200 protein-coding genes, 3 tRNA genes and 2 other annotated features (2 of these 205 running past the window's edge) are annotated in these 230,686 nt (G+C 43.6%); of the genes, 158 read left to right on the forward strand and 45 right to left on the reverse strand.

Features of this window, described 5'->3' with window-relative positions:
- The 21 genes from IGI89_RS09405 to IGI89_RS09505 form a co-directional block, all read left to right on the forward strand.
- Positions 1-271 carry the 3' end of a branched-chain amino acid ABC transporter permease gene (locus IGI89_RS09405; RefSeq protein ID WP_008380893.1) on the forward strand. Its footprint begins 608 nt before the window's first position, so only the last 271 of its 879 coding nucleotides appear in the window; its start codon lies off the left edge, out of view; its stop codon occupies positions 269-271.
- Positions 272-280: 9 nt separating this feature from the next.
- Entirely contained in the window at positions 281-1,258 is a 978-nt protein-coding gene (locus IGI89_RS09410) for a branched-chain amino acid ABC transporter permease (RefSeq protein WP_005228744.1), read from the forward strand.
- Complete coding sequence (locus IGI89_RS09415) at positions 1,239-2,015, forward strand: ABC transporter ATP-binding protein (RefSeq protein WP_008380898.1); 777 nt, start codon at positions 1,239-1,241, stop codon at positions 2,013-2,015. Before IGI89_RS09410 ends, IGI89_RS09415 begins: the two co-directional genes overlap by 20 nt.
- Positions 2,015-2,716, forward strand: coding sequence for an ABC transporter ATP-binding protein (locus IGI89_RS09420; protein ID WP_005234392.1), 702 nt, complete (start codon positions 2,015-2,017; stop codon positions 2,714-2,716). The genes IGI89_RS09415 and IGI89_RS09420 overlap by 1 nt, the downstream gene beginning before the upstream one ends.
- Positions 2,717-2,719: 3 nt before the next feature.
- Complete coding sequence (locus IGI89_RS09425; RefSeq protein WP_142437615.1) at positions 2,720-3,367, forward strand: CBS and ACT domain-containing protein; 648 nt, start codon at positions 2,720-2,722, stop codon at positions 3,365-3,367.
- A 122-nt stretch (positions 3,368-3,489) separates the two neighbouring features.
- Positions 3,490-3,723: a DUF2969 domain-containing protein gene (locus IGI89_RS09430; protein WP_005228752.1), complete on the forward strand. Its 234-nt coding sequence runs from the start codon at positions 3,490-3,492 to the stop codon at positions 3,721-3,723.
- 85 nt (positions 3,724-3,808) lie between these two features.
- Positions 3,809-3,892: transfer RNA gene (locus IGI89_RS09435), tRNA-Tyr, on the forward strand.
- Between the two features lie 4 nt (positions 3,893-3,896).
- Positions 3,897-3,968 (forward strand) — tRNA-Gln (locus IGI89_RS09440).
- A 103-nt stretch (positions 3,969-4,071) separates the two neighbouring features.
- On the forward strand, positions 4,072-4,254 hold the full coding sequence (locus IGI89_RS09445; RefSeq protein ID WP_086297747.1) for a hypothetical protein: 183 nt from the start codon (positions 4,072-4,074) through the stop codon (positions 4,252-4,254).
- Between the two features lie 110 nt (positions 4,255-4,364).
- Positions 4,365-5,072, forward strand: coding sequence for an EAL domain-containing protein (locus IGI89_RS09450; RefSeq protein WP_005234399.1), 708 nt, complete (start codon positions 4,365-4,367; stop codon positions 5,070-5,072).
- 4 nt (positions 5,073-5,076) lie between these two features.
- Positions 5,077-6,186, forward strand: a complete 1,110-nt coding sequence (locus IGI89_RS09455) for a GGDEF domain-containing protein (protein WP_313151540.1) — start codon at positions 5,077-5,079, stop codon at positions 6,184-6,186.
- A gap of 332 nt (positions 6,187-6,518) precedes the next feature.
- A complete protein-coding gene (locus tag IGI89_RS09460) occupies positions 6,519-7,571 on the forward strand; it encodes a GGDEF domain-containing protein (protein ID WP_005234402.1) in 1,053 nt (350 codons plus the stop codon).
- Between the two features lie 60 nt (positions 7,572-7,631).
- Positions 7,632-8,672, forward strand: a complete 1,041-nt coding sequence (locus IGI89_RS09465) for a bifunctional glycosyltransferase family 2/GtrA family protein (RefSeq protein WP_005225347.1) — start codon at positions 7,632-7,634, stop codon at positions 8,670-8,672.
- The gene (locus tag IGI89_RS09470) at positions 8,669-10,933 is read left to right on the forward strand and encodes a glycosyltransferase family 2 protein (RefSeq protein ID WP_144330405.1); all 2,265 of its coding nucleotides are present in this window, start codon (positions 8,669-8,671) and stop codon (positions 10,931-10,933) included. The genes IGI89_RS09465 and IGI89_RS09470 overlap by 4 nt, the downstream gene beginning before the upstream one ends.
- Positions 10,908-12,737, forward strand: a complete 1,830-nt coding sequence (locus IGI89_RS09475) for a lantibiotic ABC transporter permease (RefSeq protein WP_144330406.1) — start codon at positions 10,908-10,910, stop codon at positions 12,735-12,737. The genes IGI89_RS09470 and IGI89_RS09475 overlap by 26 nt, the downstream gene beginning before the upstream one ends.
- A 303-nt stretch (positions 12,738-13,040) precedes the next feature.
- Entirely contained in the window at positions 13,041-14,945 is a 1,905-nt protein-coding gene (locus tag IGI89_RS09480) for a BglG family transcription antiterminator (RefSeq protein WP_144330407.1), read from the forward strand.
- Between the two features lies 1 nt (position 14,946).
- On the forward strand, positions 14,947-15,396 hold the full coding sequence (locus tag IGI89_RS09485; protein WP_016619740.1) for a PTS sugar transporter subunit IIA: 450 nt from the start codon (positions 14,947-14,949) through the stop codon (positions 15,394-15,396).
- Between the two features lie 23 nt (positions 15,397-15,419).
- Positions 15,420-15,737, forward strand: a complete 318-nt coding sequence (locus tag IGI89_RS09490) for a PTS fructose transporter subunit IIB (protein ID WP_005234408.1) — start codon at positions 15,420-15,422, stop codon at positions 15,735-15,737.
- Entirely contained in the window at positions 15,727-16,863 is a 1,137-nt protein-coding gene (locus IGI89_RS09495) for a PTS fructose transporter subunit IIC (protein ID WP_438735570.1), read from the forward strand. The genes IGI89_RS09490 and IGI89_RS09495 overlap by 11 nt, the downstream gene beginning before the upstream one ends.
- A 2-nt stretch (positions 16,864-16,865) precedes the next feature.
- Entirely contained in the window at positions 16,866-19,451 is a 2,586-nt protein-coding gene (locus IGI89_RS09500; protein ID WP_438735571.1) for an alpha-mannosidase, read from the forward strand.
- Positions 19,452-19,554: 103 nt separating this feature from the next.
- The gene (locus IGI89_RS09505; protein WP_005234411.1) at positions 19,555-20,409 is read left to right on the forward strand and encodes a GRP family sugar transporter; all 855 of its coding nucleotides are present in this window, start codon (positions 19,555-19,557) and stop codon (positions 20,407-20,409) included.
- Positions 20,410-20,581: 172 nt separating this feature from the next.
- Here the strand turns inward: IGI89_RS09505 and IGI89_RS09510 are convergent, their stop codons facing one another.
- Positions 20,582-21,550 (reverse strand): AraC family transcriptional regulator, encoded by a 969-nt coding sequence (locus IGI89_RS09510; RefSeq protein WP_008380931.1) that lies wholly within the window; start codon positions 21,548-21,550, stop codon positions 20,582-20,584.
- Between the two features lie 152 nt (positions 21,551-21,702).
- On the opposite strand from IGI89_RS09510, the gene IGI89_RS09515 reads away from it, so the two are divergent.
- The gene (locus tag IGI89_RS09515) at positions 21,703-24,360 is read left to right on the forward strand and encodes a glycosyl hydrolase (protein WP_438735572.1); all 2,658 of its coding nucleotides are present in this window, start codon (positions 21,703-21,705) and stop codon (positions 24,358-24,360) included.
- The gene (locus IGI89_RS09520; protein ID WP_438735573.1) at positions 24,357-26,171 is read left to right on the forward strand and encodes a beta-glucoside-specific PTS transporter subunit IIABC; all 1,815 of its coding nucleotides are present in this window, start codon (positions 24,357-24,359) and stop codon (positions 26,169-26,171) included. Before IGI89_RS09515 ends, IGI89_RS09520 begins: the two co-directional genes overlap by 4 nt.
- Positions 26,172-26,227: 56 nt before the next feature.
- Here the strand turns inward: IGI89_RS09520 and IGI89_RS09525 are convergent, their stop codons facing one another.
- The gene (locus tag IGI89_RS09525) at positions 26,228-27,109 is read right to left on the reverse strand and encodes an AraC family transcriptional regulator (RefSeq protein ID WP_034872044.1); all 882 of its coding nucleotides are present in this window, start codon (positions 27,107-27,109) and stop codon (positions 26,228-26,230) included.
- Between the two features lie 151 nt (positions 27,110-27,260).
- On the opposite strand from IGI89_RS09525, the gene rhaB reads away from it, so the two are divergent.
- The 11 genes from rhaB to tkt all read left to right on the forward strand — a co-directional run bounded on the left by rhaB (position 27,261) and on the right by tkt (position 39,210).
- Positions 27,261-28,745 carry a rhamnulokinase gene (gene rhaB, locus IGI89_RS09530; protein ID WP_438735574.1) on the forward strand — a complete coding sequence of 495 codons (1,485 nt, stop codon included), beginning with the start codon at positions 27,261-27,263 and terminating at the stop codon, positions 28,743-28,745.
- Complete coding sequence (gene rhaA / locus IGI89_RS09535) at positions 28,720-29,973, forward strand: L-rhamnose isomerase (protein ID WP_016612607.1); 1,254 nt, start codon at positions 28,720-28,722, stop codon at positions 29,971-29,973. Before rhaB ends, rhaA begins: the two co-directional genes overlap by 26 nt.
- Before the next feature lie 7 nt (positions 29,974-29,980).
- On the forward strand, positions 29,981-30,805 hold the full coding sequence (rhaD, locus tag IGI89_RS09540) for a rhamnulose-1-phosphate aldolase (RefSeq protein WP_005234418.1): 825 nt from the start codon (positions 29,981-29,983) through the stop codon (positions 30,803-30,805).
- An 84-nt stretch (positions 30,806-30,889) separates the two neighbouring features.
- Positions 30,890-32,041, forward strand: a complete 1,152-nt coding sequence (gene fucO, locus IGI89_RS09545; protein WP_194188777.1) for a lactaldehyde reductase — start codon at positions 30,890-30,892, stop codon at positions 32,039-32,041.
- A gap of 345 nt (positions 32,042-32,386) precedes the next feature.
- Entirely contained in the window at positions 32,387-33,865 is a 1,479-nt protein-coding gene (locus tag IGI89_RS09550; protein WP_438735575.1) for a BglG family transcription antiterminator, read from the forward strand.
- On the forward strand, positions 33,858-34,295 hold the full coding sequence (locus IGI89_RS09555) for a PTS sugar transporter subunit IIA (RefSeq protein ID WP_275626554.1): 438 nt from the start codon (positions 33,858-33,860) through the stop codon (positions 34,293-34,295). The genes IGI89_RS09550 and IGI89_RS09555 overlap by 8 nt, the downstream gene beginning before the upstream one ends.
- A gap of 58 nt (positions 34,296-34,353) precedes the next feature.
- Entirely contained in the window at positions 34,354-34,806 is a 453-nt protein-coding gene (locus tag IGI89_RS09560; protein WP_074536500.1) for a PTS sugar transporter subunit IIA, read from the forward strand.
- 24 nt (positions 34,807-34,830) lie between these two features.
- Positions 34,831-35,151, forward strand: a complete 321-nt coding sequence (locus IGI89_RS09565) for a PTS fructose transporter subunit IIB (protein ID WP_008380953.1) — start codon at positions 34,831-34,833, stop codon at positions 35,149-35,151.
- A gap of 24 nt (positions 35,152-35,175) precedes the next feature.
- A complete protein-coding gene (locus IGI89_RS09570) occupies positions 35,176-36,276 on the forward strand; it encodes a PTS fructose transporter subunit IIC (RefSeq protein WP_194193172.1) in 1,101 nt (366 codons plus the stop codon).
- Between the two features lie 71 nt (positions 36,277-36,347).
- A complete protein-coding gene (gene alsE, locus IGI89_RS09575; protein WP_008380955.1) occupies positions 36,348-37,040 on the forward strand; it encodes a D-allulose 6-phosphate 3-epimerase in 693 nt (230 codons plus the stop codon).
- 166 nt (positions 37,041-37,206) lie between these two features.
- Complete coding sequence (gene tkt / locus IGI89_RS09580) at positions 37,207-39,210, forward strand: transketolase (RefSeq protein ID WP_438735576.1); 2,004 nt, start codon at positions 37,207-37,209, stop codon at positions 39,208-39,210.
- Between the two features lie 85 nt (positions 39,211-39,295).
- Here the strand turns inward: tkt and IGI89_RS09585 are convergent, their stop codons facing one another.
- Entirely contained in the window at positions 39,296-40,168 is an 873-nt protein-coding gene (locus IGI89_RS09585) for an alpha/beta hydrolase (RefSeq protein ID WP_086297695.1), read from the reverse strand.
- Positions 40,169-40,337: 169 nt separating this feature from the next.
- Between IGI89_RS09585 and allC the strand changes: the two genes are divergently transcribed.
- From allC to arcC (IGI89_RS09620), 7 genes are read left to right on the forward strand one after another with little or no spacing between them, the layout of a single operon-like run.
- On the forward strand, positions 40,338-41,567 hold the full coding sequence (allC, locus tag IGI89_RS09590) for an allantoate deiminase (protein ID WP_061053111.1): 1,230 nt from the start codon (positions 40,338-40,340) through the stop codon (positions 41,565-41,567).
- 15 nt (positions 41,568-41,582) lie between these two features.
- On the forward strand, positions 41,583-42,368 hold the full coding sequence (gene allE, locus IGI89_RS09595; RefSeq protein ID WP_438735578.1) for a (S)-ureidoglycine aminohydrolase: 786 nt from the start codon (positions 41,583-41,585) through the stop codon (positions 42,366-42,368).
- Positions 42,369-42,381: 13 nt separating this feature from the next.
- Positions 42,382-43,458 (forward strand): ureidoglycolate dehydrogenase, encoded by a 1,077-nt coding sequence (gene allD, locus IGI89_RS09600; protein WP_101699239.1) that lies wholly within the window; start codon positions 42,382-42,384, stop codon positions 43,456-43,458.
- An 8-nt stretch (positions 43,459-43,466) separates the two neighbouring features.
- Positions 43,467-45,221, forward strand: coding sequence for an acyl-CoA synthetase FdrA (gene fdrA / locus IGI89_RS09605; protein WP_008379230.1), 1,755 nt, complete (start codon positions 43,467-43,469; stop codon positions 45,219-45,221).
- A gap of 12 nt (positions 45,222-45,233) precedes the next feature.
- A complete protein-coding gene (locus IGI89_RS09610; RefSeq protein ID WP_005234461.1) occupies positions 45,234-46,496 on the forward strand; it encodes a DUF1116 domain-containing protein in 1,263 nt (420 codons plus the stop codon).
- A gap of 37 nt (positions 46,497-46,533) precedes the next feature.
- Complete coding sequence (locus IGI89_RS09615) at positions 46,534-47,397, forward strand: DUF2877 domain-containing protein (RefSeq protein ID WP_034872369.1); 864 nt, start codon at positions 46,534-46,536, stop codon at positions 47,395-47,397.
- Positions 47,370-48,305: a carbamate kinase gene (gene arcC, locus IGI89_RS09620; RefSeq protein WP_008379225.1), complete on the forward strand. Its 936-nt coding sequence runs from the start codon at positions 47,370-47,372 to the stop codon at positions 48,303-48,305. Before IGI89_RS09615 ends, arcC (IGI89_RS09620) begins: the two co-directional genes overlap by 28 nt.
- A gap of 30 nt (positions 48,306-48,335) precedes the next feature.
- Here arcC (IGI89_RS09620) and IGI89_RS09625 read toward each other — a convergent pair whose 3' ends face one another.
- The gene (locus IGI89_RS09625) at positions 48,336-49,967 is read right to left on the reverse strand and encodes a PucR family transcriptional regulator (protein WP_438735579.1); all 1,632 of its coding nucleotides are present in this window, start codon (positions 49,965-49,967) and stop codon (positions 48,336-48,338) included.
- Positions 49,968-50,097: 130 nt separating this feature from the next.
- Here IGI89_RS09625 and IGI89_RS09630 point away from each other — a divergent pair, with 130 nt between their 5' ends.
- The 4 genes from IGI89_RS09630 to abc-f all read left to right on the forward strand — a co-directional run bounded on the left by IGI89_RS09630 (position 50,098) and on the right by abc-f (position 55,830).
- The gene (locus tag IGI89_RS09630) at positions 50,098-51,312 is read left to right on the forward strand and encodes a pyridoxal-phosphate-dependent aminotransferase family protein (protein ID WP_429967316.1); all 1,215 of its coding nucleotides are present in this window, start codon (positions 50,098-50,100) and stop codon (positions 51,310-51,312) included.
- 151 nt (positions 51,313-51,463) lie between these two features.
- A complete protein-coding gene (locus IGI89_RS09635) occupies positions 51,464-52,714 on the forward strand; it encodes an MFS transporter (protein WP_438735580.1) in 1,251 nt (416 codons plus the stop codon).
- Positions 52,715-52,732: 18 nt separating this feature from the next.
- Positions 52,733-54,001 carry a dicarboxylate/amino acid:cation symporter gene (locus tag IGI89_RS09640; RefSeq protein ID WP_008379218.1) on the forward strand — a complete coding sequence of 423 codons (1,269 nt, stop codon included), beginning with the start codon at positions 52,733-52,735 and terminating at the stop codon, positions 53,999-54,001.
- 359 nt (positions 54,002-54,360) lie between these two features.
- Positions 54,361-55,830, forward strand: a complete 1,470-nt coding sequence (gene abc-f, locus IGI89_RS09645; RefSeq protein WP_438735582.1) for a ribosomal protection-like ABC-F family protein — start codon at positions 54,361-54,363, stop codon at positions 55,828-55,830.
- 156 nt (positions 55,831-55,986) lie between these two features.
- On the opposite strand, the gene IGI89_RS09650 is transcribed toward abc-f, so the two are convergent.
- The 3 genes from IGI89_RS09650 to IGI89_RS09660 form a co-directional block, all read right to left on the reverse strand.
- Positions 55,987-57,132 (reverse strand): cation:proton antiporter, encoded by a 1,146-nt coding sequence (locus tag IGI89_RS09650; protein WP_438735583.1) that lies wholly within the window; start codon positions 57,130-57,132, stop codon positions 55,987-55,989.
- Positions 57,133-57,336: 204 nt separating this feature from the next.
- Positions 57,337-58,134 carry an alpha/beta hydrolase gene (locus IGI89_RS09655; RefSeq protein WP_438735584.1) on the reverse strand — a complete coding sequence of 266 codons (798 nt, stop codon included), beginning with the start codon at positions 58,132-58,134 and terminating at the stop codon, positions 57,337-57,339.
- Positions 58,131-59,708, reverse strand: a complete 1,578-nt coding sequence (locus IGI89_RS09660; protein ID WP_008379210.1) for a PucR family transcriptional regulator — start codon at positions 59,706-59,708, stop codon at positions 58,131-58,133. The genes IGI89_RS09655 and IGI89_RS09660 overlap by 4 nt, the downstream gene beginning before the upstream one ends.
- 116 nt (positions 59,709-59,824) lie before the next feature.
- On the opposite strand from IGI89_RS09660, the gene fdrA (IGI89_RS09665) reads away from it, so the two are divergent.
- From fdrA (IGI89_RS09665) to IGI89_RS09715, 11 genes are all read left to right on the forward strand, one after another.
- A complete protein-coding gene (gene fdrA, locus IGI89_RS09665; RefSeq protein ID WP_438735585.1) occupies positions 59,825-62,833 on the forward strand; it encodes an acyl-CoA synthetase FdrA in 3,009 nt (1,002 codons plus the stop codon).
- Positions 62,823-63,644 carry a DUF2877 domain-containing protein gene (locus tag IGI89_RS09670; RefSeq protein ID WP_061054456.1) on the forward strand — a complete coding sequence of 274 codons (822 nt, stop codon included), beginning with the start codon at positions 62,823-62,825 and terminating at the stop codon, positions 63,642-63,644. Before fdrA (IGI89_RS09665) ends, IGI89_RS09670 begins: the two co-directional genes overlap by 11 nt.
- 15 nt (positions 63,645-63,659) lie before the next feature.
- Positions 63,660-64,910 carry an MFS transporter gene (locus IGI89_RS09675; protein ID WP_008379204.1) on the forward strand — a complete coding sequence of 417 codons (1,251 nt, stop codon included), beginning with the start codon at positions 63,660-63,662 and terminating at the stop codon, positions 64,908-64,910.
- Complete coding sequence (gene arcC / locus IGI89_RS09680) at positions 64,907-65,839, forward strand: carbamate kinase (protein WP_008379201.1); 933 nt, start codon at positions 64,907-64,909, stop codon at positions 65,837-65,839. The genes IGI89_RS09675 and arcC (IGI89_RS09680) overlap by 4 nt, the downstream gene beginning before the upstream one ends.
- Positions 65,840-65,852: 13 nt before the next feature.
- Entirely contained in the window at positions 65,853-67,070 is a 1,218-nt protein-coding gene (locus IGI89_RS09685) for a dicarboxylate/amino acid:cation symporter (protein ID WP_438735586.1), read from the forward strand.
- Positions 67,071-67,118: 48 nt separating this feature from the next.
- A complete protein-coding gene (allD, locus tag IGI89_RS09690; RefSeq protein WP_438735587.1) occupies positions 67,119-68,180 on the forward strand; it encodes an ureidoglycolate dehydrogenase in 1,062 nt (353 codons plus the stop codon).
- 228 nt (positions 68,181-68,408) lie between these two features.
- Entirely contained in the window at positions 68,409-68,891 is a 483-nt protein-coding gene (gene ssb, locus IGI89_RS09695) for a single-stranded DNA-binding protein (RefSeq protein ID WP_016621453.1), read from the forward strand.
- Between the two features lie 293 nt (positions 68,892-69,184).
- The gene (locus IGI89_RS09700; protein WP_016621451.1) at positions 69,185-69,895 is read left to right on the forward strand and encodes a gamma-glutamyl-gamma-aminobutyrate hydrolase family protein; all 711 of its coding nucleotides are present in this window, start codon (positions 69,185-69,187) and stop codon (positions 69,893-69,895) included.
- Positions 69,896-69,923: 28 nt separating this feature from the next.
- The gene (locus tag IGI89_RS09705) at positions 69,924-71,567 is read left to right on the forward strand and encodes a peptide ABC transporter substrate-binding protein (RefSeq protein WP_008379190.1); all 1,644 of its coding nucleotides are present in this window, start codon (positions 69,924-69,926) and stop codon (positions 71,565-71,567) included.
- Positions 71,568-72,030: 463 nt separating this feature from the next.
- Positions 72,031-73,785 (forward strand): ABC transporter ATP-binding protein, encoded by a 1,755-nt coding sequence (locus IGI89_RS09710; RefSeq protein ID WP_005234510.1) that lies wholly within the window; start codon positions 72,031-72,033, stop codon positions 73,783-73,785.
- Positions 73,769-75,517, forward strand: a complete 1,749-nt coding sequence (locus IGI89_RS09715) for an ABC transporter ATP-binding protein (RefSeq protein WP_008379188.1) — start codon at positions 73,769-73,771, stop codon at positions 75,515-75,517. The genes IGI89_RS09710 and IGI89_RS09715 overlap by 17 nt, the downstream gene beginning before the upstream one ends.
- A 137-nt stretch (positions 75,518-75,654) precedes the next feature.
- Here IGI89_RS09715 and IGI89_RS09720 read toward each other — a convergent pair whose 3' ends face one another.
- Positions 75,655-76,566, reverse strand: a complete 912-nt coding sequence (locus IGI89_RS09720; RefSeq protein WP_438735588.1) for a LysR family transcriptional regulator — start codon at positions 76,564-76,566, stop codon at positions 75,655-75,657.
- A 138-nt stretch (positions 76,567-76,704) separates the two neighbouring features.
- Positions 76,705-77,544, reverse strand: a complete 840-nt coding sequence (locus IGI89_RS09725) for a MetQ/NlpA family ABC transporter substrate-binding protein (protein WP_438735589.1) — start codon at positions 77,542-77,544, stop codon at positions 76,705-76,707.
- A 50-nt stretch (positions 77,545-77,594) separates the two neighbouring features.
- Positions 77,595-77,826: a binding site (T-box leader), on the reverse strand.
- A 201-nt stretch (positions 77,827-78,027) separates the two neighbouring features.
- Here IGI89_RS09725 and IGI89_RS09730 point away from each other — a divergent pair.
- A complete protein-coding gene (locus IGI89_RS09730; RefSeq protein WP_016613677.1) occupies positions 78,028-78,633 on the forward strand; it encodes a short chain dehydrogenase in 606 nt (201 codons plus the stop codon).
- A gap of 82 nt (positions 78,634-78,715) precedes the next feature.
- Here IGI89_RS09730 and IGI89_RS09735 read toward each other — a convergent pair whose 3' ends face one another.
- On the reverse strand, positions 78,716-79,300 hold the full coding sequence (locus IGI89_RS09735) for an SOS response-associated peptidase (protein ID WP_005234526.1): 585 nt from the start codon (positions 79,298-79,300) through the stop codon (positions 78,716-78,718).
- 219 nt (positions 79,301-79,519) lie between these two features.
- Entirely contained in the window at positions 79,520-79,666 is a 147-nt protein-coding gene (locus IGI89_RS09740) for a hypothetical protein (protein ID WP_005234527.1), read from the reverse strand.
- Between the two features lie 717 nt (positions 79,667-80,383).
- On the opposite strand from IGI89_RS09740, the gene IGI89_RS09745 reads away from it, so the two are divergent.
- From IGI89_RS09745 to IGI89_RS09755, 3 genes are read left to right on the forward strand one after another with little or no spacing between them, the layout of a single operon-like run.
- The gene (locus tag IGI89_RS09745) at positions 80,384-81,241 is read left to right on the forward strand and encodes a PRD domain-containing protein (RefSeq protein ID WP_438735590.1); all 858 of its coding nucleotides are present in this window, start codon (positions 80,384-80,386) and stop codon (positions 81,239-81,241) included.
- Entirely contained in the window at positions 81,231-83,102 is a 1,872-nt protein-coding gene (locus tag IGI89_RS09750) for a beta-glucoside-specific PTS transporter subunit IIABC (RefSeq protein WP_086332605.1), read from the forward strand. The genes IGI89_RS09745 and IGI89_RS09750 overlap by 11 nt, the downstream gene beginning before the upstream one ends.
- 28 nt (positions 83,103-83,130) lie before the next feature.
- On the forward strand, positions 83,131-84,561 hold the full coding sequence (locus IGI89_RS09755; RefSeq protein WP_438735591.1) for a glycoside hydrolase family 1 protein: 1,431 nt from the start codon (positions 83,131-83,133) through the stop codon (positions 84,559-84,561).
- Between the two features lie 117 nt (positions 84,562-84,678).
- Here IGI89_RS09755 and IGI89_RS09760 read toward each other — a convergent pair whose 3' ends face one another.
- Both IGI89_RS09760 and IGI89_RS09765 read right to left on the reverse strand, forming a co-directional pair.
- The gene (locus IGI89_RS09760) at positions 84,679-86,283 is read right to left on the reverse strand and encodes an amidohydrolase (RefSeq protein ID WP_086297649.1); all 1,605 of its coding nucleotides are present in this window, start codon (positions 86,281-86,283) and stop codon (positions 84,679-84,681) included.
- Entirely contained in the window at positions 86,284-87,363 is a 1,080-nt protein-coding gene (locus IGI89_RS09765; protein WP_438735592.1) for an ABC transporter substrate-binding protein, read from the reverse strand. It abuts the gene before it with no gap.
- Positions 87,364-87,630: 267 nt separating this feature from the next.
- Between IGI89_RS09765 and IGI89_RS09770 the strand changes: the two genes are divergently transcribed.
- From IGI89_RS09770 to IGI89_RS09785, 4 genes are all read left to right on the forward strand, one after another.
- The gene (locus IGI89_RS09770) at positions 87,631-88,599 is read left to right on the forward strand and encodes an NADP-dependent oxidoreductase (protein ID WP_438735593.1); all 969 of its coding nucleotides are present in this window, start codon (positions 87,631-87,633) and stop codon (positions 88,597-88,599) included.
- A 14-nt stretch (positions 88,600-88,613) separates the two neighbouring features.
- On the forward strand, positions 88,614-88,976 hold the full coding sequence (locus IGI89_RS09775; RefSeq protein ID WP_218193358.1) for a TIGR02328 family protein: 363 nt from the start codon (positions 88,614-88,616) through the stop codon (positions 88,974-88,976).
- A 153-nt stretch (positions 88,977-89,129) separates the two neighbouring features.
- A complete protein-coding gene (locus IGI89_RS09780) occupies positions 89,130-90,191 on the forward strand; it encodes an LLM class flavin-dependent oxidoreductase (protein WP_087627089.1) in 1,062 nt (353 codons plus the stop codon).
- Positions 90,184-90,900, forward strand: a complete 717-nt coding sequence (locus tag IGI89_RS09785; RefSeq protein WP_438735594.1) for an NADPH-dependent F420 reductase — start codon at positions 90,184-90,186, stop codon at positions 90,898-90,900. The genes IGI89_RS09780 and IGI89_RS09785 overlap by 8 nt, the downstream gene beginning before the upstream one ends.
- Positions 90,901-91,135: 235 nt before the next feature.
- Here the strand turns inward: IGI89_RS09785 and IGI89_RS09790 are convergent, their stop codons facing one another.
- Positions 91,136-91,588, reverse strand: coding sequence for a DIP1984 family protein (locus IGI89_RS09790; protein WP_005234539.1), 453 nt, complete (start codon positions 91,586-91,588; stop codon positions 91,136-91,138).
- 562 nt (positions 91,589-92,150) lie between these two features.
- Between IGI89_RS09790 and IGI89_RS09795 the strand changes: the two genes are divergently transcribed.
- Positions 92,151-93,803 carry a peptide ABC transporter substrate-binding protein gene (locus IGI89_RS09795; RefSeq protein WP_086373195.1) on the forward strand — a complete coding sequence of 551 codons (1,653 nt, stop codon included), beginning with the start codon at positions 92,151-92,153 and terminating at the stop codon, positions 93,801-93,803.
- A gap of 93 nt (positions 93,804-93,896) precedes the next feature.
- Here IGI89_RS09795 and IGI89_RS09800 read toward each other — a convergent pair.
- A tRNA-Leu gene (locus IGI89_RS09800) sits at positions 93,897-93,978 on the reverse strand.
- 630 nt (positions 93,979-94,608) lie between these two features.
- Positions 94,609-94,848 (forward strand) — a binding site (T-box leader).
- Between the two features lie 92 nt (positions 94,849-94,940).
- Here IGI89_RS09800 and IGI89_RS09805 point away from each other — a divergent pair.
- From IGI89_RS09805 to IGI89_RS09830, 6 genes are all read left to right on the forward strand, one after another.
- Positions 94,941-95,789 (forward strand): SAM hydrolase/SAM-dependent halogenase family protein, encoded by an 849-nt coding sequence (locus tag IGI89_RS09805; protein ID WP_008379156.1) that lies wholly within the window; start codon positions 94,941-94,943, stop codon positions 95,787-95,789.
- Positions 95,786-96,340: an ECF-type riboflavin transporter substrate-binding protein gene (locus IGI89_RS09810; protein ID WP_005234545.1), complete on the forward strand. Its 555-nt coding sequence runs from the start codon at positions 95,786-95,788 to the stop codon at positions 96,338-96,340. The genes IGI89_RS09805 and IGI89_RS09810 overlap by 4 nt, the downstream gene beginning before the upstream one ends.
- A 26-nt stretch (positions 96,341-96,366) precedes the next feature.
- Entirely contained in the window at positions 96,367-98,076 is a 1,710-nt protein-coding gene (locus IGI89_RS09815; RefSeq protein WP_431410218.1) for an ABC transporter ATP-binding protein, read from the forward strand.
- Positions 98,066-98,896, forward strand: coding sequence for an energy-coupling factor transporter transmembrane component T family protein (locus tag IGI89_RS09820; RefSeq protein WP_005234547.1), 831 nt, complete (start codon positions 98,066-98,068; stop codon positions 98,894-98,896). Before IGI89_RS09815 ends, IGI89_RS09820 begins: the two co-directional genes overlap by 11 nt.
- Before the next feature lie 445 nt (positions 98,897-99,341).
- On the forward strand, positions 99,342-100,226 hold the full coding sequence (locus tag IGI89_RS09825) for an ABC transporter ATP-binding protein (RefSeq protein ID WP_438735595.1): 885 nt from the start codon (positions 99,342-99,344) through the stop codon (positions 100,224-100,226).
- Entirely contained in the window at positions 100,223-101,038 is an 816-nt protein-coding gene (locus tag IGI89_RS09830) for an ABC transporter permease subunit (protein ID WP_438735596.1), read from the forward strand. The genes IGI89_RS09825 and IGI89_RS09830 overlap by 4 nt, the downstream gene beginning before the upstream one ends.
- A gap of 284 nt (positions 101,039-101,322) precedes the next feature.
- On the opposite strand, the gene ypfJ is transcribed toward IGI89_RS09830, so the two are convergent.
- Positions 101,323-102,213 (reverse strand): KPN_02809 family neutral zinc metallopeptidase, encoded by an 891-nt coding sequence (ypfJ, locus tag IGI89_RS09835; protein WP_008379150.1) that lies wholly within the window; start codon positions 102,211-102,213, stop codon positions 101,323-101,325.
- 201 nt (positions 102,214-102,414) lie between these two features.
- Here ypfJ and IGI89_RS09840 point away from each other — a divergent pair, with 201 nt between their 5' ends.
- Genes IGI89_RS09840 through IGI89_RS09860 form a run of 5 tightly spaced genes read left to right on the forward strand, consistent with a single transcriptional unit; the run spans position 102,415 to position 106,765 of the window.
- The gene (locus IGI89_RS09840) at positions 102,415-104,055 is read left to right on the forward strand and encodes a BglG family transcription antiterminator (protein ID WP_008379149.1); all 1,641 of its coding nucleotides are present in this window, start codon (positions 102,415-102,417) and stop codon (positions 104,053-104,055) included.
- The gene (locus tag IGI89_RS09845) at positions 104,052-104,480 is read left to right on the forward strand and encodes a PTS sugar transporter subunit IIA (RefSeq protein WP_270276159.1); all 429 of its coding nucleotides are present in this window, start codon (positions 104,052-104,054) and stop codon (positions 104,478-104,480) included. Before IGI89_RS09840 ends, IGI89_RS09845 begins: the two co-directional genes overlap by 4 nt.
- Positions 104,481-104,492: 12 nt before the next feature.
- Positions 104,493-104,774, forward strand: coding sequence for a PTS sugar transporter subunit IIB (locus IGI89_RS09850; protein WP_005225413.1), 282 nt, complete (start codon positions 104,493-104,495; stop codon positions 104,772-104,774).
- A 2-nt stretch (positions 104,775-104,776) separates the two neighbouring features.
- On the forward strand, positions 104,777-106,027 hold the full coding sequence (locus IGI89_RS09855; RefSeq protein ID WP_005234555.1) for a PTS ascorbate transporter subunit IIC: 1,251 nt from the start codon (positions 104,777-104,779) through the stop codon (positions 106,025-106,027).
- On the forward strand, positions 106,028-106,765 hold the full coding sequence (locus tag IGI89_RS09860) for an SIS domain-containing protein (protein WP_438735597.1): 738 nt from the start codon (positions 106,028-106,030) through the stop codon (positions 106,763-106,765).
- A 149-nt stretch (positions 106,766-106,914) separates the two neighbouring features.
- On the opposite strand, the gene IGI89_RS09865 is transcribed toward IGI89_RS09860, so the two are convergent.
- Positions 106,915-109,056, reverse strand: coding sequence for a helix-turn-helix transcriptional regulator (locus IGI89_RS09865; RefSeq protein WP_301388620.1), 2,142 nt, complete (start codon positions 109,054-109,056; stop codon positions 106,915-106,917).
- Positions 109,057-109,276: 220 nt separating this feature from the next.
- Here IGI89_RS09865 and IGI89_RS09870 point away from each other — a divergent pair, with 220 nt between their 5' ends.
- From IGI89_RS09870 to IGI89_RS09885, 4 genes are all read left to right on the forward strand, one after another.
- The gene (locus IGI89_RS09870; protein WP_086332595.1) at positions 109,277-110,647 is read left to right on the forward strand and encodes an extracellular solute-binding protein; all 1,371 of its coding nucleotides are present in this window, start codon (positions 109,277-109,279) and stop codon (positions 110,645-110,647) included.
- Positions 110,648-110,732: 85 nt separating this feature from the next.
- Positions 110,733-111,626, forward strand: coding sequence for a carbohydrate ABC transporter permease (locus tag IGI89_RS09875; RefSeq protein WP_008379138.1), 894 nt, complete (start codon positions 110,733-110,735; stop codon positions 111,624-111,626).
- Between the two features lie 9 nt (positions 111,627-111,635).
- The gene (locus IGI89_RS09880) at positions 111,636-112,466 is read left to right on the forward strand and encodes a carbohydrate ABC transporter permease (protein ID WP_008379135.1); all 831 of its coding nucleotides are present in this window, start codon (positions 111,636-111,638) and stop codon (positions 112,464-112,466) included.
- Entirely contained in the window at positions 112,463-115,552 is a 3,090-nt protein-coding gene (locus IGI89_RS09885; RefSeq protein WP_438735598.1) for an alpha-mannosidase, read from the forward strand. Before IGI89_RS09880 ends, IGI89_RS09885 begins: the two co-directional genes overlap by 4 nt.
- Before the next feature lie 50 nt (positions 115,553-115,602).
- Here the strand turns inward: IGI89_RS09885 and IGI89_RS09890 are convergent, their stop codons facing one another.
- On the reverse strand, positions 115,603-116,442 hold the full coding sequence (locus tag IGI89_RS09890) for an aldo/keto reductase (protein WP_016621425.1): 840 nt from the start codon (positions 116,440-116,442) through the stop codon (positions 115,603-115,605).
- A gap of 128 nt (positions 116,443-116,570) precedes the next feature.
- Positions 116,571-117,398, reverse strand: coding sequence for a manganese catalase family protein (locus IGI89_RS09895; RefSeq protein WP_034872349.1), 828 nt, complete (start codon positions 117,396-117,398; stop codon positions 116,571-116,573).
- A gap of 186 nt (positions 117,399-117,584) precedes the next feature.
- On the opposite strand from IGI89_RS09895, the gene IGI89_RS09900 reads away from it, so the two are divergent.
- Entirely contained in the window at positions 117,585-118,526 is a 942-nt protein-coding gene (locus IGI89_RS09900; RefSeq protein ID WP_005234580.1) for a magnesium transporter CorA family protein, read from the forward strand.
- A 71-nt stretch (positions 118,527-118,597) separates the two neighbouring features.
- Here the strand turns inward: IGI89_RS09900 and IGI89_RS09905 are convergent, their stop codons facing one another.
- Complete coding sequence (locus IGI89_RS09905; RefSeq protein ID WP_034872345.1) at positions 118,598-118,786, reverse strand: hypothetical protein; 189 nt, start codon at positions 118,784-118,786, stop codon at positions 118,598-118,600.
- Positions 118,787-118,799: 13 nt separating this feature from the next.
- Positions 118,800-119,021 carry a hypothetical protein gene (locus IGI89_RS09910; protein ID WP_237714956.1) on the reverse strand — a complete coding sequence of 74 codons (222 nt, stop codon included), beginning with the start codon at positions 119,019-119,021 and terminating at the stop codon, positions 118,800-118,802.
- A 425-nt stretch (positions 119,022-119,446) separates the two neighbouring features.
- Here IGI89_RS09910 and IGI89_RS09915 point away from each other — a divergent pair, with 425 nt between their 5' ends.
- The 3 genes from IGI89_RS09915 to IGI89_RS09925 all read left to right on the forward strand — a co-directional run bounded on the left by IGI89_RS09915 (position 119,447) and on the right by IGI89_RS09925 (position 121,390).
- A complete protein-coding gene (locus tag IGI89_RS09915; protein WP_005225422.1) occupies positions 119,447-119,695 on the forward strand; it encodes a GlsB/YeaQ/YmgE family stress response membrane protein in 249 nt (82 codons plus the stop codon).
- A 181-nt stretch (positions 119,696-119,876) separates the two neighbouring features.
- Entirely contained in the window at positions 119,877-120,278 is a 402-nt protein-coding gene (locus IGI89_RS09920; protein WP_005225423.1) for an Ohr family peroxiredoxin, read from the forward strand.
- A 77-nt stretch (positions 120,279-120,355) separates the two neighbouring features.
- On the forward strand, positions 120,356-121,390 hold the full coding sequence (locus tag IGI89_RS09925; protein ID WP_086316422.1) for a hypothetical protein: 1,035 nt from the start codon (positions 120,356-120,358) through the stop codon (positions 121,388-121,390).
- A 60-nt stretch (positions 121,391-121,450) separates the two neighbouring features.
- Here the strand turns inward: IGI89_RS09925 and IGI89_RS09930 are convergent, their stop codons facing one another.
- Positions 121,451-121,795 (reverse strand): peptidase, encoded by a 345-nt coding sequence (locus IGI89_RS09930; protein ID WP_005234590.1) that lies wholly within the window; start codon positions 121,793-121,795, stop codon positions 121,451-121,453.
- A gap of 292 nt (positions 121,796-122,087) precedes the next feature.
- Here IGI89_RS09930 and pepA point away from each other — a divergent pair, with 292 nt between their 5' ends.
- The 4 genes from pepA to ytpR all read left to right on the forward strand — a co-directional run bounded on the left by pepA (position 122,088) and on the right by ytpR (position 124,978).
- Entirely contained in the window at positions 122,088-123,164 is a 1,077-nt protein-coding gene (gene pepA / locus IGI89_RS09935) for a glutamyl aminopeptidase (protein WP_034872382.1), read from the forward strand.
- 132 nt (positions 123,165-123,296) lie between these two features.
- Complete coding sequence (locus IGI89_RS09940) at positions 123,297-123,617, forward strand: thioredoxin family protein (protein ID WP_008379116.1); 321 nt, start codon at positions 123,297-123,299, stop codon at positions 123,615-123,617.
- 12 nt (positions 123,618-123,629) lie between these two features.
- Entirely contained in the window at positions 123,630-124,091 is a 462-nt protein-coding gene (locus IGI89_RS09945) for a universal stress protein (protein WP_005225429.1), read from the forward strand.
- Between the two features lie 272 nt (positions 124,092-124,363).
- Positions 124,364-124,978, forward strand: a complete 615-nt coding sequence (gene ytpR / locus IGI89_RS09950; RefSeq protein ID WP_301388631.1) for a YtpR family tRNA-binding protein — start codon at positions 124,364-124,366, stop codon at positions 124,976-124,978.
- Between the two features lie 67 nt (positions 124,979-125,045).
- On the opposite strand, the gene IGI89_RS09955 is transcribed toward ytpR, so the two are convergent.
- Positions 125,046-126,350, reverse strand: a complete 1,305-nt coding sequence (locus tag IGI89_RS09955; protein ID WP_008379110.1) for a S1C family serine protease — start codon at positions 126,348-126,350, stop codon at positions 125,046-125,048.
- Positions 126,351-126,723: 373 nt separating this feature from the next.
- Here IGI89_RS09955 and rlmH point away from each other — a divergent pair, with 373 nt between their 5' ends.
- The 3 genes from rlmH to map all read left to right on the forward strand — a co-directional run bounded on the left by rlmH (position 126,724) and on the right by map (position 128,834).
- Positions 126,724-127,203 carry a 23S rRNA (pseudouridine(1915)-N(3))-methyltransferase RlmH gene (rlmH, locus tag IGI89_RS09960; protein WP_005234604.1) on the forward strand — a complete coding sequence of 160 codons (480 nt, stop codon included), beginning with the start codon at positions 126,724-126,726 and terminating at the stop codon, positions 127,201-127,203.
- A 65-nt stretch (positions 127,204-127,268) separates the two neighbouring features.
- Positions 127,269-128,006 (forward strand): tRNA pseudouridine(38-40) synthase TruA, encoded by a 738-nt coding sequence (gene truA / locus IGI89_RS09965; protein WP_438735599.1) that lies wholly within the window; start codon positions 127,269-127,271, stop codon positions 128,004-128,006.
- Positions 128,007-128,048: 42 nt separating this feature from the next.
- Positions 128,049-128,834 (forward strand): type I methionyl aminopeptidase, encoded by a 786-nt coding sequence (gene map / locus IGI89_RS09970; protein ID WP_438735600.1) that lies wholly within the window; start codon positions 128,049-128,051, stop codon positions 128,832-128,834.
- Positions 128,835-129,325: 491 nt separating this feature from the next.
- Here map and IGI89_RS09975 read toward each other — a convergent pair whose 3' ends face one another.
- Entirely contained in the window at positions 129,326-131,158 is a 1,833-nt protein-coding gene (locus IGI89_RS09975; RefSeq protein ID WP_438735601.1) for a hypothetical protein, read from the reverse strand.
- Positions 131,159-131,823: 665 nt separating this feature from the next.
- Between IGI89_RS09975 and IGI89_RS09980 the strand changes: the two genes are divergently transcribed.
- Positions 131,824-132,168, forward strand: a complete 345-nt coding sequence (locus IGI89_RS09980) for a DUF7006 family protein (RefSeq protein ID WP_005234616.1) — start codon at positions 131,824-131,826, stop codon at positions 132,166-132,168.
- A gap of 259 nt (positions 132,169-132,427) precedes the next feature.
- Here the strand turns inward: IGI89_RS09980 and IGI89_RS09985 are convergent, their stop codons facing one another.
- Positions 132,428-133,009, reverse strand: a complete 582-nt coding sequence (locus IGI89_RS09985; RefSeq protein ID WP_005234617.1) for a hypothetical protein — start codon at positions 133,007-133,009, stop codon at positions 132,428-132,430.
- Between the two features lie 387 nt (positions 133,010-133,396).
- Between IGI89_RS09985 and IGI89_RS09990 the strand changes: the two genes are divergently transcribed.
- The 30 genes from IGI89_RS09990 (at position 133,397) to IGI89_RS10135 (ending at position 167,909) form a co-directional block, all read left to right on the forward strand.
- On the forward strand, positions 133,397-134,014 hold the full coding sequence (locus IGI89_RS09990) for a CPBP family intramembrane glutamic endopeptidase (RefSeq protein ID WP_430607113.1): 618 nt from the start codon (positions 133,397-133,399) through the stop codon (positions 134,012-134,014).
- Positions 134,015-134,263: 249 nt separating this feature from the next.
- Positions 134,264-135,115 carry a helix-turn-helix domain-containing protein gene (locus IGI89_RS09995; protein WP_438735602.1) on the forward strand — a complete coding sequence of 284 codons (852 nt, stop codon included), beginning with the start codon at positions 134,264-134,266 and terminating at the stop codon, positions 135,113-135,115.
- Positions 135,116-135,202: 87 nt separating this feature from the next.
- Positions 135,203-135,409, forward strand: a complete 207-nt coding sequence (locus IGI89_RS10000; RefSeq protein ID WP_194188424.1) for a DUF3955 domain-containing protein — start codon at positions 135,203-135,205, stop codon at positions 135,407-135,409.
- A gap of 259 nt (positions 135,410-135,668) precedes the next feature.
- Positions 135,669-136,520 (forward strand): helix-turn-helix domain-containing protein, encoded by an 852-nt coding sequence (locus IGI89_RS10005; protein WP_438735603.1) that lies wholly within the window; start codon positions 135,669-135,671, stop codon positions 136,518-136,520.
- 364 nt (positions 136,521-136,884) lie between these two features.
- Positions 136,885-137,049, forward strand: a complete 165-nt coding sequence (locus tag IGI89_RS10010) for a hypothetical protein (protein WP_194188423.1) — start codon at positions 136,885-136,887, stop codon at positions 137,047-137,049.
- 189 nt (positions 137,050-137,238) lie between these two features.
- Positions 137,239-137,439 (forward strand): hypothetical protein, encoded by a 201-nt coding sequence (locus IGI89_RS10015; protein ID WP_438735604.1) that lies wholly within the window; start codon positions 137,239-137,241, stop codon positions 137,437-137,439.
- Between the two features lie 457 nt (positions 137,440-137,896).
- Positions 137,897-138,160, forward strand: a complete 264-nt coding sequence (locus tag IGI89_RS10020; protein WP_087664981.1) for an AbrB/MazE/SpoVT family DNA-binding domain-containing protein — start codon at positions 137,897-137,899, stop codon at positions 138,158-138,160.
- Positions 138,147-138,503 carry a type II toxin-antitoxin system PemK/MazF family toxin gene (locus IGI89_RS10025; RefSeq protein WP_438735605.1) on the forward strand — a complete coding sequence of 119 codons (357 nt, stop codon included), beginning with the start codon at positions 138,147-138,149 and terminating at the stop codon, positions 138,501-138,503. The genes IGI89_RS10020 and IGI89_RS10025 overlap by 14 nt, the downstream gene beginning before the upstream one ends.
- 275 nt (positions 138,504-138,778) lie before the next feature.
- Positions 138,779-139,702 carry a peptide-methionine (S)-S-oxide reductase MsrA gene (gene msrA, locus IGI89_RS10030; RefSeq protein ID WP_438735607.1) on the forward strand — a complete coding sequence of 308 codons (924 nt, stop codon included), beginning with the start codon at positions 138,779-138,781 and terminating at the stop codon, positions 139,700-139,702.
- 348 nt (positions 139,703-140,050) lie between these two features.
- Entirely contained in the window at positions 140,051-141,412 is a 1,362-nt protein-coding gene (locus IGI89_RS10035; protein WP_005225442.1) for a hypothetical protein, read from the forward strand.
- A 16-nt stretch (positions 141,413-141,428) separates the two neighbouring features.
- Entirely contained in the window at positions 141,429-142,652 is a 1,224-nt protein-coding gene (locus IGI89_RS10040; RefSeq protein WP_431410246.1) for an amidohydrolase family protein, read from the forward strand.
- 246 nt (positions 142,653-142,898) lie between these two features.
- Entirely contained in the window at positions 142,899-143,306 is a 408-nt protein-coding gene (locus tag IGI89_RS10045; RefSeq protein ID WP_086316416.1) for a helix-turn-helix domain-containing protein, read from the forward strand.
- Between the two features lie 322 nt (positions 143,307-143,628).
- Positions 143,629-144,207, forward strand: a complete 579-nt coding sequence (locus IGI89_RS10050) for an LOG family protein (protein WP_008379089.1) — start codon at positions 143,629-143,631, stop codon at positions 144,205-144,207.
- Positions 144,204-144,644 (forward strand): nucleoside 2-deoxyribosyltransferase, encoded by a 441-nt coding sequence (locus IGI89_RS10055; RefSeq protein WP_438735608.1) that lies wholly within the window; start codon positions 144,204-144,206, stop codon positions 144,642-144,644. Before IGI89_RS10050 ends, IGI89_RS10055 begins: the two co-directional genes overlap by 4 nt.
- Before the next feature lie 16 nt (positions 144,645-144,660).
- Positions 144,661-145,365, forward strand: a complete 705-nt coding sequence (locus IGI89_RS10060; RefSeq protein ID WP_082741596.1) for a deoxynucleoside kinase — start codon at positions 144,661-144,663, stop codon at positions 145,363-145,365.
- Positions 145,366-146,012: 647 nt separating this feature from the next.
- Complete coding sequence (locus IGI89_RS10065; RefSeq protein ID WP_438735609.1) at positions 146,013-147,062, forward strand: FUSC family protein; 1,050 nt, start codon at positions 146,013-146,015, stop codon at positions 147,060-147,062.
- Between the two features lie 235 nt (positions 147,063-147,297).
- A complete protein-coding gene (locus IGI89_RS10070; RefSeq protein ID WP_139960051.1) occupies positions 147,298-149,367 on the forward strand; it encodes a BglG family transcription antiterminator in 2,070 nt (689 codons plus the stop codon).
- A 24-nt stretch (positions 149,368-149,391) separates the two neighbouring features.
- Positions 149,392-149,694 (forward strand): PTS sugar transporter subunit IIB, encoded by a 303-nt coding sequence (locus IGI89_RS10075; protein ID WP_015509266.1) that lies wholly within the window; start codon positions 149,392-149,394, stop codon positions 149,692-149,694.
- A gap of 31 nt (positions 149,695-149,725) precedes the next feature.
- Positions 149,726-151,015: a PTS sugar transporter subunit IIC gene (locus IGI89_RS10080; protein ID WP_008379073.1), complete on the forward strand. Its 1,290-nt coding sequence runs from the start codon at positions 149,726-149,728 to the stop codon at positions 151,013-151,015.
- A gap of 18 nt (positions 151,016-151,033) precedes the next feature.
- On the forward strand, positions 151,034-151,426 hold the full coding sequence (locus IGI89_RS10085; RefSeq protein ID WP_438735610.1) for a tetratricopeptide repeat protein: 393 nt from the start codon (positions 151,034-151,036) through the stop codon (positions 151,424-151,426).
- A gap of 22 nt (positions 151,427-151,448) precedes the next feature.
- Positions 151,449-152,315, forward strand: coding sequence for a class II fructose-bisphosphate aldolase (locus tag IGI89_RS10090; RefSeq protein WP_005234664.1), 867 nt, complete (start codon positions 151,449-151,451; stop codon positions 152,313-152,315).
- Positions 152,316-152,936: a kinase gene (locus IGI89_RS10095; protein WP_438735611.1), complete on the forward strand. Its 621-nt coding sequence runs from the start codon at positions 152,316-152,318 to the stop codon at positions 152,934-152,936.
- 206 nt (positions 152,937-153,142) lie between these two features.
- Positions 153,143-153,742, forward strand: coding sequence for an NUDIX hydrolase N-terminal domain-containing protein (locus IGI89_RS10100; RefSeq protein ID WP_086316410.1), 600 nt, complete (start codon positions 153,143-153,145; stop codon positions 153,740-153,742).
- 161 nt (positions 153,743-153,903) lie between these two features.
- Complete coding sequence (locus tag IGI89_RS10105) at positions 153,904-155,214, forward strand: NCS2 family permease (RefSeq protein ID WP_016621395.1); 1,311 nt, start codon at positions 153,904-153,906, stop codon at positions 155,212-155,214.
- Between the two features lie 568 nt (positions 155,215-155,782).
- Positions 155,783-157,261, forward strand: a complete 1,479-nt coding sequence (locus tag IGI89_RS10110) for a helix-turn-helix domain-containing protein (RefSeq protein WP_139960053.1) — start codon at positions 155,783-155,785, stop codon at positions 157,259-157,261.
- A gap of 241 nt (positions 157,262-157,502) precedes the next feature.
- Positions 157,503-163,187, forward strand: a complete 5,685-nt coding sequence (locus tag IGI89_RS10115) for a MucBP domain-containing protein (protein WP_438735612.1) — start codon at positions 157,503-157,505, stop codon at positions 163,185-163,187.
- Between the two features lie 169 nt (positions 163,188-163,356).
- Positions 163,357-163,701 carry a DUF7006 family protein gene (locus IGI89_RS10120; protein WP_061054418.1) on the forward strand — a complete coding sequence of 115 codons (345 nt, stop codon included), beginning with the start codon at positions 163,357-163,359 and terminating at the stop codon, positions 163,699-163,701.
- A 203-nt stretch (positions 163,702-163,904) separates the two neighbouring features.
- Positions 163,905-164,900 (forward strand): LacI family DNA-binding transcriptional regulator, encoded by a 996-nt coding sequence (locus IGI89_RS10125; protein ID WP_252708481.1) that lies wholly within the window; start codon positions 163,905-163,907, stop codon positions 164,898-164,900.
- A gap of 146 nt (positions 164,901-165,046) precedes the next feature.
- Positions 165,047-166,423, forward strand: coding sequence for a PTS transporter subunit EIIC (locus tag IGI89_RS10130; protein ID WP_086297404.1), 1,377 nt, complete (start codon positions 165,047-165,049; stop codon positions 166,421-166,423).
- 43 nt (positions 166,424-166,466) lie between these two features.
- Positions 166,467-167,909: a glycoside hydrolase family 32 protein gene (locus IGI89_RS10135; RefSeq protein WP_252708479.1), complete on the forward strand. Its 1,443-nt coding sequence runs from the start codon at positions 166,467-166,469 to the stop codon at positions 167,907-167,909.
- 122 nt (positions 167,910-168,031) lie between these two features.
- Here the strand turns inward: IGI89_RS10135 and IGI89_RS10140 are convergent, their stop codons facing one another.
- Entirely contained in the window at positions 168,032-168,703 is a 672-nt protein-coding gene (locus tag IGI89_RS10140) for a cyclic nucleotide-binding domain-containing protein (protein ID WP_194188413.1), read from the reverse strand.
- Positions 168,704-168,795: 92 nt separating this feature from the next.
- Between IGI89_RS10140 and IGI89_RS10145 the strand changes: the two genes are divergently transcribed.
- Positions 168,796-169,455 carry a YczE/YyaS/YitT family protein gene (locus tag IGI89_RS10145; protein ID WP_194188412.1) on the forward strand — a complete coding sequence of 220 codons (660 nt, stop codon included), beginning with the start codon at positions 168,796-168,798 and terminating at the stop codon, positions 169,453-169,455.
- 21 nt (positions 169,456-169,476) lie between these two features.
- Here IGI89_RS10145 and IGI89_RS10150 read toward each other — a convergent pair whose 3' ends face one another.
- The 3 genes from IGI89_RS10150 to IGI89_RS10160 are packed head-to-tail and all read right to left on the reverse strand — an operon-like array spanning position 169,477 to position 171,658.
- The gene (locus IGI89_RS10150) at positions 169,477-169,881 is read right to left on the reverse strand and encodes an arsenic metallochaperone ArsD family protein (RefSeq protein WP_194188430.1); all 405 of its coding nucleotides are present in this window, start codon (positions 169,879-169,881) and stop codon (positions 169,477-169,479) included.
- A 50-nt stretch (positions 169,882-169,931) separates the two neighbouring features.
- On the reverse strand, positions 169,932-170,909 hold the full coding sequence (locus tag IGI89_RS10155; protein ID WP_438735613.1) for an ABC transporter substrate-binding protein: 978 nt from the start codon (positions 170,907-170,909) through the stop codon (positions 169,932-169,934).
- Positions 170,906-171,658 carry a polysaccharide deacetylase family protein gene (locus tag IGI89_RS10160; RefSeq protein ID WP_176257005.1) on the reverse strand — a complete coding sequence of 251 codons (753 nt, stop codon included), beginning with the start codon at positions 171,656-171,658 and terminating at the stop codon, positions 170,906-170,908. The genes IGI89_RS10155 and IGI89_RS10160 overlap by 4 nt, the downstream gene beginning before the upstream one ends.
- A gap of 96 nt (positions 171,659-171,754) precedes the next feature.
- Between IGI89_RS10160 and IGI89_RS10165 the strand changes: the two genes are divergently transcribed.
- The 10 genes from IGI89_RS10165 (at position 171,755) to IGI89_RS10210 (ending at position 182,236) form a co-directional block, all read left to right on the forward strand.
- The gene (locus tag IGI89_RS10165; RefSeq protein ID WP_252708477.1) at positions 171,755-172,474 is read left to right on the forward strand and encodes an ABC transporter ATP-binding protein; all 720 of its coding nucleotides are present in this window, start codon (positions 171,755-171,757) and stop codon (positions 172,472-172,474) included.
- On the forward strand, positions 172,471-173,205 hold the full coding sequence (locus tag IGI89_RS10170; RefSeq protein WP_429961421.1) for an ABC transporter permease: 735 nt from the start codon (positions 172,471-172,473) through the stop codon (positions 173,203-173,205). Before IGI89_RS10165 ends, IGI89_RS10170 begins: the two co-directional genes overlap by 4 nt.
- A gap of 113 nt (positions 173,206-173,318) precedes the next feature.
- On the forward strand, positions 173,319-173,552 hold the full coding sequence (locus IGI89_RS10175) for a DUF1858 domain-containing protein (protein WP_005234687.1): 234 nt from the start codon (positions 173,319-173,321) through the stop codon (positions 173,550-173,552).
- Complete coding sequence (locus tag IGI89_RS10180; protein ID WP_087627134.1) at positions 173,549-174,862, forward strand: DUF438 domain-containing protein; 1,314 nt, start codon at positions 173,549-173,551, stop codon at positions 174,860-174,862. Before IGI89_RS10175 ends, IGI89_RS10180 begins: the two co-directional genes overlap by 4 nt.
- 214 nt (positions 174,863-175,076) lie before the next feature.
- Complete coding sequence (locus tag IGI89_RS10185; RefSeq protein ID WP_205820711.1) at positions 175,077-175,901, forward strand: PRD domain-containing protein; 825 nt, start codon at positions 175,077-175,079, stop codon at positions 175,899-175,901.
- A gap of 97 nt (positions 175,902-175,998) precedes the next feature.
- Complete coding sequence (locus IGI89_RS10190) at positions 175,999-177,900, forward strand: beta-glucoside-specific PTS transporter subunit IIABC (RefSeq protein WP_015509281.1); 1,902 nt, start codon at positions 175,999-176,001, stop codon at positions 177,898-177,900.
- A 47-nt stretch (positions 177,901-177,947) separates the two neighbouring features.
- Positions 177,948-179,453, forward strand: a complete 1,506-nt coding sequence (locus IGI89_RS10195; protein WP_438735615.1) for a sulfatase-like hydrolase/transferase — start codon at positions 177,948-177,950, stop codon at positions 179,451-179,453.
- Between the two features lie 18 nt (positions 179,454-179,471).
- A complete protein-coding gene (locus tag IGI89_RS10200) occupies positions 179,472-180,584 on the forward strand; it encodes a radical SAM/SPASM domain-containing protein (RefSeq protein WP_034872326.1) in 1,113 nt (370 codons plus the stop codon).
- Positions 180,581-181,357 carry a sulfite exporter TauE/SafE family protein gene (locus IGI89_RS10205; protein ID WP_016613609.1) on the forward strand — a complete coding sequence of 259 codons (777 nt, stop codon included), beginning with the start codon at positions 180,581-180,583 and terminating at the stop codon, positions 181,355-181,357. Before IGI89_RS10200 ends, IGI89_RS10205 begins: the two co-directional genes overlap by 4 nt.
- A 15-nt stretch (positions 181,358-181,372) precedes the next feature.
- The gene (locus IGI89_RS10210) at positions 181,373-182,236 is read left to right on the forward strand and encodes a formylglycine-generating enzyme family protein (protein ID WP_016613608.1); all 864 of its coding nucleotides are present in this window, start codon (positions 181,373-181,375) and stop codon (positions 182,234-182,236) included.
- A gap of 51 nt (positions 182,237-182,287) precedes the next feature.
- Here the strand turns inward: IGI89_RS10210 and IGI89_RS10215 are convergent, their stop codons facing one another.
- The 4 genes from IGI89_RS10215 to IGI89_RS10230 form a co-directional block, all read right to left on the reverse strand.
- On the reverse strand, positions 182,288-183,130 hold the full coding sequence (locus IGI89_RS10215) for a hypothetical protein (RefSeq protein WP_438735616.1): 843 nt from the start codon (positions 183,128-183,130) through the stop codon (positions 182,288-182,290).
- Between the two features lie 181 nt (positions 183,131-183,311).
- The gene (locus IGI89_RS10220; RefSeq protein WP_008379021.1) at positions 183,312-183,527 is read right to left on the reverse strand and encodes a DUF378 domain-containing protein; all 216 of its coding nucleotides are present in this window, start codon (positions 183,525-183,527) and stop codon (positions 183,312-183,314) included.
- A 28-nt stretch (positions 183,528-183,555) separates the two neighbouring features.
- On the reverse strand, positions 183,556-183,900 hold the full coding sequence (locus IGI89_RS10225; RefSeq protein WP_005234707.1) for a YrhK family protein: 345 nt from the start codon (positions 183,898-183,900) through the stop codon (positions 183,556-183,558).
- Between the two features lie 19 nt (positions 183,901-183,919).
- Entirely contained in the window at positions 183,920-185,053 is a 1,134-nt protein-coding gene (locus tag IGI89_RS10230; protein ID WP_034872378.1) for an alcohol dehydrogenase catalytic domain-containing protein, read from the reverse strand.
- Positions 185,054-185,341: 288 nt separating this feature from the next.
- On the opposite strand from IGI89_RS10230, the gene IGI89_RS10235 reads away from it, so the two are divergent.
- Positions 185,342-185,626, forward strand: coding sequence for a hypothetical protein (locus tag IGI89_RS10235; protein WP_005234711.1), 285 nt, complete (start codon positions 185,342-185,344; stop codon positions 185,624-185,626).
- Positions 185,627-185,696: 70 nt separating this feature from the next.
- On the opposite strand, the gene IGI89_RS10240 is transcribed toward IGI89_RS10235, so the two are convergent.
- Positions 185,697-186,200 carry an isochorismatase family cysteine hydrolase gene (locus tag IGI89_RS10240; protein WP_016613606.1) on the reverse strand — a complete coding sequence of 168 codons (504 nt, stop codon included), beginning with the start codon at positions 186,198-186,200 and terminating at the stop codon, positions 185,697-185,699.
- A 242-nt stretch (positions 186,201-186,442) separates the two neighbouring features.
- Between IGI89_RS10240 and IGI89_RS10245 the strand changes: the two genes are divergently transcribed.
- From IGI89_RS10245 to IGI89_RS10285, 9 genes are all read left to right on the forward strand, one after another.
- A complete protein-coding gene (locus tag IGI89_RS10245; protein ID WP_008379010.1) occupies positions 186,443-187,759 on the forward strand; it encodes an ABC transporter substrate-binding protein in 1,317 nt (438 codons plus the stop codon).
- A 132-nt stretch (positions 187,760-187,891) separates the two neighbouring features.
- Complete coding sequence (locus IGI89_RS10250; protein ID WP_005234717.1) at positions 187,892-188,803, forward strand: carbohydrate ABC transporter permease; 912 nt, start codon at positions 187,892-187,894, stop codon at positions 188,801-188,803.
- Positions 188,803-189,663, forward strand: coding sequence for a carbohydrate ABC transporter permease (locus tag IGI89_RS10255; RefSeq protein ID WP_086373181.1), 861 nt, complete (start codon positions 188,803-188,805; stop codon positions 189,661-189,663). The genes IGI89_RS10250 and IGI89_RS10255 overlap by 1 nt, the downstream gene beginning before the upstream one ends.
- Positions 189,660-190,262: a hypothetical protein gene (locus IGI89_RS10260; protein WP_016613603.1), complete on the forward strand. Its 603-nt coding sequence runs from the start codon at positions 189,660-189,662 to the stop codon at positions 190,260-190,262. Before IGI89_RS10255 ends, IGI89_RS10260 begins: the two co-directional genes overlap by 4 nt.
- 141 nt (positions 190,263-190,403) lie before the next feature.
- Positions 190,404-191,438 (forward strand): LacI family DNA-binding transcriptional regulator, encoded by a 1,035-nt coding sequence (locus IGI89_RS10265; protein ID WP_016613602.1) that lies wholly within the window; start codon positions 190,404-190,406, stop codon positions 191,436-191,438.
- 99 nt (positions 191,439-191,537) lie between these two features.
- Positions 191,538-192,872 (forward strand): PTS sugar transporter subunit IIC, encoded by a 1,335-nt coding sequence (locus IGI89_RS10270; protein ID WP_008379001.1) that lies wholly within the window; start codon positions 191,538-191,540, stop codon positions 192,870-192,872.
- A 53-nt stretch (positions 192,873-192,925) separates the two neighbouring features.
- Positions 192,926-193,393, forward strand: coding sequence for a hypothetical protein (locus tag IGI89_RS10275; RefSeq protein ID WP_034872321.1), 468 nt, complete (start codon positions 192,926-192,928; stop codon positions 193,391-193,393).
- An 8-nt stretch (positions 193,394-193,401) separates the two neighbouring features.
- Entirely contained in the window at positions 193,402-195,639 is a 2,238-nt protein-coding gene (locus IGI89_RS10280; RefSeq protein WP_016613599.1) for an alpha-galactosidase, read from the forward strand.
- The gene (locus IGI89_RS10285) at positions 195,636-197,690 is read left to right on the forward strand and encodes a beta-galactosidase (RefSeq protein WP_438735617.1); all 2,055 of its coding nucleotides are present in this window, start codon (positions 195,636-195,638) and stop codon (positions 197,688-197,690) included. The genes IGI89_RS10280 and IGI89_RS10285 overlap by 4 nt, the downstream gene beginning before the upstream one ends.
- A 74-nt stretch (positions 197,691-197,764) precedes the next feature.
- Here the strand turns inward: IGI89_RS10285 and IGI89_RS10290 are convergent, their stop codons facing one another.
- Positions 197,765-198,601 carry an NAD(P)H-hydrate dehydratase gene (locus tag IGI89_RS10290; RefSeq protein WP_008378992.1) on the reverse strand — a complete coding sequence of 279 codons (837 nt, stop codon included), beginning with the start codon at positions 198,599-198,601 and terminating at the stop codon, positions 197,765-197,767.
- Positions 198,602-198,760: 159 nt separating this feature from the next.
- Here IGI89_RS10290 and pepV point away from each other — a divergent pair, with 159 nt between their 5' ends.
- Both pepV and IGI89_RS10300 read left to right on the forward strand, forming a co-directional pair.
- Entirely contained in the window at positions 198,761-200,185 is a 1,425-nt protein-coding gene (gene pepV / locus IGI89_RS10295) for a dipeptidase PepV (RefSeq protein WP_008378990.1), read from the forward strand.
- A gap of 221 nt (positions 200,186-200,406) precedes the next feature.
- Positions 200,407-200,700, forward strand: a complete 294-nt coding sequence (locus tag IGI89_RS10300; RefSeq protein WP_008378988.1) for a hypothetical protein — start codon at positions 200,407-200,409, stop codon at positions 200,698-200,700.
- 143 nt (positions 200,701-200,843) lie between these two features.
- Here IGI89_RS10300 and IGI89_RS10305 read toward each other — a convergent pair whose 3' ends face one another.
- Positions 200,844-201,050, reverse strand: coding sequence for a hypothetical protein (locus IGI89_RS10305; RefSeq protein ID WP_008378986.1), 207 nt, complete (start codon positions 201,048-201,050; stop codon positions 200,844-200,846).
- Positions 201,051-201,177: 127 nt separating this feature from the next.
- The gene (locus IGI89_RS10310; protein WP_008378984.1) at positions 201,178-201,486 is read right to left on the reverse strand and encodes a DUF5960 family protein; all 309 of its coding nucleotides are present in this window, start codon (positions 201,484-201,486) and stop codon (positions 201,178-201,180) included.
- 162 nt (positions 201,487-201,648) lie between these two features.
- Between IGI89_RS10310 and IGI89_RS10315 the strand changes: the two genes are divergently transcribed.
- On the forward strand, positions 201,649-201,999 hold the full coding sequence (locus tag IGI89_RS10315) for a hypothetical protein (protein WP_008378982.1): 351 nt from the start codon (positions 201,649-201,651) through the stop codon (positions 201,997-201,999).
- Between the two features lie 120 nt (positions 202,000-202,119).
- Here the strand turns inward: IGI89_RS10315 and IGI89_RS10320 are convergent, their stop codons facing one another.
- Positions 202,120-202,863, reverse strand: a complete 744-nt coding sequence (locus tag IGI89_RS10320; RefSeq protein ID WP_008378980.1) for an NADPH-dependent oxidoreductase — start codon at positions 202,861-202,863, stop codon at positions 202,120-202,122.
- Positions 202,864-203,212: 349 nt separating this feature from the next.
- Here IGI89_RS10320 and IGI89_RS10325 point away from each other — a divergent pair, with 349 nt between their 5' ends.
- Positions 203,213-205,864: a cation-translocating P-type ATPase gene (locus tag IGI89_RS10325; RefSeq protein WP_438735851.1), complete on the forward strand. Its 2,652-nt coding sequence runs from the start codon at positions 203,213-203,215 to the stop codon at positions 205,862-205,864.
- A 58-nt stretch (positions 205,865-205,922) separates the two neighbouring features.
- On the opposite strand, the gene IGI89_RS10330 is transcribed toward IGI89_RS10325, so the two are convergent.
- From IGI89_RS10330 to IGI89_RS10350, 5 genes are all read right to left on the reverse strand, one after another.
- On the reverse strand, positions 205,923-208,061 hold the full coding sequence (locus tag IGI89_RS10330; protein ID WP_438735618.1) for a transglutaminase-like domain-containing protein: 2,139 nt from the start codon (positions 208,059-208,061) through the stop codon (positions 205,923-205,925).
- Positions 208,058-209,101 (reverse strand): DUF58 domain-containing protein, encoded by a 1,044-nt coding sequence (locus IGI89_RS10335; RefSeq protein WP_005234735.1) that lies wholly within the window; start codon positions 209,099-209,101, stop codon positions 208,058-208,060. The genes IGI89_RS10330 and IGI89_RS10335 overlap by 4 nt, the downstream gene beginning before the upstream one ends.
- A 2-nt stretch (positions 209,102-209,103) precedes the next feature.
- Positions 209,104-210,042, reverse strand: coding sequence for an AAA family ATPase (locus IGI89_RS10340; protein ID WP_005234736.1), 939 nt, complete (start codon positions 210,040-210,042; stop codon positions 209,104-209,106).
- A gap of 192 nt (positions 210,043-210,234) precedes the next feature.
- Positions 210,235-212,076: an FAD/NAD(P)-binding protein gene (locus tag IGI89_RS10345; protein ID WP_016613588.1), complete on the reverse strand. Its 1,842-nt coding sequence runs from the start codon at positions 212,074-212,076 to the stop codon at positions 210,235-210,237.
- 37 nt (positions 212,077-212,113) lie between these two features.
- Positions 212,114-213,109, reverse strand: a complete 996-nt coding sequence (locus tag IGI89_RS10350) for an ROK family protein (protein WP_016613587.1) — start codon at positions 213,107-213,109, stop codon at positions 212,114-212,116.
- A gap of 172 nt (positions 213,110-213,281) precedes the next feature.
- Here IGI89_RS10350 and IGI89_RS10355 point away from each other — a divergent pair, with 172 nt between their 5' ends.
- Positions 213,282-214,088 (forward strand): Cof-type HAD-IIB family hydrolase, encoded by an 807-nt coding sequence (locus IGI89_RS10355; protein WP_438735619.1) that lies wholly within the window; start codon positions 213,282-213,284, stop codon positions 214,086-214,088.
- 85 nt (positions 214,089-214,173) lie between these two features.
- Here the strand turns inward: IGI89_RS10355 and IGI89_RS10360 are convergent, their stop codons facing one another.
- Complete coding sequence (locus IGI89_RS10360) at positions 214,174-216,324, reverse strand: GH92 family glycosyl hydrolase (RefSeq protein ID WP_438735620.1); 2,151 nt, start codon at positions 216,322-216,324, stop codon at positions 214,174-214,176.
- A 5-nt stretch (positions 216,325-216,329) separates the two neighbouring features.
- Positions 216,330-217,382 (reverse strand): GntR family transcriptional regulator, encoded by a 1,053-nt coding sequence (locus tag IGI89_RS10365; RefSeq protein WP_400449669.1) that lies wholly within the window; start codon positions 217,380-217,382, stop codon positions 216,330-216,332.
- Between the two features lie 155 nt (positions 217,383-217,537).
- On the opposite strand from IGI89_RS10365, the gene IGI89_RS10370 reads away from it, so the two are divergent.
- The 10 genes from IGI89_RS10370 to IGI89_RS10415 all read left to right on the forward strand — a co-directional run.
- The gene (locus IGI89_RS10370) at positions 217,538-218,827 is read left to right on the forward strand and encodes a glycoside hydrolase family 125 protein (protein WP_438735621.1); all 1,290 of its coding nucleotides are present in this window, start codon (positions 217,538-217,540) and stop codon (positions 218,825-218,827) included.
- 73 nt (positions 218,828-218,900) lie between these two features.
- The gene (locus tag IGI89_RS10375; protein WP_438735622.1) at positions 218,901-221,579 is read left to right on the forward strand and encodes an alpha-mannosidase; all 2,679 of its coding nucleotides are present in this window, start codon (positions 218,901-218,903) and stop codon (positions 221,577-221,579) included.
- Between the two features lie 3 nt (positions 221,580-221,582).
- On the forward strand, positions 221,583-222,458 hold the full coding sequence (locus tag IGI89_RS10380) for an ROK family protein (protein WP_005234751.1): 876 nt from the start codon (positions 221,583-221,585) through the stop codon (positions 222,456-222,458).
- On the forward strand, positions 222,451-223,842 hold the full coding sequence (locus IGI89_RS10385; protein WP_438735623.1) for a glycoside hydrolase family 1 protein: 1,392 nt from the start codon (positions 222,451-222,453) through the stop codon (positions 223,840-223,842). The genes IGI89_RS10380 and IGI89_RS10385 overlap by 8 nt, the downstream gene beginning before the upstream one ends.
- A gap of 240 nt (positions 223,843-224,082) precedes the next feature.
- Positions 224,083-224,964: an ABC transporter permease gene (locus IGI89_RS10390; protein WP_086294872.1), complete on the forward strand. Its 882-nt coding sequence runs from the start codon at positions 224,083-224,085 to the stop codon at positions 224,962-224,964.
- A 13-nt stretch (positions 224,965-224,977) separates the two neighbouring features.
- On the forward strand, positions 224,978-225,898 hold the full coding sequence (locus IGI89_RS10395; protein WP_005225516.1) for a carbohydrate ABC transporter permease: 921 nt from the start codon (positions 224,978-224,980) through the stop codon (positions 225,896-225,898).
- A gap of 27 nt (positions 225,899-225,925) precedes the next feature.
- Positions 225,926-227,395: an ABC transporter substrate-binding protein gene (locus tag IGI89_RS10400; protein WP_438735625.1), complete on the forward strand. Its 1,470-nt coding sequence runs from the start codon at positions 225,926-225,928 to the stop codon at positions 227,393-227,395.
- A gap of 273 nt (positions 227,396-227,668) precedes the next feature.
- Positions 227,669-228,289 carry a DUF624 domain-containing protein gene (locus IGI89_RS10405; protein WP_008378954.1) on the forward strand — a complete coding sequence of 207 codons (621 nt, stop codon included), beginning with the start codon at positions 227,669-227,671 and terminating at the stop codon, positions 228,287-228,289.
- Positions 228,282-230,030, forward strand: a complete 1,749-nt coding sequence (locus tag IGI89_RS10410; RefSeq protein WP_438735626.1) for a sensor histidine kinase — start codon at positions 228,282-228,284, stop codon at positions 230,028-230,030. Before IGI89_RS10405 ends, IGI89_RS10410 begins: the two co-directional genes overlap by 8 nt.
- Positions 230,023-230,686 carry the beginning of a response regulator transcription factor gene (locus IGI89_RS10415; RefSeq protein ID WP_086373171.1) on the forward strand. The gene runs 821 nt beyond the window's last position, so only the first 664 of its 1,485 coding nucleotides appear in the window; it begins with the start codon at positions 230,023-230,025; the stop codon falls past the right edge of the window. The genes IGI89_RS10410 and IGI89_RS10415 overlap by 8 nt, the downstream gene beginning before the upstream one ends.

Consider the following 230,686-nt stretch of genomic DNA (forward strand, 5'->3'; position numbering starts at 1 on the left):
CGGGATGCTGATCGGTTTGTATTATAATTCCATTGATCCATCAATGGGGGTCGTTCCTGGTCTGAAGTCTTTTGTTGCGGCGGTTCTCGGCGGGATCGGGATCATTCCTGGTGCAGCTTTAGGCGGCTTTGTGATCGGTTTAGTGGAGACAGCAGCGACAGCGCTTGGTTTTTCTGATTACAAGGATGCTTTAGTGTATGTCATTTTAATAATTATATTGTTGGTTCGTCCAGCTGGGATCCTCGGCAAAAATATCAAAGAGAAAGTGTAGGTGGCAGAAATGAAAAAGAATTTACGTTACAACTTAATCTGGCTCGCTCTGGCAGCTATTCTTTATTTTGGATTATTTGCAGCCTACAATGGCGGAATGATTAATTTGTTCTCTGATGCGATCATCGTCAATATCGGAATCAATATCATCTTGGCAGTCAGTTTGAATCTAATCATCGGCTTTTCAGGGCAATTCTCCTTAGGACATGCTGGGTTTATGGCAATCGGTGCTTATGCTGGCGCGATCCTGTCGGCAAGCAATCCAACCTTTGGCGGCTTTTTAACTGGTTTACTAGTGGGGATGCTGGTTTCAGGTGCAGTCGCATTAGTGGTTGGGATTCCGACCCTCCGTTTAAAAGGCGACTATCTAGCGATCGCTACCCTAGGTGTGGCAGAGATCATTCGGATCTTGTTGGTGAACCTACGAGGCTTGACCAATGGTCCTGCTGGAATTTTCGGATTGCCCCAATTCAGTAATTGGCAGATCGTCTTTCTCTTTGCCGTTCTATCGATTCTTGTCGTTTCAAACTTTATCCATAGCGGACCAGGCAGAGCGACTTTAGCGATTCGGGAAGATGAGATCGCTGCAGAATCGATGGGGGTCAACACAACGAAATACAAGGTAATTGCGTTTGTGATGGGGGCAGTGATGGCAAGCATTGCTGGTACCCTTTATGCCAGCTATCAGCAGTCGGTTTTTCCACGAGATTACGGTTTTATGAAATCGATCGATGTGTTGATCATCGTCGTTTTTGGAGGGCTTGGGAGTACCACAGGAGCGGTTGTTTCGGCAGTAGTGCTAGGAATCTTAAACATGTACTTGCAAGGCTTCTCTGATTTGCGCATGATCATTTATGCATTGGCTTTGATCATCATCATGATCTTTAAACCAAGCGGACTTTTAGGGACCTGGGAATTCTCCGTAAAAGGACTGTTGGACAAATTTAGAAAAAAGGGGGATGACAACGATGCCTCTATTAGAAGTTAAAAGCTTAACGAAAAACTTCGGTGGTTTAGCTGCTGTTTCTCATGTAGACCTCCATCTAGATACCAATGAGCTGGTCGGGTTGATTGGACCAAACGGTGCCGGCAAGACAACGCTCTTTAACCTCCTGACAGGTGTTTATGAGCCTAGTGAAGGCGAAGTGCTTTTTGAGACCCAAGGTAAGCCAAAACGTTTAAATGGCGTGAAGCCTTATAAAATCGCGGATTTAGGCCTTTCAAGAACCTTCCAAAATATTCGCTTGTTTAAAAACTTGACCGTAATGGATAACGTCTTGATCGCTATGAACAGTAAGCATAAAGAAGGACTACTGACGAGCATCTTGCGTTTGCCAAAGTATTACAAAAACGAAGAATCCATGAAGAAAAAAGCCTTAGAGCTGTTACGGATCTTTGATATGGATGGCAAAAGCCAAACGTTAGCGAAAAATTTGCCTTATGGCGAGCAACGCCGTTTAGAGATCGTACGCGCATTGGCTACAGAGCCAAAAATTTTGTTTCTTGACGAGCCGGCAGCGGGGATGAATCCTCAGGAAACAACAGAACTGACAAAGCTGATCTATAAGATCCAAAAAGATTTTCAATTGACGATCCTCTTGATCGAGCATGATATGAGTTTGGTCATGGAAGTGTGCGAACGGATCTATGTACTGGAATACGGGCAAGTCATCGCCCACGGTGAACCAGAAGAGATCAAAAACAATCCACGGGTAATCGAAGCCTATCTAGGAGGGGAAATCTGATGCTGGAAATTCAAAATTTAAGTGTTCACTACGGCATGATCCAAGCAGTTCATGATGTTTCCTTCCACGTCAATCAAGGAGAGATCGTTTCGCTGATTGGTGCCAATGGTGCCGGAAAAACCACGATTTTACGGACGATTTCTGGATTGATCCGTCCTTCAAAAGGCTCCGTCACTTTTGAAGGAAAGCAAATTGAGAAAGAAGCACCGCAAAAAATCGTCGCAAACGGCTTGTCGCAGGTGCCAGAAGGGCGGCACGTCTTTTCCGGTTTGACGGTTCAAGAAAACTTAGAGATGGGCGCCTTCTTGCGTAAAGACAGTGGTGTCAAAGAAGACTATGAACAAGTTTACCGCAAGTTTCCTGTATTGAAAGAACGCCTCTCGCAAGATGCGTCGACATTATCTGGCGGTGAGCAGCAGATGTTGGCAATGGGGCGGGCATTGATGTCAAAACCGCGCTTGCTTTTGCTGGATGAGCCATCGATGGGCTTGGCGCCAATTTTTATCAAAGAAATTTTTTCCATCATTCAAGAAATCAAGCAGCAAGGAACGACTGTGCTGCTGATCGAACAAAATGCGAAAATGGCTTTATCGATTGCTGATCGCGGCTATGTATTAGAAACCGGGAAAATCGTTTTAGAAGGTACCGGAGAAGAATTACTAGCAAGCGATGAAGTAAGAAAAGCGTATCTAGGAGGTTAAATAATGAGCGTAAGTGATTTTATGACGAAGACGGTCATCACCGTCGATTCACAAACACCGATCTTTGATGCAATAGATGTGATGAAGCAGCACGATATCCATCGTCTACCTGTCGTTGATGATGGCAAATTAGTAGGGTTGATCACGGAAGGAACGATCGCTGAAGCAACCCCCTCAAAAGCGACAAGTTTAAGTGTTTATGAAATGAACTATCTCTTAAATAAAACGACAGTCGCTGATATCATGTTGAAAAAAGTGACTACGATTGAACCAGATGCACTATTAGAGGACGCCATTTCCGTCATGCGTAGTGAGAACGTGGGGGTTTTACCAGTCATGGATGATGATGACCTAGTGGGAATCATTACCAACAATGATATTTTCGATGCCTTTTTGAAAATCACTGGCTACCACGATGGCGGAACCCGAGTATCGATCGAGATCACGGATGATCATGTGGGGGTTTTAGCAGACGTGACGAAACTCCTTGCCGATCATCAAATGAGTATTTTGACGATTGTGGTAAATCGGATGGCACTAAAAACAGTTGTTGAGATCCAAGTAGAATCACGGCAAGTCGCAGCAATCGAGAAAATTTTAAGTGATGCAGGCTATACCGTGACGAGTGCTGTCTTGACGAACCAGAAGTGATCTAAGGAAAAGTAGCTGATCGTAAAGATTGGCTACTTTTTTTACTTCTAGAAGAGATTTTCTTTTTCTTTTGCTGCTTTTCTGTTAAAATAGGAAGGTGCTGTAAAGAAAGAGGTGCAACCATGTCTAAGAAAAATAAAGATATCGAAGTACGTATTGAAGAAACAACAAAAGCCATTCATGGCAAAGACTATACCGTCAATGAATTATTCATCGGAAAAAAACGCATTGGTGAGATTTTAACAACTGGACCAAAAGAATTTCAAAGCTTTTTAGGGGATGAAGATCTAGGTTCGAGCAGAAGCTTAGAAGCTGCCATCGAGATGATTATTCGTCAATGGAATTTACATGAATAATTTCTAGAAAAATTTACTTTTTGCTCTTGCAATTTGTTATCTTTTTCGGTATTATAACTATTGTCAGGTTTGAGAAAAACCTTTTGGAGGAGTAGCGAAGTGGCTAAACGCGACGGACTGTAAATCCGTTCCTTAGGGTTCAGTGGTTCGAATCCACTCTCCTCCACCATTATTGGGGTATAGCCAAGCGGTAAGGCAACGGACTTTGACTCCGTCATGCGTTGGTTCGAATCCAGCTACCCCAGTCAAAGAGATACGTAGAAAAAAACAGCAAGCACTCTTGCTGTTTTTTTGTTATTTAAAAAGAATCGTGTTTTTTATAAGTACTTAAAGAAACAGGAGACTGATATGGAAGAAGCCACTTTCAACAAGCTAGTTTCTACGAAATTGAAAAAAGCAATGGTTGCTTTGGGGCATTTCTATGAAACAGGCATGGAGTGGAACGGAAAATCACAGTCGATTCTTTCACAGAAATTTCTTTCAGAGAATTTAAAATATTTGGGCATTTTTGGTTCTGTTTGGTATACTTAGGCAAATCAGCTCCTTTGAGAGAACCATTTTATAGCATGAGAAACGAGCGATGACAGGAATATTGCTGATTTTCGGAAGTGATAACTTTACTAGATGGGGGCTTAACGAAGATGGGAAATGAAACGACTTGGGAGAACACAGACCGCCTTTATCTGTTGTGTCAACCAATCATGCAGGTAAAATCGCTAAGTCAGCAAGAGGTGAATGGCTATGAAGTCTTGCTACGTAGCGAGAAGAACAACCGATTTCCACAGCAAGAATTCAGCACAATGATTCAAACTGAAAGTGGCAATCAGCAATTGATGAGATGGTATGCCAAGGAATTGCGGCGTTTATGCAAAAAAAAGCCGGAAACCCGCTTTAGTGTCAATATACATCCACAACAGCTGCTGTGGCAGTCTACGTGGTCCTTTTTTGAAACGATGGCTGTTTATAAGGCGCAGTTGCAGATTGAATTGACGGAACACCCCGTACGCATACAGCAAGAGTCATTTGATTTGTCTGTAGCCATTGCAAAAATTAAAGCTTATGGTTATGTGATTGCGGTCGATGATATCGGTTGCGGACAAAATACCCTCTCGTTGGTCTTTGCCAATCTTGCCAGCGTTGATTGTTTGAAATTTTCGTTGTTACCGTTTATTCAGCTTGATGAGGAGATTGGCTTCAGCTTTTTGGCTTGTTGGTTGAAGGTTGCCCAAAAATATCAGCTTGAGCTGATCGTTGAAGGGATCGAGAACCGCGAAAAAATGGTCCAGTTGCTTGAGATGGGGGTGCATTTGCAACAAGGATATTTATGGTCTAAAGGAGAGCGATTGTGATGGAATGTTAGAACGAGGCGTGCTTTTGGCGTTTGGTTTGCCGCTGATGATTGCCAGTTTACTGGTGACCGCAGATGTTTTTGTACGAAGTGTGCAAAAAATATCGGTTTCTCGTCCATTTAAGTATTTTATTATTGGTATTCTGACGTTTACGCATTTGTATTTTATTCTTTCTTTTTCAATGAATTCAGTTGGGTTTATCTGTTATCAATACACAACTGCTTTTATTGCGAGTCATTTTTTCTATGGTGATCGTGGCAAGATCTTGATTTTGATAACGCCGTGTATGGTCGTTTTCTATTTACTGTTTGTCGGTTTTTCTGACATTGGCAAAGCCTTTTATTTACCGCTATTAGGTGTCGGTGTCTTTGTCCTTGATTTTCTCTTATCAAAAATCAAGTCGCTGCGTCCGCAACAGCAATTTTATATGATGTATTTTTTGACCTGCCTGCTCTCACCGCGTTTTTCGATGCTAGTCCATCATACGACGACCTATGACTGGGAAGCGATGCTGGCAGTATTTGTTGGTTCTTTCGTGCTGCTAGGAAGTTTCATGTGGTTGCATCGATTGATTGAGGGGCAAGAATACCAAGTACTGGCAGAGTTGGCGAATAGTAAGATCGATGCGTTGACCGGCTGCTTCAACTATGGGACCTATAACCACGATCTGCTTCAAGCCGTTTCACAGAAAAAGACTGTGACGATCGCCATGATCGATCTCGATCATTTCAAAAAGGTCAACGACCGTTATGGTCATATCGCTGGAAATGAGCTGTTGAGAACCTTTGCCACACGGACGACTACTTTTTTAGAGGCGCATTTTGCCGAGACCTATTCCTTTTATCGTTATGGCGGCGAAGAGTTCTGTGTCGTGATCGAAGGGGATGTCAAAGAACAGACCGTAGCTGCGATGACGACGCTGTGTCAAACCATTTCCAGCAGTATGTTTCCTGTCGCCAATTTTGAAAAAGGGACGATGTCTTTGTCTTGCGGCGTTGAAGCGAGCACCGTTTGTCATGGGGATATCTTGGCAGCCGTTGAAAGAGCCGATCAAGCACTCTATCTCGCAAAACAAAGTGGTCGAAACCGGGTGTGCACCTTGCCTGAGACGTAAAAAAATAATGGAAAAATAATTTACACAAATTCACAAAGAATTAAATGTTTATGCACAAAAAGTTAGTAATAATAAAGAAATAATGTTATTTATTTACAAAATATACATTTTGATTATTTTATTTATCTTGAGAATCTTCGCATATCAACAAAAAGATTGAAACTATGTATAATTTCTGGTAAATTATTCTAAATCAAGAGTGATAAAAACTGTCAATAATAAATAGTGATCCTTACTTGATGCTTTGTCCGCTTTTCCAATGAAATGTCTCTGGAATTGTCCCGTCGAATCAGCAAGTAAGGGTTCTTTTTTTTAGAAAGGAAGCACAGGAAATGGCAAATACGCTGGTTGTCAATACACTCGCAAATTTAGGCGCAATTATCATCAATATTTATTTGTTATTCAAAATCAGTGATGGCTTCGTAGGTCAAGGGACATTCAAAGCGAAACAGATCGCAGCGGCGATTGCTTGTGAAACCGTGGTGGGGATGCTGATGATGAATTTCTCTTACGTCGTATACGAAACGCGATTTGACCTGCGCTTTTTACTTTACGCTTTTTCCATGAAATATCTGGGGTGGAAGGTGACCGTACCGACGATGGTCAATCTAGCGTTAGGGCGTTTCTTGTTTGAAGTATCAAAATCTTCTTGGCTGAACTTATATCTTACGTTTTTTTTGATGGTGACACTGACATTTCTGCATGCCTGGGCCAAACGGCGATTTACTGACAAACAAGAGTTGTTCCTATCAATAACCTACTTGATCGCTATCTCCTTTCTTTTTGGTTTTTATTTGACGGGTGATATTCAAAAAACGACCCTAATTTATATAGTTTATGGCATTCTCGCCTATACGTTGGCGTTTTTCCTTTACTCGATAGTAAATGATATGCAGCGCATTTTGGCATTGGTCAAAATCGATGATCTTACGCAGTTGAATAACTTCCGTAAGTTTCAAGATGACCGCCAACGCCTAGATACGACCGAGGTGGACTTATCGATCGCTTTGATCGATATCGATCATTTCAAAAATTACAATGACCGTTACGGACACCGTGCCGGGGATGTGATTTTGCAAGAAATCGCTCGTATTTTTTCGACCTACTGTACGGCGAGCAATCCGGTCTATCGCATCGGTGGGGAAGAGTTTGCGATCTTGATCCAAGGAGACGCACAGGCTGCTGCTTATCTCCTTGAAAAAATTCAAAAGCGCATCCGTTACCAAGAAATCATCTTGGATGCCGGTGATTCGGTCAGCATCACGTTGTCGATTGGGATCGCACAACGGCAAAGGGGTGAGTTGCTACAGCAAACGCAAGAACGTGCCGATCAAGCATTGTATCGAGCCAAGCGCAGCGGTCGCGACCAACTCTGTCTTTACTGATGGGGTTGGCTTCTTTTCTTTTTTTATTTTCAAAAATACTACCTTAAATGAGGGGCGCATATGGAAAATAGTTTAATCATGATTCCTTCGCTAGAACCGGACCACAAACTGCTGGCTCTGGTGGAGAAAATTCGTTTGCATAACCAGCACTTGCCGATTTTGGTCGTGGATGATGGTAGTGGGGCAGCTTATCAGCCTGTCTTTTCAGCATTGGCACAGCAGTTTGGCTGTCAGGTTTTGACCCATCCAAAGAATCTTGGAAAAGGCGCAGCCATCAAAACCGCCCTCACCGAAGTGCTGACAAACCAGCCAGCTGTTGAATTTATGGTGACCATTGATTCGGATGGGCAGCATGAGTATACCGATATGATGGCTTGCTTAGCAAAGGCCCAAGCCCATCCCGACAGTATTATTTTAGGGACCCGATCCTTTGGCAAAGAAGTGCCTTTGCGGAGTAAGTTCGGCAACATTTTGACCCGAAATATCCTACGTTTAGCGACTGGTCTTGCCATCGAGGATTCGCAGACGGGCTTAAGGGTTTTCCCTCGGAAATTCATGACAGATTTGTTGGCGATCTCAGGTGAGCGCTTTGAATATGAAACGCGGATGCTGATCGAAGCCCAGAAACGGGGGTGGCCGATTCTCTCGCAACCGATCGCCACCATCTATATTGAAGAAAATGCCTCTTCCCATTTTCGGGTCTTGGCAGATTCCGTCGCTATCTATAGCGTCTTTTTGAAGTATTTGTTTTCATCTGTGGTCTCCTTTTTTGTCGATGTGATCGCCTATGCGTTATTGATCCATTTCTTGTCTGTCATCGATCTGTCCTCCATCGTGATCGCTTCGTTGGGTGCCCGCTTGATTTCGGCGATCGTCAATTACTACATCAATCGCGAGCTTGTTTTTGGTCAACGGACAAAGAACAGTATGCTGCAGTATTTTTTATTGGTGATCGTACAGATTTTGCTGTCCTCTTTCCTCGTCTACCTGATCTATTTGATCCTGCCGATCGGGGATTCTGTGTTGTTAAAAATAGGCGTCGATTGCCTGCTCTTTTTCTTTAGTTACCATGTGCAAAAAAATGTCATCTTTAAGGAGTGATTGAGGTGGAACAAAAACGTTTGCCTTGGGCGAAAAAAGTCGTTTACTTTCTAGCGTTTGTCTTTTCGCTGATCTATTTATCATGGCGGGGGCTGTATACATTGCCATGGCACGAGTCTTGGTTTGCCTTGCTGTTTGGTTTGCTGCTTTGGGGCAGTGAGATCGTATCGAACTTTACGGGCTTGCTGTTGATTTGGAACAAAAACAAAGCAAAGCCCTTTGAAAAACCGGTCGTGCCAGAAGCCGACTATCCGGCGATCGATGTGTTGATTGCTACTCATAATGAAGAAGTGCCGCTTTTATTAAAAACGGTCAATGCAGCAGTTCATATGAAATACCCCGATCCAAAAAAAGTTCACATCTATTTGTCAGATGACACCAACCGTCCAGAGGTCAAAGCACTGGCAGATAAATTTGGCATCGGCTATATCGGATTGATCGGCAATCAGCATGCCAAGTCAGGCAATCTCAATCATGCATTATCAAAAACCAATTCGCCGCTAGTGGCGACCTTTGATGCAGATATGATTCCTTACTCAGATTTTTTACTGGAAACAGTGCCATATTTTGTGGCAAATCAGCAGGAACGCCGCAATGACCAGACCATCAAACCGTTGGGCTTTGTTCAAACACCGCAAAGTTTTTACAATGCGGATCTTTTTCAGTACAATCTTTTTTCAGAAGCGGCGATCCCTAACGAGCAGGACTTCTTTTCCAGAGAAGTCAATGTTTTGAACAACGCCCATGATACCGCTATTTATACAGGTTCCAATACGGTGATTGCACGAGAAGCGATCGAAGCCGCTGGCGGATTTCCGACGGACACGATCACGGAAGATTTTGAATTAGGCGCCTTGATCAATTGCCAAGGTTATCGCAGTTTATCAACACTGCAGCCAATGGCCAGCGGTCTGTCTCCAATTGATATCCCAAGTGCCTTAAAGCAGCGGATTCGCTGGGGAAGAGGAGTGGTCCAAAGTGTCCACAATCTCCATCTTTTTAAGAATAAGACGTTGTCTTTGGCGCAAAAAATGGTTTTCTTAAACAGCTATTTGTATTGGTGGTCGTTTCTACGACGGCTACTATTTATTTTCGCGCCGATTTTGTACACCGTCTTTAATGTAAGGGTCGTAGAGACAAACTTTTGGGTCTTGCTGCTGTTTTGGCTGCCAAGCTATACGTTCTTGCATTTGGCGATGCAGGATTTGAGCAGTGATATTCGAACGCAGCGTTGGGGTGAGATCCAGGAAACGATTTTTGCACCTTACCTAGTGATTCCTGTCTTTTTGCAAGCCATTGGCATCAAAGAGACCCGCTTCAAGGTGACTAATAAAGCAGCAACTCAGTCTAAAAAAGACTTGTTGTTTGTGGTGCCGCATTTGTTGCTGTTGATTTTGACGATTATCGGCTTAGTGAAGTTTAATTACGGCAAATTCGGCTCAGAGATTTTCTACGGCAGTGTGTTGACCTTTTGGCTGCTGACCCATTTCTTTAACTTAACCTTTGCGGTCTTATTTTATCTCGGTCGCCCGATTTATCGAACGACGGAACGGTTCAGAGCCCATTATCCTGTTGAAGTTTCCGACCAAGACGCCAGCTATTCTTTGATGACAGAAAATATCTCAGAAAATGGCTTGTCCTTCGTTTCTGACGTTCCTCTTTATTTTCCGCCAGATGCGCCGCTGACTTTTAAAATCACCCGTAATGGCTACCAAGCAGAGATGACTGGAAATATTGTCCGCGTCTTTTCTGGAAAAGATCGCTGGGTCTATGGCGTTGCTTTAAACCAGTTGACAGAAAAAGATTACTTAGCCTATCTGCAGATCATTTATGATGGCTTCAATCAAAGCCTGCCGGTTCTGCGGGATCCGTGGATGACCTTCTTTGACAGTCTTTTTGAAAATCTCGGTAAGCATCTGCTGCAAGCCAAACAAAAGCCATTGCCGCCTCAACGAGTGCCCATACTGACCATTGATCAAAAATGGCACTTTGATGAAGGAACCTATGCGGTCACAACATTTGGTTTTGATCAGTTCACGTTGGCAAAAGCAGAAGAGGTCGAGATGCCGGTCCATCTAAACTTACCGATCAGTAATCTTGTGCTTCACGCTGAAAAAGCGACGCTTCAGCCAAAAGAAAATCAAGTGATATATCAAGTAAGCAATCTTTCAGAGCTGCGTTCCACAGTAGCCCTCCAAGAATGGGTAGACAGCTTGCTGAGAAAGGAGGCAGACGATGATCGAGATCCTGCTGCGATTTAGTCTATTTGGTTTATCATTAGCTGGCTATGCCTATCTTTTTGTACGAGTTTGTCATTTTACCAAATACATTAGCTGGATCGCTGCCTGCTGTTTGCCGATCCTCGTTCTTTCCTTTGTCGCATATGGTCCCAAAGGATGGTTGATCTGGGGGGCCTGGTTTTTATTTGGTCTTGGCTTACTATTATGCGTTTGGCGTTTTTGGCAGGAGTGCCATCAGGTGCGGTGGGGTTTACAAGAGCCCATCATGCTGTGGTTTTATGGCTATTTTGCTTTGTTCGTTTTAACATTGCTTCACAGTCATTTGACCCACTATGACAACTTCTCTCATTGGGCGACGATCGTTAAATTCCTTTATACGCAGGGACAATTGCCAACGGCAACCGATGCCATCATCAGTTTTACTTCCTATCCTTTAGGTAGCTCATTGTTTGTTACTTATACAGCAATCATCGTTGGCTATCATGAGAATATCTTGCTGATTGGTCAATTGATTTTGATTTTCTGTAGTCTGTATAGTTTTTTTGCGATTATTCGTGATCCGAAAAGAAAGCTGGCTTTTGTCTTGGTCTTCACCAGCATGGCCGTATTCAATTATTTTAATATTGCGATTCGAATGAATAATTTGCTGGTAGACTTCATTCTTCCCGTTTTAACTTTGGCAGGCATCTCCGGGTTATTTTCTTTAAAAGGCAAAGTGCTGCCTTCAATCAGCTACTTTCTTTTGATTGGCGCCTCTCTTGATTTGGTCAAAAATAGTGCTGTCTTTTTTCTGCTGATTTTAGGCGGCTATTTACTAGTCTGCTTATGGCAAGCTTCGATTCGTTGGCGACAACGACTAGGATTGATGATTGTAGGGTTAGCTACCATTGGGCTATCTGTCCTGCCGGCGATTCTTTGGAACTTGCATGTCAAAGCGAATTTTCCAAAATCGAAGCATGAAGTCAGCGTGACCGCTTATAAACAGATTTTTGGTGAAAAGGATTCGCAGATACTGCAGCAGATTACGGATGTTTTTGTCAAAACCATCACGGATATTGCGACGATCTCCACGCAAGGGATTCTCTTGATCCAGGTCATCCTGTTGGGCAGTTGGCTATTTGTCCGATTTATCATGAAAAAACGCAATCCATTTTTAAAAGAACTGCTGTTGATCGATGGTATCATTGTGGGATATTATTTAGGAATCTATGCCATGTTCTTGTTCTCGATGCCCACTGATGAAGCACTGTCTTTGGCAGGGTTCGATCGCTATGCCTCAAGCATCGTGATTTTAGCACTTGGCTTAATGACCTTTTTCATGGTCCGAGGCATTGATCATTTGTATCATGAACAAGCGATCGATCGGCGAAACTACCGTAGCTTTGCCAGTTTGACCACAAAAAAAATCTATCAATACAGCACCTTGATTCTGCTATTTTTTGCGACATTGCTGATCCTTTCAGAAAATAATGGCATGCGTTATACCAACCGTGAATATGCTGATTCGATTCCAGCACAGGTTTCAGCCGTTACTGGCGATCACTTTGACCTGAACCAGAAAAAATATTTGGTGGTCAGTACCAACAAAGAAGCAGTAGACAGCTACTTAGTTGGCTATGTCGGCAAATATTACTTGTTTTCACCCAATGTCGATGGCCGAGAGAATTTCCTCTTACCAGATGCAGATTTTCGCACGCTATTAAAGCAATACGATGAAGTCGTCATCTTAGAAGAACACTACACCTTTAATGCCATGACGAAGAAGCTAACAGGCAAGACCTTTGCCCCTGGTGTTTATTCGGTGGCGGAGGTGTTGGGGCAATAAATGAAGGAATTTCTCAAGCGCGTCTCCTTATTAGAGAATCAATAGTAAAAATACCAATGAAACAGACGTATCGTTTGTTCATTGGTATTTTTTTTCTGTTCCCACTGAGTAATATCCTCTATACTATGAAAATACCAAAGGATATGTAAATAATCTGGATTAAACGAAAGGGTACACATGAATAAAAAAACGGCGCAATATTTTCAGTGCCTATGATTTACTGTAATCAATGCAGTAAAAGTAAGTGTTTTCATTTTTTTGAGAAACAGCTACCATTAGAAATGTAGACGAGGTGAAAGTTTCATGATCAGTGAACGGGAAAAAGCAATTATTCGATATCTCTTAGAGAATGGACCAACAACGGTTGCTAAAATTGGGTTGCATATGTCGCTTTCGCAAAAGACAGTTTCGCAATCGCTAAAGAGAATTGATGAATTTTTGCAGGAAACAGCAATAAGGCTTGTTCGCAAACCTAGAGTAGGTGTATTTCTTGATGGCGATTCAGCTGAAATTCTAAAGTATCTTGATGGGAACGAGGAATCAAACTTACCGACGAGCAAAAAAGATCGTATTCAGTTTCTTTGCTTTGAAATACTGAAACAAAAAACGTATTTTACGCGTCAACAACTGCAAGATGCACTCTACATCAGTAAATCAACTTTAGAAAATGACATGGGGCAGGTAAGCGAGATCTTTCGTCATTTTAACGTTACGATTGAAGTTTTACCGGGGAAGGGTTCCTTTTTGAATTTATCAGAACAAGAAAAACGTCGTTTAGCATTTGATTTGATCTACTATTTCTGGGGTGGAAATTGGAAAATAACACAAGAGCAGCAACGCTATTTGCATTCGATTCAAGGAATTCCTCAGTTTGTTAATGATTTTATTGACCTGACAAAAATTTCTTTAGTTGATACGCTCTTACAAGAGTATTTGAAAAAAGAACAAATTACGCTTAATGATGCTGCCTATCACTCACTATTGCTTCATCTAATCATCATGATTGATCGGGTCAAAGAGAAGAATTATCTGACTTTCGAAGAAAGAAGCCATCCTTTGATGGAGAATAGAGCTTTTTATCGATTTATCGCATCAATAGAAGAAACGTTTTCTCTGTCGTTGCCAGTTTCGGAAGTTCATTATATTTCGCTTCATATCTATGGGGATTCGTTGATGAAGAAGAATGACTCCGATGATTTGCTTGATGAAACGATACGAAAATTGATTCATGAGACGATCTCCCTACGCAATGAAAGTCTTTTGTTAGGATTGGTATCACATATCAAAGAAGCTATTTATCGCATTCAAAAAGGATTAGTCATTCATAACCCGTTTCTAAATGATGTGAAGAAGAATTTCCCTTTGTCTTTTGAGGAAGCGCTTCGATTAGCTCATGCCTTAAATTGGCAGTTTTCGATTTCGATCCCCGAAGATGAGGTTGCTTTTCTGGCCGTACACATCCAAGTGATGAAAGAACAGCGAGAAGAAAAACAACCGCAGAAAGTGAGTGTCTTATTAGTTTGTAGCAGTGGGAAAGGCACTTCACAGCTATTAGCTGCTCGCATTCGGAGAAATTATGAGCAAATCGATATTTCCAGAATTCTTTCTATTCAAGAGTTGATTCAGACCAATATTTATGAGGACTTGATTTTATCGACAGTGGATTTAAAAATCGATTCGATTCCAACAATCCATGTTTCTCCTGTACTGAATAAAGATGAGCAGCGAAAAATAGAAACCTTTTTAAAAAATGTCGAAGAAAAGCAAAATGGTTCTTTCAGTCAGTTTGCGAAACTGATTCACGAGGACTTGATTTTTTTAGATCATCATTTTGAAAATTATCAAGAGGTGATTACATTTATTGGAGAGCAGTTGGTTACTCGTGGGTATGTGATCGAGGAAATGATTGATTCTTCCCTAAAAAGGGAACAGCTTTCCTTTACTTCTTTTGGACGATTCGCAACGCCTCATGGGACGCCAGAATACGTGAAAAAATCAGCGATTGTATTTTTACGTCTTAATAATGAGATCCACTGGGGAGAAACAAAGGTGAAATATGTCTTTTTCATCTGTATCAAGGATGAAACTGTACAAGACCTTGAGGAAATCTATGACACGATGCTTAATGTGATGGAATCAGATGAACGAACCTTCCTCCTTAAAGGGACGAAAGATGAATTAAAAAAGTATTTACAAGGGGGAACATAAAATGAATATAGAAACACTACTACCTTTTGAACATATTGTTCTTGGTCTAGAGGCAACCACTAAAGAAGAAGTGGTCCGTCAATTAGCAAAAATATTAGTAATTGAAGGAATCGTTCAATCCGAAAATGAGTATGTTCAATCAGTCATGGAAAGAGAAGATCACTCGACCACAGGAATAGGCAATAATATAGCTATCCCTCATGGAAAAAGTCGTGCAGTTTCTGAACCCGCAATCGTTTTTGCTCGGTTAAAGGCACCATTAGAATGGCAATCTTTAGATGATGAACCGGTATCGGTTGTGATTATGCTTGCTATTCCTGAAGAACATCAAGGAGACACCCATTTACGGATTTTATCAGAAATTGCCATGAAATTGATGGATGAAGACATCACAGAAGCGCTGAAAAGCGAAACAGATAAAGAGATTATCGCGAAATTATTAAGCGAATAAAATGGAGAAAAGGGGAAAGACGAATGAAGAGAAAAATTATTGCAGTAACGGCGTGTGCCACAGGAGTTGCTCATACCTTTATGGCGGCACAGGCGCTAAAAAAAGCAGCAGCGAAACGTGGCGATTTAATCAAGGTTGAGACACAAGGAGCAACAGGTATCGAAAATGAATTGAACGAGCGGGATTGTCAAATTGGGGAAGTCGTGATTTTTGCCGTTGATACGAAAGTGAGAAATGAGGAGCGTTTCAATGGCAAAATGATTCTCAAAGTCCCGGTAGCAGCCCCTATAAAAAACGCAGAAAAAGTAATTGAAGATGCATTAAAGCTGATTGATCAATAAAGAGGAGGAAAATCAGATGAAAAAGTTGGCAAGTGAAATGAAAAATCATGTTTTAACAGGAATATCTTATATGATTCCTCTAGTGATTGCCGGAGCAGTTATCATGGCGATTTCTCGAGTAGGTGGATCAATATTTGGGATTGTTGATATTTGGGACGCCTCTCATGGAGAAAGTGCGAATACGATTATCCGATTACTCCATAGTTTAGATGGATTCGGTGGCATTGCGTTAGGACTGATGTTTCCCGTAATATCGGCATTTATTGCTTATTCGATTTCCGATAAGCTAGGGATTGCCCCTGGTCTTGTTGGAGGTATGTTAGTAAAAGACATTAACGCAGGCTTCTTAGGCGCAATTGTTTCAGGGTTGATCGCTGGGTACATCTGCTTGTGGATCAAAAACCATATCAAACTGCCAAAATCGATGGCATCGGTAGTTCCAGTGTTCTTAGTTCCTGTTTTAGGTACTTTAGTCACTGTCCTACTTGTGAACTATGTGATCGGTACACCATTTGCAGCTATCAATGTGGGCTTAGAGTCATGGTTGAACGGATTGAGTGGCGGAAATGCGGTCGTGATGGCGGCAGTTGTAGGGGCAATGGTTGGATTTGATCTTGGAGGGCCAGTAAATAAGGCAGCTGTGACAACCGCGATGGCTTTATTGACAAGTAACGTTTATGCACCAAACACTGCAGCACAAGTGGCGATTATCATTCCGCCAATTGGTTTAGGATTAGCGACTGTTTTTGCAAAGAATAAATACAATAACGAACTAAAAGAAGCAGGAAAATCGTCGATCATTATGGGACTAGTAGGTATTTCAGAAGGAGCGATCCCATTTGCGGTGGAAAATCCACTAAAAGTGATCCCAGTGAATATGATTGGTTCAGCGGTTGGTTCTGCAATGGCTGTAGGTCTAGGAGCTGTCAATACAGTGCCAATCTCTGGTTTTTATGGTTGGTTCACCGTAGAAAAATGGCCACTGTATGTTTTATCGATTGCTACTGGCTCATTATTCATTGCGATTTGTACAAGCTTGCTACGTTCAAAAGATGCGGGGAAAGAAACAGATGCCACGATGGAAGAGTTTGACGAAGCGGCTTGGGAAGAGCAGTGGGAAGCATAGCTATGACAAATGTACACATAGTAAACCACACCCATTGGGATCGTGAATGGTATTTTACTTCGATGGACTGTGTCGTTTTGAGTGACCAATTATTTAGTGATGTACTAAAAGAACTAAAGAGGCAACCGACTGCATCTTTCGTGCTAGATGGACAACTGTCTATTCTGGACGATTATTTAGAACTCTATCCTGAGCGCTTGACTGAGGTCAAAGAGTTGATCGCCAATGGTCAATTGTTCATCGGGCCTTGGTACACCCAAACAGATGCCTTTTTCGCTTCTGGTGAGTCCATCATTCGAAATGCCATGATTGGTATATTTGATAGCAAAAAATATGGCAGCTATATGCCGATCGGTTATTTGCCAGATACATTTGGTTTTAATGCTCAAATGCCAACCATATTGAACGAAGTTGGACTTGATAACATTATCTTTTGGCGAGGCATCGATTTAGGGGAACAGGTCAAATCCCCTTACTTTAAATGGACGAGTTTAAGTGGGCGAGGTTCACTGTATGCGGTGAATTTTCCTCAAGGATATGGTGCACAGCAGCAATTGGAGCCAACGAGCAGTTATGTAGATGGCAGACTCGATAGAGGTGTTGATTTTATTAAGAGCTACGCGAATGAACCTGAAATTTTGATTCCAACTGGAAATGATCAGTTAGGCATTGTTTCTGCCATAGAAGAAAAACTAACGAAAATCAATCAGCTTGGAAAATACAAGTATCAATTGAGCACCTATCCAGCATTTATGGAGATCGTCCGTCAAAAAGAACTGGAAGTTTATCAAGGAGAGTTTCGTGCACCGGTTTTTGCACGGGTTCACAAAACGATTGGTTCTGTACGAATGGATCTGAAACGTGAGATTTTTCGATTAGAAAACAAATTAGTTTTAGAAATTGAACCAATGTTAGTTATTGCGAAAGATTTAGGGATCGAATTAAGCAATCGCTTGCTAATGAAAGCTTGGAAAAAGTTATTTGAATGTCAAGCCCATGATAGTTTGGCAGGCTGTGTATCAGATAGTGTTGCACAAGATATCAGTCATCGGGTAAAAGAAATCAGTGAGATTTGTGAGAGCATTGAAAATTTGATTTTAAAAAGAATCAGTGAAGGACTCGCTTTACAAGCCAACCAATTTCTGATTCTTCATCCAACACCAGTGCCATTTCAAGGAGAGAAATTCGTTAAGATCGTATCCAGAACCAACAATATCAAGGTTATTGGAGCTGATTCATCTGTACTTGAAGCAGTGTATATCCCAAGCAGGAAAAATATTATGGAAGAAACTCCGGCTGGCAACCGTTTTATTGAAGAAGAGGGGTATTATCTGTTAACCGTTCAAGTGACCTGTGCCTTTTCAGGCCTTGGTTATCAAGTCCTTACATTTGAAGAGCAAGAGACAACTCCCGAATCGTCTTTAGATCAAAACACATGGATTAGAAATGGAAAATACATGCTTTCCTTTGAAGACGGCCACCTGATTTATTCAGATGGAAAACAACAGATCGTGGATTTCTTGTCGATCATCGATGATAGTAATGCCGGTGATACGTATGACTATTCGCCTATTTTGAATGATCAACCGATCACGCTTCGTTTTGCCAGCTGCAATGGGAAGCAAGAAACATTGGCTTTGGAAGGAAGTTTACAGCTACCGTATACGATCGAAGAACGGATGAAAGGAATCGCCACCAAAACATTCGATTATACATTGACCCTCCAACTGACAAAAAATGGTGAGGTAAACGCAAAGCTACGTTTTAAAAATACGCTTTTAAATCATCGGATTCGAGTGAAAGCTCGATTAAACAAGCCGATAGAAAGAGCGGTTGCGGCCATTCAATTTGGCTATCTTGAAAAAAGAAATCAAACACTGGAAAATTGGCAAGAAAAATATGCAGAAAAACCTGTCAATATTGAACCATTTGAAAAACAAGTGGTTGTTTATGATCAAGAGAACGCCCTCGTTTTCTATAGCGAGCAGAGCAAAGAGTATGAATATATCGATGACTCCTTATATGTAACGGTAGTAGCTACAACCGACTCTCTAGGAAAACCAGATTTGTTGTATCGACCAGGTCGTGCTTCTGGCGATACAACCAAAAAGGGACATATTATGATGGAAACACCTCTTGCTCAAATGGAAAACTATGAGATGGTCTTCGATTTTTCCCTAAGGGTCGCATCAACAGCTATTTCTGAAGAGTTGTTGGCTACTTGGAAAACTGTTAAAGAACAGCCATCGATTTCTTATCAATTGCAAGATTTGAATTACTTTATTTATCGTATAGACAATAAAATTCAAAAGCGCATTGATCCATTATCTCTGACCGACATGTCTCTTTCTTTGTTGTCTTGCAGCTTAGAACCAGGTGTGGGAGTCAGTGCGCTCCATAATGCGTATTACTCTGAGGGAATCGTTGTCCGTTTCGTCAATCCAACGAACAAAGAACGTCCTCTTGAGCCCAAAAAATTATTTAATGGGTACGAATATCAGCGAATCAATGCCTTAGAAGAACCGCTTGAAGCGGATCATATCATCCACGCTTATGGAGTAGCAACCTATTTATTAACTAAAAACTAGGAATAAAGAACACAAAATTTGTCGAGAAGGAATTGCTTCTGTAACGTTTTCCTCTACAAGATTTTGTGTTCTCGCTTTTTTACAATACTTAGAAGGAGTTTTTATGTCCGTACAACTTTTATTGCTTGCCTCACTGCCTGCACTAGGATGGGGCTTAATGCCAATCGTCGCTAAATTGATGGGAGGAAAATCAGAGGAACAACTGCTAGGAACAACAATCGCAGCCTTGATTTTCGGTAGTGTATTTGGTTTCTTGAATCAAGTGAGTTATGCCATGGTGCCATTTTTCATCAGTTTATTATCTGGGGTTTTTTGGGCTTGCGGACAATACTTCCAATTTCTCGCTTTGGAGAAAGCGGAGGTTTCTAAAGTAATGCCCGTCTCCGTCGGGACCCAATTATTATTTGTTACATTAGCATCTGGCTTCTTTCTCAAAGAATGGACAGATTTAACGACTGTAATTTTCTCAATCATGGCATTAGGAGTCATTCTAACAGGTGTTTTCCTTGTAACTAAGACAACTCATCAGCAAACAGGCTTAACACAGCAAGTACTTCTTTATCTATGTTGTTCTTCAGCTTTTTTGATGCTATATGTGACAGTCACTGGTCTGTTTCAGATAAGTGGCGCACAGATTTTCTTGCCTCAGGCAGTAGGGATGTTTCTCGGGGGAAGCGTAATTTCCTTGAAAAGTAAGCAACAGTTGCGTTTCCGCAAAATAATCCACAATTTAGGTACTGGTAGCACATGGGTTATCGCGAATACTTCGTTATTCGCTGTATCGTCTTCTTTAGGTGTAGGCGTAACCTATTCATTTTCTCAAATGAGCTTACTTGTTGCTACTTATGGAAGTATTGTCCTCTTAAAGGAACAAAAAGTTGGCAGAGAAAAGCAATTTGTAGCTCTTGGTAGCTTGCTCTATATTGTTGGTGTATTAGGGATGAGTTGGTTGAAATAACTTTGCACCTGAGCAATTTTAGTTAGTGATCAATAAAGTAGCAGATAACAGTTTAACCAATAAAGAACTTATCTTAAAAATCAAAGAGTGGGTAACCACTCTTTTTTTTGTTTAGAACATGAATATTTAACTTATGCCACATTTTTTTATTTAAGCAAGTAGCGACATAGAATCATTTTTTCTTTTTTGGCGTATGCCCATAATACAGTTTGTATTTTTTATAGAAAAAAGTGATATTGGTGAAACCTGCTTCAGCCGCACATTGGGTGATTGGTTTGGTGGAGGAAGCAATTAAGTTGTGGGCGAGATTCAATTTCTTTTCGATAATCAATTCGGTCAAATTTTTACTAGTTTCTCGTTTGATCAATGCACTTAAATAGGAAGGAGAATAGTTAAAAAGGGTGGCGAGTTTTGGCAAAGTAACCGTTTGGAAGTTCTCTTCGATATAGGTCAAGATCGCTAGAATGTGCTGTTTTTTTGCCGCTTCTTGCTTGTTGGTCTGATAGTCGAACTCACGTACGAGAAAAGTGAAAAGAATGGCTATTAGATTGCTGATGATTCGTTTACTACCAATGGCTTTTTCATAAGTTTCTTTCAGCATTTCTTGAATCACAGCATGGATCCGATCATCTTTATTGTTCTTAAAGACAATATATTGGTCATGCGCGTGCTTGTCTGACAATGCAGTCAGAACAAAATCAAGCACGACCCCTTCATTAAACTGTTCTCGACTAATCAATTGAGCGAAATAATCCCGCTTGATCAAAAGATTGATCAAAACATCGTCTTCACCAGTCATTTCAATCGAATGGGGAATTCCGGTATCAATCAGACAAATTTGTCCTTTTGTCAGCGTAACTTTCTGATCATCGATCAATTGGGTGCATGTTCCTGAGTAGATATAATTTAATTCGATAAAACTGTGGTTATGATAAGGAACTGGACTGAAGCGGCTTTGCTTTAACAGAGTAAAGTTTTCTTGTTCTTCCATCAGATTATCGAATAAGTAAACTTGTCGGCCATTGATCATCACTTTTTCCAGCTGTTGATAATAGTCAGAAAGGTGGTTTGGATGGTCTCTGTGATAGCATTCCCGCTCAGATAACTGAAAAAGCTTTTTTTCCATTTCTTCGGTTGTCATTACAATCCCCTCCTTTCGTAAATCTAAAAATATGATAATTATCTGCAAAGAAGATGACATTGTTTCAATCTGCAGAATTGCTTATGATACATTTGAAAGCGTATTTATTATGATTTTAAATGAAGTTGAATGAGAAAGAAAGAGGAATTTGTATGAAAAAGATAACGAATTTATTGAACGAAAAATATGATAATCATATTTTTCCGTTTTTATGGATGCATGGAGAAGAGAAGGAGACGATTCAAACTTACATCAATAAAATTTACGAAGCCGGCATCCGATCTGTCTGCATCGAATCACGCCCTCATGAAGAATTTTTGAAAGCGCAATGGTGGGACGAGTTGGCGATCATCATTGAAGAGTGTGAAAAAAGACAAATGACACTTTGGATTTTGGATGACAAGCACTTTCCAACAGGCTACGCCGCAGGAGAAATTGAGAAGAATCATCGACATTTGCAGAAAGAATTTTTGAATTTTCGACAATTTGATTTTGTAGGCCCAAAAAAGAATGCTGGAATTATGTTGGATTGGTGTTCCAATGCAGAGCGACCGAATATTTTGAATTCCGAAGGGGAAACGGTTAACGAGAGTGGCAAATCATTTTTTTCTGCTAAAATCATCAGCGCCGTTGCGGTCCAAAAAACTGGATTTAAGCAGATCAGCGAGGAGAAGTGGATCGACCTTACAGACTCAATGATTGATGAGACATTGTATTGGTCTATTCCTGAAGGTGAGTGGAGTATCTTTATCTTTTACACGACACAAGAAGGCGGGGAAGCTTCGACACAAGGGTACTTGAATCCTTTGGTACCAGAAGCAACGGATGTTTTGCTGGAAACGGTTTATCAAAGTCATTATCAACACTTTGGAGAGAAATTTGGCACAACGATCCAAGGATTTTTCTCAGATGAACCGCGGTTTGGGAATATCAAGGGTCCTGATGCAGTCCTTGGAAAAGTAGATATGCCATTGCCGTGGCGGTATGATTTGTTGACTTTGTTAGCAAACCAGCTAGCCATATCTGAAACTGAGCTGCGAGGGCTGTTGCCGGCTCTCTATCGTGGTGAATCAAAACAGACGGCTAAGATTCGTTACAATTATATGTCGTTGGTTTCTGAGCTATATAGTCAACACTTTTCTCAGCGGATCGGACGCTGGTGTCGGGAACATAAGGTCGACTATATCGGACATGTAATTGAGGATAACAATGCCCATGCACGTTTAGGCTATGGGGCAGGTCACTTCTTTCAATCGATGAAAGGACAATCGATGGCAGGGATCGATGTCGTTTTGCATCAATTGATGCCGAAACAAAATGACGGATACTTTGAAGCCATGACATCTACTGGCTGGGATGGCGAATTTTTCCATTACGCATTAGGGAAAATGGGGGCATCTTTAGGAAACTTAGACCCTGTGAAACAAGGTCGAACGATGTGCGAAGTTTTCGGTGCATATGGTTGGTCAGAAGGAACCAAACTGATGAAATGGCTAACCGATCACATGCTGGTGCGAGGGGTCAATCATTTTGTCCCTCATGCTTTTTCAATGAATGACTTTCCTGATGCCGATTGCCCGCCACACTTTTATGCGCAAGGCCATAATCCACAATTTGAGGGCTTCAAACAGCTGATGACGTATATGAATCGTTTGAGTTATCTATTTAGCGACGGGAAACATCAAGCGGATATTGCTGTGCTTTACCATGCTGAAGCGGAGTGGGCAGGCGCTTATATGCCGATTCAAAAAGTTGTTCGTGAACTGATGGAACATCAATACGAATTTGAAATCGTTTCGGTTGAGATGATGCTTGATGCGCAATTTACGGATCAAACGTTTGTCATCAATGAGTATGCCTTTCAAACACTAGTCATTCCATATACTGAGCGAATGTCTGGTCCATTGATCAAAAAGCTGACAGCTCTCGCAGAATCTGGAATTCAAATTATTTTTGTTGAGGAAATGGTGAAAGAAGCCCTTGAACAAACTCTGCTTACTCATGAACTGCGGCTTCTCGCTCGCCTTACGGAAGTAACACCGCTCACAGCACTTACTGATAACGTTGGCTTGAAGGTACGGGATCGTTTAGAAACATCAAAAGCTCTGCCGTATTTGCGCTACTATCATTATCAGCAGCAGACAGATGAAATATTCATGCTTTTCAATGAAAATGACAGTGAATCGCTGCAGTTTCAGGCTGTTTTTCCTGCTAAGAAGCCTTTAGTTCAATATGATCCAGTAGAAAATAAACTGAAACCTGTGTCATATAAAAATGGCAGCTATGAGATTCGTTTAGCACCAGCAGAGAGTATGATTCTTTTTGAAGCTACCTCGGAACAACCATTGCGTATTGATAGAAGCAAACCAGTGAAAGAAGTTCATCTAAACGATCAGCCATGGCAAGTCACTTTCGAAGGAATCGGGAAAGAGCAAGCGGTAGTTGCCTGTCAAAAACAATATTCGTCATTGCCTTTACTGGGAGTCGGTGATGACTTCAGTCGGTTTAGCGGGAAAATCACTTATACCGTGGACTTCCCTAAAGCAGCAGGAGAGGTTTTATTAAGTATTGAAGATGCTTCAGAAGTTGTGACTGTTTCAGTGAACGGTCATTGTGTAGGCACAAGAATCAGTACACCGTATACATTTGAGTTGACGGACCTGCTTCAAGAAACGAATAATTCCATCCAGATTGAAGTGATCAATAATTTAGGTCGCAGTATGCGGGATTATCTTTCACAGTTTGTCCTGTTCGAGCCTTTGGGGATCACTGGCGAAATCAAACTTTTTATTGAGGAGGAGCAAAAATGAACAACCAGCAGTTGGCAACAGAGGTTTTAAAGGAGATTGGTGGAAAAGCCAATATCGAATCGGTGACCCATTGCGTCACACGTCTGCGTTTTGTATTGCATGATACAGATACCCCAAGTAAGGAGACCATTGCTAGTCTTGACGGAGTGATTTCAGTCGTTGAACAGGGCGGACAGTACCAGATCGTTTTAGGAAATCGTGTAAACGATGTCTATGAAGCGGTCCTGCAACAAGTCGGCGAATTAATAGAAGACAATACCCATGAAAAAACAAAAAAATCTCTTTTTGATCAGTTTACCTCCACGATTTCAGGGATTTTCACGCCAGCTTTAGGCGCTATGGCTGCGTCAGGAACGATCAAAGGGATCTTGACGATTTTATCAGTAGCAGGTATTTTGTCAGAAACTTCGGGAACCTATATCGTTTTGTATGCATTGTCTAATGCTTTCTTTTACTTCATGCCAATCTTATTAGGTGCTTCGGCGGCAAATTATTTTAAATTAAACAGCTATGTCGGAATGTTGATTGGGGCATCATTGATCTATCCTACTTTGCTGCCGTATGCGACAGAAGGTAGTTTGACCTTTTTGTCGATTCCCGTGAATATGATGGACTATACTTCTTCCGTTTTTCCGGCAATCATTGCTGTCTGGGTGGCAGCCAAAATCAATGGCTTCGTTCAGAATTGGCCGTTGAAAGATTTGCGATTCATGGTACAGCCTCTTATCGTGTTACTAGTTTCTGTCCCTCTTGCCTTGCTGGTCGTTGGTCCAATTATATCCAACTTATCAAGTCTACTGGCAACGCTTGTTAATAATGTTTATCACTTCAGTCCGGTTTTGGGCGGGCTGGTGATTGGGGGACCATGGATCTTGATGCTCATGTTCGGATTGCATTGGGCATTCATTCCAATTTTTCTTAACAACATGGCGATGCAAGGATTCGATCCTGTGATGGGTCTGCTCTTAGCGAACCAAATGGCAATGGCTGGAGCTGTCGTGGCGGTTGGTCTACGAACGAAAAACGATAAAACGAAAGCACTCGCATACTCAACAGGTCTGACAACCCTGATTGGTGTCAGTGAACCAGCATTGTACGGAGTATTACTTCCTTATAAACGTCCGTTGATCGCTGCTGTCATCAGTGGAAGTTTAGGTGGTGTTATTGCAGGATTTATGCAGACAGTGCAGTATTCTTTTGGTGGTTCAGGATTGTTGGGTATTCCTTTGATTATCAATCCAGCAGGAATCGATGGTGGATTTTATGGTGGGATTGCTTCGCAGGTAGTAGGGCTTGTTGCGGCATTTCTAATCACCTATTTTTGGGGAATTGTAGAACCTGAAAAAAGGAAAGCAGTCAATTCAAAAGAGCCAGTGAATACAAAAATCAATTTTCAAGAAGTCGTTCAAGGAGAAGTCGTTCCCTTAACAGAGGTTCCTGACAAAGTTTTTTCAGAAGGCTTGATGGGGCAAGGGAAAGCAATCAAACCACAATCAAACACCTTTTATGCCCCTTTTGATGGCGTGGTCACTGCTTTATTTCCAACAAAGCATGCGATCGGCTTGACCAGTGATCAAGGCGTTGAACTTTTGATCCATATCGGTGTTGACACAGTAGAGCTAGAGGGAAGGCACTTTACGACCCTTATTGAAGCAAATCAAGCAATCAAAAAGGGCCAGCCGCTGATAAAAGCCGATCTCGCAGCTATCCAAGCAGAGGGATATGCGACCATTACGCCAGTTGTGGTAACGAATGCGTCAGCATTTGAGAAGATCATGAATGAAAAAGAGTCACTTATTGTTGCCAACTAAAACCTTAGATTCAATGAAAAGAAACATGAAATCAGTGAATGATTTCATGTTTCTTTTTACCGTCCATTCTCCGTTTGTCGATAATCACTAGGTGAAATGCCGACTTTTTTCTTGAATAAACGGCTGAAATAGGCGGTGTTTTCGATGCCGATCGCCAATGAGATCTCTTTGATGGAAAGACGAGAATAGCGCAAAAGGTCTTTCGAGTAAGAGATGCGTTTGCTGATCTGGTACTCGATGGGGGGCAAGCCCATGTATTTGGAAAACTCCTTGACGATTTGATACTTATTGATATGGTACCTTTCCTCCAAAGATTCCAAGGTGATCCCTTGACGGAAATCCTCTTCTAGCTGGTCACGAATCTGCAAAATATAAGGCGGGATCTCACTATCCGAAAAATCGAGATGATATTTTTGCAGGAGCAGTTCATTGAGTAGCTGATGGATCAAAACAGAGCTTTGGAAGGCAGTTTTCGCATTTGGTTCTGGCTGTAACATCAATAAATCTTGTAAGACCAAATGGATCGGATTTTGGCGGCTGCTGGCAGGATTTGTGTGAAAAACTGGACTGCCATTTTTGAGAAATTCATCATAAAACGCTGCGACGTTGGCGCCATATAGATGGATCCAGTCCATTTCCCAGGGCTCTTGACTAACGGTGCGGTAGTACTGATAGTCTAGGCAGTCGATAAAAAACACATCACCTGCTTTTAATTGATAGCTTTTTCCTTTGTAGCGCAATTCACCGCAACCGGACAATGTATATTTGATCAAATAAGAAGGCAAGTTCTCTCGTTCTGTAAAGTAAGGTTTGCTGGCTTTGAAATAGCCGATTTCTTGAATGTAATAGAAAAGTTCACGCTGCTTTTGGGTTGAAGTGTTGATGTAACGCAGTGAATCGGTTGACCACGAGTGGTTGGCTTTTTCCCAGTAATCCATCGGATCCTCCTTTTTACCAAGATTGTGCAAGTCTTTATCAAAATTGTGTGATGAAACTCGTTGATTGTCAAGCTAAAATTGAGGCAACAAGAATGAATCAGTAAATTGTAATCGATTTATTTTTAACCAAGATAATGAAAGGTGGAGACCAGTGAACACATTTATCGCAATCGATATCGGCGCATCAAGCGGTCGTCTGATGTTGAGCCGTTGGGAAAATGAGCAGATCACTTTAGAAGAGATCCATCGCTTTAAAAACGGCTTTCGTCCCCTTGAAGGCTTTGACCGCTGGGCGATCGATTATTTGATCCAAGAGATTTTAGTAGGACTGCAAAAAGTGAAACAAGCCGGTATCAATGACTGCTTCGTCGGAATCGACACCTGGGCAGTGGACTACTGTTTGATCGATCAAGCAGGCGAACGTTTAGGCGACCCAGTCGCTTATCGAGATAGTCGCACCAATGATGCGATCGCGGCTTTTGGCCAGCGCTATTCTTTGCAAAAACTGTATGAGAAAACAGGCATTCAGCTGCAGCCCTTCAACACGATTTTTCAATTAGCTACAGAAGAAGCGCAACTGTTGCAAAAAGCCGACAAACTGCTGTTGATTCCAGATTATTTGGGCTACGTTTTTACCGGCAAGATGGTCACGGAAAAAACCAATGCCTCGACGATGCAGCTTCTAAATGCCAATACCCAAACATGGGATGCAGAATTATTAGCTGAGATTGGCGTAACAGAAGGACTGTTCCCACCATTGGTTGATGCTGGGACGGTTTTAGGCACACTGCAAACTCAGAAGTTTCCAGCCTATGATTTGCCACAAGCGACCTTTGTCACTGTCGCTAGTCATGATACGGCGTCGGCGATCATCGGTACACCCGGAGAAGGGTCAGAGTGGGGCTACATCAGCAGCGGGACATGGTCATTGCTGGGGATCGAAACCAAAGTACCCAACGTTTCCCTTGCCGCCTTCGATGAAAATTATACGAACGAATGGGGTGCCCACAACACGATTCGCTTTTTAAAAAATATCATGGGCATGTGGCTGATCCAAGAAGTGGCTCGGCAGCAAGATTATCAATATTCCTATGCAGAATTGGCGGAATTGGCGCAAGCAACGCCTGCTTTTCAACAGTTTGTCGATGTCAATGATCCTCGTTTTTTGAATCCAGAAAATATGATTACTGAACTGCAAGCGTATTGTCGAGAAACCCAGCAGAAAGTTCCAGAAACCGCAGGGGAACTGGCTCGCTGTGTTTATGATAACTTAGCGCTTTGTTATGCCAGCGAATTGCAAAAGCTGGAACAGCTGACAGGTACGACGAACAAGCTGCAAAAACTGCATATCGTGGGGGGCGGTTCCAACAATCGCTTTTTAAATCAACTGACGGCTGATGCTGCGCAGCTGACGATCGAAGCTGGCCCAAGTGAAGCAACGGCGATCGGCAATCTTTTAATGCAGATGATGAGTGCTGGCATCTTCACGTCGCTGGTTGAAGCACGCCGCGCGGTCAAACACTCATTTCCTTGCAGTGTTCATGAACCACAGCCTTTTGATCACAAGATTTTAAGCAACTATAAACGTTTTATAGAAGGAGAAGGAAAAAATGACAACGATTCAACAGCGTTATGAAGAAGCTAAGACAGCATATGCCAAATTAGGCGTCGACACGGATGCGGTTTTGAAAAAATTAGCCGATGTGAAAATCTCGATGCATGTTTGGCAAGGGGACGATGTCCAAGGATTTTTGAGTGATGAAGCATTATCTGGTGGGATCTCTGTAACGGGGAATTATCCTGGTGCTGCCCATACCCCAGAGGAGTTGCGCCAAGATTTAGAAAAAGCCTACTCTTTGATTCCTGGAAAACACAAATTGAACCTTCACGCCATCTATTTAGACACCGAGGAAGCAGTGGATCTAAATGAATTGGAGCCGAAGCATTTTGAAAAATGGGTCGCTTGGGCGAAAGAACAAGGCTTAGGTTTAGACTTCAATCCAACCTTTTTCTCACATCCCATGTTCAAAGATGGCTTTACCCTTGCTTCACCAGATGAAGAAGTTCGTCAGTTCTGGATCGAACACGGCAAACGTTCTCGTCAAATCGCTGCCTATATGGGGAAAGAAACTGGGCAAGTCTGTGTCAATAATTTCTGGGTGCCAGATGGCTACAAAGACAACCCGATCGATCGTTTTACACCACGGGAACGCTTGATGACAGCGTTAGATGAGATTTTTGCTGAAGAATTGCCAGCGGAATACACGGTAGATGCCGTGGAAAGCAAGTTGTTTGGTCTTGGTGCCGAAGCCTACACCGTCGGCTCTCATGAATTTTATATGGGCTATGGCTTGACGCGCGATAAATTGATTTGTTTGGATGCTGGACATTTCCATCCAACCGAGGTGATCTCCAATAAATTGTCTTCATTGGCACTATTTAGCAAAGGCATTTTGCTGCATGTCAGCCGTCCTGTACGCTGGGATAGTGATCATGTCGTGATCATGGATGATGAACTGCAAGAGATTGGCCGCGAATTGGTTCGCAATGACTTATTGCCAAAAACCAACATTGGGTTAGATTTCTTTGATGCGACGATCAATCGGGTCGCTGCGTGGGTGATCGGGACGCGCAATACTCAAAAAGCGTTGCTAAAAGCGATGCTAGAACCGATCGAAGAACTAAAAGCAATCGAATTGTCAGGTGATTTCACCACTCGTTTAGCCATGACGGAAGAATTAAAAGACTATCCGTATGCAGATGTTTGGAATTACTTCTGTGAAAGCCAAGGGGTACCAGCAGGTCTGGATTGGCTATCAGAAGTGAAAGCCTATGAAGAAACCGTCTTAAAAGCCAGAAAGTAGGAGAACGATGAAAAAGATTGATATTTTACAAGCGAATTTTGTACAAGAAATGATGGAAACAACAGCAAATCTTTACCGTTTAGGGTGGGATGAGCGCAACGGTGGCAATATTTCTTACTTATTAACAGAAGAAGAGATCTTGCCTTTCATCGATCCGCAAAGCGTCTTGCGGGAAATTCCCATGATTTTTGATGCTACGGCACTAGCCGGCAAGTACTTTATTGTGACAGGTTCAGGAAAATACTTTAAAAATGTAGCCGCACATCCAGCGGAAAACCTTGGTGTGATTCGGGTCAAAGAAGATGGGCAAACATTGGAATTGCTTTGGGGCTTGGAAAATGGTGCGGTGCCAACGAGTGAATTGCCAAGTCATTTCATGAGTCATATCGCTCGCTTGTCGGTCGATCCAGAAAACCGAATCATCATGCATAACCACGCATCGCATCTTTTGGCCATGAGTTTTACCCATGAGTTGGATGAACGCAGTTTCACGCGGACCTTGTGGCAAATGTGTACGGAGTGTTTGGTTGTCTTCCCAGAAGGCGTTTCCATCATTCCTTGGATGGTCCCAGGAACGAATGAAATCGGCGAAGCAACGGCTGCTAAAATGAAAGAAACCCGTTTGGTTCTTTGGCCACAACATGGGATCTATGGCGCTGGCAAAGATATGGACGAAGTCTTTGGCTTGATTGAAACGGCAGAGAAAGCTGCGGAAGTGTACACCTATGTCAAAGCGCAAGGCCCAATTTTACAAACCATTACAGATGAAAATCTGAAAAAATTGGCTGACGCTTTCAAAGTCACTCCCCGAGCAGGCTATCTTGAGGTATAATCAATGGTAGAAGAATAGAAAAGGCTTTCAGTTTTTTCTATTTAAACTATATTGTGAATAAACAAACAAATGGAGGTAGGAAGAATGGCGAATAGAATGATTTTGAATGAAACATCGTATTTTGGAAAAGGAGCGATCGAGAACGTACCGACAGAATTCAAGGCACGAGGGTTCAAAAAAGCGGCAGTGATCACCGACAAAGATTTGGTGAAATTTGAAGTAGCAACCAAAGTGACGAAATTATTGGATGAAGCAGGTGTCGACTATGCGTTATATGATGGGATCGTGCCCAACCCAACGATTCAAAATGTCAAAGACGGCTTAGCGTTTGTCAAAGAAGCCCAAGCTGATTGTATCATTGCGATTGGCGGTGGTTCACCGATCGATACGGCAAAAGCGATTGCGATTATTGCTACGAATCCTGAATTTTCCGATGTGATTAGTTTGGAAGGCGTGGCAGACACGAAACATCCATGCTTGCCGATTTTAGCGGTACCGACAACTTCTGGGACTGCAGCCGAGGTAACGATCAACTATGTGATTACAGATGAAGAAAATCATCGGAAATTCGTTTGTGTAGATCCTCACGATATTCCTCTAGTAGCCTTTGTGGACAGCGATATGATGATGGGGATGCCGAAGAGCTTGGCAGCCGCAACGGGAATGGATGCCATGACCCACGCCATCGAAGGCTTCATCACCAAAGGCGCTTGGGAAATGACTGACATGCTGCACATCAAAGCAATCGAGATCATCGGGCGATCATTGAGAGATTCCGTGAATGGCGATCAAGCAGGACGAGAAGCGATGGCACTAGGGCAATACATTGCCGGTATGGGCTTTTCAAATGTCGGCTTGGGCTTAGTCCACGGCATGGCACATCCATTGTCCGCTTGGTACAACATTCCTCACGGAGTAGCGTGCGCGTCTTTGTTGCCAACCATCATGAAATACAACAAAGACTTTACGGGTGAAAAATACCGTGAGATCGCGATCGTTTTAGGCATTGAAGGGGCAGAAACGATGTCACTTGAAGACGTCCGAGATGCTGCTTGCCAAGCAATCGATCAGTTAAGCAAAGATGTGGGCATTCCAGCGACCATTTCTGAATTAGGCGTCAAAGAAGAAGATATCCCAGCCATCGCCAAAGATGCCTTGAACGATGTCTGCACACCAGGCAACCCGCGGGAAACGACTTTAGAAGAGATTATTGAGCTTTATCGTTCGTTGATGTAAAAGCTCAAATCGTTCCTTTCAATGAGCGTGCTTATTTCGCTTGCTGTATAGGCGCTCAAACCTGGATTGCTCCTTAACGACGGTTGAAGGGTTTCGATAAACGGCGTTTTCCTTCTCGTTTCATGGGAACTAGCAGCTTTTCTTATTCCAACAGTTGAATAATGAACATTGATGATAACACTGACTTTGTTACAGCCATTTTGAAAAATGGCTGTTTTTTTTGTCCTTAACGTTGTATTGTAATTCTTATTATTGATCATCTTTGTCCCATGAAGGGGACAAAGAATGATAGAACGCTTACATTTCCTAGTGCTATGATAAGTGTGTAGAAAGGAGAACGGTTACATGACTGTTATGGAACAACGAAAGAGAAAAATCATCCATATTCTTTCCAATACGAGAGAATTTGTCACGGCCGATGAACTATCCGCAGCGCTTCGACTTTCTACAAAGTCGATTTATCGCATCGTAAAAGCGATCAATGAGGATGCCGCGATTGACTATGTGATTCTCTCAGAAAAAGGGAAAGGCTACCGCTTAAGTTTCCATCATCAAGAAAAGCCCCAGAGTCAGAAAGCGGAAATGCCAAATGCGCTGACACCAGTGGAACGCCGGAACAAAGTGATGGAGGAGCTATTGCTTATTTCTCCAAAAAGAAAGAATATTTTTTCCCTGTATCAGCCTTTTTATGTGAGTGAAACGGTTATCAACAGTGATGAGAAATTAATTTCTGAAGCTTTGCAGCGTTTTGAGCTGACGGTTTCCCGCAAAAATAAAATGATCGGGGTGAACGGTGCAGAAAAAAATATCCGTCGTGCATTGCAGGAGTATATCCAGCAAACCCGCAATATCCGCTTGGATGATCTGCATGTGACGAATGAGGCGTTCAACCGTTATGATGCGGAGTTTGTTTTGCGACAGCTGAATTTGATTGAAAATCACCTAGGCTTAGTAATTCCTCACCCATACAACATCAATATTTTTTCTCACCTGTATATCTTATTGCGGCGGTTTCGCAAAGTAGGGAATTCGTTTAACGAGGATATTTTAGATGAGAAAGAGAAACAGCAAATGCAAGAAAACCCAGAGTTAGCCACCATCGCCAAAGAGATCATTGGCAATAGCGAACAGTACTTGCATACGAAATTACCAGAAAACGAAAGCTATTATATGTATCAGTACCTCGTCTCCTCACGGATGCAAAAGGCCACGGATGAACTAGAGGATCTGTCAGAACAAGTAAAACTGATTTCCAATGCATTTATAGAAAAAATGAGCACTCAGCTGCAGCGCTCATTTGAAGACGAGGAGTTATTCGGTAAATTGGCTCGCCATATCAAACCAATGATCAATCGATTGCGACATGGGATCGAAGTCAAAAACAATCTTTTGGAGCAAATCAAATTAGAATACACAGATTTGTTTTTTGCTACCGAAGAGACTGCAAGAGAAATCTGTCAAGTGTATGATTTGCCAGTGCTCACAGAAGATGAAATCGGCTTTGTCACCCTTTACTTTGCTCAAGCGATCGAAGAACATCCCCAACAACTCAAGGTCATGATCGTCTGTACTACGGGAATCGGGACCTCCGAATTATTAAAAGTAAAAGTGCATAAGAAGTTTCGTGAGTTGGCAATCACGGCTGTCCTACCTTCTCGTGATGTGGAAGCGGCTTTAAAGCAGCACCCGGATACGGAGATGATCATCTCAACCGTTCAATTAACGATCGATAGTCCGATTCCGGTCGTGATCGTGAGTGCCATGCTGACGATGGAAGACCAAAAACGCCTTGAAGCGATGATTGGGAGGGTGAGAAATGACTAAATTCCCTTTGTCCCTTACTTTAGTTTCAACAGAAGCTGGAGAGACGAAAGTCGATGTTTTAAGGAAGATTGCAGCAGTTAGCCAAACAATCGGGCTGACGGAGAGCAAAACCTTGCTATTTGAAGCTCTGCAAGCCCGAGAAGCGAGCGGCAATACGATGATTGCTGAAGATTTTGCGCTACCGCACATTGAAAGTGCTGTGGTGAAAAAAAGCGGAATCGTCCTCGTCAGAGGTGAAGAAGTCCTTTGGCAGGGAACGCTGCAAGCAAAAACGATTTTTGCGATCCTGATGAAGACTAACGAAACAACCGCGGTGAAACAAGCAGTCATCCGTTTAATGAAATGTTTCGCCTATGAAGAAAATCTGCACTTCATTGCAGAAAAATCAAAAGAAGAAATCGAAGCCTTCCTTCTCAACCAACGTGGCTGATAGGAATGAATGGTCAATTCAGTAAGGTAAAAGGTAATCAACTAGAGGAGGAAAACGAATGGATATTTCAACAGTGATTGATCCAAAAATAATCAAAACCAACATGGAGGCAGCTTCTAAAGAAGAAGCCCTGCAGCAATTGAGTCAGCTTTTATATACCAATGAGTACTTGACGGATCAGGCAGCATTTTTAAAAGATGTCTATGAGCGGGAAGCAGTCGGTCAAACAGGGATTGGCAATTACATTGCCATTCCCCATGGAAAAAGTGCTCATGTGAAGGAGATCGGCGTAGCAATCGGGGTTTTAAAAGAAGAGATCCCTTGGGAAACGTTGGATGGCAAGGGAGTGAAAGGAATTATCTTATTTGCCGTCGGTGATGACACGGAAGGGGCGCAAAAGCATTTGAAACTACTCTCTTTGTTCGCTCGGAAATTAGGAAATGACGAGGTGACGGCTGCCTTGTTGAAAGCAAAAGAGCCGCAGCAAGTGATTGAAGCATTTCAAGGATAACAGAAAATTTAAGGAGGAATTATTATGAAAATTGTCGGAGTATGTGCATGTACAGTAGGGATCGCTCACACTTATATTGCGCAAGAAAAGTTAGAAAATGCGGCTAAAAAGGCAGGTTACGAGATCCATGTGGAAACACAAGGAACGATCGGCCGTGAAAATGAATTGTCACCTGAAGCGATTGCGGCTGCAGATGTCGTGATTTTAGCAGTTGACGTCAAAGTAGCAGGACGTGAACGATTTGAAGGGAAACGGATCATTCAAGTGCCGACCGAAGTTGCCATCAAGTCCCCAAGCAAATTGTTGGAAAAAGCCAAAGAGGTCGTCCAACAGCAGGCGGTCTAAGCAAACCGAAGGAGGAAGGAAACTATGGAAAAAATCAAAGCATTGAATTTAAAAGGACATTTATTGACAGCCATCTCCTATTTGATTCCGATCGTCTGCGGTGCCGGATTCTTGATTGCCATTGGCATGGCTTTCGGCGGCACCAGTCAGGGACAACTGGTGCCAGGTGAATTTACGATTTGGGATGCTTTAGCTACGATGGGAGGTGCAGGACTCGGGTTGCTTCCGGTGGTCATTGCGACAGGAATTTCTTATGCGATTGCCGAAAAACCGGGGATCGCGCCAGGGTTTATTATTGGTTTGACAGCCAATGCCATTGGTGCAGGTTTTATTGGGGGAATCTTGGGCGGCTACTTAGCTGGATATCTAGTAATTGCTATTTTACGATATATTAAAGTACCAAATTGGGCGAAAGGCTTGATGCCGACATTGATCATTCCCTTTTTGACCTCTTTGATCGGTGGTCTGATCATGGTCTATATTATCGGTACACCGATCACTGCCTTTACGAACTTACTAACGAACGCATTAAATAGCTTAGGCTCCTCTTCATTATTGGTTTTTGGTGCGGTCATCGGCTTGTTGAGTGGCGTTGATTATGGCGGACCAATCAATAAAACGGTCTTTGCTTTTGTTCTGACGATGCAAGCAGAAGGGATCAATGGACCGATCACTGCGTTGCAATTAGTCAATACTGCAACACCAATCGGTTTTGGTTTAGCATTCTTTATTGCAAAATTGTTCGGCAAAAACATCTATACGCCTGTAGAAGTGGAAACGTTAAAATCTGCCGTACCAATGGGTGTGATCAATATCGTTGAAGGGGTGATCCCAATCGTTATGAACGATATCGTCCGAGGGCTGATCGCAACAGCTATCGGTGGCGCTGCTGGAGGTGCTGTTTCAATGGTCTTAGGGGCAGATGCAACGGTACCGTTTGGTGGTGTGCTGATGCTGCCGACTATGACTCGTCCATGGGCTGGGGCAGTAGCTTTGTTGGTAAATATAGTAGTGACTGGGATCACCTTGGCTTTGATCAAGAAAAATGTCACTGAAGAACAAGTAGCCGCGCAAGCAGAAGTGGAAGAAGAAGAAATCGATTTAGATGATATTCAAATTTTCTAAGAAAAGCGATTCAATTGAAAGAAGAATCGTTCCTCTCAGTACAAGACTGATCGAGGAGAAAGGATAAGTCTATGAACAAAGTTGAATTTTCACCGTCACTGATGACGATGGATCTAGATAAATTTAAAGAGCAAATCACTTTTTTGAATGACCAAGTGGACTCCTATCATATTGATATTATGGATGGTCATTACGTACCCAATATTTCCCTATCCCCATGGTTTATTCAAGAGGTCCGCAAAATCAGTACTTTGCCTTTGTCCGCTCATTTGATGGTCACTGAACCTGCCTTTTGGGTGCAGCAGCTGATCGATATCAACTGTGAATGGATTTGCATGCACGCTGAAGTTTTGGATGGGTTAGCATTTCGTCTGATCGATCAAATCCATGATGCCGGATTAAAAGCCGGGATCGTCTTAAATCCTGAAACGCCAGTATCGGTCATTTTGCCTTATATCGATCGTTTGGATAAAGTCACGATCATGACGGTTGATCCAGGGTTTGCTGGCCAACGCTTTATTGAAGGGGCGTTAGATAAAATTGTTGAACTGCGGGAATTACGGGAAGAATACGACTATCACTATGTCATTGAAATGGATGGTTCCTCCAATCGGAAATCCTTCAAACGGATCGATGAAGCCAATCCAGACATCTATATTGTCGGACGCAGTGGATTGTTTGGTTTAGATGATGACATTGCCAAAGCATGGTCGATCATGGTCGCAGATTATCAAGAAATGACTGGAAAAGTTTTGAGTAGCTAAGCAAAGCCGAAAGCAAAATAACCGGACGACTCAAGTTGCGGACTGTTAAAAAGAGGAGCATTAGATGCCTCCTAGCCTGTAAACTTTGGGTGTCTGGTTCTTTTCTATTGTGAAAAGGCAGTGAATAGAAACATGCTGGCTGAAGAAAGTGAAGGAGGCAATTTAATTGAAAAAATTATTTGATAAAATCGATCAATTAGGAGTGAACACCCTTCGTACATTAAGTATCGAAGCCGTACAAAAAGCCAATTCAGGACATCCAGGATTACCGATGGGGGCAGCACCCATGGCCTATGCCTTGTGGACCAAACACTTGAAAGTCAATCCAACGACTTCTCGCAACTGGGTGGATCGTGACCGCTTTGTTTTGTCTGCTGGACACGGTTCGGCGCTATTGTACAGCTTGTTGCATGTGTCTAGTTACGATGTGACCATTGAGGATCTAAAAAACTTCCGTCAATGGGATAGCCGCACGCCAGGACATCCAGAAGTCGATCACACAGACGGCGTGGAAGCAACCACTGGACCTTTAGGACAAGGGATCGCTATGGCAGTCGGTATGGCAATGGCCGAAGCCCACTTGGCTGCAACCTACAATCGCGACAAGTATCAAGTCATCGATCACTATACCTACGCTTTATGTGGCGATGGGGACTTGATGGAAGGTGTTTCGCAAGAAGCTGCATCCATGGCGGGTCACATGAAATTAGACAAACTGATCGTCTTGTACGATTCAAATGACATCTCCCTAGATGGTCCGACCTCAAAAGCTTTTACAGAAAATGTCGGTGCGCGTTTTGAGGCGTATGGCTGGCAACACATTCTCGTTGAAGACGGCAATGATTTAGAAGCAATCTCAAAAGCGATCGACGAAGCAAAAGCTGAAAGCGACAAACCAACCTTGATCGAAATCAAGACTGTGATCGGATACGGTGCGCCAAATCAAGGCACCTCTGCCGTTCATGGTGCGCCGATCGGTGCCGAAGGCATTTCTGCAGCTAAAGCGATTTATGGTTGGGAATACCCAGAATTTACCGTACCTGAAGAAGTTGCCGCGCGCTTCAAAGAAACCATGATCGATGAAGGGCAAAAAGCTGAAGTCGCTTGGAACGAAACCTTCCGTGCCTATGAAGCAGCCTACCCAGAACTTGCGGCGCAATTCAAACAAGCCTTTGCGGGTGAATTGCCAGCAGATTGGGATGCAACATTACCAAGCTACGAAGTTGGCAGCTCACAAGCTAGTCGGGTTTCCAGCAAAGAGATGATCCAAGCCTTATCCCAAGCCGTCCCTAGTCTCTGGGGTGGATCGGCTGACCTTTCTGGCTCCAACAACACGATGGTGGCAGCAGAAAAAGACTTTGAACCTGGTCAATACGAAGGCCGCAACATTTGGTTTGGTGTGCGAGAATTTGCGATGGCGGCAGCGATGAACGGAATCCAATTGCATGGCGGTACACGAATCTATGGCGGGACATTCTTCGTCTTCGTTGATTACTTGCGTCCAGCGGTGCGCTTGTCTGCGATCCAGCATGCACCTGTGATCTATGTCTTGACGCATGACTCCGTGGCGGTGGGAGAAGATGGACCGACGCATGAGCCAATCGAGCAATTAGCCAGCGTCCGTTGCATGCCAAATGTCCAAGTGATTCGTCCAGCAGACGGCAATGAAACCCGTGCTGCCTGGAAATTGGCCATGACAACAACGGATAAACCAACGGTCTTAGTCTTAAGCCGACAAAACCTACCAGTGATCGAAGGCACGCAAACTGGTGCGGATGAAAATGTCGCAAAAGGTGGCTATGTGATTTCAAAACAATCCGGTGAAACACCAGCGGGGATTTTGATCGCCACAGGTTCTGAAGTGAATCTTGCGGTTCAAGCACAAGCTAAATTGGCAGAAGAAGGCATCGATGTATCGGTGGTCTCCTTACCAAGCTGTGATCTGTTTGAATCACAAAGCTCAGAATACAAAGAAAGCGTCTTGCCAAAAGCAGTGAAGAAACGCGTAGCGATCGAAGCGGCTTCCCCATTTGGTTGGGAACGTTACACTGGCTGTCATGGAAAAGTGATCGCGATCGATCACTTCGGTGCATCAGCACCTGGCGACAAAGTCTTAGCGGAATTCGGCTTCAGTGTTGAGAATGTCGTGAATAACTTCAACTCACTATAATCAAAAAACAGGCGATCTTTAGAGGGAACATTCCTTTGAAGATCGCCTGTTTTTATTTATTAAGGAAACGCGGATAAGTTTACGCTCATTGTTTCTCTATTATTAAAAGGAGCCATGAAATCATCTGTCGATAGCAGTCATCAGCGACAGTGTTTGGTGTCCGATCAAAGTCATGCTGATCTAAATCGAGCCAAAGTGTTTTGGCACGGGGGACTTGTGCTGCGAAAGCTTCGGAGGCGCTGAAGGGAACGTCTGGATCTTTTTTGCAATGAACGACAAAGCAAGGAGGAAAGTCTTTGTAAGCGGCAGCAGGAATCGCCAAGGCTGCCAGCTGTTCCCGATTGCCTAAATAACGCTGCCAGTTGCCATATTGACGGGCGGAAAGGTACAAAGGGAATCGTTTTTCTAACGTGCCGTGGGTGATTGGTTGGCTTTCGATCATAGCTTCGGCGTCGAGTGGCGGGACTTTCGGAAATTGCGTGTAAAAGCGTGCCGGCTGCAAAAATTCTTTATAAAACAACTCTTGGTATCCGTAAAATCGGATCAAGCCTTTTTGCTCCGGATGCTTTGTGCGTGCGGTCAGTAAGGTCGCTAAAAAACCGCCGGCGGAGCGACCGAATAGAATGTACTCATTTGCACCAACGCCGCTGAAGTGCCAGCCCTCTGTCAAAAACCATTCCACTGCCTTTTTTGTATGAAGGTAAATGTCGTTCAGCGCTACTTCGGGAGCCAGTGGATAATCAAAGAGATAAAGGCTAACACCGGCAGCCAGCAATTGGTGGACATAATCCTGCGGAAGGTCTTCTCGCTGACCATAGAGGAAGCCACCACCATGAAAATACAAAAGGCTGATCCGAGGCTGCGCTGCTTTTAGGATCGTCACTTCTAACGGCAAAGTGCCGTAGGTGTCAAATTGGATTTTTTCTGTTTGCGCAAAGGCATTTTTAGGATAAACCATTGTTTTCTTCCTTTCTCTTCTTCGATAGTATAAGGAAGAGTATAGGAGAAGGAAGCGGTTTAGAAAACAGCGTTATGACTAAAAATAGAAACGGTTTTGTCGAAAGTGAACAATGATGTCCTTCAGTAACACGCTTACAATAACCGTATAAATCAAAGGAGGCAGAACAATGGAGTTGAAAAAAGAAGTAGCGGCAATGATCGATGCATTATCTCAGATTGGGAGTGATCCAACTGGAGGAATGACTAGACTGCTTTATACCGATTCATGGAAAGAAGCGCAATCATTTGTAGAAAAACAATTAAAAGAAACTGGCTTAACGACGTCCTATGATGCAGTCGGCAATCTCTTCGGCAGAATGGAAGGCAGCCAGTATCCAGAAGAAACGATTCTTTCAGGGTCACATATCGATACCGTCGTCAACGGTGGCACATTAGACGGTCAATACGGGGTCGTTGCTGCTGCTTTAGCGATCAAGTATTTAAAAGAGACCTATGGGCAACCTTTACGCTCCTTGGAAGTCATCTCAATGGCAGAAGAAGAAGGCAGTCGTTTTCCAACCGTTTTTTGGGGAAGTAAAAACTTTGTCGGAGAGGCCAAAAAAGCCGATGTTGAAGCGATCGCAGATTTTGAAGGCAATAGCTTCGTGGCAGAGATGCAACGCCAAGGCTTTGATTTTCGCGACCCACAAGAACCGGTTCGATCAGACATCAAAGCCTTCGTGGAAATCCATATCGAACAAGGCAGTGTTTTAGAAAAAGAAAACTTGCAGATCGGAGTCGTCAATAGTATCGCTGGTCAAAAGCGCTACACCTTTGTCTTAAAAGGACAAGCCAATCATGCAGGCACCACACCGATGGGCTATCGTCAAGATGCTGTGTATGGTTTTGCCAAAATGTGTGCCGCAGTGATCGACCGTGGCTTAGATCTTGGGGATCCATTAGTTGTGACATTCGGTAAAGTTGAGCCAAAGCCGAATACGGTTAACGTGGTTCCTGGTGAAGTGTTGTTTACGATGGATTGTCGCCATACTGATGGGCAGCTATTGGATGCCTTTACTGCTGAAGCAGAACAGATCATTCAAGCGATCGCCAAAGAGCACGACCTGACAGTGGAGATGGACCTATGGATGGATGAACGCCCAGTGCCGATGGACGATACGATCGTTGCCACGGTGGAACAAGCGGTGAAGCAAACCGGCAAACGCTACAAAGTGATGCATAGTGGGGCGGGTCATGATTCCCAAATCATTGCACCACATTTTCCAACGGCGATGCTGTTTGTACCAAGTATTGATGGGATTAGCCACAACCCAGCCGAAGCAACAACTATCGAAGATTTAACAGCTGGGGTAGAAGTTTTAGCAGCTTCCCTTTACGAGCTAGCATACAAAGAATAGAAAGCAGGGACACACATGGGATACAAAAATAATAATACGGGCTATTTAGATGGATTGCTGCAATCACGTGCAGTCATTAGAAAAAATAATTTTGCGATCTTGCCGCATGACGGGTTAGTGAATAATGTCATTCCAGGATTCGAAAACTGTGAATGTTCGATACTCGGCACACCAAAATTAGGGGCGTCTTTTGTCGATTACATCATTTCATTCAAAAAAGAGGGCGCCAACCAATTGGGCTTCGGCGGTCCAGAGATCGAGAGTTTCTTGTATGTCATCTCGGGCAAACTGGAAGTAAGTGATGGCAAAGAAACCCATACATTGACGGACGGAGGCTATATCTATCTGCCTGCTGGAGAAAAACTGTATATGAAAAATCTCCAAGAAGAAGCGACAGAAGTGTTCTTGTATAAGAAGCGTTACCAACAGTTAGAAAATCACCAATCCTACAAAGTAGTGGGGAATCTTTCAGAGTTGACACCGATCCAATACGAAGGGATGGCAGACGTCTTGCTTTGGGATTTCTTACCGAAAGAGTTGGGCTTTGACATGAATATTCATATCCTTTCCTTTGAACCAGGGGCAAGTCATGGCTACATTGAGACCCACTATCAAGAACACGGGGCGTACTTACTGTCAGGTAAAGGGATGTATAACTTAGACAATGAGTGGTTCCCGGTGGAAAAAGGCGACTACATTTTCATGAGTGCCTATGTACAGCAAGCGGCCTATGGTGTTGGTCGTGACGAACCATTGACCTATATTTATTCCAAAGATTGCAACCGCGATCCGGAAATTTAAAGGAGTTTAGAAAATGGAAGAGACGGTTATTGTACAGTCACAAGAGTTACAGCAATTGATCCAAAAAAAATTAGCGGCTGCTGGTTTGTCTGAAGCGCACGCAGCAATCGTTGCAGAGCATTTGGTCTTTGCCGATGCCAGCGGGATCCACTCTCATGGGGCTGTACGGGTAGACTATTACGCAGAGCGGATCGCTAAAGGTGGAATGAATCGCACTCCACAGATCACGTTTGAAGAGACTGGGCCGAGCTGCGGGATCGTTCACGGTCAAAATGGCGCAGGGCAGGTCGTTGTATTAGAAGCGACAAAGCATGCCATTGAGATGGCTAAACGTTCTGGGATCGCGGCAGTTGGTGTACGGAAAACGAGTCATAGTGGGGCGCTATCCTATTATGTCAAAAAAGCTGCAGAAGCTGACTTGATTGCATTATCTATGTGCCAATCAGATTCAATGGTGGTTCCTTTTGGCGGCAAAGAAAATTATTTTGGTACCAATCCAATCGCATTTGCCGCACCACGAAAACAGGGGGCACCGGTGGTCTTTGATATGGCAACGACGGTCCAAGCGTGGGGCAAAATATTAGACGCTCGCTCCAAAAATAAAGAGATTCCTGCAACATGGGCCGTTGATGCCCATGGCAAGCCAACAACGAATCCGCATCATGTTCATGGGTTATTGCCAATCTCAGGACCAAAAGGCTTTGGGTTGATGATGATGGTGGATATCTTGTCTGGAATGCTCCTAGGGCTGCCTTTTGGCAAGCATGTTTCCTCTATGTACAACGATCTGACGAAAGGTCGCGACTTAGGGCAGTTTATTTTGCTGATCGATCCGCAACGCTTCACAGATTTAGACACATTTAAAGAGTCGGTGGAAACGATGATCGAAGAGCTGCACGCCATACCGGCTGCTGAACAGTTCCAGCAAGTCTATTATCCAGGCGAGATCAATCAACTAACCTATGAAAAATATATGGCAGAAGGCATTCCCATCGAGAAGAACATTTATCGCTATCTCATTAGCGACACGGTTCATTTTGACCAGTATTCTGGGTCAGATGCCTTTGCACAGACAGGAACAGGAGAGTGAGGAGACCCATGTTACACACTATTATTCAAAAAAACAATTACCAAGATTCCATTGTTTTAATGCTTTTGACCAATCGTCTACTGACGATCGAAGGGATCAACAACGCTTCGGTCATGATGGGCACACCTGCCAATAAGGACATTTTCAAGACGGGTGGTCTTTATACCGAGGAGATGAGCAATGCGACATCCAACGATATGGTGCTCGTTTTAGACATCGAAGAGGAAGAAATCATCGAAACAGTCCTGTCAGAAATCGATGCCTTCTTATCGGACCAAAGCAATAGCGCAGGAGAGGAAACCCAAAGCGTCAAAACTTGGGAAAAAGCCTTAGATCTTGGAAAAGATGCGAAGGTCGCTGTCTTATCGATTCCCGGTACTATGGCAGCACCAGAAATTGAAACCGCATTAGCAGCGGGCAAACATGTATTTTGTTTCAGTGATAACGTTTCATTGGAAGAGGAAGTTCGGCTAAAGAAACTGGCGCATGAAAAAGGACTTCTTTTAATGGGACCAGATTGTGGCACAGGGATTCTCAATGGGATACCAGTAGCCTTCACCAATGCCGTCCGTAAAGGGAAAATCGGTGTTGTCGGCGCTTCGGGTACTGGTATCCAAGAAGTCACCACTATTATTCATAAATTGGGTGCCGGTGTGACACAAGCCATCGGAACCGGTGGACGAGATCTCAAAGAAGCCGTCGGTGGGATAACCATGAAAGATAGCATTCTTGCCTTGGAACACGATCCTGATACGGAGGTGATCGTGGTGATCTCCAAACCACCTGCACCACGTGTCCGAGATGAAGTGTTGGCACTTTTAAGAAGAGGAACAAAACCTGCAGTCACGATTTTTCTTGGGGAAGAGCCAACGGACCACGAAGAAAATCTTTACCGAGCCTACACGCTGGAAGAAGCGGCTCAATTAGCCGTGCAGCTGCTACGTCAAGAACAGATTGGACTAGAGCCAGTGAAAGAGGAAACAGCAGCTGCCACTTTTGGACCTGAACAACAAAAAATCAAAGCTTACTATTCTGGCGGAACATTGGCGTACGAAGCAGCGATGCTTGTTAAAGCAGGATTAAATCTGGAACAAGAAGATACCCATCAGGAAGGGTACATCTTAAAAGCAGCTGGCCATGAGATCATCGATTTAGGTGATGACATTTATACTCAAGGCAAGCCCCATCCGATGATCGACCCAACAAAGCGGATCGAACTGTTGAAACAAGCGGGGGAAGATCCTGAAACGGCAGTGATTTTGTTAGATATCGTTTTAGGGTACGGCTCTCATCAAGATATGGCGAGTGAATTGGCACCGACCATCAAATCATTGAAGGAAGAAGCACAAGCAGCTGGTCGGGAGTTAGCGGTGATCGCTACGATCGTTGGAACTGATTTAGACCCCCAAGATAGCAACGAGCAAGCAGAGATTTTAACCGCAGCTGGCGTGATTTTGTGTCAAAGCAATGCCCAAGCAGTCAAAAAAGCTTTAGCAATGCTCGGCCATCCCTTTTCCCCAATTAGTCGTAAGCTGTTGCCAAAAGCAGTGACAACTGCCGATGGGTTGCCAGAGCCATCTGAAAAGAGCCGCGAATTGTTGTCGAATGACGCGTTCATCAATGTAGGGTTGCGTAGCTTTGCAGAAGCGATCCAGACACATCACGGTCAAGTCGTTCAATACGACTGGCAGCCAATTGCTGGTGGGAACGTAACGTTACAAAAAGCCTTACGTTTCTTAGCACAAGTGTCACTATCAGAGTAGGAGGAAGTTATCGTGTACGAAACTATTGAAGAAGCAAACCAAGCCGTTATTGCCAAGATCGTTGCCGGTTCGCCTTTTTTGTTGGATGTCGTTCCAGCAGTCAGTGTCATTCCAGAATTAGGTGAAGGAAAAGTCCTATTGCACGCAGGACCACCGATCCGCTACGACCAGATGATCGATCCGATTCAAGGCGCTTGTGTTGGAGCGGGACTTTTTGAAGGCTGGGGCGAAACGGAAGAAGAGGTACGTCATTTATTAGCATCTGGGGAAGTTCAACTGATTCCTTGTCACCACGTGCAAGCGGTTGGCCCAATGGGGGGCATCACCTCTGCCAATATGCCGGTTCTCGTGGTGGAAAACAAAACAGACGGCAACCGAGCGTACTGTACGATGAACGAAGGGATTGGGGCAGTTTTACGTTTTGGCGCCTATTCTCAAGAAGTCATTGATCGCTTGCATTGGATGAAAAATACGTTAGCACCAGTTTTAAGTGCTGCACTACAAACAAAACCCGATGGCTTGAACATCAATGTCTTAGTCGCAAAAGCAATCGCCATGGGGGATGAGTTCCATCAACGGAATATCGCTGCTTCGTTGGCGTTCTTAAAAGAAGTAGCACCAGCGATCGTTACCCTTGAAGGATTTGAAAAAGAAAAACCAGAAGTCATTCAGTTTCTAGCAGACACGGATCAGTTTTTCTTGAATATCATGATGGCTTCTTCAAAAGCGGTGCTTGATGGCGCCCGGACGATTGAAGAAGGAACGGTTGTGACAGCAATGTGTCGCAACGGGCATGAATTCGGTATCCGTATTTCTGGTATGGGGGACGAGTGGTTTACCGGTCCTGTCAATACACCAAAAGGGTTGTATTTCTCAGGATTCAGTGAAGAAGATGCCTCTCCAGATATGGGCGACAGTGCCATTACGGAAACCTTTGGTGTTGGGGGAATGGCGATGATTGCTGCCCCAGCTGTGACACGCTTCGTTGGTTCCGGCGGATTTCACGATGCGTTGAAAACCAGCAATGAGATGTTAGAGATCTCCATTGATACCAATCCGAATTTTCCCGTTCCTACATGGGACTTCAAAGGGATCTGTTTAGGGATCGATGCTCGGAAAGTCGTGGAAACAGGGATCTTACCGGTGATCAATACAGGGATCGCCAACAAACAAGCTGGACGGGGACAAATTGGGGCCGGGACAGTGACACCACCAATGGATTGCTTTGAAAAAGCTGTCTTGGCTTATGCAAAAAAATTAGGATTTGAAGAATAACTCAGGGTCTGAAAACGTGAAAAGGAGCAACCTAGCGATGATACAGGCAAAATGGATCGACCAAGCTTTATTTGAACCCGCATTTATCAATGGCACCTGGCTCGTTCACAGTGTGTTTCAGCATAGTTTCAATCTGCAAGATCCTCGTCAGGATCAGCTGATCTGTGTCTCTAAACAAGCGGCTCGCGTGCCCAAAGGGATGATTTTAGCTGCCGACGATTATGCAGCGTTGGCGACCGACTTGCTTGCTGGTACCACTCTTTTGGTTCAGCAACGAGTGATCCATTTTCCGCATCATCGTCTGTCTTTTCAAAAGGCAGCCATGTTTACAACCACCTTCCCAGCTGGCACAGCCCCATTTGATCGAGAACTGTTTTGGTCAACCCTCCAACATGTCACGGAAAAGACGGGGATTCAAGAAGCTGTTTCACAAACCATCAGCAGCAATCATCCGTTTTATGACGCAATCGATCAGCTATGCACGCCTTCATTTAAAGAACAACGGCAAGCAGTCGCTTATTTAGTCGGACGGGGTGTCGGATTGACCCCCACAGGCGATGATATGCTAGTTGGTCATTTGCTGGCTCGCCGAGTGATGGGGCAAGAAGATACCCGCTTGGTGGCTTATCTACAAAGAAGGCTGTTGACAGTCAATGATTTGACGACTGACGTCAGTAAACATTATCTTCTGCATGCGTTGACAGGCGCATTCAATCAATCGGCGTTATCCTTGACCAGGTGTACCGATTCAGCGGCTTTTTACCAAGTAATCAAAGAGATACTAGCGATCGGTCATACCTCGGGGGCTGACTTTTTGGCAGGGTTTGCTCGCAGTATCAATCAATTTCAAAACAATAGAAATGAGGAATTCATATGGCAAAACGAGTGGTCATCGCTCTAGGGGGCAATGCAATTTTAAAACCGAATCAACCAGCGACCGTAGAGACACAGCTTGCAAATATCCAGTTAAGTGCAGAACAGATCGCTAAAATCGAGAAACTTGACCATCAAATCGTTGTGACGCATGGCAATGGGCCGCAAGTCGGCAATATTTTACGACAAAATGAAGAAGCCAAAGAAGTCGTGCCGCCTTTTCCACTGGATGTCTGCAATGCAGAGTCACAAGGCTTTATCGGTTATTTGATGGAGCAAAGCATCAAAAATAAAATCGATCAAGAAGAACTGACCAGCAATGTCGTGACCTTATTGACTCAAGTGGAAGTGGCAGCGGATGATCCCGCGTTTGAAAAGCCAACGAAGCCGATCGGCTTGTTCTACTCAGAAGAAGAAGCAAAAACAATGGCTGAGGAAAAACATTGGGTTATGGAAGAAGATGCTGGACGTGGGTACCGTCGCGTCGTGCCATCCCCACAACCTGTGACGATCCACGGCGTGGAATCAATGGTTCATTTATTGAATCAAAATACCATCGTGATCGCTGGTGGCGGCGGTGGGATTCCAGTCGTAAAACAAGCGGAAGGCTTGAAAGGGATCGAAGCAGTCATCGATAAAGACCGAACTGGGAAAAAATTGGCAGAACAAGTGGATGCCGATGTATTTATGATGCTGACCGACGTCAGCAACGTTTATATCAATTACGGAACACCGGAGCAAGAAAAATTAACGGGGTTATCCGTAAGTGAAGCGCAAGCATATTTTGATGCGGGGCATTTTGCAGAAGGCAGTATGGGGCCGAAAATGGAAGCAGCGATTGCGTTTGCCAAGCAAGGAAAGACGGCAATCATCTGCTCATTGGAAGAAGCAGACTTAGCATTGTTAGGTGAAGCAGGCACAAGGATCGCTGGGTAACACCAGCGATCCAACTGCTTGATTCGCCTATTAGTCGCCTTCTTCGGACAGCTCAAGGGCTAAGCGCAGATCCAGGCTAATGCTAGGATCATGCACGTTTTTTCCTAGTAGCTTTTGGCACTGTTCGATGCGGTATTTGATCGTATTGCGATGAACGAACAAGGCTTTGGCGGTGCGGGTGATCTCACATTGATAATCCAAGTAAGCCCGTAAGGTTTTGCGCAATTCGATGGTGGCATCTTCTTGCGGAAACGCCAATTCTTTGAGGATCGTGCGGCAGAAATAATGGATATCTTCAGGGCTCATTTTTTCAAATAGACTCCGCATTCCCCGTTGATGGTAGAAAGAGACGATGGGAGAATCATGTTGGCCTCTTCGTTCTTCATAAGCAGTCTTTGCTTCAATGTAGGAGCTGGCTAAATCATTGATGCTTTCACAGACACTCCCTACACCAAAGGCCATTCGAAAAGGCAACCGATTGGTCAAAGCATTGGCGGTCTCAATCAAATGGTCTTCTAAGGCATCACACTTATGCTGCACGAAAATCGCAAAGTGATTGCTGCCCTTTAAGCGAAAGAGACAAACATCTTTGATGCGATAAGGCAGTTGTTCACTAAACCACTGATAGACCAAGTCACTTTCTTCTTTTAGGTATTTGTCTTTGCCTTTGGTTTCTTTGGTTGGTTCGCAGGCACCATAGATGACACGATAATGGCGGGCTTTGACCAACCCATAAGTTTTTCCGAGATCTAACCAATCCTTTTGTTCCTGTTTGGAAGATTGCTGGTATTCGATCATTCGTGTTAAAAAGTCACTTTTTAAATCTTCAAAAGATTCTTGCACTTTTTGGTTTTTGTAGAGCATAAACGACAAGACCAATGCTGCTTGTTCCAGCGCAAAATCCGAGACAGGATAAGGAATCGCCTCTGGATTCAAAATGACTAAATAATGGGGGAAATAAGTGGAGGTTTCAATGGCATAATAAGAAATTTGTGACGTTTTTTCATGAAGATCTTTGATAGGGATTGCCCCGCTTTTTTCACCAGTAAAAACCCCTTTCGTTTGTCCTAATTGATGGATGTAATACTCCGCGGGTTTTGACATGCGGGTGAAATGCTTGGAGTGGGCAATCACTTGTTTAAAAGGATTCAACAAAATGATCGGTGTATTGACCATTTGGCCAAAATCAGCGATAAAGCGAGCGATGCTGACATCCTTCATCAAGGAAGCAGAGAACCGTTTTTGAATGTCTAATGCATAACTCAGCTGCTCGGTTTTGGTGTTCCATAGCAAATTCAAAAGCTGGTGCATCAAACGCCCCAGCGGCATCGTGGCAGGTACTTCTACGATGGGGAAACCCAAGCTATCGGCGTAGGCGATGACTTCAGGATCGATGACATCCAAAAAACGACCAATCTTGATGCCTAATCCAGCGGCATTTTTGGCTACGAGAGAATCGATCAGCTCTAGAAGCGCTCCTTGATTATCTTTATAAACCATCGCCGTGCTTAAGATAAAGGTATGCTCAGGAATATAGTGGGCGATATCGGGGGTCTCGGTGATTTCGATACTGTCGACGGGAATTTCCGCAGTCAGGGGATCTGTCAATAAACGCAAATTGGAAAAGCGTGGTATAGCAAGCAATTCAGCAACTAACTTCATAGAGAAACTCCTTTTGGAATTGAACAAAACAAACAAAAACATGTCCTTTTTTAGCTTTATTGTACAACAAACTTGGAAACGTTGACAAGGCGTTGGACAGTGAAATCAAAAAGAGAAATGAGGGAAAAAGATGTATAAAGAGTTAACGATCGCACAACGTACGATCATGACACCTGGGCCTGTAGAAGCCCATCCAGCTGTTCTACAAGCAATGACCAATCGCATTTTGGGGCAGTTTGATCCGAATTTTTTGGCGATCATGGATGAGGTCAAAGAAATGATCAAACAACCGTTTGGAACCAAAAATAAAGAGGCATTTGCCATTGATGGGACTTCCCGAGCTGGTTTAGAAGCGGCGCTGATCGCTTTGATCGAACCAGGGGACAAAGTCTTGATCCCCGCCTATGGGCGCTTTGCTTTCTTACTTGGAGAAATCTGTGAACGTGCCCAAGCGCAAGTCAAATATGTAGAAAAAGAATGGACGGCTCCTTTTGCACCCGCAGAGGTCATCAAAGAAATCGACGCATTTCAACCCAAGATCGTGGCGATGGTCCACGGGGAAACTGCCAATGGGCAAATGCAGCCGTTAGCAGAAATCGGGCAGTATTGTCGCGCAAAAGATATTTTCTTTGTCGTTGACATGGTGGCGACTTATGGTGGCGTGGCCCTGTCAGTCGATGATTGGTGTGTCGATTTGGCAATTGCCGGTACACAGAAGTGTTTAAGTGTGCCGTCTGGTCTTTCATTAGTGACCTACAACGATCGAGTCGAAGCCGTCCTTAATGCCCGTTACCAAAAAGAATTAGGCTTGAGCAAAACGGATCGAAACAAGCGGTACATTATGAGTAATTACTTGGATTTGAGTCAATTGCAACGCTACTGGAACAAAGAGCGAATCAACCATCACACAGAAGCGACGAGTATGATCTATGCGCTTCATGAAGGATTACGGATGTTGCTAAACGAAGGCCTCGATGCAGCCTATCAACGTCATTTGACGAATGAAGGGGCGTTGGTCGCTGGACTGGAGGCAATGGGGCTTTCGATTTATGGCGAAAAAGCAACCAAAATGCCGACAGTTACCCCCATCTTTATTCCAGAAGGTGTTGATGGCGAAGCTGTCCGAGAAGAGATGCTTCACTCCTTTGGTGTAGAGATCGCTAGTTCATTTGGTGATCTAAAAGGAAAAATCTGGCGGATTGGAAATATGGGCTACAGCAGCCGCAAAGAAAATATTTTACATGTCCTAGCCGCGTTAGAAGGGGCACTATTGTACCAGCAAGCACCAATTTCTGCCGGCAAAGCGCTCATCGCTGCGTTAAATTACTACCAAAAAACGACTTAAAATTTTAGCACAAATGCACAACGACTGAAAGCGCTTTGTGAAAAATGACAAATGCAATAGTCGGCAAAAAAACGTACACTAAGACTATCTTAAAGCGCTTTCGTTGGCGTGCTTCACAAACTTTACTTGTGTAACTGATGGAGGGAAAAAAATGGAAATCAATAAAGAACGTGGTGGGCTTGCCTACTGGAAACAAATTATTATCTTAATGTGTTCAGGCTGGGTCACTATCTGGATTTATCGCGCTGCGTTATCACCGGTCTATCCGCAAATCAATGAGTCACTTGGCGGCAATATTTCTGATACAGCATTAGGATCGATCGCCAGCTTTTACTTTTTCGGCTATGTGATCATGCAGATCCCTGCCGGCTTTTTAGTGGATAAGATTGGGAAGAAAACAGTTCTGCTCCCGGGATTTGTGGTATTTGCACTGGCAGCTTTACTTATTTCACAAGCCTCTTCAATCTCCATGATCTATACCGGTAGCTTTTTAGCAGGGATCGGCTGTGGATCATTTTATGGTTCCGCGTATTCTTTGACCTCACAGAACATTCCGAAAGAAAAGAAGAGCTTCTCAACAGCGATCGTCAATAGTGGTTCTGCCGTTGGTTCAGGGTTTGGGATGATCTTATCAAGCTTTATCGTTATTCAGATGAATATGCCTTGGCAAACAATGATGTATTTATCCGCTTTCTTGATCGTTTGTATGACGATCGCTTTCGCATTGGTTATCCGCAGCAACAAAGAAGACGTAGCTTTCTTGGAGAGTCAAGCAGCAGCTGAAGAAGAAACAACGGATCAGCCGAAAGAAAAAGTTTCCCTTTCGACCTTGTTCTCCCTGCGGATGCTCTTTACGTATGTGTTATATTTTGCGACGTGTTATGCCTACTATATGACGGTTACTTGGCTACCAAACTTCTTAGGAACAGAACGAGGCTTCCAAGGAGTCGCAATCGGCTTCTCTTCTTCATTGGTGGCATTTGCTTCGATTCCTGGGGCCTTGTTCTTTAGCCGCTTGGCAGACAAATACATGCATAAAAAAGTTACCTTTATCGTTATTTTAGAAGTATTATCGGCGTTGATGTTATTAGTAACGGTGCAAGCAACAAATTCGACTTTCTTAATGATCGCGTTGATCTTGTACGGGTTCCTTGGAAAACTAGCGGTTGAACCAATCATCATTTCTTGGCTAGGGGAAAATGCACCAAAAGTTGGGGTCGGTACGACATTAGGGGTCTTCAACTTTTTCGGCATGATGTCTTCCGTTATCGCACCAACATTGACCGGATCGATCTCGGATGCAACAGGGTCAAAAGTAATGGGCTTTTATATCGCAATTATTTTGTTGATCGGTGGTACATTCTTATTCTTGACTGTAAACTCTAAGAAAACAGCAAAGTAGAAAAGTGAGGAACAACAGATGAAAAAACGATCCTTAAAAATCAGTTTGACCAACCAAATCATGATTGCAACGGTATTGGGGATTTTTTGGGGCGTTTCCTTTCCCGGTTTAGGTGATCAAATGCAGCTAGTCGGGGACTTCTTCTTGCGACTGATTCAAATGTCTGTGGTCGTGTTGGTCATGGGCTCGGTGATTGAAGCGGTGGGGGGACTTGATCCAAAAGAATTAGGTGGGATCGGCGGGAAAGTCTTCCTCTGGTTTACCGGTTCGACCCTCGTCGCCGCTATTTTCGGTCTCTTGTTCGCCTTGATCCTCAAGCCCGGCGCAGGCCTTGACCAGTCGCTGCTGCAAAGTACAGAAACTGCATTAAGTACCAGCAGCATAGAAGAAGTCATCTTGAACTTTGTTCCACTGAACATTATTCAAGCCATGGTGGAGCAGAATATGATCCAAGTGATTATTTTTTCGCTCTTCTTTGGCCTTGCCTTGAGCTTAATCAAGCATGAAAAAAAGAATCAGCTGTTTCTAGATATGATCAGTAGTTTTAATCATATTTTGTTAAAAATGGTCAGCATGATCATGAAGTTGGCGCCGATCGGGATTTTCGGCCTTGTTGCTTCCTTGGTAGAAGATACCGGCATTCGTGTGTTGGGAATGTTAGCCAGTTTTTTATTGACGTTAGCAGCGGCATCTTTGCTCTTTTTGTTTCTTTGGTTTCTCTTGACGTCGCTCTATTGCAAAGTTTCCTTGTTTCGTTTGATAAAGAATATGTGGCGTCTATCGGTGATTTCCTTTACGACCACCTCTTCTGCTGTTTCATTGCCGTTTCAAATCGAAGATGGCAAAGAACGATTTGGGATCAGTGATCGAATCAATAAGCTCGTGATGCCTCTAGGCATGACCTTAAATAGCAATGGGCTCTCCTTATTTTTAGCCCTGGCAATCGTAACCGTTGCTCAGGCGTACCAGATCCAATTGAGCTGGGGGGATCTTTTGCAAGTGGTCTTGTTGTCCTCGTTGGCATGCTTGGGAACGATCGTCGTTCCAGGCGGCGGATTAGTCACACTGGCTACGGTTTTACCTATGTTAGGACTGCCTAATGAAAGCATCGCCTTACTGGCAGGGATCGATTGGTTTTCTGGGATGTTTCGGACCCTCTTGAATGTTGACCCTGACGTCACGGTGGCGTTGATCGTTGCTCATGATGAAGGAGAACTGGATCGTGCAATCTTCAATGGTGAAAAAGCCCAGGTCAAATTAGCAGAAAAAATCACCGATGGCGTATAAGACCAATCATTCTTGTGATGAAACTTTACTCTTTTTTGGAAACGTGCTACGATTGATTCGTTGATAGACTAAAGAAGCTTCCTGAAATACCGTAAACGGTAAACAGTAGCGGCTGATTTTCCGCTTGTCATTCAACAGACAACTACGACAAAAAGAGGAGGAAAAAACATGACAGCATCGATGAAATTGTGGATTGACCTTTTGAATAGCTAATTTAAATCTATTTCAAAAGTCTAGGCAATCGTGATTTCAAGGGATGAGTGTCCTCTTTTTTCCAATTTCTTATTAAAATCAGGGTATAGCGGTAGGCTATGCCCTTTTTTTGTGCTTGCGTTTTCCTAGACGGGAAGGACAGACTGATGGAACAATTAAGTGTAAAAATAAACAATCTAATCAAAAATTATGGGGCCAAAGAAGTACTGAACATTGAAGAACTGAGTGCCTATCAAACGGATCGTATCGGGATCGTGGGCGCAAACGGGCAAGGCAAGTCTACCTTGCTGAAGTTGATTGCGGGAGTGGTCGATCCTGATTCAGGAACGATCCAAAAAGAAAATTCGTTTCACTATTTCCCGCAAATCGCTGAGGTGACTGAAAAGACGGAGGCCCTTGACTGGGCGCTGTTCGGTCGTTTTTCGATCCCAACAAATGAATTGGCGACACTAAGCGGCGGGGAGGAGACCAAATACCGGTTGGCACAAACGTTATCTTCCTATCAGTTAGGACTTTTGCTCGATGAGCCAACGACCCACTTGGACCAGCAAGGAATTCAAGTCTTGATTGATGAACTGCAGTATTATTATGGCACCCTGATCGTGGTCAGTCATGATCGGTATCTATTGAATCAGCTGGCAACGAAAATCTGGGAAGTCGATCAAGGCAAAGTCACCGAGTATTCTGGCAATTATGACAGTTACCGACAGCAAAAAGAGCAAGCGGCACAGCGTGTTGCCTGGGAGGCTGCGCAGTATCAGCAACAAAAACAGCAGTTGACCCAAGCGATCCAAAAGAAAAAAGAACAAGCGATCAAGAGCAGTCGCATTTCTGAAAAAAAGCGGCAGCAGAACATCCGACCAGACCGTTTGTCGTCATCAAAACAAAAAGACACGGTGCAAAAGTCATTGCAAAAAACAGTCAAAGCCATGGAAAGCCGCTTGGATCAGTTGGAAGAAGTGAAGGGTGTTGCCCGGCAGCAGGTGATTCGTTTTCCGGTAGTCCCTGCAGTGGAGCTGCATAATAAACGACCGATTCGTGGGGAGCAAGTAACCATTCAAAGAGGGGCGAAACGTTTGCTAGACAGCAGCAGTTTCCAGTTTGCTGCCGGGAAGAAAATCGCTATCGTGGGTCCGAACGGTTCGGGAAAGTCGACTTTACTAAAAGAAATCATCGCAGGCGGAGAGGGAATCTATGTATCACCGAAAATCGTCTTTGCGGTCTACGAGCAAATGGGCTATCGAAAAAACAGAACCACACCGCTTTTGACGGAATTGATGGCTCAAACAGACTATCAGGAACCACTGGTCCGCAGTATTTTACACAATCTGGGATTTAGCCAGATTGACGTGATGAAGCCAGTCAATGTGCTAAGCGGCGGGGAAGCGACACGGGTCGAGCTCGCACGCATCTTTACTCAATCTGCCAATGTCTTGATACTTGATGAACCGACGAACTTTATTGATCTGCCGACAATCACCGTCTTGGAACAATTGATTCGCAGCTATCGAGGCATCGTTTTGTTCACATCTCACGATCAAGCGTTTATCGATGCCGTCGCGGATGACGTGTATCTAATCGATCATGGGAAATTAACATTGGTTTCTAGTAACTAGCAGCATAGTCGCTTTTATACCTGTATAGAGAAAAACAGCGCGGGAAAGGAAGCGACCGCCCAACGTTCGATCAACAATCGGCCGTTGAGCGGTCACTACAAAACCCGCGCTGTTTTTTTCGCAATCATCGGTATCGCCTAGCTGTTGCTACATCGCTTAATAAATCTTTTTCGTAAAGTATTTTAAGATCAGGGGAGAGATCAAGGTACTCAACAAGACAACGATCACCAAAGGGGAATACAATGCGGACGAAATCAATTGGTTTTGTTGACCAATCTGTAAAATGATCAATGCCATTTCACCTCGGGAAATCATTCCAGCTCCCACCATCCAAGCACTGTTGTTTGAGAATTTCGCGATTTTCGCCCCGACATAGCCGCCGACCAATTTGGTCATGATCGCGACCACGGTAAAGGCAAGAATAAAGAATAATTGCTCATTTAAGCGGGAAAAATCAACTTCTAAGCCAACGCTGACAAAGAACACCGGAATGAAGACGGCGTAACCTAATGCTTCGACACTGTGTTCCACTTCCTCACGAACCTTCGTTTGACTGACAGCGATCCCTGCGAAGAAGGCACCAATGACCGAGCTTAACCCAACGAGGTCAGCAAGATACGCCATTCCTAAGCAGATGATCAGTGACATGATGATCACCGCGGAATTTGCAAATAGCTTTTCTGCAAGTGCCAATAAGAACGGAGCAATCCATTTCACTAATAGAAAAATCAACACAAAATAAATCAACTCTACCAATAAGGTGACCGGCAGTGGTGTTGCTTGGCTGCTTTCGCCTCCTAAAAAGGAAAGGCTAAGACTCAAAACCAACACGACCAAAATATCATCCACGACGGAAGCACCAAGAATCGTCGACCCTTCTTTCGTATTCACCACATTCAACTCTTTCAATACTTCGACAGAAATACTAACTGAGGTGGCAGCTAATACGATCCCGAAAAAGAACGCTTCTGTGGGACTGCTTTGAAAACCGACCCCCGTGGCATACCCGAAGAGCATAGGGAACACGATCCCAAAAAGGGCAACGAGCATCCCTGGACGAAAATAGCGTTTTAATAAAGAAATATCACTTTCCAATCCCGCTAAAAACATCAGCAAAATAACACCAATTTCTGAAAAATCATGAACCAGAATATCTGGATGGACCCAATTGAGTCCTGCGCCTCCTAATAAAACCCCCGCTAACAACTGCCCGATAACAGCAGGAACGCCCATCCGTCTCGCCAGATGCGAGAAGAGGGTCGTCGTGATTAGGATCAAACACAAAATCCCGACAAAATGCATAAAACCTCATCCTTCTTTCCTATAACATACTCCCCTTTAGTATAGCATTCTCTCTTGAATTGAGCCTGTATCAAGCCTTTTTTTATTAAAAGAGTTTCATTAAACCACACGTTTTTTGAGATAAGGAGGAAGCGAAGGCAATCAGAGTTTTTCTGTGCACTCGTCGAAATAAAAAAACATTATTTTCACTTTACTTGTATCAAATTATTGTTTGAGCCAACGGGCGAGCTGCTGAAACACCATTTGGACTTGCGGCTCCTCGACGTTTTTCAAAAAGTCGTGGGGCAAATCATAGACAGGGACAAATTTGCTTTTAGGCACTTTCTTCAAGCCTTTGCTGTAACGAAAAGGAACTTCCTCATCGGTACTGCTGGCACTGCTGAAAATTGGAGGAAATTGAGCAAGCAGCTCAGGATCAATGGCATAGTCAGAAAGAGCTTCAGCTGTTAGACCATAGATCGTGGTGAGTTCTTGCTGTTGAACCCAATAAACATAAGGCAAATAGCGCTGAAACTGCGGATCATCCCAAACGATCTCGGTTTGATTCAAAGAAGGGACTTGCTCTTTGCTTAAGAGCGGCTGCTGCAAGACTCGTTTGTTTTCAATAAAAGAAAGATCGGTATACCCATAAAAATTGACCAGTTTTTCAGGCAATCTCTGTTGTTCCTTCAGTAATTGCTGAGTCAGCGCCAGCATCAAATAACCGCCAGCTGAGCGTCCGCAGAAACAAAACGGGTTATCTTTAAGCACAGTTGCTTGCAATTCTTGAAAATTTTGCCAGTTCAGCGCCAAAATCTCCGCTAACGAGGAATTGGGCGCCAGTAAATAATCGACTGTGAGGACGCTGTATTGCTGCGCTTGAAATAGTGCGATCAGTGATGCGGGAATGTCTTGACGGGTTCCATAAACAAAACCGCCGCCGTGAAAGTAAATCAGGTATTTCTCCGAAGCAGGATAAAGGGACACCGAAGCACCGGTGGTCAATTGCCATTCTTTTTTCATTTTGCTTGACTCCTTTTCTGAAGCTCTAATAAATAGGTGCCGATCTCGTAATTGACTAATTGGATCGGACTTGTCAGATCGATCTCTAGTAGCTGTTCGATTTTGCTTAGCCGATAACGAATCGTTTTGGCATGAAGAAACAAGGTCTCAGCCGTATTTTTGTAATTGCGATTCGTGATAAAAAAGGTATACAGCGTTTTGAACAGCTCTTCATTTTCTTCCGAGAGTTGATACAGCTTCGGGGGAATGCTTTGCTGCAGCTTTTCCAGTTGGTTCTCCTTGATAAAGGAACTAAAGATACCTAAGTCGCTATAGGCAATGATCGGCGCCAAATAAAACTGCCGATTGAAGCGGATCGCATCCAAACACTCTGGCAGGATCTCTTTGATCTGTTCCTTGCGCAAGACTTCGCTGACCACCAAGCAGCCATGTTCATCGGCTAACAGGGCATCATCAAAATGTGTCTGCAGCATCTGTTTCGTCACCTGATGGGCGATCGATTGGAAATTATAGAGGATCACCAAATAATTGTGGTGTTCAAAAAAGACGTGGGGTGTTTTCAACGCCCGTAGCTTGTGCAAAACGACGGACTTACGCTCCTTATCTTTAAAGCTGTTGGAAGCAAAGGCAATGCCTTGGTAGAAATCGTAGCGATCCAGTTGCGCTTCTTCTAACAAAAGATCCAGCTCAGCCAAATTACTAGGAGTGTTTTGTAAGATCGCATCGGCAAGATTGTTCATGCGATTGTAGCGCTCTTTCTTCAACAAATACGCCATTTGGAGGCGTTCATAAATGACGTCGATCACATTTTCAATGATCATGACTTTTGCCTCAGGGATCTGCGAATCTTTCTGATAAACGATCAAGGTACACAGATCATTGTAAGGATTGATGATCTCTACTTTGATGGCAGTCACATATTGATTGTTCTCATGAGAAAATAATTCCAAATATTCGTAGTGGTTCTTGGTAAACTCGATGGTTTTCATGGGTTCTTGTTTGGTCACCACGAAATTCTTAAAGGATTGACCGACGGACACATGCACATCTAAATGGGGGATGCGCAACGAACAAGGCTTTTCGATCAATTGATAGAACTCCTGCATGATCTGATCGAAAGAAGAGTGGTTGCGCTCAACTTTCATGAAGCGCTGGCGAACTTCGTAATAGGTACGCAGCAGCTGGGTTTGGTGATTCAGCAATGGTTCGTAAACCGCTAGCATGATGGCTTCATAGCTGACTTCTTGCTGCACTTTGATCAAAGGGATCTGATAAGCAAAGCTAAGTTCGATCACCCAATCTGGGATCATAGGGATCAAGCGATCCACTTTGATAACTAAACCGCTGACACCGATTTGCTGCATTTTTTCAAAAAAAACACGCAGTTCCTCAGGGGATTGGTCTTTGAAGGCATAAAAAGAAGTCAAAATCAATTGATGGGCTTTGCTCCATTTCTCGATGTCCATCGCTTCCAGCACCATGACGGAACCGACGGAATTTGTTAAACCAATGGAGCCAGTCAGGACTTTACTTTTTTCAAAAAGCGGCAGTTCAACCAATTCTTTTAATTTCATAAAACGCTCCTTTTTTCTCTTTTGGATAAAAAGTATAGCATTTTTTTAGAACTTTATCCAATGAAAACGCAAACAAGGCTCGTTAGAATGAGAGTATAAGAAAAGGAGGAGAACAAATGCTGCACACAGTAATCTTAAAGAATAACTACCAAGATTCCATTAACTTAATGCTGCTGACGAATACGATCAATGATCTAGGCGATGTCGAAATGAGTCAAATCATGATGGGGACGGATGCAAACAAAGACATATTAAATAACACTGGCTTGCTTTCTGAAGAGGCAGAAGGTGCTTCACCTAACGATATGATGATCGTGGTCGATAGCCAAAACGAACAGATCATGGACCAAGTAATGCCAGCAATCGATTCATTTTTAGCTGATCTTTCAGCAAAAGATCAAGGCAAAGAAACGCCAGCGGCGGCTTCATGGCAAGAAGCCTTGAGCGCAATGCCAGATGCCAATGTTGCATTATTTAGTATTCCTGGGGAATATGGCGCAGCCGAGATGGAAAAAGCGTTAAAAAATGACTTGCATGTTTTCTCGTTTACGGACAATGTTGCTATCGAAGATGAAGTGCGTTTGAAAAAGCTGGCTCATGAAAAAGGTTTATTGATGATGGGGCCTGACTGTGGGACCGGTATTATTTCCAGCATTCCGATTGCCTTCACGAATGTCGTGGCACCAGGAAACATCGGCGTCGTTGGTGCCTCTGGTACGGGGATTCAAGAAGTGACGACGATCATTGACCGATTAGGCGGTGGTGTCGTACATGCCATTGGGACCGGCGGACGTGACTTAAGCGACAAAGTTGGGGCGATCACTGTCAAAGATGCCATCGTTGCTTTAGAAAATCATGAACCGACAGATGTGATTTGCGTGATCTCGAAACCACCTGCAAAAGAAGTGCGGGATGAAGTCGTTCAATTGCTGCAAAGTATCAGCAAACCTGTAGTAGCGATTTTCTTAGGAGAAAAACCAGAAGCCCATGAAGGAAAAGTCTATTTGGCACATACTCTGGAAGAAACAGCGCGCATTGCTGTTGATCTTGCCAATGAAGAACCAGTCAAGGCGAACTATTTTGAACGCGGGGCAACCCCAGATGTGCCAAAACTCGCTGAAGACAAAGTGGTCAAAGGTCTTTATTCTGGCGGTACATTAGCTGCCGAAGCAGGAATGCTGATCTCCGAAGCCTTGAATCTAGAAGGCCTTGTAAAACAAGAAGGCTATATCTTGCATTCCCACGGCTATGATGTGATCGACCTTGGTGATGATATCTATACCCAAGGCAAACCGCACCCAATGATCGATCCTGAAGTGCGCATCAAAAAAATCGAAGACTATGCGCAAGATGAGCAAACCGGGGTCATTTTATTTGATGTGGTGTTAGGTTACGGCGCACATGCAGATATGGTAGGTGCACTGTTACCAGCCATCGAAGCTGCACAGCAAACAGCCCAAGCAGCTGATCGCGCGCTATACTTTGTTGCTACCGTCTGCGGAACTGAAAAAGATCCGCAAAACTATCAAGAAGCAGTCAACCGTTTGAAAGCAGCTGGCGTCTATGTGGCACCAAGCAATGCTCAAGCAGTGCAATTAGCCCTCGCCTTAAAAGGGGCGACTCTTTCTGAAGCAGACAAAACAGTCAATGACTATACTGGTAGCAAAGTTGAGGTGCCGACAGTTAGCGAGAAAGTAATGGAGCTGTTGACCACCAAACCACGGATCATCAATGTTGGCTTACAAAGCTTCAATGAATCGATCCTGCAATATGGCGGGAAAACAGAACAATTCAACTGGCGTCCTCGTGCTAACGGCAACAAGAAAATGATCCGTATTTTAGACGCGTTAGAAGAATTTGACGAAAAAATCACAGCTGAAAACCAAGCAGTGACGGATAAAATCAAAAATGCCCAACCATTCTTGATCGATGTCGTTCCAGCTAAATCAGTGATCGCTGAATTAAACGAAAGCCAGAAAACCTTGCTGCATGCAGGACCACCGATCCAATGGTCGGAAATGACGGGACCGATGCAAGGATCTTGTATCGGCGCTGCCTTGTTTGAACGCTGGGCGAAGGATGAAGACGAAGCCCGCCGCCTACTCGAAAGTGGGGAAGTCCGCTTTATGCCATGTCACCATGTCCAGGCAGTCGGTCCAATGGGCGGGATCACTTCAGGGAATATGCCTGTCTTTGTGGTTGAAAACCGCCTTGTCGGCAACAAAGCCTACTGTATTTTGAACGAAGGGATCGGTAAAGTCTTGCGATTCGGTGCTTATTCACAAGAAGTCATCGATCGTTTGGATTGGATCAAAGACGTCTTAGGACCAACCATTGCCAAGGCATTAAAACTAACTGAAGAAGGCATCAATTTGAATGTATTGATTGCCCGGTCGATCACAATGGGGGATGAATTCCATCAACGAAATATTGCAGCATCATTGAACTTCTTGAAAGAGATCGCGCCGTTGATCATCCAAACAGAAATCGATGAAAAGCAAAAATATGAAGTGATCAAGTTCTTAGCAGATACCGATCAGTTCTTCTTGAATATCATGATGGCAACCGGCAAAGCCATCGTTGACGGTGCCCGTGTCGATGCCAAAGGAACGATCGTGACCACCATGACGAGAAACGGCGTCAATTTTGGGGTTCGTGTCGCCCAAACAGAAGACCAATGGCATACTGCACCAGTCAATACGCCGAAAGGTTTGTACTTTACTGGGTTTACCGAAGCAGATGGCAATCCTGATATTGGGGACAGTGCCATTACTGAAACCGTCGGTGTCGGAGCAATGGCGATGGTAGCCGCACCAGGTGTAACACGCTTTGTCGGCGCTGGTGGCTTTGAAGATGCGCTAGAAACTTCCAATGAAATGGCAAAAATCTGTTTCGGTCATAATCCGACCTTCTCGATCCCAACATGGGACTTCCAGGGGACTTGTTTGGGGATCGACATCCGGAAAGTCGTTGAAACAGGCATCACCCCAATCATCAATACTGGGATCGCCCATAAAGAAGCAGGTGTCGGTCAAGTCGGTGCAGGGACGGTGCGTGCACCGTTAGGCTGTTTTGAAAATGCCTTGACGGCTTATGCGAAGGATCTGGGGATCGATGTTGACTGAGAAAATCAAAATCAGTGATTATCTAGACCCATTGCAACGATTCGGTCGTACCGGTCGGGTGCATAGCGTGTTTGATCGTTCATTCAATGTGATGATCGGGCAGCAGCTGGTCAATATCAACAACTATCGCAACTATTTGACTGGCTTCGGAGTCTTTTTACCAGATGCATTGTTTGAGCAAGTCCTGCCTTTGATCGAGGTCGGCAATCGCGTGCAAGTCCGAGAGCATGGTCTGACCTTTTACAGCACAAAAGGAACATTTTCTCTTTCATTAGAGGAAAAAGAATTGGTTTCGCTGCAGGTGAAGGAGCTATCCTTCACCTCTGCGGAATTGCAGCTTTTGAAAGAAATCCTGCTTCAACAAAAACTAGAAACCAAGATTGGGTTGCCCGAAGATGAGAAAACCCAAGCAGTGTTTGCGGCATTGCGGCAGCCTGTCTCAGATTGGGAACCAATCATTGCTCACCTGATTGGCCGCGGCAAAGGATTGACACCTAGCGGCGATGATCTTTTAGTTGCCTATCAAGCGATGCTCTATGCCTTGCAGCAGCCGGAAGCTGACGCGTTAGCGCAAGCATTGGCAAAACCGCTGTCTACGACGGATGTCAGCCTTGCTTATATTCAAAGTGCCAGTCAAGGGTATGTCAATTCTCTGATGCTGCAATTATTCAAAGACTTAAAAAAGCAAAACCCACAAGTGATTGAAAAAGATGTGCAGCAGTTGATGTCCGTTGGTCATTCGTCAGGCAAAGATCTTAGTTTTGGGTTGTTGTTAGCGTTGGAGTCATTGTCACTTGAGGAAAAAGAATAGAAATGGGGAGAAATCATGGAAATCAGTAACCAGAAAGATGCGGTCAAAGTAAGCAATTCTTACTGGAAAAAAGTCGTTGCTATTTTCTTTGTCGGCTGGATTTTAATGTACGCCACACGGACGATCTTCAATCCAATCATGGGTGTGATCGGAGAAGAATTCAATTTAAGCAACACACAACTAGGACTTGCCAATAGTATTTTCTTTTTGACATATGCCGTTGCGCAAATTCCTTTTGGCATCATCGGCGACAAAATCGGTCGCAAATTGGTGATCGCCCTAGGTTTTGTTTTATTGGCGGTGACTACTTACTTCAGTGGGCTAGCCACAAGCTTCGTTTTGTTCTTAGTGATTCGTGCCATTGCAGGGATTGGTCAAGGTGCCTATTACGGTCCGCAATACGCATTGTCTACCGAAGCGATTCCCGACAACAAACGGACCGTCGGAAATGCCATTATCAACAGTGGGATGGCGTTTGGAACGTCTGGCGGGTACTTGCTTTCTAGTAAATTGGTCTTGGATAACGGGGGCCATTGGAGCCAACCCTTCTTCCTAATGGCGTTTCCGACCTTGATTGTCGGTGTCTTGTTCTATTTTGTTTTGAAAGAAAAAGTGATTCGTCCAGAAGATGAAGGACAAGAAATAAAAGAAGAGGGGCCAAAAGAAAAGATTTCCTTGAAGCAGATTTTTTCAAACCGCAATCTCGTGGCAGCCTTTGTTCTATGCTTTACCAGCATTTATGCAAACTTTGTGATTATAACTTGGCTGCCGCAATTCTTGATTGCCGAGCGTGGCTTTGAAGGGGCGAGTGTCGGCTTTATTGCTTCCTTAGTCCCATGGGCATCGATTCCAGGTGCGTTGATTTTTGCTCGATTGAATGATAAAACTGGCGCGACGAAAAAATTAGTCTATTTATTGGTCCCATTGGCGACCCTTTCCGTATTTGCCATTGCCTTTGTAACGGATCGTACCTTATTGATCACTGTTTTGATTTTGTATGGATTGACTGGCAAGCTGGCGCTTGATCCAATCGTCGTGACCTTTGTGACGAAAAACGCACCAAAAGGCGCCTTAGGAACGACCTTGAGTGCCTATAACTTTATCGGGATGTCGGGGTCGATCTTAGCACCTTATGTTACTGGCTTTTTAGCCGATTCTTTAGGATCGATGCAGGTTGGGTTTTACCTGTCTTGTCTATTACTGCTGATCGGATTAGGTGTTTTTGCCGTATTAGCAAAGGAAAATCAGAAGGAGAGCATAAAATGAGTTTGAATGTGATCGCGTTAGGCGGCAATGCTATTTTAGATAAAGACCCCAGTGATGAAGGACAAAAAGCAGTTGTTGCGCAAGCAGCACGTTATATTGCCGATTTTGTCGAAAAAGGGGAAAAAGTCATTGTTTGTCACGGCAATGGACCACAAGTCGGCAACTTACTGTTGCAGCAAAAAGCAGGGGAAAGTGAAAAAAATCCCCAATTGAAATTAGACAGCTGCGTGGCAATGACCCAAGGAAGTATCGGTTATTGGCTGCAAAATGCCTTGATCAATGAGTTTGCCACACGACAAGCACATCCATCGGTGATCTCATTAGTCACCCAAGTTCGTGTCGATCCAGCAGATCCATCCTTTGAGAAACCTTCCAAACCAGTCGGACCTTTTTATAGTGAAGAGGAAGCCAATGCTGCGATGGCAGCCAATGGCGGGGTATATCAAGAAGATGCTGGGCGTGGTTACCGGAAAGTGGTTCCATCCCCGAAACCGCAAGAAATCGTTGAAAAAGAAGCCATCAAAACATTGGTCGATGCAGGTGTGATCACGATTTGTGCCGGTGGCGGTGGCGTACCTGTCGTTCGCAACGATAATGGGTTTACTGGCGTGGAAGCCGTCAACGACAAAGACTTTACCGCCAGTGTCTTAGCAAAAGATGTGCAGGCCGATCGCCTGATTATTTTGACCGGTGTCGACAATATCTACATCAATTACAACCAGCCGAATCAGCAAGCCTTAGGAGAAATCAGTGTGGCACAAGCCAAGGGCTACATCGAGGAAGGCCATTTTGCAGCGGGCAGTATGTTGCCAAAAATAGAAGCTGCGATTGATTTTGTTGAAGAAGATGCAGCCAGAACCGCGATTATTACCTCAATCGAAAAGTTAGCTGAACTGGATCAGCATACAGGAACCATACTTCGAAAATAAAGAGGGGATCAAAGTGAAAGCAAAAAAACTACCGATGGTGACGCAGATCGTTATTGCCGTTCTTCTAGGGATTCTTTGCGGTTTGTTCTTTGGGCAAGCCGCTTCATTCCTAAAAATCTTGGGCGATCTTTTCTTGCGTCTGATGCAAATGGCGATCCCGTTATTGATCGTTGGACAAATCATTCAAGCAGTTGGGGGGATTGCCCCGAAAGAACTCACTCGTTTGGGTGGAAAAACGATCGCTGTCTTTGGGATTTCCTCCTTATTCGCTGCTGCATGGGGCGTGCTGATGGCGCTCTTCTTTGCTCCAGGCAAAGGGATCGACTTTTCACAAGCTGCCGGCGAACCTCTGCAAGCACAAGAAATTTCTATATCAGAGACAGTGATCAACTTTATTCCCACGAATATTTTCGATGCGTTGAGTAAAGGGTCAATTATTCAAATCATCGTTTTTGGGTTGTTCTTTGGTGTTGCCCTCAATCGCTTTATGCAAAAGAAACCTGAGTCAGCTCTTTATGGGCTGATCGTGGATCTGAATGAGGCCGTCATTGCCATCATTCGTTACGTGATGATCGTGGCACCAATCGGTATTTTTGCTTTGATCGCTTCAACGATCAGCTCCCTGGGCTTGCAGATCATTTTGCCATTAGGCAGCTATTTGCTTGTCTACGGTCTAGCCACCGTCACGTTCCTTGGGCTGTGGCTAGTCTTGTTGACCGTGTATTGTCGGATCAATCCGTTACGATTGATCAAAAATATGAAAAATATGTCGGTCATGGCATTGGCGACAACCTCCTCTGCCATCACGCTGCCGATCGCTATGGAAGAATCCCAGAATAAATTAGGACTCAGTAGCCGCATCACCAATTTGGTATTGCCGTTAGGGATGTCTTTGAACAGCAATGGATCAGCGATGCATATGGCGATTACCGTCATGACAATCGCCCAAATGTATCAAATCAACTTTGACGGGATCCAAATGGTGACGGTAGCTGTAACTGCGACTTTCGTTTCTTTAGCCAATGCAGTTGTTCCCGGAGCGGGGTTAGTTTCCTTGGCAATCATCGTTCCCCAGCTTGGTTTACCAATCGAAAGCATTGCGCTATTTGCTGGTGTCGAATGGTTTGTTGGCATGCTGCGGACAATTTTGAACGTGAACTCAGACGTCTATTCAGCGCTGCTGATCGCTAAGTCAGCCGATGAACTGGATTATCGCGTGTTTAATCAATAAGAGAAGCCGTTGCCAAGCGTGCTTCTCTTTTTCTAAGGAGGAGAAAAGATGGAAGAAATGAGCAGACGTTCTCTGCTGGAATTAGAAGCATTGATGAAAAAGAAACTATTGGCTGCTGGTTTGCCAGAAGCCGCTGCCAGTGAAACAGCGGCGCATTTGACCTTTGCGGATGCTTGCGGGATCCATTCTCATGGTGCCGTGCGGATGGACTACTATGCCGAGCGTTTAGTAAAAGGTGGCATCACGCTGGAACCAAACATGTCTTTTGAAAAAACAGGCGCCGCTACCGGAATTTTCCACGGAGATAACGGCATGGGGCATTATATGTGCAATGAAGCGATGGCGATCGCCATTCATCTGGCAAAAGAAGCCGGGATCGCTGCAGTAGGAATCGAGCAGACCAGCCATAGCGGGACGATGGCGTATTACGTCAAACAGGCTGCTGAAGCCGACTTAGTAGCGATCGCCATGTGTCAATCGGATCCGATGGCGGTGCCTTTTGGTGGAACCGAAAACTATTTTGGCACCAATCCAATCGCGTTTGCTGCACCACGAGCCAATCATCCACCGGTGGTTTTTGATATGGCGACGACGGTTCAAGCGTGGGGCAAAATTTTGGATGCTCGCTCGAAGAAGCAGCAGATCCCCGATACTTGGGCAGTAGACGAGCATGGCTTGCCTACCACCGATCCCTATGCTGTCCAAGGATTATTGCCAATCGCTGGTGCTAAAGGATATGGCTTGATGATGATGGTGGATATTTTAGCTGGCTCGATGCTAGGCTTGGCTTTTGGTAAACAGGTCACCTCCATGTATGCGGACTTGACAGAAAAACGCCGCTTAGGACAATTCCTTCTTGTGATCGATCCATCTCGTTTTACCAACACCGAAACCTTCAAGCAAAGCATCGATCAGATGGTGACTGAGCTGCATGCAATCCCGCCAGTAGAAGGGCAATCACAAGTCTACTATCCTGGAGAGATCAGCCAAATACACTTTGAAAAAGCCCAGCAAGAAGGGGTCATGATCCCCAAAGCGATCATCGACTATCTCGAAAGCGAAACCCTCCATTTTGATCGCTATGGTAGTCAAGATTCCTTTGCTAAATAAAAATCCGCAAAAGGCAGTTGGTTCAGAGGGGGATTGAACCAACTGTTTTTTTGCTGTCTGGAGCAAAGAGAAGTTTTCAGTCAGAAAATCGCACATTATTGGCAGGATCAGACGAATTCTTTGAGTTGGTTCATTTTGTTCAAAGCATTTCTTAAGCCATTCGACCTTTGATTGCTTGTTTTTTGGAATGTGGTAGAATAGGTCGCATAAGTTAAGATCACTCAAGAAATGAGAGAAAAGCGAGGATGCAACGTGGCAATGAATAAAGTGGTTCTTACTGGGAAAATCGCAGAGATGCCTAGTAAAGAAGCGTTTGATGCGGCGGACGATCAGGGCGTACGTTTTGATCTTGTCATTGTGTCTCAATGGCAAAACAGTGAAGAAGTGCACCATGAATGGTTTGCTTGCGTCATTCATGGAAAGCAGGCAGAGACCTTTTTACGGTATACTCAAAAAGGGGCAAGTATCAAAATCAATGGACACTTGCAAGGCTGTCCTTATGAAACACCAGAAGGTCAGAGACTTTGTGCGGCAGAAGTGGTGGTGGATAGCTTCCAAATCTTAGAGTTGGCAGAAGAACCAGCGGCGCCTTTTCCTAAAAAGCGGCCATCGACACTTGATGAAACAACGCAAACAAAGTCGATCCGTAATGAAAAAGATCCCCTAAAAACACAGATGCTGGAGTTTTTAAAAGACAATCGATTATTTTAATGACGAAACATGCGGAAAGCAACGGCTTCTCGCATGTTTTTTTACGTAGAGAAAGTATTGGTAAAATTCAACTATATCTGACTAGCGGTGTTCTTTATTGCTTATCAAAGAGGGGGTTAAATAGGATGGTGATTGTAATAAATGATCGCGAAAGTGAAAATAGTGTTTCACAAAAAGTGCGGATTGGTTTAGAATAGTTGAAACATATCTTGAGAAAAAGTGCGGCGCTTGCCTTGTTCAACTGCTAGATACCGCTTTTTTCTGAAAAAATCGTTAATCAGGGAGGGATGTCGATGGGCAAATCAATTATAGGGATCGCTGCGAATGAAGTGCAAGATGCTGGCGATGTGCTGCATCATTTGCCGATCGCCTACACACCATTAGGGTATGTGCGAGCGATCCAGCAAGCGGGCGGACTGCCATTGCTCGTGCCAATCAGTGAGCCAGCTGCAGCCAAGGACTATGTTTCACAGATCGATAAACTGGTATTAGCTGGTGGACAAGATGTTTCACCCAAGTTTTATGGGCAGGAGACCCATCAGGCAACTGGAAGCGGCTTGTTGGCACGGGATGAGTTTGAACTAGCGCTGATCGATGAAGCGCTGCTGCAAAAGAAACCAATTTTTGCGGTTTGTCGGGGAATGCAGCTGGTCAACGTGGCATTCGGTGGCACGCTGCAGCAAGACATCAGTACCTTCAGTGAGATCATTCATATGCAGGCGCCGATTCCGAAAGAAGTGCCGACCCATGCCATCGTGACGGCTGAAAAAAGCATGTTGGCTCGTGTTTACGGTCAAAAAACAAAGGTTAATTCCTTTCATCATCAAGCGGTGGATCGATTGGCTCGTCCATTGCAAAAGACAGCTTGGAGTCCTGATGGCATCATTGAAGGCATTGAACACGTGGGTCAGCGCTTGTTGGCGGTTCAATGGCATCCTGATTTTGCCTATGATGCGCTTATACAAGAACAAGCGGTTTTCAAGTATGTCGTTGACGTATTGTAAGAAAGAGGATCACGCAAGGAGGAGAAAAATGAAAAAGAAAATGATGGGTATCACTGCTTTCACAGTATTGGTTTTAAGTGCCTGCAGTACCACGAGCCCCACGACGGATTCTGGACAGCAAGAGGAGCAAGGAGCCGTTGCGCAAGAAATTCAAGTGTCAACCGCTGGCGCCTTATCAACCCTTGATAGCGGACAATACACGGATGTCAATAGTTCCGATATGATCGGACAAGTGGCAGAAGGGTTATACCGTCTGGATCAAGAGGGGGATCCTGAGCTTGCGATGTCCGCTGAAGAGCCTACGGTATCAGAAGACGGACTGGTTTATACCTTCACCATTCGTGATGCAAAATGGAGCAATGGCGATCCTGTTACTGCGGATGATTTTGTCTACGCCTTTCAATATGTTGCTAATCCAGAGAATGGTTCTAGTAGCAGTAATCAAATGGATGTGTTGAAAAATGGCAGTCAAGTGCGTCAAGGGGACGCTGAGGTGAGTGAGTTAGGTGCAAAAGCATTGGACCAGCAGACGTTAGAGCTGACATTGGCAAGTCCAATCTCGTATCTGGATCAAATTTTGGTCGGGACACCTTTTATGCCAAAAAACCAAGCGTTTGCTGAAGAAAAAGGTGCCGATTATGGGTTATCAGCGGAAAATTTTGTCGGCAATGGCCCATTCTTGATCGAAGGGTGGAACGGGACCAACGAATCATGGACGTTAACGAAAAATCCTGATTATTGGGATGCTGAGAATGTCCAATTGACCAAGATCGACGTGCAAGTAGTGAAGGAAACGGCGACTGGTGTCAGCCTTTTTGAAACAGGAGAACTGGACTACACCACCTTAACGGATACTTACGCGCAGCAATACCAAAACTCAGCTCAAGCCAACTATGTGCCAAAGGCGCTGGTGGGGTATTTAAGTGCCAACCAAAAACGAGAAGTCACAGGCAATGTCAAGGTACGTCAAGCAATTTTACAAGCCATCGACAAAGAGGCATTTGCCGAAAATATCTTAGGTGATGGGTCCACTGCATTGAACGGCTTTGTGCCAAGCAACTTTGCCAAAGATCCTGAAACAGACCAAGATTTTCGTGAAGAAAATGGCGATTTACTGCCGTACGATTTAACAGCCGCACAAGAGCTTTGGGCACAAGCCAAAGAAGAGTTGGGACAAGAGGAAATCACTTTGGAACTGTTGTCAGCAGATACAGCAGCAGCCAAGAAAACCATCGAGTTTGTCCAAGGGCAGTTAGAAACCAATTTGCCGGGATTAACCATCGATGCCAAGTCGATTCCTTTACAAAACCGTTTGGACTTGCAATCCCAAGGTGAATTTGATCTCGTCTTTGGGACTTGGACACCAGATTACGCGGACCCGATCAACTTCTTAGAATTTTATGATTCAACAGGTGGCTTGAATACGTCTGGGTATGCTAGTGAAAGTTACGATCAAGGGTTAGCAGAAGCACGGACGACTTTAGCAAACGACCCAGCTGCCCGTTGGGACTTATTGAAAGAACTGGAAAAACAATTGATCGTTGAAGATACAGCCGTTTTGCCGTTATATCAAGGGGCGGTGGCGTATTTGAAAACAGATCGTTTGCAAGGGGTGCAAGTGTTTCCTTTTGGACGAACAGTATCCTATCGCCTAGCATCTGTCACAGAATAAACAGGTAGTAAGAAAACAGAGGAACTTTTTTTCAACCAAGTGTGCTGATCAAACAGCGTTTGTTGAAGAGAAGGGCATCTGTTTTTTTATTTTAGCCAAAATCGTTGCAACTCTTGGGGTAAAACAGGAATTCGTTTTCAAAAAAAGGTTGTTAAAAAGGGCTGTTTTCACATCTGTGTTTTTAGAAAAGTCAATCTTTTTTAAAGAAAATTAATAAAAGTTGTTGCATTCTCAGAAACTTATCTGTAAAGTGTTAGGTGTAGTCAGCAAAATAAAAAGAGAAGGAGGGATTACGATGCAAAAAGTATTTGATAAAAAAACAACCAAATTGAATAAAGTGAATCCCTCATTCGGTAACCATTAGTGTACAGATAATGTCTATAATAACGACGTTTATGCTCTGTCCTTTTTCCGAAGGGACAGAGCTTTTTTGTGTACTTTTTTAGAATGTGAGGGATAAAACATGAAGTATGTATTAAAACAATTAACAACGTATTTTAAAGAACATAAGGTGCGCTATACCTTCGTATTCGTCTTTATGGTGATTGCTAGTGCGATGTATGTCGCACCAATCTATATCTTGCGCTTATTCATTGATGCGCTGATCCAAGATAATTTTGATTATTCGGTACTGGTCCAATACGTGACCCTCTTTGCCGGAGCTATCTTGTTAGGATATCTGGCCGAATTTGTTTGGACGTTTAATTTATTTATTGGTTCCTACGATTTGCAAAAACAATTACGGGAACAATTGATGAGCCACTTTCTTAAAATGGGGGCGCCGTTTTACCATCGTTTCCGAACAGGCGATTTAATGACTCGTTCCAGTGACGATGTCCAAGTGATGGGGATGACCGTTGGGTATGGACTGATGGTTTTCTTAAATACTAGTTTGTATCTAAGTTTTATCGTGGCGATGATGGCTGGGACGGTTTCTTGGCTATTGACCTTGATTGCCTTGATTCCAATGCCGCTTTTAGCCTATTACATTTTCAAATGGGGCTCACAAGTCGATAAGGCGTTTACGGAAGCGCAGAATTCTGTTTCTGAGATGAATAGTGAAGTGTTGGAGATCATTGATGGCATTCGGGTCGTCCGAGCTTATGGACTAGAAGGAGCTACCACTGAACAGTTTCAAAAGAAAACACTGGAAACAAGAGCAAAAAACAATATCGTTTCTGAGATCGATTCCCGTTTCGGGCCGCTGATTACCATCATCTTAGCGATCAGTTTTGTGATGAGCTTTGGTGTCGGGGCGTTTCTTGTTGCCAACCAAACAATCACCATCGGTGCGATGGTCTCTTTCCAAGTGTACTTGACAATGGTCGTTTGGCCGATGATCTCAGCAGGAGATCTTGTGAATGTGATGCAACAAGGTGCCGCATCCTGGCGTCGGATCAATGAAGTGCTGCAGACGGGTGATGAATTAGAAACTCCTGGTGAAGCCGACCTGCAAGCCATCAATACGATCCGTTTTGAAGCATACCATTTCCAATACCCACAAGCAGCTCGTTATGTGTTAGAAGGACTGGATTTGACGATCACTCGTGGAGAAGTCTTAGGGATCGTTGGGAAGACCGGTAGCGGAAAAACGACGCTGCTAAGACAATTCGGTCACCGCTATCCATACTCTGATCAAGTACCCTTGATTAACGAGCAGCCGTTGACGACCTATCAAACAACAGCAGTGCGCAACCACTTTGCAGAAGTGCCGCAAGAACATACCTTGTTTTCACGAACAATTCGCGAGAACTTGCTATTCGGACAGCCAGATGCTTCCGAAGAAGTGTTGTGGGAAGCACTGGAAGCCGCTTGCTTTAGTGAAGACATCAAGCGGATGCCAGAAGGGCTCGAAACGGTCGTCGGTGAGAAAGGCGTTTCCCTGTCTGGTGGACAAAAACAACGCTTGTCCTTAGCACGGGCGTTTTTACGAAACAGTGAAGTCCTCTTACTGGATGATGCCCTTTCGGCAGTTGATGCCAAAACGGAACAAGCCATCATCACGAATTTGAAAACGATGAAGCAGGCACCGACCTCCATCATCGTGACCCATCGATTGTCCGCCATCACCGAAGCGGATCAAATCATCGTCTTAGAAGACGGACGGATCACACAGCGTGGTACCCATCAGGAGTTGATCGAAACGCCAGGCTGGTACCAAGAACAGTATTACCATCAACAGTTAAAGGAGGACGATACAAGTGTTCTCAACGATTAAGCGTTTGCTCACGTATTTGAGCTATTATAAAAAACAATTTACCGTGGGCGCAATCTTGCTGTTGTTGGCAGCAGCGCTCGAACTGACTTCACCACTGATTGCCAAACAGCTGATCGACCGAGTGATGACACCGGCGGTTGACAGCAGAAACCTAAACACGATGCTTTTGATCCAATTACTCGCTGGGTATTTGCTGGTCAATTTGATTGGTTCTCTCTTTCGTTATATCAGCTTGCTGCAATTGCGAAAAATGTCCAACAGTATTGTCAAAAAAATGCGGGATCAGCTTTTTGACCATATGCACAAATTACCGGTTTCTTACTTTGACCAGATTCCAGCCGGCAAGGTCGTCGCACGGATCACGAATGACACCGAAGTCTTGCGGTCTAATTTCTACGTGATCGTGATCAGTAATTTGTTAAGCAACATTATCCAAATCATTGGTGCGTTTATTGCATTATTTCTTTTGAACCGCACCTTAGGAGCAGCGATGCTGATCCTGATCCCGATTTTAGGAATCTGGCAGCATTTTTACACCAAATATGCCTCTCGTTACAATTTAGCAATGCGGGAATACATCTCACAAATCAGTGGGCAGTTAAATGAATTTGTCCAAGGAATGGCGATAATCCAAGCCTTCCAACGAGAAAAGCAGTTGCAGAAAGAATTTAATGAAACAGTAGAGAAATGGTTCAAAACTGGACGTAAATACCTCTTACTCGATTCAAGTATCGCTTGGGGATTAGGCAATTTGTTGCGAAACTCAACGATCTTGCTTTTGATCACGACCTTGGCCGCCTTTTTCCTTGATGGCCGCTTGGCGATCTCAGCAGGCTTGCTGTATGCCTTTATTGATTACATCAACCGCCTGTATGATCCCATCGAAGGGCTTGTCCAAACCATCACCAATGTGCAGCAATCATTGGCTGCCGGACAGCGGGTCTTTGAGTTTGCTGATCAGCCGGTTGAAAAACAACAAAGTGAGCAGCTGACTGTCACGAATGGCGATGTTTCTTTCCAACAGGTGACCTTTGGCTACGATCCTGAGCAAGCGATCTTGCACGATATCAACTTTGACGTTGCCGCAGGAGAGACCATTGCTCTAGTCGGTCATACTGGTTCTGGAAAATCGAGTATTTTGAACCTGTTGTTCCGTTTTTATGATCCGCAGCACGGAAAAATCGTTGTGGATGGACAAGTGATCGCTGATTTTGATCGTCATAGTTTAAGAGATTCAATGGCGATCGTCATGCAAGATCCCTATCTATTTACTGGAACGATCGCCAGCAACATCGGAATGAACGATCCAACGATCACCGAAGCGATGATTATCGATGCCTTGAAACAAGTCGGCGCTGACTACCTTTTGAGCCGCTACGAAAAAGGCATCCATCATCCAGTCGTTGAAAAAGGCAATGAGTTTTCTAGTGGAGAACGCCAGCTGATCAGTTTTGCCCGTGCATTAGTGTTTGATCCGAAAATCTTGATTCTGGATGAAGCGACGAGCCATGTGGACACTGAAACAGAATCCATCATTCAAAAGGCGATGACCATCTTGCAAAAAGGACGGACGACCTTTATGATCGCTCACCGTTTGTCAACGATCAAACAAGCAGATCAAATCTTGGTCTTGGATCAAGGGAAGATCGTGGAACGGGGAACCCATTCGAGTCTTGTCCAAGGGCAAGGAATCTATCAGCAAATGTATCAAATGCAGGCAGAGCAGCTGTAATCAGCGGTGATTGCCGACAATGTTAACCGCAAAAGAAAATCCTTGAGCCTCCTGCATGGGAAGTGGCTCAAGGATTTTTTATATAATGCGAAGGAGCAGCCAATCATCTATGGGGAGTTGGAAGAGGAGGCCTTCGCTTATATATCACTAGGAAAAGCTGTAAGATGATGCCGTAATTTTGCTAAGAAACGCTCGCCGATCACTGATAACGGGCGATCGTTCTTTTTAATGAGGATGATCTCACCCTCGGACGCGTCGATCAAAGGAAGAAAAGCCAAGCCTTGGCGTTCTGGTTGGGCAACGATCCCCGAGCCGGTTCCATAAAGATCCGTCTGTTGTAATAGCTGGACCATCGTGCCTCGATCGCTGACATGCACCACTTGAGGGCTTTGAGCGAAGTCGATCAAATCTTCTGAGAAGAACGAATAGCGTTCATCTTCTTGCAAAAAGCGTACTTGTGGATAAGGGGCGAGATCTCTTAAGGAAAGCTGCCTTTTTTCTGTCAAGGGATGAGCTGCTCGCAAAAAGACATGGGGGCGAAACCGTCCCAACGCCTCGAAGGACAATTGGGCGCCTTGCAGCAGTCGTTCCAATCCTGCTTGGTTTTGCTCATTCAAATAAAGGATCCCAAATTCACTTCGATATTGTTGCACGTCCGTGATCACCTTTAAGGTCGTGGTTTCTAATAAGCGAAACTGGCGGCAGTCGGGAAATTCCTGCAGCAGCTCACTGAAAATTCCAGCCGTGAAATCATAGTGCTGGCTTGCGATAGCGAAGGTTTGACTCGCTGCTTGCTTGCTGGAAAAACGCGTTTGCAGCTGCGCCACTTGACTCAAGATCGGCTGGGCATGGTCTAGAAATTCCGAGCCTTCGGCAGTCAAGCGGGCGCCTTGATTCGTACGCTCGAAAAGCTGGACCTCCAATTCTGTTTCCAAGTCTTTCACGGCTTGGGAAAGACTTGGCTGCGAAAGATACAGCCGTTTGGCTGCTTCACGAAAACTTCCATGGTCAGCGATCGCTTGCACGATGCGCATTTGTTGAATATTCAATTTTTGACCTCCTTTACAAAGATTCAGACGGGGAATGGTCCACTAATCAATAGTAGTCATGTCTTTTCCTTCTATAGTAATAGAAGCTTCTTTAAAAAATACGACGACAGTTGCTGCCTATTGCTACTTGTGAAGCGGTCATTGCAATTCTTCAGGAATAAACCAATAACCCGTTTGATTTTCTTCTGCCAGCAGTTCTTTAAAGGCTTCAGAATGATAAGCTGCCACCACTGCCTGTGCCCAGTCACTATCTTTGTTGGCTTTTTTTACCGTTGCCACCAGTTCATACTCTTGCAAAATGTCTTCACTTAATAAGCTTTCCTCTGCAGCGATTCCAGCACTGTAAACGATGCTGCCGGGAATCACAGCATAGTCTAAATCTGCTAAGCTGCGGGGGATTTGCGCAGAATCCATCTCAACGATATCCAAGTCATAAGGATTGTCAGTAATGGTTCTTAACGTCGCGTCAATGGGCGCCACTTCCGGGTCAAGTTCGATCCAGCCGGCTTTTTGCAGCAGCAACAGGGCACGGGCACTATTTGACGGATCATTGGGGATCCCGATGGTATCGTTTGCTTCAATCGCTGCTAAATTGTCCTTTCTGCCAGGATACAAGCCGGCTGGAACGGTAGGAATCGGTGTGATACCGACCAAATCGGCACCCGTGTTTTCATTAAAGTTCTCTAAATAGGCGGTATGCTGATCCACGTTTAAGTCGATTTCGCCATCGTTCAATGCAATGTCCGCTTCCAAGACCCCAGTAAAGCCAATATCCGTCACAGTATAGCCAGCTTCTTCTAAAATCGGTTTGATTCCTTTGAGAAACAGTTCGCTGTAAGGCCCTGGTGTCGTCCCCAATCTGATTTCTGTCTGCTGTTCCTCGGCATTTCCCGTTACTTCTTCTTGATTGCCGCAGCCGGTAAATAAGACCAAGGACAACAGACCAATGCCCACACCCAATTGAATCCTTCGTTTCATAACTCTTCCTCCTTTTTTTATAAAAAAAACCTCCCCAAAGACAATTCTTTGGGAAGGACGATCATTTCGCGGTACCACCTTCGTTTGTTTTTTGCTGAAACAAAAAACCTCAGTCAGTTCATCAAATAAACTGCATTGCGCTATCGGGCTTTCTCCGTCGGGGATTGTTCGTCCACGAATGCTCAAAGGTCATTTTCGGATCGTCTTCCTTACTCGTTTCCACCAGTTCCGAGTTCTCTTGAAAGAAAGGGGGGATCGTACTCTTCTTCTCACTGCATGTGTATGAAATTAGTAGTATCTTAGAACAAGATGAGAAAGTTGTCAATTGCTTTCGTGATAGGTGATTCCAATCACTACGCAGGTAGTAGGGGAACAAATGGACAAGGGCAAGAATAGACCTAAAAAGCAGGAAAAGCAGATGAATGGTCGAAATCGCTTGGTTGGGTTAGAATCGAAACACAAAACAAAAAAAGAGGCGAGCAAATGAAATTACTTTTGATTGGTCATACCGGCACACTTGGGCAGCTTTTAGTTGAAGGCTTTCAGCAGCTACCAGAGGTGGAGCTGATCACGGCTAGCCGTAGCAGCGGCGATCATCAAGTCGAAATTGCGGATGCAGACAGTGTCAGCCAGCTATTTGCAGCTACTGGGAAAGTGGATGCCATTGTTTCCGCTGCGGGAAGCACAGTGTTTAAACCCTTTGAGGAATTGACGCCAGCAGATATTCAACAGTCGGTGGCTTCGAAGCTGCAAGGACAAGTCAACCTTGCGTTGATTGGCCAGCATTTTCTCAATGAAGGTGGCAGTATCACGCTGACTTCTGGAATTATCAAAGACGAATTTATCCCTATGGGCACGCCTTCAGCACTGGTCAACGGCGGTTTAGAAGCCTTCGTGGCATCGGCAGCTTTTGAGATCGGTCAGGGGATACGAATCAATGCAGTCAGTCCCAATGCGCTTGTGGGCTCTTGGGAAACCTTCGCCGATTCTTTCAAAGGCTTTATTCCCGTTGGTGACGCACCCGTTTTTGCAGCGTATCAAAAAGCAGTCTTTGGAATCATGACTGGCAAGACCTTCACCGTTTATTAAGAAAAAGCAGAAGTAGAAAAAAACCGCCAAATCAAAGCTGACTTGGCGGTTTTTGTTCTGCTGAAAAAGAAGTAGCAAGCAGTTAAGAAGAGAGCAATTGGGTTTTCAGCTTGGGCATTTCTGCTTTGAGTTGTTGGCGAGCAAAAGCCAAGTCATTGATCCAAGAAGCAATCGCTTCTTTTTCTAAGAACAGAGGCATTCGATCATGGACTGGTTCAACAGAATCGTTCGCGGCAGTCGTTAGAATGATTGATTCGGTTTCGATCTGATCCTCTTTTTGAAGGATGCGATAAAAACCAGCAGCATAAATCACGTGATCTTGCGAAAAGAGGAACTTTTCCTTTTCATGATTCCATTCATAGAAACCAGACATCGGAAAGACACAGCGATGCTCTTGGAAAGGCTGGCGAAAAGTCGGTTTTTCTTCAACAGTCTCAGAACGCGCATTGATCATCAAATGCCCTTTTTTAAAGCCGGTAAAGCCCCATCTTGTCACACCGGCTACAACTTGTTGTTGTTGATTTGCACCGATGGTTACGACGTGATTGGAGGGGAAAACATCATTGATAGCGACAGTCTGTTGGCGCTTGCGGGCTTTCGCCGCGGCTTCTTGATAATATTCTGACAATTCGCCAGTTGATGGATCAAATAAGTATCGGCCGCACATGGACGGGTCACTCCTTTTTTTGGATTGGCTGCTGCCTTTGTTTCAGTATAAAGATTCAAGGCGTCAAAACCAACTAACTTGCTTCACAGCGTGATTCGACAAGGAAAGGATAGGGACGGTTATGTAAAAAGTTAGTACCGCGAAAAGAGTTGAAAGAAATCAGATAACAAAAAAAGGCAGTCACCTACTGAGGTTGACAGCCTTTTTTATTCTAGTTGGTTAGCCAATTTTTTTAACTCTCCCGCCGATTTTATTTGCGAAACGTTCAGCATCTTCTCTGCAAGTATAGGTCAATGCAATTGTTTTGTCCCGTGTTCTTTTTCCTTCGGCGGTTAGATAACCATGAAAGATTTTAATCGCATACAATCGATAAACACCTCCTTATCCTTCGTAATAATAACAAATTTACCGCTTACATTCAAGAGATATAGTAAAACTTTATTTTTTGTTAGTTATTTTATTAAGAAATTGTTCAAACGCTTAAGAAAAGATTGAGGGGTAAAGGGAGGTGTGGAATAGACCAATGCGCATTTGAAAGGAAAGACGAAGGAACCTAGATGTATAAATTTACTGCTACTTGCTTTCCAGCATAGAAGGACAAAAAATGAAAGCGATTTTGTTTTGAAATTTAAACAAATAGACCAATCGAGGAATAGCTAAGATAGGTGTCAAAAGTAGAGAAGAGAATCTATTTTCGATTTTGCGTGTTATTGAGACATTTTCCCCTCAAAAAATGGTTTGTAGAAAGAAACGATGATTCAAGCGCTGCATAAGCACGAAGATTGTTGTTTATTGTGCCGACAAGTTGCTGGTTTGGGGATTAAAAAAATAAAAGTTGTTCTTAAAACACCAGTCTGACAAAAATATCTTTTGTGAGAAGCTCAACGGGGGCTTAACGATCGTGCGAAAAAATTTAAGGAAGCGATTGACAAGTTTTTTTTGAAGTGCTATGATACCGATGTAATTAGATAACGGTTACAGAAGTGCTGTGACCAAGAGGCGTGTTACTGTAAGAAGGCAAACCTCATATTCCACCAAGGGTGGAGTATGAGGTTTTTTAGTGTTTTTAAGGTGGAGGAAATCATGAAAATAAAGAAGTTTTTAAATAATAATGTTGTCTTACTAATGAAAGGCAGCAATGAAATTATCGGATTTTCTACAGGCATCAGCTTCAATAAGAAGGTAGGAGATGATGTAGAAGAACAAGATTTTGAAAAGATTTTTGTATTGGATACTCACGCAATGTTGGAACATTTTAGCTATCAATTAGGAAAGTGCGATCCGAAATACGTAGCGATCGTTGCTAAAATCGTGGCTTATGCCAAACAGAATTATCGCTTAGCAGTCAGCGACTATATTTATTTGACTTTGCTGGATCATATTGATTTCACTGTTCATCGTATCAAGCAGCAAATGACTTTTCATAGTCCTTTGCAATGGGATATTCGGCGATTTTATCCCGATGAATATGCCATTGGGGTGTATGCTGTCCAACTTATGGAGCAAGAACTAACGATCGATGTACCAACAGAAGAAGCGATCTCCATCGCATTGCATTTTGTAAATGTCCAATCACAAAAGAAGGATATGGCGGTTACCAATCAAATCGCGAAATTTATAGAAGACGTACTGACGATCGTAAAGTATGAGTACAAACAAAATTTTGATGAGAATAGTTTTCATTATTCTCGCTTTGTCACGCATCTGCACTATTTTGCACAAAATGTGATCAATCATACACTTCCCAGCTATGAAGCGTCGACGCTCTATGCACAAATTGAGAAGATGTATCCGCAAGCGTTTCACTGTGTGGAAAAAATCAAGGTTTATATCAAAAATACGTATGATATCAACATCTCAGAAAATGAAGAAATTTATCTATCACTCCATATCCAGAAATTGACGGAACAAGGAGAAAGGGAGAAAAACAATGGACTATAAACAACTAGCCAATGAAATTTATGAAAATGTCGGCGGTGGTAAAAATATCCAGCACGTGACCCACTGTGCAACAAGACTGCGTTTCACGCTGGCCGACGACAAAAAAGCTGACAGTGAAGCAATCAAACAGTTAAAAGGAGTGACTGGACTCGTTCAGGGAAATGGTCAATACCAAGTGATTATTGGGCCAGATGTATCGAGTGTATACGCTCAACTACCGACGACAGAAACGACGGCTGATCAAAGCAGTAGCGATCAATCGATCATCTCACGACTCCTTGACTTTATCGCAGGCTGTTTTACACCGATGATTGCAATCATAGCAGCTGGAGGAATGCTGCAAGTGGTCCTTTCACTATTGGAGTTATCAGGAATTTTAGCTGCAACTGACGATACGTATCTCGTATTGTATCAAGTATCGCAAGCAGCCTTCTTTTTCATTCCCGTTTATTTAGGAAATTCTGTGGCCAAACGATTGAAAATTGATCCTTTCTTAGGAAGCTACGTCGGAGCGATTTTTGTGATGCCAGGATTGACGGCCCTTCTTAGCCAAGAAGGAGGAATCACATTGTTTGGATTGCTCGTACCGAATGTGAGCTACAATGCCTCCGTTTTGCCAGTCTTATTAAGTGTCTGGGTTATGTCTTATGTCTATCGGTTCGCCGATCGGATTTTACCGAACAGTGTCAAATTTATTCTACGTCCATTGATCGCCATCATCGTGATCACACCGCTGGCTCTATTGCTAATCGGACCATTAGGTGTGACGATCGGCAACTATGTGTCACAGTTTTTGAACTACTTAACAAACAATTTTGGTCCGTTAGCCGTCTTGTTTATGGGTGCCTTTGCTCAATTGCTAGTAATGACGGGCATGCACACGACGCTGACCCCTATTTTATTAACTTCTTTGGCAACGTACGGGTATGATGATTTGATCGTCCCTGGTATGCTGCTTGGATTGGCTGCCGAAGCAGCGATTTGTTTAGCGGCTGGAATCAAAGCTAAGGATACGGAATTTAAACAAGTGAGTTTTTCATCGGCAATTACTGCCTTGATGGGTGTGTCTGAACCTGCTTTGTACGGAGTAACATTACGTCTGAAAAAACCGATTGTCGGAATGATCCTTGGGGGTGCTGCTGGGGGACTTTATTTTGGTTTGATGAAAATCAATACGCCAGTAGTCATTGCTTCATTTGTGGCGCTTCCATCATACAGCAGTGTGTTTCATGCGCTGATCGGCTCGTTGATTACTTTTGCGATTGCCTTTGCTTACACCTGGGTCATGGTCAAAGATGCAGATTTTCCTAATAATAATCAGCCGCAAGCAGTCAAATCTGGAGCGCAAGATGTGACAGCCAAAGCAACTGATGTTTCTTCTGAAACGAAGAAAGAACAATCAGCGATTGAAAAAATTGTATTATCACCTTTAAAAGGAACTGCCGTTCCATTGACAGAAACCAATGATCAGGCGTTTGCTTCATTGGCATTAGGTAAAGGAATTGCTGTTAAGCCACAAGATCAACAGGTGATTGCCCCATTTACGGGACAGGTTTCTGCCGTTTTTCCAGGAAATCATGCGATTGGACTTACCAGTACCGAGGGGATTGAACTACTGATCCACATCGGTATTGATACGGTGAATATGCAAGGAAGTGCCTTTGAACGACTAGTCAATGAAGGTGATCAAATCACTATGGGAGAAACATTATTGCACTTTGATGCAGAAAAAATCGCTCAGGCAGGGTATGAAGATACCGTTATGATCACTGTTACCAATACGGCAGACTTCTTAGATGTTGTGGCACTTGCCCAACAGCAAGAAATTAAAGCTGGCGATCAGTTATTAGCCATTTTTTAACCATTAGAAAGAAGAAAGGATGACAGCAATGAGTTTCCCAAAACATTTTTTATGGGGCGGCGCTTCGGCGGCAAACCAATATGAAGGCGGCTATAATGAGGGCGGAAAAGGGCTCGCTTGTGCTGACTTGATCAGCGGTGGCAGCCATACGACTTCTCGGAAAATCACAGCAAAAATTGAAGAAGAGTTGTTGTATCCAAGCCACGAAGCAACTGATTTTTATCATCATTATCAAGAAGATATTGCATTGTTTGCAGAAGCTGGATTTAAAGCTTTCCGCATGTCTATCAACTGGACCCGGATTTTTCCCAAGGGCAACGACGCTGAACCGAATGAAGAAGGCCTGGCCTTTTATGATCGCGTGTTTGACGAGTGTCGGAAGTACGGGATTGAACCAATTGTAACCATTGCTCATTTTGATGTTCCCGCATATTTGAGCCAAGAATACAATGGTTGGGCGAGTCGTGACGTGATCGACTTTTATGCGAGATATGCGGCGGTGTTGTTTGAACGCTATCACGAAAAAGTAAACTATTGGATCACTTTTAATGAAATCAACACGGCCACCTTAAGTATCGGAAACTTTTTATCACTGGGACTGCAAGTTGGTGAATCTGAATTTATCAATCAGCCGGATAATCTACAGCAACGCTACCAAGCCCTACATCATCAATTTGTTGCCAGTGCAAAGGTTGTCGCTTACGGACATGAACACTATCCAGATTTGAAAATCGGCTGTATGATTTCTTATATGCCACGCTATCCTTATACTAGCCATCCAAATGATGTACTACTAGCCAAACAAGAAGAAAATATGCACTCGAAATTTTGTGGCGATGTGCAGGTCGCAGGAAAATATCCTTATTATGCAAAGAAATATTTTGCTGATCATGGCTTTGCAATCGAGTTTGCACCAGAAGATCAAGCGATCCTAGCTAAGGGAACAGTGGATTACTACACGTTTAGTTACTATCTAACACTTTGTGTCTCTGCAGATGAGAAAGTTACCAAAAATGGACACAGTATGATTGGCGGCTCTGGCGTAAATAATCCTTATCTAGAGCAGACGGAATGGAATGCGATGATTGATCCAGTAGGATTGAGAATTGCGTTGAATGATATTTATGATCGCTACCAGCTGCCATTGATGATCGTGGAAAATGGGATCGGGGTTTCAGAAACTGTTGCTGAAGATGGACAGATTCATGATGATTACCGTATCGATTATTTAGAAAAGCATATTGCTGAAATGGAGAAAGCCATCGATGATGGTGTCGATTTGATTGGTTACACGATTTGGAGTGCCGTTGATATTGTCAGTGCTTCTACAGGAGAAATGAAAAAACGGTATGGCATCATTTTTGTGGATAAATATGACGACGGGACAGGGACTTTAGATAGAAAGAAAAAAGACAGTTTCTATTGGTATCAAAAAGTGATTGAACGAAACTGCTTATGATTAAATACTTCAGTACTTGCGGTGTACAAGTGCTGGAGTTTTTTTGCGTATCAATTTCAGCGCGTACAAAACAAAAACCACGCGTAAAACACGCGTGGTCCATATCAGGGGTTCATGTTAGTTGCCCCAATAAACAAATCGTCCATCAAATACGGTGGCTTCAACGGTCGTTTGAAGCAATTCTTCGGCAGTTAAAGGCAAGATGTTTTGTGACAAAATACAAAGATCGGCTAAACAGCCAACTTCTAATTGACCGATATCTTGCCGACTCAAGGCTTTGGCGGCGCCTGCGGTGTGGGCATAGAGGGCATCGGCGATGGTGATTTTTTCCTGTGGCATCAATCCGCCTGCTGGCTGGCCATTTTTTTCTTGCCGAGCAACCGCATAATACAGCGAGTCTAAAGGGGTCACGTCGATCACGACCGGCGTATCAGTCCCAAAAGCCAAGGTGGCACCTTGCTCTAGAAAGGATTGAAAAGGAAACATTTGACTGGCACGCTGAGGTCCTACTTCTTCATCGAGGGTCTCATAACCGACTAATAGATGGCTAGGCTGTACGGAGAGTACTAGTTGTTCTTGGCGAACTAGTGGCAAATCGGCGGCATCCATCACTTCCAAGTGTTCCAAGGTATTGGCTTTGCCTTTAGAAAGCGGGTGAGCAGCAGCACTTTCTTGATAAAAGAGGAGTGCTTGTCGAATCGCTTCATCACCGATGGTATGGATGCGCATCGGCCAGTCTTGCTGGTTAGCTTGTAATATAAAGCGGCGCATCCGTTGAACATCGATCAACGGCATCCCGACATCACCGGCAAAATACGGTGTTTCATATTCCGCTTTTAAAAAAGCCGTGTGCGTACTCGTCACGCCGTCAAAAAATTGTTTGACGCCGCCCATCTGTACTTTTTCGGAGCGATACGTACGGTAAGTTTCTTTTAGTTGCGTGATGTCTTCTCGCATGGCTGGATAAAAGACAGCGCGCAGGGTCGCTTCTGCTTCCGTTTGTCGATAAAGAGTGGGATAGACTAGATCGTCCCAGCTTTCTCCTGTCAAGGCAACATCGCCGATCGTCGTGATGCCGTATTGATTGAGCTGTTTCATATAGGTCAGAAAAGCAGCAGGGCTTTGCGCTTGGAATGACTGTAAGACCTTTGCTAAATAATGTATGGCGATCGCTTCTAAAAAGCAGCCGCTTAATTGTCCGCTGTTTTCGTCAAGCAATGCCTCCCCGCTGATCCCCGTTGGCAAGTTCTCAGGTGTGATCCCTAAAGCAGCGATCCCTTGGCTATTCAACCAAATGCTGTGGGCATCACCGGAAATCAGCATGACAGGCGTGTCGGCACAATAGTTGTCGATCGAATCTTTCGTCGGGTAGACTTGCTGACCGAAATCACTGCTGAACCAGCCGATGCCGATTTTCCATCCATGGGTGATGGGCAGCGCGGGCACTTGCTGGGCAACGGCTTCTTCTGTCACTCCCGTAAGATGGGTCAGTGCCCCTTGATGGAGTAATGCGGAAAGATAAAAATGAACATGAGCATCAATAAAGCCCGGGATGATCATTTGTTCTTTGAGATCAATGACCTGGGTGTCTTCAGCAAGTGTTGGCAGCGCTGAAAGAGGACCCACAGCCGTGATTTTCTGGTCTTCTATCAGGAGAAAGCCCGCAAAAGTCGTTTTCGTTTTGGTATCAAAGATGTGTTCAGATTTTAGTAATAGTGACAATTATAATCCCAACTTCCATTCAAGGAAAAGGTCGTTGTAAAGCTCAACCGCTTCTTTTCCTAAGTATTCATAATGTTCCATTTGTTCCATCGCACTTGGCTCAGGGTAGAAAGCTTTGTCAGCAGTCAGTTCAGCCGGCAGCATGGCTTTGGCCGTTTCACTCGGCGTGGCATAGCCTACGTATTCGGCATTTTGTGCGGCATTTTCTGGGCGGAGCATAAAATTGATGAAGGCGTAGGCTCCTTCAAGATTACCAACGGTTTTCGGAATCGCAAAATTGTCCGTCCAAATCGCACCGCCGTCATTGGGAACGATATAGGTGACGGCAGGATTTTCCGCCATCACATAAGCGGCATCGCCCGAATACCCGATTCCTAAAGGGGCATCGTTGTTGATCATCAAGGTTTTGATCTCGTCGGTCAAAACTGCTTTGACATTGGGACGGATACTTTCAAGCTTCTTCAAGGCTTTGGCGACTTTGGTCGGGTCTTTTTCATTTTGGGAAAGACCGAGCGGCTGTAACGCGATTCCTAAGGTTTCACGAGCACCATCCACCATCAATACATCATTTTTAAATGCAGGGTTCCATAAATCCCCCCAGCCATGGATCGAAGAAACATCGACTTCTTCAGTATTTGCCATGATCCCGATCGTGCCCCAAAAATAGGGGATCGAGTAGGTATTGTCCGGATCAAAGGTTTGGTCCATCAAAAAAGGCGACAGATCTTCCGTTCCCGTCAATTTCTGATGATCTAAAGGCACTAACAGTCCTTCTTCGATCATTTTCGGAATGATCGATTCGCTAGGGAAAACCAAATCATAGCGTGAGCCGCCTTGTTTGATTTTTGTTTCCATCGCTTCGTTGGAGTCAAATGTATTATAAATCACTGAGTAACCAGTCTCAGTTTCGAATGTTTTGATCAATTCGGGGTCAATATATTCGCCCCAATTGTAAATAATCACTGTATTTTTGTCGGACGACGTTGCTGCCCCCGATTCTTTCGTTAACACCGAAGCACCGAAAAACAGCAATGCGGTGATGCCGATCACACCGCCAAAAAATACCCACAACCTTTTCAATTCATCAATTCCTTCTTTCTTTACAATTTCGTATTTCTTGAGTAGCGTAATTGATTTTTAAAGAAAAGGCAATAAAAAAATGAAGAAAAAATAAACCCGTTTCTTTCAAGGCTTAGCAGGAGGAATGGCCAGGTGGCTGCGGCAGTTTCCAAACATATCATTTGTCAAATTTCTTCCTTTTGCCTAAGCTAGGGAAGTGAGAAATCAAGGGATGGAAAAACAGGAACCTCTCTTTGATGAAGAATGAATGTAAGGAGTGAAGCATCAATGGAAACACGTGCTGTCGTTATTGAAGCCTATGGTGGAAAAGACCAATTAAAAGAAGCAACGGTCCAATTACCAGAATTAAAAGCAAATCAATTATTAGTCAAAGTTGCCGCAACATCCATCAACCCAATCGATTGGAAATTAAGAGAAGGCTATTTGAAACAAATGTTTCCATGGGACTTCCCAATTATTTTAGGCTGGGATGTCGCAGGGGATATCGTAGAAATAGGCGCTGACGTGACAGAATTCAAAGTTGGTGATGCAATCTATGCCCGCCCTGAAACGACTCGTTTTGGGACGTATGCTGATTATGCCATCGTGGATGCTGAGTTAGCAGCGATTAAACCAGAAAACCAAAACTACGCAGAAGCAGCTGCAGTGCCATTAGCTGGTTTGACTGCTTACCAAGCGTTGTTTGAACACGGTCGTTTAAAAGAAGGGGAAAAAGTCTTGATCCATGCCGGAGCAGGCGGAGTTGGTACCTATGCGATCCAACTGGCCAAAGCAGTTGGCGCTTACGTCATCACGACGGCTAGTCCACGTAACCATGAGTTATTGCAAAAACTTGGTGCCGATGAGATCATCGATTACCACACGACAGATTTTGAAGAAGTCTTGCAAGACATCGATTTGGTCTTTGATACGATGGGGGGCGACACCCAGAAGAAAAGTTTCACTGTCTTAAAACCTAAGGGCCGTCTGATCTCGATTTTGAGTATTGAAGACGAAGACTTGGCAAAAGAAAAAGACATCTTCGCCAATGCAGTTTGGTTACGAACCAACGGCAAACAATTGGCAGAATTGACAGAGCTGATCGAAGCAGAAAAAGTCAACAGTGTCATCGGTGCAACCTTCCCATTGACGGCACAAGGAATTTACGATGCCCACGCATTGAGTGAGACACATCATGCGGTCGGCAAGATCGTTATTGAAAATCAAGACAATTTCATCAGCCAAGACGCAGAATAAAGGAGGCTGAACCGATGCGCTTATGGCATGAAGCACTGATACCTGCTTTGCCTCGGCAGCAGCTGTTAGGCCAGCATCGTGAAACAGCAGCCTTACGGGGGTTAGGCTGGGGCAAGAAGCACGCAACCGTCGATTACGTTTTTACTCATCCACCCTATAAATTGTTTCAATACCATCAGTTAGTGCTGGATGAAATGACCCGTCGAGGCTATCGGCCAGCACCTGAATGGTACGATCCGGCGTATCGTGGCAAAAATCTGCCGCTGGAATCATCCGTTCAAGCCGTCCCTTTGACTACGCCGATCTATCCAGAACATGATGAAGCATACTTGGAAGAATGCTTAGTGAATCTCCATCGTAAGGGGATCTATCTTTAAAGACCAAACACTTTCCTGAATTTTTGTTCGGGAAAGTGTTTTTTTCGCTTTAAAATCGTTAACTTACAAAAAGTAAGCATATTGTTCGCAACTTTTTTTGTTCCTTGTTATAGTGAGAACAGAGAATCAGTAATGAGAAATGAGGAAAAGAAAATGACCATCAATCACAGAAATCTTGAATTTGGGTTAGATACTTTTGGCGATCTAGCCTTTGATGATACAACGAAAGAACGAATCAGTTACAGCGAATCGTTGCGCAATATCGTAGCAGAAGGAAAATTAGCCGATGAAGTCGGCATCGATGTCATTGCCTTAGGGGAGCACCATCGGGAAGAATATTCGATCTCAAGTCCTGATACGGTACTAGCGGCTTTAGCAATGGTTACCAAAACCATCAAATTAGGTACCGGTGTAACCGTCTTGAGTTCGGATGATCCTGTGCGGGTCTACGAACGGTTCGCGACCGTTGATGCGTTGTCGAACGGTCGCGCACAAATCATGCTGGGACGAGGATCTTTTACTGAATCATTCCCTCTATTCGGCTATGACTTGCAAGATTATGAAGAACTATTTGAAGAAAAAACAGCAATGTTCAGTGAATTGAGAAAAGGCAAACCATTAACTTGGGAAGGCAAGTTTACGCAATCCTTAAAAAATGCCGACGTTTTTCCAAAAATTGAGGGGCATCAACTAGATACCTATGTGGGTGTCGGTGGAACCCCTGAATCGATCATTCGTGCCGTCCGTTATGGGTTTCCTGTTATGTTAGCGATCATCGGTGGCGAACCCGCTCGTTTTGCGCCCTATGTTGACCTATATAAAAAGGCAGCGCAGCAACTAGGGCAACCGATTTTACCAATCGGCATGCACTCCCATGGTGTGATCGCCGACACCGATGAAGAAGCCTATGAAATCGGCTGGAACTACATCAAAAAGAGCATGGACAAAATCGGTCTTGATCGCGGCTGGCCAGCCATGAGCAAAGAGCGCTTTGACTTTGAAGTCGAACATGGATCTTACTATGTAGGCAGTCCAGAAACCGTGGCGCAAAAAATCGCCCGTATGATGCCGCAAGTCGGTGTAGAACGCTTTGATCTGGTTTACGGTACTGGCGGACAGCTGCAAAAAGACCGTTTCAAAACGATTGAATTGTATGGAACCAAAGTGATTCCACGGGTGAAAGAATTGTTGGCAGCAGGTGATAGCAATGCCTAAAACCATCGGTATTTTAGGCGCAGGCAAGTTAGGCTTAGCACTCGCAAATCTTGGTGCCAAGGCGGGCTATCGGGTCTTGATCGCCAGTACGAAGCCAGCAGAAAAAATCGCCTTGTCCGTTTCTGTGTTGGCTCCGGGAGCGATCGCAAAAAATGCCGCTGAAGTGATGACAGAAGCCCAAACGATCATTTTGGCAATCCCATTGAGTAAGTACCAACAGCTGCCGGCAGAAGCATTGGCTGGCAAGCTAGTGATCGATGCCATGAATTATTGGTGGGAAGTCGATGGCAAAGAAACAGAATACTCATCCATCGAGCAGACTTCTTCGGAACGTGTGCAACGCTATTTTTCCCAAAGTAAAGTAGTCAAAGGATTCAATCATATGGGGTACCACGATATCCAGGAGGAATCCTTGCTGACGAGAACGGCTGTTCAAGGAACTGCCAAAAAAGCCATCGCCATTGCTGGTGATGACCAAACCGCCCTCGATCAGACAGACGAAATCGTTGACGCTTTCGGCTTTGATCCCTTTCCTATCGGTGCTTTAGCTAATGGCATCATGTTGGAACCCGGCAGTCCTTTCTTTGGTGCCAATCAAACCAAAGAGGGATTGACGGCATTGATGAAGGAGTTTTGGAGCAGTGAGAAAGGGCAAGCGTTTCTGGCGCGTCCTTCCGCTGTGAGTAACAAGCAGCAGGCTTCGCAGTAAAAGAGCCGCCTCCATGTACGACTGGATACGATAAAAACAACCCTCTTCTCAAAAAAGAAGAGGGTTTTTCCCATCCAGTCAAATCAGCACGTGGTCGCTAAAAAATACAATGTGATTGTTACGATTGTGATTCGTAAGCAGTGGTTGTTACGTTTACGTCTCTGCCAGACGTTCCATAGTGTACATATCAGCCTGTACCTGCTTTGTGCTCGCCTTTGACACCCACCCATATTGATTAAAGATCGACCAGCCAGTTGGTTTGTTGGATCTTTCCATCTAATTCTCGCAGCTGCTTGGCGGTCGCATTCAATTGCTCCGTTAGCGTTTTTGTATCGATCGTACGCACCAGTCGAATTTCGTTGCGACCTATTCGGGGAGCTGCTTTGGTTTCATCCAGTGCTTGCGTTAGCAGTGCATGCTTGCGGCGCAGCTGTTCTCGCTGTTCTAGTGCTTCCATCAGCAATAACGCACTATCTGCTAAAGAGGCAGTCGCATTTTTCCGATTGATGGCAACGACTAATTCTGAATATTGTTGATTGATCTCATCGTATTCCTTGAACAATTCTGTGATACTACGATCCAAGGTATCGCCTTCTTGGACTAACACACTGCTAGAGATCTCGTTACGTAATTGAAACAGACGATTGTTCAAATCCCGTCTTAAAAGTAACGCTTCTGCTAATTTCATTTTGGCACACTCCTTTTTACAAATGAGAACAGCTTATCTAGTTCTTATCCTAGAGAAGAACGTGATGAAAGGCAAGCAAGATGCAAAAAAAGGTCTGCCAGAAAAATCATAAAAAACTGAATATTCGCAATTCTTGTTGACTTCCAAAAACACCAATAGTATACTTTATAACAATCATGAAATAGACAAAAAAACGTCATTTACCTGTTTTTTAGATAAAAAGAAAGACGATGAAGAGAAGAGTAGCTTTGGAATCTGTTAGAAGAGAACCCGGATGGTGAGAAAGGGCAGCAGAAAAAAAGTGAAGATGAGCTCTGAGTGATCTGATTTGTTCACGCAAATCAGACGGAAAGCAGCCGTTATCGTGCCAAGTATCTTAGCGTACTGTTGAGGTGCCATTTGTGAGGATGGTGCGAAAAAGGGTGGTAACACGAAAATCTCGTCCCTTTGTTTGTCAAAATTGATAAGCAAAGGGATGAGGTTTTTTCTTTTTATCGATGAATGCGTTTTTTGCCGTCATGAAAAACACTTGCGTTGGTTGCGCAATCACATAGGAGGAAGAATGGAAATGATCTGGAAGAAGCGTTTATTGGTTGCAGCAGGAGTGATTGGGTTGACCCTTTCCGGCTGCACGACAACAGGAAATACCGAGGGATCAGAGGCTGAAACTAACGGAGCGCCGAATCAAGCGATTGCGGTGAGTCTACCGGCTGAGCTGACGACTCTCGATACGACTCAAACGACGGATAAAGCAACATTTACCATCGTTCAACATTTATTCGAAGGGCTTTACCGTTTCGATGAAAACAGTGAACCAGTTCCGGGCTTGGCAGAAGGAGTCGAAATCAGTGAAGATGGCAAAACCTATACCTTTACCTTGCGAGAGGATGCGAAGTGGAGCAATGGCGAAGCGATCACTTCAGCTGACTTTGCTTATGCGTGGAAAAAGTTAGTCGATCCAGCAACGATGGGACCTAACGCCTATTTGTTAGATAATGTAGTTAATAGTAAAGACATTCGTGAAGGCAATGCAGATATAGAAACGATTGGTCTGGAGACCCCAGATGACGCGACCTTTATCGTGCAGTTGGAGCAGCCACAGCCATCCTTTTTATCCTTGATTTCCATCGGCTGGTTGGCACCGCAAAACCAAGCCTTTGTTGAAGAAAAAGGTGATACCTATGCTCGTACAAGTGAAGATTTGCTGTATTCTGGTCCCTTTACCTTGACCGATTGGCAACAGACTGGGGATGAGTGGACATTGGTGAAAAATGACCAATACTATGATGCTGATGTCGTTCAATTGGAGGAGATCAAAGGCTCCACCATCAAAGAAGAAAATACTGGGATCCAATTGTTTGAAAGCGGCGACCTGGATTTGCAAAAAATCAGTGGGATCTACGTTCAACAATATGGAGACAATGAAGAGCTAGTTACGCAAAATGATGTTGCGAACTTTTTCTTAGACTTTAACAAAACGGCCAACGATGCCTTGGCAAATGTTCATGTGCGTAAAGCGATCGCGTTGGCGATCGACAAAGAAAGTCTCGTGGATAATGTGTTGAACGATGGAGCGAAAGTTTTAAACGGGCTGGTCCCCACCGGCTTAGCTACGAATCCAAATACTGGCGAAGATTTTCGAGCATATAGCGGTGATTACAACTTGTATGATTTAGAGGCGGCCAAGGAAGAGTGGGAAAAAGCCCAAGCGGAAATTGGCGAAAGTACGACGTTGCGTTTATTAGTGACAGATGATGACAATGGTCAAAAAATCGGGGAGTACTTGCAAAGCCAACTGCAAGAAAACTTGCCAGGCTTGTCGATCTCCATCAACAAACAGCCACGTGCCAGCTTGAATCAATCAAGAGCAAATAGTGATTACGAGCTTTCCGTTTCTGGCTGGATCGCTGGAAGTAGTGACATGGATATGTTCTTTATCTTATACAAAAATGGCGCTTCCTTTAACTACGGCGGCTATGTCAACGAAGAATATACGGCATTGACGGAAGATGCTCGCACCGTTCATGCCAATGACCCCGATCAATATTTTGAAGATTACAAAGCGGCAGAAGAAATTTTGTTGGAACAAGATGCTGCGCAAGTCCCTCTATACCAGAGTGCTTCAAATTATCTGATCAAATCAAATGTAAAAGACATCCAATTCCCAGCCTATGGCGCGCATTTCTTTTTCCGCACCGCCTATGTCAGTGAATAAGGAGAAAAATAGCTGAATGAAGAGCGCATGTTTATTCGATGAACATGCGCTTTTTGCAACAAAAAAAGCAGTTCAGAAAGCTGAACTGCTAAATGCGGAAGATGGGAGTTGAACCCACACGAGATAAACTCACACGCGCCTGAAGCGTGCGCGTCTGCCATTCCGCCACTTCCGCATAAGATAAAGATAATCCTTTCTAGGAAGAAATGCAAGTCCATTCTCACAAAAAGGAGCCCGCCAGCGGGGACTGGCGGGATAGGAGTAAAAATGAAAAAGTGTTAGGGTTGTTTGTTGGTATGCATTTATAATAGCGTGAAAATGTGAAAAAAATTGACGAATCAAACAGAATTCTGAGAAGAAATCGCCAAGAAAAAGTGAAACCATGTAAAACAGTCAGAAGACAAAAAGGAGCCCGCCAGCGGGGACTGACGGGATAGGAGTAAAAATGAAAAAGTGTTAGGGTTGTTTGTTGGTATGCATTTATAATAGCGTGAAAATGTGAAAAAAAATTGACGAATCAAACAGAATTCTGAGAAGAAATCGCCAAGAAAAAGTGAAACCATGTAAAACAGTCAGAAGACAAAAAGGAGCCCGCCAGCGGGGACTGGCGGGAAGGAGTAAAAATGAAAAAGTGTTAGGGTTGTTTGTTGGTATACAAGTATCATACCGAGAAAATATGAAGAATTTTCGAGCGAAATTCAGGAATTGCGTGAATCTTTTGACAAATTATGCCTTCTGTTTGAATTTTTTCTTAAAAGAGAATTGACAAAAGGCACAAGCTTTGATAATTTAAATGAAACAAAATGCAAACGCGATGAAAAAGAAAGTAGAATCAAGGAAGTTGTCTAGCAGAGAGTTCCAGTAGGTGGGAAGGAACGACAACGAATGATTTGAAAATGACTTTGGAGCGGATTTTCTGACTAATTAGGAAAATACGGGTGCCCCGTTAACAAGCGACAGTCTCCGAGTGTTTTCGGGTACTGAATGAGGTGAAGCCTGTGAAGGTTTTGCAGATTAAGGTGGTACCGCAGGTGATGCCCTTAGCTTTGGCTAAGGGCTTTTTTTGTGTCTGCACGGTCAGCTGTTTCAAGCGCAGGTTTTGTTAAAAAGGAGAAAGGTTGTTGGGAGGAGAGAAAAATGCACAAATTAGTGGTTCAAACCGATTTTGGTTTGCAAGATGGAGCGGTTAATGCGATGTACGGGGTAGCTTATCAAGTGGCACCAGAGCTGGTCATTGCTGATTTGACTCATGAGATCGAGCCATACAACATTCATGATGCCAGCTATCGTCTGCTGCAAAGCGTCACCTATTGGCCGGCAGGAACGGTCTTTGTTTCAGTGGTCGATCCTGGCGTAGGGTCTGATCGACGAAGTGTGGTTGCCAAGTTGGCGACCGGACAGTTGGTTTTGACACCAGATAATGGCACACTGACCTATTTAGCGACTTATATCGGAATCACTGAACTACGGGTGATCAATGAGGCAACTGAGCGGTTGGCAGGATCAGCCGAAAGCCATACATTTCATGGTCGGGATGTTTATATGTATAACGCCGCGCGTCTCGCCAGTGGCGCCATCAGCTTTGATGAGCTAGGAACACCCGAACCTAAAAAAGCGATCCAAGTCTTTGCCATTGAAAAGCCAAGCCAAACAGCAGAAACGATCACTGGCACGATCGATATTCTTGATATTCGTTTTGGTTCGTTGTGGACGAATATTCCCCATACGTTCTTTAAGCAATGGCAGGTACAGTACAATGAGCCGCTGCTCGTCAGTATTTATTACCAAGATACGCTGCGTTATCAAGAAGAAGTGCGCTTCGGACGCTCTTTTGCGCAAGTGTCGGAAAATGAACCTGTCTTATATGTCAATTCCCTATTGAATATTGGTTTAGGGCTCAACTTGGCTTCATTTGCTGAAACCTATAAAATCGGGACTGGCACGAATTGGAAAATTACCCTCAAAAAAAGGAGAAATGAAAAATGAATCAATCAAAATTTACAGTAAAACACATTGTTGCTATCGGAATCGGTGCTGCCGTCTTTTTCGTCTTAAAACGTTTCGTCACGATTCCAACTGGTTTTCCAAATACAGATATCGCCACAGCCTATCCTTTCTTGGCACTATTAGGCGTTGTCTACGGTCCAATCGTTGCTGGTTTAGCGGGCTTTATCGGCCATGCCCTAGGAGATTTGACGACTTATGGTCCGTGGTGGTCTTGGATCGCCGCCTCTGGGATCTTAGGGGTGTTCTTCGGACTTTTGACTCGTTGGATTCCAATCCAGCAAGGAACCTTTGGCGCTAAAGAAATTCGGACCTTCTTGATTGGTGAATCGATCGCAAATTTGGTCGTCTGGGTGATCATTGCCCCAATCGGTGATATTTTGATCTATGGCGAACCAGCGAACAAAGTCTTTGCGCAAGGAGTCATCGCGGGATTGACCAACGCAGTCGTAACTGGGATAATCGGAGTGATCCTGCTAAAAGCCTATGCCCAAACCAAAACCAAAAAAGGTAGCTTGAGCAAGGAATCCTAAACAAAGAAATGTGTGAAGGCTAAAAAATGAAACAAAAAATCATTCAATTTACGAATTTTTCTTTCCAATATGATGCACAAGCGGAACCGACCTTGAAAAACATCGATCTAACGATCTTTGAAGGAGAAAAAGTCCTGATCGTCGGTGCTAGCGGTTCTGGCAAAAGTACATTAGGAAAATGTTTGAACGGTTTGATCCCGCAAAATGACGAAGGTAGTAGTACCGGAGCATTGACGATCGGTACCAATGCCTTTGGGCAAGCTTCCATCTATGAGCTGTCTTTGACCGTTGGCACGGTGCTGCAAGACACCGATAGCCAATTTGTAGGTTTGACCGTAGCAGAAGATATCGTGTTTTCCTTGGAAAACGATCAGCGTAGTCAAGCTGTGATGCAGGAGACGCTGCGCGTTTGGGCAGAAAAGACCGACTTAATGGATCATTTGGCAAAAAAACCGCAGGAATTATCGGGTGGCCAAAAGCAGCGTGTTTCAATGGCAGGTGTTTTGATCGATGAAACACCGATTCTACTGTTTGATGAGCCCCTAGCCAACTTAGATCCGCAAACAGGTGTGGAAGCCATCAAAATGATCGACCAGCTGTATCAAGAGAAGCGTTTTACCACCATCATCATCGAACATCGCTTAGAAGAAGTGTTAGCCGCCGCTGTCGATCGCATCATCGTGATGGAAGAAGGCCGCATCATTGCCGACAGTACACCGAATGAACTATTAAAAACGGACATGCTGCAGCAAGTCGGCATTCGTGAACCACTGTATTTAGCCGCCTTAAAAAAAGCGGGGGTTCCTGTGACCGATGCTGCTGATTTGGTCGCGGTAGAAGCATTTGCATCACCTGAGATTGCCGAAAAACTGACTAGGTTTCAAAAGGAATATCCGAAATCGGCACTTCCTAGCCAACAGCCGCCGTTGTTGGAAGCGAAGAATTTATCGTTTTCTTACCAAGTGGGCAAACCAATCTTGCAGGCACTGGATTTTACCATCCATCAAGGAGAAATGATTAGTTTGGTTGGGCATAATGGCGCAGGAAAATCGACCTTGTCCCATTTGATTACCGGCTTTTTGACACCGACTTCTGGCAAGTTGCTTTGGCAAGGAACAGACATGGGCAATGATTCCATCAAAGAACGAGCGCAAAAAATCGGGTATGTTTTGCAAAACAGCAATCAAATGCTGTCAAAAAACTTCCTGTTTGACGAAGTTGCCTTAGGCTTGCGCAACCGAAATGTCCCAGAGGCTGAAATCACAGAAAAAGTTCATCAGACCTTGAAAATTTGTGGTCTTTATCCGTTTCGCTCATGGCCATTGTCGGCACTAAGTCATGGGCAAAAACGCCGAGCCGCCATTGCAGCGATCCTCGTCTTAGATCCTGAACTCATTTTATTGGATGAGCCGACAGCGGGACAAGACTATCGCCATTACACCGAAATGATGCAATTTTTACAGGAGTTGAACCAGCGGGGATTAACGATTGTTATGATCACCCACGATATGCACCTGATGTTGGAGTATACACAGCGGACGATCGTTTTGACGCAAGGAACGATTTTGCTGGACGCACCGCCAGAAGTTGTTTTAGCAGACAAACAAGTGGTGAGTGCCGCGAACCTTAAAGAAACCAGCTTGTATACACTGGCGACCCTTAACCAGTTGACAGATCCCGCCGCTTTTACTGCCGCCTTCATTGCCAGCGAGAAGGAGGGACACGATGGAGAGTAATCTAATCGGCTATCTTGACCGCAAAACGTGGATCCACCAATTAAGCGGTGCCGCAAAACTGATTTGTTTTTTGCTGCTATCCGTTATCGGGATGATCTCTTATGATACGCGTTTTCTTATTGGACTGGCATTGTTTTCGGTCTTTCTATTTGCCAGTGCTGGAATTCGCTACCGAGATATCGCTTTTGTGTTGAAATTTATCATCTTCTTTTCGATTTTGAATTTGGTGGCGGTCTATCTTTTCGCTCCAGAATACGGGGTGGAGATCTACGGGACGCGCCACGTGATTTTCGAAGGGATCGGTCGGTATACATTGACCCAAGAGCAAGTGTTTTATGAGTTGAATCTGTTGATCAAATATTTTGTCACGATTCCGCCAGGGTTGATTTTCCTGTTTACCACTAATCCAAGCGAGTTGGCGTCCAGTATCAACCGCATCGGGATTTCCTACAAGATCGCCTATGCAGTCGCACTGGCTTTGCGTTACATCCCTGATATTCAAGAGGATTTTCGAACCATTGCCAAAGCGCAGCAAGCACGGGGCGTGGAGCTTTCTAAAAAAGCACCTTTGCGCAAACGAGTGGCAGGCAATGTCGCGATCGCGATTCCTTTGATTTTTTCCAGCTTGGAACGGATCGACCATATTTCTGCTGCCATGGAGCTAAGAAGGTTTGGCAAGCATAAGCAGCGTACCTGGCTGAAAGCTAAGCCGATCCAAGGCAAAGATCTCTTGGCGATTGCTGTCGTTTGCTTGATCGTGGCGCTTGGATTGTTCTTGATGGTCCTTAATGGCGGACGCTTCTACAATCCGTTTCGTTAACAAATCAACACATGAAAACTTAAAAAAACGGACTCATTGTCAATAATGAAAGTGGGACGGATGAATCAACTCTGATTCATCCGGTCCCATAAATGATCGAGACAAAAAACGCAGGACAGTCAGTCAATTGACTTTAGCGAGTGCTACATTTGCTAAAGCCAGTTGCTGCTAGGTCTGCGTTTTTTTGCCGATAAAAAAAAGGAGCCCGCCAGCGGGGACTGGCGGGATAGGAGTAAAAATGAAAAAGTGTTAGGGTTGTTTGTTGGTATGTATTGATAATAGCGGGAAAATGTGAAAAATATCGGAAGAGAAAGTAATAGAAGTGTGTCAGTCTTTTGATGATTTTCGTAAAACATTCCAGCGGAACCCTTTTAGATCTTTGATTGACGGAAACACGAAATAAGGCTACACTGATGGCATCAAAGCAGTACAAGGAGGGGACAGGATGGATGCCATTACGATCAACGGATTAAGCAAACAATACAACAAGAAGTACGCCATCGAGAATGTATCATTGCAAGTGGCAGAAGGAGAGATTTTTGGCTTTATCGGACCAAATGGTGCGGGAAAATCAACGACCATCAAAGTATTGTTGAATTTTATTAAACCGGATGCAGGGCAGGCGGCTATTTTTGGACGAGATTGCCAACAAGCTGCCAAAGAAATCAAAACGTTTACTGGATATGTTTCCAGTGATGTACGGTTTTATTCAAAAATGACGACAGCAGAATTGCTGGCATTTACGGCAGATTTTCATCAAGTCAAGCAGCCAAAAAAAGAGATTCAGAATTTGATGGAGCTTTTTCAAATTGATCCAAACAAATTGATCGCAGAACTTTCTTTGGGCAACAAGAAAAAAGTCGGGCTTGCGAGCGCCTTGATTGCACAACCGAGAATGTTGATTTTAGATGAACCGACCAATGGCTTAGATCCCTTGATTCAAAAACGGCTGTTTGAAGAGCTCCTTAGAAGAAACAAACAGGGGATGACGATTTTTCTATCTAGCCATGATTTGCAAGAAATTCAGACCTATGCCCATCGGACCGCCTTTATTCGTGAAGGACAGATCATCACCGTGAAAGAACTGAGTGAGGAAGAAAATTTCGGCAAAGTTGTAACGCTCACGAATGAGGGGAGCCTCTCATTAGCCGGCTTGGAAAACGTACAAGTTCTTGCTCAGGAATCACACACCTTGCGTTTTTTCTATCAAGGGGACATGAATCAGCTGGCACATTTTTTAACCAATCCTGCCATTAAAGAGTTCACGATCGAACACCCAACCCTTGAACAGCAATTTATGCTGCTCTATGAAGGAGGTTCTCAAAAATGACTTTAATGAAAATCGACCTTAAAAATACCTTCAAAGGCTGGCTGGTCTGGACGATCCTTTTTGCAGCAATCATTTTTGCATTTACGGCTATCTATCCTCAAATGATCACGCCAGAAATGAAAACGTCCTTAGACCAGATGTTGGGCTCTTTCAGCCCAGAATTACTAGGCATCTTTAACATCCAACTGACAGGACCCTCAAGCTTGGTTTCACCGACAGGCTTTTTCGGGTACTACTTTCAATACTTATTTATCGCCGCGTGTATTTATGGGATGCTTTTAGGCTTGAACAGTCTGATCACTGAAGAATCAGAAGGAACGATCGAGTATTTATATGCTCAGCCTATTAGCCGCAGAGAAATCGTTGGGTGGAAGTTCCTCGCCCGATTGTTGCTGCTGACTGGCTTTTGGCTGATTGCCTATGGCAGTAGTCTGGCCTCGTTTGCTCTATTCAAACTACCAGGAGACGACCTGTCCTCTTTTATAGAAGAAATCAGCAAAATCTTCGTTGCCGAGTATGGTGTCTTAGTCTTCTTCCTCTGTCTAGGTTTCTTTTTATCCACGATCTTGCGTTCCAGCAAACAAACCGCAAGTGTCGGCTTAGGCTGCGTGTTCGGTCTGTATTTGCTCGGCATCGTGGGGGAACTCTACGATAAATTGGAATGGCTGGCAGGACTTTCGCCTGTGCGGATGGCATTACCCGTCCAACTCATGAATAACGGCGCCACATCAATCCTATGGGTACTGCTGATCGGTGTATTGTGTTTCTTTGGCACCTTTTACCGTTACGAGCGCAAAGACTTGCAGGTCTGAGCACAACAATCAAAAGACAAAAAAGAGCCTGTCAGCGGGGACTGACAGGCAAAGGAGTAAAAATGAAAAAGTGTTAGGGTTGTTTGTTGGTATGCTTATATAATAGTCTCGAAATGTGAAAAAAGTATGACGAAGCAGGCACGTTTTTGCGAAAAAATCATTGCGAAAGTTAAGAAAGCGTAAAGCATCCCTTCACCAAAAGGCTTGAAGGGACAACAAGAACCTAAAATCACTCCGAAGCAGCAGGCGGTTCATGCTGTTTCGGAGTGATTTTTTAGTTGAAGCTACTTGCTCAAATCAAGGCTATCGACATTGAAGGTGTCGCCATGTGCTAAGTCACCATAATGATAGCCACGGTTAAACCAGTCCACGCGCTGCTGCGATGTGCCGTGCGTAAAACTATCTGGAACAACATAGCCTTGGTATTCTTTTTGCAGCGTATCATCCCCGATGGCATTGGCAGCCGTGATCGCTTCTTGAATATCGCCAGCTTCTAAAATCGGCTGTCCTTGATAGGTTTCGCCTTGCAAATATTTCGCAAAGGTACCAGCTAAGTAGTCAGCTTGCAACTCCAAGCGAACGCTGTACTGGTTGTACTCCTTCTCTGAAACTTGCTGGCGGATTTTGTCCAATTGTTGGGTGATCCCCAGCTCATTTTGCACATGATGACCGACTTCATGGGCGATGACATAGGCCATTGCAAAGTCGCCGCTTGCGCCATATTTATCAGAAAGCTCATTGGCAAAACTCAGATCAAGGTACACATTCTCATCTGCTGGGCAATAAAACGGACCAACCTGTGACGTGGCATAGCCGCATGCCGACTGGACACTTCCCGTAAATAATACGAGTGTTGGGTCTTGATAGGTTTCTTGCCGCTCTTGAAAAACGTCTTGCCAGTAATCTTCTAAATAGCCGAACACGACTGCGGAAAACTCTTTTTCTTCCGTGTACTCACTGGTGCCCACATTTTCTGTCTGGTAATTGGCTGCTTGTCCGCTGCCACCCAAGACATCCGGCAACGAATTTAAATCACCACCGCTAAACAGGAAAAATAAAACAGCGATGATCACCGTACCGATCCCGCCACCAGCAGCCAACATCCCACCTGAGCCAGATGATCGCCCCGTTCGATCATCGACATTGCTGCTTTGTCTACCCCCACGCCATTTCATGTTATCTCCTCCTATATAAATCCTAGCTTAATTATAAGAGAAAGGCGGCAGATTGTGAAAAAAAGCGCCTTGAAATTGTTATAAAATGCCTTCAGGAGCCTTAAAAATCAAAGTGTACACTCCTTTTAATCATTCTTTAATCTAACAATTAGCCTTCTAATTTGGTACAGTAGCAATAAAATAGAGGTAGAGGGTGAGCGTATGAAAATGAATTATTCGGGGACATCGGAACGAAGGATTTTGATTTTTAAACGGTTGATTGCTGGCGAGCACCTCAGCTATCAGCAGTTAGCAGAGGATTATTTCGTTTCCCGTAGCAGTATTGCAAAAGATATTTCTTATTTAAAAGAACTGTTTCAAAAAGAAAGCTTACGTCTGAGATTTGATAATTCAGGTACATTTTTTGAAGGAAGTGAATCCCAGATCCATCGGGTGCTGAAACGCTTTTGCTTAATGATGCTGGATCAACCAGCGGCGTTTTCCTTGTTGGTGGAGCCTGAGAAATACCAGGAAGTAAATCAGGCGTTTCGTCGAGCGTTAGTGGAAAAACAAGTGGAAATGCCCGACAGCTACATCCAAAGTATCGTCCTTTCCATCGTGCTGCTGATCGAACGGGCGAGTCATGCGGAAAACTTAGTGATTGAAGAAAATCGTCAAGTGGGGAAACTGTTTTTGGAGTTCGACAAATATCCGTTAGTCTATGAGCTACTGAAAGAAATCGAAGAACAGCACATTTATCAATTTTCACCAAAAGAAGTGCAATATCTAACCTACCTGATTGTCGGTAGCGGCTTGAAATTTTTTATGAAAAGTGAAAAAGTTCCTTTCGTCTTTCGGGGAAAAGTGCGCAACTTGATTCAAAAAATCAGCGAAGGCTTAGGCACCGACTTGACCCAAGACAATCGATTGGAAGAAGATGTGACGATCCATCTGTATCAACTGCTGTTGCGGATCGAAGCGCAAACCACAGTCATCAACCCTTTGTTAGAGGAAATCAAACAAAACTATCCTGCCTTGTATGGCGTGGTCTGGTTCTCGCTTCATGATTTCTTGAAAGCGTATCAAGTGGGGATCTCTGATGATGAGATCGGATTTGTCACGATCCATTTTCAAGCAGCAATCGAGCGAATGCGCCGCATGAACAAAATCATTTTTGTCTGTCCCAATGGTGTCGGCACTAGCTCATTTGTCTCTGCGAAAATTCGTCGCATTCTGCCTGAAATCGACAGTATCGAAACCGTTTCAGTAGAAAAATTAAAGCAGATGGACATCTCGGCGATCGATTTTATTATTTCAACCATCGATCTCGTAGGGATTCAAAAACCTGTGGTGCGGATCTCGCCTATGGTGACCAATCGCGACATGAAGCGGATCATGAATCACTACATCGATTTAGTCATCGATAATGAGGCGGTGGTCGATCAAAATGGTTTACTTCTTCAAGCCCAATCGATGATCCAGCCAACCGTCTTTTTCGAGCGATTTGCCAGTAAAACAGAAGCCATCAATTTTTTGATCGAACAAACCCCTTTTAGTGATGAAAAACGAAAAGCGCAGTTTCAGCAATCCGTCATTGAAAGAGAGCAGCTACAATCAACCTATTTAGATAATGGCTTTGCCATCCCTCATGGCAATCCGAATTATGTCGAAAAAACAGCGATCTCGATCCTGCTTTTGGATCAGCCAGTAGAATGGGGCAACCAAAAAGCCGACATCATTATTTTATTGATGATCCGAGAGGATGAGACGCAAAAGGTGGAACCAATGATGAAATTGATCATGCAAGGAATCGAAAACAAAGAATGGTTCCTATCAAAAATGTTGGAGGTTAAATCAGAATGAAAGTGAAGGATTCTTTGCCTGAGAAGCATATACAGACGGATGAGACAGTGGCAGATTGGCGCTCAGCCGTAAAATTAGCCAGTCAGCCCTTGCTCGATGAAGCGCTGATCACGTCAGAATATATTGAAGCGATGATTCAGAGCGTGGAAGAAAATGGTCCTTACATGGTGTTGGCGGATTACTTTGCGCTGATGCATGCCCGTCCTGGAGAAGGGGTTTTGGAGCAAAGTATGAGCCTTTTAGTAACGAAACAGCCCATCGATCTTGAGGGCAAACCGGTGCGGATATTTCTTGTCTTAGCCGCCGCAGATAGTGAAAGCCATCTAGAAAGCTTGAAAGAGATCATGGCGATCTTTATGGATGAAGAAAAATACAACGTGATATTAAATGGCGATCGGGAACAAATTTGTCAATTATTCCAATAGGAGGAAAAGGATATGAAAATTTTAGCAGTATGTGGATTTGGTGTAGGAAGCTCAATGGTATTGAAGATGACGATCGATAAGGTGATCAAAGAGTTAGGGTTGACGGCAACTGCCGAGAATACTGATTTATCAACGGCAAAAGCGACACCAGCAGATGTTTATTTTACGAGTAATGAATTATTGAATGAGTTAAAAGCATCCGTGAAAGCACCCGTTTATCCAATCAAAAAGTATATGGATAAAGAAGAAGTCAAACAGCAAATGGAAAAATTTTTAGCTGAAAGAGAGGGATAATCATGAATTTTGTCACGGATTATATTTTAAAAAATCCGCCAGTCCTATTGGGGATCATTGCCATGATTGGGTTATTGGTACAAAGAAAGCCCTTCGCAGAAGTCGTCAAAGGAACCTTAACAGCTTCCTTCGGGATGGTGGCATTGACGGCTGGGGTAAACATGTTGGTGGGAACGATCGCACCGATCAATGCTGCGGTTCAAACCCAATTAGGCGTTGCTGTGTCAGATGGACTCTCTGACATCACCTTTACGGCAGAATACGGCGGAACAGTTGGTTTAGCGATGTTTTTCGGCCTGATCATTCATTTATTGATTGCTCGCTTTACACCTGTGAAGACGATTTTCCTCACCGGTCACATGTTGTGGTGGTTCCCATTCGTCATCGTCGCTGGGGGCGTTGAAGGCGGACTTACCGGAATCCCACTGTTGATCTTAGGGGCGGTTCTATCTGCTTGTTACTGGTCCTTCATGCCATGGATCATGCGTAAATATGTGTGGGATGCCACAGGCGATGATTCATTCTTGATCGGTCATCCAACGGGGATCTTGTCATTGGTTTCAGGCTTTGTTGCAAAACGGGTCGGAAACAAAGAAAAATCGACGGAAGATTTGAAAGTGCCAGAAAATCTATCGTTTTTCCGTGAAATATCGATTACTGGCGCGTTAGTGATGTTTTTGATGAATATCGTTATCGGTCTGATTGCGCCCGTATTAGTTCCTGAAGGGGGCAACTTGGTGATGTTTGCGGTTGATGCTGGCTTGAACTTCGGTGCAGGATTATTGATCATGTTGTATGGGGTACGTCTATTGATCAACCAAATCATTCCCGCCTTTCAAGGGATCGCAGAAAAAGTCGTTCCTGGAGCAAAACCAGCTTTTGATGTGCCAATCTTGTTCAACTACCGTCCAAATGCTGTAATCATCGGCTTTATCGTGGCGATGATCACCTCAACGATTTTAGTGGTGATTGCCAATACCACCAACGTCTTTGGCATTTTGATCGTTCCTTTAGTCATCACCAGCTTCTTTGAATGTGGCGGTGCTGCGGTGATCGGTGAAGGACAAGGGGGCTTGCGAGGGGCCATTATTGGTACGATCACAGCTTCTGTCGTTATGGTAGCACTCGTTGGGATCTCTGCAGCGTTATTCTCAACGACGATTCAAAACTGGATCTTGATTTTCGGTGGGAACGATTTATCTCTATGGGGCATCCTTGGTGAATTGATCGGCAAGCTGTTTGGAGGGTTTTAAATGTTTCAATACTTTGAAAAAGCAAAAGAACTATTGTCTATTGTAGAAGAAAAAGAAGCACCAGCGATTGAGCAAGCCATTGAATTGCTGACGCAAGCCAACTTGACCAAAAAAGCCATCTACATTTTTGGCGCTAGTCACGCTGGGATCTTAGCCGAAGAGATGTATTATCGAGCAGGCGGCATGATGACGATCAACGCGATCTTTGGAAGAGAACTGATGCTTGATCGCAGCCCAATCACCTTCACTAGTAAAATGGAGCGCTTAGAAGGCTACGGTAGTGCCTTGGCGGCGACCCAGCCCTTTACAGCAGGCGATGTGCTGATCTTGCATTCGGTGTCTGGGCGAAATCCAGTTATCATCGATATGGCGCTTCATGCCAAAGAAAAAGGGGTCAAGATCATCGCATTAACGAACCTTACCTATTCGAAAACAGTCAGCAGCCGTCATACATCAGGCTTGCGTTTGTTTGAAACGGCGGATATCGTCATCGACAATCATGGGGAGATTGGCGATGCTGCGTGTACGATTCCAGACGTAGCACAAAAAGTCGGACCTACATCCACCGTAGTCGGCGCAACGATCTTAAATGCGATTATCGTTGAAGTTTGCCAAAAACTAAAAGAAGCCGGTGTCGACTATCCGCCGATTTTTTACTCAGCGAACCTAGACGGCGGGGATGAATTGAACCAGTCCCTGTTTGAAAAGTACCAAGAAGCGATCCATTATCAGCTGTGACTGTATAAGTAACTTATCTTTTTATTAGAACGATCAGAACGAAAAATTTGAAAACTACTAATAGAACGAATTTTCTTGGGGGAATCAATTCGTAAATGTAGTGGTCAAATCTCGTTCAGATCGTTTTTTTTGTATTAGAATTTTAGAGCTTAATGAATTTTATTGGTACGATAAGTACCAGGTGTCGACCCTTCAAATTGTTTGAATACCCGAATAAAGGAATTGGTATTTTTAAAGCCGACTTTACTAGCAATTTCATTGATTGAACTTTCTTGTTCGCTCATCAGACGTTTGGCTTTTTCGACACGTAGTTGATTGACGTATGGTTTGAAGGACATGGACAGTCGTTCTTTAATCAACCGGCTTAAATAGGCTTCACTTAGATGAAACTGCTGGGCAATATCTGTTAAACTGAGGTCGCTGCAATAGTTGCTATTAATATATTGAATGATTTCATCTATTTTGGATCCATTATTTTTTTCCATGGTTTCGATCTGAGTGATCAGCGTGTCAAAAAGGGAAAAAATCGTTTTTTTCACATCGGGATCTGAAAAACCTTTTCTTAAATAAAGAAATTGTTTCTTATTTTGATTGTAGAATTCAGGATAGGAAATCTCTTTGATCACAGCAATTCGTTTTATTGTTAAGATCAGAGCGGTTGAAAATTCCTGAAGGAAGCCTAGGGAATGGTTGCTGGAAATATTGATCTCCACGATTTGTTGCAATAATTCTCTGGCATGGACAAAATCATCTACTTTGAAATATTGGATCAATAACTGTTCCTCATCAACGGTATAATTGATTTTATGAAGAGCATTGGATGTTGGAACCGGTATTTGATGGAACTGATCTTCGCCATTGCATTCATCTGACCACTGACAGGTTTCATGAAAGACTTCGATAAAATGTTCAAGAGAATGAAAAGGTTTTGATAGCAAGTAAGTCATTCTTAAGTTCAAACTGTCTTCGATTGTTAGTTTCAATTGATCGATCTCTTTCATGATTTGTGAAAATTCCTGATCATAAAAAAGAATGGCAAGGTGTTTTTCGGAAAAACTGATGATATCATAACACTTGATATGAAGATTTTTCTTGATCAACTGTTTTCGCACATGAATGATCTCTGTTTCATTAAAAGTGGCTTCTTCCGCCATCTCGCCTGAGAAGGTCAGAAAAGCAAAACTCCCACGTTTTTCTATGCCTTCAAGATGGAAAGTGGGCAGTAAACTCTTGCTCATATTGTACGTATATTTTCCGTAAAGCAGATTCTTCAAGAATAGTTCCTTTACTTCTTCTGAGACAGGGGATTGGAGCTGGTTGATCGAACTAGACGACTCGATTATCTGGTGCAAAGCTAAGTTGATATCATCAACTGTTAAAATATCAACATTACTCTTTTTGATTTCATCTAATATTTCTAGATAAGGTTTGTACATCCGCTTACTCAAGAAAATGACGATCAAAGCACCCAGTACGATCAAAACCATTAATGGAAGGAGAAAGGACGAAATTGTAGAGAGTGGAAAACTGCTTTGAATCGCGGTTGTCAATTCATAATTGGCAAAAGGGAGCACCTCTGAATTTTTTATAAAAACGATAGTATCTGATTGGGTCTCTTGCTGAATGGTATTTTGTGTAAAATCAGTAAGTATCGGTGAACTAGTCTTACTAGAAGGATATTGTTGATCGATAACTTGTAGTCCTTGATTCATTGGAGACAGTAGTTCATTTTTTTTCCAGTAGGCAAAGAAGTAGAGGGTCTGATTCTCTACTTGCTCTTTATGAAGCATGATCAGCCGTTGATCAAGGGTTTCGAAGATGGAGGAACTGAAGCTGGCATCTGCCAGCATTTCGGAAAGAAGCCCGGATTTTGTTTCTATATTCAAGAAGGAAAAGAAATCATTGTAAACAAAATAGCCGTCAGAACTTACGATGATATGATTTTCTGGATTCAAGATTCCGATAGAGTATTCAAACTGATTCATTAATAAATAGTTTTCACGAATTTCATCATACATCGCTGAAAACAGCGCATAATCAGATTCAGTACTTTGGGAAAACAGTATAATACTTTCTTTTGTTGCTAAAGATTTCATTGAATTGAGGGCAAATCGAAGTTGCTGATCAATGCGAAAAGCACTGTTTTCTAGCGTCATAATACTTTGGGTAGTTTGTTCAGTTTTCCGCTGATTAACTTCATTATTGATGACGATCACCATAATAAAAATAGTATATGCAATGATTACCGTTAAAAAGGTTAAGAATATTTTTCGATATGTTTTTGATTTCATAAGTGCTCCTTTCTTTTTTTGGTAACGTTTACATTGATTATAGAGATAAATTAGCTTGAGTCAAATCATCATTATTTGTAGTTGTCTACAAAACTTGATATTAAGAGTAAAAAGTGTATATTTCAACGAATAATAATGATATTCAACAATGGCTAAACAGGCTATATTTAAAGCGCTTACTTTAAGCAAGAGAAAATGAAAAAATTTAGGAGGAACGATTATGTCGATGAAAAGAAAAGCTGTATCATTACTGTCTCTACTGACACTACCAATGGTTTTAGCTGCTTGTGGGAACAGCGACGGCTCGTCAAATGGGGACGGGGCAGAGGGGAAAACCGAGATAAAGGTTACTTGGCGCAATACCGGGGAAAACGATAAAATGACCCAATATTTGGAAGAAACATTTATTCCACAATTTGAGAAAGAAAATGAGGACATTAAAATCGTACTTTCTCCGATTACCGCAAGTGAGGGAGACTATTTTTCAAAAGTTGCTCTTTCTATGCAATCGGAGAGCACAGCACCCGATGTAGTGGCAGAGGATTCGTTTATGTTGAATTCTGATGCAAATGCCGGTTACTTAACCAATCTTGATGAATATGTTGCTGACTGGGATCAATGGGATAAATATACAGAAAACTTAAAAGCTGGTGTTATTGCTGAAGATGGTAGTACGTATGCCATTCCAGGAACTTCTGATTCTCGCGGGATTTGGTACAACAAAAATGTCTTTAAGAAAGCCGGTCTGCCTGAAGAATGGCAGCCAACAACTTGGAGGGAGATCATTGAGGCAGCTGAAGCAATCAAAGCTTCCGATGAGAATGTGATCCCCTTAGGATTAGGTGTGGCTAAAGCCAATGGTGAGTCGGTTTCCATGCAGACTTTCCAGATGCTCTTATATGGTACTCAAGATACATTATTTGATAGTGAAACGCGTAAATGGCAAGTAAATACACAAGGAATCATTGATTCATTGGCTTTCATTGATGAAGTGTATAACCAAAAACAATTAGGACCATCATTATCCGTTGCGATCAACAGCAATTACGGATCTGTGATGTTCCAAGATAAATTTCCTAATGACGAAGTTGGTATGCTTCTAGATGGTTTTTGGAGTGCCGGTAACTGGGCCGAAAATGGGGCAACTCCTGTTGAGAATATGACAGAACGCTTTGGTTTTGCAGCCATGCCTACACAAAATGGTGGTGAACCGCCATTTACGACCATGTCCGGAGGTTGGACATGGGCCATTCCTGAAAAAGCACAAAATAAAGAAGCTTCATGGCGAGTAGTTCAAGCACTCGGTGGAAAAGAACAGCAAGCTGCACGAGCAATCGCTGAAGGAAATTTAACCGTCCGAGACGATTCAGCAGAAATAGCTGAATATAAGGAGCAACCTTTTATTGAGCAAGCAACCTCTTTCTTACAATATGCTCATTTCCGTCCGGCAGATGACAAATATCCTAATGTTTCAGTAGAAATCCAAACAATGGTTGAAGCAGTTGCCACTGGCAGCAAGACACCGGAAGAAGCAGCTAGTGATTATGCCGCCAATGTAACAAGGATCGTTGGAGACGATGCCGTTAACTAAATCATTAATAAAGAGAAGGAATTGCAGCAAACAATCCGAATGGAGGCTAACGTTTCTTCTCTTTAAAAAAAGAAAGGAGAAAAGAATGGAAAATTCGCTAAAACGAGAGCAGCAAATGTCCAATAGTAAAAAAGCGTTGATTTTTTTATTTCCCAGTTGGCTCTTGCTGCTGATATTTTTTGTTGGTCCAGTTATCTTAACTTTTATCTTTTCCTTCACGAACTTGGCTCTGACCGGTGCTGAAGCAAGTCAATTGCGGTTCATCGGCTTTGAAAATTTTGTGCGCATGTTCAATGATCCGGCTTTTCAAACTAGTGTCGTACGAACCTTGATTTTTGTCATTTTTTCTGCAGTGATCGGTCAATGTTTCTTAGGTTTTTTGATTGCATTTATGATGCGGGAGAAAAATCGAGCCTTTCGGCGAGTCGTTGGTCTGATCATCATTGCTGCATGGGTTACGCCGGAAGTCGTTGTTTCCTTTTGCTGGGTCGCTTTTTTAGGAGATAGCGGAACAGCTAATTGGTTGATGGGACTGATGGGATTTGAGCCGGTTGCTTGGCTGTTTGCTTTTCCTATGATAAGCGTTGTGGTTGCCAATATTTGGCGAGGAACCGCTTTTTCAATGATGGTGTTTCAATCCGCTTTAGATGAGATCCCTAAGGAAGTAGAGGAAGCTGCAGTTATGGATGGCGCCAGCCGCTGGCAAGTGATTCGAAAAATTACGATACCGATGGTCAAAGGTACCATTGCAACGAATTTGATGCTCGTCACTTTGCAGACATTGGGTGTCTTTACGTTGATTTATACTATGACTGGTGGTGGTCCCGGCAATCAGACTGCAACCCTGCCGGTCTTCATGTACAAACAAGCTTTTGTGAGCTATCAGCTAGGATACGGAACAGCGATTTCGCTGGTCTTGCTACTGATTGGTGCTGCCGCAAGCTTGATTTATATGAAAATGCTGAAAGTGAAAGTGTAGGTGAAAAAAATGGTAAAACGCAGTGAAAAATTGGAGACCATGATTCATTATCTGCTTTTGGCAGTATTAGCCTTATTGTTTTTGCTCCCATTGTTGTGGATGCTGATCGCCTCTATTGATCCGGGCGCTATTCAAACTTTGAAATTACCTGAAGCAGTATCATTTGAAAATTTTGCTTCGATCCTTTCTGATCAAACTATCATTCGGTCATTCGGAATCGGCTTGCTTTTGTCCGGCTGTCAATCGATTTTAGTTGTTGTCTTATGTGTTTTGGCAGCATATCCCTTGTCGAGGTATCAGCTAAGATATAAAAAAAGTTTTTTGATGGCGGTGCTGTTCATGACCTCATTACCGATGACTGCTGTCATCGTGCCGGTCTATCAACTGTTTATCTTTTTGAAGTTTCAAGATTCGTTACTGGCGGTGACGTTCTTCTTGACGGCGTCCTCACTGCCTTATGGGATTTGGATGATGAAGAACTTTATGGATTCGGTACCAATCGACTTAGAAGAGTCCGCTTGGGTCGATGGGGCTTCAACATGGCAAGGGGTGCGAAAAGTCGTAGCGCCGCTGATGGTTCCAGGTATTTGTACGGTTGGTATTTTTACTTTTACTGGAAGCTGGGGCAACTTCTTTGTTCCTTATATTTTGATTCAGTCACCCGAAAAAATGCCGGCATCAGTCTCGATCTTTCAGTTTTTCGGCAACTTTGGTATGGTCAATTATGGCCGTTTAGCCGCTTTTTCGGTGCTATATACCTTACCAGTCGTCATTTTATATGCTTTGTCACAAACGTATATGTCTAAAGGATTTAGCATGGGAGGAGCGACGAAAGGATGAAAGATCCATTTCATACGACAAAAAAATTAACGAAACGAATCGCTGAACTAAAAGCGTATCGTTTTCAAAAAGTACAAGACCTTACAATGTGGTCGGCAAAAGAAGATAAGTCAAAAACGGAAAAACACCCACCAGAAGAGTGGGACTTTACACTTTCAGTTAGCGATTTCTGGCAAGGGAGAGACCGTTATATTTGGGCTCATCATGAATTGACAGTTCCAGAGGAGGAAGACTTATGGTTACTGATCGATTTTGGTCGTACAGGTGGTGGCTATAATTCAGGCTTTGAGTCCTTGCTGTTGATCGATGGTGAACCTTATCAGGGTGTCGATTCGAATCATACAGAGATTTTTCTGGCGGATCATTACCGAGGGAAAACCATCCGACTTGATTTAAAACTATGGTCGGGCTTGGAAGGCGGTGGGTCTGAAGTCATTCAACGGCATGAGTTTCGGCAAGCTTGTTTGGCAAAACGACACTTAGCTGCTGATGACTGTTTCTTTCTCGCTGATATGATGGCGAAAACTATCGATGGGTTACCGGAAAATGAACCGATACGATACAAGCTGTTGAGTCTTTTAGATGATGCCTTTCGTTTGATTCAGTGGCAGGTACCCGGATCTATCTCTTTTTACCATAGCGTTGAGGAAGCTGATCATTATTTAAATCAAGAACTGCAAAAAATACCTAAACTTTCGGAGATCACTGTGACGGCTATCGGCCATACACATATCGATGTTGCTTGGTTGTGGCGGCTGAAGCATACAGGGGAAAAAGCTGTCCGCAGTTTTTCAACGGTTTTACGTTTGATGGAACAATACCCAGAATATATTTTCTTACAAACCCAACCTCAGCTATACAAATATGTCAAAGAAAGCTATCCAGCACTTTATGAGAAAATCAAAAAGAGGATCAAAGAAGGCCGTTGGGAAGTGGACGGAGCCATGTGGCTGGAAGCCGATTGCAATATACCGTCAGGCGAATCATTGGTCCGTCAGATACTCCATGGGAAAAAATTTGTGAAGGAAGAATTTGACAAAGAAATGCATTTCTTGTGGCTTCCGGATGTGTTCGGTTATTCATGGGCACTGCCCCAAATCTTGAAAAAATCCGGTATTGAGACGTTTATGACGACCAAAATCAGCTGGAATCAATATAACCGGATGCCTCATGATACCTTTTATTGGCGGGGAATCGATGGGACAGATATTTTGACGCATTTTATCACCACGCCAGTTGATGGTAAAACGGATGAATGGGCAGAAGAATGGTTTTATACCTACAATGGAACGCTTTCTCCGGAGACCGTTCAAGGAATTTACGACGGATATCAAGACAAGCGTTTGAATCAAGAATTTCTGCTGTCTTACGGTCATGGGGACGGCGGAGGCGGTGTCACTAGAGAGATGCTGGAAAATCGACGACGCCTTGACCAGATTCCAGGATTGCCGCAAGTCAAAACAGGAAAAGCGAAAGCCTTTTTTGAACGACTGCATCAGACAGTAGAACAAAATAAGCCGCTGGTCTCTCGTTGGGATGGCGAATTGTACTTGGAATATCATCGAGGAACCTATACCTCGCAAGCGTTTGTCAAAAAAATGAATCGAAAAGCTGAAATTGCTCTACGGGAACTTGAGATTCTCTATACATGTTTAGCAGCCAGCAAAGAAGACGAGTATCCTAAGGATCCGCTTTTTGAAACATGGGAGATGGTTCTTCGTAATCAATTCCACGATATTATTCCTGGTTCTTCGATCAAAGAAGTTTATCAAGACCATAGAGCAGAGTTTGCCGTCGTGACTCAGACCATTCAACAGTTATTTGAACAATTAGATGGACCTGCTAATCAAAAGTATACAGTCAACAATACAGCTAGCTGGTCAAGGAATGAACTGATTGAACTTCCACTTTTACAAGAAGGTCGCTTTATTGATTCACAAGGAAAAGAACTTCCGGCTTATTTTGATGGAGAAAAACAGTCTGTTCTTGTGACAAATGTTCCGCCAATGAGTCAGGTGATGATAGAGTTTCAACCGATAGCAGAAAATAAAGACATCAAACCGCTCGCTGAGTTCACAGAGGGAGCGCTTGAGACCGATCGTTTGCGAATTTTATGGGAAACATCGGGAAATTTGATCAGTATTTTTGATAAGAAACTAGGTAGAGAAATGTTGGAAGGAAAAGGGAATGTTTTTCAGCTATTTGAAGACAAACCTTTAAATTACGATGCATGGGATATCGATAGTTTTTATCAAGAAAAAGCAACAGTGCTTCAAGCCGATCAAATACGATTACGCTCAAATAATGCGCTTTACGCTTCCGTAGTATTTGAGTATACGTTTGGTAATTCGCAGATACATCAGGAAATGCGGGTCTATGCTCATACACAACGAATCGATTTTTTAACAAACGTGTCATGGCATGAACGCCAACAACTGTTGAAGGTAAACTTTGATGCAGCAATTCGATCAACTGAAGCAGTATTTGATATTCAGTACGGAAATGTAAAACGAGCTACCCATGCTAATACCAGTTGGCAATTGGCTCAGTTTGAAACAGTAGGCCACCAATGGGCAGATCTTTCAGAAAAATATTGTGGGGTAAGTTTATTGAATGACTGTAAATATGGTTATGCTGTTAAGGAAAATCAATTAAGCTTGACCTTGCTTAAAGGCGCTATCTATCCTGATCCACTGGCTGACGATGGCGATCACAAATTTACTTACAGTTTTTATGCCCACGAGCACGATGCCATCGATGGGGGAACAATGGAAGAAGCATGGTCCCTCAACTCGCCATTAACGGTTATTAACGGAGAACATTCTTGGTTGCTTCCGTTGCAAATAGACTGTGAAACCTCAGTTACCATCGACGCCATCAAGCAAGCAGAAACCGGCAAAGGGTGGATTTTACGCTCACATGATCACACGGGAGGAACTAGAAAGGTTACATTGCAGTTGCCAAGCAGTTTTTGGCAAGAAACAGATTTAATGGAGATACCTTTAAATAATGAGCAGTGGAAAGATGAAGTCTCATTTACCTTGTCACCCTTCGAAATAAAAACATTTCATTTTGAGTTGAGATAAACTAAAACCAGCAGATTCTCCATTTATAGCGGAGAATCTGCTGGTTGTGTTTATTCAAATTCTTCATACTCATTTGGGTCTTGACCATCGATGCGGCCGTCTGCTTTGTTTAACTGATTGATTTGATTGATTTCATCTTCAGTCAGTTCAAAGTCGAAGATCGCAAGATTTTCTCGTTGATGGGCGAGGTTTCTTGATTTAGGTAGGGGCAAAATGCCACGTTCCACATGCCAGCGCAAGATGATTTGACCAGCTGATTTTTGGTATTTCTCAGCTAATTCAGTGATCAGTGGTTCTTTCAGGGCATCGCTGCCGCGGCCTAATGGGCTCCAAGCTTCCGTTACGATGCCGCGTTTTTTGTTCTCTGTAACCATTCGTTCTTGGACCCAGTAAGGATGGATCTCAATTTGATTTAGCGCAGGGGTCACACCAGTTGCTTCAATGATGGCATCCAAATGTTCTGGCTCGAAATTGGAAACGCCGATGGAACGGATCAAACCTAATTTCTGGGCGGTCACTAAGGCTTGCCAAGCTTCGACATATTTGCCGCGTTTTGGTAATGGCCAGTGGATCAAAAAGGCATCGAAGTAGTCGAGTCCCATGCGAGCAAGGGATTCTTGAATGCTGGTTAAGGCATCATCATAGCCATGGTATTTTCCCGGTAATTTTGAGGTGATATAAAATTCTGAACGTGGGATACCAGAGCGACGGATCGCTTTGCCGACAATGCCTTCATTGTCATAATTGGTTGAAGAATCGATCAATCGATACCCGTCAGCGATCGCTGCTTGCAGCTGGCTCAACCCTTCGCCACCGCGGATCTGATAGGTACCGATGCCCACGGCGGGGCGTAAATTGCCGTCGTTTAATGTCAGTAAAGGTGCTTTCATAAAATGATTCCTCCTTTTCTTTACATTCTACTCTAACGCTTTTTTGCCAGGAACGTAACCAACTTGCTCAAACAAAGAAAAAAGAGCAACGGTTTCTGTTTCAGAAACAATTGCTCTTTTTGATTAAATTATTTTTCAGGCGGTGTGCCATACATTTTTGGTGTGACTTGATCGAGTTTTGGCGCTTTTCCTTCGATCTTTGGTTCGTCTAGCCATTGGTATTCGCCTTCACCATCAAGGGCTTTGCCTTTCGCCCAAGAGCCTTCTTTACTTTGGTCGCCTTCTGAGAAGTTATAGAAATCATAAGCGATATCTAAGCGTTCGTTTTTGCGGTCAAAGGTAGTCGGCACTAAAATCGAGCCTTCATTTTCTTCCAATTCTTTCACGGCAGCTGCCCAAAGATTTTGGTGGTAGCTATCACGCGCTAATAAGACCGAAAGTAAGTCTTTGACCCCACGGTCATCGATCATTTCATAGATGCGTGCTACTTGCAGACGTCCTTGTGATTCTGCATTTAAGTTGGCACGGAAATCAGCAAGCAAGTTGCCACTAGCAATGATATACGCACCTGACCATGGATTGCCGACGCTATCAGCAGGACGTGGTCCTAAGCCGGCAACGATGGCATGTTGCGGGTTCATTCCGGAAATGATCGCACCGATCGTTGGGTCTTTTTTCATGGCAGCTTCCTGATCTTCCACAGGTGCACCTTCCAGCAGACGTGCAACCATCGTTGCTAACATTTCAACGTGTCCAAGCTCTTCAGTAGCGATATCCATCAACATGTCTTTGTATTTTTCTTCCCCACGGCAGCTCCATCCTTGGAATAAGTATTGCATGGCAACACTCATCTCTCCATATTGTCCACCGATTAATTCTTGAAGGTATTTCGCAACTAACGGATTTGGTTTTTCTGGTTTAGCTTCAAACTGTAGTTCTTTTTGATGACGAAACATACTATTCCTCCTAAAATTTTTTATTGGGCCCATAAAAAGTTTCTCATGAATCGAAAGGTTCGTCTAATAAAATGCACTTAGTTCAAAATGAAAAAAGCTCCAAAAAGAAAAGCCATTTACTTTGACAAAAAGCGAGAAGCGTTAGATAGTTAAATTAAGAGAGAATTAGAAAAGGAGCGAGTCACCATGTTTCAGTATTACAAAATGGACGACCGAAAAATAAGGGAATCCTCGGGGGAAGATTACAATTGGCTGGTGGTTTCTGGGACAGATCCAGAGGAACAACGCCACTTGTTAGATAAGTATCAACTGCCCGAAGATATTTTTATTGGCGCCAACGAACCGGAAGAAGTCTCACGTTTGGAATACTTACGTAACACTAAGTTAAATCATCCGATTCTTTATACCTTGATCGATTTGTCAGAAGTGACACAAGACCGCATCGAAGATCGTTTAGAACCGGTGACGTTTATTTATACCAAAGATCTTTTAATCACTTATGTCTCTCATCAATCTACACTGATTAAACGCCTGATTGAAAAGCATGAGCAAGATATTCAACGGTATGAAGATATTGTTGCCTACTCGACGCTGATGATCTACACCCATTACATCAAAGGTCTGCAGGAAATGAAGAAACAGATCGATGCACTAGATGAAGCAGCTCGTAAAACGACGGAAAACAACGAATTGTTTAATTTAGCCGATACCGAACGAGACATGGTCTATCTGGATCACACCTTACGGGATCAGAACCATACCGTCGATCGTTTGATGGATCGCAAAGAATTTTTGGATCGTTTGGATAATGAAGCACTCGTTTATGACATTAAGCTACGACAGAAGTTTGCCATGAAAATGGTCACTATCTATCGCGACTTGTTAGAAACCATTGGTGGCTTGTTCTCCGATATGATGGACAACAATCTAAACCATCTGATGAAATACTTAGATTCTGCGGCATTGGTGGTGGCTGTGCCGTCCTTGATCGCGGGGCTATGGGGGATCAACACTGGGGGACTGCCAGGAAAAGACAATGCCATCGGTACGATCATTGTCTTTGGTTTGGCTATTTTAGTTGGGATATTAACCGCCATTTACTTGTCACGGAAAGACTTTTCAAAATAAAAAGCGCCGCTGCTCTGTGGCACCGTTCATCCATAAAAGGAGAATGGTGCGACGAAGCAGTTGGCATTTTTTTATTTTAACCCGCTGTCCAAATTGCTGTCGAGAGTCCAGCGCTGAAAGGCGAGAAAGACCAGCAGCAAAGGCAAAACAGAAATTACCGAGGCAGCAATCAAAATCGTCCAATGGATATTTTCCGCGCCCACCAAGCTGCGGTTCGCCACTTGCAAGGTGTATTTTTTCGGATTATTCAAGACGATCAAGGGCCAGATATAATCATTCCATCGCTACTGGAAGGAGAAGATCTCCAGTGTCATAATGATTGGTCGGGCAATCGGCAGCATGGTGATGGCGATGATAGAGGAAGAAAAAAATGGCATCGTATTTTGTAAGCGCATAGCTGCAGTCGGCACTGACTAGAATCCTCAATAAATCCGCGTAAGGCAAATCAGGAACTTCTACAGTCACACCGTTTTTTTCTGTGTATTTTCCCGTCATTTTCAAATAAGTACCGCCTTCGCTAGGAGCTCTGGAAGCAAACATGGGAATCTGCGAAGATATTTCCAATCGGCAACGATCGAAACGTCCCCTAATGAAAAATAGCTGAAGTGCTGAAAAGATAGCTGTCCTAAAACGCACTGAGGAGTAAAAAGTGCCAATTATCTGACAAAATGAGAGTGGCTCTCCCTCAGTTTAGCGAAGAAGATGCAAAATAAAAAATAAAACGATTTCAAAAAATGCACCAATACTAAAAAAAACGAATTAAAGCTCTTACAACGATAATTAAGAAGTACTGATAAACGTTAATATAACAAGGTTTGAATTTTTTTTTTGCAAATTGAGTGCAAATCTTTTGTCTAAAACGGGGATTAAGCGTAACATAATATGTGTAATAACTACTTAAAAGAAAGAAGGAGAAAAATATGCATTGGTTATGGGTATTAATCGTAGGAGCTATTATCGGTTTGATCGCCGGAGCTATCACAAATAAAGGTGGATCAATGGGTTGGATCGCCAACATCGTTGCAGGTTTAGTAGGTTCAGCTATTGGACAAGCAATCTTAGGTTCTTGGGGTCCATCACTTGCTGGAATGGCAATCGTCCCATCAATTATTGGTGCGGTTATTGTAGTTGCTGTTGTTTCATTCTTCTTAGGACGTTCAAACGGCTAGTCCATTCAGCAATTGTTTCCATTCATTTATTTCGGGTAGTAATTACCTCGAATAGACAGGCAAATCCAGATTTTCTGGGTTTGCCTTTTTTGTTTTTAAGGAAGCATAAGCAATCCTTTTGTCATATCGGGAAATTGTCGTTACACTTGAAGTAGGTCAAAAAAAGAAAGGAAGAGGTTCAATGAAAAAGCAATATGAAACAGCGATGATCAATCGAGGCGGACGTGTCGGAGAGGTCGAAGCACCAAATGGCAGTTTTCACCTGAAAATCGACAAACCGGGTCTTCACAGTGAGGGCACAAACCCAGAACAATTATTTGCCGCTGGCTATGCTTCTTGTTTCAACGGTGCCGTACAGCATATGCTGAAAGAGCATAACATCGAATCCGAATCCGAAGTTAAAGCAAGAGTGTCTTTGTATCAGCACGAGGACGGCAGTTACCAAATCGGCGTGATTTTAGAAGTGTCGTTACCAGGCGTTGAAAAAGCCGAGGCAGAGAAAATCGCAGAAGAAGCCCATGATTTTTGTCCGTATTCTCGGGCAACTCGTGGCAACATTGATGTCGAAGTACAAGTAGTCTAAGCATTATTGCAGCTAGACAAACAATAAGCGGCTGATGAATCAGCCGACAAGAGGGAATTCATCAAGGAGGCCAATCAATGAGACAAACAGAGATCTTGCTGCTTTTGGGCGTGTTTGTGGTTGGCCTTTTTGTGGTGTACTGGCTGAAAAAGCACCGACATGCGCGCCACAATCAAGCACTGGCAGCTCAGCTGAAGCGTTATCCCAGCGTGCGGAAAGCGTGGCTGGCAGCCGGGGTAAAAAGGGAAGCAGTCCTTTTGGTTCCCGGTTTAAAAAAAGCTACTGCCGCAGTTGCAACGACGGCAACGGCGAAAGCAGAAACGAGGCTGTACAAGCATGCGGATCAGTGTCAGGCAATGACTCCACAAGGGTTGGCCGTTTCGGAGGACTATTTGTTCCTCTCTGCGTACTGTTCGCAGCAGGAACATCACTCACAGCTTTATATAATAGAAAGAACGAGCGGACGGCATCTGAAAACGGTGGTTCTGCCAAAACGCCCCCATGTCGGCGGATTAGTCTTTGATCGAGCAACGCAAGTGCTGTGGCTAACCATCACTGGGAAAGGAATGGGACGAGTGGCGTGTGTTTCTTTGCAGACACTGCTGGAAGATGATTCCTTGGCAACCAGTCAGCCGATCGCTTATCAGCAAGTCATCGAATTGGCAGGCATTACTCATAGCTCCTATTTGGCAGCCGATAGCGGTGAACTTGTCTCAGGGACCTTTGCCTTGAAAAACGGTGGCGTGGTGGCGAATTATCCGCTGCCTGTTCTTTCAGACAGCGGTCGCAAAGCATCTCCTTGCATCAAGCCGCGTAAGAGAAGGGTCACCACCACGAAAGTCCAAAGTGTCGCCTTTACCACTGAATACTTGTTGCTGGCACGTTCCTTTGGACCAGGGTCGGCTGAGTTATGGGTCTTTTCAAAGGATGCAACGGTGCTGACCCGCAAACATGCGTTGCGGCGCATCAAGTTTCCCCATTACCTTGAACAGATCGTGGTAGAAAAAGGGCAGCTGTACTGCTTGTTTGAAAGTGGGGCATGGGCGTATCGGCAAAAAGGCGGCAGCATCGATGAAGTCGTGGTATTGGACCTTGCGACCTTACTTCAGTAAGATAACTGCTTAAAAAGAAAAAAGACCAGCCTCTTAAGAAGCTGGTCGTAAGTGCAGTAATTATTCCACGATTGCTCGTTGGATATCTAAGACGGTGCCGGTATGAGCATCTGCCAAAAATTCATAGGTGACAAGCTGTCCGTCTTCGGTGCGGGTGATGCCGCCAGTATATCCTTGGGAAGTGATCGCAAATTTGCGCAAAGGTTGTTTTTCGAAATTGATCCAAGAACCTTCGATCGGTCCTTCTTTGATAAACGCCGCTTTTATATTGTCTAAGACATCATCGGCATTCATGGCTTGCCTTTTCTTCAACCAGATCGTTGAAAAAATCCCTCCTGCAAAGCCAAGACCTAAACCGATGGTCAGTCCATTTTTAAAATAATGCAATGGATGCTCATTCTCCATCTAATGTCCCTCCTAAAGTAAGTTTTCCCGAATGTTGTGATCTCGGTGAAAGCACAGGTTCTCTTAACAATAGTTTACCATAGTTTAGAAATATTCTATAAGAAAAATAACCAACAATAGAAATTTGCGCTATAATAAAGAATATCAGTAGGAATAAGGAGGAAGAGAGCACATCCGTTGTTTCACCCGAAAATTGCTGGAAAACACAGCAACAGCAAGCGTTGCTTTTTCAAAAAAAGCAGCTTTGTTTCTTTGGGGCAGCAAACAACTGATACGTGTTTCTCGAATGATCATGGAAGAAAAAACATTTCAACGTATCAAAGAACTAACGGAGTTACAAGGAACCAGCGGGTTTGAACACGACGTGCGAGCGTATATGCGTGAAGCGATGACTCCATTGGTAGATGAAATCCAACAAGATGGCTTAGGCGGCATCTTCGGTTTGCGTCACCACCAAGAAGCAGATGCACCACGAGTGATGTTAGCTGCTCACATGGACGAAGTTGGTTTCTTATTGACGACGATCACCGATCGCGGCTTATTCAAAGTCACTCCTTTAGGTGGATGGAACCCTTATGTAGTTTCTGCTCAACGGTTTACATTGAAAACAGCGAAGGGCGATTACCCATGCGTTTCTTCTTCAGTACCGCCACATTTGTTGCGAGGAAGCAGCGGTCAAAAAAATGTCGAAGTGACAGATATTTTGTTTGATGCTGGGTTTGAATCAAAAGAAGAAGCAGAAAGCTTTGGCGTACGTCCTGGCGATACGATCGTCCCACAAGTGGAAACCATCAAAACAGCCAATGGGAAAAACATCATCTCGAAAGCTTGGGACAACCGTTACGGCTGTGCTGTCGTATTAGAAGCACTTGAAGCCTTGAAAGAGGAAACATTAGGCCATACGTTGATTGCTGGTGCCAACGTTCAGGAAGAAGTCGGCTTACGGGGTTCTCGTCCGTCTGTGACGAAATTCAAACCAGACTTGTTCTTTGCAGTAGATTGCTCGCCAGCGGATGACACAGTCACGAAAAATGGCACCTTTGGTCATCTAGGAGCCGGGACTTTGATGCGAATCTATGATCCAGGCATGATCATGTTGCCACGGATGAAAGAATTCTTGTTGGATACAGCAGAAAGCAACAACATTCCGTACCAATACTTTGTTTCAAAAGGTGGTACCGATGCTGGTGCAGCACACATGGCAAATGAAGGGATCCCAAGTTCTGTCATCGGTGTTCCTGGACGGTACATCCATACTCACCAAACCTTATTCAGTATCGCTGATTTTGAAGCGGCACGGGAAATGGTGATTCAAGTCTTGAAAGGTTTGGATCGTTCCACTGTTGATACGATTTTGGCTGGACAATAAGCTAGAACGAACGAAAGCAAAGAGACAGCAATCCGTTGTCTCTTTTTTTCTGCAGGGGTTCTGAGACCAGCATGTCAGTTGGTAGTCCCTGAAAGAAAGGTGTATACTTAAAGAAAAGAAAGTGGTGAGTATTTGATTATTCCAAAAGATTTAGCAGAGTTAGCAACATATGTGGAGAAAGGCAAAAATGTCTTCTTTTTCACCGCCGATTGGTGTGGCGATTGTCGATATATCAAACCGCAATTGCCTGAGATCGAAGCGGATTTTCCAGCGCTTCAGTTTATCGAAGTCGACCGTGATGAATACATGGATGTAGCGGTTGAATGGAACATTTTTGGTATTCCTAGCCTCGTCGTTATCGAAGACGGCAAGGAGCTGGGACGGTTAGTCAACAAGGATCGCAAAACCAAAGAAGAGATCGAAGCCTTTTTAACCAGCGTACAATCAGCATAGGAGGGGAAAAAGATGGAAGCACAAAGATATCAAAACATTTTAGTAGGGATCGACGGTTCAGATCAAGCGATGTCTGCCTTCAAAAAAGCAGTGGAAGTCGCTCGTCGAAACCAAGGGAAGGTCTATGCCGCAACGATCATCGATCAGCAAGTGCCGACCATGATGGGTTATGCACCTTTGGATAGTTCCATCTTAGAACAAGAAAAAGACACGGCGAAAAATCTGATCGACGACTGCAAAGCCTACGCAAAATCAGTGGATTTTGATCTAGTAGAAGGCATCGTCGCTTACGGCTCCATCAAAGACGCCCTTGCCACCCAATTACCGGATCAATACGACATCGATTTGATCATGGTGGGGCAATCCGGGCTGAACGCCGTGGAACGCTTCATGATGGGGAGTGTCGCCAGCTTCGTTATCCGTGAAGCCCGGTGCGACGTGCTGATCGTATCACCTGAAGAAACCAAAGCGTAAGGTCATTTTGGAAAAAATAAGCTTGTCGTTGCCGTGTTCTTTTCCATAGTTTGCATGGTAGTAACAAGTGACAAAAGGAAGTTCCTGAGAACCAGCGGTTTTGCTCGCTAGTGAAGCATTGTCTTTAGCAAATGAGCAGTAGCTGGTTTTCAGGCTTTTTTGTCTTTGAAAATAACTAGAATTTCAAGGAAAACAAAGAAATTCCATGACGGATGCCGAAAAATTTGATAAGATTATGGGCGGAATGTGTAAGTACCTAAGGAGGAAAAAACGTGATTTTTGCTTATAACAAAGAATATGTCAGTGATACACTGCTTGCCATCACAGCAGATGATAAAGGATTAGAACAAACCGTCGAACGCAAAGGCAATGTTGCCCAAATCAAAAATGAAGAAGGCACGATCGTTGGCTGGAACTTTTTTGCGATCTCAGAAGTGATGACGATCGAAGGCCGTGGTCAAGTGACGTTGACGAAAGAACAAATCCAACAATTGAACACCATGATCAAAGAAGCAGGATTCAGCGAAGAACTGCCTGCAGATACGGAACCAAAAATCGTCGTTGGCTATGTGAGATCTTGTGTGGAACATCCAGACAGCGACCATCTTTCTATCACGGAAACAGAAGTTGGAGATGGGAAAGTCTTGCAAATCGTCTGTGGCGCTGCCAATATTCGTAAAGGATTGAAAGTCGTTGTCGCAAAACCTGGCGCAATGATGCCGGATGGCTTGATGATTTGGCCGGGGACACTTCGTGGCGTAGAAAGCTTCGGAATGATCTGTTCTGCTAAAGAACTACATTTAGAAGGTGCCCCAATGAAAAAAGGCATCCTTGAGCTGCCTCAAGATGCCGTTGTAGGTGAAGCTTTTCCAGTCGGTAAAGCCTAAAAAATGAACTGCCGCTTCCTGTTTTTGCGGCAGTTCATTTTTTGATTGTTTCGATTGGTTTTGGTAATTAGTTGCTGCTGTCTGTTGATTGTTCGTTGATCGATGTATCAACGGAAAGTTTTACTTCTGCTGTTTTTTCTTCATCACCACGATAGAAGGTTACAGTGATCGTGTCACCGACTTTGTGTTTGTACAACGCAGATTGCAGATCCGTTGTGGTGCTGACTTCTGTGTCATCGATTTTCGTGATAACGTCATATTGTTGCAATCCTGCTTGTTCTGCTGGTGTTGCATTGTTGACTGAGTAGATCACAACGCCTGAAGTTACAGATGAAGGAACTTTCAAGATTTGTTCTTGTTGTTGTGATGTGATTGAACCTAAATCAATCGTTTGGATCCCTAGTGCAGGGCGAACCACTTTGCCGTCTGCTTCTAGTTGATTGATGATTTCAACGACATCGTTACTTGGGATCGCAAAGCCCATCCCTTCGACACTAACACCTGAAGCAGAGCCAGAGGTGCTGGCGATTTTACTTGAGTTGATCCCAATCACTTGACCATCAACGTTGATCAGTGGACCACCTGAGTTCCCTGGGTTGATCGCAGCATCCGTTTGGATCGCATTGATACTGATCGTACCACCAGATTCGTTTTGGCTTGTTACTTGACGATTCAAGGAAGATACGATCCCTTGTGTCACAGAGTTTGCATAGTCAGAGCCTAGAGGAGAACCGATCGCGATTGCTGGTTCGCCGACTTTCAAGGCACTTGAATCGCCAAATGTTGCGGCAGTTGTAACTTTTTCAGAAGAGATTTTTAAGACGGCTAAGTCTGTGTAAGAATCGGTACCTACCAATTCAGCTTTGACTTTTGTACCATCTGCTAAGACAACTTCCAAACCATCTTGACCTTCAACTACGTGGTTGTTGGTTACGACATAGGCATCGTCGCCATCGATTTTGTAGATGACACCACTCCCTTCAGAAGAAGCTTCTAAGGCGCTGTCGTCTTCGCTTTGGCTATCGCCTTCACTTTGTCCACCTTGCTGACCAAAGAGGCTGTTCCAGTCGTTGCTTTGACTTTGTTGTAGATTAATGATGGAAACCACCGAATCTTGTACTTTTTCAACTGCCTCAGTGACATCGCTAGTCACATCAAGTTTTACATTGGATACTTGGGTTTGTCCGTTAGAATCTTGGACCCCGCTGTTGGTCGTGGTTTCTGGTGTTGAAGTCAAGGATGAACCCATTGCCAGATACAGACCGCCGAAGGTCAATAATCCGCCGACCATACCGCCTAAAATCCCAATACCTAATCGTTTTAATAAACCAGGAGAAGTTTTCTTACCTGGTGTGACATATTTTCTTGCCATTACTATTTCCCCCTTAATGAATAATTCGTTATAATCAGTATATTCCTTCTATCTGAGATTAGTCTACTAAGAGATTTTGAAAAAAATATGAAGAAGTTGCGTAAGAATCTGTTTCAAACGATGAAATTTTCTTCGTAAGACCCGTTCATTTTTGAATAAAAATAGCAGAGAAATCTGGGGAGAAGTAAAGGTCTTTTTATCCACAGTGTGTGGACAAACTTGATGGGGTTGGTTGGGTGGATGAAGAAATCGTTGAAGTGTCGCAGTTTTATAGATAAGATAGAAGGATTTCAAAGAAAGTCAAAGTGTGTAAAAGGTTGTGGATAGCATTGTCCACATTTTCATAAAATAAGGGGATAACGAGGAGAAATCTATGAAAATCAAAATCGTCACGGTAGGAAAACTAAAAGAAAAGTACCTCGTTCAAGGAATCAACGAGTACGCCAAACGATTGGGGGCATACGCAAAGCTTGAGTTTATCGAAGTACCAGATGAAAAAGCACCAGAAACCTTGAGTGAAGCCCAAATGCTGCAAATCAAAGAAAAAGAAGGCCAGCGCATTTTAGCCAAAATCAAAGACACCGAATATGTCTTTGCCTTAGCAATCGAAGGCACCAATCCCACCAGCGAAGCCTTCGCCAAACAAATCGATCAACTCGGCATCCAAGGAAAAAGCCAACTGACCTTCGTCATCGGCGGCTCCCTAGGCTTAAGCCAAGAAGTCATGACTCGCAGTGATGCCAAAATCTCCTTTGGCAAAATGACCTACCCACACCAACTCATGAAACTGATCTTATTGGAGCAAATCTATCGCGCGTATCGAATCAATACGGGGGCGCCGTATCATAAGTAAATATCTTAAGCAGTATAATAGAAAAAATTAACCACCGGTACTACCGGTAAAAAGGAGCAACAACCATGCGAAATATCAAACTAACGATTGAATACGACGGCAAGCGCTACTTAGGGTGGCAACGACTAGGAGATTCTGAAAAAACGATCCAAGAAAAAGTTGAAGGGGTCATCAAATTATTGACGGGAGAAGAAATTGAGATCGTGGGTTCTGGTAGAACCGATGCGGGCACGCATGCTCGAGGACAAGTGGCAAATTTCAAGACGACCCATCAAATGAGTTTGCCAGAGATGCAGCAGTTCTTTAACCGCTATTTGCCGCAAGACATCGTTGTCAACAAGATTGAAGAAGTGCCTGAACGATTCCATGCACGCTATCACGCTAAAGGCAAGCAATACAGCTATTATGTTTGGAACAACGCGATCCCATCGGTCTTTGCTCGCAATACCAGTTTTCATTCCCCGCAGCCCCTTGATTTGGAAAAAATGCAGCAAGCGGCTGAGAAGTTGATCGGCACCCATGATTTTATTGGCTTTTCTGCGTTGAAAAAATCAAAAAAATCAACGGTGCGCACAATCGATGAAATCACTATCACACCAGAAGGCGACCTATTGCGGTTTACCTTCAAAGGCAACGGCTTTTTGCATAAAATGGTCCGAATCTTGACAGGCACACTGATTGCCATTGGCGATGGCACGCTACCGCCAGAAGTGATCGATCAAGTGTTAGCCGATAAAGTACGACAAGCAGCTGGTGAAACAGTGCCTTCTCATGGCTTATTTCTAGATGAGGTGTATTATTAAAAGAAACAGGGTAATGGCTATTTAAGGAAAGGAGATCATCTATTGATCACATTAAAATCCCCACGAGAGATCGAACAAATGAAAACTTCTGGTCGTATCTTGGCAAGTATTCACGAGCAGCTACGGGAAAAAATCGTTCCCGGTATCACCACGAACCAAATCAACGCCTTTGTCCATCAACAGATAGAAGCTGCAGGGGCAACAGCCGCGCAAATTGGGTTTGAAGGCTATGAATTTGCGACGTGTATCAGTGTCAATGAAGAGATTTGTCATGGTTTCCCTTCAGAATATGTTTTAAAATCAGGCGATGTCGTCAAAGTCGATTTTTGTGTCGATTACAAAGGAGCAATTTCTGACAGCTGTTGGACATATGCTGTAGGAGAGATTTCGCCAGAACATCAAGCACTGATGGAAGTAACGAAAGAAGCCTTGATGAGAGGCATCGAGCAAGCACAGGTTGGCAACCGAGTCGGCGATATTGGTTATGCGATCCAAAGCTTCGCTGAAGAAAAAGGGTATGGTGTCGTGCGGGACTTTATTGCTCACGGCATTGGCCCAACCATTCATGAAGAACCATTCTTTCCTCATTTCGGGTTACCTGGCAAAGGAATTCGTTTGAAAGAGGGCATGACGATCACCATCGAACCGATGATCACGACCGGCACTTGGCGCATGAAGATGGACCCAAACGGCTGGACAGCACGCACGATTGACGGCAGCTATTGTGCCCAATATGAACATTCGATCGCCATCACCAAAGAAGGTCCTGTCATCATGACGTTGCAAAAGGAAGAAACGTCATCATCACTTAATGTCTTTGAAAAATAACTGTGCGGAACTTCTGTATCATGTAGATTTTCCACATCTCTTAAAAGGGCTTACCTAACTGATGGTACGCCCTTTCGATCTGTGCTTTTTTCAAAAAGATCGTAAAAGAACTCAGTAATCAACGAGTGCTTGTCTATTCATATTGGTATTTTTGATGGAGTCGTTCATATAGTATATCGTGTCCTTAGTTGTTTTGGGGTGATTTAAACAAACTAGAGAATGATCTTTTTTCTACTTAAAATGAAAATGAGATTGGAGAGTCAATTCTGATTCATCAGTCCCATAAATTATAGCGCCTTTTTTATAGATTAAGAAAAGAGGGGCAGGAACTTAAAATTTTGATCTCTATTTTATTAATATTTTCATAGATCATTAGTACTAGCGATCTATGAAAATATATTAACTTAAGTTTACAAATAATAATACTTTATATGTCAAATTTCAATAAAGCATAAAAAGACTAGCCATATAGAGCTAGTCTTTTTTATATCTTATTTCTTGTAACCTTTTCTACTTTTAAATGATAAACCTAACAGACTTAGACTAGCCAAAACAAAACCAATGATTCGTAAACTTTCTTGAAAAGTAAAAGAGTCGGCGTCTCCTGTTTTAGGCATCATTGCTAGGCTTGAAGATTTTAAGAGTGTGGATTTCACGTCATGCCTTGAAGACCTAGTAGGCAGGGGAATCGTCTCTCTATTTACCTGATTTTCTTTTTTTGTTAAAGATTGCGCTGTTTGTTTACTTTCAGATTTCATGAGCGCTGTTTTGAATTGGATTGTTTTAATTGTTTGCTTTTCTTCAGAAGTCTTAGGGACAGGTCGGCTTGTTTTCTGTTCACTTAGTTGTTCCAATTTCATAATTACTGGTTTTTCAATAATTGGTACTCTACTAGCTTGAATAAACTGATTATGATCAAAAGGGTTTAAATTTTTAGGGATATCTCCATCGATAAGTGATGGCTGTTTTTCGACTAGTACATTAGTTGCAGGAGTAATCTTTTCTGTATTTGTAGAGAATGTATTATCAATTATAGTAGTCGCAAAAGTATTGATTGCTTGCATAGAAAAATTAAAAGTATTCATTTGTGGAAATTTTTTAATAGGAACATTTATTGTCATTTCTACTGGTTGGCTAGGTATCATACTAGGTACTTCTTTTAGCTGTTTATTTATTGGATCCTCGTATTTTTTATTCGGTACTTTTTGCTCAGAGACAGGTTTAACTGGTGCGATATACTCGGCTTTTGTAGGAACAGCAGGAGTAGCAGGAACCAATTGAACCGGTGTATTCGGCTGCAAATCAGGCACGTTTATCACAGGAGTAGCAGGAACAGCTGGCGTATTCGGTACTTTTTGCTCAGAGACAGGTTTAACTGGTGCGATATACTCGGCTTTTGTAGGAACAGCAGGAGTAGCAGGAACCAATTGAACCGGTGTATTCGGCTGCAAATCAGGCACGTTTATCACAGGAGTTGCAGGAACAGCTGGCGTATTCGGTACTTTTTGCTCAGAGACAGGTTTAACCGGTGCGATATACTCAGCTTTTGTAGGAACAGCAGGAGTAGCAGGAACCAATTGAACCGATGCATTCGGCTGCAAATCAGGCACGTTTATCACAGGAGTTGCAGGAACAGCTGGCGTATTCGGTACTTTTTGCTCAGAGACAGGTTTAACTGGTGCGATATACTCGGCTTTTGTAGGAACAGCAGGAGTAGCAGGAACCAATTGCACAGGCGTATTCGGCTGCAAATCAGGCACGTTTATCACAGGAGTAGCAGGAACAGCTGGCGTATTCGGTACTTTTTGCTCAGAGACAGGTTTAACCGGTGCGATATACTCGGCTTTTGTAGGAACAGCAGGAGTAGCAGGAACCAATTGAACCGATGCATTCGGCTGCAAATCAGGGACATTTATCACAGGAGTAGCAGGAACAGCTGGCGTATTCGATACTTTTTGCTCAGAGATAGGTTTAGCCGGTGCGATATACTCGGCTTTTGTAGGTACCGATGGTGCAGATGGGGTTTCTTGCTTAATAATCGGCGGTGTTTGATTAGGTTCAGCAGGCGTTAAAGACTGCTCAGGTTTTTGCTGACCGGGAGTATTCGGTGGTGTAATGATACCGTTATCCCCTGAAGTTTGGTTATACCATACATTATTATCATTAACCCAAGTTTCACCATTTTCACTGGTGGCTTTTTTTTGTGTTTGATCAGTTGTTACATCAACGCCATTGATGGAGTCTGCATTGGCTTGAGCCTCAGTCGCGATTACGGTAGTTATGCTAGCTAATATGATTGATGTGGCAATGATTTGTTTTTTCATGATTAAAATTTCTCCTCAAATTCGATTTGTGATTGGTTTTTCTCGTAGAAATACAAGTATCTTGTCTAAGAACTTAGAATAAGATAGTCAATCCACGGCAAAATAAAAGACAAATCTCCATGAACACCAGTGAAAATGGAAGTAAATACTGAATGGTATTTAAATTCAATGAATTATTTCATGAAAATTTCTTGATTCTGTCTGACAAAACTTATCATATAAGGTTTTGGCTTATTCTACATAGAAGGTCTTAAATTTAGTACCTCAATGATAATTATGGTGAATGCTATTATATTATTTATTGAAATTCTTGTTCTAAAACAGCCCATTGTTTCTTCTTTTGTTTCTAGTAATCATATTCTTACTTGTATTCAAAGATAATAAGGACAAAATGGTTAATTAATTTTTCTGAATATGTGTGTACATAAAGATGATTAATATCTCTTTTGTAACTCAATTCCATGAATAACAATAAACTTCCAAAGTCATATGTTCTTTTATAAGTCCTAAATTAAAGACTTTTTTTTCTTTGACCAAATTCAAGAGGTAAAATAAATGGAAATTCGCAGACTGCTTTTAAAATGACAAGTAGAAGAGGAAACATTTTGAATAAACGAATAGGTATTGTGCGGATCTCTTAGAATAAATCTGAAAGGAGATAACAAGTGACAATAAAATCAGCTAACGAATATTTCTTATTTTTCGATGATTTTTTCGAAAAATATAACTATCCATTAATTAACGAGTACTATATAACGACAAAAGAAAATTTCATTAAATTGATTCAGAATATTTCTACCAAAAATGCGTTTGCAACCATCAAAGAATTGGTACGAATCGATGCTAAGTTGCAAATTTTATCTAGTTTAATTGATGACAATATTTTCAAATTATCTGAAACTGAAATAATAAGATTGGCAGAAATAGATAGCGGAACTTACTATGAAGAAATATTCAGGATGGATGGAATGACAAATATTAGTAAGATTCACTCACTTATACTTCTATAAAATAAATGACTTCAGGAGACTGTTCAAAGTGAATTTTATTCAGATAATATAAAATTTTAATATGCGATTTAAATATATATTTACAATAAAAAGACAGGTCAGAACTTTACTCTCCTGACCTGACATTTTTATTTATGACGGGTTGCTTTTTTATTATTTACCTCAAAGTTTATTATCTATTGAGCATAATACTTTGAATAAACCTATTTAATGTTAGGGTTCATGATTTACAGTTTGATATTAGAAGAACTAAACAAATTTATGAATTACCTTGATTCACTTTTTCTGTTTGATTCTTATTGGCGTCATCGACAGCTTTTGCTGCATCATCGCTACCTTTTAATGCTTCTACACTATCTTTATTACTGTCAGGAAGCACATTGTGCTCAGACAGGATACTATCAACTGCAGTTTTAAGTGCGCCTAGTTGTTCATCTTTTGCAGCTGCTACGGCACTTCCTTTATCTTCAGCAGTTTTTTTATCAAGAGCTGCACTGGCTTGCGCTTCTGTGACAGCGTTATTGGCATTTGTAAGTTGTGTTCTTAAATCAGTAATTGTGTTATTTGCCGTTTCGAGATTATTTTCGACAGCTTTCTTCTCATTCTCAGCTTTTATTTTATCAGCTTCTGCTTTTGCTTTATCTACTAACGCTGTTGCCAAGTCTGTCTTAGTGCCGCTTAAAGTTCGGGATAAGGCATGAACACCTTGGTAGATAGCTTCTGTAGTTGCCGTGGAGTCACGATAAAGTGCAGTGCTGGCTGCAAATGTTGTAACACTCCCGAATATTGTACAAAGTAAGCCAGTGGCTATTAAAGATTTTGATAATTGCTTTTTTTTCATGTTCTAAATTCTCCATTTATTTATTTTGTTGCAAAATCTATTTTAGGTTATTTTAGGTTCAAATTACCTAAAAAGACAGATATTTCATACTTCAAAAAAGTAAAATATAGGTACATATAATATAAATAATGATTTATCTATATGATCGTATGTTTCATTTTTAGCAAGCACGATAATGCTGGGAAAATTAGTTGTCCTTGGTATAGTATCAGTCTTTCTCAATCTTCCTGGTATTCAATATGAATATGTTATAATTAAAATACAAAACTTTACAAAATTTTGTATGAAACAGAAAATTAGTATGTATATTTATTTTTCCCGAGAAGGCTACCATGTTTGAATAGTTTTAAAATAATAATCAGATAAAAATAAGGAGGTTGGGTAAATATGAAAAAACAATCAGCTAATTTCTTGTTATTGACTACTATAGGAATTGCTTTGATTTATCAAATTTTATCTTTTATAAATTTTCCCGAGCTACTTCATGTCGTTTTTGGAACGGTTTGGAATTTAGTATTTGCCTTTATTGCCGGGTATTGTTTATTAAGAAAGGACTTTCTAAATCAGTTCAAGCACTTCAACTTTAAATCATTCGCCTGGGGATTACCTCTTGTTTTGTTTTCTGGAATGCTTTTTTCATTCCTCTATTCATTAATTTTTGGGCAACCTACGCCGAATGCGATTAATGATACACTTTCAGTAAAAATGATTTTGTTTCAAGTGCCCTTTATGCTGATGGGAGAAGAACTATTAAGTACAAATATCCTAATCGCTCTTCAGAAAAAAGGCCTTTCTTTTTTCTGGTCAACAATTATCTGCAGCATTCTTTTTGCATTCTGGCACATTCCTGCGTATGGATTTCACCCTATACAATTAATATTCACCCTAGCACCGGCTAGGTTAGCACTAAACTATGTATGGGAGAAATCATCTAGTGTTTGGGTGAGTTGGATCTGTCATTTTATCTATGACTCGCTAGGCTTTATTATCTTTTTTCTCAAATAGTGTTTTTTTAATTCCTATATTGATATATAGACGAATAAGAGAATTAGCAAGAACTTGCTAGTTCTCTTTTTTTCTATTTATATAAAGAACCTTATTGTTCAATACATGACTCGTAATAGTTATAAAAAAATTATTGTTTCGAATTTTTCGGTCTCATATTTAATACCTGATGATCCAAAAAAAGAAAGATTACTATAATAAGAAATATAAGAAGTTTTTTAATACAATCTTATGATAGGAGGATAATAAATGTATGGAGAAACGTTAAGGAAAATTCGTCTGAAAAAAGGGTTAACTCAAAAAGAAGTGTATGAAAACATCATATCAAAATCATATGCAGTAGAATTCGAAAAAGGAAAGCATCAAATTTCTACTTATATATTGCTTGAAATTTTACAGAATCTATCTATAGAAATAGACGAATTTTTATTTATTGCTAATAACTATAATATGAACGAAAAAACGTATTATGATTGTACGTACAGTAAGCTAGCCAACAAGCATGATATTGAAGGTCTAGAAGATTTATTAAAAACATTAAAAAGTAGGGAAGGTAGATTAAATGATATTAGAATAACTGAAGTAAGGTCTCGTCTCCGAATTTTACGAAATTTCAGAGACAATGGTGTTTATGATACAAATGTGATTTTACAAGAAGATAGACAGACTATTTTAACCTACCTAATTGAGAGGGAAAGTTGGACACTTCAAGAAATTAAGCTTTTCGCTAATACGCTAGATTTGTTAGACAATGAATCAATATTTATTCTTTTTAAAAGAGTTTCTCGTGTGCTTGAATATTATGCCGATCTAGAGAAGGGGAAAGAAATATATTGCGCATTGATTATAAATTTATTGGAATATACATTTAAGAAAAAGCAATACGACTATACAGAAATATTACTTATCCAATTGGATCTTTTATCATCCAACTATAAAGAGTTTTTTTATAGAACCGTTTATAATTTTTTTGAGGGACTCTTGGTAATGAAAAAACTTGATCAAGAAAAGGGAAGAGCTATTGCAGAAAATATGTTAGATATTATGAAAAAATTAAACCAAGAACCACTAGCGAAGTTGTACGCCCTTTTATTGATTTAACGGATTTTTTCATAGATGATAATAAATCCATTACTTGTTAAACTGAACCAATCATTTAAATAAATTAAAAAGCAGGAGGAATATAAAATGAAACAATTTGGCAGTTCAATTTTCTTTTTTTTATTAGCAGTAGTGCTCTTTATGGTTAGTAACTTGGTAGGGTCGCATCTGGACTCAAGAGGATTTGTTGTAGAGCCAGCATTCTTTTGTATACCACTAGGATATTTATCAATCTTTATTTCAATTTCTATAACTACTACTAAGCTATTAAGAAATAAATTAAAGACTAAATGATACAGATGAGATGTTTTTCACGATTAGGACTTCTTGTTTTTAATCTAAACGAAAGAAAAAGAGGAGCGAATGAGATGTATCCAAGTCATTCACTCCTCTTTTTCTTTCATCTTATAGGTTAAGTCACTATAATGATCAGAAAACAAATTGTATAATAAGATCAAATATTATTTTAAAGAAATTTAATGAATAATATGCTAGCATACATATTTCTTTGTTGATATGGATGAGAGAATCTTGAATGTGAGAGGAGTACTATATGTACGGAGAAACTATAAGGGAAATAAGATTAAAAAAAGGATTTAGCCAGAAAGATGTATATGGAAATATTATATCTAAATCATATGCTATTGAATTTGAAAAAGGAAAACATCAAATATCAGCCAATATACTGATGCAAATATTAGACAATATTTCTATGGACATTGATGAATTTATGTTTATTTCTAATGGATACCAATTAAATGAACAGAATAACTATAATTATATTTATAATAAACTGGCGAACAATCAAGATATCAAAGGACTCAAACATCTTTTAGAAGATCTGCAAGTAAAATCCGGCAAGTTAAATGGAATTAGAATTGCTGAGGTCAGATCTCGGATACGCCTCTTAGAATATTTTGAAGAGTATGGGGAATATAATACCAAAGTAGTTTTAGAAGCTGATAGAGATACCATTTTAACCTATCTGATCGATGTGGAAAGTTGGTCTCTGCAAGAAATTCAACTATTTACGAATACACTCGAATTTTTAGATAGTGAAATTATTCTAGTTTTTTTTAAAAGAGTTTCAAAATTGATGGAACGTTATGTGAAACTTGAAAAAGGAAGAGAAATATATTGTGTTTTGTTGATCAACCTAATTGAATATACATTTAAAAGGCAGCAGTATGACTATACAGAAGTATTATTAACACAGCTAGATTTACTATCAACCGATTATAAAGAATTTTTTCACCGAACGGTATATAAGTTTTTTAGCGGGTTACTATTAATAAAAAGAGGGCCTGAGCAAGAGGGAAGAGATCTTACACAAAAAATGCTTCAGATAATGAGAGATTTAAATCAAGACTCTTTAGCTGAGCTTTATTCACAATTAGTTTCATAATTATATAGGGCATGTAGTTTTCGATTGTGCATCTATTTAAAAGTAGATATTAAGACTTAAATTAGAAAGCTATTTAAGTTTTAAAATACTATGGTTTATTTTTCATTCTAAATATGTTTACTAATTTGAATTAGATGGTCAAATTAGATGAATTTGCCCAAATAGGAAGCTGAAGGTATTTAAAGAGAATTATGATTTATATTAATTAAAGGGATAATAACTATAAACATAGTTGTCAATAACTTATTTTGGGAATGAATATTTATATAGAAATTGTTGGGAAGTCCATTATATCGGACTTTTTTTATTTTCTTCTTAAATAGCCTTATTATAAGATTTACATTGTAAGGAAAGAGGAAATCAAATGGAAGAATTAACATATAAAACATACCGATGCGGATCCCTTAAGTTCAAAAGCCCAATCGATCAGAAACGTCAGAAAGAAATTGAGAGAAAATGTAATCGACAAGAGGTTCAAAAGTTAGCACAGATACTCTTGAAGCAAGAGTTATTATTAATAGGAAATTAATCTATGAAAAAATCAACTCTTTCATCTGTGATTGTATCTGGTATAACTTGCGCATTGGTAATTTTATTTGGCTATGTCTTGGCAAAATCGGAGCACCCAATAAATCGGTTTGTCGAGGCGATGAAGGAACCAACGTTTATGGAGTCTATTGGGAGTACCGAACAATCAGGAAGGAGCACAAGCGAAACTATGGCGCCATCTACATCGGAGCCGCAATGGTATAACCAAGCAGAAAGTTTGATATCGGATTTTCATGAACGGATGACTTTGGCACAAAACCAAAACACTACTTTCAATATTGGCGCCACTGTCGACGAGTTAGAACATGCTATTCAACTGATGGCACGGTCTAATCAAGATAGTGGCATGTTATTAATCTATTCTAGGTAAATATTATATGACCACGGCTACCCTACAGATAATCCAAATTTTGTTGAAGACTTAATAACAAGAGCATTTCATAGTGCTGGGTGGCAAGTTGCGCCTAATGAAGAAGGTTTCACCGAATCAAGCAACTAATCATAGTATGATATTATACAATTTTGATTTTTAAGAATGCGACAGAGTCTAATTTATGTATTTTGTTCTTGTTGTGAGATAATATTGGTACAATATTATTGAGGATCAGAAACTTAATAATTTTTGATCCTTTTTCTATTCTTCATTTCAAAATTCCTTTAGTAGCTCAATTAGTTAGGATAGAAAGATCCTAATTTAGGACAGCAGAGTAAACTTTTAAGAACAATTCTTTTTACATGAATTTAGGTGCTTCGACAAAAGGATAATTATGTATATACTCCGTCGTGATATATCTTATACTATGTATATATAGAAAGAGGTGTCGCGCATGGAAATGTTACCTATAAAAAAATGGGGCAATAGTAACGGTCTTAGATTGCCAAAGTACATTATGGAGTATCTTGGCATTCATACTGATGACAAAGTGAAGATAATACAAGAAGAAGTAAACGGGCATAAGCGACTAATCATCGAAGCGGCAAATTCAGAAAACGAGTTAACGATTGAAAAGTTATTTGAAAATTACACTGCTGAGAGAAATCAGGTGGAAATTCAACGTTTAGGTGAAGCCGTAGGGAATGAAAGGTGGTAAAAAAACTAGACAAGGTGATATTTTGTTGTTGGATACAGCTCCTCGTTCTGGACATGAACAAACGGAAAAAAGGCCCTATATTGTTTTAAGTCATGACATGATTGCAGATTATAGTAACGTTGCCACCATTGCTCCGATTTCTAGTACAAGTAGAAACTATTCGTTATACGTAAGTATTGATCCAGATTATGGCATGAAAACAACAGGAAAAGTATTGCTAGATCAATTAACGACAATTGATTATGAGGCCAGAGCGTGTGTTTTTTTGGAAAAAGCGCATGAGAGATTGGTTGAGGAGTTATTGATGAAAGTTAGAACAATATTTCAAAAAGTAAGTAAATAAAAACAACATGATCATCTTATCTATGTTGACCATGCTGTTTTCTTTTATTCTATAGACAGTGTGTCCGTAAACTTATACTCCTTTGTAATCTTTGAGATAGCAACGCCATTCTCAAAAGCCTGAACGATTTATACGCTAACCCATACAAAAGCCAAAAACGTTCGAGGATTTCTCTCGAACGTTTTTTGGGCATCAAATTGGGCGAATCGGCGAAACTATGGTACAGTGCAACCAAACAAGGAGTGAGAGCCGCTCCTTCATGAGACAAAGGGGCAATGGTGATGAAGCAAACAACGATGGCGTGGCTGTCAGAAATCTATAATTTGATCTTGTATCCTGGCACGAGACAGTGGGAACGAGAACAACTGGTGCAAGCAAAAAATACACTGGAAACTCAGCTGGCGACCAAACAAAAAGCAGGCAAACACGAAAAGGAATCGTTAAATAGCCTTGAAGACCAACAGACCAGACGGGTTTTGGAAAAACTAGAAGCGTCGTTGCGTCCTTTGGCACTGAGAAACAATCTGACCCCGAATGTCGCCGAGTTTTATCAAACAATCAGCCAGCCAGCACCGAAAAAGGCAATGAATGAAGAAACAAGCAAAGTCCAACCAGCAGAAGTTTCCGTGGAGCCGACCGAAACAGGTGGAAAAGCACAAGAAGTGGCTATTTTTGCTGGCGGCTGCTTTTGGTGTATGGTAGAGCCTTTTGAAGACCAGCCGGGCATTCTTTCCGTTTTGTCGGGGTATACTGGGGGAACAGTCCTGAATCCGACGTATGATCAAGTACTAAGTGGAACAACAGGGCATGTCGAAGCAGTAGAGATCATTTTTGATCCCAAAATCATCACCTATCAGGACTTGTTACAGTTGTATTGGCAAGTGACAGACCCGACAGATGCTTTCGGACAATTTCAAGATCGCGGCAATTTTTATCGTCCAATCATTTTCTATACGACTGCTGAGCAAGAAGTGCTTGCGCAACGAGCCAAAAAGGAATTAGCACAATCTGGTTATTATCAGCAACCCATCGTGACCGAGATCCGCATGGCTGCACCCTTTTGGCCAGCGGAAAACTACCATCAAGCATTTTACAAGAAGCAGCCCAAGCGCTACCAGCGGATCAAGCGAGCGCGCAAGCAACTGATGCTTTTTTATAAACTGAAACGCTGGACAAACCGAGGGGAAAAACGATCATAGGCAGAAGATACATCAAAAAAGCGGGGCTCCGAGAAAAGGCCAGAGGATCAAATGAAGGCTCTTTTCTCCACAGGCTGCGCTTTTTTCTGCGCGTTTAGCCAATTGGATAAAAAACGAAGATTTATTTTAGAATAATGTCCAAAGAAAGCGTTAACAACAAGAATTATAATAGAGAAAGAAAAAGTGGCGAAAAAGGTCGAAAAAGCAGGCGTCTTTTGCTTGGTTCCTTTCTTCGAGGAAAGAAGGTGGGAAACACCAGAGAAAAATCAGCGGAAAAATCAATCAGCAACACCCCATAGCAACACAACATTTATTATATGAAGATTCATATAAGTTAGGAGAAATCTGATGAAAAAAAAGGGAACGTTCGTCTCACTGTTTATGGCTCTCATTCTTTTTATCTTTTCAGAAAGAACAGTGTTTGCGGCAGAAGCGATCAATGAGATCGTTGCACCAACTGGAGTCAAAGCATTTTTAGTACTGATTCCGTTAGTGTTAGTACTGGTTTTACTCTTTAAAAAAGTAGATATGATCATTGCTGGCTTGATTGCTGGGATATTGGCGATGATTATTGGCGGGATCAGTTTAGCTGAAGCCAATTCGCAACTGTTGGAAGCTATTCCGACGATGTTAAGTATTACGGTGCCAATCATCAATTCCGCTGTAGCGATGGCGGTCTTCAAAGCCGGTAGTTATACGGCAGCCTTAACCTTAGCCAAAAGAGGGACCAAAGGAAAAGTGGAATATGTGGCTGGTTTTATTGTCATCTTATTGGCAGCAGCGACTTATATGTCTGGGATCGGCGGCGGGAGTGCAATGGTGATCGCACCATTAGCATTTGCGGCGGTTGGGGTGGTACCCGAATTGATCGCAGCGATGTCGTTAGCGGCAGCTGTCTCCTTTACGACCTCTCCTGCCTCTTTGGAATCTAGTATCGTGTCTGAACTGGGCGGCTTTAGTGTCGCTTCTTATGTCGATCAAATGCGCCCATTTTGGTTGTTATTCGTTGGTTTGGCGATTTTATTGGCATTCTTCGGGACCAAGCGTCGTCATCTGGGCTTCAAAGAATCAGCCAACCAAGAGTACGAAAACAAAAGCAATGGCGAGTTATTCAAAACGACACTGCCTGCGATCTTCTTGCTTTTTGCGGTCATCTTTGGCCCGTTGATCAATGACCTGATCGGCTTTGTCCTCTTTACGCCGCTAGTTTATATGGTGGTCACGTTGGCGTTGATTTTTGTTTGTACCGACTTTTCGATGAATCAATCGGTGGAAGCGATGGTGGATGGGTCCACGTATATTTTGACCCGCTTGTTCCAAGTGGGGATCTTTTTAGCCTTCATCAACGTGATCGCTGAAACTGGGACGTTTGCTGTTATTGCCGGTGCGGCACAAAATGCCCCCGCAGCGATCGTCGTTCCCGTGGCGATCTTGACGGGTGTCTTGATTGGGATTCCCGCAGGTGCCTATGTCGGCTCCGTATTAACATTAGTGTTACCAGTTGCCGTTTCATTAGGCTTCCCAGTGTTAGCTCTTGGTTTTGTAACGATGGGGGTTGGACTCGGCAGTCAAATGAGTTTCGTCAACATTACGATGCAAGCTTTATCTTCTGGTTTCCAAATTCCGATTCTGGATGTAGTCAAAGGAAACGTGAAGTGGTTGAGTTTAGCAGCCGTATTATTATTAGTCATCGGCTTAGTGTTTGGCTGATGGATAGGAGGAAAACATGGATTTATTGATCAAGCAAGCACGTCTTGAAGACGATGCAGAATTAGTAGACATTGCAATTTCAAAAGGAAAAATCACCGCAGTTGCACCCAACATTGAAGAATCAGCAGCAAAAACGATTGAGGCGAAAGGCAAAGTGGTGATCCCCGGATTGATCGAAAGCCATATCCACTTAGACAAAGCCTTGATTGCCGATCGTGAACCTAATAATTCAGGTACATTACAAGAAGCGATCCAAGTTACGGCAAAGCTCAAACCGACTTTTACCGAAGAAGATATTTATGATCGAGCGAAACGTGCATTAGAAATGCTGATCGTACATGGCACCACTGCTGTTCGCACCCATGCCGAATTTGATCCGGCGCAAGGCTTCACTGGGTTTGACACCATCATGCGCTTAAAAGAAGAATACCGAGACCTGATCGACATTCAGGTCGTTGCCTTTCCGCAAGAAGGAATTTTTAAAGCACCCGGAACGGATAAAATGATGATTGAAGCGATGGAGAAAGGCGCCGATGTCGTTGGCGGCATTCCTTACAATGATGCGCCAGCCAATGAACACATCGACTTGATCTTTGAGATCGCCAAACAATTTGACAAAGACATTGACTTGCATCAGGATTTTGCTGACGAAGCAGACGATACATCGATCGTCTACCTGTGTGAAAAAACCATCGCAGAAGGCTACCAAGGTCGGGTATCTGTAGGACATTTGACTGCGCTGCACGCCATGGAACCGGATCAGCTGGCAGAAGTTATCGATTTGATGGTCAAAGCCCAAATCAATGTGATGCCGTTGCCTGCGACCGACTTACACTTAGGTGCTAGAAACGATGCCTACAACGTTCGTCGTGCCGTGACGCCGATTCGCAAATTACGTGATGCCGGTGTGAATATCTGCTTAGGCAGCAACAATATTCGTAACGCCTTTACGCCATATGGCAACGGTGATTTGATTCAAATCGCTATGTTGGCTGTGCCAGTGGCACACTTAGGCGGCGCCGATGACCTGCCGACGGTCTTGCCAATGATTACGACCAATACCGCCAAAGCATTAAATATCAAAGACTATGGGATCGCTGTTGGCAACCGCGCAGATTTGATTCTTTTAGATACCCAGAGAAAAGCCGATGTGCTGATCGATATTCCTGAACGTTTAGTGGTCATCAAAAATGGCCGCATCACCGTGGAAGTCAAAAAAGAAGTGACGATCCACCGTTAACAACAGGTCATGTTTTCTCAAGTAGTACGATTTATTCGTGCTACTTTTTTTGTCGTAATATAGTCGAAATAAAAAAATCATTTTCTAGTCATTTGTTCTTTTTTCATCTATGATAGAAAGAAAACCGCTATCACGGAGAGTTCGTTTAAGAAAATCCTGTCAAAACTGTTTGACAACGCCATGATATCAATGGATTTGAGCAGAAACCACAGCAGGTCTGCGTTAAGGTAGAAGAAGGAGGCCAAGATGACGATTGGGGAAGCATTAAAGAACCATCGAGTCACACAGCAAATGAGCCAAGAAGAAGTAGCGACAAAAATTTTAGTGACCCGTACATCGATCTCAAATTGGGAAACCGGCAAGACGGTACCAGACAGTTTGAATTTATTGAAACTGAGTACCCTTTATGGGTGCAGTGTCGATGAGCTATTAAAAAAGGAGCGAGCAGGAATGAAAAAGAGCTTTCGTACGATGACCTATGGTGCTGGATTGAAAGACGGAACGATGCGTTTGAAAATCGAGACTGATGCCAGCAAGTTTTTCCCACGAGGGGTTGAAGTCAAAGCATCCGTCGATTTAGAAACAGGAGAAGTGACCTTTTTTGTCGAGCAAGAGGATTTGAAAAAGCTGAAAGCAGCCACCGACGAAAAATAATTTTTTTATACAGATTTTTGCTAAATTTTGCTTGGACAAGAGAAAAAAAGTGATGGATAAAAAAACACGAGCCTACCTGCATCGTGTTTTTTTATGTGGGATGAAAGAGGACTGAGGCAATCGATGGCAGCTGATTCTGTTTTTTCTTATCTGCTATTTTCAAAGTTTGTAACGTTTAAGGGAAAGCGAAAAGACGTAAACGGATTCATACAATATATAGTGAATAGATCGATTTTTATCTAAATAAAGCACAATATGTAGTATTTACTTTTTTAATAGATTGTGTAAAATAGCAGGTGTAGTGAAGAAGGAGCTGTTGTTTTTGAGAGTAACTGTATTTTGCGGTACCCGTTTAGAAAATGAGGAAAAGTTGGCAAAGACCGCTCGTGCCATCGGCAATGCCTTAGCAAAAAATCACATCGAGTTGATTTATTGCGCCCCTTTGGCTGGCTTGATGAGGGAGATCGTTAATGGGGTCTTTGAAAAAGAAGGCGCAGTGACGGGGATCTATCCATCAGGTTCCTTTGCAGAAGATTTGCCGCCAATTGTCACTGGATCAAGCACATACACTGAGTTCTATACGGATACGAGGGAGGAGCAAACACAACAATTGCTGGAAATGAGCGATGCCTACCTTGTATTACCTGGTGGATTTGGTACACTAGAGGAGTTGTCATCAATATGCTCTTTTATGACTCTTGGGAAATTGCCAGTCAAGCCAATCGGTGTGTTGATGAACGAAGGCTTGAAGGATGGACTGAAGCCACTGCTAAAAATGTTTGAAGCTTCCAGCTTTGCTTGGGCTGAACTGCCGGAAACGCTCTTTTTCCTATCTGACGTTGAGTCGTTGATCCAACGTTTGGCGGCGAAGGGGTCAGGAAAGGAGTGCTTGGCAGGATGAAGCATGTCTATTTAGCTGGACCGTTTTTTTCAAACGAACAAGTCGCACGACTCAAACAGGTAGAACGCAGTTTAGCTGAAAACCCACAGCCTTTGGCGGTCTATCCGCCGCGCCTGTATCAAGAAGGTTCATCTGAACCCAATACACCGGAATGGGCGAGAGAAATTTTTGAAAAAGACGTGCTGGAATTGACACGAGCCGACGTCGTCGTTGCCGTTTTGGATTACCATGAAGGAATCACTGATCCGGGAACAGCCTTTGAAATCGGCGCAGCACACGTACTAAATAAACCAGTGATCGCTTTTCAGGAAAAAGCCGCGGCGGTCAATCTGATGTTGACGGAGTCGATACAAGCGTATTTGACTGATTTGACGGCACGAACAGCGTATGATTTTGAAAAGATGGCGCACCGAGCATTTGTAGGTGACTATATTTAATAAAGGATGGATGAATGTGTTATTAATCGCAGGTACGATCGGGGCAGGAAAAAGCAGTTTGACTGATTTTTTATCGAAGGAAATGGCGTCGAAGCCTTTTTATGAAAACGTGGAGGACAACGATGTTCTGCCATTGTTTTATTCCAATCCAGAACGATACGCCTTTTTATTGCAGATTTTTTTCTTAAACAAAAGTTTTTTAGGGATGCGAGAAGCTTTGTCGAATGATGACAATGTCATTGATCGCTCCATCTATGAGGACAGTTTGATGTTTCATCTAAATGCGGATCTAGGTCGAATCGCACCGATGGAGGTCGAACAATACGATAACCTGTTGAATACGATGCTGCGGGAATTGGAAGAATCGGCGCCGTTGAAACATCCAGATTTAATGGTTCATATCAAGGTTTCCTTGAATACGATGATCGAACGGATCAATAAACGTGGTCGTTCCTATGAACAAATTGCCAATGATCCGACATTGTACGACTATTACAAAGAATTGAATCAGCGATACGATGAATGGTATGAAAACTTTGACGTTTGTCCGAAAATGCAAATTGATGGGGATCAATTGGACTTTGTTGCCAATGAAGACAACCTCATGGTGATCCTCGAGATGATCCAAGAAAAATTGGCAGAAGTCCGTCAGACCCATGGCAAAGGCCACTATTGTACGGACAAAGCCATCGCAAAAGGTGATTTTTCCAAGAAAAATTAAAGCAGAGAAGCAACCGATGAATCTTGCCAGTTGGGTGAAAAGCAGTCTTCCCTGTCAGCTTTTTTATGATTAATCGAAGTGCTTGAAAACGGCGATTTTACAGGATTAAAGAGCAATCCTTGTTGTCAAACCAATTATTCAATGGCGTTTGCAGTAAACAAAAGGAAATTGGTCAGCACCGAAGACGCCGTTTTCGGTGCTTTAGTGTTTCAATTATCTATTGAGAGACATATTCGCGCCAGACACCAGTAGCAAAGGCAATGACTCGTGTTGGTGTATCAAGAGTCTGTCCATTGTGGTCACTAGGGTGAGTTACTAGCTGATTGAGTGCATCAAGTGTTATTCAAACGGGTGAATGCTGCGAAATACTAATAGTTGATACAATCACCAGCACTTCATTGAAGAATATTTTGCCGAAAAGTAGAGAGATTCGCTTGTAGTCTATTGCCAAGCGAATGCTTCTCTTTTTTTATTGGTAAGGGCTGTTTAGTGTGAGCGTTTGATTTGATCAAGGGGCATCGTTGCGAGGATTTCACAAAGTTTCTGAAAAAAATTTGCATATTCATCTTTTGCTTCGTATACTAGTTTAGGACGTTGCTTATAAAACGGCTGTATCATCGTACATATTTTTTGATAGGAGGAATTGCATGAAAGACAAACGAAAAGTCTTGCGTCCGTTAGGATCAGGGTTTGCGATGGCGGTTCCTTTGTTTATAGGGATCCTCGTTCAGGACCCTTTGATAAGTTCTGTGGGGGCGATGGGGGCTTTTTCCTACTTGGCTTTTCAACATCGGTCCCTTTTTTATAATCTGCGCGCCATTTTGACCCACGGGGCGGCGTTGCTGCTGGCCTTTATTTTAGGCGCTGGGACAGCACTGATTCCTTGGAGCGCGCCTTTTATTATCGGTGCTTTATCGTTTTCCACGTTTTTGTTGTCAAAAGTGATGCGGATCCCCAAGCCGGATTATTTCTTCGTGTTGATGCTTTATGCCACCGGCTTTAACTTTCACGCCGCTCATCTTGGAGAAATCTTGCACCACAGTTCCTATTTGCTTTACGGCATCGCAGGCTCATTGCTTGCTGGACTGGTGATTTCGTTAGCTGAACAGCTACCGTTGAAAGAAGAAAAAACGGCCTTTCAACAACTGAGCTTGCACGAGAAATATTCGCTGGCATTATCTCAGCAACCAGAAATGGTCATCAAAGCACTGCACTTTTCTTTGATATTGTTTATTGCGACCTACATTGCCTATCTGTTGCGGGACAGCAACGGGTATTGGATCTTGATTTCCGCTGCTGCCGTATTGGCAGGGGAACATATGGAAAAAATCAAAAATCGCACGATCGGCAGGGTACTGGGAGGAATCGTAGGGCTGCTGCTGGGTTTCTTATTGATGTCCTTGCATATGCCCCTTGAAGCGATCGCAGTTGTCTTGATCATTCTAAACATATTGACGGAGTTTTTTATGCCAGTCAATTATACCGTTGCTAATTTCTTTACCAACCCACAAGTCCTGCTGTTAATGACGATCGGTACTAGTTTTACGCCACTGAAATTGATCCCATTGCGTTTTTCAGGGGCATTGATTGGCAGCGTGCTGGCAATGCTGTTGATCTTTCTAATGGATTGGGCAGTAAAGCAAATGGAGCAAGCGCTGGGAAATAAGCCAGAAGACACGACGGATCAAACACAATAGAATGCACCATCATCGAAAAGCAAGAGCAGCTGCTCTTGCTTTTTTTGCATCTGATCCTCTATCTAAACGTTTTCTCCATCGGATAGGAAAAATAAGGAAAATATGAAATAATCGAGCAAAGATTCCTATTTCGAAATAGAAGCGTTTACATTTTTGCAAACTAAAGTGGCAGAAACATCTACTTTTTTTGTTGTAAGCGAAATCATATACTCAAATCAGAGAAGGAGAGAAAGTTGTGAAAAAACGAATCGTAGATGTTTTGCATCGCCTGTTGGTGACTGATTATCCACTATCCATCGAACAACTGGCAGAAGAGACCGCAGCGAGTGGGCGGACGATCCGCAATGATTTGAATGAGATCAACACGTTTCTTGCTGACTTACACATCCGACCGATCCAAACTCTTCGAGGAAAGGGCATCCTTTTGAAACTGACCTCGAAACAGCAAGCCATCGTTTGGCAGGCATTACACGCACAACAGTCGGAATATATGACCCGTGAAGAGCGTCGTTTTGATCTGCTGCTGCATCTGACCTTTTCAAATGAGATCCTGGTGTTGAATAAAAAAGAAGAAGCGTACCAGATATCAAAAAGCAGCATGGATGAAGACATGCGCCGTTTGCGGGCGGACATCAATAAATATGGCATTGAGATCATCAGCCTAGGAAAAAAAGGACTGCGGTTGAATGGATCGGAACGAGCGATTCGGACGATGATTTTTGACATCATCAATCAGCGGATCGGTAGGTTGCCACTTGATAAACAGACCCCAGATTTAGTCTTTACTAAATTGCTTTATCGCTATTTGCCGCAAAAAGAAATCAAACAGATCCAACTAGTGATGCAAGCAGTGTTGCCGCCAAATCAAAATGAGTTGTATAGCAGCCAAATTTTATTGTTTACCGCCATTTGGCTGATGCGTATCAGAATGAAGGAATTTATCACTCGCATGAACTGGTCTGCTTCCAGCAATCCGCTCCAAGGGTCAGCCTATATCCAGGCGATCGCTGAAACCTTTTCGATCGAGCCACCAGAAATCGAAGTCAACTATCTTTCTTTCATCATCGAGTCACTGAACTTTAAAGATTTGTCCAATTCCATCGAATGGGCGCATGCGCAACTTTTGTCGCTGCAGCTGATCCAATTTGTGGAATGCCAAACCAAGATCCCTTTTAGTAAAAAGGAAGAAGAGCTGTTAGAGGGATTGTATAAACATATGGCAGCGCTGATCGTTCGAGCCAAGAGCGGCATTCAAGTACCCAATCCGATCAAAGAGACTGTTCGCAAAAATTATGGACAAATCTACCAAGCCGTCAAGGGCTTCGCCCCCACGATCGAAGAGATCGTCGGTCAACCACTATCAGAAGATGAACTGACATTTCTCGTGATCCATTTTTCTACAGCCCTAAGTTCATTGAACCACGAAATCATTACGAGCTATAAGGCGGTCGTCGTCTGTAACCATGGAATGGCAACCGGCAATCTGCTGGCAGCCAGCCTCAAGGAGAAGTTTCCAGAAGTAGAAGTTGCGGCAGTCTTGAATTCACAAGAAGTCAATTTGATTACGAAATTCGATGTGGATCTGGTTTTTTCAACCTATGAGATCGATTATCGAGAAAAGCCGGTATTACTGATCCCACCGATCATCAATGAAGAAAATCACCAAGTGATCCGCCGTTTCTTAAACAACAATGAACAATTCAAACGGATCGCCTTTGACCAAAAAAATGCCACGCTGTTCTTCAATCAGTTGCTTACAGTCATTGAAGAAAGCGGCGGGACAGTCGATGCTGCCGCCTATCGCAAATTGACACACTTGTTTGAACAAAATCAATTAGCCATTAATGCAAGGGAGATTCAGCCAATGTTAAAAGATGTTTTATCCGCTAATCATATTCAATTAAACGTTCCTGTTCAAAATTGGGAAGAAGCCATTGAACGCTCTGCGCAGCCGCTAGTAAAAGAACAGATCATCGAAAAACGCTATATCGAGGCAATGGTTGCGGCGGTGGAGGAATACGGTCCTTATATCGTCATCGGCAAACATTTGGCGCTGGCGCATGCCCGACCAGAAGATGGCGCCCAGCAGTTGGGTGTGAGTGTCCTCACCTTGGCGCCGCCAGTCGCATTTGGGAACCCAGAAATGGACCCCGTCAAAATCATTTTTTGCTTGGCTGCGGTGGACTCCTACTCTCATCTTGCCATCATGAAGGAATTGATCGAACTGATCAATGACGAAGAAAAAGTCACGCAGTTGCTGGCTTGCTCTACGATTGAAGCGTTTCAATCATTGCTATTTTCATAAAAAATAAGAAAAGGGGAAAAAATCATGAACAAATTATCGATCTTATTCGTATGCGGTGCAGGTCTTGGCAGCAGTTTTGCGGCTCAGATGTCAACAGAAGATGTCTTAACGAAATTAGGAGTGGAGGCGAAATTGGATCATGTCGATATCTCATCAGCAGTATCAATGAAACCAGACATCATCATTACGGCAGAGAATTTTCGGACGCAATTTGAAAAGTTTGCTTTGGACCCGACAACCGCAATCATTTATTTACGCAACATCGTTTCAAAACCAGAAATCGAAGAAAAAATCATCCCAGTATTAACGGAAAAAGGCGCACTGTAAGGAAGAGGCATGACGAAGGGAGTTTGAAAAAATGGGCATCATCAATTTTATCATTGATAATATTTTAACACAGGCATCGATCACGATCGCTTTGATCGCGATGTTAGGGCTGTTGCTTCAGAAAAAGTCAGCAGGTCAAGTCATTTCAGGAAGTTTGAAGACGCTATTGGGCTTCCAGGTTTTAAGCGCTGGTTCTAGCATCATCGTCGGTAGTTTGACCTATTTCGGCGAGATTTTCACAGAAGGATTCGACATGCAAGGCATAATTCCTTCCATCGAAGCCATCAACGGGCAAGCGATGAATGAGTTGGGCTTGGGTCGGGACATAGCGCTGACATTTTTAGCCATCTTTGTTTTTAATATTTTATTGGCACGCTTTACAAAATGGAAATATATTTTCTTGACGGGTCAAGCCATTTTATGGATGGCGACCATGACGACGGTCTTTGGCTATTTCGCTGGTTTACGGGGCGTTGTCTTGATTCTTGTCGGTGGGTTGATTGGGGCGATCTTTGCCGTAGCGATGCCAGCGATGGCTCAGCCCATCATCCGCAAAGTCACTGGTTCAGACGACATTGCTCTCGGACATTTCTGTACGATCGGTTACCTCTTTGAAGCAGGCGTTGCCTATCTGTTTGGAGAAAGAGGCGAGAAGAAAAAATCGATCGAAGACATCAAACTGCCACGTTCTTTTGAATTTTTACAAGATACCTATCTTTCTGTCATGGTCGTGATGGTTCCACTGTATATCGTGACGGTCTTGTTTGCTGGAGAAACCTTTGCTTCTACGCTCTCTGGTGATCAAAATTACATCATGTATGCCTTCTTACAAGCCATTCAATTCGTGGTTGGGGTCTATGTTTTGTTAGCCGGTGTACGATTGCTCTTAGGCGAGATTGTCCCGGCGTTTCGTGGGATCGCCATGAAATTGGTGCCCGATGCAAAACCAGCACTAGATTGCCCGGTGTTCTTCCCATATAGCCCAAACGCAGTTATTTTAGGCTTCATTACTACAACGATTGGGACAGTCATCGCCATGTTCGTTTTACCAGTCTTTGGCTTGGCGATGATCTTGCCGGGGATGCTGACGAACTTCTTTGCCGGCGGTACCGCTGGGATCTTCGGCAATGCGGTCGGTGGACGTCGAGGGGCGATCATCGGAGGGATCTTCCACGGTTTCTTCATTACGTTATTGCCAGCCCTACTTGTAACGATCTTCAATCAAATGGGCTTTGTTAACGCTACGGCAACTGATGTGGATACCGTCACGGCAGCCTTGCTATATGCTTGGATCATCAGTCCCTTATTGAAAAACTTTTAATCGCTAGGAGGAAGACCCATGTTCTCTTTTTTCAAAAAAGAAAAAAAGCCCACAGAAACACCAGCGGTTATTTTGACCGCTGAAGAAAGCCAAGAGGAAGAAGCGCTTATTAAAACTTTAGAAAGTCAGTTGCAAGCAGAAACCGACATCGACGAACAGGCAAAATTGTATGAAGCGTTAGGCTTAGCCCAGGCAAAACTTTCTCGCACAGAAGAAGCGATCGACGCATTGGAAAAAAGTTTGCAGGCGAAGAAATCGATCGGGGACGGCTACAAAAAACTGATGTCTCTTTACAATGCTCAGCGTGCCGCCGCCGCACGAAATGGCGATGATGCAAAGATCGACTATTACATGGATAAAATGGAAGAAATGCGGCAAATCGCCAAACAACTTACGATCAGCGGCAATTAAACTAGACGAGGTGGAATCAAGGATGTATACAACATTAAAAGAAGTAACGAAAACAGCAGAAGCATTGAATTTTACAGTGGGGGCTTTTAATACCCATAATTTAGAAATGCTGCCAAGCATGCTGCGGGCAGCCAAAGAGATGGGGGCACCTATCATCATTCAAACAAGTATCGATACGGCGAAATACATCGGCTATGATGTCTTGGTCAATGTCGTCAAAACGATTGCCGATCACGAGCTGGTGGACGCTGTCTTGCATTTGGACCATGCCAGAGATTTCGATGAGATCAAAGCGGCGATTGATAGCGGCTATAGCTCGGTGATGTATGATGGTTCGCATTTGCCCTTCAAAGAGAATATTTTGAAAACGCGCGCAGTCGTAGAATACGCCCATGCCCATGGGGTGTCCGTCGAAGGAGAACTAGGAACGATCGGCGGCACAGAAGAAGGCATTCATGTGGAAGAAGACGATAAAGTCTTCACACGCCCAGAAGATGCAGTAGAATTTGTCGCTGCTACTGGCGTCGATGCGCTAGCCATCGCTATCGGAACCAATCACGGCCAATTCCGCTCCAAAACCGAAGTGAATGTTGCGTTATTGAAGGAGATCCATGCAGTCGTCGACGTGCCGCTAGTCATTCATGGAGGAACTGGCGTCAAAGAAGAAGATTATCCTGAATTGATCAATAACGGCATTCGCAAGTTTAATGTAGGTACTGAATTGTTGGTCAATTGGACGAAGATTGCGAAAGAAAATTTTGGGGCAACGGAAGTCAACAAATCATTGCGCCACAACGTGATCCCATCCAATGAAGCCATCAAAGAAATCGTCAAGCACAAGATCGGCCTTTTCATGAATACGAAAGCGCCGACTGCGATCGGCAAATAGATGGTACGCAAAAAGATGCTTGTTTTATTGGCAGGCAGCCCTGGGACTGGAAAAAGTTATTTACTGAATCTGCTGAAGGCACGTTTTCCCGATCTTTTCGCTCTTACGCCAGATGAAATCAAAGAGTGCTATGCCGAATCCCTTGGCTTTGATTCATTGGCAGAAAAAGCCCAGATCGAAAAGCAGTATGTTTGGCCTTTTTACTATCAGGCATTGGGCTTGTACATGTCTCTAGGAAAACGTTTGGTGGTCTCGGAATACCCCTTTAGTGAAAAGCAGAAGCCCTTGCTGACTTTTCTCGCTCAAAGCTATGGCTACGACTGCTTGACCATACGTTTGACTGCCTCGTTTGAAACCTTATGGGAAAGACGTTTCATACGTGATCGAGCGGATGACCGTCATTTGAGTTTTATCATGGAACGATACCATTACGGGGATGTGCTGGAAGATAGACAAGCTGCAACCAACCATATAACCAAAGAAGCGTTTCGGCAAATCATCACCGATCGCCGTTACGATGACTTTCAGTTAGGGGAGCTTATCGAAGTCAATGTGGAAGATTACAAGCAAGTGGATTATCGCCCATTGATCGAGAGAATCGCAATTGAGCTAAGTAAATAAGCAAAGCAGTGGGCGTTATACCTGTTCTAGGTACATGCCAACTGCTTTTTTTGAGGAGCTATTTCTCATGATTCAGCTTTTGGGGAAGTTTAGCTGTCAAAGCAAGACGGATTGTTTCTTATGTCTCAGAAGACTTTCTTTTGCAAAACCGCCGATTTCCTCTAGAATAAGAAGCATAACAGAGAAATGGAAAAGGCGGGGAATGGATGAAAGATTATTTTGCGCAATACAAACGCCTGTTATCGATCGCTGAAGCAGGTTTGTACTATGGCAAAGATGTGTACGATAAGGAACGATACCAAGAAATCAAAGAGTTGGCATTGCATTTGATGAGTACCGTCGTGGATCAAGACGCAGCTGCGTTGACCCTTTTAACAGAAAAAAATGAGGGGTATCCTACACCTAAAGTCGACGTACGAGCATTGATCCAAAAAGACGAAAAAATCTTGCTAGTGGAAGACAGCCTGACGAAAGAATGGTCACTGCCGGGTGGCTATGCAGAGATTGGCTTGACGCCTCGGGAAAACATCAAAAAAGAAGTGCTGGAAGAAACCGGTTTGCTAGTAGAGGTGAAGGAGCTGCGAGCAATTTTTGATACGAATCTAAGACAAGACATTCCGCAAGTGTTTCAATACTATAAGTTGGTCTTTGAATGTGAGGTTCTGGCAGGGGACTTTATCAAAAACAGTGAAACCTCCAACAGCGATTACTTTGCGTTGAACGAGTTGCCAAAGCTTTCCATCAAGCGCACCACCAAGGAACAGCTGGAGCAATTGATGAATGAGAAGTCGTTACACGTTGATTAAAAACAGCTAAGGGTAAGATGTTGGAAAAAGCGTTTTATTGGTTTTTTTAACCGGATAATATTTACTTGCAGATAAAGTTGGTTTATGATTGATTTCGTCGTTTTCATTATAAAAAAATCAAGCAATGGCGACACCTTTGCTTGATTGCTGGAGGAGTAAAAATGAAGAATCAAATCAATTCCTTTTTTGGGCTGGATGTCTTACAAACAACGGTTAAACGAGAAATCTTAGCTGGTTTTACCACCTTTATCTCAATGGCCTATATTCTATTCGTCAATCCAACGGTCCTTGGGGCATCTGGGATGGACGAAGGTGCCGTCTTTACAGCAACGGCGCTAGCCAGTGCATTGGGCTGTATCTTGATGGGGGTTTTAGCAAAATACCCGATCGCTACGGCACCCGCATTAGGGATCAACGCCTTCTTTTCTTATTCAGTTTGTATTGGAATGGGGGTTCCATGGCAAACAGCATTAGCGGGTGTGTTTGTGGCATCACTGATTTTCATCGTGATCACGATCTTCAAATTAAGGGAGCTGATCATTGATGCGATCCCTGCTGATTTAAAATACGCCATCTCTGGCGGGATCGGTCTGTTCATCGCCTTTTTGGGACTGAGCGAAGGCGGGATCATCGTTTCCGACGATTCGACCCTTGTGGCACTAGGCTCATTGAGTGTCGGTACGACGTGGCTGACGATTTTTGGTCTAGTGATCACTGCCGTCTTGATGGTTCGCAGAGTTCCTGGTGGAATTTTTATCGGGATGGCCGCAACAACTGTTTTAGGTCTTTTGACTGGCTTGATCCAAGCACCATCCAGTATCGTTTCTGCTGCACCAAGTATTTCTTCCACATTCTTAGTGGCGCTAAACCATGTAGGAGACATCAACTCCCTGCAAATGTGGGTCGTAGTACTGACTTTCTTACTCGTCACTTTCTTTGATACCGCAGGCACCTTGGTGGGGCTTGCCAACCAAGCAGGCTTCATGAAAGACAACAAAATGCCGCGGGTCGGCAAAGCACTTGCTTCTGACTCCACCGCCATGCTCGCCGGTTCTTTATTAGGGACCTCACCAGTAGGGGCGTATGTGGAATCTTCCGCTGGGATCGCCGTGGGCGGTCGTTCTGGCTTGACTGCTGTGACGACTGGAATTTTCTTCTTGTTCGGCTTGTTCTTTTCACCATTGCTATCCGTTGTCACTTCTCAAGTGACGGCACCAGCACTGATCGTCGTAGGTGTATTGATGGCGCAATCGCTGCGAGAGATCAAATGGCACGAAATGGAAATCGCAATCCCAGCCTTCTTGATTCTATTAGGCATGCCGTTGACCTACAGCATCTCCGATGGGATCGCGTTGGGCTTCATCTTTTACCCAATCACCATGTTAGCAGCCAAACGCGGCAAAGAAGTCTCACCGATCATGTACGGCTTGTTCTTTGTCTTTCTTGGGTTTATGTGGATTTTGAATGTGTGAGGGACAATTTAAGAGTAGGAATTGTATTCCTATATGAAATGAAAAAACAGTCAAGCTTGAGGCTTGGCTGTTTTTTTATTTGGAATAACTGGAAAATAGATGTGAACATTGATTTTTAAAATGTCTATATGATAGTACGTATGATTGAGGATTTTCTATTCAATCAGAAATAGTCAGAGTTGTGTTCTAACTACTATTGAGAAGAACGCTACCTCTCAATAAAAAAGTGATTTGATTTTCAACTTATAATTTTTCACCATATTTAGCTTTAAGGTGAAATATAAAATATCCTGAGAGATGTTGTTTCAGTTTTCCATTCTTATTTTTTACAATTTCTTCAACTGATCTATTTCATTATAATATCTTGTTAAAATTGTGGTAGCTGTTTAATATACTGTTTGGCTTCACTTTAATTATTTTTAAATTATCATTAAATAGAAATAGTTTATAGGAAATGGATATTTTTAGCTTATTTTTTCACATATCATAGATCAAATAAGGTATGATTAAATGAATATACAATGTTAAGATAGGTATAGTGATTTTGATTTGAATTGGAGGTGTGTAGATGAAAAACTTACAACTGAAGTTTATTGCTGACCCGACAACTGTTCGTTGGTTTCGGATACTAAACCTTTTTGAACGCACTCAAATAGCGACCAAAGGCCAATTAGCTAAACTAAATGAAGTTTCTGAACGGACGATTTTAACTGATATAAACAAGTTAAAAGAATATTTTTCTGATAGTGCTAAAATTGTTTCAACCAATAATGGCTATCTTTTCGAAAAAAAGAATTCCCTACGATTTATTGAACAAAAAGAAAAGCTATTGCAAAATGAAATTCTGTTTGAATTGTTAGGGAATATTTTCTATGGTGAACTAGAGGATGTAGCGGAATTGATTGACCGTTTTCACCTTTCTGAAACGTCTTTTCGACGCTATTTGAGACGAATTGAGCCGGTTCTTAAAGAATACGGCTTAAAACTATCACTTACTCCAATTGATTTAAAAGGTGATGAAGCAAACATCCGAAAATTTTTCAAAGACTTTTATTATGAAGGAGAAATGACCCCTCACACGTTGGTTCCTCCTAAAGAGATTCATGGATTAATCTATCAGACTTTTTTATCGAAGTTAACTGAAGCATCAGTTGGAACAGGTACTTCGCCGATTGAATTTTATTACAGTCTATATATTGCTATTGAGCGAGTACGACAAGGAAAAACAATCAAAGTACCATCAAAGCTTTATAAAAATGTAATGAATAGCAAGGACTCCAATAATCTACTTTTGATCCAGCAAAGAATTCAAAAGAACTATCAAGTTGAATTAGGAGCAAACGAGCTTTGTTGGTTATATTTAGCTACTATTGCCAAGCGTCCTTTTGATCGAGTCGATCAAGATAAACTATTTTGTGAACTGTTACAATTAAATGATTCTTTAACTGATCTAACGGAAAATTATCTAAAAAACTACTTTCCAGAATTACACACAACCGAACTATTTTGGGTTTTCGACGCTTTTTTCCTTTCGAGATATATCAATCACTTGATTTCTCCGGTCCAAAATAAAATAATGTCTGAGATTATAGAAAAAACCAAGTTTGAATGTAAAGAATCATACATGAAAAATCGCCATTTTCTGCGCTCCTTTCTATTTAAATTAGATCTAACAGAAGACTTTTTGGAAGATATGGCGACTAGCTTAACATTGCTATCAGAAAGACTGCGGGAACAATGGTTATACAAAAGGAAGAAAATTGTTTTTTTATTAGAGGGCGATCTATATGTTTGTCAAATGATAAAATCTCGAATTTTTCAATATTTTGGTGATCGGCATCAAATCTTTTTCATTACGATTCCTGCTTTGACGGAAGATTTTTTGAATCAAGAAGATATTGATCTAGTTGTCACGAATTATAGTGAATATCTATCAGAGTATAATCTAAGTACCAACTGGTTACTATTAAAAACAGTACCTGATAAACAGGACTGGGAACTATTATTCAGAACAGTCGAACCTCAAATGTTCGAACTTATAAAATAATTAAATAATAAACATATTTTAAGTCTATTCAAAAGCAGGGAAAGCCTTTTGAATAGGCTTTTTTATGCTGTATTTCCCCCCAGGGTGAAAAATACGATTTTTTTATTCAAAAGCAACCTTATATACTCTTCTTTAGAACTTAGTTTCCTTTTATGACTATGCGGATTCGAAGGTGACTGCCTGAATAATAAATGATCATGATTTGAGAAATTGAAGCGAAAAGAATAGGAGTGTTAGGAAAGTGATACGCAAGTTAGGGTATATTATGTTGGTCATTACAATGGCATTAGGACATCCCATCACTGTATTAGCAAATACAGTTGTAGATGTTTCCCAAAATGACAGGGTTAAAAATAATCAGGAAATGACGGATCTTTCTATTGGTGAAGCTTTTACAGCTGAAGAAACGGAGGGGAGTACGGAGCAGTTTGAAGAGAGTCGATTGACAGATGCAGAACAATCGACGCTACCTACTGAAGAGAGTTTAGATACTACTGAATCTGTGGACCCTAGCGAAACAGAAACCAGTATAGAGGCAGAAACATCTGAAAGCTCTTCTAAGGATGAATCCAGTGAAGCTAGTTTAGATAGTAAGGCGGAAGTCAATCAAGAGGAATCAGGAGAAGTGGCTGAAGGTCTATGGGGAACCGTTCCTTGGACATGGAATGAGGAAACGAAAACAATTGCGTTAGAAGAAGGGGCAGCCGGCACGTCAGCCACAGCACCTTGGAAAACCTACACGAATGTTGTTCAAATTTCTGTTAATGGCAAGGTTATTTTTCCAGAAGACGTTTCATGGTTGTTTGGATCACCGCAAGCGCAAGCAGCAGAACGTCTAACTGATTTGCTGACGATTGAGCATGCAGGAAATATTGATGTGTCAAATGTGACAAACATGGATCGCATGTTTCATGGCGTTACTACACTAAAAAATATTGATGTATCAAATTGGAATGTATCGAATGTGACGGACATGAATGGAATGTTTGGACAAACCAGATCTTTAGCAAGCTTAGATGTGTCAAATTGGGATGTATCAAATGTACAAAATATGGGAGGAATGTTTAATTCAGCAGAGTCTTTAACGAGTTTGGATGTTGCAAGTTGGGACGTATCAAGCGTGACGAATATGCGTAGCATGTTTGGTCTAGCCAGATCCCTATCCGACTTAGACCTTTCAAACTGGGATGTTTCCAGTGTAACTGATATGGGCTTGATGTTTAATGCGGTTAACTCTCTCACAAGCTTGGATCTTTCACGTTGGGATGTTTCGAGTGTAACAAACATGTCGGATATGTTTGGAATAGCGACTTCATTAACCACGATTGATGTGTCAAACTGGGACGTGTCAAATGTCTCATCGATGTTGAGGATGTTTAGTTCGGCTAGAGCGTTAACGAGTCTTGATCTTTCGAGCTGGGATGTAACGAATGTTGCAAATACAAATAATATGTTTGAATCAACTCAATCTCTACGTGAGCTGACCTTAGGTGAGAAATCAGTCTTTGCTTCAAACGTTAGATTGCCAAGGATCAATGCAGGTCTACCTTACTCTGGAAGATGGATAGAGCGTATCAATGATGAAGGGGAGAATGGTTTAACTCCAGTAACTTATGCTTCATCTGATGAATTTATGAATCAGTATGATGGTACTAACCCAGGAACGTACGTTTGGGAAAGATTAATCTCAGCACCAGTGACTATACGTTATGAAGATACCGAAGGGAATGAGTTATCTGAACCAGACATGCTAGATGGGGAGGTAGGAGAACGATACATAAGTGAGCCAAAAGAGATTCCCGGTTGGTCTGTTGTAGAAACACCAGCCAATGCATCAGGTAGATTTACTGAAGAAGAACAGGAAGTCATTTATGTCTATGAGCGATCAGACTCATTAGTCAGAGGAACATGGGGAACCGTTCCTTGGACATGGGATGAGGAAACTCGAACAGTTGTGCTAGAAGAAGGAACAGCTGGCACGCCAGCCACATCCCCTTGGCGAATAACTTATAGAAATGTTACTCGAATTGTTGTAAATGGTACGGTCATTTTTCCAGTCAATTCAGCCTATATGTTTTCTGGTCATACCCTTGATACACGATTAACAAGTCTGGAGACTATCGAGAATGCAGAGAAAATCGATGTCTCGAATGTAACAAACTTTGGTTACATGTTTCATAGCGCTAGCGCATTACGTTCAGTGAATGTTTCAAATTGGGATACATCTAATGGAACAATCATGAACTATATGTTTAATGGAAACAGCAGCTTAACTGAATTGGACGTTTCAAATTGGGATACCTCCAATGTCACTGGTATGTTCTTTATGTTTCAAAATGTGAATCAGTTAACCGAGCTGGATGTCTCGAATTGGGAAACAGGTAATGTTACGAATATAAATAATATGTTTAATGGTGTTAGAAGAGTGACCAAGTTGGATGTCTCAAACTGGGATACCTCTAAAGTCGAAGGAATGCAGGGGGTCTTTCAAAATACTGCTAGTTTAACAGAAATCGATGTCTCGAATTGGGATACCTCTAAAGTAAAACGAACAGACTATATGTTCTATAATAATTTGACCGGTGATTGGGTCAGTAAATTGACTACGATTGATGTTTCAAATTGGGATACTTCAAATATAGAAAACATGATGAGTATGTTTGGGGGAGCAAGAAACTTACTTCATTTAGATGTGTCAAATTGGGATACCTCAAGCGTTACCAGTATGTTTAACTTATTTGAAGTAACACCGAAAATAGAAGAATTGGATTTATCAAATTGGGACACCACAAATGTTGGTTCTTCTAGTTCTGCATTTGCTGTTGCTAGTGGGATGTTTAGAGGAATGAATGGACTCAAAAGATTACATTTAGGAGATAAGACGACCTTTTTACATCTAGCAGAAAATCTCCGTCCTACTTTGCCAGAGAATGTGATGCCTGCTGAACTGTATACAGGTAATTGGATCTTTGAAAAAGACCTTGAGGGGAATCTTTCCACCGAACATTTAACCCTGACACCAACTAACTTTTTTCATGAATATGACGGAAGCAAGACTGGTACTTATGTGTGGGAAAAAAAGGAAGCACAACCAGTTACAGTTCGATATGAGGATGTCGATGGGAATCCACTGTCGACTGAGACAATTTTAAACGGTACGATAGGACTTCCTTATGAAACTGAAGCAAAGGAAATACCAGGGTGGTTCTTGACAGAAACACCGAGTAACGCTTTTGGAATATTTACCGCAGAACCTCAAGAAGTGATCTACGTTTATGCTCGATCGGATGCAGCACCTGTAACAGTCAAATATGAAGATGCCGAAGGAAATCAATTATCGGAACCGACGATCTTAAGCGGGAAAGTTGGTCTGCCATATGAAAGCGAACCAAAAGAAATACCAGGCTGGTATGTGCCTGAGACACCCAGCAATGCTCATGGGATTTTCGGAAAAGAAGCGCAGGAAGTAATTTATGTCTATGCTCGATCGGATGCGGCACCAGTGACGGTCAAGTATGAAGATACCGAAGGAAATCAACTGTCGGAACCAACGATTTTAAGCGGGAAAGTCGGTCTGCCCTACGAAAGCGAACCAAAAGAAATACCAGGCTGGTATGTGCCTGAGACACCAAGCAATGCTCATGGAATTTTCGGAAAAGAAGCGCAAGAAGTGGTCTATGTCTATGACCGTTCGGATGCAGCACCAGTGACGGTCAAGTATGAAGATACCGAAGGAAATCAACTGTCGACACCGACGATCTTAAGCGGGAAAGTTGGTCTGCCATACGAGAGTGAACCAAAAGAAATTCCAGGCTGGTATGTGCCTGAGACACCAAGCAATGCTCATGGAATTTTTGGTGAAGACCCACAGGAAGTGATCTATGTTTATGCTCGATCGGATTCAGCACCTGTAACAGTCAAATATGAAGATGCCGAAGGAAATCAACTGTCGGAACCGACGATCTTAAGCGGAAAAGTTGGTCTGCCATACGAGAGCGAACCAAAAGAAATTCCAGGTTGGTATGTGCCTGAGACACCAAGCAATGCTCATGGGATTTTTGGCGAAGACCCACAGGAAGTAATTTATGTCTATGATCGATCTGATGCGGCACCAGTGACGGTCAAGTATGAAGATACCGAAGGAAATCAACTGTCGACACCGACGATCTTAAGCGGGAAAGTTGGTCTGCCATATGAAAGCGAACCAAAAGAAATACCTGGTTGGTATGTGCCAGAAATGCCAAGTAATGCTCATGGAATTTTTGGTGAAGACCCACAGGAAGTGATCTACGTTTATGATCGATCGGATGCGGCACCAGTGACGGTCAAGTATGAAGATACCGAAGGAAATCAACTGTCGACACCGACGATCTTAAGCGGAAAAGTTGGTCTGCCATACGAGAGCGAACCTAAAGAAATTCCAGGCTGGTATGTGCCTGAGACACCAAGCAATGCCTATGGGATTTTTGGCGAAGACCCACAGGAAGTGATCTATGTTTACGATCGATCCGATGCGGCACCAGTTACGGTCAAGTATGAAGATACCGAAGGAAATCAACTGTCGACACCGACGATCTTAAGCGGGAAAGTCGGTCTGCCCTACGAAAGCGAACCAAAAGAAATTCCAGGCTGGTATGTGCCTGAGACACCAATCAATGCTCATGGAATTTTCGGAAAAGAAGCGCAAGAAGTGGTCTATGTCTATGACCGTTCGGATGCAGCACCAGTGACGGTCAAGTATGAAGATACCGAAGGAAATCAACTGTCAGAACCGACGATCTTAAGCGGGAAAGTCGGTCTGCCCTACGAAAGCGAACCAAAAGAAATTCCAGGCTGGTATGTGCCTGAGACACCAAGCAATGCTCATGGAATTTTCGGAAAAGAAGCGCAAGAAGTGGTCTATGTCTATGACCGTTCGGATGCAGCACCAGTGACGGTCAAGTATGAAGATACCGAAGGAAATCAACTGTCGACACCGACGATCTTAAGCGGGAAAGTTGGTCTGCCATACGAGAGTGAACCAAAAGAAATTCCAGGCTGGTATGTGCCTGAGACACCAAGCAATGCTCATGGAATTTTTGGCGAAGAAGCGCAGGAAGTAATTTATGTCTATGATCGATCGGATGCAGCACCAGTGACGGTCAAGTATGAAGATACCGAAGGAAATCAACTGTCGGAACCGACAATCTTAAGCGGAAAAGTTGGTCTGCCCTACGAAAGCGAACCAAAAGAAATTCCAGGCTGGTATGTGCCAGAAACACCGACTAATGCTCAAGGAATTTTTAGCGAAGACGCACAGGAAGTAATCTATGTTTACGATCGCTCCCATGCGGCACCAGTGACGGTCAAGTATGAAGATACCGAAGGAAATCAACTGTCAGAACCAACGATCTTAAGCGGAAAAGTTGGTCTGCCATACGAAAGCGAACCAAAAGAAATTCCAGGTTGGTATGTGCCAGAGGCACCAAGCAATGCCCATGGGATTTTTGGCGAAGACCCACAGGAAGTGATCTACCTTTATGATCGCTCTGATGCGGCACCAGTGATAGTTAAGTATGAGGATACTGAAGGGAATCAACTATCGAAGCCAACGATTCTAACTGGGAAAGTCGACATGCCATATGAAAGCAAGCCAAAAGAAATTTCTGGTTGGACCGTGATGGAAATACCAACCAACGCCTCTGGAACGTTTACGAATGACGTCCAAAAAGTGATTTATGTCTATCAAAAAGAAGGAAATAATGGTGGACAAACTTCGCCTGAAAAAGAGAATCCAGAAAATGACAAAAGAGATCCTGCAGATCCAAAACTTCCCCATACTGGGGAAATGATGGCGGGGCAACGAATCATGCTCATTGTTGGATCACTACTACTATTAATTACCTTAATCATTATCTTTGACAAAAAGAAAAATAAAGACAGGTAAGACTTACATTAGTCAATATTAAAAAAAGCAGCAAAGCCCATGAAGGTTTTGCTGCTTTCTCAAATCTAAAACTAGTTACAAAATAGAGTATTCAATAAATGAAAAGGGATGCGTAGTCCTTTTATGGTATGTGAGAATAATCAGTAAGAGCGGAGAGGAGTATAAGAAAATGTTGTTTGCGACGAAAAAAGAGTATGTCAATTATTTTCAAAAAGAGATAGATCGTTTGCCAAGAGAGAAAGACACGCTAGAAGACTATTTAGAAAAACAAGTAGAACGATTAAATCAACTAATTGAAGCAATTTCGAAAGAAACCTTTTGGGAGGTTATTCCACAAATTCTTGGGATTGATGCAAAATTGGGCCTTTTAGTTGATTTATCTAAGTATGAGGAGTTTTCAGACAACGACATCATAAGAATTATTGAGAGCGACTATAAAAATTATTTTAAAGAATTGTGTGGGTATGATCTTAGTATGGAAACGAAAAACTCAATCGTTTTTAATGTCTGCTGAAGACACTCTTTTTTATTGATCTTAGTACTTGTAAAAAAGAAGATATCTGAATCAATACTTTGTCTGCAATTATTTTTATCAGCACTTAGCATTAGGAGATGAAAAAAATACTTGATCTTTCCCTCCTATTTGTTTTTTACGCAAAACCTGCGCTTTTCTTTCAGTTATTGTTATAATAAAAGAAAATGCAAAGGTGGGAAATCATGACAACGATCAAGGACATTGCTGAAAAGGCGGGAGTAGCGAAAAGTACGGTTTCCCGCTATCTGAACAATGGCTATATCAGTGAAGAAAAGCGCAAAAAAATTGATCAGATCATTGCTGAAACTGGTTATCGCCCCAATACATTTGCTCGATCGCTGAAAGCCCAAGACACGAAATTGCTGGGCGTGATCATTCCTCGATTGAATTCGCCCTCGACAAATGATGTGTTAAAAGGGATCGATACGACGGCTCGGGAAAACGGCTATCAAATGCTGATCACCAACTCCGATCAAAGCGATGAACGGGAACTAGAAAATATCGAAATGCTAGTCAAACAAAAAGTAGCAGGGATGATCCTTTTTGCGCGCAAAATCACGCCGCAGCTGCAAGCGGTGCTGGCAGAGGTTCCTATGCCGGTTTTATTGTTGGGCCAACAGTTAGCTGGCATTCATTCCATCGTCCATGAAGATTATCAAGCGGGCAAAACCATGGCAGAATATGCAGTCAGCGCTGGCCACCGACGTTATTTATTTGTTGGGGTCAGCGAAAATGATTATGCGGTAGGTGTCTTGCGAAAAAAAGGATTTCTTGATGTCTTGGCACAAACGCCCAACGTCAAAGCCGACTTTATCGAAACGTCTTTTTCAAGAAGAGAAACGTACCAAAAAGCCCTTGTGTTCTTGAAAGATCAACCGGCAACGTACATCGCCTGTGCTACCGATAATATTGCTGTTGCTGTATTGAAAGCCGCCCATGAACTAGGGTACCAAGTGCCGAAAGACTTTTCCTTGAACGGATTTGGCGGCTATGATTCGACGGATTATGTCTATCCGACCATCACAACGACCCAATATCCCTATGTCCAGTTAGGCATCGATGCCGTCTTAACGATCCAAAAACTGACGCAAGGGGAAAAGGTTCCTGAAGTGATCGAATTGCCGAATCGATTAGTGGTCAAACAGTCGACTGCCAAGCTTGACAAGCAGGAGCAATAAAGCAAACATTTTTAGAGAAAACAGGACGTCCAGTTGCGGCGTTCTGTTTTTTTATTTTCTTTGCTTGCAATTGCAAGCGGTTTCTGTTAATCTACAAATGTAGAACCGGTTCCACAAATGAACCGACGATCAAAGGAGTGGGAAAAATGAAGGAACAAAAAACGATCGACCAAGTGTTAGAAGCTGTTGGCGGCAAAGAAAATGTCAAAAACTTTGAACACTGTGCCACACGTTTGCGCTTGATTTTGAAAGACGATCAGTTAGTAGATAAAGACAAAGCGGAAGCAGTTGAGGGCAGCAAGGGCTATTTTTTCAACACGGGACAGCATCAGTTCATTTTTGGAACAGGAAAAGTCAATGAAGTTTATCAAGCCTTCGCAGCAGAAATGGGCAATGACGCCTCCGCTGAAAAAGCTGGCTTCAAAGATGATGTTTATTCGAATCTGTCACCCGTCCAAAAAGTTGTCCGCACGTTGTCAGATGTCTTGGTGCCATTGATTCCAGCTTTGGTAACGACGGGGCTTTTGATGGGGATTCGGGGATTATTGACCGAGTTGGGGGTCACCTATAGTGCTGACTGGTTAGCTATGTTTGAAATGTTAACGGATACAGCGTTTGCCTTTTTACCTGTTTTGATCGCCTATAGTGCGACGAAAAAATTCGGCGGTAATCCGATCATCGGGATCGTGGTAGGATTGATGATGGTGGCACCGCAATTGCCGAACGCTTGGGCAGTTGCCAGCGGGGATGCAGAGCCATTGCACTTATTCGGTTTATCGATCTCTGGGTATCAAGGGTCGATTTTTCCAGCAATTATTGTCGGGATCTTAGTTTCTAAGCTAGAGAAATGGTTCCGTAAATTTGTTCCACAAATGATGGATTTGATCGTGACACCATTCTTAACGATCGTCATTACTTTAGGTTTGATTTTGTTTGCCTTAGGACCAATCTTGCAAGTAGCTGAAAGAGCAGTCATCAACAGTATCGTCTACTTGGTGCAAGCGCCATTGGGCATCGGTTATATCATTTACGGAGGGGTTCAGCAAGTGATCGTGATCACTGGATTGCACCATTCGTTAAGTATTATTGAGTTAGGGTTATTGAATACGACAGGCGAAAACGTCCTACAAGTCTTAGGTACAGCAAGTATGGCGGGACAATTCGGGGCTGCGATCGCTGCGGCATTTATTTATAAAAACAAAGTCAAACGCTCAAATGCCATCAGTGCGGCGGTTCCAACCTTATTTGGGATCACTGAACCTTTACTATTTGGGGTCAACTTACGCTCGATGCGGATTTTTGGCGCAGGCATGCTGGGGGGCGCAGTCGGCGGGTTTGCGACGTATGTCTTCCAATTAGCTGCCACTGGGATGGGCATCACTTTTATACCAGGACTGTTGTTGTATACTGGAGATTTCGGTGCCATGCTGAAATACGTTGTCGTGATTTTGATTGCCTTTGCAGTCGGTTTTGCTGGTGTCCAATTGCAGCGCAAACCGCTAGCCAAAGAGTTGAATCAATAAATAATCCCTTGCTGTTCATCGGCAAGAGAAAAGAGGTACTGCATTGTTAACGAAGGAATACTGGGCACAGCTTGCCCAAACACAAAACGAATTAGCAGAAAAAATCAGTGCTGATGCGTGGCGCTTGAACTATCATTTGATGCCAGAAACAGGATGGATGAACGACCCGAATGGTCTTTGCCAATTCAAAGGCGTGGTTCATTTTTACCATCAATATGTACCGCAAACGCCCCATGGCGGGGAACCACCTCACTGGGGACACAAAACGTCGACGGATTATGTCACGTTTCAAGAAGAAGCGCTGTTTCTTTCTCCCGAACACGACTATGACAAAGACGGGGTCTACTCGGGCTCTGCCTTTATCGAGAATGACGCGATCCATTTCTTCTATACGGGGAATGTCAAACATCCTGGTGATCATGACTATACCTTTAGTGGACGAGAACAAAACACGGTCCATGTAATCAGCAAAGACGGCTATACCGTCGAAAAGCAAGAAGTCGTGATTCCTCATGAGGACTACCCTGAAGGATTTACCGATCATATTCGTGACCCAAAGGTTTTTGCCCATGAAGACACCTACTATATGCTGCTAGGCGCGCGTACGTTGGAAAACGAAGGCAAAATTTTGATTTATGAATCGACGGATTTAAATGAATGGACCTATCGAGGAATCTTTTTCGGTGAGGACTATGCTCTAGGCTACATGTGGGAATGCCCAGACTACTTCCATTTAGATGGCAAAGATGTGTTGGTCTTCTCACCGCAAGGCTTGGCAGCCAAAGAACATGTCTACCAAAATATTCATCAATCAGGGTATCTGATCGGTGAGGTGGATTGGGAGACTCTGACGTTTAAAGAAACTTCTGCGTTTCGTGAACTTGATTATGGGTTTGACTTCTATGCCCCGCAAACCTTTGAAGATGAGCAGAAACGTCGGATCTTGTGGGGCTGGATGGGGCTAGGGGATACCAGTCCTGAATACAGCAATCCTACGATCCCTCGCGGCTGGCAGCATGCCGCAACGCTGCCAAGACAGCTTTCGGTCAAAAATGACCAGTTGTATCAAGAACCTTTGCCAGAATTCCAAAAATTGCGAGACAAGCAAGTCAGCCAAAAAATTGTGCTTTCAGAGAAACCGCAGCACTTGTCTTTCGATGAATTGGCATATGAGTTGCAAGTTACGGCGGAAGCCCCATTGCAGCAGTTCCAGCTTGGACTTTTGCAAGATACGACTTTGGCTTATGAAGCTGGTGTCTTCACGATCCATCATGGCGTTTCTGGCTACGGTCGTAAACAGCGCAGTGTCAAGGTCGATGAACTGACGCAGCTGCAGATTTTTGTCGATACGTCTTCGATTGAGATCTTCCTAAATGGCGGGCAATATTGTTTGACCTCTCGCGTGTATCCAAAACGGACCGAGGCGATCGCTCTCAGCGGAACCGGCACGGTTAGTGTCAATGCCTGGGCATTGGCGAAAAAATAAAGCAACGATCCGAAAACGACAGCAAACAGTTGGTTTTTCTTGTTGCACCCCCTAAAAGTCAGCTTTCTCTCTGGCTTTTAGGGGGTGTATCATACCAACTATTTCGCTGTCGTTTTTGCTTACTACTGCTTTTGTTGGTTTTGGATAAAGGTCTGCAGCGCAGGCGCATCGATCCGATAGCCGTCAGCAGTTTTGACCACTAGTTTTTGCGTTTTGAAATCTTTTAAGGTATACGTCAAATGGCGATAGCTCACGCCTAAGTATTCGGCGGTCTCCGTCAATTTTTCTTGAAAAAGTTCATCGATCGAAGCTTCCAACAGTAGCTGGGCAAGGCGCCATGCTAAGGGATAGGTTTGATTGACGGAAAAATGATCCATACGCAGCAGCAATTTTTCACCGATAGTTTTGCCTAGCGTTTGTACGAAAGCCAGGTCTTGCATGAGCCCGTGGGCTGCTGCTTTCATCGGAATGCCCAGACATGTTGTTTCACCGATCGCAACCACGGTTTTTGGTACTGTTTCGGCGCCAATCAACGTGAGATCGCCAATGCAATCACCAGGATGGAGAAACTGCAGCAAGGCACGTTTGCCGTTTTCTTGCGTTTGAATGATCTTGGCTTTGCCAGTCAATAGGACAAAAAAGACCGACATCGGCATCGTTTCTTTTTGGATCGCTTCTCGATGATCAAAGGTCCAGAGGGCACTTTGTTGTAAAATCTCTTCAGGAATCGGCAAGGGGCAGCTTTCTTTGATTGGTACCTGCTTTATTGCCAAGGCATAAGCGGTTTTTTTCACTTTTTTCCTCCAAACCAGGAGAAATCTCCTATTTGTTTTTAGTCAGTATAGCACATACTTAGAAAAGCAAAAACGAAAGTGTGGGAGAAAAAATGAATAAAAAGCAATGGATAGGATCTGGGATATTTTATGGGCTGAGTGCTTTCGGGATCAGCTTGACCATTAAAGCCAGCGTTGGGGTCAGTAGTTTTAATGCCTTGAATGTCACGCTGGCAACGATGTCAGGAATCAAAGTCGGCACCATCACAACAGCAATCAACTTGGGCTTTCTAGCTGCCTGTTGGCTATTGGATCGGCGGCAGACGTCCCTCAAACAAAAAGGCAGTGAGTACTTGATTATGTTTTTCGCTTTGCTGGCATTCGGCTATTTGATCAATGGCTTTGTTTACTATTTCTTGGCATCGCTGCACTTGACGAATTATTGGAGCCAACTAGCTGCTTTGATCGGTGGGATCTTGATTTCTGGAACGGCGACGGGGCAAGTCTTACGGTTGCAGGTCTTGAAATTTCCAATCGAGCACTGCTGTCATTTGCTGGCGCAAAGCAGTCGTTGGACATTTAAGCAGTACCGTTATGGTGTTGATGCAGTCTGTATTTCGGGGGCACTCTTGCTAGCGATCAGTTTGGGCTTACCGCTAGCGGTGAGGGAAGGGACGGTCATTAGTTTCTTTTTGCTGTCAGGTGCCATCGCTTGGTCGAAGGAACGTGATTTGACTTTGGGAATACCGACTCGGCAAAAGCGTCAAGGGTAAATCCTTCAACGCCTTTTGATCTTACGCATCAAATTGCACAGTGATCCCAGATTTCGTCAATTGTTCCCATTCACGGATCGTTGGCAAGCGACCTTGGCAAAATAGCTGATCGTCGACATAAACGAGTGGCAGACAGCTGCGGCCATTGCTTGCTAATTGCTGCTTGACGGATTGATTCGTATGAAAAGGGGCAGGATCTTCTGTAAAGAAGTATTCGTCGATCGTTAAAGGTTCGTTATGGAATGTTTGATGAGCCTGGGTCCTTTCTTCATTTATTTTTAACTGGTGAGTCAAGTGTGCTTCCCAAGTATCTTCTTTCTGGTCGGCATAAACAGCGATCGTTGGCATTAAATCAAATCCTTTCATGGCAGCTGATTTGTCAAAAGTATACCTGAATTTCTTGCCACGAGCAAAAAAGAGTGTCAAAAAGAAGTGAAAAGACAAAAAAGACGCATTTGCGTCTTTTTTGTTGTTTCTTATTCGTCAGCGGGTAAAAAATCGAAATTGGTCAACTCGTTGTAGGAATATGCTTTGTCGATTTGTCCTTTGTCTTTCGTCCAAGCAATGATCGCGTCGTATTGCTCTTGCGGTACAGCTTGGGCATAAGGATAGTCTTCCTGGCTGTCTAAGTAAGTACTCATAGCATCTGGAAATTGATAGTCTGCCAAGATGTCGGCATAGTCTTTTGCTGAATGAGCATTCATGTAATCAATGGCTTCGTTGTAAGCAGTATAAAATGCTGTTAGGTCTTGCGGGCGATTTTGGATGACTTCGTCCATAAATTGCAGTGTGCCGCCTTTGATGCCAGCTTCTTTAGAGCTGCCTAAAACAATCGCCCCTTGGGCAGCCAACATGCTGGCTTGCGGTTCCGTATAAACAGCGCCATCGACTTGGTCATTGAGCAATGCTTCGGAACGGGCAGAAAAAGAAGCGATATCCACGATGTCATAAGTAAAATCATTTTCTTGTGCAAATTGATCCATGATGTATTCTAAAATGAAATTCGGTACAAGGGTGATTTTTTTATCCGCTAACCCTTTCATCTCAGTGATCCCTGAATTCGGTGAAGCGAGAATCTTGAAGTTTTCCAAAATATCAGAAGTGATCGTAATATCGATGCCGTTTTGCTTGAAGGTCGCTTCTGTCATGACATCGCTGATGGTACCATCCAGCTCGCCTGCCTGCACCGCCACATTGCGGTCATTCGGGGAAGTGAAGGATTTGAGTTCCACAGTCAATCCTTGCTTTTCGAAAAAGCCTTCTTCTTTTGCTAGAATGATCGGAATCGCTGATTCTGCTGGTAACACCCCGATCGTCAATGTTTGATCCGTTACCGCAGCTTCTGTACTGCTAGTGCTGGAATTGCTGGTACTTGCTGTTTCGCCAGTGTTGCCGCAGGCGGCAGCGCCAACAGCGAATAGTGCTAGGACACTTGCTAAAATCGTTTTTTTCATTGGTTCATTTCCTCGTTTCTAAATCGTTGTTCAAAAGCAGCCATTGGTAGTGAGAACGGGATGACTGCCCGATGGAGTTCCATTGGCTTGGTTTTTGTCGTATTGATGCCTGGTTTGGTTGTAAATGCCAGAACAAAGCCTTCATTTTCTAGTGTTGCGATCGTCTGCTGATCATAAAAGCCAAAGGGATAGGCAAAAACATCCTTGATGGCCACGTGCTGATTGCAGCTTCGTAAGTCTTGCGCAAAGGCTGCCGGTGTTTCCCACATTGACCGCCCTTGCTGGTTCTTGCGTTCGTGAAAATGAGCGGTATGATTGGCATATTCGAAGACATCGCTCATTTCGGCTAATTCGGCACTGCTCAATGTCCGCGAAACTTCTGGTTCGTAAGGCTGAGGGGCATCAAAAAGCCAGCCGGTCACGACAAAGGCAGTGGCCTTGAAACCAGCTTCCTTCAACAGTGGGTAGGCATATTCTTTCATTGATTGATAACAGTCGTCAAAGGTCAGCAACACGGATTTTTCTGGTAGCGGCTGCTGCCGGAAATAAAAATCTTTGACTTCTGCAAGGGTCAACGTATGGTAATTTTCTGCTTTCAAAAAGTCGATTTGTTGTTTAAAATGAGAAGTGCTATTGAATAAGGGCAAAGGCAAGGCATCTTGATAGCCGTCTGCGACTTTGATCGGGCGTACCTGATCATAAAGTTCTGCTTCGGGACGTATTTCATGAAATACGAGGGTCTGAAACATCATAAACCATCCTTTCTTGTCAATCACGCAAAAAATAGTATAGCATAAAATGTGAAAACCAACACAAATAATTTGAAGAAAGAAGTTTATTCTCTGATGAGTATTCGATTCGATTCCGTTTCCTTTACGTATGGGGAAACCGTCATTTTTAAGGATCTTTCGTTTTGTTTTGAACAAGGAACGACCTATGTGCTGCTGGGAGAATCGGGGATTGGCAAAAGCACGCTTTTATCCTTGATCAAAGGGTTGCAGCGACCGCAATCGGGCACGATCACTTACCAAGGCTGTTCCCCTGATAACATCGAGGTCGTTTTCCAAGAACTGCATTTGTTTCCTTGGCAAACAGTCTACCAAGCCCTGGAAATGCCGCTGATTATCAATCAAACGCCCAGTGAGCGCCGTAAAAAACGGGTCGCCAGCTGTTTGGCTGAGTTGGGATTGACGCAGGTGCAGGACCGCTATCCGCATCAGCTTAGCGGCGGTCAAAAACAGCGGGCCGCCATGGGCCGGGGACTGATCACACAGCCCGATGTTTTATTATTGGATGAGCCGACTGCTTCACTAGACCAAGAAACCAAAGCAAACGCACAAGCCCTGATCGCTGCCCAACAGCAGCGTAGACAAAACAGCTTGATTGTGGTGACCCACGATCCAGAAGAGGCAGTGTTTTTGGGGCAGACGATTTTGCTGCTAAAAGATCAGGGCGTTACGCCGATCAGTAATCCATTTTACGGCAGCCAGCAGGAACGAGACTCGTTGGCTTTTTATGAAGTCGTCTTGCAGTTGAAAGAACAAATGAGGGAGGCGAGGCAATGAAACCCATCAAATCTTTTGTTTGGGGCTTCTGTTCGTTTGTCGTGGTTTGGTGGGGTGTAAGCTGGGTGACCAACAATCGCTCGTTGCCTAATCCTTTAGAAACCGCTGAACGTTTTTGGGCATTACGAGAAGTCTTACTGATCCACGCAGGTGCCAGTTTGCTGCGGGTATTTGCGGCGTTGAGTGGGGCGTTGCTAGTCGGGGTGCCGTTAGGAATCTTGATTGGGCGATCCCAAAGAGTGGATCGGCTGCTTGGTCCACTGCTTTACTTTTTATATCCGATTCCTAAAGTTGCGTTTTTACCCGTCTTTATGATTTTCTTTGGCTTAGGCAATCTCTCAAAAGTTCTCTTGATTTTTGCGGTAATCGTCATTCAAGTGATCGTCTCGATTCGTGATGCAGTCACAAAGATCCCGTCAGCTTACTTTCAGGTCATGAAAAATTATACCAATCAATGGCGCCATGTCTTGCGCTTCGTTATTTTGCCCGCACTCATGCCCGCACTTTTTGCCAGTGTGCGGGTCAGTATCGGGATTGCGTTGGCTTCCCTCTTTTTTGCCGAAAACTACAACACGACGTATGGTGTCGGCTATCTGATCTTAAGTGCGTGGTCAAAAATGGACTACCCGCAAATGCTTTCCGGGATCCTTCTGATTGCTTTGATGGGCTATCTGCTTTTTGCCAGTATCGATTGGTTGGAAAGAGTGGTTTGCCGTTACCGGCAATCTTAGAAAAAAATAATCGATTGATGAATGTTTGCGGGAGTTCGTGTATTTTTGAACAAAATGATTTATACTAAGGATATCTTATTGAGAATCATTCTCACTGAAAGGAAGACCTTACTATGAAAGAAATCGATCTGTCAAAAACGCTCTATGAACTTGTGGCACAATATCCTGAAATACTAGAAATCATGAGTCAACTAGGGTTTACGGCGATCAATCAACCAGGGATGCTACAAACTGCTGGACGTTATATGACGATTCCCAAAGGCGCTCAGATGAAGAAGATCCCCTTGGAAAGGGTTTGTCTCGCTTTCGAAAAACAAGGGTTTCTTGTGAAAGGAGCGACGAAATGAAAACCAACAGTCAAAGACAAGAACGGATCGTCGAAATACTGAGTTTGCTTCACCAAGGCGGTTCCTTTGAAGAAGCTAAACGCTTGTTTAACGAAGAATTTGATGGTGTGGATGTGACGGAGATCACTGCTGCTGAAAAAGCTTTGATCCAAACGGGGTTGGACCCTTCTGAGATTCAGCGTTTGTGCAATATTCATGCTGCTGTTTTCAAAGGTTCGATCAACGAGATCCATCACTCCAATGAAGAATATGGGCAACCAGGCCATCCTGTGCATACCCTGAAATTGGAGAACCAAGTCCTGCAATCCCTGTTGGCCGATGAGATCGACAGCCTCTTAGCCAAAATCAAAACCGGTGATTGGACGCCTAAAAAGCGTCTACAAGCTGCCTGCAATGATTTAATGCAGATCGACAAACACTATGCGCGAAAAGAAACGTTGATTTTTTCTTACATGGAGAAGTACGGCATCACTGCGCCGCCAAAAGTGATGTGGGGTGTTGATGATGATATTCGGGTTATGATCAAAGCGCTCAATGAGCTTTTGGCATCCGAAAAAGCTGCCTATAATCCAATCGCTGTCCAATGGGAAGCAGTCAAAAACGAGATTGAAGAGATGATTTTCAAAGAAGAAGAAATCATGGTGCCCATGACGCTGGATGTCTTCAGTCTTAAAGATTGGGAACAAATTGCGGCTGACAGCTTTGACATCGGCTTTGCCTTTATCCCAGAACCGCTTCCTTGGAAACCGAGCCAAGAAGCCCTTGAAAAGGAACAGGCGGCAGAACCCGCACGGCAAGCGGCGATCAAACAAGCCCAAGAAACAACCGCTGGCATCGCAGCCGGTTTAGGATTCAATGACTTTCAAGTCACAGAATCGGAAGATTCGCCGCAAATTGCTGAACAGCCGACCGTTTCATTGCCTACTGGTAATCTGCAATTTGAGCAATTGGTGGCCATTTTTCAAACGCTGCCAGTGGACTTGACCTTTGTAGATAGTGAAGAGCGGGTGCGCTTTTATTCAGAAGGCAAGAGTCGCGTCTTTCCACGAACGAATTCGGTTTTAGGTCGTGAAGTCGTCAACTGCCATCCACCGAAAAGCATGCATCTCGTGCAACAGATTTTGGATGATTTTCGAGCGGGTACAAGGGAGACAGCTGAATTTTGGATCGATATGCGGGGCCGTAAAATCTATATTCGCTACTTTGCATTAAAAAATGAAGCAGGCATCTATTTAGGTTGTCTAGAAGTCACGCAAGACATTACGGAGATCCAAAAAATCGAAGGGCAAAGCCGTTTGCTGGACCAGTGAGCAGTTTGGAGAAAGGCTGATCCGTGTCTATTTGAAACGAAGCAAAAAAAGAAAAATCATTAAAACGCTTGCAACGTTTCTAGAAAAATAGTATAGTAAAGGCAATCAAATGGGTAGTTACTGATAATGCAGGCTATACCTTTTTACGTGTGTATGGATCCTACACATGTATTAAGGTATCGCCTTTTTTCATTTTAAGGAGGTGAGAAGCGTCTTGAAGATCAAAAAAATCTTAAACAACAATGCAGTTTTGGTCGGACAAGATGGCAAAGATTTTATCTGGATCGGTACCGGCCTTGGCTTCAAAATGAAACCAGGACAAACCGCCGATGAATCAAAAATTGAAAAAGTGTTTGTGCTTCATAAGAACAAAGTTTCCGAGCGGTTTTTAAGTTTATTGTCATCCATACCAACAAACTATGTGTCTTTAGCGGATGATATTATCTCACTTGCAAAAGCGGAAATAAAACAGGAGTTAAGCGAGACGCTGTATGTATCACTTACCGATCATCTGTATAACCTGTTCAAACTGCATGAACAAGGAATCACAGTTACGAACCGATTATCATGGGAAATAAAAAAGTTTTATCCGCAGGAATTTGAAGTTGGTAAAAAAGCATTGGAAATGATCGGACAAGAAACAGGGGTCGTCTTTGAGGAAGAAGAAGCAGGAAATATAGCAATGCATTTGATCAATGCACAAGTAACAGATGAGGTTGATCAGCCAAAAGATGTCCAATCGATTGCAAAAAAGATTCGCGATATTATTTCACTTATACGATTTTCAAACAAGATACAAATTGATGAAAACTCTTTGGCATTCGATCGATTTATCACCCATTTGCGCTTTTTTTTCCAACGATTGAAGGCTCGACCAGATGTGGTAAAAGCAAATCCACTATTGGGACACGTGAGTGGACAGTATGCAGACGCTTATAAGACGATGCTTTTGATTGAAAAGTATTTAGATGTTCCCTTGAACGATGATGAAAAGCTGTACTTAACATTACACATTCAAAAGTTAATAGAGAACGAATAAAGGTTGTTACTGATAATGCAGGCAAGACTGATAATTATTCCATCAAGGAATAGTTATTTGTCTTGCTTTTTATTTTTACATTGAAAGGATGAGAACGATGGCATATCAAGAATTGGTCGATGAAATTTTAAAAGGAGTCGGCGGAAAAGAAAATATCAATGGGGTGACCCACTGCATCACAAGACTGCGTTTTGATTTAAAACATGAGGAGCAAGCAGACACCGAAACACTGAAAAAGACGAAAGGGATCGTGACAGTCGTTCAAAGCGGCGGTCAATACCAAGTCGTGATCGGCAATCATGTGCCAGAGGTGTACCAAGAATTTGTTCAACATGCAGGATTGGCAGGAAATGATGCGGCACCTTCGGGAGAGAAGAAAGGACCGCTGGATGCTTTTATCGATGTGATCTCCAGTATCTTTACACCTGTATTGGGTCTTCTAGCTGCCACAGGAATGATCAAAGGATTAAATGCGCTATTTGTTTCTTTGGGATGGATTGAGAATACGTCAGGAACCTATGCGATTTTGCAAGCAGCAGGCGATTGTTTCTTCTACTTCTTTCCAATCTTTTTAGGATATACCGCAGCGAAAAAATTTGGTTTAAAGCAATTTGTCGGTATGGCGATCGGTGCTGCCCTTGTTTATCCAGCCTTGTCTGGCTTGACGGCAAATGCCGAACCGTTGTATACCTTGTTTGCAGGAACTGTTTTTGAATCGCCTGTTTATGTCACTTTTTTAGGAATACCAGTCATTCTAATGAGTTATAGTTCCAGCGTTATTCCAATCGTCATTGCTACCTATTTTGGTGCCAAATTAGAAAAAGGCATTACAAAAATCATTCCTAGTATTGTACGGAGTTTCTTAGTTCCTTTTCTAACCGTCTTGATCATGGTTCCGCTGACTTTCATTGTCATTGGTCCGATCGCGACGTGGATCGGCAATTTGTTGGGTGCGGCTGTGTTGGCGATCTATAACTTCAGCCCAATTATTGCAGGGATTGCAGTTGGTGCTGTTTGGCAAGTGTTGGTCATGTTTGGTCTTCATTGGGGAATCATTCCGATCGCAATCAACAATATTGGTGTTCTTGGTTACGACCCAGTGATGGTCTTAGGACAAGCGACTCCATTTGCGACCGCAGGAGCTGTGCTGGCAGTTATTATTAAGTCTAGAAATAATTCTATTCGGGCAATCGGGATTCCCGCATTTATTTCCAGTCTGTTTGGGGTATCGGAGCCATCCTTGTACGGTATCACGTTGCCTAGAAAAAAACCATTTATTGCGACCTTGATTTCAGCCTCGATCGGCGGATTGATCATGGGTGCCATGGGAACAAAATCTTTTATTATAGGTGGGATGGGTATCTTTAGTTTACCCAACTACATTGATCCGACAGAAGGCATCGGAAGCGGCTTTTATGGGTATGTATTAGCGATCACTGTAGCATTCGTCTTATCATTCATTTTAACGATTACCTTCTTGTATGATCCGCAAGAGGATCGGCAAGAAGCAACAGCTAGTGATAATGAAGCCTCACCTTTGATCCCATCAGAAAGAGCAGCGAAAGAAATCACTTTTTCGCTACCATTAACAGGCATCGTTTTGCCTTTGTCGGCAGTAGAAGATCAAGCATTTGCAAATGGACTATTAGGAAAAGGCTTAGCAGTTTCACCAGATGAAGGACTGGTTCGAGCACCTTTTGACGGAGTAGTTGAAACACTGTTTCCAACGAAGCATGCGATTGGCTTGAAGTCGGACGATGGCGTGGAAGTGTTGATTCACATCGGCATGGATACAGTGAACTTAGATGGTCGTTTTTTCGAAACAAAAGTCAAGCAAGGGGATCAGGTCAAGCAAGGAGAGGTATTGCTTACATTTGATAAAGAAGAAATTGAAGAGGCGGGATACTCGTTAGTGACGCCGATCGTCGTTACGAATACTTCCGCATACTTAGATGTGATCGCTGATGATAATCGAGGGGCGATAACGATCGTCAAGTAGTCGCAATGACCAAGAAAAGGAAAGAAAAGAAAGAAGGAAAGAATGCTATGCGAGCAATTATGCTGATGTTTGATACTCTGGCTAGAGATTTTTTATCAAACTACGGAAACGATTGGATCAACACGCCAAACTTTGAACGGCTAAGAGAAAAAACGGTTACGTTTGACAACTTTTATGGTGGCAGCATGCCTTGTATGCCAGCAAGAAGAGAACTTCATACAGGTCGTTACAATTTTATGCATCGTTCGTGGGGTCAATTAGAACCGTTTGATTCGTCAATTTTTGATACGCTGCAGCAAAATGGTGTCTATTGTCATTTGGTAACCGACCATTCCCATTACTTTGAAGATGGCGGTGCCACTTATCATAACCGTTATTCCACATGGGAAGGATTTAGAGGACAAGAAGGTGACCGATGGGTTCCAAGAAAACAGGCAGAGAATCATCCACCGCTGAATCCGTTAAATAAAAGTGGTATTTCTGTGGAACAGCATTTTGCGAATCGAACACGGCAAGCAGTAGAAGAAGACCTGTCCACGGTTCAAACGATCCAAGCCGGCTTGGATTTTTTGGAACAGTACAAAAATGAAGATCAATGGTTTTTGCAACTCGAATGTTTTGACCCCCATGAACCATTTTATGTGCCAGAAACCTATCGCAAATTGTACCAGGAGACACCAAATGAATCACCTTACTTTTGGCCAAAATATGGTCGTGTAACAGAAGATGTTGGCGAGCAGGATTTGATTGAGCTGCAAAAAGAATACGCAGCGTTGATCAGTATGTGTGACCATCACTTAGGACGAGTGCTGGACTTTATAGAAAAAAATAATATGTGGGAGGATACCTTTATCATTGTGAATACCGACCATGGCTTTTTGTTAGGGGAACATGACTGGTTAGGAAAAAATGTCGCGCCGATGTATGAAGAAATCATCCATCTGCCCTTTTTCATCAGTTACCCACAGGCTGAATCGGGAACCCATACTCAAGTATTGAGTCAAACCATCGACATTCCAGCAACTTTATTGGATTATTTTGAAATTGAGAACACCTTAGATATGGATGGCAAATCTTTGCTGCCTGTGTTGAAAAAACAGCATTCCCAACCGCTCCATCAAGAAATTATTTTTGGTACAAACGGCGGTCATGTCAATATCTACGATGGTCGTTATGTGTATATGCGTGCATCGGTTCACCCTTCGAATGGACCAATCACCATGCAGACGCTTAGTTATGCTTCATTGCGTGGTTTTTTGAATAAAGAGGTCTTAGACAGCATGGTCTTGAAAGAGGGCAATCGATTTACAAATCATTTTCCTTACACAGAAGTTGAAGTTTCCACCTATATCGATTCTTATTCAGTAGGCCACTTGCTGTTTGATCTAAAGAATGATCCAAAGCAGTTAACACCGCTTCATGACCCACTGATTGAACAAGAAATGATTCAGAAATTGATTAAAGTAATGGATCAGATTGAAGCCCCTGAAAGCGAGTATCAGCGCTTAGGTTTAAGCAATAGTCAGAGGCAGACAATTGCACAAAAGAATTAAAAAAGCGAGGAACAACACATGAAACATATCTCCGTATTGATCAAGCCAGCATCCTCTCTTTGCAATCTGCGCTGCACCTATTGCTTTTATGCCAACGTCAGTTCCTTGCGCGAAGTGCGTTCCTTTGGCAAAATGAAAGAGGATGTAATGGAAAAGATGATTGCAAACATCTATGCAGACTTAGAAGCTGGCGATCATTTGACGTTGGCATTTCAAGGCGGAGAGCCGACGATGGCAGGGCTGAGTTATTTTAGAAAACTAACGGCTTATGTTGCGGCGCAAAAAAAGCGAGTGACAGTACACTATGCGATCCAGACCAACGGCATGGTGATCAATGATAAATGGTGTCGTTTTTTGAAAGAGCATCGCTTTTTAGTCGGGCTGTCGATCGATGGGCATCCGCTTGCTCACGATCGGCATCGATTAGACGCCAAAGGGCGGGGGACCTTTGCGCGGGTTTTGCAGACCAAGCGATTATTGGACGCCTATCAGATTGAGTACAATGTCTTGTGCGTGTTGACTAATCCCTTAGCAAAGGAAGCCCAGCGTGTGTTTGATTTTCTCAAGGAAGAGCAGATTGCATTTGTGCAGTTCATTCCTTGTTTGGCTGATTTGGATGCCACATCAACCAACAACTATGCCTTGACACCAAGAAGCTTTGCGCACTTTTATCAGCAGCTATTGGCGTTTTGGCTGCAGGAATTGACACAAGGGCGCTACTTAAGTATCAAGCTGTTCGATGATTTACTGAATCTATTGGTGCGGCAGCAAGTAACTGCCTGTGGGATTCTAGGCAACTGCCAAGTGCAGTATGTGATCGAAGCCGACGGCAGTGTCTATCCTTGTGACTTCTATGTATTAGATGAGTTTCGCATGGGCTATATCCAAGAGCAAACCTTGCGGGAATTGTTTTCTCAAGACTGTTCGCAGCAGTTTTTGTGCCAGAAAAAAGACATGCCTTCGAAGTGTACGCAATGTCCTTTCCAAAAAATGTGCCGAGGAGGCTGTAAACGAATGAAAGATGCAATGTACGTGGATAGTGAGGGGTTTTGCGGCTATCAGGAGCTGTTAAAAGACTTCACACCCAGAATCAATGTGATATTGGGGCTGTTGCAAGGGGTGAGACAATGATCGGACTGATTTATTTTCTCGTGATCGTCTTAGCAAATACCGTAGGGGCAGTTTCGGGCATGGGGGGCGGCGTGCTGATCAAACCGATTTTCGATTTTATCGGCGCCCATTCTGTTGCTGCGATCTCTTTTTACTCGGCGACAGCTGTCTTCACGATGTCTATCGTTTCGACAGCTAGACAATTAGCCAGTGGACGGAAAATCAATTGGTCGATTGCCTTGTGGGTTTCTGGTGGTGCTGTGTTAGGCGGTGTTTTAGGCAATGTTGCCTTTGAACAGCTATTGCTGGTTTTTCGAGACGACAAGATGGTTCAGCTGATCCAAATCCTTGTGACCGTGCTGACACTATTGTTCGCTTTTTTGTATACAAAATATAACTGGCGCGGGTTTGCGTTGGAAAAAGTCGGCTGGTATGCAGCTTGTGGCTTGATTCTCGGTTTTCTAGCCAGTTTGCTGGGGATCGGCGGCGGACCCATCAATGTTTCTTTATTGATGTTGCTGTTTGCCATGCCGATCAAAGAGGCGACGATTTATTCAATTTGTACGATTTTTTTCTCGCAGCTGGCAAAAATTTTGACGATCGCTTTTTCGACAGGTTTTGGTGCGTATGATCTGCAAATTTTGTGGTTTGTTATTCCAGCCGCGATCGTGGGGGGACTATTAGGCGCCAAGGCCAGCAACGTCCTGTCACCACAGCGAGTGACACTGGTATTCCAAACCGTGATCGTGCTGGTGTTACTGATCAATCTGTACAATGGCTATCAATTATTGTAAAAAGGAGGCAAGCAGATGCCCACGATTCCAGCAGGAACTTACCGAATTGGCACGAATACGATGGACGGCTTTGCCGGGGATCTTGAGGGACCGCAAATCAGCCTCGACAGCCCAGCATTTGCCATTGATGCCACGACAGTAACGAACCAAGCTTTCCAAGTTTTTGAGGAAGCAACAGGATATGTCACAGAAGCCGAGCGTTTTGGCTGGTCGTTCGTTTTTCACTATTTTTTAAGTGAGCAAACGAAACACCGCAGTCAAAAGGTACCGAATATGGCTTGGTGGTACGCGGTTAGCGGCGCAGATTGGCGTCATCCTGAAGGACCTGATTCAACGATTGCCCAGCGGATGGATCACCCAGTGGTTCAAGTGTCTCGCAACGATGCGATCGCCTATTGCCAATGGGCAAAAAAACGCCTCCCGACAGAAGCAGAGTGGGAGATCGCTGCAAAAGGCGGGACAAGTTTTGAAAAATATCCTTGGGGAAGGGAATTTTTGACAGAAAATACCTATCATTGCAATATTTGGCAAGGCGAGTTTCCAAAAAGCAACACGCGAGCAGACGGCTTTGCCAATACAGCGCCCGCGAAATGGTATGAGCCCAATGGCTTTGGTCTTTATCAAGTGATCGGCAACGTCTGGGAATGGTGCGTCAATCCTGCCCGCATCCCGTTGACGCAGTTTCAACAACAGACGGGACAAACCTTTTGGATAAGGAATCAAACACAAGATGATCAACTGTATGCGACTCGCGGCGGTTCATTTTTGTGCCATGAATCCTATTGCAAACGATACCGAATTGCCGCTAGAAATGGTAATTCTGGGATGTCGGCAGCCAATAATTTAGGGTTTCGGTGTGTCAAAGACTTGGATCAGTAAACCGATAAAAGCAAAAGTGGCACCTATTCACAGGGATAGGTGCCGCTTGTTTTATTGCCATTCGGATTGATAATTTCCTTTGAGATCATAGACATAATTGATCTCGGTTCGATTACGAATCCCATTTAAACCAACGGTCCAAGTCCATTCACCTTGGAAGCCGTTTAAAATGACGATGCTGACGCCAGGAACATAGTGATCTAGCTGAGCTGCTCGCGCCTCAGAATCCTTGATGATCTTGGGAATGACGCCCCAGTCGATGGCATCAAAGGCAATGGTATCTTCCATCGAAAGCTCGATCGTATCGTCGTCTTTTTTCCATTTGGTCAACAGATTTTCTGGGTAATACCAATACTCGTCTTGTAGGCCTGTGTTTGGATTGATCACTCGCGCAACTGCATAAATGCCGCTTTTTAGCGGGACATTGCGGATGTGAAAACTATAGCTGACCAGTTGCAGCTCTTTGTCCTTGAATGAAGATTGATTTGGCAGCGCCGCCATAATTTCTTTGGCACTGGTTTCTTCTCGAAAGAGTTGGCGGTCTACAGGTAAAAAGGTGGAAACTACGCCAATACAAAAGAGAATCGCTGGTAGCAAGAGCAATGAGAATAACCAGTAAAATGGCGATTTTTTGTGTTTTTTGAGGCCGATGATCAGACCGATCAAAAAGACCAGCAGGATCCCTGCTACCCAAAAGTAGGGGAACAAACGAATGATCTGATGCCTGGTTTCAACGACTTGGTATTCATTCAGACCAAACCAGTTTTCCGCGATGGTGAGGTTATTTAAAATAATAATTCCGCCAATAATACCTAGAATAAATAAGAAAATCAATAGCAAAAGCATCCGACCGAGTATCCGACGTATCAGCGAGGGTCTAGTAGGTGGGGTCATGAGTCACGTCCTTTTTATATTTTCGAAAATAGTAGGTTAAATACAAGAGTAGTACAACTGGTGTTTTTTTTCAATGATTGTAGACAAAAAAACTACATCCACAGATGCGACCTCAAAAAGTTAGACCAAAAATCTAACTTTTTTGGGGTCAGGACACCGCAGATGCAGGTTTTATTTTCAATTAGTCGAGGGTTTGTTGGCGGGCGATAGCTGGAAAGAATTTCAGGCTATACAATGCACTGATCCCAACTAGAATATAAATGACGCGGGCAATGATTGACGTGCTGCCGCCGGTGATCGCTGCGACAAGGTCAAACTCGAAGGCGCCGACCAGCAGCCAATTGATCCCACCGATGATCAATAGTGTCAGTGCGATCCCATCAAATGTTTTTAACATAGGAAACTCCTCTCTAGTTGTCGCCCCATCAACGTTCATCGTCGGTGATGGTGACATCTTTTTCTTTCTCACCTTCTTGATTGCGATCATTATAGATATAGACATGGCGAACGATTTTAATCAGCGGACGAATGGTCAAAAAGACACCGCCGATCAAATAGGCGATCGTTCCGTAAATCGCAGGCAAGCTAGTTAATGAAACGATACTCCCGAAAATATAAAACAAGCCCGTCAAAATATCATTCGTAAGTGAGATCAACATGTAGCGATTTTGAAAGTAGATGCGAAAGCGACTTGCCTTGATGATCACATCTTCTTCTTTTCCCGGATCGAATTGATGTTCACTCCGTTTGATTTTTGGCATAGGTGCCATCACTGCTCCTTTGTTTGTGCTAAGGTTTCAAGACAACTTTGATGTTCTTGTCTTCTTTTTTGTCAAAAATCTCATACGCTTTGGCAGCATCTGCTAAAGGCATCGTGTGGGTGATGATCTGTGACGGGTCAAACAAACCGTCCGCGATCATATCATAAATTTTTGGCATCAAATGGATCACAGGTGCTTGCCCGTGTTTGACATCAATGTTGCGCATAAAGAATTCTTGCAATGGATAAGAAGAAGCAGGTGTCATGTAAACGCCAGTGATTTGGACGGTACCAAATTTTTTGACTGCCTTGGCGGCCATCTGGATCGGTGAGATTGTTCCACTTTGCAAGCTGACTAGATTTTTGGCTTTTTCTTTTACGGGTTCTAAACCATCCATCCCAACACAGTCGATGATCACATCAGCGCCACCTTTGGTCAGTTCATACAATTCATCGGCACTAGTAGCCAGATCATCCAATTGGAATGTTTCGACTTGATTGTAGCTGCTGGCTTTTTCTAAGCGATGAGCAACAGGGTCCACGGCAATCACCCGCTTAGCGCCTGCCATCACAGCAAATTTTTGCGCAAACAAGCCAACTGGTCCTGAGCCTAAGACGATCACGGTATCATCTTTTTTGACGCCGGCATTTTGGACGCTCCAAAATGCTGTAGGTAAGATGTCAGATAAAAACAATACTTTTTCATCAGGGATCGTTGATTCAGGTACGATAAACGAGGTGAAATCTGCGAACGGTACGCGCAAGAATTCGGCTTGACCGCCCCAGTGGTTGCCGTTCATTTTTCCAAAACCGAATAAGCCGCCATACAATGTATCTTCTGAAGAATTGTCGCATTGACTTTCCATCTCATTTTGACAAAAGTGGCAATGGCCGCAACCGATATTGAAAGGGATGACGACGCGGTCGCCTTTTTTTAGTTTCTGTACTTGACTGCCGACTTCTTCGACAATACCCATTGGTTCGTGACCAACGACATAGCCTTCTTCCAAAACCGAGCCGCCATGGTGGTAAAGGTGGAGATCAGAGCCGCAGATTGCAGTTGCGGTGATTCGGATGATCGCATCCGTCGGTTCTAAAATCGTTGGATCTTCTACACGGCGAACGTCCATTTTTTGATTTCCTTGCCAGGTTACTGCTTGCATCATTTTTCCTCCTTGTTTGTTCAGATAAGTTCGGACAATCACTAATTTTTCCAACAACATGTTTTTACTTTTCAGTAACAGATAAGTTAATTCTGCAAGGATTTTAACGATTTGACAACGAAAACGCTCAAAACGGTTGATTAGGATTTTTCTTCATCAATGGTTTAAAAAAAGAAAAACAGATGATTTGCTAAAAAAGTGAAAGCGTGACACTATTAAAGTGAAGCATGCATGTGTTACGAGTATCTATTGGAACCTGCATCAACCAGTGACAAGAAATGAGGAGGGATGATCATGGATCTAACGATTCGAGGAAAAGCTTCTTGCACCAATTGCAATGAAAACTTTGATGGGAAGCTGGTCGTTCATTTACAAGAAGACAGCGAGGGGCAATTAACCATGGTACCACCGTTGGAAACGAATGAATTGGCAGAAGATGAAATCGCTATTCATTATACTTACGGGGAAGTGAAGGAAGCCATTGAAGGAACCTTCGTATGTCCAAACTGTCAGACTGAAAATGAGGTTCGGATTGAAATTCCGACCGAGCTATTAGATGGCTCAATGAATTGAATGAATAATTAAATTGAAAAAGCTCCCTGTTCCTTGAACAGGGAGCTTTCGTTATTTATTGGTCATTGGTTTATTTTGTCCCATCAATGATTTGGACATTGAAGTCTCGTAAGATGTCGAGTCCTTGCGACTCGTGATTTTTACCGGCGACTAATGTTTTATTGATGGTGAAATCAGCGTCAGGAAAGGCGCTTTGGATCTCGATCGTATTGGAAAGGACACAGATGTTGGTTTCAACACCGGTGATTTCGATTTTCTTTTTTTCCTCGGGTTCAAATAGATTTTTCTTGATGTCGATCAAGACTTCAGGTGGAATACTGTAATAGTATTTCTTGACGACTTTTTCATTTTCGAGAGGCTTAAGTTCTGGGATAAGCTGCAGGGCAGCGGCTTCTTCATCAGGCGTTCCTTTGACTTCGATTGGGATGTCGCGGGTGTGTAAGATGTACTCCCCATTCGCCCGCGCTTGTTCTAGGCGCTTGGCGATTCGTTTGACGAGAGCGGCGCTATCTGGCACATACGCTTCGTTCTCTTCATCGAGAATTTGGTTTTGCATATCGACAATGACTAGCATGTGGTTACTCCCTTTCTATAAACATCGTTTTTCAAATGATCTAACGAGAGGTTGAAAAATAGGTGCTATTTCTATGATGCCCCACTTTTTTTAAATTTTCAAAGAAAACGCTCTTCTTATCGTGAAACGGTAAAAATGTTATTTTTTTATTCGAATAACGATGCTTTTTGTTTGCTGAAAAGAAGAAGTAGTGATAGCTTTTAAATAGTACATTAAAAATAAATGAAAGTAGGTTAGGTTAAATGAGAAAGTTATTTTATATGGGGACTTTGCTTTTTTCAGTTGGTGTACTGGCGGCAGGATGTGGCAATAGCGAAACCGCTGATTCCTCGGGGAATGAGTCAGCAGATGGCAAAACGACGTTGGATTTTTGGTCCTTCTGGGGGTCTGGTGCAAGACAAGAAGTAATTGAAGAAATTATTGATGATTTTAATGCGTCACAAGATAAAATCGAGGTCAAATACAGCTACCAGCCTTGGGGCGATATTTGGACAAAATCACTGTCGTCGATCACTGCTGGTAATCCGCCTGATGTTATTGTACAAGATATTAATTCTGTTGCTCAGCGGGCAGAAGCGCAGCAAGCAACAAATTTAAGCGAGTATATCGAAGAAGGCTTTTCTGATGAATTTTATCCGCAATTATGGGATACGGTGGAGTATGAAGGGGATGCGTATGCTGTTCCTTTCAATACAGATACGCAAGTGATTTTCTACAACAAGACACTCTTTAAAGAGGCAGGTATCAGTGAAGAGCAACTGCCCCAAACGTGGGAGGAGTTAGAAACAGTTGCTCGTAAATTAGATGTCAAAAACGGTGATGACTTTGAGCGGATCGGTTTTTACCCATTGTGGAATTTAGGCGCCGATGTGTGGGCCTTGAATGCCGACGATGGCGTCAGCTGGTTTGACAAGGATGAGAACGTCAAAATCGATACAGACAACAAAGTGGAAGCGTTGGAATGGATCTTAGACTGGCAAGAGTATTATGGTCAAGATACCATCAATCGGTTAGAAGCTGAATTTGGTTCAGGTGTTGCCGATCCATTCATTTCTGGATTAGTGGCGATGCGTGCGCAAAACATCAACTACTACTCAAGTTTAGCGGAAAATGCACCGGATGACTTTGAATTTGGGGTCATTCAAATTCCTGAAAAAGAAAGTGGTTCTGGTCACTGGTCATGGGGTGGCGGGTTCGTCTTAGAAGTGCCATACGGAGCCAAAGATCCTGAAGCGTCCTATGAGTTTATCAAATACTTGTCGACACCAGAAGTTCAAGAGAAATTTGGTGAGAAAAGCTTTGATATCATGGCGAATCGAACAGCCAACGAAAACTTGGTCAACAACGACAATCTAGATGAAAACGGCCAAATGATCTACCAAATGGCAGATGAAAACTTTGCCAATACGGTGATCACACCTGTACCATTGACAGCGCCTGATTTCAGCAGTCTTGTCAATGAACAGATCGACCAAATCATGCTGGGCAGCAAAACACCGGCTGAAGGGTTGGCAGATGCGCAAAAAGCGGTGGAAGATCTTGTTGAGCAAAACAAATAAACCTCAAAACGAGCGTTTTTAAAAAAGAAGGAAAGTCCAGTCGGTTAGCGGACTGGGCTTTGCTTTCTGCTTTGCGAAGCGGACATGTTTTCTTGAACAAACAATGAGTAAAAATAGAATGGAGTGGAAGGAATGCCAAAGAAGCGTTCAAAAAGTAAACGGCAAGAAGCTCTTTGGGGCTACTTCTTCGTAGCACCATTTTTGCTTGGGTTCGTGGTGTTTATGTTAGGGCCCATGCTGTTTTCCTTCGTAGGAAGCTTTACCGATTACAATCTGACTTCAAAAATGAATTTTATCGGCTTTAAGAACTTTACCCGCATGTTCACGCAAGATACCCTGTTTTGGAAATCTCTTTATAACACGGCGTATTTTGTACTCTTCAATGTTCCCTTAACAACGTTATTCAGTGTTTTTCTAGCCACTTTACTGAATCAAAAAATCCGCGGAATCAGTTTTTTCCGAACGACCTTTTACTTACCAGCGATCCTTTCAGGGGTTGCCGTCTACGTCTTATGGATGCAATTATTATCTCCTTCCGCAGGATTGATCAATACCTTCTTGAGCTGGTTCAATATCAAAGGTCCGGCATGGCTGTTTGATCCAGAATGGACGAAACCAGCGTTGATTTTGATGAAGATTTGGAGTTCAGGGGGCGCGATGCTCTTGTATCTAGCTACCTTGCAAAATATTTCGCCGACGCTGTACGAATCGGCTGAGATCGATGGAGCGGGGGTTTGGGCGAAATTCAAAAATATTACGATTCCTTTGATCACGCCGATCATCTTCTATGATGTGATTACTTCAACGATCGGTTCTTTTCAAATTTTCCAAGAAGCATACGTGATGACCAAAAATGGTACCGGCGGTCCGGCGAATTCGTTGCTATTCTATAATTTGCATATGTGGAACAAAGCATTTGTTGCCTTTGATATGGGTTATGCGATGGCAATGTCGATGATCTTGTTCTTGATCGTCTTAGTCTTGACCTTTATCAATCTCAAGCTGGCACCACGCTGGGTTCACTATACCGGAGGTGGCAGCTAATGGAAATGACGACAAAAACGCGAAGCAAATCAAGCCAACAGCGAGTCAAGAAAATCATCAGCTATGTGGTGATGTCGATCATCGGGATCGTGCTGCTGATTCCGTTGCTGTGGATGGTCTTTACGTCATTGAAACCGATGGAGGAGATCGTGCGTTACCCGCCGACCTTTTTCCCAGAAGAAATCAATCTTGGCAATTATTTGGAGACCATCAACGCCTTTCCTTTTTGGCAGTATGCAAAAAATACGTTATTCATTACTGTCTTAGTGGTCTTCGGGAATATCTTATCAAATTCCTTCATTGCTTATGGTTTTGCAAAATTAGCCTTTCCAGGAAAAAATCTGATCTTTGCCCTCGTCTTGTCTACCATGATGATTCCTGGCTTTGTGACGATGATCCCGCAGTATGTTTTGTTTTCCAAAATCGGCTGGGTCGGCACCTATCTGCCGCTGATCGTTCCAGCGTTTTTCGGCAACGCCTTTAACATTTTCTTGATGCGGCAGTTTTACTTGTCCGTCAACAATGAATTGATCGAAGCCGCTAAGATCGATGGCGCCAATCATCTTTATATTTGGAGCCATCTAATGATCCCATTGACGAAACCCGCACTGATCACCATCGCCATCAACTCCTTCAATGGGGCGTGGAATGATTTCTTAGGGCCGTTACTGTATATTCAAAACCAAGAAAAGTACACGCTGCAGATTGGCTTGCAAGTCTTCCAAAACCAATCAACGACCCAGTGGAACTACTTGATGGCAGGAGCAACGCTTGTGTTATTGCCGACGATCTTGCTGTTCTTCCTCGCACAACGCTACTTTATTGAAGGAATGGATCTGACGGGAGGTTCCAAAGGATGAGAACAAAAGTTACCCCGCAACGCTTGAACCAAGCGCTGTTGACTGGCATCAACTGGCTTCCGCATTTACTGGTTTTACAAGGCATGTGGCTGTTGTTTTCCTTGCCTTTGATCACCAGTACCACCGCTAGTCGAGCATTGATCGAGACGTTGACGGAACTGCGGAACGATGGCTTGGAGGCAAGCAGCAAAGCTCGTTTTCAGCAGGCATTTCATCAACAGTGGACAACAAGAAAAGGGCAAGACCGTTTGCTCAGTCTATTCTTCCTGCTGCTTTTGGCGGACAGCTTTATCTTTAGCCGTTTGCAGCACCCGCTGTTTCAGATCGCTAGTTACGCGTTAGCGTTCACCTTTGGCTTGTTTTGCTTGGTCTTACTTTATCAAACGAGGCTGCTTCACACCTATCCGCAGCAGCCCAGCTCATTGTTTTATAGTTTTTATCAGTTTGCTCGTTCACCCAAACGAGTACTGGCGCATCTTTTAGCAACAGTGACGCTTGTCTTGACCTTTTTGCTGTTTGGTCCAGTCTACTTATTGGTCTTAGGAATCAGCACCTTGTATTTAGTCAATGTCGTGCTCTGTGACCAAGCGCTCAAATAGAAAACAAATGGGTATCCCGAAACTTCCTTAGTGAAAAGCTAAGGAGTTTCGGTTTTTTTGTGAAAAGAAGGTTGACAGGGCCAAAAATTATGCCTATGCTGAATGTAAATTTAGTAAACAGTAAACAGATGAGGTGCAGCTATGGCAAGTATGAGAGATATCGCGAAATTAGCCGGGGTGTCGGTAGCAAGTGTTTCTAGAATCCTTAACAATGATGAAACCTTCAGTATCAATGAACACACGCGTCAACGAGTCATTGAGATCGCCAACCAAATGAATTATTCAAAAGAAAAAAATCAACCCCATTCCCGTGAAGTCGGCGACCAAAACACGATTGCCATTATTACCCGCCACGATCGAGAGTCGGAAAGAAACGATCCGTATTTTATGATGATCCGCAATGGGATCGAAAAGGAAGCGGCGAAGTGGCGCTTAAAAACGATTCGGGCCTTTTCCATGCGGGAGCCTCAAAAAGATTTGGCACAATTGGCGAAGTATGGCGCAGTCATTATTATTGGAGAGATGACCAGCGATGCTTTGGCAGAGATCAGTCAGCAAAATGCCAATATTATCCTGGTGGATAATTATAGTGAAGCACCCAGCTACGATTGCATCCAAACCGATTTTGCCCAAAAGACCCACCAGATCCTCACGATGTTAAAAGAGAAGGGTCATGAGCATATCGCCTTTGTGGGTGGTGTTGCCAGCCGAGTCACGATTTCTGGCGAAGTCGTTTACGATGAACAAGAGATTCGAGCAGAAAACTACCGCCAATGGATGCTGCTCAACAAATTGGAAAAGTTCACAACCGTGCTTCAGGGGAAGTGGTCACCGGAGACCGGTTTGCATTTTGGTCAGCAGATTGCGCAAATGAATCCTCGCCCCACAGCGATCGTCGTTGCCAGCGATCCTATGGCAGTCGGGGTTTACAAGGCACTCGCTGAAGCGGGGCTATCGATTCCTAAAGATGTGTCAGTCGTTAGTTTTGATGATATCGAAATGGCGCAATTTATGACGCCCGCACTGTCCTCCGTCAAGATGAAAGCCGAAGAGATGGGGCAGATGAGTGTCGAATTAGCGAAAAATAAAATCCTAGGGGTGCGGACGATGCCGGTTCGCGTCGTTTGTGGCAGTGAATTGATCATTAGAGAATCGATTGCCGAAAAAGATCAGTGACGTCTGATCTTTTTTATTTTAGGGGTTGTGTAAACATTAACTAAACAACTATACTGATTGTAGTAAACGTTTACAGTTAAAAATAAAGGAGAAAACGAAATGAAGTTTATTGATAAATTAGCCGAAAAGATGGTGCCTTTTGCTCAGATCATTGCCAACAACAAATACTTGTTAAGTCTGCGTGATGGGTTTATGGTCGCTTTTCCTGCGACAATGTTTGCGTCAATTATGATTATTATTCAAAATCTGCCTGCTACTTTCGGACTCTCGGAAAAACTTCCAGAGGGATTCATCACGTTTCTAAACGACTTTTTTGGTCCTATCGGAAATGCGACCATGAGTATCACCGCTATTTTCGTTGTTTTTGGGATCGGCTATCAGTTGGCTGGCAAATATGGACAAGCCAAATTATTTGCGGGTGCCATCTCACTGTCTTCGTTTTTGATGCTGCTGCCTTTTGGCTCATCCGAAGAGTTAGGTACAGTGATCCCCTTGTCGAAATTAGGGGCTGAGGGAATGTTTGTCGGAATCATCACGGCCATTATCGCTACGCAGATCTATTGCAAAATCAGTGCGGCTGGGCTGACGATCAAAATGCCAGATTCGGTTCCGCCAATGATCGCAGAATCATTTGTCGCCATCATTCCTGGGGCGGCACCGTTGTTCCTTTTCAATTTGATCCGCTACTTGTTCACCTTTACTTCATGGGGCAATGCCGTTGATTTCGTTTATGAAATTCTGCAAAAACCATTGATGGGCTTGGGCGGTACGTTGCCAGCAGTACTGATCGCCGTCTTGTTCACCCAATTCTTCTGGTGGTTTGGGATTCACGGTACCTTGGTGGTCAATGCGGTGATCGATCCAATCATGAATGCGTTAGCGATCGAAAACTATGAAGCCTACAAAGCAGGGGCTGAACAACTGCCTCATATCATTAACACTACGTTTATGGGCGTGTTCGTCAATCAAGGAATGCAGTTGGGGATCTCGATTACAATGGCCTTCTTTATCGCTCGTTCGATTCGGATGAAAAAATTAATGAAGACAGTGATCGCTCCATCTGTTTTCAACGTATCTGAACCGATGACCTTTGGTTTGCCGATCGTCTTGAACCCAATCGCTTTTGTCCCATGGATCTTAGCGCCATTAGCCAGTACGACGATCTCTTACTTTGCGATTGCCGCAGGTTTGGTTCCGCGGCCAATCGGAGCAACGGTTGTTTGGACGACCCCGGTCTTCTTATCTGGTTGGTTAGGCACGGGTTCTGTTGCCGGCGCAATCTTACAGTTAGTGACGGTTGCCGTAATGACCTTGATCTGGGTGCCATTCTTGATCGTAATGGATCGTGGGTACTTGAAAGAAGAAAAAGCGGAAGCGGCATTAAATGAACAAGCGGCATCTGAGACGATCAATCAAAGGGTAGAAGAAAGATAAGCCCAGAAACGTAAAGGAATGCAATAAGCGCATCCTTTAGAAAGGAATTTGTGATGAGAACCGATACATTGTCTTGCAGTTATCAAATGAATACCACACCTACGGACTTTTCCCGTGTGTTATTGGCGGAACAAGAGAAATTCTTTCTAGCCAAACAAGCCCAAGAACCGTTCGGGGAAGGTTGCCGTATTGAAACGATGATTCAAACCAAAACCGCTCCGCGGATGGTACCAGCCGTTATGACGGTCAAAAAAATTGCCGCTGATGAGCTGTGGCTTCGTACGACCCATGAAGAAGGAGTGATCGATCAACGGTATAGTTTTGCTCCAGGACGAAAAGGGAAGCTGCAAGTCACGTATTCGGAACAAAGCCGTTTTGAGCAGCAGAAAACAACCTACAGCTTTATGTTGGCGGCGCTGTTTTACAAATTCTTTTTCAATCGTGGTGTCAAAAAACGCTTGCGTTATCTTGAAGCAGCTTGTCAACGAGCAGGGACAAATGAAAAAAATGGGGAAAATTGAGGATAGCAATGATAGAAATAAAGAACGAACAACTCTTTCACTTATACAATGAAAAAATCAGTTATATCATAAATGTGTTACCAAATCAGCAACTGGGTCATGTCTATTTTGGGCCATCTCTAGGCACACTGGCGCCGTTTGATCAAGCGTACCTTGAGAAAAAAGAGAATAAATCGGCAGGAACCGTCAAATTTTTTGAAGCAGACAATCTTTTTACCTTGGCAGACCGTTTTCAAGAATTGCCAACGTATGGGACTTCTGATTTTCGAGAAGGGGTAGTGTCGGTTTTTGAGGAAGAAACCCCACTTTATGTTGATTTTAAACTTGTGGCTTTTCACTGTTTTGAGGGCAAAGAACGAAAGCTGGCGCAACCAGCCAGCTTCGCGGCTGCCGATGAAAGCCAAAGCATCGTCTTTGAATTAGTAGATCAAGAGCGACAGCTGGAAATGGCGATCACCTATACGATCTTCAAAGGATCAGGAACCATCACGAGGCAGCAGACACTGACCAATACGGGAAGCAAGCCTAGAACCATCCAGCGCTTTTTGAGTGGTGTCTTGGAGCTGAAAAATCGCGATTTTGAACTGCTGCATCTTTCAGGCGCATGGCTGAAAGAACGGCATATCAAGACGGTCCCTTTGACCCAAGGGACGATCAGTGTTGGCTCGTTAAAAGGAGCGTCTGGTCATCAGCACAATCCTTTTGTCGCCTTAAAAGAACAGCAAGCCACCAATGACACTGGTCACGTCTACGGTGCCAACCTGATTTATTCTGGTAACTTTTTGGCGCAAGCAGAAATGGATGAATGGGACAACGTTCGATTGATGTTGGGGATACATCCTGAACATTTCAGCTGGCAGCTTTCACAAGGAGAAACCTTTGAAGCGCCGGAATGTCTCTTCACCTTCACCGCTGCTGGCCTGAATGGTTTGAGTCAAGAATCCGCCCAATTTATCGAAAAGCATGTGATTGCCCCTTATTGGCAAAAGCGGCAGCGGCCGATCGTCTTTAATAACTGGGAAGCGACTTATTTTGATTTTAATGAAGAGAAGCTGTTGACCTTAGCCCAAGAAAGCAAGGCGTTAGGGATGGAGTGCTTTGTGCTGGATGATGGTTGGTTTGGAAAACGTAACAACGACCGCAGTTCATTAGGCGATTGGGTGGCGGACCCTGCCAAATTTCCAAAAGGAATCGGCTCTTTTGCTGAGAAAATTCATGCCATGCAGCTGCAGCTGGGGATCTGGTTTGAACCGGAAATGGTTTCGCCAGATAGTCAGTTGTACCAAGAGCATCCTGAGTGGGTAGTCAAGCATCCTTATGAGCGGATCTCTGTGGGGCGCGGGCAATACGTGTTGGATTTTGCCAATCCAGCAGTGGTCGAGGCAATTTTCGAAGCGATGCAAAAAGTGATCCTTGAAACCAAGCTGGATTACATCAAATGGGATATGAACCGCAATATCACGGAAGCTTACTCTCCTTACTTAGCGGAACAGGGAATTTCTCAGACGGAGTTTTATCATCGTTATATTTTAGGCCTTTATCGCTTATATGAAAAAATCTTAGCGGCGTTTCCGACCCTTTTGCTTGAAGGCTGTGCTGGCGGCGGGGGCAGATACGATTTGGGGATCTTGTTTTACAGTCCGCAGATTTGGCCTAGTGATGATAGTGATGCAGTGGAACGTTTAGCCATCCAAAGCGGAACGTTGCTAGGGTATCCGTTGTCCTCCTTCAGCAATCACGTGTCGGCGGTACCAAACCACCAAGTCGGCCGGGCAACTTCTTTAGCCTTTCGGCAAACCGTCGCAATGTTTGGGCCATTGGGGTATGAACTCGATCTCTTTCACTTGTCTGAAGCTGAAAAGCAGGCGATCAAATCCCAAATCGTTTTTTATAAAAAGCAGCGGCAATTGCTGACCTTTGGTACTTTTTATCAGCTGCAGCAGTTGGAACATGCCAATGAAAAAACTTGGGCGGTGTATGATCCGCAAAACGAAGAAGCATTGGTTGCTTTCTTTCGCGTGTTGGCACAAGCCAATCCGACGGCGGAAGACTTTTTGCCCGCAGCCTTTCTCGATGGCCAACAGGTGTACCAGGTCAATGGCGAACCCGTCTCTGGTCAGCTGTTAAGACAATTAGGGTTGCGTAAACCTTATCAGTTTAATGCCGTCAACCATGGAACGGCGCAAGTCACTGGCGATTTTCAATCATTTGTATACCATTTACAAGCCAAAAAAGGAGCAGAATGATGAGCAATCAATTGTTTGATCAGCAGTTTATGCATGGCGGGGATTACAACCCCGATCAATGGCTGGCTTATCCAGAAATCTTGCAAAAGGATCTTGCTTATATGCAGCAAGCCCATGTCAACACCGTCACATTAGGGGTGTTTGCTTGGAGTGCCTTAGAGCCGCAAGAAGGCGTTTATCAGTTTGACTGGTTGGATCGTGTGTTTGATCAGATCCATGACATCGGCGGCAAAGTCATTTTGGCCACTCCTAGCGGTGGGCGTCCTCAATGGTTGAGCCAAAAGTATCCCGAAGTCAATCGGACCAACGCCCAAGGACAAAAACATACCCATGGGTTTCGCCACAATCACTGTTACTCTTCACCGATCTATCGGGAAAAGGTGACGCAAATCAATCAACAGTTGGCAAAACGTTACGGCAAGCATCCGGCATTAGCCATGTGGCATATCTCCAATGAGTACTCTGGGGAATGCTTTTGCTCCTATTGTCAGGAAAACTGGCGCAGCTGGCTGCAAAAAAAATATGGTGATTTAGCCACGTTGAATCATGCCTGGTGGACTTCTTTTTGGGGCGGTACGTACTCTGATTGGTCGCAGGTTTTACCGCCTTCACCTTTAGGGGAACACAAAGTGCATGGCATGGATCTTGATTGGAAACGATTTGTCACAGATAGGACGATCGATTTTTATTTGCATGAATGTGCGCCGATCCGTCAGCTGACACCGGACATTCCTGTGACGACGAATTTTATGGCGGAAGGACATGCTACCCAAGACTTTATTCCTTTGGAAGGCATTGACTACAGCAAGTTTGCTCGTCATGTGGACATCGTTAGCTGGGATAGTTACCCTGATTGGAACAACAACTTTGAATCTTTGGCAGCGACAGCAATGAAATCTGCCTATGTGCATGACCAGTACTGGTCTTTGAAGAAACAGCCCTTTTTAGTGATGGAATGCACGCCGAGTTTTGTTAACTGGCATTCCTTCAATAAAGCGAAAAAGCCTGGTGTCCATCAGTTGAGTGCCATGCAGCAGATCGCTCACGGCTCAGATAGTACCTTGTATTTTCAATGGCGCCAATCCCGCGGCAATTCAGAAAAATTCCATGGGGCAGTCGTGGGACATGATGATTCCACGGAGAATAGGGTCTTCAAAGAAGTTGCGGCTTACGGCAAGCGCTTGGAAAAAATCAAAGAGATTCAAGGAACCACAAGAAAAAAAGCAGTGGCGATCCTTTTTGACTGGGAAAGCAACTGGGCATTGAAGCGAGGCGGCGGGTTTGGTCGACCAACCAGACGGTATCCGCAAACGTTGCAGGAGCATTATCGTTATTTCTGGGAACAAGACATCGCTGTCGATATTTTGACGCCAGAGCAAGATTTTTCTGACTATCGGTTGGTGATCGCTCCGATGCTTTACTTGATGACCTCGGAGACGATGGCAAAACTTTGCCAGTACACGGAAGCTGGTGGTACCTTGATTTCCAGTTACTTTAGCGGCATGGTCAATGAAACCGACCTGTTGTATCTGGGGGGCTTGCCACAGCCGTTGCGAGGGTTATTAGGCATCAACGTGCTGGAGCTGGAAACTCTTTTTGACACTGAACACAATCAAGTGGTTTTTCAAGGACAGCCCTTTGAAACACGGGACTATTCTGCAATCATCGAAGCCGAAACAGCGGAGGTACTAGGGGTGTATCAAGCGGATTTTTACCAAGGAACACCTGCGATCACCAAACATACCTTTGGTGCAGGCACCGCCTACTATCTGGCGGCTCGCACCAACTATGACTTTTTCGAACAGTTTTATGCCTCTTTGGTCCGTGAGCTGTCCTTGGCAGAGGAAAGGATCGCGCATGCCAATCCTGCAGTCTCGATCCAAGGCAGGATCAGTCCAGAACGAACGTACTTTTTCATCATGAATTTTTCTGAGAAAGAGCAGACACTACACTTGATCAAAGAAGTCGTTGATTTAGAGACCAATCAAGCAGTTCCTCCAACAGCAACCTTGGCGCCGTATGAAGTGCGAGTGGTTTATTTTAACAATTAACTGACCATTGGAAAAAACGTCCCTTTCGACAAATACAGAAAGGGACGTTTTTTTGGTGAATGGTTTATAAGAAATCATTCGGGATCAGATGCTTGGTGCTTTTTCATCCATTGAGGCAATGCGGCACTGATTTGTGTCGGCAACACGACATAGTGCTCTTTTGCCAAGTCTTCGCCAATCAGGCTATGGAGATAGACAGCCGCTTGGATCGTTTCCTCTGTTTTTTCAAACTGTGCCAAAAAGCTGGTGATCATGCCTGCCAGCGTATCCCCCATGCCGCCGGTCGCCATTGCGGGTGTTCCTAGGGGATTTTGGGCGATGCTGCTACCGTAAATTTGCGTGCGATGGCTTTTTAAGACCACCAGACTTCCGAGTTTTTGTTGGGCTTGCTGATTGTTTTCTTCGGTCTGGTCGGCAATTGCCAGTCCGCTGAGCCGTTGCCATTCCATCTGATGCGGCGTGAAGACGACTTGTTCAGGAAAGGGGATGATCAGCGGATATTTGGCAGCCAAATTGATCGCCGAACCATCGATCACCAACCATTGGTGTTCTTTTTGGGCAGAAACGATCCGCTGCAGCAGATCAAAATTGCTTTTTCCTTCTCCTAATCCGGGACCAATCAGTAGGACGTCCGCCGATTCGGTGACCGTATCGATCAGTTCTGTTTGCTGCCAATCGACAAACATCGCTTCAGGCAAGCGGGCGTGCAGGGCGGTTCGGTTGACGCCATCGGAGATCACAGTGGTCAAACCAGTTCCCCCATATACACAGGCTTGCGCAGCCATTAAGATCGCCCCACCGAATTGGCGGTTGCCCCCTACTAAAACGGCCCGGCCAAAGGTACCTTTGTGGCTTTTTGTCGGGCGCTGTTGGATCACTTTGGATAAAATCGCAGAATCAAGTTGCTCCATGCAATGACTCCTTTCGTTAATCAAAATCGAGTTATATTTATTATACCTGTTTCCTAGAAATTTCATAGAAAAGACCCATGGAAAAAGGCGCAATTTTTTTTCCTTTTTTGGTTTAAGAGTGTTATCATAAATAGCGAGAACAGAAATGGAGGGAACACTATGACAATCGATTGGAAAAAAGAGGTCGAAGCCCGCAAAGACGATTTGCTGAACGACTTGATTGATCTATTGAAAGTGAAAAGTGAAAGAGAAGATGATAAAGTGACTGCGGACGCGCCATTTGGTCCTGGACCTCGTGATGCGTTGCTACACATGCTAGCTTATGGCGAACGTGATGGCTTCACAGTCAAAAACGTCGATAATTACGCTGGTCACATCGAATTTGGTGAAGGAGACGAAACATTAGGGATCTTCGGTCACATGGATGTTGTTCCTGCAGGTGACGGCTGGTCAACCGATCCTTATGATCCAGTCATCAATGACAACAAAATCTATGCTCGTGGTTCTTCTGATGATAAAGGTCCTTCAATGGCCGCCTATTATGGGATGAAAATCATTAAAGAATTGGGCTTGCCATTATCGAAAAAAATCCGTTTTGTCGTTGGTTCTGATGAAGAAAGCGGCTGGGCAGATATGGATTACTACTTTGAGCATGAAGAAAAGCCTGATTTTGGCTTCTCGCCAGATGCCAATTTCCCAATCATCAATGGAGAAAAAGGAAATGTGACATTAGGGATCCATTTCCAAGGCAACAATGAAGGAGACTTCACGCTACAAAGCTTTACTGCTGGCTTGCGGGAAAATATGGTACCAGGAACGGCAACGGCAAGCTTCATTGCTCCGTCAACAGAAGAAGCATTAGCGATCGAAAAAGCCTTTTTCGATTACGTCGAAGCCAATCCAGTGACGGGCACGATTGAAACAGAAAATGAACAAGTGACGATCGAATTAGTCGGTAAAGGTGCTCATGGTGCCAGCCCACAATCAGGAATCAATGCGGGGACTTTCTTAGCAGTCTTCTTAGATAACTATGCCTTTGGCGGCGGCGCAAAACAATTCATCCATGCAGCAGCAGCATATGTCCATGAAGATTTCTACGGTGAAAAATTAGGTGTGGCGTACGAAGACGAAAAAATGGGTAAATTGACTATGAATGCTGGCTTGTTTGCTTTTAAAGCGAACCAAGCAGGAACGCAAGCAGACAACTTTATCGCATTGAACTTCCGTTATCCTAAAGGGGTAACTGCGGAAGGACTTGAAATCGGTGTGGAACGCACCGTCGGTATGGAAGGGGCCACCGTTACTCGCAATGACCGCAACATGGAACCTCACTACGTGCCAGCAGATGATCCATTGGTAGAAACTTTATTGGCGGTTTATGAAGAACATACCGGCGAAAAAGGCTTTGAACAAATCATCGGCGGCGGCACATACGGCCGTCTATTGAAACGCGGCGTTGCCTATGGCGCAATGTTCCCAGGCTATGTTGACACCATGCACCAAGCCAATGAATTCATGAGCTTGGATGACCTATTCAACGCAGCGGTGATCTATGCAGATGCTATCTACCGTTTGGCGAAATAAAGAGACATTGATACCGTCTATTCTTTTTTTAGCTGAGTCGATTTATTAATACTTAGATGAATAGAGGTAATAAAGGAATAGCAGTACGACTGATTGTTTCAATCATTGTCATACTGCTATTTTATTACTTTGGGAAATAAATATTTTATTTTCGTTGGGTTATTTTATTATTGACATCAAATCATCCGAATGATTTACTTTTTGTAAGGAGTTGAAAAGTGATGCCTGATTTGGTGAAATTTATTTTGGTCATTCTGGCGATTTGGGTGGTTTATCAAGTATTTACGACGGTTTTATTTACCCTTTCTCAAAAAGCAGTTGCCAAACAAATCAAAAGCGGGAAGATGTCTGATCAGCAGTTGGCGAATTTGTACCACGCTGTAGCACGAGCAAATCAAGGAAGCAATTTCCAAGCGATTTTCTCTTATGGGCTCTTTTACCGCAGTCATGCAAAGCAAAGTGATGCGGTTTATGAACTGTATCGCGCGGAAATGGCGAAAAGAAATCTGCTGTAACCAACTGTGAAGCAACTGTTTTCGAGAAAATTGCTCGAAGTAGCAAAAAAGCCCAGGTCCTGTACAACAAGTGCAGAACCTAGGCTTTTTTTGTATTTACTGGGCAGCAAGCTGTGACAGATAAACACAGCTCTTTGCTTCAGCTATTTCTTGTCTTTGTTGCTTTTTTGATCCATACCGGCACCGATCGCTACACCTAGTGCGATGCCTAAACCCATGCCTAATGCCAGGTTGTCAAAAAACAGCATCCCAAATGCAGCACCTAAGGCCATTCCGACACCGATCCCCAATCCCATATTGTTAGAAGCGGCTTCTTTTTCTTCAGACGTTTGCGGCGGTTTTTTCGTCATTGTGAAAAACCCCTTTCTTTTTAGTATAGAGGGGTTTTGTTTTGATGACAAACATTCGAACTGCTACCCATGATTTTCATCAGGAGAGAGCATCCGCTTATCTAAGCAAACGTATCGAACCATTTGTCTATCTTCCACCGGGTAAATAGTTACGCTCGGGGTTGTAGCGGCGAATGATCTTATTTTCAGCAAGTACGTGCTCATAATAATAAACAGGCGCATCCTTAGTCTCTAGTCGAAAAACAAAGACGAGCGGAACCTTTAAGACGGAATAGCGCGCGGGGATCGCAATATATGATTTTTGATTGCGCTCCATCGTCAATGCGAATTCATCAAACAAAAGCGCCACTGGTGTGGGAAAGTTTACCAATTCATAATAGTGTTTTTCAAATGCATAGGTTTCTTGTTTTGCATAAGCGATTTTTGCAGCTGGCATACGCATTCACCTCACTTGAATTATACGAACGTTTGTTCCGTTTGTAAAGTGGAAAATCGCCAGACGAGGAAAAAGGGGGTGCGTTCTCTATGAAAAAGATGTTTTGCTAACAAGAAATTTGCTACACTAGAGGAAAGAAGGAATCAAAAAGGAGCAGATACCATGGATTATGAACGCTTTGCACGATTACAGGCACGCTTTACCGATGAAAAACTGCTGACCAATGAAGGGTTCTATCGGTTGCGCTTGTCAGGGAAGGCGCAGTTCGAACTAGCCTTTATCAAAACTGGACCTTGTGGCGAGTCTGTCTACCAGCCGCTGATCAAGGGCACTTTTTCTGAAAAAGAAGCAATCCCTACCTATTTGCTGGATCTTGCGGCGCAACCTATGACGCAAATCAGTCAGCGAACCTCCGAAAATGCAGCCGTGTTAGATAAAGCATTCGTAGAATTAATGGAAAAATGTGAGCAGGCAGTTGCCGTCAACGAAACCGCACAAGAAGCCGCACGTTAATTAGCGCGACAAAGATACAAGAGCCGCCTGAACCTGATTTTTTACACCAAGCAAAAAAACGATCCTGACAAGATTCCTTGCCAAAGATCGTTTTTTATTTTCCCGTGGTGATTAGTGTCCTCATTCGCCGAAGTGGTCTGAGAAGCCTTGTTGCTTCATAAAGGCAGCGACATCTGGACGTCGCGGTTCACGGAAAAATTCCGTCATTTTCGTTTGCCAATTGGTTTGCTGTTGATTGCTGCTGCGCTGTGCATAATAGGCTTCCGTCGTTTGGTTGTACTGGGCTGTTTGCTCCTGCGTCAGCGGTTGATACTGATCGACACTTACGATCGCTTCTTGAGGCAAGCGGACTTTCGGCTCATTTCTATGTTGCGGATAACCGATCGTCAAGCCGAATAACGGAAACGTCAATTTTGGTAAGCCGACAAGTTCTGCGATACGAGGCAAATCATTGCGGATGCCGCCGATGTAGCAAATTCCTAAGTCTTGTGCTTCAGCATATGCTACCATATTTTGGGCAGCGATCGTCGTATCAACGACAGACACAATAAACGGTTCCATCGTGGTTAAGTGGGTATCCGGCAACCCTGCTTGGGTCAGCAGCTGCTGATGCTTATGTAAGTCGGCGACAAAAAGATAGAAGACCCCCGTTCGAGTGATGTAATTTGGGGCACCGGCAATTTTTTCGATGGCAGCCAGTTTTTCAGGATCACTGACCTCAATGATCGAATAAGCTTGAACAAAGTTCGAACTGGAACCACTTTGGGCAACCGTCACTAATTTTTGCTTGAGTTCCTTTGATAGTGGCCGGGGTTGAAAATCTCTGACAGAGCTGTGGCGGGTAAAAGTATCAAAAAGATCCATCGTTTTTCCTCCTGTAACGTACAAATTTCTTTCTTCTTTAGTGTAACAGAAAAAAAGGAATGGGAACAAAAAGAATGTTTTCAAAAAATTTTCAAATTGATGTTTTATAGTTGCCAAGAACAACAGTTTCCGTTATGATAATGATACATTCTTATTATTATTCCTTAGGGGAGTAACCGGTGGCGCAAGCTGCGATAATATCAACAGTAAGTAAGCTGGCGACAGCTTTCTGGTATTATTTGAAATGGTGAGACCTAAGACAAGCGTATACTTGTCTTAGGTCTCTTTTTTTCTAGCAGAGTGCCTAAGGAAAATAAAATTAAAAGGGGCAAAAAAATTGGCGAAAGAAATGTATCAAAAAGAAATCTCGGAAATTATGGCAGAGGTCCAGAGCAGTCCAGAGGGGTTGACGCAGCAAGAGGCAGCCAAGCGGTTAGAAAATGGCCTGAACCAGCTGAAGGAAGCACCTAAGAAATCAAGCTTTGCCTTATTCTTAGATACCTTCAAAGATGCGATGGTGATCGTCTTGTTGATTGTGGCAATCATCCAAATGGTTATGGGTGCACACGTTGAGTCCGTCGTTATCTTCGCAGTACTCTTGTTGAATTCCGTCGTCAGTGTGATACAAACGAAAAAAGCCGAAGGATCGTTAGACGCTTTGAAAAGCTTGTCAGCACCAGATGCTAACGTCATTCGGGATGGCAAAGAACAAAGTGTGCTGGCGAAAGAATTGGTTGTCGGCGATATCGTTATTTTAGAAGCTGGGGACTATGTACCAGCAGATGGTCGATTGATCGAAGAGGGTTCTTTGAAGGTCGATGAAGGAATGCTGACTGGGGAATCAACGCCAGCGGAAAAAGAATTAGGTGTGATCGATCGTACCGCACCGATCGGCGACCGTGACAACATGGTCTTCAGTGGAACGATCGTCACTTATGGACGTGGTCGGTTTATCGTAACCGCGACTGGTAATGTGACGGAAATCGGTCAAGTGGCTGGCTTATTGGAAAGTACAGTTGAACACAAAACACCATTGCAACGAGGACTGGACAGCTTCAGTAAAAAACTGAGCTTGGCGATCTTGGTCCTTTCATTGATTATTTTAGGGGTTCAAGTAGCACGGTTGTTCTTAGGTGACGGAACAGGTGATATGACGGAAGACTTAGTCAACGCCTTTATGTTTGCGGTAGCCGTAGCCGTTGCAGCGATTCCAGAAGCATTGCAATCGATCGTGACGATCGTCCTTTCGATCGGAACAAAACAAATGGCGAAGCGTCATGCCATCATTCGAAAACTACCAGCGGTTGAAACATTGGGTTCAACGAGTATCGTTTGTACAGATAAGACAGGGACCTTGACCCAAAACAAAATGACCGTTGTTGACTACTATTTACCAAATGGGCAAACGGGCACGTTCCCCGATGAGCCAACTACCTGGACATTGCCTGAAAAACGCTTAGTAGAGATCAGTGTCTTGGCAAATGATGCTGCCATCAGTGAAGATGGGGCGAAGCTAGGAGACCCTACTGAAATTGCTTTTCTGGATTACAGTGAGAAACTAAATCAGCCATATCGGGCGATTCGTCAACAGTTTCCTCGTTTGCAAGAATTGCCTTTCGATTCTGATCGTAAATTGATGTCCACCTTACATGAGATCGATGGCGAACATTTGTTGTTGACCAAAGGTGGTCCAGACATCGTCTTTGGCCGCAGTACCAAAGTCTTGATCGATGATCAAGTCGTGCCTTTAACAGATGAAATTAGAAATAAATTGCAGCATCAAAACGAAGAATTCTCAAAACGGGCATTACGGGTCTTGGCGTTTGCTTACCGTCCATTGACTGATGCCCAATCACGAGAATTGACACTTGAGGATGAAAACGAGTTGATTTTGGTTGGTTTGATGGCGATGATCGATCCTCCTCGTAAAGAAGTCAAACAAGCCGTAGCGGATGCTAAATCTGCTGGTATCAAAACAGTGATGATCACAGGGGACCACAAAACGACAGCCGTGGCGATCGCACAAGAGATCGGTATTTCAGCCGAGGGCGACTTAGCTTTGACTGGTACGGAATTGGATGCTCTTTCTGAAACCGAACTAGCGGATCAATTAGACAAAATCACGGTTTATGCTCGTGTTTCGCCGGAAAACAAAATCCGTATCGTGCGGGCTTGGCAAGACAAAGGCAAGATCTCTGCCATGACCGGAGATGGAGTCAATGATGCACCCGCCTTGAAACAAGCGGATATCGGGATCGCAATGGGAACCGGAACGGACGTTGCCAAAGATGCAGCGGCGATGGTCTTGACGGATGATAACTTTGCCTCGATCATTCGTGCCGTAGAAGTTGGCCGAAACGTCTTTGACAACATCAAAAAAGCCATTTCGTATTTGTTTGCTGGAAACTTAGGTGCGATCATTGCGATCGTCTTTGCCTTAGTGATGGGTTGGGACAATCCATTTACTGCCTTGCAGCTACTCTTTATCAACTTAGTCAACGACTCATTACCAGCAATTGCTCTGGGAATGGAAAAAGCCGAACCAACCATCATGCAACGTCAGCCTAGAGATCCAAATGCAGGTATCTTCACTGGAAAAACTTTGATCTCAGTAACGTATCGCGGTATTTTGATTGCCGCTGTCGTGATTTTGGCACAATGGTTAGGGATGAGCCAATCACCTGAGTTAGGTGTAGCGATGGCCTTCTCAACACTTATCTGGAGCCGGACATTGCAAACATTGCCAGCACGCTCAAATACCGAGACTGCTTGGCAAGCTGGCCTTTTTGCCAATAAAATGGTGTGGTTGGCGATCGTCGTTTGTGGTGGACTATACAGCATTACCTTGATTCCTGGCATCCGTGAAGTCTTTGCGATTCCAGCAACCTTCACTTTAGGACATGTCGGTCTATGTATCGCAATGGCTGCTGTGGCAGTTGTTTTGATGGAAATCACAAAGCTGATTATTATTGCCGTTCAAAAACGTCAAGGAAACGCCTAGAGCAAAAAACGTATCGATCCTTTGATCGATACGTTTTTTTGTCGTTTCTCCTCACCGCTTAGTTGATTTTTTTCAGCTGACTGATTTGGGCAGCGACTTGCTTCAAGAAGGCTTCTTGGCCAGCCGGCTGTTCTTGACTGTAAAGGTAGGCTTCGTATTGCTGCGTCAAGCGGATAAAATCACCATGAAACAGTGGATAGAATGCTTCGAGTCGTTGGGCATAATCGATCAACGGCTCCGCCTCGTTACGGTACAAAACTTTCGTCGTTTGCCTTAAAAACAAAGGATAGGCAGCAACTAGCGGCTGTTTGTTAAAGCGGCAGATCAACCATAAACGAATACGGAAAAACGAATGGCGGAAATAGAAAAGCAGGCCAAGTCCTAGGAGAGCTAAGCCTCCAAAGAAGCCATTGCGCAGCGTTTGTTTCAGCTCCTCAGTCAACCAAACATCATTGGTAACCGAGGCTGTTGCAGAACTGCTGGTCGTGGTTTCACTACTTTCTGTTTCCGTGCTGCTCGTTGGTGTTGTCTCGCTGCTAGCGGTCGGTGTTTCTTCTGAGCTAGTAGATTCTTCGGTCAACACGGGACGATCTGGATTTTGGAAACTAGGTGTCGGTTCAAAAGGCACCCAACCGTATCCGTCAAAGTAGACTTCCACCCATGAGTGGGCATTCAAGTTACGGACAGTATAAGTAGTGATGCCGTTTTCTGTCACGGGGGATCCAGGAGAAAAGCCTTTAGCCCAGCGAGCAGGGATCTCTAAACTCCGTAGTAGCACGACCATTGCCGTGGAAAAATTGTCGCAGTAGCCGACTTGTGATTCAAATAAAAATTGATCAACGTAATCTTGCTCTTCTGCAGGCACGACGGCATCGGTCTTGGAATAGCGGAATACGAGCGGATCTTTCAAATAGCTTTCAATTGCGGTGACTCGGTCAAACAGACTGTTGCTGTCAGTGGTGATCGCAGCGGCGAGATCTCGTACCCGCTGCGGTAAAGAATCGGGTAATTGGATATAATCGATCGGAGAATCCGGATAGATCAAAGGCAGATTTTGAAGATTTTCTGCGGAAAAATCTGGATGGTCCCAATCGAGGGTCAAGGCCGTGTCTGGTAGCGAATCAATCAAATCGACCCGTTGAATAGCGTCGCTGATTTGAAAGCCACGCGCGCCGCTTTCAAGGGATAACCTACTGCGGCCATAGGGCAATGGCACATAGTCTCCATGGTTTTGGAATTGGATCCGCACTTGTTCATTCTCAGGATAGGTTTGTTGATAGCTCTGGTCAGCGATGGTGACATCGTCTGCTTCCAAGCGAACGTCTTCGCGGCTCGTACTGATCCAGCCTTTACCAGAATAAAAGTCTTTGCTTTCCACCCGCCAGTAATGCGGGGTTTCTTGTTGCGCTTCAAATAAAATCGTCGCATCATCAAGTAGTGGTCCGCCTAATTGACGATCATTTTCACTGAAACCCGTGCGAGAACCAGTGGGGGTGCCATGTTCTTCAATAAATTGATAAAAACCCAGCTGATTCAGATTTGTCCGTATAGGCGTGGAACGGGCTGCCAACTGATCCCGCACGCTCGTTTGCGGCAAGTAGACAGCAGTGACGGCTAAGCCACCAATCAATAGCATCACACCAAACCAAGGGGCGATCGTTTGACTGGATCGAAAGGTGCTGCGCTGGATCAGTGAAGAAGCCAGTGCGCAAAGAAAAATACCAATCAAATGCCACGTCAAGTCAAATTGATTAAAAATCACGACTGTCAGCAAGTAGCCGATCATGGTACCGTAAATCAAGAAAAAGCGTTGATAAGCAATCGGTAAGATCGCTAAAAACAAGACCCAACTAACGATCAATGTCACCGCCGCCAGTTCGGTGATATAGCCGACTTCACCACTGAGGATCTCTTGAAAGGCACGGTGCAGGTCTAGCAAAAAACGCAGTAGCCAGTCAAAAGAAAAGGCAGTCCCATAAGGAAAGATCCGATACAAGACGATCAGCCAAGCGGCTGCCAGCAAAGGCAAACTGTAACGGACTTTCGGCACGACGGTCAAAATCAAACAGATACTAAAGGCATAAGTTAACAGGGTGAACTGATTGCCAAGGTCATAAACTGCGATAAACGGCAAGATCACCAGTGATAGACTGAGAAAGGTCAAAAGACCAATCAGTGCTTTCTTAATAAATCTCATCCTACCACCTCCTCAAGTTCATTCAACTGCCTCATTAAATCAGCGTAGGTAAACACTTGGCAGCTGTTTTTTGCTTCCAACTGACTGAGGTAGTTTTCCAGTTGTGGGGTGAAAACCGGGGTAATGAAGATAAGATGGCTGCCAGTCAAGAGCGGTACCCCTTCAGGAACTTTCTCGAAGGGAAGGATCTGGGCATAGGCAGCGGCATCCGTTTGGTAAGGAGAAGTCAATCCGTCACCAATCAAGAGCGGCTGGAAAAGTCGTTGATTTTGTGAGAAATGGTGGATCGAATAAAACAGTGTCAAGGTCTCTTCAAAAGCAGGATGATCTTCTCCCCAAAAGAGCAGAAAGATGTCTTGTTCTTCTTCGTATTCTCGTTCGCGATAGATCAATTCCTGTTGTTTGCTGGATAATTTCCAATCGATATTTTTTAATGAATCCCCTAACTGGTATTGACGGAACTGTCGAATAGAAAAATTGGGTTCCCCATGGGTTTGGCTGCGGACTTGCTGTTTAAAAAATGGCAATAGGGCAACGGCTTCTAGCTTCAATTTCGGTAGGATCAAAATCGATTGTTTCGCACCTGCAGCGTAGCTTTTTTCAAAAAAGCCAAAGAGATCATGGCTGTACAATTGAACGGGCAATTCTTCATAGCTGCCGCGCTCCTTTGGGGTCCAAGGCAGATGGAGCCGAATCAGATTGCCTCGATAAAAGGCGCTGTGATGACTATTCTTGAAACGATCGTCAAACTGCAAGGTGAAATCGACCAGCGGCAGCAGCGTCGGGCGATACTTGAAGACTTGCAGCGGTAAGGTGATCGCTGTCTGTGTTTCAGCTTGGATCGATTCTTCTAAAACGATTTGGACCTTCTTGAGGGAGGGCAGCAAGAATACTGCGTCAAGCAACAATAACAGAGTCAGTAAAAACCAGAGGCTCCAACCGGCATTATTATTAAAGATCACACAGTAAGCCAGCAGCAAAAAATAGGCAGCGCTAAACAACAGGAGGCGCAGCACGCGTTCAAGCTTTTTTTTCTTCATCGCTATTTCCTCGTAGGGACAGGCACCCGTTGGATCATCTGTTTCATCAAATCTGAAAGGGTCTCCGCGCTAGCATGAACGCCGCCTTTCAGTAATAAACGATGACCGAAGACTGCTGGTAAAATTCGCTGCAAGTCTTGCGGCGTGACAAAGGTCCGTCCTTCCGTCAACGCTAACGCTTTTGCCCCTTTTAAGAAGGCGATCCCACCACGAGGACTGATACCAAGGTCAATGGCATTATGCTGGCGGCTCGCTTGAACCAGCTGCAATGCGTAACGGGCGACCCGCTCATCGACATACACGTCGTCCACCATCGCTTTCAAAGCGGTCACTTCATCAGCATGTAAAATGGTTTGGATCTGATCCAAGCTTTGCTGTCGTTTTCCAGTCAAGAGGGCGAGCTCATCTTGAAAATCTGGGTAACCGATATGCAGGCGGAACAAAAAACGATCCAATTGGGCTTCGGGCAAGGGATACGTTCCTTCATATTCGATTGGGTTTTGGGTAGCTAACACAAAAAAGTGGGGACTCAATGGGTACGTTTGATTGTCGATGGTGACATGATTTTCTGACATGGCTTCTAAGAGCGAGGCTTGCGTCCTTGGTGTGGTTCGGTTGATCTCATCTGCCAAGAGGACGGAGGTGAAGATCGGGCCGGGACGAAACTCGAACTGGTGGCTTTGGGAATTAAAAATCGACACACCTAACACATCGTTAGGTAAAAGGTCTGGGGTAAACTGTACCCGCTTGTAGTCACTTTGAATGGCTTTGGCTAACGATTTGACCAACATCGTTTTCCCAACACCAGGGATATCTTCGAATAAAACGTGTCCGCCAGCAAGCAGCGCAGCCACGGTAAATTGGATCACATCTCGTTTGCCTAAAATCACTTTTTCCACTTCTGCGATCAAGGCATCTATTTTTTGTAATTCAGCGGTCATCTGATAACCTCCCTACATTCGTTTCTTCCATTGTAACGGTTTTCTAGGACTGTCGCAATTTTCGTGTAACAATTAAAGAAAATTTCAAGAATATTCAAAAAAAGAAAAATCCTTTCTGCGGATTTGCGAAAGAAAAACAAAAAACTTCCGAAGCGTTTCCTCGGAAGTTTGCGTTTGATAGAAAAGAAGCGACTAGAAGATGTGGTGTAAGAGGTCAGCGGCGATCTGGTCCGCCTGCCGTAAATTCCAAGCATCGGTTCCTGGCTGAGCAGTGGCAGCCGTCAGCCAGTGGATGCCTTCTGTGGGAATCCCGAAACAATAGAGGGCAGTGTAGGGGCGTTCATCTGGTCCAAGGACCTGATTGGTCTCAGGATCGATGGCGATAGCACCCGTCTCAAAAGGCACCTCATTGGGTATCGGCAACCGGTGCGGGTGAATGATCCGATCGTTTAGCAGTTGCCGCAATAAGGAATTGTTGGTTCGACGAATCGCTGTCGATGGAATGCGGGCCTCAATTAGTTGCGTCGCGTGATAGCGTGTGTCGGGAAATCGCTTTGAATACGTACAATAAGCCTCCTCGATCTCAACAGTCATGTCAGGACCTAGTAAGGTCACCACTCCGGCTTCCATCAAGGCGACCAGTTCCTGCAGTCGTTGAACCGGCGGACCGATCGATAAAAAGCTGTTAAAGGGAACGAAAGACTGCCAAAAGAGTGTTTTCAGGTCTTTTGCTGGCATTAGCTGATGATCGAGAACAAACCGAATCGGGTCACGCAGATCTTTGAAGACTTCCAAGGCACTGCTGATAGGTCCCGCTAGATTGCCTTTTTCGGCATCTTGGATTTGGGTACGTAATAGCGCAATGAAAAAGTCTTGCAAGGACTGCTGCTCTTTCTGAGCAAAGGGATCGGCTAGTTGGTGCCATGACCACCATTCCCTCTTAGGAAGCTGCCATTTTTTTAGCAAGTCTTCAGATCCTTCCGTGGCAACAAAGGCGGTGGTAAAAGCGTCAAGCTGCTCTTTGTCAAGCCGCTGTTTTTCTAAAAGCAGCGTCTGATAATAGACGAGTTCTGCCTCTTTCTTTAAATAGAAGAGCAGTGTCTTGCCAGCAACCGTTTTGGCTGCTTGCCAAGCAGCTAGGCGTTCAGGGGTCAAAAAAACGGGCTTTCGCTGCTGCGTTGGTGTTTTTTGATTGCGGCCACGAGGATGATACGGGACACCCCGACGAGAACCGGCGATGATTTGCGGTTCTTCACCAGAAGGTTGATAGACGAGGGATTCATTGACTTTGACGAAGGTTCCGCCCCGACCACTGGTCAAGCGGGTGACGTAATCGTAAAAGGCAAGTCCTAGTCCCCGTAAAATCACAGGTTCTCCGGCTTTCACAGCCGTTAGATCCGTATCTGCCGCATTGGCTGGCGGTGCATAAAACCAGCCATTATTTTCTGCGGCAGCCGCCAATTGTTGTTCCCCTGATGACAGTTGGGCCTGTGAATGGCCTGTAGCTAAGACGACGGCATCAACAAGGAATGTTTGGTGAGCCGTCGTCAACTGGTAGCGATTTTTGGAAAGAGGGATCAAAGAGCTGACACTATCTGACAGATGGTTGACGGTAATGGATTCAGGTAGCTCTATTAACAACTGCTGATAAAACCACTGTTGATAGAGTCCATATAACGCCCGCGAGCAATGCCCGTTAGGATCAAGTGAATCAAGTGCTGTGCATTTCGCAATGAGCTCAGGGGCATGCGTGGCTGCGAAATGTTTCCCTTCTGTCACTGCCCATTCGTATAAGGTAGGTCCTTTGACCACGGGGCCGCCGGTGCTTAATGTGTCATCCGTGAAAAGGGTGACTTGGCTGGTCACAGAATTCAATAGCAAATCTGCCGATTGGTCCGTGCGCCAAACTGCCCCAGGAAGAAAAGGATCAAACAGCAGCAAGTCGATGGCTTGTTTGTTTTGTTTGCTATGAGCAATCAGCCGTTCTGAAAGTGAAAGTCCACGAGGACCAGCACCAATGATCGCTATTTTCATATCACACCACCTCAATTATTCTATGGTCTTTGTGTCATCAACGGGCTAAGTCAAAAGGTGTCTTGCGGAAAATCAGCCAGTGCATGCCTAGCACCATGGCTTCCTCGATAGCATCGATATAATGGAAAGCGGGCTGATTGGGTTGTTGCTGCAGCAATGGATTTTTTTGGATCGCGTCTAAGAGATCGGTTTTTACTGCATCACTGCTGGCTAAAATGATACAGTGGGGGGCAAAAGCTGCATTGTAAAATGGCAGTAAGCTTGTCAGGCGCTGGACCAAAGCCGTGCGGTCTTGCGGTGCCCCTTGATCCAAGTAGCCGGGTAAAAATTTTGCCTCTCCCGCTAGGGCATCTTTTCCTTCTAAAAGCGCACCATTGACTAGGAGCGTGATACCGGGCATGCTTTTTTCAGGATTGTACATGCCAACGATGGTTTGCTGCAAGGAGATCTGTTGGGCGATGCAATAGCCGATCGTTAAAATATGGGCATCGTTTTGACAGTAGAAGGGCAGTGCAGTGACCTCTGCCACGAGGGCTGCCAGCTGCCAGCCGTTAAATTTTTCATACCAGCTGGAAGTCACGGTTCCTCCACTGATTTTTCCTGGTAAAAAGAGGGCGATCTGTTCCACAGAAGGAAATAATGCCAGCTCGTTCGTTACACATTCTTGAAAGCGATGAGGGGCAACATCAGGAAAGGGCTGGTCGTGTTTTGCCAAAACCTTCCCCTTGCGGTCGATCAGCATGGACCAAAGAGCCAAGGAGCCATCGTGATCGATAAAGCTAAGCAAAAGAGAATGACCTCGGTCTTGATTTAGCTGATAGGTCACTGCTGGTCGTCCTAGCTCTTTTTGCTCCAGCGGACCTTTCGTGATTTCCCCCTCTGTTAACAATTCTTTTAATAATGAGTTAGTGGTGACCATGCTGATGCCGGTTTTCTTCACTAAATCGGAAGCGAATAATGCCCCGTTTTGAAACAAAGTTTTTAAAACCAGCTGTTTGTTTTGCTGGCGAATGGTATGGGTGGTAGAAGCCATAAATGTTCTCCTTAATGAAGTGATTTAATTAAGTATACCGACGGGATGAAACGATGTAAAGTTTTTAAAAGACTGACTTGACGGAAAACTTGAAAATAAGTATACTTAATTAATAACGTTAATTAAGTGATTTGGAATGAAGAGGACACGAGGTAGAGGGGAAGAGAAACGTATGATCAAATTAGTCATCACAGATTTAGACGGTACATTTTTGAACAGCCAAGGCAGTTTTGATCGGCCTTATTATGAACAAGTCAGCCAACAAATGAAAGAAGCGGGTGTTGCTTTTGCTGCGTGTACCGGCAAACAGTGTGAACGAGTGGAAGAACTGTTTGGTGAAGCAGCAGCGGATGTTTGGATTCTTGGGGATAGCGCGACCCGCATCAAACATCAAGGAGAGTACATCTTTGAATCGCTGCTGCCAAACGAATTAGGGCGGCGGATCATTGCGAAGCTCGCTGCGATTGCGCAAGATCATGTGATCATCGCTTGTACACCGACTGCGGCGTACATTGCTGACACAACCAATGAAGCGGATGCGCAGAAAGTGCGTGGCTCTTATCGGGTGGTCAAAACGGTGGCGGATTATCAAACTATCACAGAAGATTTTGTGAAGCTCACTATTTTTGATCCCAAACTACGTTGTTTTGAGCATGTCCAACAGTTAAGCGAATTTACCAATGAAGCGTACATCGTGGCTTCGGAAGCCGCTTGGATCGATATCACCAATCAAGGCGTCCACAAAGGAACGACTGTGGCACACTTGCAAGAATTGCTGCACGTCACACCCGAGGAGACAATGGTTTTCGGCGATGGCTTGAACGATTTGGAGTTGATGGCAGCTGGCACGTTTAGTTTCGCCATGAGCAATGCCTTTAAGGAAGTCAAGGCAGCGGCAGCGTTTGTGACCAAATCAAACGATGAAAATGGCGTGCTGAAAACTATCGAACGTCTGTTACCGCTACAAATGAAACAATAAAAAAATCGCTCCCTGGCAGGGACAGCGTGCACTTTCAATTGACTGAAAGTAGACTGCTGCCTGTTGCTAAGGAGCGGTTTTTTCGTTATGCATGTGGTTGACTGACGCTATAAGGATAGGCATCGGCTGACCACTCTTTGCTGCGAGGGACGATACCTAGCTGGAAGTTCAATGTACCACCGGCAGTCAATTCTTGGTGGGTGAAAAATAATCGCTCGAAGGGTTCTTCGTTCAATGTAATTTTATCCACGAAGAGCTGTTGCGGCGCATTGGGCGTGCTCTTGATCACTAAGTCTTTGCCTGAAGCAAGATGCAGTGTTGCTTGATCAAATAAGGGCATGCCAATGACATATTCGCCTGTCCCCGGTGTGACTGGATAAAAGCCCAAGGCATTGAAGATGTACCAACCAGCCATGCTGCCGTTGTCTTCATCGCCAGGAAAGCCTTTTGGTGAGTCATTGAAGCACTGTGTCAGTAGCTGCTTGATCAAGGGCTGTGCCATTTCTGGTTTGCCCAAATAGCTGAATAGATACGGATAGTGGAAGCTTGGCTGATTGGAGATCGCCAGCTGACCAAAATCGAGTGCGGCCATCTCACTCATTTCATGGATCTCGAACCCGTAGCCTTCTGTCGTATAGCGAGGTTCTTGATTGCACAAGTCGATCAGTTTTGCTTCAAAGGCCGCTTTGCCGCCGTGTGCAGTGATCAAGCCAGCGAAATCATGGTAAACAGCAAAACTACTTTGCCACGCACTGCCTTCTGCATAATCCAAGCCCCAGCGTGTGTCACTAAACTCTGGACGAAAAGCGCCATCTGGGTCTTTTGCCCGCATAAAGCCGGTCTCCTGATCGAAAATGTTGCGGTAATTTTGCGATTGCTGCTGATAATAGTCTGCTTGCTCGTCACCCAGCTGTTGCGCGACTTGTGAGATACAAAAATCACTGTAACAATAATCAAGGGTGTGATTGACCGATTCATGATGCGTCAATGGCACATACCCGTAAGTCAAATAGTCCGTCGTGCCGCGCCGACCATAATTGGGATTTTCACTTTGGACGGTGGCACCTTTTTTCATCGCTGCTAAAAATTCGGGCATCAAATCGGGACGGATACCTTTTACTGCGGCATCAGCGATCACGGCATCGATCAGCGTCCCGGGCATCAACCCCCGCTCATCAGGTGATAGCCATTTTGGTAAAAAGCCGCTTTCGCGATAACTGTTCAAAAAGCCTTCCAGTATGTCTTCCAATTGTTCGACAGCCAAGAGTGAAAAGAGCGGGTAGACAGTTTTATACGTATCCCAAAAGCCGTTGTTTGTGTACAGTGGTCCTGGTTTGATCGCTTTTGCCAAGGTATCCCAGTGCACTTTGCGACCCTCTTGATCGATTTCGAAGAAGGTTTGAGGAAACAAGAATAAGCGATAAAAATTATGATAAAAAGTAGAAACTTGTGCTTGATCGTGATGCTCGATCTCGATTTTTTGCAAAAAATGATTCCATTGCTGTTGGACAGAAGCCAGATAATCGGCAGGAGCCCATTGCTGTTCCCGCTGCAAGTTCAAACAAGCTTGTTCGCGACTGAGAAACGAGGTTGCAAAACGGATCGTCTGTGTTTGGCAATCATCAAAGCGGAGAACGACGAAGGCTTCTTTGCCTGTCAAGGCACCTTCGATCGCCGTGATGGGTGTTTCAAAACGATAGACGAAATGGATGGTGAAGCTTTCGTCTTCGCATCCTGAAAATACGATCAGTTGACCAGCCACTGTCTGTTCATCCAACTGTTCTAAGACATAGTCACCCGGCAGTGACAAGCCAAGACCCGGCTGATCCCCGCAGTTTTCAATAGACAGCACACCGCCATACATACTGGGAATCAAAGTCGTTGTTGTTAAATACCGCTGCGTCTTGATTTTAAGAAAGGCTGGATTAAAGGTGCTTTCTTCCGGACGATACGAGCTTTGCGCATGGAAAAGGGTATTTTCAGAAAGCGTGCCGTTTATCGGCAGCATCGTCAGATGGCTGAAATCACCCATCCAAGGGCTAGGCTGATGGGTGATGCGAAAGCCCTGAAAGGTTCGATCTTCTGGATGAAACCACCAACTGCCTCGTTGATCGCTGGTTTGCGGGGCAAAGTAGTTCATGCCAAAAGGAACCCCTGTATAAGGCAGGCAGTTGCCATGGGAAAAACTATATTGGTTGTCTGTTCCGTGTCGTGTGTCGATCATTGATACGTTCACTTGGTTCACTCCTTTAATTGGGTTGATTCTCTTTTGATCAAAGAAACAGCCACTAAATGGGTGGTCGTCTCCGTTGGTACTGGGGGTGCTGCCTTCGCAGCGTTGATTTTCTCAATCACTTGGTTTCCTGCCAAGCGCCCCATCTCCGCAAAATTCTGCCCGATGGTCGTTAGTGCTGGATCAACGAGGGCAGCGGCTTGGATATTATCGAAACCAACCAGGGAAATGTTGGCAGGGACGTGCAAATCTGCTTGACGCAGTGCACGCATCAATTCGATGGCGATCAAGTCATTTTCACAGACGGCTGCCGTGACCTGATGTTCTTCCAGGTAGGCAAGCGCATTTGCGATACTGGCAGTAGCGTCGTCTAGCTTGGTGCGAAAGGTTCTTTGGTTTTTTTTCAGCGCATCGATGTAACCTAGATAACGCTGACGGACGGATTGTGGATGGTGGGTATCACCAAAAATATAAGCGATCCGTTGATGCCCCAACGCAAGTAAATGCTCCGTAGCTAGCTGTCCACCTTGAAAGTTATCTGGCATGACCGCTGGAAAATCAAACTCATGCAGCTTTTTATCTAAGGTCACGATAGGAAAGTGTTTTTCAGCACATTCGAACAGCAAGTCATAGTAAGAAAACGTATTGCTGGCGTAATAGATCAGGCCGTCGAATTCTTGCATCAGCTCAGCTGCCGTCGTTTTTTCCAAATAATCCACTGGTGTCATCAAAAGTTCAAAGCCGTGTTCTTGCATCACGGGGTAAATGCCTTCGGTAAAGTTTCCTAAAGAGAGATCATTGGCAAAGGGCAATACAAACAAAATTCGTCCAGTCGCTTTTTTTTCCTTCAATTCTCGGACAAAGCTGCCGCTGCCTTGCACGCGATAGATCAGCTGATTTTGTTCCAGTTCCGTCAAGGCTCTTTTAGAGGTGATCCGACTGACTTGGTATTGTTCAGATAGTTCTTTTTCAGTAGGGACACGACTGCCCGGAGCTAATCGCCCTTCAACGATGGCTTCGTGAAGCTCCGCGTAAATTTTTTTATATAATGGTTGTTTCATAAGAAAACCCCTTTTGATATATCATATTTGTTAGCATACCATAAACCGATAAAAATGAAAACCCTTTAATTATTTTGAAAAAGCGCTAGACATTCACATGATTCATGATATACTAGGTTCGTAAATTGATATATCAAATAAGGGAAGGTGATGGAATGGTTTATAAAGAAATACCAACTTCAGTAGCAACTTTTATGGAAACGATTACGGATCTATGCGGAGAAACGCATGCCGATTGGGCGAAAAATTTTAATGCAGCTTTTGCCAATACACTATTAACGACGGTCAAGCGTCATGAGGATGGCACGACCTTTTTACTGACGGGGGATATTCCAGCCATGTGGCTGCGAGATTCCACTGCGCAAGTTCGTCCGTATTTAGTGATCGCCAAAGAAGATGAAGACTTAGCAAGTATGATCAGCGGGTTGGTCAAGAAGCAATTCTACTATATTACGATCGATCCTTACGCAAATGCCTTTAACGAATCAGCCAATGGCGCTGGCCACCAAACAGACGATACAGAAATGAACGATTGGATCTGGGAACGCAAATATGAGATCGATTCTTTGTGTTATCCGATCCAACTGGCCTATCTGCTATATAAAAATACAGGCAGAACAGATCAGTTCAATGATGATTTTGTAACAGGCATCAAAAAAGCCTTGGAGGTGTTTGTAACAGAACAAAACCATGAGGAATCCCCGTATCGCTTTGAACGGGATACCTGGCGAAAAGAAGATACCTTGACTCATGACGGCAAAGGCGCGCCGGTGAAACCCGTTGGCTTGACTTGGTCAGGTTTTCGACCAAGTGATGATGCCTGCAAATACGGCTATTTGATTCCCTCCAATATGTTTGCGGTGGTGGTCTTAGGCTATATCCAAGAAATCTTTACGACGGTTTTAGAAGACACAGCGATCGTGGCACAAGCGAAAAAATTGCAAGCAGAGATCGAAGCAGGGATTAAAGCATACGGGTTGACCAAAAATCAAGCTGGCGAAGAAGTCTACGCGTATGAAGTGGATGGATTCGGCAATGGCACACTGATGGATGACAGCAACGTGCCGAATTTGATCGCCGCCCCTTACTTGGGGTATGGCAGTATGGAAGATCCCCTTTATCTTCAGACCCGTAAAACGTTGTTAAGCAGTGAAAATCCGTATTTCTATGAAGGCAAATACGCTAAAGGCATTGGCAGCTCTCATACGCCAGAAAATTATGTGTGGCCGATCGCCATGGCAATGGAAGGCATGACCACCACTGACAAAGAAGAAAAGAAACGAATTTTGGATCAGTTAGTGGCGACAGATGCGGGTACAAATTTGATGCATGAAGGGTTCGATGTCGATTATCCTTCGCAATACACGAGAGAATGGTTCTCTTGGGCGAACATGATGTTTTGTGAATTGGTCATGGATTATTTCGATATCCGAGTGGAAAAATAAGCAGCACGACCCACGACCGTTCGAGTGACACAAAAAGCAGTCCAACGACGCAAACAGCGAGGAGTAAAAATCAATGAAGAAACAAGTTTATATCATCTCTCACAGCCACTGGGATCGGGAATGGTACATGCCTTACGAACAGCATCACATGCGGCTAGTTGAATTGATGGATGATCTTTTAGAGTTAATTGAAAATGACCCTGAGTTCCACAGCTTCCATCTAGATGGGCAGACGATCATCTTGGATGACTATTTAGAAGTGCGACCTGAAAAACGCGAAGCGGTCAAAGCGGCCATCAAACAAGGAAAATTACAGATCGGTCCGTTTTATATTTTGCAAGATGACTTTTTGATAAGTGCTGAATCAAACACCCGTAATATGCTGATTGGAATGGCAGAAAGCAAAAAGTGGGGCACCCCTGTTATGTTGGGGTATTTCCCAGATACTTTCGGCAATATGGGGCAAACCCCGCAAATGATGCTGCAAGCCAATCTTGAAAGTGCTGCATTTGGACGTGGCGTCAAACCAATCGGCTTTGACAACGAAGTTTTACCCGATGATCAATTTACTTCCCAATATTCTGAAATGCATTGGGAAGGTCCAGATGGCAGTCAAATCTTTGGTCTACTTTTTGCCAACTGGTACTCCAATGGCAATGAGATTCCAGTGGATAAAGCAGAAGCCAAAGCTTTTTGGACACAAAAACTGCAAGATGTAGAGAAATTTGGTGCCACCAATCATTACTTAATGATGAATGGGGTCGATCATCAACCTGTCCAAAAAGACATTTCGGCAGCGATTCGTACAGCTAACGAGCTTTTCCCAGAGTATGAATTCAAACACGCCAGCTTTACCGAATACCTTGAAGCGGTGCAAGCAGATCTGCCAGATGACCTAGGAACTGTCACAGGTGAATTGACCAGTCAAGAAACCGATGGTTGGTATACTCTAGCCAATACCGCCTCTTCCCGAGTCTATCTGAAACAATGGAATACAAAGGTTTCCCGCCAATTAGAAAATGTCGCTGAACCATTAGCAACTATGGCTTATGAAGCAAGCGGCAGCTATCCTCACGATATGTTGGATCATGCGTGGAAAACACTGATGCAAAATCATCCTCACGACAGTATCTGCGGCTGTTCAGTGGACGAAGTACACCGAGAAATGATGCCGCGGTTTGAAAAAGCCAATGAAATTGGTAAGTTCGTGGCAGATGAAGCGTTACGCAATTTAGTAGCCGCCATCGACACGAGCAGGTTTCCTGAGGAGAGTCGTCCCTTTGTGGTCTTCAACACCACTGGCAGCACCCGTTCTGGTTTAGTGGAAGTCGTGATCGAACTTGAGCGTAAAACATTCCGTGAAGGATTGCCAAGCAAGCTTTACCACGAATTATTGGCGAAGCCAAAAGGTTCTTATGCGGTGATCGATGAACAGGGGAAACCTGTTGCTGCGATCATCAGTGAAGAAGAGGTCCTTTTTGACTATGAATTGCCTAAAGATGCCTTTCGGATTCCTTTCATGAAACGCTTTGTCACGGTTCAAGTAGAAGCAAACCAGTTGCCGGAATTTTCATGGCAGACCTTTGCCCTAGTGGAAAAAGCCGCTACGCCAGTAGAGAGCGCACCGATCGTTTCAGAAGGAGGGCGTAAACTTGCCAACGCACATTTGGAAGCCGTCATTACTGAAAACGGCAGCTTGACGATTACAGACAAAGCAACCCAAAAAACGTATCGCAATTTACTGGTTTTCGAGGATGTGGGGGATATCGCCAATGAGTACATCTTCAAACAACCAGAAGGGGATCAAGCAATCTTATCGACGCAATTTCCGCATCAGGTGACGATCGAACAAAACGATCCGCTGGTGGGAATTGTGCGACTGACGCAAGAATTACAGATTCCTGTTTCAGCAGATGACCGTTTGTTAGAAGAACAAAAAGCTGTCGTCGATTTCCGTTTCCGTAAAGCACAGCGGAGTCAAGAATTGGTTGCTTTCAAGATCGAGACGGAGATTCGCTTAGAACGAACCAGCAACCGCCTGGCATTTAAAACCACCGTCAACAACCAAAGCAAAGATCAACGACTGCGGGTTTTATTCCCAACAGGGATCATCACGGATTTCCATGAAGCTGATAGCATTTATGAAGTCGTAAAACGGCCGAATCAGGTTTCCAGTCATTGGGAAAACCCAACGAATCCGCAGCATCAACACGCCTTTGTCAACTTGCATGATGAAACAGGCGGCATGACGGTTTCTAATTTTGGTTTGAACGAATATGAAATCGTGAAGGATCAGATCTGCTTGACCTTGTTGCGCTGTACGGGAGAGCTAGGCGATTGGGGCTACTTCCCAACACCAGAAGCGCAATGCTTAGGCAGCCACACCTTTGAATATGGCGTAGCCTGTCATGGGGCTCCTGAAGAACGTTATGAAACGTATCGCCAAGCACAAGCTGCCCAAGTTCCTTGGACGGCAAGCCAGACCGACAAGCATCAAGGCAAGCTAGCCAGCAGCAACCAATACATGGAAGCTCATGGAACGACGGTAGCTATCACCGCCTTAAAACGCAATCGCCAAGACCAGCAGATCGTTTTGCGGGGCTATAATTTGGCGGATCAAGCCACTGCCTTTCATGTGCAAAAAGAGCAGGCGACACTCTGTCTGTTGAACCTATTAGAGGAAGAACAAGCATCGTCCGTCAATGAGCAATTACACCCATATGAAATTCGAACCATTGGAGTAAAGGAGTGAGAAATGATGGTTTACGGAGGAATTGAAGCCGGCGGCACAAAAATGATTTGTGCCGTTGCCGATGAACAGCTGACGATCATCGCCCAAGAGTCGATCCCAACGACAACGCCAGAGGAAACGTTAGCGGCGATCTTTGCCTTTTTCGATCCCTACGATCTCGTGTCATTAGGGGTCGGTTCCTTTGGTCCGATCGGGATCGATCCAACCCAAGCGACCTATGGCCACATACTAGCCACGCCGAAACAGGGCTGGCAGCAGTTCGATTTTCTCGGTGCGTTGAAGAAGCGCTACCCAGAGACAGCATTTGCTTGGACAACAGATGTCAATGCTGCCGCTTATGGAGAATTACGCCAAGGAGCGGCACAAGGCAAAGACAGCTGTGTCTATTTGACGGTAGGAACCGGCATTGGCGCCGGGGTCGTTCGTGAAGGAAAGATTTTCGAAGGGATCGGTCATCCAGAAATCGGTCATACCTATGTCAAACGTCACAGTGAAGATATGTATGCTGGTACATGCCCGTATCACGGCGACTGTCTGGAAGGATTAGCCGCAGGGCCTTCTTTGGAAGGACGTACGGGGATCAAAGGACAAGACTTGCCGCAAGCGCACGAGATTTGGGGGTTGCAGGCCTTTTATCTAGGGCAAGCGCTGGTCAATATCACGTTAACTTTAGCACCTGAGATAATCATTTTAGGTGGTGGGGTCATGAATCAGCCGCATTTACTCGCTCAAATCCAACAAGCCTTCCTGAAACAAATGGCAGGCTATATGGAGACACCACCAGTGGAAGACTACATCGTCACTTGGGGCTTGCCGAACAAAAGTGGCATTATCGGCTGTCTCTTGTTAGGCAAAGAGCAGGTGACTGCCCATGACTAACCTGCATTTTCCTAAAGATTTTTGGTGGGGAGCCGCTGCCAGCGGTCCGCAAACTGAAGGACGAACGGCCGATGATGGCAAAGGCGATTCGATTTGGGACTGTTGGTACGCAACGGAACCAGAACGCTTTTATCAAAAACGGGGACCCAAAGATACCGTCCAGCTGCTGCAGCGTTACCCAGAAGATGTAGCATTGATGAAAGAGATCGGCTTTAATTCTTTTCGAACCTCGATCCAGTGGAGTCGCTTGCTGCCAGAAGGAAGAGGAGCGGTCAATCAACAAGCGGTGGCGTTTTATCGCGAGTACTTCGCCACTTTGATCGAAAATGGCATCGAGCCCTTCATCAATTTGTATCATTTTGATATGCCGATGGCACTGCAAAAAGAAGGCGGCTGGCTCAATCGCGAGACTGTCACAGCATTTGCAGATTATGCCGCTTTGTGTTTTGAGTTGTTCGGTGATCAAGTCCGTCATTGGTTCACGCAAAATGAACCGATCGTGCCAGTGGAGATGGGGTATTTGTATCAACAGCATTACCCAGCAGAAATCAACTTGGCACATGCGGTGCAAGTCGGCTACCATGAAGCACTCGCCAGCGCTTTAGCGATCCAACGCTTCCGTCAGTCTCAGCAATCAGGCGAAATCGGCATCATCTTGAATTTGACACCGACCTATCCGAAAGATCCGAATGATGAAAAAGATGGCCAAGCGGCGCAACTGGCAGATGCCTTTTTCAACCGTTCCTTCTTAGATCCAGCGGTCAAAGGCACCTTTCCGGAAGAATTGATCACTGTCTTAAACGAGTTGGCGATCATGCCAGAAACCAGAGCAGAAGATTTGCAGATCATTAAAGAAAACACGGTCGATCTCTTGGGGGTCAACTATTATCAGCCGCGGCGGGTGCAGCAAAAGCGTTCTGCCAAAACAGCGGACACTCCAATGCCAGAAGATTACTTCGATGTTTATGATTGGCCAGAAAAGAAAATCAATCCCCATCGAGGCTGGGAAATTTATGAACGAGGCATTTATGATACCTTGATCAACCTACGAGACAACTACGGCAATATCCCTTGTTATATTTCAGAAAACGGCATGGGAGTCGAAGATGAAACACGCTTTATCGATGCCAGCGGTCAGATCCAAGATGAGTACCGCATCACCTTTATCAAAGATCATTTGCGGTATGTTCACCAAGCAATCCAAGAAGGCAGCCGGTGCCGCGGGTATCACATGTGGACTTGCATGGATAATTGGTCTTGGCTGAATGAATTCAAAAATCGTTACGGGTTTATTGCTGTCGATTTGGCTACCCAAAAACGGACCATCAAAAAGTCTGGTGAGTGGTTCCACGAAGTGATTCAGCAAAACGGCTTTGTCGACTGATCATTCATAAAAAACAAATCAATGAAGCGTCCTATCTTGCAAAAGGTAGGACGTTTTTCAGGTTTTTAGAGAATAAAAACAAAATATAAACAAAGACCTTTAATTTGTTTCATTTTATCTTTAGTTTGTTCCTTATTTTTTAGGGATGAAAGCGTTATTCTAGTAGCATGAAGGAGATGATGAGATGTGAAGAAAAAGGGGTTTTGGAGGAATGTCTGGCAATACAAAGCATTGATATTGATGGCTTTGCCAGGTGTTGTCTGGTTTATCTTTTTTTTCTATATACCTGTATTCGCAAATGTGGTGGCGTTCAAAGATTTCCACATTTCACCAGACGGCTTTTTTGCCAGTTTGAAACAAAGCCCATGGGTCGGCTTTGATAACTTTAAATTTTTATTTGCATCCAATGATGCTTGGCTGATCACTAGAAATACCCTACTCTACAATATCGTATTTTTAGCATTCAACCTATTCTTTGCGATTGCCTTTGCCATTATAATGAGTGAGCTACGCAATAAGCGTTTGGTAAAAGTTTATCACACGATGTCACTGTTGCCGTACTTCCTTTCTTGGGTGGTTATTTCGTACTTTGTCTATGCCTTTTTGAGTCCAGACAAAGGGATCATCAACCAATGGATCACGGGTATGGGCGGTGAAGGAATCAACTGGTATGCTGATCCGAAATGGTGGCCGTTTATTTTCGTCTTTATGAATGTCTGGAAGAGCTTAGGCTACAACAGCATCATCTATTATGCGTCAGTGGTCGGGATCGATCAAACGTATTACGAAGCCGCGATGGTCGATGGTGCCAGCAAATGGCAGCAGATTAAAAATGTGACGTTGCCACAACTGATTCCAATGATTTCCGTCTTGTTGATTTTGAACATCGGTGGGATCTTCCGTGCCGACTTCGGACTTTTCTATCAAGTCCCACGAAACTCTGGGGCGTTGTACCAAGTCACCTCCGTTTTAGATACGTACATTTATAATGGACTGACTGCCACAGGCGACTTCGGGATGACCGCAGCTGCCGGCCTTTATCAATCAGTGGTTGGGGCATTATTATTACTAACAGCGAATTTGGTTGTTCGTAAACTAGAACCAGATTCAGCATTATTCTAAGGAGGATGGATAAATGAAGAAAAAAGTAACGAAAGTCGAGATCCGCTCCTTTAACCCAACGGTCAACCTGATTTTTAATATCGTGATCGGTCTGTTCGCGATTTCCTGTGTCTTGCCGTTTCTCTTTGTGATCGCGATCTCATTGACCAGTGAAACCTCTTTGGCAGAAAACGGCTATCGCTTTTGGCCACAAGAATTTTCGTTCGCAGCATATACCTACCTGTTTAGCGGACAAATGAGCAGCAAAATTTTCCAAGCATTTGGCGTATCTATTTTTATCACTGTTTTTGGTACCTTCGTCAATGCAACGATGACTTCGCTATATGCCTATGTCATCTCTCGCTCAAATTTTCCATTCCGTCGGTTCTTTACGATCTTCGCTTTGATCACCATGTTGTTTGCGCCAGGGATGGTTGCCAATTACTTAGTGATGGTCAACTTGATCCAATTGAAAGATACGATTTGGGCATTGATTTTACCCCTTGCCTTAGGGCCTTTTAATATCCTTGTTATGCGGACCTTCTTTAAAAAGACGGTACCAGATAGTATTATAGAATCTGCGCGCATCGACGGTGCCAGCGAAATGAAGATTTTTCTATCCATCGTGTTGCCGTTAGCGGTTCCAGGGATCGCGACGATCAGTCTATTTGCCGCTCTTGGCTATTGGAACGACTGGTTCAATGCATTGTTGTATATTCAAAAAGACTCTTTAGTGCCGTTACAAGCACTTTTGATGCGGATTCAAAGTAACTTGGACTATCTAGCTAAAAGCTCTGGTATGGCTGCCCAGATCCAAGGTGGTTTGGCCGCTTTGCCAAGCGAAACTGCTCGCATGGCAATCGTTGTTGTTGCAACCTTACCGATTGCGATCACCTATCCATTCTTCCAACGGTATTTTGTCGGTGGTCTGACAATTGGTGGCGTCAAAGAATAATCAAATGAGTATAGGGAGGAAACAAAAATGAATTTGTGGAAAAAAACAGCTTTTGCTGGGATGGCCGCAGCGGCAACTTTGGGAATGGCTGCCTGTGGGTCGAACGGCGCAACATCCGATTCAGAAAACAATGCAGACGGCGTAACGACTTTATTGATGTATCAAGTCGGGGACAAGCCAGAAAACTTTGATCAATTAATGGAGATCGCTAATAAACGCATTGAAGAAAAAACCAACGCTCGCATCGATCTGCAGTATATCGGCTGGGGAGACTGGGATCAAAAAATGAGCACCATCATTTCATCGGGTGAAAACTACGATATTTCCTTTGCCTCAAACTATGTTGCGAATGCGCAAAAAGGCGCGTATGCAGATTTGACGGAGTTAGCACCAAAATATGCCAAAGAAGCGTATGATCAATTAGACGAATCTTATATCAAAGGCAATACGATCGACGGAAAATTATATGCCTTTCCAGTCAACGGCAATATTTATGCCCAACAAGTCTTGACCTTCAATAAAGAGTATTTAGATAAATATGATTTGGATATCAGCGGGATCGAATCTTATGCGGATGCCGAAGACGTGTTGAAGAAGTTCAAAGAAGAAGAACCAAACATCGCACCGTTTGCGATCGGACAAACCTTTAATGTTTCTGGAAACTATGATTATGTGATTGGGAAAGATTACCCATTTGCTGTCAAATTGGATGGCGATACAACGAAGATCATCAATAAATACGAAGATGATGAACAAATGGAAAACTTGAAATTGATGCACAAATGGTACAACGAAGGCTTGATCCCAACCGATGCAGCCACCAATACAACTGGTTACCCATTAGAAGGCAACACATGGTTCATGCGTGAAGAAACCCAAGGACCAATGGATTACGGCGATACGATCTTAAGCAATGCCGCAGGTCATGAATTGGTTTCACGTCCAATCACGAAACAATTAAAATCAACCGGACAAGCGCAAATGGCAAACTTTGTCGTAGCGAATGTTTCGAAAAACAAAGAAAAAGCAGTGGAAGTGTTGGGCTTGTTGAACAGCGATCCTGAATTGTTGAATGGATTGGTTTGGGGTGTCGAAGGCGAAGCATGGGAAAAAATCGAAGGCCAAGACAACAAGATCCGTCTCCTTGATGGCTACTTGCCAAATACCCGGATGGCTGCTTGGAACACTGGAAACAACATGATCCTTTACACACAAGAATCCATCACAGACGATATGATCAAAGAGCGTGATGAAAACATCGCTAACGCGGAAGCATCACCAATCTTAGGGTTCAACTTCAAGACTGATAACGTGAAAACAGAAATCACGAATATCGCCAATGTCATGAACCGTTACAAAGCAAGTTTAGCAACCGGAACGATCGATCCAGAAGAAAATGTTCCGAAACTAAACGAAGAATTAAAAACCGCTGGCTGGGAGAAGGTCCGCGATGAAATGCAAAAACAATTTGATGAGTACCGCGCAAGCCAAGAATAAGCAACAGGTGGTTCTCATAAATCAATAGATCAAGCAAGCCGGAGGCTAAACGCATCAGGACCAATGGTTCCCACGTCTAGCTTTTGGCTGCTTTTTCTTTTAAAGTAAATAGCAAAATCTTTGATAAAAAACGTTACTTTTGTTTTTAACGTTCAAACAGCAAGCATGTTGCATCTAAAACGTACATAGCATTAAAAGATTCTCAGGTAGCTTGAGTAGGAAGCTGGAATCATGCTACATTTTCGGTAGGGAACAAATAAGGGAGGAATTTAAATGGAAGAAACAGCAAATAGCGGGTTGGTCAAGGGCTTTCGCTTGATTTGGGCGATCGTGAAGTTGAATTTGTTTTTTGTCGTATTGACGCTTGCCGGTGGTGGAATCTTAGGGATCGGTCCAGCGTTTCATACCATCAGTGCTTTGATCCACGAAGATGGACTGAACTATGAGAATCAAAGCTTTCGTAGTGCATGGCGCATTTGGCGCAACGTCTTTGTCAAGGCCAACAAGCAGTTTTATCTGTTTTTCCTACTGACAGGGTTCTTAGTGTATAACTTGTATTTAGCTACCCAGATCCAAGGCTTGATTTGGTTGATGATCTCTTTTGTTTTAGTTGTTGTCAGTGGATTGAGTGTTTTACTGTACCTGTTAAGTGTGGTTTTTGACACGTCTTATGAGATTTCCTTGTGGAATAACCTGAAATTGTCCTTTGTGTGTCTGTTTCTTCATATGGCGACCTTTCTAAAATTACTGGTTGGGATCGCTAGTATTCTAGTTTTTACTTGGATGATGAAAGGGCTCTTGCTCTTTGGAACATTCAGCTTACTGATTTTATGGTGCCATGTGGCGATCAGCCAGGAAAAAAACGTCATTGATCGGGATTTGGCACATGACTAAGTGGCGTTTTCGTTTGTTCAAACATGATTTTTTGATCAATCAGTTGATGCAGCTGTACAGTGTGCTCTTGGTGATCATCTCCATCATTATTATGCTGGTCCTGACCGCTTATACCGGAGCGGATCGTTTTACTACGAGTGAACGTTTAGTGGAGAGCACAAGCTTGCAGCTGGATGCTTACGTGCAAGATCAAAATACCGTTGTTTCAACGGTACTTGGCGAATTTACTAGTTCAGATACCGCCTTTGAATCATTACGCAACTATTTGCAGCTTTCATTGCCAGATTATTTTTCCTATAGTAATGATATTTTTCGCCAGACGGGACAGAGTGTATACTTGCCCAATATTCTCTATCGTTTGATTCGTAATCATCCTAGTATCGAAGAGATCATCATTAAATTGGATGAAAGCAATGAGACACTAGTGGCAACGCCGGATACACCTTACGGAGAAAAACACAGCGGCAAACAGATTGATTTAAAAAATCGTCTGTTTTTTGTTCGTTCGATCGCCCAACCAAGTAATTATGCCCAGCCCCTAGGCCAAGTCTACGTGATCTTTCGTTCAGACGATGTTTTAGCCAATCGACAAGAAGACAACCAAATTCATGGAATCAACAGTTTTTTGTATACCTCAAATGGTCAGCGGCTGTACAAGGATGCCACGAACCTCAGCAAGGAAACTTTAGCCAAAATTGATCAGGCGGTTGCTCACGGAACCATTCACGACACTCTTTCGAAAGACTTTTATATCAAAAAACAAACCACTGTCAGCGGAGAAGTGTCCCTGGTTTTGTTGTCAAAAAGGGTGATTTGGCGGGATATTTTTTCCAGCGCCATTTGGATCTTTAGTTTTGGGATTGGGATTCTATTATTGGTCCTATGGGTGCTTCATCGCACCTTTAAGCGCTATACATCGCAAGTAGAGCAGATCGTCTATGCGACGAAAGAAGTCAGCCAAGGGAATTTTGACAAACGGATCGATACCGCCAATGTCCAACAAGAACTGAAAGAAATCGCAGAAGCCATTAATCAAATGACTTACAGTATCAACGAGTACATCAAAGATATTTACACACTGGAGATCAAACAACGGGATGCCGACATGCGGGCATTGCAAGCCCAGATCAATCCGCATTTTCTCTATAACACCTTAGAATACATTCGAATGTATGCCTTGAGCCGCAACCAAGAAGAGCTGGCAGATGTCGTCTATGCCTTTTCGGCACTGCTACGGAACAATACGACGCAAGAAAAGACGAAGACCTTAAAAGAAGAAATCGATTTTTGTGAAAAATATGTCTACTTGTTTCAGATGCGCTACCCAGATAAGATCGCCTATCATGTAACTATCGATCCGACATTAGAACAGTTGGAATTGCCGAAGTTCACGCTGCAGCCGCTTGTCGAAAACTATTTTGTTCACGGTATCGATTATCAGCGCAATGATAACGCCATCAGTATCAAAGCTTATAAAGAAGCCGATCAGATCGTGATTGAAGTCAAAGACAATGGCAAAGGCGCAGATCCGCAGCAGTTAGCGATGATTCATGAAGAACTGCAAAATCAGGAGATCGGAGCCCAAACCTCGATCGGGATCAAAAATGTTCACGAACGGTTGCGGGGGATGTTCAACGGCGCCTATCAAATGGATGTTACGTCTCAAGCAGCCGCTGGGTTTACGGTCAAGATCCGTCTAGATGAAAACAGTTTGCAAAGGGGGCATGAGGCAGATGTATAAAGCAATGTTCGTTGACGATGAATACATGATCTTGCAAGGGCTGCAGATGATCTTGCCTTGGCAAGAGCTGGGCTTTGAGGTGGTGCATACAGCGAAAAGTGCTAGTGAGGCTCTCGAGTATCTACAAGAACATTCCGTTGATTTGCTGATCACGGATATTCGGATGCCAGAAATGAACGGCATCGATATGATCCGCCAAGCGCAAGCGTTTGGGAATCGATTCTTCTCGATCATTCTCTCAGGCTATCAAGAGTTTGCCTTTGTCAAACAAGGCATGGCGTTAGGTGTGCGTAATTATCTGGTCAAACCTGTTAACAAAGAAGAACTGCGTAGCAGTGTTCAAGCAATTGCAGCTGAGTTAGAGGAGCAGCAAAAACTGTTGGCAGAAAAAGAACTTTATCAAGAATCAAGCCTGCTGCTTTGGTTGAATGATGAATTGAACGAAAGCGAGTACCTCCATTTGCTGGCGCAGCAGAGGGTGCCGCTAGCAGCACCCTTTACCGTTTTGCAGTTCAATGGGACTGCCGAGATCTTACAAAAAATCACGACGTTTTTTCAGCAACACGATCAGCCATTGATCTTACCAGGGCGATTAGATGAAAACCAAGTGATCATTACCGCAGCCGGACCAAGACAACAAATCAACGCTGTCTTAA

It is taken from the genome of Enterococcus sp. AZ141, from assembly GCF_051714385.1.
GTDB lineage: Bacteria > Bacillota > Bacilli > Lactobacillales > Enterococcaceae > Enterococcus_D > Enterococcus_D entomosocium.

Bases quoted from the DNA above. Each gene is read 5' to 3' on its own strand.
- IGI89_RS10375 (WP_438735622.1), top strand. From the start codon at position 218,901: ATGAAGAAACAAGTTTATATCATCTCTCACAGCCACTGGGATCGGGAA.
- arcC (WP_008379225.1), top strand. From the start codon at position 47,370: ATGGCAAAACGAGTGGTCATCGCTCTAGGGGGCAATGCAATTTTAAAA.
- IGI89_RS10025 (WP_438735605.1), top strand. From the start codon at position 138,147: ATGAAAGGTGGTAAAAAAACTAGACAAGGTGATATTTTGTTGTTGGAT.
- IGI89_RS10335 (WP_005234735.1), bottom strand. From the start codon at position 209,101: ATGAAGAAAAAAAAGCTTGAACGCGTGCTGCGCCTCCTGTTGTTTAGC.
- IGI89_RS09485 (WP_016619740.1), top strand. From the start codon at position 14,947: ATGAATATAGAAACACTACTACCTTTTGAACATATTGTTCTTGGTCTA.
- IGI89_RS10095 (WP_438735611.1), top strand. From the start codon at position 152,316: ATGGTACGCAAAAAGATGCTTGTTTTATTGGCAGGCAGCCCTGGGACT.
- IGI89_RS09910 (WP_237714956.1), bottom strand. From the start codon at position 119,021: ATGACGGGAAAATACACAGAAAAAAACGGTGTGACTGTAGAAGTTCCT.
- IGI89_RS10020 (WP_087664981.1), top strand. From the start codon at position 137,897: ATGGAAATGTTACCTATAAAAAAATGGGGCAATAGTAACGGTCTTAGA.
- IGI89_RS10410 (WP_438735626.1), top strand. From the start codon at position 228,282: ATGACTAAGTGGCGTTTTCGTTTGTTCAAACATGATTTTTTGATCAAT.
- IGI89_RS10065 (WP_438735609.1), top strand. From the start codon at position 146,013: ATGAAAGACAAACGAAAAGTCTTGCGTCCGTTAGGATCAGGGTTTGCG.
- IGI89_RS09455 (WP_313151540.1), top strand. From the start codon at position 5,077: ATGTTAGAACGAGGCGTGCTTTTGGCGTTTGGTTTGCCGCTGATGATT.
- allD (WP_101699239.1), top strand. From the start codon at position 42,382: ATGGAAGAGACGGTTATTGTACAGTCACAAGAGTTACAGCAATTGATC.
- IGI89_RS09460 (WP_005234402.1), top strand. From the start codon at position 6,519: ATGGCAAATACGCTGGTTGTCAATACACTCGCAAATTTAGGCGCAATT.
- fdrA (WP_438735585.1), top strand. From the start codon at position 59,825: ATGCTGCACACAGTAATCTTAAAGAATAACTACCAAGATTCCATTAAC.
- IGI89_RS09975 (WP_438735601.1), bottom strand. From the start codon at position 131,158: ATGAAAAAACAAATCATTGCCACATCAATCATATTAGCTAGCATAACT.
- IGI89_RS09560 (WP_074536500.1), top strand. From the start codon at position 34,354: ATGGATATTTCAACAGTGATTGATCCAAAAATAATCAAAACCAACATG.
- IGI89_RS10345 (WP_016613588.1), bottom strand. From the start codon at position 212,076: ATGAAAATAGCGATCATTGGTGCTGGTCCTCGTGGACTTTCACTTTCA.
- IGI89_RS10300 (WP_008378988.1), top strand. From the start codon at position 200,407: ATGCCTGATTTGGTGAAATTTATTTTGGTCATTCTGGCGATTTGGGTG.
- IGI89_RS10265 (WP_016613602.1), top strand. From the start codon at position 190,404: ATGGCAAGTATGAGAGATATCGCGAAATTAGCCGGGGTGTCGGTAGCA.
- IGI89_RS10255 (WP_086373181.1), top strand. From the start codon at position 188,803: ATGGAAATGACGACAAAAACGCGAAGCAAATCAAGCCAACAGCGAGTC.
- IGI89_RS09785 (WP_438735594.1), top strand. From the start codon at position 90,184: ATGCCTAAAACCATCGGTATTTTAGGCGCAGGCAAGTTAGGCTTAGCA.
- IGI89_RS09985 (WP_005234617.1), bottom strand. From the start codon at position 133,009: ATGAAAAAAAAGCAATTATCAAAATCTTTAATAGCCACTGGCTTACTT.
- IGI89_RS09945 (WP_005225429.1), top strand. From the start codon at position 123,630: ATGGAAGCACAAAGATATCAAAACATTTTAGTAGGGATCGACGGTTCA.
- IGI89_RS10250 (WP_005234717.1), top strand. From the start codon at position 187,892: ATGCCAAAGAAGCGTTCAAAAAGTAAACGGCAAGAAGCTCTTTGGGGC.
- IGI89_RS10365 (WP_400449669.1), bottom strand. From the start codon at position 217,382: ATGAAACAACCATTATATAAAAAAATTTACGCGGAGCTTCACGAAGCC.
- IGI89_RS09805 (WP_008379156.1), top strand. From the start codon at position 94,941: ATGCACAAATTAGTGGTTCAAACCGATTTTGGTTTGCAAGATGGAGCG.
- IGI89_RS09655 (WP_438735584.1), bottom strand. From the start codon at position 58,134: ATGAAAAAAGAATGGCAATTGACCACCGGTGCTTCGGTGTCCCTTTAT.
- IGI89_RS09770 (WP_438735593.1), top strand. From the start codon at position 87,631: ATGGAAACACGTGCTGTCGTTATTGAAGCCTATGGTGGAAAAGACCAA.
- IGI89_RS09790 (WP_005234539.1), bottom strand. From the start codon at position 91,588: ATGAAATTAGCAGAAGCGTTACTTTTAAGACGGGATTTGAACAATCGT.
- IGI89_RS10325 (WP_438735851.1), top strand. From the start codon at position 203,213: ATGTATCAAAAAGAAATCTCGGAAATTATGGCAGAGGTCCAGAGCAGT.
- IGI89_RS10225 (WP_005234707.1), bottom strand. From the start codon at position 183,900: ATGGCACCTATGCCAAAAATCAAACGGAGTGAACATCAATTCGATCCG.
- IGI89_RS10260 (WP_016613603.1), top strand. From the start codon at position 189,660: ATGAGAACAAAAGTTACCCCGCAACGCTTGAACCAAGCGCTGTTGACT.
- truA (WP_438735599.1), top strand. From the start codon at position 127,269: ATGCGAAATATCAAACTAACGATTGAATACGACGGCAAGCGCTACTTA.
- IGI89_RS09885 (WP_438735598.1), top strand. From the start codon at position 112,463: ATGAAAGATCCATTTCATACGACAAAAAAATTAACGAAACGAATCGCT.
- IGI89_RS09550 (WP_438735575.1), top strand. From the start codon at position 32,387: ATGACTGTTATGGAACAACGAAAGAGAAAAATCATCCATATTCTTTCC.
- IGI89_RS09500 (WP_438735571.1), top strand. From the start codon at position 16,866: ATGACAAATGTACACATAGTAAACCACACCCATTGGGATCGTGAATGG.
- IGI89_RS09640 (WP_008379218.1), top strand. From the start codon at position 52,733: ATGAAAAAACGATCCTTAAAAATCAGTTTGACCAACCAAATCATGATT.
- IGI89_RS09420 (WP_005234392.1), top strand. From the start codon at position 2,015: ATGCTGGAAATTCAAAATTTAAGTGTTCACTACGGCATGATCCAAGCA.
- IGI89_RS09700 (WP_016621451.1), top strand. From the start codon at position 69,185: ATGGGCAAATCAATTATAGGGATCGCTGCGAATGAAGTGCAAGATGCT.
- IGI89_RS09900 (WP_005234580.1), top strand. From the start codon at position 117,585: ATGTTTCAGTATTACAAAATGGACGACCGAAAAATAAGGGAATCCTCG.
- IGI89_RS09555 (WP_275626554.1), top strand. From the start codon at position 33,858: ATGACTAAATTCCCTTTGTCCCTTACTTTAGTTTCAACAGAAGCTGGA.
- IGI89_RS10195 (WP_438735615.1), top strand. From the start codon at position 177,948: ATGCGAGCAATTATGCTGATGTTTGATACTCTGGCTAGAGATTTTTTA.
- IGI89_RS09930 (WP_005234590.1), bottom strand. From the start codon at position 121,795: ATGGAGAATGAGCATCCATTGCATTATTTTAAAAATGGACTGACCATC.
- IGI89_RS10005 (WP_438735603.1), top strand. From the start codon at position 135,669: ATGTACGGAGAAACTATAAGGGAAATAAGATTAAAAAAAGGATTTAGC.
- msrA (WP_438735607.1), top strand. From the start codon at position 138,779: ATGGTGATGAAGCAAACAACGATGGCGTGGCTGTCAGAAATCTATAAT.
- IGI89_RS09730 (WP_016613677.1), top strand. From the start codon at position 78,028: ATGAAATTACTTTTGATTGGTCATACCGGCACACTTGGGCAGCTTTTA.
- IGI89_RS10040 (WP_431410246.1), top strand. From the start codon at position 141,429: ATGGATTTATTGATCAAGCAAGCACGTCTTGAAGACGATGCAGAATTA.
- IGI89_RS09630 (WP_429967316.1), top strand. From the start codon at position 50,098: ATGTATAAAGAGTTAACGATCGCACAACGTACGATCATGACACCTGGG.
- IGI89_RS09845 (WP_270276159.1), top strand. From the start codon at position 104,052: ATGAAAGTGAAGGATTCTTTGCCTGAGAAGCATATACAGACGGATGAG.
- IGI89_RS09510 (WP_008380931.1), bottom strand. From the start codon at position 21,550: ATGACAACCGAAGAAATGGAAAAAAAGCTTTTTCAGTTATCTGAGCGG.
- IGI89_RS10035 (WP_005225442.1), top strand. From the start codon at position 140,051: ATGAAAAAAAAGGGAACGTTCGTCTCACTGTTTATGGCTCTCATTCTT.
- IGI89_RS09465 (WP_005225347.1), top strand. From the start codon at position 7,632: ATGGAAAATAGTTTAATCATGATTCCTTCGCTAGAACCGGACCACAAA.
- IGI89_RS09840 (WP_008379149.1), top strand. From the start codon at position 102,415: ATGAAAATGAATTATTCGGGGACATCGGAACGAAGGATTTTGATTTTT.
- IGI89_RS09890 (WP_016621425.1), bottom strand. From the start codon at position 116,442: ATGAAAGCACCTTTACTGACATTAAACGACGGCAATTTACGCCCCGCC.
- IGI89_RS09870 (WP_086332595.1), top strand. From the start codon at position 109,277: ATGTCGATGAAAAGAAAAGCTGTATCATTACTGTCTCTACTGACACTA.
- IGI89_RS09705 (WP_008379190.1), top strand. From the start codon at position 69,924: ATGAAAAAGAAAATGATGGGTATCACTGCTTTCACAGTATTGGTTTTA.
- IGI89_RS09430 (WP_005228752.1), top strand. From the start codon at position 3,490: ATGTCTAAGAAAAATAAAGATATCGAAGTACGTATTGAAGAAACAACA.
- IGI89_RS10210 (WP_016613608.1), top strand. From the start codon at position 181,373: ATGCCCACGATTCCAGCAGGAACTTACCGAATTGGCACGAATACGATG.
- IGI89_RS09915 (WP_005225422.1), top strand. From the start codon at position 119,447: ATGCATTGGTTATGGGTATTAATCGTAGGAGCTATTATCGGTTTGATC.
- IGI89_RS10310 (WP_008378984.1), bottom strand. From the start codon at position 201,486: ATGCCAGCTGCAAAAATCGCTTATGCAAAACAAGAAACCTATGCATTT.
- rhaD (WP_005234418.1), top strand. From the start codon at position 29,981: ATGAAAAAGATTGATATTTTACAAGCGAATTTTGTACAAGAAATGATG.
- IGI89_RS10245 (WP_008379010.1), top strand. From the start codon at position 186,443: ATGAGAAAGTTATTTTATATGGGGACTTTGCTTTTTTCAGTTGGTGTA.
- IGI89_RS10155 (WP_438735613.1), bottom strand. From the start codon at position 170,909: ATGAAAAAAACGATTTTAGCAAGTGTCCTAGCACTATTCGCTGTTGGC.
- IGI89_RS09815 (WP_431410218.1), top strand. From the start codon at position 96,367: ATGAAACAAAAAATCATTCAATTTACGAATTTTTCTTTCCAATATGAT.
- IGI89_RS09725 (WP_438735589.1), bottom strand. From the start codon at position 77,544: ATGAAACGAAGGATTCAATTGGGTGTGGGCATTGGTCTGTTGTCCTTG.
- IGI89_RS10305 (WP_008378986.1), bottom strand. From the start codon at position 201,050: ATGACGAAAAAACCGCCGCAAACGTCTGAAGAAAAAGAAGCCGCTTCT.
- IGI89_RS10240 (WP_016613606.1), bottom strand. From the start codon at position 186,200: ATGCTAGTCATTGTCGATATGCAAAACCAAATTCTCGATGAAGAGAAC.
- IGI89_RS10205 (WP_016613609.1), top strand. From the start codon at position 180,581: ATGATCGGACTGATTTATTTTCTCGTGATCGTCTTAGCAAATACCGTA.
- IGI89_RS09670 (WP_061054456.1), top strand. From the start codon at position 62,823: ATGTTGACTGAGAAAATCAAAATCAGTGATTATCTAGACCCATTGCAA.
- allD (WP_438735587.1), top strand. From the start codon at position 67,119: ATGGAAGAAATGAGCAGACGTTCTCTGCTGGAATTAGAAGCATTGATG.
- IGI89_RS09875 (WP_008379138.1), top strand. From the start codon at position 110,733: ATGGAAAATTCGCTAAAACGAGAGCAGCAAATGTCCAATAGTAAAAAA.
- IGI89_RS10160 (WP_176257005.1), bottom strand. From the start codon at position 171,658: ATGTTTCAGACCCTCGTATTTCATGAAATACGTCCCGAAGCAGAACTT.
- IGI89_RS10130 (WP_086297404.1), top strand. From the start codon at position 165,047: ATGAAGGAACAAAAAACGATCGACCAAGTGTTAGAAGCTGTTGGCGGC.
- IGI89_RS09810 (WP_005234545.1), top strand. From the start codon at position 95,786: ATGAATCAATCAAAATTTACAGTAAAACACATTGTTGCTATCGGAATC.
- IGI89_RS09895 (WP_034872349.1), bottom strand. From the start codon at position 117,398: ATGTTTCGTCATCAAAAAGAACTACAGTTTGAAGCTAAACCAGAAAAA.
- IGI89_RS09735 (WP_005234526.1), bottom strand. From the start codon at position 79,300: ATGTGCGGCCGATACTTATTTGATCCATCAACTGGCGAATTGTCAGAA.
- IGI89_RS09515 (WP_438735572.1), top strand. From the start codon at position 21,703: ATGAAAAAGATAACGAATTTATTGAACGAAAAATATGATAATCATATT.
- IGI89_RS09585 (WP_086297695.1), bottom strand. From the start codon at position 40,168: ATGGTTTATCCTAAAAATGCCTTTGCGCAAACAGAAAAAATCCAATTT.
- IGI89_RS09880 (WP_008379135.1), top strand. From the start codon at position 111,636: ATGGTAAAACGCAGTGAAAAATTGGAGACCATGATTCATTATCTGCTT.
- IGI89_RS09775 (WP_218193358.1), top strand. From the start codon at position 88,614: ATGCGCTTATGGCATGAAGCACTGATACCTGCTTTGCCTCGGCAGCAG.
- IGI89_RS10055 (WP_438735608.1), top strand. From the start codon at position 144,204: ATGAAGCATGTCTATTTAGCTGGACCGTTTTTTTCAAACGAACAAGTC.
- IGI89_RS10230 (WP_034872378.1), bottom strand. From the start codon at position 185,053: ATGCAAGCAGTAACCTGGCAAGGAAATCAAAAAATGGACGTTCGCCGT.
- IGI89_RS09570 (WP_194193172.1), top strand. From the start codon at position 35,176: ATGGAAAAAATCAAAGCATTGAATTTAAAAGGACATTTATTGACAGCC.
- IGI89_RS10045 (WP_086316416.1), top strand. From the start codon at position 142,899: ATGACGATTGGGGAAGCATTAAAGAACCATCGAGTCACACAGCAAATG.
- IGI89_RS09520 (WP_438735573.1), top strand. From the start codon at position 24,357: ATGAACAACCAGCAGTTGGCAACAGAGGTTTTAAAGGAGATTGGTGGA.
- IGI89_RS10125 (WP_252708481.1), top strand. From the start codon at position 163,905: ATGACAACGATCAAGGACATTGCTGAAAAGGCGGGAGTAGCGAAAAGT.
- IGI89_RS10400 (WP_438735625.1), top strand. From the start codon at position 225,926: ATGAATTTGTGGAAAAAAACAGCTTTTGCTGGGATGGCCGCAGCGGCA.
- fdrA (WP_008379230.1), top strand. From the start codon at position 43,467: ATGTTACACACTATTATTCAAAAAAACAATTACCAAGATTCCATTGTT.
- IGI89_RS09860 (WP_438735597.1), top strand. From the start codon at position 106,028: ATGTTTCAATACTTTGAAAAAGCAAAAGAACTATTGTCTATTGTAGAA.
- IGI89_RS09525 (WP_034872044.1), bottom strand. From the start codon at position 27,109: ATGGATTACTGGGAAAAAGCCAACCACTCGTGGTCAACCGATTCACTG.
- IGI89_RS10285 (WP_438735617.1), top strand. From the start codon at position 195,636: ATGATGAGCAATCAATTGTTTGATCAGCAGTTTATGCATGGCGGGGAT.
- IGI89_RS10075 (WP_015509266.1), top strand. From the start codon at position 149,392: ATGAACAAATTATCGATCTTATTCGTATGCGGTGCAGGTCTTGGCAGC.
- IGI89_RS10120 (WP_061054418.1), top strand. From the start codon at position 163,357: ATGTTGTTTGCGACGAAAAAAGAGTATGTCAATTATTTTCAAAAAGAG.
- IGI89_RS09825 (WP_438735595.1), top strand. From the start codon at position 99,342: ATGGATGCCATTACGATCAACGGATTAAGCAAACAATACAACAAGAAG.
- IGI89_RS09990 (WP_430607113.1), top strand. From the start codon at position 133,397: ATGAAAAAACAATCAGCTAATTTCTTGTTATTGACTACTATAGGAATT.
- IGI89_RS09660 (WP_008379210.1), bottom strand. From the start codon at position 59,708: ATGAAATTAAAAGAATTGGTTGAACTGCCGCTTTTTGAAAAAAGTAAA.
- IGI89_RS09475 (WP_144330406.1), top strand. From the start codon at position 10,908: ATGATCGAGATCCTGCTGCGATTTAGTCTATTTGGTTTATCATTAGCT.
- IGI89_RS09480 (WP_144330407.1), top strand. From the start codon at position 13,041: ATGATCAGTGAACGGGAAAAAGCAATTATTCGATATCTCTTAGAGAAT.
- IGI89_RS10350 (WP_016613587.1), bottom strand. From the start codon at position 213,109: ATGGCTTCTACCACCCATACCATTCGCCAGCAAAACAAACAGCTGGTT.
- IGI89_RS10390 (WP_086294872.1), top strand. From the start codon at position 224,083: ATGGCTTTGCCAGGTGTTGTCTGGTTTATCTTTTTTTTCTATATACCT.
- allE (WP_438735578.1), top strand. From the start codon at position 41,583: ATGGGATACAAAAATAATAATACGGGCTATTTAGATGGATTGCTGCAA.
- IGI89_RS09625 (WP_438735579.1), bottom strand. From the start codon at position 49,967: ATGAAGTTAGTTGCTGAATTGCTTGCTATACCACGCTTTTCCAATTTG.
- IGI89_RS10270 (WP_008379001.1), top strand. From the start codon at position 191,538: ATGAAGTTTATTGATAAATTAGCCGAAAAGATGGTGCCTTTTGCTCAG.
- IGI89_RS10370 (WP_438735621.1), top strand. From the start codon at position 217,538: ATGGTTTATAAAGAAATACCAACTTCAGTAGCAACTTTTATGGAAACG.
- IGI89_RS09795 (WP_086373195.1), top strand. From the start codon at position 92,151: ATGGAAATGATCTGGAAGAAGCGTTTATTGGTTGCAGCAGGAGTGATT.
- IGI89_RS09745 (WP_438735590.1), top strand. From the start codon at position 80,384: ATGAAAATAAAGAAGTTTTTAAATAATAATGTTGTCTTACTAATGAAA.
- IGI89_RS09710 (WP_005234510.1), top strand. From the start codon at position 72,031: ATGAAGTATGTATTAAAACAATTAACAACGTATTTTAAAGAACATAAG.
- IGI89_RS10330 (WP_438735618.1), bottom strand. From the start codon at position 208,061: ATGAGATTTATTAAGAAAGCACTGATTGGTCTTTTGACCTTTCTCAGT.
- rhaA (WP_016612607.1), top strand. From the start codon at position 28,720: ATGACAACGATTCAACAGCGTTATGAAGAAGCTAAGACAGCATATGCC.
- IGI89_RS10145 (WP_194188412.1), top strand. From the start codon at position 168,796: ATGAATAAAAAGCAATGGATAGGATCTGGGATATTTTATGGGCTGAGT.
- IGI89_RS10170 (WP_429961421.1), top strand. From the start codon at position 172,471: ATGAAACCCATCAAATCTTTTGTTTGGGGCTTCTGTTCGTTTGTCGTG.
- ssb (WP_016621453.1), top strand. From the start codon at position 68,409: ATGAGAGAAAAGCGAGGATGCAACGTGGCAATGAATAAAGTGGTTCTT.
- IGI89_RS09565 (WP_008380953.1), top strand. From the start codon at position 34,831: ATGAAAATTGTCGGAGTATGTGCATGTACAGTAGGGATCGCTCACACT.
- IGI89_RS09925 (WP_086316422.1), top strand. From the start codon at position 120,356: ATGAGACAAACAGAGATCTTGCTGCTTTTGGGCGTGTTTGTGGTTGGC.
- IGI89_RS09955 (WP_008379110.1), bottom strand. From the start codon at position 126,350: ATGGCAAGAAAATATGTCACACCAGGTAAGAAAACTTCTCCTGGTTTA.
- rlmH (WP_005234604.1), top strand. From the start codon at position 126,724: ATGAAAATCAAAATCGTCACGGTAGGAAAACTAAAAGAAAAGTACCTC.
- allC (WP_061053111.1), top strand. From the start codon at position 40,338: ATGGAGTTGAAAAAAGAAGTAGCGGCAATGATCGATGCATTATCTCAG.
- IGI89_RS10100 (WP_086316410.1), top strand. From the start codon at position 153,143: ATGAAAGATTATTTTGCGCAATACAAACGCCTGTTATCGATCGCTGAA.
- IGI89_RS09755 (WP_438735591.1), top strand. From the start codon at position 83,131: ATGAGTTTCCCAAAACATTTTTTATGGGGCGGCGCTTCGGCGGCAAAC.
- IGI89_RS09675 (WP_008379204.1), top strand. From the start codon at position 63,660: ATGGAAATCAGTAACCAGAAAGATGCGGTCAAAGTAAGCAATTCTTAC.
- IGI89_RS10380 (WP_005234751.1), top strand. From the start codon at position 221,583: ATGATGGTTTACGGAGGAATTGAAGCCGGCGGCACAAAAATGATTTGT.
- IGI89_RS09995 (WP_438735602.1), top strand. From the start codon at position 134,264: ATGTATGGAGAAACGTTAAGGAAAATTCGTCTGAAAAAAGGGTTAACT.
- IGI89_RS09425 (WP_142437615.1), top strand. From the start codon at position 2,720: ATGAGCGTAAGTGATTTTATGACGAAGACGGTCATCACCGTCGATTCA.
- IGI89_RS10180 (WP_087627134.1), top strand. From the start codon at position 173,549: ATGAAAACCAACAGTCAAAGACAAGAACGGATCGTCGAAATACTGAGT.
- IGI89_RS09445 (WP_086297747.1), top strand. From the start codon at position 4,072: ATGGAAGAAGCCACTTTCAACAAGCTAGTTTCTACGAAATTGAAAAAA.
- pepA (WP_034872382.1), top strand. From the start codon at position 122,088: ATGGAAGAAAAAACATTTCAACGTATCAAAGAACTAACGGAGTTACAA.
- IGI89_RS10340 (WP_005234736.1), bottom strand. From the start codon at position 210,042: ATGACCGCTGAATTACAAAAAATAGATGCCTTGATCGCAGAAGTGGAA.
- IGI89_RS09865 (WP_301388620.1), bottom strand. From the start codon at position 109,056: ATGAAATCAAAAACATATCGAAAAATATTCTTAACCTTTTTAACGGTA.
- IGI89_RS10175 (WP_005234687.1), top strand. From the start codon at position 173,319: ATGAAAGAAATCGATCTGTCAAAAACGCTCTATGAACTTGTGGCACAA.
- IGI89_RS09920 (WP_005225423.1), top strand. From the start codon at position 119,877: ATGAAAAAGCAATATGAAACAGCGATGATCAATCGAGGCGGACGTGTC.
- IGI89_RS10320 (WP_008378980.1), bottom strand. From the start codon at position 202,863: ATGGATCTTTTTGATACTTTTACCCGCCACAGCTCTGTCAGAGATTTT.
- IGI89_RS10290 (WP_008378992.1), bottom strand. From the start codon at position 198,601: ATGGAGCAACTTGATTCTGCGATTTTATCCAAAGTGATCCAACAGCGC.
- IGI89_RS09505 (WP_005234411.1), top strand. From the start codon at position 19,555: ATGTCCGTACAACTTTTATTGCTTGCCTCACTGCCTGCACTAGGATGG.
- IGI89_RS10080 (WP_008379073.1), top strand. From the start codon at position 149,726: ATGGGCATCATCAATTTTATCATTGATAATATTTTAACACAGGCATCG.
- IGI89_RS10220 (WP_008379021.1), bottom strand. From the start codon at position 183,527: ATGTTAAAAACATTTGATGGGATCGCACTGACACTATTGATCATCGGT.
- IGI89_RS09855 (WP_005234555.1), top strand. From the start codon at position 104,777: ATGAATTTTGTCACGGATTATATTTTAAAAAATCCGCCAGTCCTATTG.
- IGI89_RS10200 (WP_034872326.1), top strand. From the start codon at position 179,472: ATGAAACATATCTCCGTATTGATCAAGCCAGCATCCTCTCTTTGCAAT.
- IGI89_RS10275 (WP_034872321.1), top strand. From the start codon at position 192,926: ATGAGAACCGATACATTGTCTTGCAGTTATCAAATGAATACCACACCT.
- IGI89_RS09490 (WP_005234408.1), top strand. From the start codon at position 15,420: ATGAAGAGAAAAATTATTGCAGTAACGGCGTGTGCCACAGGAGTTGCT.
- IGI89_RS10280 (WP_016613599.1), top strand. From the start codon at position 193,402: ATGATAGAAATAAAGAACGAACAACTCTTTCACTTATACAATGAAAAA.
- fucO (WP_194188777.1), top strand. From the start codon at position 30,890: ATGGCGAATAGAATGATTTTGAATGAAACATCGTATTTTGGAAAAGGA.
- IGI89_RS10215 (WP_438735616.1), bottom strand. From the start codon at position 183,130: ATGACCCCACCTACTAGACCCTCGCTGATACGTCGGATACTCGGTCGG.
- IGI89_RS09830 (WP_438735596.1), top strand. From the start codon at position 100,223: ATGACTTTAATGAAAATCGACCTTAAAAATACCTTCAAAGGCTGGCTG.
- IGI89_RS10090 (WP_005234664.1), top strand. From the start codon at position 151,449: ATGTATACAACATTAAAAGAAGTAACGAAAACAGCAGAAGCATTGAAT.
- IGI89_RS10235 (WP_005234711.1), top strand. From the start codon at position 185,342: ATGATCATGGATCTAACGATTCGAGGAAAAGCTTCTTGCACCAATTGC.
- IGI89_RS09410 (WP_005228744.1), top strand. From the start codon at position 281: ATGAAAAAGAATTTACGTTACAACTTAATCTGGCTCGCTCTGGCAGCT.
- abc-f (WP_438735582.1), top strand. From the start codon at position 54,361: ATGGAACAATTAAGTGTAAAAATAAACAATCTAATCAAAAATTATGGG.
- IGI89_RS10385 (WP_438735623.1), top strand. From the start codon at position 222,451: ATGACTAACCTGCATTTTCCTAAAGATTTTTGGTGGGGAGCCGCTGCC.
- IGI89_RS10015 (WP_438735604.1), top strand. From the start codon at position 137,239: ATGGCGCCATCTACATCGGAGCCGCAATGGTATAACCAAGCAGAAAGT.
- IGI89_RS09450 (WP_005234399.1), top strand. From the start codon at position 4,365: ATGGGAAATGAAACGACTTGGGAGAACACAGACCGCCTTTATCTGTTG.
- IGI89_RS09820 (WP_005234547.1), top strand. From the start codon at position 98,066: ATGGAGAGTAATCTAATCGGCTATCTTGACCGCAAAACGTGGATCCAC.
- IGI89_RS10355 (WP_438735619.1), top strand. From the start codon at position 213,282: ATGATCAAATTAGTCATCACAGATTTAGACGGTACATTTTTGAACAGC.
- IGI89_RS10000 (WP_194188424.1), top strand. From the start codon at position 135,203: ATGAAACAATTTGGCAGTTCAATTTTCTTTTTTTTATTAGCAGTAGTG.
- IGI89_RS10315 (WP_008378982.1), top strand. From the start codon at position 201,649: ATGGATTATGAACGCTTTGCACGATTACAGGCACGCTTTACCGATGAA.
- IGI89_RS10110 (WP_139960053.1), top strand. From the start codon at position 155,783: ATGAAAAACTTACAACTGAAGTTTATTGCTGACCCGACAACTGTTCGT.
- IGI89_RS10085 (WP_438735610.1), top strand. From the start codon at position 151,034: ATGTTCTCTTTTTTCAAAAAAGAAAAAAAGCCCACAGAAACACCAGCG.
- arcC (WP_008379201.1), top strand. From the start codon at position 64,907: ATGAGTTTGAATGTGATCGCGTTAGGCGGCAATGCTATTTTAGATAAA.
- IGI89_RS10405 (WP_008378954.1), top strand. From the start codon at position 227,669: ATGGAAGAAACAGCAAATAGCGGGTTGGTCAAGGGCTTTCGCTTGATT.
- IGI89_RS10190 (WP_015509281.1), top strand. From the start codon at position 175,999: ATGGCATATCAAGAATTGGTCGATGAAATTTTAAAAGGAGTCGGCGGA.
- IGI89_RS10010 (WP_194188423.1), top strand. From the start codon at position 136,885: ATGGAAGAATTAACATATAAAACATACCGATGCGGATCCCTTAAGTTC.
- ypfJ (WP_008379150.1), bottom strand. From the start codon at position 102,213: ATGAAATGGCGTGGGGGTAGACAAAGCAGCAATGTCGATGATCGAACG.
- IGI89_RS09780 (WP_087627089.1), top strand. From the start codon at position 89,130: ATGACCATCAATCACAGAAATCTTGAATTTGGGTTAGATACTTTTGGC.
- IGI89_RS09850 (WP_005225413.1), top strand. From the start codon at position 104,493: ATGAAAATTTTAGCAGTATGTGGATTTGGTGTAGGAAGCTCAATGGTA.
- IGI89_RS10165 (WP_252708477.1), top strand. From the start codon at position 171,755: ATGAGTATTCGATTCGATTCCGTTTCCTTTACGTATGGGGAAACCGTC.
- IGI89_RS09635 (WP_438735580.1), top strand. From the start codon at position 51,464: ATGGAAATCAATAAAGAACGTGGTGGGCTTGCCTACTGGAAACAAATT.
- IGI89_RS10105 (WP_016621395.1), top strand. From the start codon at position 153,904: ATGAAGAATCAAATCAATTCCTTTTTTGGGCTGGATGTCTTACAAACA.
- IGI89_RS09615 (WP_034872369.1), top strand. From the start codon at position 46,534: ATGATACAGGCAAAATGGATCGACCAAGCTTTATTTGAACCCGCATTT.
- alsE (WP_008380955.1), top strand. From the start codon at position 36,348: ATGAACAAAGTTGAATTTTCACCGTCACTGATGACGATGGATCTAGAT.
- IGI89_RS10395 (WP_005225516.1), top strand. From the start codon at position 224,978: ATGAAGAAAAAAGTAACGAAAGTCGAGATCCGCTCCTTTAACCCAACG.
- pepV (WP_008378990.1), top strand. From the start codon at position 198,761: ATGACAATCGATTGGAAAAAAGAGGTCGAAGCCCGCAAAGACGATTTG.
- IGI89_RS09650 (WP_438735583.1), bottom strand. From the start codon at position 57,132: ATGCATTTTGTCGGGATTTTGTGTTTGATCCTAATCACGACGACCCTC.
- IGI89_RS09415 (WP_008380898.1), top strand. From the start codon at position 1,239: ATGCCTCTATTAGAAGTTAAAAGCTTAACGAAAAACTTCGGTGGTTTA.
- IGI89_RS09750 (WP_086332605.1), top strand. From the start codon at position 81,231: ATGGACTATAAACAACTAGCCAATGAAATTTATGAAAATGTCGGCGGT.